This window comes from Catenuloplanes atrovinosus, assembly GCF_031458235.1.
Lineage (GTDB): Bacteria > Actinomycetota > Actinomycetes > Mycobacteriales > Micromonosporaceae > Catenuloplanes > Catenuloplanes atrovinosus.
Map to the genome: position 1 here is coordinate 1,830,841 of NZ_JAVDYB010000001.1, position 224,708 is coordinate 2,055,548.

The 224,708-nt window shown below is 73.7% G+C and carries 212 protein-coding genes, 1 pseudogene and 1 riboswitch (2 of these 214 only partly in view); of the genes and pseudogenes, 116 read left to right on the forward strand and 97 right to left on the reverse strand.

The features are described from left to right. Window positions 1-586 carry the 3' portion of a threonine ammonia-lyase gene (locus J2S41_RS08000; RefSeq protein ID WP_310364976.1) on the forward strand. It extends 422 nt beyond the left edge of the window, so only the last 586 of its 1,008 coding nucleotides appear in the window; its start codon lies beyond the left edge, outside the window; its stop codon occupies window positions 584-586. On the opposite strand, the gene J2S41_RS08005 is transcribed toward J2S41_RS08000, so the two are convergent. Then, window positions 576-1,922, reverse strand: a complete 1,347-nt coding sequence (locus J2S41_RS08005) for a glycoside hydrolase family 16 protein (RefSeq protein ID WP_310364978.1) — start codon at window positions 1,920-1,922, stop codon at window positions 576-578. The genes J2S41_RS08000 and J2S41_RS08005 overlap by 11 nt on opposite strands. A 134-nt stretch (window positions 1,923-2,056) precedes the next feature. On the opposite strand from J2S41_RS08005, the gene J2S41_RS08010 reads away from it, so the two are divergent. The 7 genes from J2S41_RS08010 to J2S41_RS08040 all read left to right on the forward strand — a co-directional run bounded on the left by J2S41_RS08010 (window position 2,057) and on the right by J2S41_RS08040 (window position 11,129). Continuing rightward, a complete protein-coding gene (locus J2S41_RS08010; protein WP_310364981.1) occupies window positions 2,057-2,179 on the forward strand; it encodes a hypothetical protein in 123 nt (40 codons plus the stop codon). Between the two features lie 60 nt (window positions 2,180-2,239). Beyond that, window positions 2,240-2,923 carry a hypothetical protein gene (locus J2S41_RS08015; protein ID WP_310364984.1) on the forward strand — a complete coding sequence of 228 codons (684 nt, stop codon included), beginning with the start codon at window positions 2,240-2,242 and terminating at the stop codon, window positions 2,921-2,923. A gap of 69 nt (window positions 2,924-2,992) precedes the next feature. After that, on the forward strand, window positions 2,993-3,559 hold the full coding sequence (locus tag J2S41_RS08020) for a thymidine kinase (protein ID WP_310364987.1): 567 nt from the start codon (window positions 2,993-2,995) through the stop codon (window positions 3,557-3,559). Between the two features lie 109 nt (window positions 3,560-3,668). Further along, complete coding sequence (locus J2S41_RS08025; protein ID WP_310364989.1) at window positions 3,669-6,797, forward strand: FtsX-like permease family protein; 3,129 nt, start codon at window positions 3,669-3,671, stop codon at window positions 6,795-6,797. Next, window positions 6,794-9,514, forward strand: a complete 2,721-nt coding sequence (locus J2S41_RS08030) for an FtsX-like permease family protein (RefSeq protein ID WP_310364991.1) — start codon at window positions 6,794-6,796, stop codon at window positions 9,512-9,514. The genes J2S41_RS08025 and J2S41_RS08030 overlap by 4 nt, the downstream gene beginning before the upstream one ends. Beyond that, window positions 9,514-10,458 carry an ABC transporter ATP-binding protein gene (locus tag J2S41_RS08035; protein WP_310364995.1) on the forward strand — a complete coding sequence of 315 codons (945 nt, stop codon included), beginning with the start codon at window positions 9,514-9,516 and terminating at the stop codon, window positions 10,456-10,458. Before J2S41_RS08030 ends, J2S41_RS08035 begins: the two co-directional genes overlap by 1 nt. Beyond that, the gene (locus J2S41_RS08040; protein ID WP_310364997.1) at window positions 10,455-11,129 is read left to right on the forward strand and encodes an ABC transporter ATP-binding protein; all 675 of its coding nucleotides are present in this window, start codon (window positions 10,455-10,457) and stop codon (window positions 11,127-11,129) included. Before J2S41_RS08035 ends, J2S41_RS08040 begins: the two co-directional genes overlap by 4 nt. 8 nt (window positions 11,130-11,137) lie before the next feature. Here J2S41_RS08040 and J2S41_RS08045 read toward each other — a convergent pair whose 3' ends face one another. Both J2S41_RS08045 and J2S41_RS08050 read right to left on the reverse strand, forming a co-directional pair. After that, window positions 11,138-11,563 (reverse strand): PPOX class F420-dependent oxidoreductase, encoded by a 426-nt coding sequence (locus J2S41_RS08045; RefSeq protein ID WP_310364999.1) that lies wholly within the window; start codon window positions 11,561-11,563, stop codon window positions 11,138-11,140. Window positions 11,564-11,651: 88 nt separating this feature from the next. After that, window positions 11,652-13,259 carry a Na+/H+ antiporter gene (locus J2S41_RS08050; protein ID WP_310365001.1) on the reverse strand — a complete coding sequence of 536 codons (1,608 nt, stop codon included), beginning with the start codon at window positions 13,257-13,259 and terminating at the stop codon, window positions 11,652-11,654. 85 nt (window positions 13,260-13,344) lie between these two features. Between J2S41_RS08050 and J2S41_RS08055 the strand changes: the two genes are divergently transcribed. Further along, window positions 13,345-13,812, forward strand: a complete 468-nt coding sequence (locus tag J2S41_RS08055) for a molybdenum cofactor biosysynthesis protein (protein WP_310365002.1) — start codon at window positions 13,345-13,347, stop codon at window positions 13,810-13,812. Between the two features lie 421 nt (window positions 13,813-14,233). On the opposite strand, the gene J2S41_RS08060 is transcribed toward J2S41_RS08055, so the two are convergent. The 3 genes from J2S41_RS08060 to J2S41_RS08070 form a co-directional block, all read right to left on the reverse strand. Next, window positions 14,234-15,427: a beta-ketoacyl-[acyl-carrier-protein] synthase family protein gene (locus tag J2S41_RS08060; RefSeq protein WP_310365004.1), complete on the reverse strand. Its 1,194-nt coding sequence runs from the start codon at window positions 15,425-15,427 to the stop codon at window positions 14,234-14,236. A gap of 82 nt (window positions 15,428-15,509) precedes the next feature. After that, window positions 15,510-17,315, reverse strand: a complete 1,806-nt coding sequence (locus tag J2S41_RS08065; protein ID WP_310365006.1) for an alpha-amylase family glycosyl hydrolase — start codon at window positions 17,313-17,315, stop codon at window positions 15,510-15,512. Between the two features lie 120 nt (window positions 17,316-17,435). After that, on the reverse strand, window positions 17,436-18,410 hold the full coding sequence (locus J2S41_RS08070) for a hypothetical protein (protein ID WP_310365008.1): 975 nt from the start codon (window positions 18,408-18,410) through the stop codon (window positions 17,436-17,438). Between the two features lie 172 nt (window positions 18,411-18,582). On the opposite strand from J2S41_RS08070, the gene J2S41_RS08075 reads away from it, so the two are divergent. Both J2S41_RS08075 and J2S41_RS08080 read left to right on the forward strand, forming a co-directional pair. Beyond that, entirely contained in the window at window positions 18,583-19,509 is a 927-nt protein-coding gene (locus tag J2S41_RS08075; RefSeq protein ID WP_310365011.1) for a MerR family transcriptional regulator, read from the forward strand. A 102-nt stretch (window positions 19,510-19,611) separates the two neighbouring features. Continuing rightward, a complete protein-coding gene (locus J2S41_RS08080) occupies window positions 19,612-20,394 on the forward strand; it encodes an SDR family NAD(P)-dependent oxidoreductase (RefSeq protein ID WP_310365014.1) in 783 nt (260 codons plus the stop codon). 6 nt (window positions 20,395-20,400) lie between these two features. Here the strand turns inward: J2S41_RS08080 and J2S41_RS08085 are convergent, their stop codons facing one another. From J2S41_RS08085 to J2S41_RS08105, 5 genes are all read right to left on the reverse strand, one after another. Then, complete coding sequence (locus J2S41_RS08085; protein WP_310365015.1) at window positions 20,401-21,063, reverse strand: response regulator transcription factor; 663 nt, start codon at window positions 21,061-21,063, stop codon at window positions 20,401-20,403. Further along, entirely contained in the window at window positions 21,060-22,250 is a 1,191-nt protein-coding gene (locus J2S41_RS08090) for a sensor histidine kinase (protein WP_310365018.1), read from the reverse strand. The genes J2S41_RS08085 and J2S41_RS08090 overlap by 4 nt, the downstream gene beginning before the upstream one ends. Before the next feature lie 13 nt (window positions 22,251-22,263). Beyond that, the gene (locus J2S41_RS08095) at window positions 22,264-23,433 is read right to left on the reverse strand and encodes an alpha/beta hydrolase (protein WP_310365019.1); all 1,170 of its coding nucleotides are present in this window, start codon (window positions 23,431-23,433) and stop codon (window positions 22,264-22,266) included. Window positions 23,434-23,590: 157 nt separating this feature from the next. Beyond that, window positions 23,591-25,105: an alpha/beta hydrolase gene (locus J2S41_RS08100; RefSeq protein ID WP_310365021.1), complete on the reverse strand. Its 1,515-nt coding sequence runs from the start codon at window positions 25,103-25,105 to the stop codon at window positions 23,591-23,593. A gap of 127 nt (window positions 25,106-25,232) precedes the next feature. Continuing rightward, window positions 25,233-28,214 (reverse strand): AfsR/SARP family transcriptional regulator, encoded by a 2,982-nt coding sequence (locus tag J2S41_RS08105; RefSeq protein ID WP_310365023.1) that lies wholly within the window; start codon window positions 28,212-28,214, stop codon window positions 25,233-25,235. A 114-nt stretch (window positions 28,215-28,328) separates the two neighbouring features. Here J2S41_RS08105 and J2S41_RS08110 point away from each other — a divergent pair, with 114 nt between their 5' ends. Both J2S41_RS08110 and J2S41_RS08115 read left to right on the forward strand, forming a co-directional pair. Then, window positions 28,329-28,739: a cellulose binding domain-containing protein gene (locus tag J2S41_RS08110; RefSeq protein WP_310365024.1), complete on the forward strand. Its 411-nt coding sequence runs from the start codon at window positions 28,329-28,331 to the stop codon at window positions 28,737-28,739. Window positions 28,740-29,096: 357 nt separating this feature from the next. After that, on the forward strand, window positions 29,097-29,975 hold the full coding sequence (locus J2S41_RS08115; RefSeq protein WP_310365026.1) for an NADP-dependent oxidoreductase: 879 nt from the start codon (window positions 29,097-29,099) through the stop codon (window positions 29,973-29,975). On the opposite strand, the gene gap is transcribed toward J2S41_RS08115, so the two are convergent. After that, complete coding sequence (gene gap / locus J2S41_RS08120; RefSeq protein ID WP_310365028.1) at window positions 29,976-30,971, reverse strand: type I glyceraldehyde-3-phosphate dehydrogenase; 996 nt, start codon at window positions 30,969-30,971, stop codon at window positions 29,976-29,978. Window positions 30,972-31,144: 173 nt separating this feature from the next. On the opposite strand from gap, the gene J2S41_RS08125 reads away from it, so the two are divergent. Then, complete coding sequence (locus tag J2S41_RS08125; protein ID WP_310365030.1) at window positions 31,145-33,808, forward strand: IPT/TIG domain-containing protein; 2,664 nt, start codon at window positions 31,145-31,147, stop codon at window positions 33,806-33,808. A gap of 302 nt (window positions 33,809-34,110) precedes the next feature. On the opposite strand, the gene J2S41_RS08130 is transcribed toward J2S41_RS08125, so the two are convergent. The 3 genes from J2S41_RS08130 to J2S41_RS08140 all read right to left on the reverse strand — a co-directional run bounded on the left by J2S41_RS08130 (window position 34,111) and on the right by J2S41_RS08140 (window position 36,485). Continuing rightward, window positions 34,111-35,046 (reverse strand): GlxA family transcriptional regulator, encoded by a 936-nt coding sequence (locus J2S41_RS08130; protein WP_310365032.1) that lies wholly within the window; start codon window positions 35,044-35,046, stop codon window positions 34,111-34,113. A 57-nt stretch (window positions 35,047-35,103) separates the two neighbouring features. Further along, window positions 35,104-35,928, reverse strand: coding sequence for an aldo/keto reductase (locus tag J2S41_RS08135; RefSeq protein ID WP_310365036.1), 825 nt, complete (start codon window positions 35,926-35,928; stop codon window positions 35,104-35,106). Window positions 35,929-36,002: 74 nt separating this feature from the next. Next, window positions 36,003-36,485, reverse strand: coding sequence for a DUF2231 domain-containing protein (locus tag J2S41_RS08140; protein WP_310365038.1), 483 nt, complete (start codon window positions 36,483-36,485; stop codon window positions 36,003-36,005). Between the two features lie 245 nt (window positions 36,486-36,730). Here J2S41_RS08140 and J2S41_RS08145 point away from each other — a divergent pair, with 245 nt between their 5' ends. Both J2S41_RS08145 and J2S41_RS08150 read left to right on the forward strand, forming a co-directional pair. Further along, on the forward strand, window positions 36,731-37,300 hold the full coding sequence (locus tag J2S41_RS08145) for an excalibur calcium-binding domain-containing protein (RefSeq protein ID WP_310365040.1): 570 nt from the start codon (window positions 36,731-36,733) through the stop codon (window positions 37,298-37,300). A 30-nt stretch (window positions 37,301-37,330) separates the two neighbouring features. Then, window positions 37,331-37,993, forward strand: a complete 663-nt coding sequence (locus J2S41_RS08150) for a 4a-hydroxytetrahydrobiopterin dehydratase family protein (RefSeq protein WP_310365043.1) — start codon at window positions 37,331-37,333, stop codon at window positions 37,991-37,993. Window positions 37,994-37,996: 3 nt separating this feature from the next. Here J2S41_RS08150 and J2S41_RS08155 read toward each other — a convergent pair whose 3' ends face one another. From J2S41_RS08155 to J2S41_RS08165, 3 genes are read right to left on the reverse strand one after another with little or no spacing between them, the layout of a single operon-like run. Next, the gene (locus J2S41_RS08155; protein ID WP_310365046.1) at window positions 37,997-38,521 is read right to left on the reverse strand and encodes a hypothetical protein; all 525 of its coding nucleotides are present in this window, start codon (window positions 38,519-38,521) and stop codon (window positions 37,997-37,999) included. A 37-nt stretch (window positions 38,522-38,558) separates the two neighbouring features. Beyond that, entirely contained in the window at window positions 38,559-39,749 is a 1,191-nt protein-coding gene (locus J2S41_RS08160; RefSeq protein WP_310365049.1) for a dienelactone hydrolase family protein, read from the reverse strand. 32 nt (window positions 39,750-39,781) lie between these two features. Further along, window positions 39,782-40,516, reverse strand: coding sequence for a TetR/AcrR family transcriptional regulator (locus J2S41_RS08165; RefSeq protein ID WP_310365052.1), 735 nt, complete (start codon window positions 40,514-40,516; stop codon window positions 39,782-39,784). A gap of 80 nt (window positions 40,517-40,596) precedes the next feature. Between J2S41_RS08165 and J2S41_RS08170 the strand changes: the two genes are divergently transcribed. The 5 genes from J2S41_RS08170 to J2S41_RS08190 all read left to right on the forward strand — a co-directional run bounded on the left by J2S41_RS08170 (window position 40,597) and on the right by J2S41_RS08190 (window position 44,227). Beyond that, complete coding sequence (locus J2S41_RS08170; protein ID WP_310365054.1) at window positions 40,597-41,298, forward strand: DUF2306 domain-containing protein; 702 nt, start codon at window positions 40,597-40,599, stop codon at window positions 41,296-41,298. 9 nt (window positions 41,299-41,307) lie between these two features. Beyond that, a complete protein-coding gene (locus tag J2S41_RS08175; RefSeq protein WP_310365056.1) occupies window positions 41,308-41,754 on the forward strand; it encodes a phosphatase domain-containing protein in 447 nt (148 codons plus the stop codon). Window positions 41,755-41,816: 62 nt separating this feature from the next. Continuing rightward, entirely contained in the window at window positions 41,817-43,013 is a 1,197-nt protein-coding gene (locus J2S41_RS08180; RefSeq protein WP_310365058.1) for a sensor histidine kinase, read from the forward strand. Window positions 43,014-43,125: 112 nt separating this feature from the next. Then, window positions 43,126-43,683: a DUF1697 domain-containing protein gene (locus J2S41_RS08185; RefSeq protein WP_310365061.1), complete on the forward strand. Its 558-nt coding sequence runs from the start codon at window positions 43,126-43,128 to the stop codon at window positions 43,681-43,683. Between the two features lie 25 nt (window positions 43,684-43,708). After that, a complete protein-coding gene (locus J2S41_RS08190; protein ID WP_310365065.1) occupies window positions 43,709-44,227 on the forward strand; it encodes a hypothetical protein in 519 nt (172 codons plus the stop codon). Here J2S41_RS08190 and J2S41_RS08195 read toward each other — a convergent pair. Further along, the gene (locus J2S41_RS08195) at window positions 44,224-45,075 is read right to left on the reverse strand and encodes an alpha/beta fold hydrolase (protein ID WP_310365068.1); all 852 of its coding nucleotides are present in this window, start codon (window positions 45,073-45,075) and stop codon (window positions 44,224-44,226) included. The genes J2S41_RS08190 and J2S41_RS08195 overlap by 4 nt on opposite strands. A gap of 22 nt (window positions 45,076-45,097) precedes the next feature. Between J2S41_RS08195 and J2S41_RS08200 the strand changes: the two genes are divergently transcribed. Beyond that, on the forward strand, window positions 45,098-45,682 hold the full coding sequence (locus J2S41_RS08200) for a TetR/AcrR family transcriptional regulator (protein WP_310365071.1): 585 nt from the start codon (window positions 45,098-45,100) through the stop codon (window positions 45,680-45,682). Here the strand turns inward: J2S41_RS08200 and dhaM are convergent. Further along, window positions 45,679-46,065: a dihydroxyacetone kinase phosphoryl donor subunit DhaM gene (dhaM, locus tag J2S41_RS08205; RefSeq protein WP_310365074.1), complete on the reverse strand. Its 387-nt coding sequence runs from the start codon at window positions 46,063-46,065 to the stop codon at window positions 45,679-45,681. The genes J2S41_RS08200 and dhaM overlap by 4 nt on opposite strands. Before the next feature lie 69 nt (window positions 46,066-46,134). Here dhaM and dhaK point away from each other — a divergent pair, with 69 nt between their 5' ends. From dhaK to J2S41_RS08225, 4 genes are all read left to right on the forward strand, one after another. Further along, the gene (dhaK, locus tag J2S41_RS08210) at window positions 46,135-47,127 is read left to right on the forward strand and encodes a dihydroxyacetone kinase subunit DhaK (RefSeq protein WP_310365077.1); all 993 of its coding nucleotides are present in this window, start codon (window positions 46,135-46,137) and stop codon (window positions 47,125-47,127) included. Window positions 47,128-47,129: 2 nt separating this feature from the next. Beyond that, window positions 47,130-47,711, forward strand: a complete 582-nt coding sequence (dhaL, locus tag J2S41_RS08215; RefSeq protein WP_310365079.1) for a dihydroxyacetone kinase subunit DhaL — start codon at window positions 47,130-47,132, stop codon at window positions 47,709-47,711. Window positions 47,712-47,795: 84 nt separating this feature from the next. After that, entirely contained in the window at window positions 47,796-49,370 is a 1,575-nt protein-coding gene (locus tag J2S41_RS08220; RefSeq protein WP_310365082.1) for an FAD-dependent oxidoreductase, read from the forward strand. Window positions 49,371-49,501: 131 nt separating this feature from the next. Continuing rightward, window positions 49,502-49,807, forward strand: coding sequence for an antibiotic biosynthesis monooxygenase (locus tag J2S41_RS08225; RefSeq protein ID WP_310365085.1), 306 nt, complete (start codon window positions 49,502-49,504; stop codon window positions 49,805-49,807). Between the two features lie 94 nt (window positions 49,808-49,901). Here the strand turns inward: J2S41_RS08225 and J2S41_RS08230 are convergent, their stop codons facing one another. After that, window positions 49,902-50,243 carry a YnfA family protein gene (locus J2S41_RS08230; protein ID WP_310365089.1) on the reverse strand — a complete coding sequence of 114 codons (342 nt, stop codon included), beginning with the start codon at window positions 50,241-50,243 and terminating at the stop codon, window positions 49,902-49,904. 37 nt (window positions 50,244-50,280) lie between these two features. On the opposite strand from J2S41_RS08230, the gene J2S41_RS08235 reads away from it, so the two are divergent. After that, window positions 50,281-51,285 (forward strand): NAD-dependent epimerase/dehydratase family protein, encoded by a 1,005-nt coding sequence (locus J2S41_RS08235; RefSeq protein WP_310365092.1) that lies wholly within the window; start codon window positions 50,281-50,283, stop codon window positions 51,283-51,285. Here J2S41_RS08235 and J2S41_RS08240 read toward each other — a convergent pair whose 3' ends face one another. Both J2S41_RS08240 and J2S41_RS08245 read right to left on the reverse strand, forming a co-directional pair. After that, window positions 51,286-51,546, reverse strand: a complete 261-nt coding sequence (locus J2S41_RS08240; protein ID WP_310365094.1) for a YciI family protein — start codon at window positions 51,544-51,546, stop codon at window positions 51,286-51,288. It lies immediately after the preceding gene. Between the two features lie 267 nt (window positions 51,547-51,813). Continuing rightward, window positions 51,814-52,356 carry a TetR/AcrR family transcriptional regulator gene (locus tag J2S41_RS08245; RefSeq protein WP_310365096.1) on the reverse strand — a complete coding sequence of 181 codons (543 nt, stop codon included), beginning with the start codon at window positions 52,354-52,356 and terminating at the stop codon, window positions 51,814-51,816. 152 nt (window positions 52,357-52,508) lie between these two features. Between J2S41_RS08245 and J2S41_RS08250 the strand changes: the two genes are divergently transcribed. From J2S41_RS08250 to J2S41_RS08270, 5 genes are all read left to right on the forward strand, one after another. Beyond that, entirely contained in the window at window positions 52,509-53,402 is an 894-nt protein-coding gene (locus J2S41_RS08250) for an SDR family NAD(P)-dependent oxidoreductase (RefSeq protein WP_310365098.1), read from the forward strand. A 46-nt stretch (window positions 53,403-53,448) separates the two neighbouring features. Continuing rightward, window positions 53,449-53,955, forward strand: coding sequence for a GNAT family N-acetyltransferase (locus tag J2S41_RS08255; RefSeq protein ID WP_310365101.1), 507 nt, complete (start codon window positions 53,449-53,451; stop codon window positions 53,953-53,955). Window positions 53,956-54,007: 52 nt separating this feature from the next. Beyond that, window positions 54,008-55,192: a DUF5925 domain-containing protein gene (locus J2S41_RS08260; protein ID WP_310365104.1), complete on the forward strand. Its 1,185-nt coding sequence runs from the start codon at window positions 54,008-54,010 to the stop codon at window positions 55,190-55,192. Window positions 55,193-55,702: 510 nt separating this feature from the next. After that, window positions 55,703-57,028: a serine hydrolase domain-containing protein gene (locus tag J2S41_RS08265; protein ID WP_310365105.1), complete on the forward strand. Its 1,326-nt coding sequence runs from the start codon at window positions 55,703-55,705 to the stop codon at window positions 57,026-57,028. A gap of 13 nt (window positions 57,029-57,041) precedes the next feature. Further along, window positions 57,042-57,773: a MerR family transcriptional regulator gene (locus J2S41_RS08270; protein ID WP_310365107.1), complete on the forward strand. Its 732-nt coding sequence runs from the start codon at window positions 57,042-57,044 to the stop codon at window positions 57,771-57,773. A 131-nt stretch (window positions 57,774-57,904) separates the two neighbouring features. Here J2S41_RS08270 and J2S41_RS08275 read toward each other — a convergent pair whose 3' ends face one another. The 6 genes and pseudogenes from J2S41_RS08275 to J2S41_RS08300 form a co-directional block, all read right to left on the reverse strand. Beyond that, entirely contained in the window at window positions 57,905-58,654 is a 750-nt protein-coding gene (locus tag J2S41_RS08275; RefSeq protein ID WP_310365109.1) for a hypothetical protein, read from the reverse strand. Beyond that, window positions 58,651-61,479 (reverse strand): CHAT domain-containing protein, encoded by a 2,829-nt coding sequence (locus tag J2S41_RS08280; RefSeq protein ID WP_310365111.1) that lies wholly within the window; start codon window positions 61,477-61,479, stop codon window positions 58,651-58,653. The genes J2S41_RS08275 and J2S41_RS08280 overlap by 4 nt, the downstream gene beginning before the upstream one ends. Window positions 61,480-61,725: 246 nt before the next feature. Continuing rightward, a pseudogene (locus J2S41_RS08285) lies at window positions 61,726-61,901 on the reverse strand (IS701 family transposase); the annotation flags it as partial. 488 nt (window positions 61,902-62,389) lie between these two features. Further along, a complete protein-coding gene (locus J2S41_RS08290) occupies window positions 62,390-63,151 on the reverse strand; it encodes a polyphosphate kinase 2 family protein (RefSeq protein WP_310365113.1) in 762 nt (253 codons plus the stop codon). After that, window positions 63,148-63,282 carry a hypothetical protein gene (locus J2S41_RS08295; RefSeq protein WP_310365114.1) on the reverse strand — a complete coding sequence of 45 codons (135 nt, stop codon included), beginning with the start codon at window positions 63,280-63,282 and terminating at the stop codon, window positions 63,148-63,150. Before J2S41_RS08295 ends, J2S41_RS08290 begins: the two co-directional genes overlap by 4 nt. A 62-nt stretch (window positions 63,283-63,344) precedes the next feature. Continuing rightward, the gene (locus tag J2S41_RS08300) at window positions 63,345-65,945 is read right to left on the reverse strand and encodes a helix-turn-helix transcriptional regulator (RefSeq protein WP_310365117.1); all 2,601 of its coding nucleotides are present in this window, start codon (window positions 65,943-65,945) and stop codon (window positions 63,345-63,347) included. 224 nt (window positions 65,946-66,169) lie between these two features. Between J2S41_RS08300 and J2S41_RS08305 the strand changes: the two genes are divergently transcribed. From J2S41_RS08305 to J2S41_RS08330, 6 genes are all read left to right on the forward strand, one after another. Continuing rightward, window positions 66,170-68,014, forward strand: a complete 1,845-nt coding sequence (locus J2S41_RS08305) for an AfsR/SARP family transcriptional regulator (protein WP_310365120.1) — start codon at window positions 66,170-66,172, stop codon at window positions 68,012-68,014. A gap of 183 nt (window positions 68,015-68,197) precedes the next feature. Then, window positions 68,198-69,175, forward strand: a complete 978-nt coding sequence (locus J2S41_RS08310) for a GDP-mannose 4,6-dehydratase (protein WP_310365122.1) — start codon at window positions 68,198-68,200, stop codon at window positions 69,173-69,175. Then, window positions 69,176-70,504, forward strand: coding sequence for a UDP-glucose dehydrogenase family protein (locus tag J2S41_RS08315; RefSeq protein WP_310365124.1), 1,329 nt, complete (start codon window positions 69,176-69,178; stop codon window positions 70,502-70,504). 305 nt (window positions 70,505-70,809) lie between these two features. Next, a complete protein-coding gene (locus tag J2S41_RS08320; RefSeq protein ID WP_310365126.1) occupies window positions 70,810-71,811 on the forward strand; it encodes an aldo/keto reductase in 1,002 nt (333 codons plus the stop codon). A 180-nt stretch (window positions 71,812-71,991) separates the two neighbouring features. Continuing rightward, complete coding sequence (locus J2S41_RS08325; protein WP_310365127.1) at window positions 71,992-73,260, forward strand: ABC transporter substrate-binding protein; 1,269 nt, start codon at window positions 71,992-71,994, stop codon at window positions 73,258-73,260. Between the two features lie 45 nt (window positions 73,261-73,305). Continuing rightward, the gene (locus J2S41_RS08330; RefSeq protein WP_310365129.1) at window positions 73,306-74,139 is read left to right on the forward strand and encodes an AfsR/SARP family transcriptional regulator; all 834 of its coding nucleotides are present in this window, start codon (window positions 73,306-73,308) and stop codon (window positions 74,137-74,139) included. Here the strand turns inward: J2S41_RS08330 and J2S41_RS08335 are convergent. Then, a complete protein-coding gene (locus tag J2S41_RS08335) occupies window positions 74,097-75,116 on the reverse strand; it encodes a glycosyltransferase family 2 protein (protein ID WP_310365131.1) in 1,020 nt (339 codons plus the stop codon). The two genes, J2S41_RS08330 and J2S41_RS08335, sit on opposite strands and share 43 nt — an antisense overlap. 129 nt (window positions 75,117-75,245) lie before the next feature. Here J2S41_RS08335 and J2S41_RS08340 point away from each other — a divergent pair, with 129 nt between their 5' ends. The 14 genes from J2S41_RS08340 (at window position 75,246) to J2S41_RS08405 (ending at window position 88,832) form a co-directional block, all read left to right on the forward strand. Next, window positions 75,246-76,226 (forward strand): glycosyltransferase family 2 protein, encoded by a 981-nt coding sequence (locus J2S41_RS08340; protein WP_310365134.1) that lies wholly within the window; start codon window positions 75,246-75,248, stop codon window positions 76,224-76,226. Further along, window positions 76,223-77,164: a lysylphosphatidylglycerol synthase domain-containing protein gene (locus tag J2S41_RS08345; protein WP_310365137.1), complete on the forward strand. Its 942-nt coding sequence runs from the start codon at window positions 76,223-76,225 to the stop codon at window positions 77,162-77,164. The genes J2S41_RS08340 and J2S41_RS08345 overlap by 4 nt, the downstream gene beginning before the upstream one ends. Before the next feature lie 2 nt (window positions 77,165-77,166). Next, entirely contained in the window at window positions 77,167-78,588 is a 1,422-nt protein-coding gene (locus tag J2S41_RS08350) for an aspartate aminotransferase family protein (RefSeq protein WP_310365140.1), read from the forward strand. Beyond that, the gene (locus J2S41_RS08355; RefSeq protein ID WP_310365144.1) at window positions 78,582-79,625 is read left to right on the forward strand and encodes an NAD-dependent epimerase/dehydratase family protein; all 1,044 of its coding nucleotides are present in this window, start codon (window positions 78,582-78,584) and stop codon (window positions 79,623-79,625) included. Before J2S41_RS08350 ends, J2S41_RS08355 begins: the two co-directional genes overlap by 7 nt. A gap of 19 nt (window positions 79,626-79,644) precedes the next feature. Next, complete coding sequence (locus tag J2S41_RS08360; RefSeq protein ID WP_310365147.1) at window positions 79,645-80,595, forward strand: UbiA prenyltransferase family protein; 951 nt, start codon at window positions 79,645-79,647, stop codon at window positions 80,593-80,595. Continuing rightward, window positions 80,592-81,731, forward strand: coding sequence for an endonuclease/exonuclease/phosphatase family protein (locus J2S41_RS08365; RefSeq protein ID WP_310365149.1), 1,140 nt, complete (start codon window positions 80,592-80,594; stop codon window positions 81,729-81,731). Before J2S41_RS08360 ends, J2S41_RS08365 begins: the two co-directional genes overlap by 4 nt. Further along, window positions 81,728-82,846, forward strand: coding sequence for a glycosyltransferase family 4 protein (locus tag J2S41_RS08370; RefSeq protein WP_310365151.1), 1,119 nt, complete (start codon window positions 81,728-81,730; stop codon window positions 82,844-82,846). The genes J2S41_RS08365 and J2S41_RS08370 overlap by 4 nt, the downstream gene beginning before the upstream one ends. 38 nt (window positions 82,847-82,884) lie before the next feature. Then, window positions 82,885-83,250, forward strand: coding sequence for a peptidase inhibitor family I36 protein (locus tag J2S41_RS08375; protein ID WP_310365154.1), 366 nt, complete (start codon window positions 82,885-82,887; stop codon window positions 83,248-83,250). Between the two features lie 95 nt (window positions 83,251-83,345). Further along, window positions 83,346-84,227 (forward strand): alpha/beta fold hydrolase, encoded by an 882-nt coding sequence (locus tag J2S41_RS08380; RefSeq protein ID WP_310365156.1) that lies wholly within the window; start codon window positions 83,346-83,348, stop codon window positions 84,225-84,227. Then, complete coding sequence (locus tag J2S41_RS08385) at window positions 84,206-84,655, forward strand: TetR/AcrR family transcriptional regulator (protein WP_374728251.1); 450 nt, start codon at window positions 84,206-84,208, stop codon at window positions 84,653-84,655. Before J2S41_RS08380 ends, J2S41_RS08385 begins: the two co-directional genes overlap by 22 nt. A 33-nt stretch (window positions 84,656-84,688) precedes the next feature. Continuing rightward, window positions 84,689-85,216: a DinB family protein gene (locus tag J2S41_RS08390; protein ID WP_310365162.1), complete on the forward strand. Its 528-nt coding sequence runs from the start codon at window positions 84,689-84,691 to the stop codon at window positions 85,214-85,216. A 33-nt stretch (window positions 85,217-85,249) separates the two neighbouring features. Next, window positions 85,250-85,615: a DUF427 domain-containing protein gene (locus J2S41_RS08395; protein WP_310365163.1), complete on the forward strand. Its 366-nt coding sequence runs from the start codon at window positions 85,250-85,252 to the stop codon at window positions 85,613-85,615. Window positions 85,616-85,619: 4 nt separating this feature from the next. Further along, the gene (locus tag J2S41_RS08400; protein ID WP_310365166.1) at window positions 85,620-86,780 is read left to right on the forward strand and encodes an acyl-CoA dehydrogenase family protein; all 1,161 of its coding nucleotides are present in this window, start codon (window positions 85,620-85,622) and stop codon (window positions 86,778-86,780) included. Between the two features lie 75 nt (window positions 86,781-86,855). After that, complete coding sequence (locus J2S41_RS08405) at window positions 86,856-88,832, forward strand: SpoIIE family protein phosphatase (protein ID WP_310365170.1); 1,977 nt, start codon at window positions 86,856-86,858, stop codon at window positions 88,830-88,832. An 8-nt stretch (window positions 88,833-88,840) separates the two neighbouring features. Here the strand turns inward: J2S41_RS08405 and J2S41_RS08410 are convergent, their stop codons facing one another. After that, the gene (locus tag J2S41_RS08410) at window positions 88,841-89,074 is read right to left on the reverse strand and encodes a dihydrofolate reductase family protein (RefSeq protein WP_310365173.1); all 234 of its coding nucleotides are present in this window, start codon (window positions 89,072-89,074) and stop codon (window positions 88,841-88,843) included. 96 nt (window positions 89,075-89,170) lie between these two features. On the opposite strand from J2S41_RS08410, the gene J2S41_RS08415 reads away from it, so the two are divergent. Beyond that, the gene (locus J2S41_RS08415; protein ID WP_310365175.1) at window positions 89,171-89,656 is read left to right on the forward strand and encodes an Hsp20/alpha crystallin family protein; all 486 of its coding nucleotides are present in this window, start codon (window positions 89,171-89,173) and stop codon (window positions 89,654-89,656) included. A gap of 186 nt (window positions 89,657-89,842) precedes the next feature. Here the strand turns inward: J2S41_RS08415 and J2S41_RS08420 are convergent, their stop codons facing one another. From J2S41_RS08420 to J2S41_RS08430, 3 genes are all read right to left on the reverse strand, one after another. After that, entirely contained in the window at window positions 89,843-90,001 is a 159-nt protein-coding gene (locus J2S41_RS08420) for a Flp family type IVb pilin (RefSeq protein WP_310365178.1), read from the reverse strand. Between the two features lie 93 nt (window positions 90,002-90,094). Further along, on the reverse strand, window positions 90,095-90,874 hold the full coding sequence (locus J2S41_RS08425) for an ABC transporter permease (RefSeq protein WP_310365182.1): 780 nt from the start codon (window positions 90,872-90,874) through the stop codon (window positions 90,095-90,097). Further along, window positions 90,871-91,809 carry an ATP-binding cassette domain-containing protein gene (locus tag J2S41_RS08430; RefSeq protein ID WP_310365184.1) on the reverse strand — a complete coding sequence of 313 codons (939 nt, stop codon included), beginning with the start codon at window positions 91,807-91,809 and terminating at the stop codon, window positions 90,871-90,873. Before J2S41_RS08430 ends, J2S41_RS08425 begins: the two co-directional genes overlap by 4 nt. An 82-nt stretch (window positions 91,810-91,891) precedes the next feature. Here J2S41_RS08430 and J2S41_RS08435 point away from each other — a divergent pair, with 82 nt between their 5' ends. Beyond that, on the forward strand, window positions 91,892-92,821 hold the full coding sequence (locus tag J2S41_RS08435; protein WP_310365186.1) for a helix-turn-helix transcriptional regulator: 930 nt from the start codon (window positions 91,892-91,894) through the stop codon (window positions 92,819-92,821). Here J2S41_RS08435 and J2S41_RS08440 read toward each other — a convergent pair. Next, window positions 92,818-95,121: an ATP-binding cassette domain-containing protein gene (locus tag J2S41_RS08440; RefSeq protein WP_374728120.1), complete on the reverse strand. Its 2,304-nt coding sequence runs from the start codon at window positions 95,119-95,121 to the stop codon at window positions 92,818-92,820. The genes J2S41_RS08435 and J2S41_RS08440 overlap by 4 nt on opposite strands. Window positions 95,122-95,155: 34 nt before the next feature. Here J2S41_RS08440 and J2S41_RS08445 point away from each other — a divergent pair, with 34 nt between their 5' ends. Further along, window positions 95,156-95,908 (forward strand): TetR/AcrR family transcriptional regulator, encoded by a 753-nt coding sequence (locus J2S41_RS08445; protein WP_310365189.1) that lies wholly within the window; start codon window positions 95,156-95,158, stop codon window positions 95,906-95,908. On the opposite strand, the gene J2S41_RS08450 is transcribed toward J2S41_RS08445, so the two are convergent. The 3 genes from J2S41_RS08450 to J2S41_RS08460 all read right to left on the reverse strand — a co-directional run bounded on the left by J2S41_RS08450 (window position 95,895) and on the right by J2S41_RS08460 (window position 100,387). After that, window positions 95,895-97,184 carry a (Fe-S)-binding protein gene (locus tag J2S41_RS08450; protein WP_310365191.1) on the reverse strand — a complete coding sequence of 430 codons (1,290 nt, stop codon included), beginning with the start codon at window positions 97,182-97,184 and terminating at the stop codon, window positions 95,895-95,897. The genes J2S41_RS08445 and J2S41_RS08450 overlap by 14 nt on opposite strands. 154 nt (window positions 97,185-97,338) lie before the next feature. After that, window positions 97,339-98,625 carry an FAD-binding oxidoreductase gene (locus tag J2S41_RS08455; protein WP_310365192.1) on the reverse strand — a complete coding sequence of 429 codons (1,287 nt, stop codon included), beginning with the start codon at window positions 98,623-98,625 and terminating at the stop codon, window positions 97,339-97,341. A 301-nt stretch (window positions 98,626-98,926) separates the two neighbouring features. Continuing rightward, the gene (locus tag J2S41_RS08460) at window positions 98,927-100,387 is read right to left on the reverse strand and encodes an FAD-linked oxidase C-terminal domain-containing protein (RefSeq protein WP_310365195.1); all 1,461 of its coding nucleotides are present in this window, start codon (window positions 100,385-100,387) and stop codon (window positions 98,927-98,929) included. Between the two features lie 199 nt (window positions 100,388-100,586). On the opposite strand from J2S41_RS08460, the gene J2S41_RS08465 reads away from it, so the two are divergent. Next, window positions 100,587-102,047: an Nramp family divalent metal transporter gene (locus J2S41_RS08465; protein WP_310365198.1), complete on the forward strand. Its 1,461-nt coding sequence runs from the start codon at window positions 100,587-100,589 to the stop codon at window positions 102,045-102,047. A 41-nt stretch (window positions 102,048-102,088) separates the two neighbouring features. Here the strand turns inward: J2S41_RS08465 and J2S41_RS08470 are convergent, their stop codons facing one another. The 3 genes from J2S41_RS08470 to J2S41_RS08480 are packed head-to-tail and all read right to left on the reverse strand — an operon-like array spanning window position 102,089 to window position 103,328. After that, a complete protein-coding gene (locus J2S41_RS08470; RefSeq protein ID WP_310365200.1) occupies window positions 102,089-102,514 on the reverse strand; it encodes a VOC family protein in 426 nt (141 codons plus the stop codon). Continuing rightward, window positions 102,511-102,963 carry a helix-turn-helix domain-containing protein gene (locus tag J2S41_RS08475; RefSeq protein WP_310365203.1) on the reverse strand — a complete coding sequence of 151 codons (453 nt, stop codon included), beginning with the start codon at window positions 102,961-102,963 and terminating at the stop codon, window positions 102,511-102,513. The genes J2S41_RS08470 and J2S41_RS08475 overlap by 4 nt, the downstream gene beginning before the upstream one ends. A gap of 2 nt (window positions 102,964-102,965) precedes the next feature. Then, window positions 102,966-103,328: a DUF1304 domain-containing protein gene (locus J2S41_RS08480; RefSeq protein ID WP_310365205.1), complete on the reverse strand. Its 363-nt coding sequence runs from the start codon at window positions 103,326-103,328 to the stop codon at window positions 102,966-102,968. A gap of 217 nt (window positions 103,329-103,545) precedes the next feature. On the opposite strand from J2S41_RS08480, the gene J2S41_RS08485 reads away from it, so the two are divergent. Next, the gene (locus J2S41_RS08485; protein WP_310365208.1) at window positions 103,546-103,698 is read left to right on the forward strand and encodes a hypothetical protein; all 153 of its coding nucleotides are present in this window, start codon (window positions 103,546-103,548) and stop codon (window positions 103,696-103,698) included. 7 nt (window positions 103,699-103,705) lie between these two features. Here J2S41_RS08485 and J2S41_RS08490 read toward each other — a convergent pair whose 3' ends face one another. Together J2S41_RS08490 and J2S41_RS08495 are read right to left on the reverse strand one after the other, a co-directional pair. Then, window positions 103,706-104,137 carry a VOC family protein gene (locus J2S41_RS08490; RefSeq protein ID WP_310365211.1) on the reverse strand — a complete coding sequence of 144 codons (432 nt, stop codon included), beginning with the start codon at window positions 104,135-104,137 and terminating at the stop codon, window positions 103,706-103,708. Window positions 104,138-104,449: 312 nt separating this feature from the next. Then, a complete protein-coding gene (locus J2S41_RS08495) occupies window positions 104,450-105,241 on the reverse strand; it encodes a DUF4142 domain-containing protein (RefSeq protein ID WP_310365213.1) in 792 nt (263 codons plus the stop codon). 195 nt (window positions 105,242-105,436) lie between these two features. Here J2S41_RS08495 and J2S41_RS08500 point away from each other — a divergent pair, with 195 nt between their 5' ends. Beyond that, a complete protein-coding gene (locus tag J2S41_RS08500; protein ID WP_310365215.1) occupies window positions 105,437-105,952 on the forward strand; it encodes a pyridoxamine 5'-phosphate oxidase family protein in 516 nt (171 codons plus the stop codon). 26 nt (window positions 105,953-105,978) lie between these two features. Here J2S41_RS08500 and J2S41_RS08505 read toward each other — a convergent pair whose 3' ends face one another. Further along, a complete protein-coding gene (locus J2S41_RS08505; RefSeq protein ID WP_310365218.1) occupies window positions 105,979-107,835 on the reverse strand; it encodes a diguanylate cyclase domain-containing protein in 1,857 nt (618 codons plus the stop codon). A gap of 155 nt (window positions 107,836-107,990) precedes the next feature. Here J2S41_RS08505 and J2S41_RS08510 point away from each other — a divergent pair, with 155 nt between their 5' ends. Continuing rightward, window positions 107,991-108,824 (forward strand): (2Fe-2S)-binding protein, encoded by an 834-nt coding sequence (locus tag J2S41_RS08510; protein WP_310365220.1) that lies wholly within the window; start codon window positions 107,991-107,993, stop codon window positions 108,822-108,824. 33 nt (window positions 108,825-108,857) lie between these two features. Here the strand turns inward: J2S41_RS08510 and J2S41_RS08515 are convergent, their stop codons facing one another. From J2S41_RS08515 to J2S41_RS08525, 3 genes are all read right to left on the reverse strand, one after another. Then, the gene (locus J2S41_RS08515) at window positions 108,858-109,556 is read right to left on the reverse strand and encodes a zf-HC2 domain-containing protein (RefSeq protein ID WP_310365223.1); all 699 of its coding nucleotides are present in this window, start codon (window positions 109,554-109,556) and stop codon (window positions 108,858-108,860) included. Beyond that, entirely contained in the window at window positions 109,553-110,128 is a 576-nt protein-coding gene (locus J2S41_RS08520; protein WP_310365225.1) for a sigma-70 family RNA polymerase sigma factor, read from the reverse strand. The genes J2S41_RS08515 and J2S41_RS08520 overlap by 4 nt, the downstream gene beginning before the upstream one ends. Before the next feature lie 106 nt (window positions 110,129-110,234). Further along, a complete protein-coding gene (locus tag J2S41_RS08525) occupies window positions 110,235-111,134 on the reverse strand; it encodes a DUF1996 domain-containing protein (RefSeq protein ID WP_310365227.1) in 900 nt (299 codons plus the stop codon). 126 nt (window positions 111,135-111,260) lie between these two features. On the opposite strand from J2S41_RS08525, the gene J2S41_RS08530 reads away from it, so the two are divergent. Further along, complete coding sequence (locus J2S41_RS08530) at window positions 111,261-111,557, forward strand: hypothetical protein (protein ID WP_310365230.1); 297 nt, start codon at window positions 111,261-111,263, stop codon at window positions 111,555-111,557. Window positions 111,558-111,610: 53 nt separating this feature from the next. Here J2S41_RS08530 and pgi read toward each other — a convergent pair whose 3' ends face one another. Then, on the reverse strand, window positions 111,611-113,245 hold the full coding sequence (pgi, locus tag J2S41_RS08535; RefSeq protein WP_310365232.1) for a glucose-6-phosphate isomerase: 1,635 nt from the start codon (window positions 113,243-113,245) through the stop codon (window positions 111,611-111,613). A gap of 215 nt (window positions 113,246-113,460) precedes the next feature. Between pgi and J2S41_RS08540 the strand changes: the two genes are divergently transcribed. From J2S41_RS08540 to J2S41_RS08570, 7 genes are all read left to right on the forward strand, one after another. Next, the gene (locus tag J2S41_RS08540; protein ID WP_310365233.1) at window positions 113,461-114,303 is read left to right on the forward strand and encodes an ATP-binding protein; all 843 of its coding nucleotides are present in this window, start codon (window positions 113,461-113,463) and stop codon (window positions 114,301-114,303) included. Window positions 114,304-114,349: 46 nt separating this feature from the next. After that, on the forward strand, window positions 114,350-115,288 hold the full coding sequence (locus J2S41_RS08545) for an STM4015 family protein (protein ID WP_310365235.1): 939 nt from the start codon (window positions 114,350-114,352) through the stop codon (window positions 115,286-115,288). After that, entirely contained in the window at window positions 115,285-116,331 is a 1,047-nt protein-coding gene (locus J2S41_RS08550) for an STM4014 family protein (protein ID WP_310365238.1), read from the forward strand. The genes J2S41_RS08545 and J2S41_RS08550 overlap by 4 nt, the downstream gene beginning before the upstream one ends. Then, window positions 116,319-117,104, forward strand: coding sequence for an STM4013/SEN3800 family hydrolase (locus J2S41_RS08555; RefSeq protein WP_310365240.1), 786 nt, complete (start codon window positions 116,319-116,321; stop codon window positions 117,102-117,104). Before J2S41_RS08550 ends, J2S41_RS08555 begins: the two co-directional genes overlap by 13 nt. Further along, window positions 117,101-118,390, forward strand: a complete 1,290-nt coding sequence (locus J2S41_RS08560; RefSeq protein ID WP_310365242.1) for an STM4012 family radical SAM protein — start codon at window positions 117,101-117,103, stop codon at window positions 118,388-118,390. The genes J2S41_RS08555 and J2S41_RS08560 overlap by 4 nt, the downstream gene beginning before the upstream one ends. Next, window positions 118,387-119,247: an STM4011 family radical SAM protein gene (locus J2S41_RS08565; RefSeq protein ID WP_310365245.1), complete on the forward strand. Its 861-nt coding sequence runs from the start codon at window positions 118,387-118,389 to the stop codon at window positions 119,245-119,247. The genes J2S41_RS08560 and J2S41_RS08565 overlap by 4 nt, the downstream gene beginning before the upstream one ends. A 66-nt stretch (window positions 119,248-119,313) precedes the next feature. Continuing rightward, window positions 119,314-121,206: a Xaa-Pro dipeptidyl-peptidase gene (locus tag J2S41_RS08570; RefSeq protein WP_310365248.1), complete on the forward strand. Its 1,893-nt coding sequence runs from the start codon at window positions 119,314-119,316 to the stop codon at window positions 121,204-121,206. A 378-nt stretch (window positions 121,207-121,584) separates the two neighbouring features. On the opposite strand, the gene J2S41_RS08575 is transcribed toward J2S41_RS08570, so the two are convergent. Both J2S41_RS08575 and J2S41_RS08580 read right to left on the reverse strand, forming a co-directional pair. Then, the gene (locus J2S41_RS08575) at window positions 121,585-122,712 is read right to left on the reverse strand and encodes an AAA family ATPase (RefSeq protein ID WP_310365251.1); all 1,128 of its coding nucleotides are present in this window, start codon (window positions 122,710-122,712) and stop codon (window positions 121,585-121,587) included. Next, window positions 122,702-123,469 (reverse strand): RNA ligase family protein, encoded by a 768-nt coding sequence (locus tag J2S41_RS08580; protein ID WP_310376325.1) that lies wholly within the window; start codon window positions 123,467-123,469, stop codon window positions 122,702-122,704. Before J2S41_RS08580 ends, J2S41_RS08575 begins: the two co-directional genes overlap by 11 nt. A 148-nt stretch (window positions 123,470-123,617) precedes the next feature. Between J2S41_RS08580 and J2S41_RS08585 the strand changes: the two genes are divergently transcribed. Together J2S41_RS08585 and J2S41_RS08590 are read left to right on the forward strand one after the other, a co-directional pair. Continuing rightward, entirely contained in the window at window positions 123,618-124,448 is an 831-nt protein-coding gene (locus tag J2S41_RS08585) for a hypothetical protein (protein ID WP_310365254.1), read from the forward strand. A gap of 150 nt (window positions 124,449-124,598) precedes the next feature. After that, window positions 124,599-125,279 carry a TetR/AcrR family transcriptional regulator gene (locus tag J2S41_RS08590; protein ID WP_310365257.1) on the forward strand — a complete coding sequence of 227 codons (681 nt, stop codon included), beginning with the start codon at window positions 124,599-124,601 and terminating at the stop codon, window positions 125,277-125,279. A gap of 114 nt (window positions 125,280-125,393) precedes the next feature. Here J2S41_RS08590 and J2S41_RS08595 read toward each other — a convergent pair whose 3' ends face one another. From J2S41_RS08595 to J2S41_RS08620, 6 genes are all read right to left on the reverse strand, one after another. Continuing rightward, window positions 125,394-125,765, reverse strand: coding sequence for an FKBP-type peptidyl-prolyl cis-trans isomerase (locus J2S41_RS08595; RefSeq protein WP_310365260.1), 372 nt, complete (start codon window positions 125,763-125,765; stop codon window positions 125,394-125,396). 41 nt (window positions 125,766-125,806) lie between these two features. Then, the gene (locus J2S41_RS08600) at window positions 125,807-126,670 is read right to left on the reverse strand and encodes a methyltransferase domain-containing protein (RefSeq protein WP_310365262.1); all 864 of its coding nucleotides are present in this window, start codon (window positions 126,668-126,670) and stop codon (window positions 125,807-125,809) included. A 9-nt stretch (window positions 126,671-126,679) separates the two neighbouring features. Beyond that, a complete protein-coding gene (locus J2S41_RS08605) occupies window positions 126,680-127,774 on the reverse strand; it encodes an App1 family protein phosphatidate phosphatase (protein ID WP_374728121.1) in 1,095 nt (364 codons plus the stop codon). A gap of 127 nt (window positions 127,775-127,901) precedes the next feature. Next, a complete protein-coding gene (locus J2S41_RS08610; RefSeq protein ID WP_310365266.1) occupies window positions 127,902-128,783 on the reverse strand; it encodes a hypothetical protein in 882 nt (293 codons plus the stop codon). A gap of 5 nt (window positions 128,784-128,788) precedes the next feature. Beyond that, on the reverse strand, window positions 128,789-130,222 hold the full coding sequence (locus J2S41_RS08615) for a GGDEF domain-containing protein (protein WP_310365268.1): 1,434 nt from the start codon (window positions 130,220-130,222) through the stop codon (window positions 128,789-128,791). A 63-nt stretch (window positions 130,223-130,285) separates the two neighbouring features. Next, on the reverse strand, window positions 130,286-132,508 hold the full coding sequence (locus J2S41_RS08620) for an MMPL family transporter (protein WP_310365270.1): 2,223 nt from the start codon (window positions 132,506-132,508) through the stop codon (window positions 130,286-130,288). A 233-nt stretch (window positions 132,509-132,741) separates the two neighbouring features. Between J2S41_RS08620 and J2S41_RS08625 the strand changes: the two genes are divergently transcribed. Genes J2S41_RS08625 through J2S41_RS08635 form a run of 3 tightly spaced genes read left to right on the forward strand, consistent with a single transcriptional unit; the run spans window position 132,742 to window position 136,717 of the window. Beyond that, window positions 132,742-134,793 carry a sensor histidine kinase gene (locus tag J2S41_RS08625; protein WP_310365273.1) on the forward strand — a complete coding sequence of 684 codons (2,052 nt, stop codon included), beginning with the start codon at window positions 132,742-132,744 and terminating at the stop codon, window positions 134,791-134,793. Window positions 134,794-134,850: 57 nt separating this feature from the next. After that, window positions 134,851-135,369, forward strand: coding sequence for a GNAT family N-acetyltransferase (locus tag J2S41_RS08630; protein WP_310365275.1), 519 nt, complete (start codon window positions 134,851-134,853; stop codon window positions 135,367-135,369). Between the two features lie 31 nt (window positions 135,370-135,400). Beyond that, window positions 135,401-136,717 (forward strand): alpha/beta hydrolase, encoded by a 1,317-nt coding sequence (locus J2S41_RS08635; RefSeq protein ID WP_310365277.1) that lies wholly within the window; start codon window positions 135,401-135,403, stop codon window positions 136,715-136,717. Window positions 136,718-136,759: 42 nt separating this feature from the next. Here the strand turns inward: J2S41_RS08635 and aroA are convergent, their stop codons facing one another. Together aroA and J2S41_RS08645 are read right to left on the reverse strand one after the other, a co-directional pair. Continuing rightward, entirely contained in the window at window positions 136,760-138,001 is a 1,242-nt protein-coding gene (gene aroA / locus J2S41_RS08640; protein ID WP_374728252.1) for a 3-phosphoshikimate 1-carboxyvinyltransferase, read from the reverse strand. Window positions 138,002-138,137: 136 nt separating this feature from the next. Continuing rightward, window positions 138,138-140,681: a Tex family protein gene (locus J2S41_RS08645; protein WP_310376327.1), complete on the reverse strand. Its 2,544-nt coding sequence runs from the start codon at window positions 140,679-140,681 to the stop codon at window positions 138,138-138,140. 362 nt (window positions 140,682-141,043) lie between these two features. On the opposite strand from J2S41_RS08645, the gene J2S41_RS08650 reads away from it, so the two are divergent. Next, on the forward strand, window positions 141,044-142,564 hold the full coding sequence (locus tag J2S41_RS08650; RefSeq protein ID WP_310365282.1) for a deoxyguanosinetriphosphate triphosphohydrolase family protein: 1,521 nt from the start codon (window positions 141,044-141,046) through the stop codon (window positions 142,562-142,564). 701 nt (window positions 142,565-143,265) lie between these two features. Then, window positions 143,266-144,147, forward strand: a complete 882-nt coding sequence (locus J2S41_RS08655; protein ID WP_310365285.1) for a hypothetical protein — start codon at window positions 143,266-143,268, stop codon at window positions 144,145-144,147. A gap of 47 nt (window positions 144,148-144,194) precedes the next feature. Here the strand turns inward: J2S41_RS08655 and J2S41_RS08660 are convergent, their stop codons facing one another. Together J2S41_RS08660 and J2S41_RS08665 are read right to left on the reverse strand one after the other, a co-directional pair. After that, on the reverse strand, window positions 144,195-144,668 hold the full coding sequence (locus J2S41_RS08660) for an SRPBCC family protein (protein WP_310365287.1): 474 nt from the start codon (window positions 144,666-144,668) through the stop codon (window positions 144,195-144,197). Then, the gene (locus J2S41_RS08665) at window positions 144,665-145,012 is read right to left on the reverse strand and encodes an ArsR/SmtB family transcription factor (protein ID WP_310365289.1); all 348 of its coding nucleotides are present in this window, start codon (window positions 145,010-145,012) and stop codon (window positions 144,665-144,667) included. The genes J2S41_RS08660 and J2S41_RS08665 overlap by 4 nt, the downstream gene beginning before the upstream one ends. Window positions 145,013-145,137: 125 nt before the next feature. On the opposite strand from J2S41_RS08665, the gene J2S41_RS08670 reads away from it, so the two are divergent. Genes J2S41_RS08670 through J2S41_RS08680 form a run of 3 tightly spaced genes read left to right on the forward strand, consistent with a single transcriptional unit; the run spans window position 145,138 to window position 148,211 of the window. Further along, window positions 145,138-145,947, forward strand: coding sequence for a DUF3626 domain-containing protein (locus J2S41_RS08670; protein WP_310365292.1), 810 nt, complete (start codon window positions 145,138-145,140; stop codon window positions 145,945-145,947). Window positions 145,948-145,998: 51 nt separating this feature from the next. Continuing rightward, window positions 145,999-147,165, forward strand: coding sequence for an FAD/NAD(P)-binding protein (locus tag J2S41_RS08675; RefSeq protein WP_310365294.1), 1,167 nt, complete (start codon window positions 145,999-146,001; stop codon window positions 147,163-147,165). A gap of 32 nt (window positions 147,166-147,197) precedes the next feature. Continuing rightward, window positions 147,198-148,211 carry an acyl-CoA dehydrogenase family protein gene (locus J2S41_RS08680; protein WP_310365295.1) on the forward strand — a complete coding sequence of 338 codons (1,014 nt, stop codon included), beginning with the start codon at window positions 147,198-147,200 and terminating at the stop codon, window positions 148,209-148,211. Here J2S41_RS08680 and J2S41_RS08685 read toward each other — a convergent pair. From J2S41_RS08685 to J2S41_RS08700, 4 genes are all read right to left on the reverse strand, one after another. Beyond that, window positions 148,201-149,025, reverse strand: coding sequence for a spermidine synthase (locus tag J2S41_RS08685; protein WP_310365296.1), 825 nt, complete (start codon window positions 149,023-149,025; stop codon window positions 148,201-148,203). The genes J2S41_RS08680 and J2S41_RS08685 overlap by 11 nt on opposite strands. 61 nt (window positions 149,026-149,086) lie before the next feature. Further along, entirely contained in the window at window positions 149,087-149,284 is a 198-nt protein-coding gene (locus J2S41_RS08690; RefSeq protein WP_310365297.1) for a hypothetical protein, read from the reverse strand. 275 nt (window positions 149,285-149,559) lie between these two features. Beyond that, window positions 149,560-149,949 (reverse strand): Hpt domain-containing protein, encoded by a 390-nt coding sequence (locus tag J2S41_RS08695; RefSeq protein ID WP_310365300.1) that lies wholly within the window; start codon window positions 149,947-149,949, stop codon window positions 149,560-149,562. Window positions 149,950-150,038: 89 nt separating this feature from the next. Next, on the reverse strand, window positions 150,039-150,548 hold the full coding sequence (locus J2S41_RS08700; RefSeq protein ID WP_310365302.1) for a GNAT family N-acetyltransferase: 510 nt from the start codon (window positions 150,546-150,548) through the stop codon (window positions 150,039-150,041). A gap of 95 nt (window positions 150,549-150,643) precedes the next feature. Between J2S41_RS08700 and J2S41_RS08705 the strand changes: the two genes are divergently transcribed. Next, on the forward strand, window positions 150,644-152,590 hold the full coding sequence (locus tag J2S41_RS08705; protein WP_310365304.1) for a PPC domain-containing protein: 1,947 nt from the start codon (window positions 150,644-150,646) through the stop codon (window positions 152,588-152,590). A gap of 42 nt (window positions 152,591-152,632) precedes the next feature. Here the strand turns inward: J2S41_RS08705 and J2S41_RS08710 are convergent, their stop codons facing one another. The 3 genes from J2S41_RS08710 to J2S41_RS08720 are packed head-to-tail and all read right to left on the reverse strand — an operon-like array spanning window position 152,633 to window position 154,695. Next, window positions 152,633-152,956, reverse strand: coding sequence for a phospholipase (locus J2S41_RS08710; protein WP_310365307.1), 324 nt, complete (start codon window positions 152,954-152,956; stop codon window positions 152,633-152,635). A 35-nt stretch (window positions 152,957-152,991) separates the two neighbouring features. Then, window positions 152,992-154,380 (reverse strand): DUF4331 domain-containing protein, encoded by a 1,389-nt coding sequence (locus tag J2S41_RS08715; RefSeq protein ID WP_310365312.1) that lies wholly within the window; start codon window positions 154,378-154,380, stop codon window positions 152,992-152,994. A gap of 42 nt (window positions 154,381-154,422) precedes the next feature. Then, window positions 154,423-154,695, reverse strand: coding sequence for a hypothetical protein (locus J2S41_RS08720; RefSeq protein ID WP_310365314.1), 273 nt, complete (start codon window positions 154,693-154,695; stop codon window positions 154,423-154,425). A gap of 141 nt (window positions 154,696-154,836) precedes the next feature. Between J2S41_RS08720 and J2S41_RS08725 the strand changes: the two genes are divergently transcribed. Both J2S41_RS08725 and J2S41_RS08730 read left to right on the forward strand, forming a co-directional pair. Beyond that, window positions 154,837-155,232, forward strand: coding sequence for a CPCC family cysteine-rich protein (locus J2S41_RS08725; protein WP_310365316.1), 396 nt, complete (start codon window positions 154,837-154,839; stop codon window positions 155,230-155,232). A gap of 114 nt (window positions 155,233-155,346) precedes the next feature. After that, entirely contained in the window at window positions 155,347-156,180 is an 834-nt protein-coding gene (locus J2S41_RS08730; RefSeq protein ID WP_310365320.1) for an MSMEG_0568 family radical SAM protein, read from the forward strand. Window positions 156,181-156,188: 8 nt separating this feature from the next. Here the strand turns inward: J2S41_RS08730 and J2S41_RS08735 are convergent, their stop codons facing one another. Next, entirely contained in the window at window positions 156,189-157,016 is an 828-nt protein-coding gene (locus J2S41_RS08735; RefSeq protein ID WP_310365322.1) for a DUF1028 domain-containing protein, read from the reverse strand. Window positions 157,017-157,102: 86 nt separating this feature from the next. Here J2S41_RS08735 and J2S41_RS08740 point away from each other — a divergent pair, with 86 nt between their 5' ends. Together J2S41_RS08740 and J2S41_RS08745 are read left to right on the forward strand one after the other, a co-directional pair. Further along, on the forward strand, window positions 157,103-157,711 hold the full coding sequence (locus tag J2S41_RS08740; RefSeq protein WP_310365325.1) for a flavodoxin family protein: 609 nt from the start codon (window positions 157,103-157,105) through the stop codon (window positions 157,709-157,711). Between the two features lie 24 nt (window positions 157,712-157,735). Next, window positions 157,736-158,974: an MFS transporter gene (locus J2S41_RS08745; protein WP_310365328.1), complete on the forward strand. Its 1,239-nt coding sequence runs from the start codon at window positions 157,736-157,738 to the stop codon at window positions 158,972-158,974. Between the two features lie 457 nt (window positions 158,975-159,431). Here the strand turns inward: J2S41_RS08745 and J2S41_RS08750 are convergent, their stop codons facing one another. Beyond that, entirely contained in the window at window positions 159,432-159,746 is a 315-nt protein-coding gene (locus J2S41_RS08750; RefSeq protein ID WP_310365331.1) for an STAS domain-containing protein, read from the reverse strand. A 3-nt stretch (window positions 159,747-159,749) separates the two neighbouring features. Then, window positions 159,750-160,895 carry a PP2C family protein-serine/threonine phosphatase gene (locus J2S41_RS08755; RefSeq protein WP_310365335.1) on the reverse strand — a complete coding sequence of 382 codons (1,146 nt, stop codon included), beginning with the start codon at window positions 160,893-160,895 and terminating at the stop codon, window positions 159,750-159,752. 41 nt (window positions 160,896-160,936) lie between these two features. On the opposite strand from J2S41_RS08755, the gene J2S41_RS08760 reads away from it, so the two are divergent. The 5 genes from J2S41_RS08760 (at window position 160,937) to J2S41_RS08780 (ending at window position 167,193) form a co-directional block, all read left to right on the forward strand. Continuing rightward, entirely contained in the window at window positions 160,937-161,359 is a 423-nt protein-coding gene (locus tag J2S41_RS08760; RefSeq protein WP_310365337.1) for a MarR family winged helix-turn-helix transcriptional regulator, read from the forward strand. A 164-nt stretch (window positions 161,360-161,523) separates the two neighbouring features. Next, a complete protein-coding gene (locus tag J2S41_RS08765; RefSeq protein WP_310365339.1) occupies window positions 161,524-162,834 on the forward strand; it encodes a hypothetical protein in 1,311 nt (436 codons plus the stop codon). Between the two features lie 51 nt (window positions 162,835-162,885). Then, window positions 162,886-165,927 carry a M14 family metallopeptidase gene (locus J2S41_RS08770; protein WP_310365340.1) on the forward strand — a complete coding sequence of 1,014 codons (3,042 nt, stop codon included), beginning with the start codon at window positions 162,886-162,888 and terminating at the stop codon, window positions 165,925-165,927. Between the two features lie 75 nt (window positions 165,928-166,002). Further along, the gene (locus tag J2S41_RS08775; protein ID WP_310365343.1) at window positions 166,003-166,389 is read left to right on the forward strand and encodes a DUF6401 family natural product biosynthesis protein; all 387 of its coding nucleotides are present in this window, start codon (window positions 166,003-166,005) and stop codon (window positions 166,387-166,389) included. A gap of 66 nt (window positions 166,390-166,455) precedes the next feature. Beyond that, window positions 166,456-167,193 carry a LamG-like jellyroll fold domain-containing protein gene (locus tag J2S41_RS08780; protein ID WP_310365345.1) on the forward strand — a complete coding sequence of 246 codons (738 nt, stop codon included), beginning with the start codon at window positions 166,456-166,458 and terminating at the stop codon, window positions 167,191-167,193. A gap of 54 nt (window positions 167,194-167,247) precedes the next feature. On the opposite strand, the gene J2S41_RS08785 is transcribed toward J2S41_RS08780, so the two are convergent. Together J2S41_RS08785 and J2S41_RS08790 are read right to left on the reverse strand one after the other, a co-directional pair. After that, the gene (locus J2S41_RS08785; RefSeq protein WP_310365347.1) at window positions 167,248-167,889 is read right to left on the reverse strand and encodes a response regulator; all 642 of its coding nucleotides are present in this window, start codon (window positions 167,887-167,889) and stop codon (window positions 167,248-167,250) included. Window positions 167,890-168,099: 210 nt separating this feature from the next. After that, window positions 168,100-169,677, reverse strand: coding sequence for a methyl-accepting chemotaxis protein (locus tag J2S41_RS08790; RefSeq protein WP_310365349.1), 1,578 nt, complete (start codon window positions 169,675-169,677; stop codon window positions 168,100-168,102). A gap of 199 nt (window positions 169,678-169,876) precedes the next feature. On the opposite strand from J2S41_RS08790, the gene J2S41_RS08795 reads away from it, so the two are divergent. Then, window positions 169,877-171,013, forward strand: a complete 1,137-nt coding sequence (locus J2S41_RS08795) for a calcium-binding protein (RefSeq protein ID WP_310365350.1) — start codon at window positions 169,877-169,879, stop codon at window positions 171,011-171,013. 47 nt (window positions 171,014-171,060) lie between these two features. Here the strand turns inward: J2S41_RS08795 and J2S41_RS08800 are convergent, their stop codons facing one another. Then, window positions 171,061-172,065, reverse strand: a complete 1,005-nt coding sequence (locus tag J2S41_RS08800) for an NAD(P)-dependent alcohol dehydrogenase (RefSeq protein ID WP_310365351.1) — start codon at window positions 172,063-172,065, stop codon at window positions 171,061-171,063. A 131-nt stretch (window positions 172,066-172,196) separates the two neighbouring features. Between J2S41_RS08800 and J2S41_RS08805 the strand changes: the two genes are divergently transcribed. Genes J2S41_RS08805 through J2S41_RS08820 form a run of 4 tightly spaced genes read left to right on the forward strand, consistent with a single transcriptional unit; the run spans window position 172,197 to window position 175,828 of the window. Beyond that, window positions 172,197-173,093 (forward strand): ABC transporter ATP-binding protein, encoded by an 897-nt coding sequence (locus tag J2S41_RS08805; RefSeq protein ID WP_310365354.1) that lies wholly within the window; start codon window positions 172,197-172,199, stop codon window positions 173,091-173,093. Continuing rightward, on the forward strand, window positions 173,090-173,842 hold the full coding sequence (locus J2S41_RS08810; protein WP_310365356.1) for an ABC transporter permease: 753 nt from the start codon (window positions 173,090-173,092) through the stop codon (window positions 173,840-173,842). The genes J2S41_RS08805 and J2S41_RS08810 overlap by 4 nt, the downstream gene beginning before the upstream one ends. A gap of 4 nt (window positions 173,843-173,846) precedes the next feature. Then, window positions 173,847-174,524 (forward strand): response regulator transcription factor, encoded by a 678-nt coding sequence (locus J2S41_RS08815; protein ID WP_310365358.1) that lies wholly within the window; start codon window positions 173,847-173,849, stop codon window positions 174,522-174,524. Next, window positions 174,521-175,828: a sensor histidine kinase gene (locus tag J2S41_RS08820; RefSeq protein WP_310365360.1), complete on the forward strand. Its 1,308-nt coding sequence runs from the start codon at window positions 174,521-174,523 to the stop codon at window positions 175,826-175,828. Before J2S41_RS08815 ends, J2S41_RS08820 begins: the two co-directional genes overlap by 4 nt. A 449-nt stretch (window positions 175,829-176,277) precedes the next feature. On the opposite strand, the gene J2S41_RS08825 is transcribed toward J2S41_RS08820, so the two are convergent. The 5 genes from J2S41_RS08825 to J2S41_RS08845 form a co-directional block, all read right to left on the reverse strand. Further along, window positions 176,278-177,240: a helix-turn-helix domain-containing protein gene (locus J2S41_RS08825; protein WP_310365362.1), complete on the reverse strand. Its 963-nt coding sequence runs from the start codon at window positions 177,238-177,240 to the stop codon at window positions 176,278-176,280. Between the two features lie 233 nt (window positions 177,241-177,473). Then, window positions 177,474-177,824, reverse strand: coding sequence for a VOC family protein (locus tag J2S41_RS08830; RefSeq protein ID WP_310365363.1), 351 nt, complete (start codon window positions 177,822-177,824; stop codon window positions 177,474-177,476). After that, a complete protein-coding gene (locus J2S41_RS08835) occupies window positions 177,787-178,197 on the reverse strand; it encodes a hypothetical protein (protein ID WP_310365366.1) in 411 nt (136 codons plus the stop codon). The genes J2S41_RS08830 and J2S41_RS08835 overlap by 38 nt, the downstream gene beginning before the upstream one ends. Continuing rightward, window positions 178,194-179,417 carry an MFS transporter gene (locus tag J2S41_RS08840; RefSeq protein ID WP_310365368.1) on the reverse strand — a complete coding sequence of 408 codons (1,224 nt, stop codon included), beginning with the start codon at window positions 179,415-179,417 and terminating at the stop codon, window positions 178,194-178,196. The genes J2S41_RS08835 and J2S41_RS08840 overlap by 4 nt, the downstream gene beginning before the upstream one ends. A gap of 1 nt (window position 179,418) precedes the next feature. After that, a complete protein-coding gene (locus tag J2S41_RS08845) occupies window positions 179,419-180,021 on the reverse strand; it encodes a helix-turn-helix domain-containing protein (protein ID WP_310365370.1) in 603 nt (200 codons plus the stop codon). A 146-nt stretch (window positions 180,022-180,167) separates the two neighbouring features. Between J2S41_RS08845 and J2S41_RS08850 the strand changes: the two genes are divergently transcribed. Further along, window positions 180,168-180,734, forward strand: coding sequence for a hypothetical protein (locus tag J2S41_RS08850; protein WP_310365371.1), 567 nt, complete (start codon window positions 180,168-180,170; stop codon window positions 180,732-180,734). A gap of 94 nt (window positions 180,735-180,828) precedes the next feature. After that, window positions 180,829-181,395 carry a dihydrofolate reductase family protein gene (locus J2S41_RS08855; RefSeq protein ID WP_310365374.1) on the forward strand — a complete coding sequence of 189 codons (567 nt, stop codon included), beginning with the start codon at window positions 180,829-180,831 and terminating at the stop codon, window positions 181,393-181,395. Between the two features lie 2 nt (window positions 181,396-181,397). On the opposite strand, the gene J2S41_RS08860 is transcribed toward J2S41_RS08855, so the two are convergent. After that, on the reverse strand, window positions 181,398-182,309 hold the full coding sequence (locus tag J2S41_RS08860) for an NAD-dependent epimerase/dehydratase family protein (protein ID WP_310365376.1): 912 nt from the start codon (window positions 182,307-182,309) through the stop codon (window positions 181,398-181,400). 255 nt (window positions 182,310-182,564) lie between these two features. On the opposite strand from J2S41_RS08860, the gene J2S41_RS08865 reads away from it, so the two are divergent. From J2S41_RS08865 to J2S41_RS08890, 6 genes are all read left to right on the forward strand, one after another. After that, window positions 182,565-183,557, forward strand: coding sequence for an Acg family FMN-binding oxidoreductase (locus tag J2S41_RS08865; RefSeq protein WP_310365378.1), 993 nt, complete (start codon window positions 182,565-182,567; stop codon window positions 183,555-183,557). A 15-nt stretch (window positions 183,558-183,572) separates the two neighbouring features. Continuing rightward, window positions 183,573-184,352 carry an exodeoxyribonuclease III gene (locus tag J2S41_RS08870; protein WP_310365381.1) on the forward strand — a complete coding sequence of 260 codons (780 nt, stop codon included), beginning with the start codon at window positions 183,573-183,575 and terminating at the stop codon, window positions 184,350-184,352. A gap of 122 nt (window positions 184,353-184,474) precedes the next feature. After that, a complete protein-coding gene (locus J2S41_RS08875) occupies window positions 184,475-186,094 on the forward strand; it encodes a PP2C family protein-serine/threonine phosphatase (protein ID WP_310365383.1) in 1,620 nt (539 codons plus the stop codon). Further along, window positions 186,091-187,158: a cobalamin B12-binding domain-containing protein gene (locus J2S41_RS08880; protein WP_310365385.1), complete on the forward strand. Its 1,068-nt coding sequence runs from the start codon at window positions 186,091-186,093 to the stop codon at window positions 187,156-187,158. The genes J2S41_RS08875 and J2S41_RS08880 overlap by 4 nt, the downstream gene beginning before the upstream one ends. Continuing rightward, window positions 187,155-187,496, forward strand: a complete 342-nt coding sequence (locus J2S41_RS08885; RefSeq protein WP_310365388.1) for an STAS domain-containing protein — start codon at window positions 187,155-187,157, stop codon at window positions 187,494-187,496. Before J2S41_RS08880 ends, J2S41_RS08885 begins: the two co-directional genes overlap by 4 nt. A gap of 117 nt (window positions 187,497-187,613) precedes the next feature. Then, complete coding sequence (locus tag J2S41_RS08890) at window positions 187,614-188,333, forward strand: class I SAM-dependent methyltransferase (protein WP_310365391.1); 720 nt, start codon at window positions 187,614-187,616, stop codon at window positions 188,331-188,333. Here the strand turns inward: J2S41_RS08890 and J2S41_RS08895 are convergent. Next, a complete protein-coding gene (locus J2S41_RS08895; protein ID WP_310365393.1) occupies window positions 188,314-189,567 on the reverse strand; it encodes an Hsp70 family protein in 1,254 nt (417 codons plus the stop codon). The two genes, J2S41_RS08890 and J2S41_RS08895, sit on opposite strands and share 20 nt — an antisense overlap. A gap of 192 nt (window positions 189,568-189,759) precedes the next feature. Continuing rightward, window positions 189,760-190,212 carry a MarR family winged helix-turn-helix transcriptional regulator gene (locus J2S41_RS08900; protein ID WP_310365395.1) on the reverse strand — a complete coding sequence of 151 codons (453 nt, stop codon included), beginning with the start codon at window positions 190,210-190,212 and terminating at the stop codon, window positions 189,760-189,762. A gap of 122 nt (window positions 190,213-190,334) precedes the next feature. On the opposite strand from J2S41_RS08900, the gene J2S41_RS08905 reads away from it, so the two are divergent. From J2S41_RS08905 to J2S41_RS08920, 4 genes are all read left to right on the forward strand, one after another. Beyond that, window positions 190,335-191,495 (forward strand): FAD-dependent oxidoreductase, encoded by a 1,161-nt coding sequence (locus tag J2S41_RS08905; protein ID WP_310365397.1) that lies wholly within the window; start codon window positions 190,335-190,337, stop codon window positions 191,493-191,495. A 237-nt stretch (window positions 191,496-191,732) separates the two neighbouring features. Next, window positions 191,733-192,551, forward strand: a complete 819-nt coding sequence (locus J2S41_RS08910; RefSeq protein WP_310365400.1) for an ABC transporter ATP-binding protein — start codon at window positions 191,733-191,735, stop codon at window positions 192,549-192,551. Next, complete coding sequence (locus tag J2S41_RS08915; RefSeq protein ID WP_310365403.1) at window positions 192,520-193,374, forward strand: ABC transporter permease; 855 nt, start codon at window positions 192,520-192,522, stop codon at window positions 193,372-193,374. Before J2S41_RS08910 ends, J2S41_RS08915 begins: the two co-directional genes overlap by 32 nt. A 73-nt stretch (window positions 193,375-193,447) precedes the next feature. After that, a complete protein-coding gene (locus J2S41_RS08920) occupies window positions 193,448-194,479 on the forward strand; it encodes an ABC transporter substrate-binding protein (protein ID WP_310365405.1) in 1,032 nt (343 codons plus the stop codon). A 53-nt stretch (window positions 194,480-194,532) separates the two neighbouring features. Here J2S41_RS08920 and J2S41_RS08925 read toward each other — a convergent pair whose 3' ends face one another. The 3 genes from J2S41_RS08925 to J2S41_RS08935 form a co-directional block, all read right to left on the reverse strand. Continuing rightward, window positions 194,533-196,155 (reverse strand): GAF domain-containing sensor histidine kinase, encoded by a 1,623-nt coding sequence (locus J2S41_RS08925; RefSeq protein WP_310376329.1) that lies wholly within the window; start codon window positions 196,153-196,155, stop codon window positions 194,533-194,535. A gap of 80 nt (window positions 196,156-196,235) precedes the next feature. Beyond that, a complete protein-coding gene (locus J2S41_RS08930; protein WP_310365408.1) occupies window positions 196,236-197,201 on the reverse strand; it encodes an Acg family FMN-binding oxidoreductase in 966 nt (321 codons plus the stop codon). Between the two features lie 99 nt (window positions 197,202-197,300). Then, the gene (locus J2S41_RS08935; RefSeq protein WP_310365410.1) at window positions 197,301-198,005 is read right to left on the reverse strand and encodes a VOC family protein; all 705 of its coding nucleotides are present in this window, start codon (window positions 198,003-198,005) and stop codon (window positions 197,301-197,303) included. A 58-nt stretch (window positions 198,006-198,063) separates the two neighbouring features. Here J2S41_RS08935 and J2S41_RS08940 point away from each other — a divergent pair, with 58 nt between their 5' ends. Next, a complete protein-coding gene (locus J2S41_RS08940; protein ID WP_310365412.1) occupies window positions 198,064-199,500 on the forward strand; it encodes an ATP-binding protein in 1,437 nt (478 codons plus the stop codon). Here J2S41_RS08940 and J2S41_RS08945 read toward each other — a convergent pair. Beyond that, window positions 199,478-200,086: a M15 family metallopeptidase gene (locus J2S41_RS08945; RefSeq protein WP_310365414.1), complete on the reverse strand. Its 609-nt coding sequence runs from the start codon at window positions 200,084-200,086 to the stop codon at window positions 199,478-199,480. The genes J2S41_RS08940 and J2S41_RS08945 overlap by 23 nt on opposite strands. A gap of 94 nt (window positions 200,087-200,180) precedes the next feature. Here J2S41_RS08945 and J2S41_RS08950 point away from each other — a divergent pair, with 94 nt between their 5' ends. After that, entirely contained in the window at window positions 200,181-201,080 is a 900-nt protein-coding gene (locus tag J2S41_RS08950; protein WP_310365416.1) for a phosphotransferase, read from the forward strand. Window positions 201,081-201,088: 8 nt separating this feature from the next. Next, window positions 201,089-201,739, forward strand: a complete 651-nt coding sequence (locus J2S41_RS08955) for an SDR family oxidoreductase (RefSeq protein WP_310365419.1) — start codon at window positions 201,089-201,091, stop codon at window positions 201,737-201,739. Here J2S41_RS08955 and J2S41_RS08960 read toward each other — a convergent pair. Next, complete coding sequence (locus J2S41_RS08960; protein WP_310365422.1) at window positions 201,722-202,537, reverse strand: class I SAM-dependent methyltransferase; 816 nt, start codon at window positions 202,535-202,537, stop codon at window positions 201,722-201,724. The two genes, J2S41_RS08955 and J2S41_RS08960, sit on opposite strands and share 18 nt — an antisense overlap. A 293-nt stretch (window positions 202,538-202,830) precedes the next feature. Between J2S41_RS08960 and J2S41_RS08965 the strand changes: the two genes are divergently transcribed. From J2S41_RS08965 to ppk2, 4 genes are all read left to right on the forward strand, one after another. Continuing rightward, window positions 202,831-204,114: a citrate synthase gene (locus J2S41_RS08965; RefSeq protein ID WP_310365425.1), complete on the forward strand. Its 1,284-nt coding sequence runs from the start codon at window positions 202,831-202,833 to the stop codon at window positions 204,112-204,114. Window positions 204,115-204,226: 112 nt separating this feature from the next. Next, window positions 204,227-206,254, forward strand: coding sequence for a glycerophosphodiester phosphodiesterase family protein (locus tag J2S41_RS08970; RefSeq protein WP_310365429.1), 2,028 nt, complete (start codon window positions 204,227-204,229; stop codon window positions 206,252-206,254). A 123-nt stretch (window positions 206,255-206,377) separates the two neighbouring features. Then, complete coding sequence (locus J2S41_RS08975) at window positions 206,378-207,562, forward strand: hypothetical protein (protein WP_310365430.1); 1,185 nt, start codon at window positions 206,378-206,380, stop codon at window positions 207,560-207,562. A 312-nt stretch (window positions 207,563-207,874) separates the two neighbouring features. Beyond that, entirely contained in the window at window positions 207,875-208,807 is a 933-nt protein-coding gene (gene ppk2 / locus J2S41_RS08980; protein ID WP_310365433.1) for a polyphosphate kinase 2, read from the forward strand. Here the strand turns inward: ppk2 and J2S41_RS08985 are convergent. Continuing rightward, the gene (locus J2S41_RS08985; RefSeq protein ID WP_310365436.1) at window positions 208,804-209,862 is read right to left on the reverse strand and encodes an aminoglycoside phosphotransferase family protein; all 1,059 of its coding nucleotides are present in this window, start codon (window positions 209,860-209,862) and stop codon (window positions 208,804-208,806) included. The two genes, ppk2 and J2S41_RS08985, sit on opposite strands and share 4 nt — an antisense overlap. A gap of 159 nt (window positions 209,863-210,021) precedes the next feature. Then, complete coding sequence (gene cspE / locus J2S41_RS08990) at window positions 210,022-210,225, reverse strand: transcription antiterminator/RNA stability regulator CspE (RefSeq protein ID WP_033337577.1); 204 nt, start codon at window positions 210,223-210,225, stop codon at window positions 210,022-210,024. Between the two features lie 320 nt (window positions 210,226-210,545). Then, a riboswitch (cobalamin riboswitch) is annotated at window positions 210,546-210,617 on the forward strand. 83 nt (window positions 210,618-210,700) lie between these two features. Here cspE and J2S41_RS08995 point away from each other — a divergent pair. The 4 genes from J2S41_RS08995 to J2S41_RS09010 are packed head-to-tail and all read left to right on the forward strand — an operon-like array spanning window position 210,701 to window position 215,361. Further along, window positions 210,701-212,704 (forward strand): VWA domain-containing protein, encoded by a 2,004-nt coding sequence (locus J2S41_RS08995; protein ID WP_310365438.1) that lies wholly within the window; start codon window positions 210,701-210,703, stop codon window positions 212,702-212,704. Window position 212,705: 1 nt separating this feature from the next. Next, on the forward strand, window positions 212,706-213,308 hold the full coding sequence (gene cobO, locus J2S41_RS09000) for a cob(I)yrinic acid a,c-diamide adenosyltransferase (RefSeq protein ID WP_310365441.1): 603 nt from the start codon (window positions 212,706-212,708) through the stop codon (window positions 213,306-213,308). Continuing rightward, window positions 213,302-214,669 carry a cobyrinic acid a,c-diamide synthase CobB gene (locus J2S41_RS09005; RefSeq protein WP_310365443.1) on the forward strand — a complete coding sequence of 456 codons (1,368 nt, stop codon included), beginning with the start codon at window positions 213,302-213,304 and terminating at the stop codon, window positions 214,667-214,669. Before cobO ends, J2S41_RS09005 begins: the two co-directional genes overlap by 7 nt. After that, window positions 214,666-215,361, forward strand: a complete 696-nt coding sequence (locus J2S41_RS09010) for a cobalamin biosynthesis protein (protein ID WP_310365445.1) — start codon at window positions 214,666-214,668, stop codon at window positions 215,359-215,361. Before J2S41_RS09005 ends, J2S41_RS09010 begins: the two co-directional genes overlap by 4 nt. Window positions 215,362-215,648: 287 nt before the next feature. Here the strand turns inward: J2S41_RS09010 and J2S41_RS09015 are convergent, their stop codons facing one another. Next, entirely contained in the window at window positions 215,649-216,485 is an 837-nt protein-coding gene (locus tag J2S41_RS09015) for a hypothetical protein (RefSeq protein WP_310365446.1), read from the reverse strand. Window positions 216,486-216,550: 65 nt separating this feature from the next. Continuing rightward, window positions 216,551-217,315, reverse strand: coding sequence for a hypothetical protein (locus tag J2S41_RS09020; protein WP_310365448.1), 765 nt, complete (start codon window positions 217,313-217,315; stop codon window positions 216,551-216,553). 123 nt (window positions 217,316-217,438) lie between these two features. On the opposite strand from J2S41_RS09020, the gene mptB reads away from it, so the two are divergent. Continuing rightward, window positions 217,439-218,857, forward strand: coding sequence for a polyprenol phosphomannose-dependent alpha 1,6 mannosyltransferase MptB (gene mptB, locus J2S41_RS09025; protein WP_310365450.1), 1,419 nt, complete (start codon window positions 217,439-217,441; stop codon window positions 218,855-218,857). Here the strand turns inward: mptB and J2S41_RS09030 are convergent. The 7 genes from J2S41_RS09030 to J2S41_RS09060 form a co-directional block, all read right to left on the reverse strand. Then, the gene (locus J2S41_RS09030; RefSeq protein WP_310365452.1) at window positions 218,846-219,562 is read right to left on the reverse strand and encodes a hypothetical protein; all 717 of its coding nucleotides are present in this window, start codon (window positions 219,560-219,562) and stop codon (window positions 218,846-218,848) included. The genes mptB and J2S41_RS09030 overlap by 12 nt on opposite strands. Before the next feature lie 35 nt (window positions 219,563-219,597). Beyond that, window positions 219,598-219,957, reverse strand: coding sequence for a VOC family protein (locus J2S41_RS09035; RefSeq protein WP_310365454.1), 360 nt, complete (start codon window positions 219,955-219,957; stop codon window positions 219,598-219,600). Between the two features lie 54 nt (window positions 219,958-220,011). After that, window positions 220,012-221,055, reverse strand: coding sequence for an NAD-dependent epimerase/dehydratase family protein (locus tag J2S41_RS09040; RefSeq protein ID WP_310365456.1), 1,044 nt, complete (start codon window positions 221,053-221,055; stop codon window positions 220,012-220,014). 145 nt (window positions 221,056-221,200) lie between these two features. Beyond that, window positions 221,201-221,824 carry a hypothetical protein gene (locus tag J2S41_RS09045; RefSeq protein ID WP_310365460.1) on the reverse strand — a complete coding sequence of 208 codons (624 nt, stop codon included), beginning with the start codon at window positions 221,822-221,824 and terminating at the stop codon, window positions 221,201-221,203. Then, complete coding sequence (locus J2S41_RS09050) at window positions 221,821-222,699, reverse strand: carbohydrate ABC transporter permease (protein ID WP_310365462.1); 879 nt, start codon at window positions 222,697-222,699, stop codon at window positions 221,821-221,823. Before J2S41_RS09050 ends, J2S41_RS09045 begins: the two co-directional genes overlap by 4 nt. After that, a complete protein-coding gene (locus tag J2S41_RS09055) occupies window positions 222,696-223,574 on the reverse strand; it encodes a carbohydrate ABC transporter permease (RefSeq protein ID WP_310365465.1) in 879 nt (292 codons plus the stop codon). The genes J2S41_RS09050 and J2S41_RS09055 overlap by 4 nt, the downstream gene beginning before the upstream one ends. A 72-nt stretch (window positions 223,575-223,646) precedes the next feature. Further along, window positions 223,647-224,708 carry the 3' portion of an ABC transporter substrate-binding protein gene (locus J2S41_RS09060; protein ID WP_310365468.1) on the reverse strand. Its footprint extends 189 nt past the window's final position, so 1,062 of the gene's 1,251 nt are visible here — the last part of the coding sequence; its start codon lies beyond the right edge, outside the window; its stop codon occupies window positions 223,647-223,649.

The following is a 224,708-nucleotide window of genomic DNA, read 5'->3' on the forward strand; positions in this document are numbered from 1 at the left end:
CACCCTGGCGCGCTCGGGGCCGCCGTTCATCTCCGCCTACAACGACCCGCACGTGATCGCCGGGCAGGCCACCTGCCTGGAGGAGGTCCGCGAGCAACTGCACGGCGGGTTCACCGTGGTGGTGCCGGTCGGCGGCGGCGGCCTGCTCGCCGGCACGGTGCTGGCCGCGCACGGCCCGACCCGCGCCGCCGCCTCGCCCTGGTCGTCCGCGGCCGCGCGGATCCGGGTGATCGGCGTCGAGTCGGCCGCGTCCCGCGCGGTCTCCACCGCCGCCGCGGCCGCCGCGATCACCACGGTCGAGGTCGGCCCCACGCTGGCGGACGGCCTGGCCGGCAACCTGGAGGCCGGGTCTGTCACGCCGGGGCTGGCCGCGGCGCACGGCGTCGAGTTCGCCGCGGTGGGCGAGGAGCACATCGCCGAGGCGGTACGCCTCCTCGCCACCCGCTGCGGCCTGATCGTCGAGGGTGCGGGCGCGGTCGGCCTGGCCGCGCTGCTGGCCGGCGAGGTGGAGCCGGCCGGCCCGGTGGTCCTGCTGCTGACCGGGCGCAACATCGCGGCCGCCGCGCTCTCCGGGCTCATCGTCTGAAGACGAACCAGTCCACGTTGACGAAGTCGGCGGGCTGGCCGCTGCTGAACGTGAGATAGACCGGGTGCCGGCCGGTGACCGCGCTGACGTTGCCCGGCACCTCGCGGAAGCTGCTCCAGCCGCCGGTGTCACCGATCGCGAAGCTGCCGATCGGCGCCGCGGTCGGGCTGTCCACCCGTACCTCCACCAGGCCGCTCACGCCGCCGCCCGCGCCGGAGGACACCCGCGCCAGGAAGTCGCGGGCCGGCGTGCCGCCGAAGTCCACGTCGTCGTAGCGGGCCCAGTCGCCGTTCGCGAGGTGGCCGATCTGGTCCGCGCCGGCCACCACGCCGTTCTGCGCGTCGAACGACTCGGCCTGGATCGTGCTGTACGCACCGCGGGTGCCGCCGACCGGCGGCGGCGTCGTGCCACCGCCGCCCCGGGTGTAGACCGCCACGTAGTCGACCAGCATGGACGCGCCGGAGACGGTGCTCGCGGTGGGCGTGGAGTAGCCGGCCACGCCGTTGGGGAACGCGCCGCCCATCGCCACGTTGAGCAGGATGAAGTAGCCCTGGTGGTCGGTCATCTGCGACCAGTAGGAGCCGATCTGGCTCTGCGAGACCTGGAAGAACTGGACGCCGTCGACGTACCAGCGCAGCAGGTTCGGGCTGACGCTGGTGTCCCACTCGATCGCGTACGTGTGGAAGTTGCCCTGGCAGGCGCTGTTCGGGCAGGCGCGCGTGGCGCCCAGCCCGGTCGTCTCGTTGCACGGCCCGCCCGGGTTGACGCCGCAGTGCAGCGTGCCCCACACCTGGTTGAGGCCGTTGACGTTCTCCATGACGTCCAGCTCGCCGATGCCCGGCCAGTTCCAGTAGTTGCCCCGGTACGGCGCGCCGAGCGCCCAGAACGCGGGCCAGTAGCCGGCCGCGGCCGCGCCGGTCACGTTCGGCATCTGCAGCCGGCCCTCGATCCGGAGCACCCCGCCGGCCGGCGGCTTGAAGTCCGTCCGCTGCGTCTCGATGCGCGAGCTGGTCCACCGTCCCGCGCTGTCGCGCACCGGCGTGATCCGCAGGTTCCCGTTCCCGTCCAGGCCGATGTTCGCGCTGTTCGTGGTGTACGTCTGGATCTCCCCGGTGCCGAACTGGGCCGGCCCGCCCGGATATTGCGTCCCGGTCGTGAAGATCCAGTTGCTGGACGAGGGGAGCGCGTTGGCCGCCCCGGCGAAGTCGTCACTCCACTGCAACGTCCACCCGCTCGGCGTCGGCGGCAGCGACGCCCGCGCCTCCGCCGTCACCGCCACCGTCCCGGCCAGCACCACCGCCGCCAGCCCCGCGGCGACCCTGCGTACCTGCGTCATGGGGCACCTCCGAAAGACGCTGCGAGAGCGCTCTCCCGTTTCTAGCCCGTCAAACGACGTCTGTCAATCCGTCGTGGCCTTCTCCAGCAGCTCGGCCGCGTTTCGGCGAGAGGGTTCGATGTACCCGCGTCGTCATGGTGTCCGCGGCGGTCGCGCCGAACGACATCGCGGCCGGGGCCGGCGACTACCTGATCAAGCCGTTCTCGCCGCGCTTCCCGCGCGCCCGGCTGACCGGATCGCCGTTGTCCCGGGCGTGAGGGTGACGTGCTCTCGCCGCGCCGGGCGGGCGCGACCTAAGATCTAGCCAGGGGGTGGAGATGGACGGGCGGCACACGCTCCGGCCGGGCCGCATCGCGGCGCCGGTGCGGCGTCGCGCCGTGCGCCCGTCCGGGCCGGCCGCCGACCTGCGGCGGGTGCACGCCACGCTGATCGCCGGCGCGGACCGGCGCGTGCACTCGCGCGGCTGCGGGCGCTGGCGCGGGCCCCGGCTGACCCACCTCGGCGCGCGGCACGAGCTGTCCTGGGAGCCGTGCGTCGGTGACTGCCCGTGGCCGGAGCCGGAGCCGGAGGAGATGCCGCTGGCCACCCGCGGCTCGCGGCTGTCCCGGTGGCTCACACTGGCGCTCCTGATCATGATCCCGATCGTCTCCTCGCTGTGGAACGTGCTGCGCCCCACCGACGCGGCGGCCACCGCCTGCCCGCCGGGCCAGGTGACCATGGCGGCGGCGGGCGGCGACGTCAGCGCCTCGCTGGAGCCGAACGGCGCGGCCGGGTCCGTGCTGCTGCGCCTCTGCACCACCGGCGGCGTGATCTCGTCGTGGACCGCCTCGGCCACGCCGCGGGCCGGCGGGACGGCCGTCCCGTTCCAGGTGGCGCGCGTCGGTGAGGGGACCGCCGTGGGCACGGCCGCGCTGCCGGCCGGGCAGGAGTGGCTGCTCGCGGTCGAGCTGGTGACGGAGGGCGGCGAGCGGCGCGCGGCCAGTTCGTATATCTCGAGCTGAGCGTGACGAACGCGACCCGGCGGCGGGTCGTCGTTCCGGATCGGGGCCGGTCGCGGCAGGATCGGCGCCGTGGATCTGACGGTGATCGTGGGCCCGGTCAAGGGCGGTAAGAGCCTCGAGATGATCAGTTTGCTCTCGCCGCTGGAGCACGCCGGTGTCCCGCACCGGATATTCCAGTCGAGGCGGCACGGACGCGACACGGAGATCGTCTCCCGGGCCGGCGGCAGCCTGCGTACCGAGAAGGTGGCGGACCTGCGCGCCGCGCTGGACCGCCCGGTGCAGGTGATCGGCGTGGACGAGGTGCACATGTTCTCCGTCGCCGACGTCGCGGTGCTCGGCGAGGCGCTGGGCAAGGGCGTCAAGGTGGTGGCGGCCGGCATCGACCTGGACCACCGGGGCGAGCTGTTCGCGCCGATCAGGGCGCTGCTCGAACTCGCGCCGGAGAAGGTGATCCACCGCCGCGCGGTGTGCGACGTGTGCCGGAGCCTGGACGCGGCGTACACGCAGGTGCTGGAGCACGGCGTACCGATGATCAGGAAGCTGGCGCCGTCGACCGCGCTGCCGGACGACGGTACGTACACCTACGAGGCCCGCTGCCGCCGCTGCTTCGTGTTTCCGGATCATGACGACCAATAGTTTGATCACGAAAAGGACAAGGCCGCGAACCTTTTGGTGGGCCTCGGCTCTCCTTGAGGACTGAGGGAGGCGAACCCGCGCCGCCCGAGGTGAGGAGTTGACGGCGGCGATGAGGCTGGTGGTACGGCGCGCCCGCGCGGCGAGGAGCCTGCTGGTCGCGGCCGTCGCGGCGACGCTGATCGCCACCGCGCTGCTGACGGGTCTGGCCGGCTACAGCCGGGAGGTCGTCGACGCAGGCGCGCGTGGCGCGGTGTCCGCGGCGGACGGTGACCAGCGCTCGGTGCTGATCCGGGGCGCGGCGGGCGGCACCGCGGCCGGGCTGGACCAGCGCGACCGGGCGGTACGGGATCGGCTGGCCGGCGGGCTCGGCGGCCGGGAGACCACGGTGTCCGGCGCCGGCTACGCGGCCGGCCGGGAGCTCACCGGCGAGACCGGCACGGCGCAGCCCGACGACGACGGCACGGTCTACGCCTCCGTGGTGTTCCTGGACGGCCTGGCGGAGCACGCCGACCTGGTCGCCGGCGCCTGGCCGGGCCCGGACGGCGTGCAGGCCGCGCTGGCCGAGGACGCCGCGGCCACGCTCGGCGTCACCGTGGGCGACACCGTGCCGATCCTGGACCGGGTCACCACGCGCGTCACCGACGTGACCGTCACCGGCGTGTGGGAGCGGCGCGACCCGGACGACGCGTACTGGCGGCTGGCGCCGGAACAGTCGTCCACGTACGGCCCGTTCGTGGTCCCGCGCGAGGTCTTCACCCGCGAGTTCCTGGCGAACGCGTCCGCGGCCTGGCTGGTCGAGCCGGACCTGGACGGTGTCGCGCTGGACGCGCTGCACCGGGTCGCGCGGGACGCGGCCGCGGTCTCCGAGGGGCTGCCGGAGGCGACCGGGCTGAGCAGTTCCGGGCTGGTCACCTCGGACATCGGCGCGCTCGCGGACCGGCTCGCCACCGCGGACCTGGTCGGCCGGTCCGCGCTGGTCACGCCGATGCTGCTGGTCGTGGTGCTCAGCGGGTACGCGCTGCTGCTGGTCGCGGGCCTGCTGACCGAGCAGCGCCGGGACGAGACCGCGCTGCTGCGCGCCCGCGGCGCCGCCCGTAACCAGCTCGCCGGGCTGGCCGCGCGCGAGGCGCTGCTGGTGGTGCTACCCGCCGCGATCGTGGCGCCGCCGCTGGCCACCTGGCTGGTCGGCGCGGCCGGGGACCTGCCGCTGCTGCGCGAGGCCGCGATCGACCTGCACCCGGCGATGGACGCGCCGGCCTGGATCGTGGCCGGGCTGGCCGCGCTCGGCTGCGCGCTGGCCATGCTGGCGCCCGCGCTGCGCCGCGGCGGTACCTACGCCGGCGAGCTGGCCGCCCGCGCCCGGCCCGCGCGCCGGACCGTGTTCCAGCGGGCGGGCCTGGACCTGCTGCTGGTGGCGCTGGCCGTGCTCGGCTGGGTGCAACTGCGGCAGTATTCGTCGCCGCTGGCCGGGACCGGGGCCGGGCTCGGCATCGATCCGCTGCTGGCGGCCACGCCCACGATCGGCGTGCTCGGCGGCGCGGTGGTCGCGCTGCGGCTGTTGCCGCCGGTGACCCGGCTGGCCGAGCGGCTGGTCGACCGCCGGCAGTGGATCTCCGCGACGTTCGGCGCCTGGCAGGCCGGCCGCCGCCCGCACGCCGGCCCGGTGCTGCTGCTCACGCTCGCGGTGGCGGTGAGCACGGTCGCGTGGTGCCTGGCCGGCACGTCCACCCGGTCCGGCACCGACCGGGCCGATCACCAGACCGGCGCGGACCTGCGGCTGGTCGAGCAGGACGGCGTCGCACCGGCGGGCCGCCTGCCCGCGATGACCGTGCTGCCCGGTGCCGCGACCGTGCTGCCGGCCTGGCGGGACAGCCTGCGGCTCGGCCCGGAGAACGCGCCCGGCGACATGATCGCGCTGGACGCCGCCGCCGCGCCGGGCGTGGTGCGGATCCGCGACGACCTGGCCGGCGGCGACCCGGAGCGGCTGTTCGCCGGGCTGGCCGACGCGCGCCGCACCGCGCCGGTGGTGCCGCTGCCGGCCGACGCGACGCGGCTGACCGGCACGTTCACGGCCGACGGCACGCAGTCGCCGATCCGGACCACGGCGATCTACGCGGACGCGCACGGGGCGCTGCTCCGGGCGCCGCTCGGCGAGGTGCCGCCCGGCGGCACCGCGCGGTTCGACGTGGAGATCCCGGCCGGCGTGGACCGGCTGGCCGGGTTCACGGTCGACTCGGTCGCCGGCGCGGGCTCGTCCCTGGCCTGGTCGCTGGGCGGCCTGGCGGCGGACGGCGCGCCGCTCGCGCTGCCCGGCGAGTGGCAGGGCACGGACCGGGCCGGCCGGCGCACCGACGTCCGGGCGGGGCCGGACGGGCTGCGCGCGGCGTACGCGATCGGCGGCGAGAGCTGGCGGATCAGCTCGGTCTCGTTCGCCGTGGTGCCGCGGGTCGCGCAGTCGCCGGCCGTGCCGGTGGTCGGCACGCCGCAGGCGCTCTCCGCGCTGCGGCTCGACGTGGGCGGGACGACCCGGCTCGCGCTCGGCGGCGCCACCGTCGACGTGGTGGTCACCGGCCGCGCCGACGCGCTGCCCGGCGCCACCCAGCCGGCCGCGCTGCTGGTCGACCTGCCGTCGCTGAGCTCGGCCGTGTTCACCACCTGGGGCGTGACGCGCACCCCGCAGGAGTGGTGGGTGGCGGCCCGGCCGGGCGCGCGGGCCGAGGTCGCGGACGCGGCCGCGACGCTGCGCGGACTGACCGTGCTGGACCGGGTCGCGCTCGGCGGGGAGACCGAGTCCGACCCGTACGGCGTGGGCGCCCGGGCCGCACTGTTCGCCGCCGCGATCGGCGCGGTGCTGCTGGCCGCGGTCGGCGTGGCGGTGGACGTGCGCGCCACCGGGCGGCGGCGGCTGACCGAGATGGCGGTGCTGCACACGCTCGGCGTCGGCGCGCGCCAACTGGCCCGGTCGCTGCTGATCGAGCAGGCGTTCCTGGCCGGGCTGGGCGTGCTGGTCGGGCTGGGCGTCGGCATCGCGGTCGCGGCCACCATGGCGCCGCTGGTGGTGCTGACCCCGTCCGCGGAGCGACCGGTGCCGGAGCCGCTGCTGCGGGTCGACTGGCCGGCCGTCGGCGTGACCGGCGCGCTACTGCTCGGCCTGGCGCTCGCCCTGTCCGCGCTGTCCGGCGTCAACCTGCGTCGCCGGCTGGCCGTCGCGCAGCTCCGCATCGGGGAGGACCGATGAGACTCCTGCGACGGGTCCGCGCGACCGCGGGCTACCTCGCGCTGCTGGGCGCGCTCGGCCTGGTGGCGTCGCTGCTGGTCAGCGGCGTACCCCGGCTGTCCAACGGGTTCACCGACGACGGGCTGCGCACGGACGTGACCGGGCTGCGCCACCAGGCCCGCGACCTGACGTTCCGCCACACGCCGGTCATCGAGGGCCCGGTCCGGGTGTCCGGCCCGGAGGCGCGCCTGGACGACTACCAGGCGGCGCTGCCCGCGCCGCTGCCCGGCACGATCGGCGCGCGGTGGTTCGCGGCCCAGGTCGGCGGCGGCAGCGGCGCGCCGGGCGACCCGGGGCTGTCCGTGGTCGAGGGCCGGTTCGACACGGCCTGCCCGCCGCTGCTGGCGCTGCGCTACCAGGCCGGGATCGAGGACCGGCTGCGGATCACCGGCGGCCGGGCACCGGCCTCCACCGCCGGCGGCCCGGTCGAGGTGATGCTCTCCGAGGAGGCGTCGCTGCGCCTGGGCGTGGCCGTGGGCAGCGAGTTCACGGTGAGCGGCACGACCGGCGTCCCGCTGCGGGCGGCCGTGGTCGGCGTCTACGCGCCGCTGTCCGCGACCGCGCCGGAGTGGGACGACGTGGTGCTGGCGACCGTGTCGTGCGGGCCCGGCTCGACGGACACGACCTGGCGGGCCGCGCTGCTCACCGACGCGAACGGCGCCGGGTACGCCGCGGCCGGCACCGGCCTGCTCCGCTACGAGTGGCGGTACCGCGTCGACGAGAGCCGGCTCACCGCGGACGGGCTCGGCCCGCTGGTCACCGCGATCGCCGAGGCCGGGCGCACGCCGCCGGACGAGGACCTGCGGCTGACCACCGCGCTGGACCGGGCGTTCCTGGACTTCCAGGACCGGCAGCGGGCGGTGGCGGCACTGCTCGCGGTGGTGCTCTCCGGCATGGTCGCCACGCTGCTCGGCCTGATCGTGCTGGCCGCGCGGCTGGCCGTGGACCGGCGGCGGGACGAACTGTCGCTGCTGCGCGCCCGCGGCGGCACCGGCGGCGCGATCGGGCGGCGCACGCTGGCCGAGACCGCGCTGGTCGTGCCGCCCGCGGTGCTGGCCGGGTGGGCGGCCGGCACGCTGCTGCCCGGGCGCGCGCAGCCGGGGGAGTGGTGGGCGGTGCTCGGCATCGGGCTGGTCGCCACGCTGTCCGTACCGGTGCTGGCCATGACGCTCCGCGCCGGGTTCCTGGGCCGGCGCGACGACCTGACCAGCCGGCGGCCGTCGCCGCGGCGCCTCGCGATCGAGGGGTTCCTGCTGCTGCTCGCGGTGCTCGGCGTGGTCGTGCTGCGCCGCCGCGGGCTCAGCCAGGCCGTCGGCGTGGACCCGTTCCTCGCGTCCGTGCCGGTGCTGCTCGCCCTGGCGGCCGCGCTGGTCGCGGTGCGCGCGGTCCCGTGGCCGCTGCGCCGGGTGGGCCGGTTCGCGTCCCGGTCGCGCGGCGTGGTGCCGTTCCTCGGCCTGGCGCGCGCCGGGCGGGCCGCGCCGGTCAGCCTCGGCCCGCTCGCGGTGCTGGTCGTGGCGATCGCCACCGGCGTCTTCACCAGCGTGGTCACCAGTACCATCGGGTACGCCCGGGACCGCGCCGCGGACAGCGCGGTCGCCGGTGACGCGCAGCTGATCGGGTACGCGTTCGCGCCCACCACCACGGCCGCGCTGGACGCGCTGCACGGCGTGGACGCGGTCGCGCCGCTGCTGGTCGAGTCCGGCGTGACGCTGCAGGACCGGCTCGGCACCGGCAGCCACCCGATCGTGCAGGCGCAGCAGATCGTGGTGGACGGCCCGGCGATGGCCCGGGTGCTGCGCGACAGCGGCCGCGGCGTGACGCTGCCGGACGCGCTGACCGGCGCGGCCCGGGTGCCCGCGGACGACGCGCCGGTCCCGGCCGTGGTGTCGCCCGAGGTGGCGGCCGAGGTCGGCGAGACCGGCGCCACCGAGGTGCAGGGCCGCCGGTACGCGTTCCGGGTCGCCGCCGTGGCCGAGTCGCTGCCCGGCCTGGAGATGGACACGCGCACGTTCATCGCGCTCCCGGCCGCCGCGCTGCCGCTGCCGCGGGGCGCGGCGATCGCGCCGAACCGGTTCCTGATCGCCGGCGACGGCTTCTCCACCGGCGAGCTGACCGCGACCGGCGACCGGGGCCAGCTCGACTACCTGGCGAACGCGCTCGGCCGCGAGGTGCCGGAGACCCGCCTGGAGCAGCGCGCGGCCGTGACCACCTGGACCGCCTACCGGGACGCCCTGGAGTCCGGCGGCGTCAACGGCGTGCTCAGCTTCACCTTCGCGGCCGGTGCGGCCGGGGCGACGCTGTTGGCGCTGCTCGCGGTCGGGTTCACGGTGCTGGCCGACGCGGGCGGGCGCGGGCGCACGCTGTCCCGGCTGCGGACCATGGGGCTGTCCCCGGGGCAGGGCCGCGGGCTGCTCGTCTACGAGCTGCTGCCGCTGGTCGCGGTGGCGGTGCTGGCCGGTGGCGCGGTCGGGGTGGCGCTGCCGCAACTGCTCGGGCCCGCGCTCGGGCTCGGCGGGTTCACGGCCGGCGCCCCGGTCCGTACCCATGTGGATCTCGTTTTGGTGTTGGGTGTCCCGCTGCTCATGGTGCTGGCGCTGGTGCTGGCGCTGCTGGTGGAGAGCGGGCTGAACCGCCGGATGCGCCTCGGCGAGGTGCTCCGCCTCGGAGAGGAGAACTGATGGCGGCCCCCGATCTGGCCACGCTGCAGCGACGGGCGGCCGAACGCGCCGCCGCGCGGGCGGGCGGCACCGACCGGCTGCGCGGGCACATCGTCTGCGACGGCCTGGTGCGCATCTTCAAGACCGAGGGCGTGGAGGTCTTCGCGCTCCAGGGCCTGGACCTGGTCGTCGACCGCGGCGAGCTGGTCGCGATCGTCGGAGCGTCCGGCTCCGGCAAGTCCACCATGCTCAACGTGCTCTCCGGGCTCGACGTGCCGACCGCCGGCATCGCCCGGGTCGCCGGGTACGACCTGCTCACCATGTCGCCGCGCAAGCGGCTCACCTACCGGCGGCACACGGTCGGGTTCATCTGGCAGCAGACCGCGCGGAACCTGCTGCCGTACCTGACCGCGCGGGAGAACGTGGAGCTGCCGCGGCAGCTCGCCCGCCGGAGCCGGGGCGCCGGCAAGCGTGCGCTGGAGCTGCTGGACATGCTCGGCGTCGGCGACCTGGCCGACCGGCGGCCCGGCGAGATGTCCGGCGGCCAGCAGCAGCGCGTCGCGGTCGCGGTCGCGGTCGCGAACGACCCGGAGGTGCTGTTCGCGGACGAGCCCACCGGCGAGCTGGACGAGGCCACGGCCGCGGAGGTGTTCGGCGCGCTGCGCACCATCAACGCGGAGCTGGGCGTCACCGTCGTGATCGTCACGCACGACCACTCGGTGTCGTCGCAGGTGCGCCGCACCGTGCAGATTCGTGACGGCCGGACCTCCGCGGAGGTGCGCCGGTCCGCGCGGATCGGCGCCGACGGCGCCGAGGAACTGGTCACCGAGGAGTACGCGGTGATCGACCGCAGCGGCCGGCTCCAGCTCCCCGCCACGTTCGTCGACGAGCTGGCGCTGCGCGAGCGCGTCAAGCTCACGCTCGAACCCGACCACGTCGCCGTCTTCCCGGGACAGGAATCATGATCATCTCAGTGTCCGGCGTGCGCCGGAGTTACGGCGACGTCGAGGCCGTCCGCGACGTGTCGTTCACCGCGAACCGCGGCGAGCTGGTCGCCGTGCGCGGCCGGTCCGGCGCCGGCAAGACCACGCTGCTCAACATGGTCGGCGGCCTGGACCGGCCCACCGCCGGCCGGATCGAGATCGACGGCCACGACGTGACCGCCGCGTCCGAGAAGGAACTGCTGGAGCTGCGCCGCACCACCATCGGCTTCGTGTTCCAGTCGTTCGGCCTGATCCCGATCCTCTCCGCCGCGGAGAACATCAGCGTCCCGATGCGCCTCAACAAGCAACCTCCCGCGGTACGCGAGGAACGCATCGCGCTGCTGCTGGAGCTCGTCGGACTCGGCGGCCACGCCAACCAGCGCCCGTACGAGCTCTCCGGCGGCCAGCAGCAGCGCGTCGCGGTGGCGCGGGCACTGGCCAACGACCCGCCGCTGCTGATCGCGGACGAGCCGACCGGCCAGCTCGACTCGGAGACCGGCCGGTCCATCATGGACCTGCTGCGCGCGCTGGTCGCCTCGCGCGGCATGTGCGTCCTCGTGGCCACGCACGACCCGACACTCATCGACCTCGCCGACCGCGTCCTGACGCTCCGCGACGGCCGCCTCGTCCCGGCCCCGGTGCCCGCGATGTGAGTGGCCCCTCAGCGGATGCGTTCGCCGTAGAGGTGGTCGACGTGGATGGTGAGCAGGACGCGGCGGTCGGCGACCATGGCGCGCTTGTAGTCGTCCCAGTCGGGGTGCTCGCCGGCCGCCCTGCGGTAGTAGTCGATCAGCGCGGCCACCTCGGGGCCGTCCGGGTCGGTGCCGGGGCCGGTGAGCGTGGCGGTGCCCTCGGCGGTCACCCAGGCCCAGCCGTCCTGGCGGGTGGCCTCCAGCGTGGCGCGCGGGTCGCGGCGCAGGTTCGCGGTCTTCGCGCGGCCGTCGGTGACCGAGACCAGGATGACGCCGTTGTCCCGGTCGTAGAAGTGGGTGACCGGGGAGAGTTGGGGACGGCCGTCCTTCTTGATGGTGGCGAGGATGCCCAGCTTGGTGCTCGCCAGCAGGTCGTGCAGCTCGTCGAGGGTCATACCCGGGGCCAACTCCGTCCGGCGCCGTCGCATTCCGGCGAGCCGCACGATCGGTGGGCCGGACCGCGAACGGCCCGGCCCACCGTGATCAGTGCTTGCCGGGGGAGGGCAGGATGCTCTCCTCGTGGTCCAGCTCGCGCTGGAGGATGCGCAGGTCCGCGTCCTCCAGCAGGCCGGAGTCGCGGCGGGCCAACAGTTCCTCGCGCTGTGCCTCGATCATTTCGCGGCGGGCCTGCTGCGCGGCGCGGTACTCCTCGTTGACCGGCAGCGCCTCGTCCTCGGTCGCGTTCAGCACGGCCAGCCGGGCCCGATAGCGCTGCAACCGCGCCTCGGCCAGCCGCCGCGCGCCCGGCAGCGACGCGTGTATCGCCGGATCGTCCGACTCCTCCAGCTCGTCCAGCCGGGCGATCGCCGCCTCCATCGCGGCGGCCCGCGCCTCGTTGCGGGTGCGGGCGCGGCTCACGTCCGTGCCCGGGATGCGCAGCACGCGCAGCAGCGGCGCGAACGTCAGGCCCTGCCCGATCAGCGTCACCAGCACCACGATGTACGCGCAGAACAGCAGCAGGTCCCGGTGCGGCGTGTCGGCCGGCAGCGTGAAGACCGCCGCCAGCGTGATCACGCCGCGGGTGCCGGCCCAGGTCAGCGCGGTCAGCTCGGGCAGCGACAGGGCCGGGTTGTTCCGGTTCGGGTCGCCGCCGAGCCGCGCGTGCATGTGGCCGGGCAGGTGCGCCATCACGTACAGCCAGACGGGCCGCAGCAGCAGCACCGCGGCGAGCGTGACGCCGGCCGCGGACGCGATCGTGGTCCACGCGTACTCGGTGAGCGCGCGCAGCACGGACGGTAGCTGCTGGCCGATCAGCACGAACACGTACCCCTCGAGCAGGTACTCCACGAAGTGCCACACCGGCCGGGACTGCAGCCGCGAGCGGCTCGTCGTCATCGACGGCGCCCGGTGGCCCAGCCACAGCCCGCACACCACCACGGCCAGCACGCCGGAGACGTGCGCCTGCTCCGCGACCAGGAACACCGCGAACGGCGTACCCAGCGACATCGCGGTGTCGATCAGCGGATCGGTGATCCGGCGCCGCACCTGCCCGAGCAGCCACGCCGCCGCCAGCCCGATCGCCAGGCCGCCGGCCGCCATCAGCAGGAACTCGCCCACCGCGTGCCCGAGCGAGAAGTGCCCGCTGACCGTGGCCAGCACCGCCACCTTCAGGATCGTCAGCGCGGTCGCGTCGTTCAGCAGCCCCTCGCCCTCGACCAGCGTGATCAGCCGCGGCGGCAGACCGGCCCGCCGCCCGACCGACAGCGCCGCCACCGGATCCGGCGGCGCCACCGCCGCGCCCACCGCGATGCCGGCCGCCAGCGTCACGCCGGTCACGACCAGCTCCAGGCCGAAGCCGACCAGCAGCGCGGTCGCCAGCACCAGACCCACGGAGAGTCCCAGCACGGTACGGGAGTGCCGCCGCAGCGCGGTCAGGCTGGACTCCAGCGCGGCCGCGTACAGCAACGGGGGGAGCACCGCGTAGAGCACGACCTCGGGGTCGAGCGTGAGGTTCGGCCCCGGCAGATAGCCGTACCCGATGCCCGCGACGACCAGCAGGACCGAGGCCGGCAGGCCGCTGCGGTGCGCGACGGCGTTCGCCACCATCACGACCACCAGCCCGCCGAGCACCAGTGCCATTGTCTCGACCATTCATTCCCCTCTGCCTCGATCCTCCCCACGAAGACCCTTTCATGCGGGTGGGCGATCCCGCCCGGCGGTGCGACACTGTGCGGAGATGAGCACCGAGATCCTTCAGCTGCTGGCCTCGCCCGTGCACCGGTTCTCCGGCCGGCCGCAGGACGGGCCGGCTCCCGCCGCGCCGGGCGAGTCGCGCGTGGAGCTGGTGCTCCGGGCCGGCCTCGGTGTCGTCGGCGACCGCTACTTCGGCCACCCGGCCCACCGCGACGCGAGCGTCACGCTGATCGCCGCGGAGTCGCTGCCGCCCGGCGCCGGCCTGGCCGAGACCCGCCGGAACGTGCTGCTCTCCGGCATCCCGGTGGACTCCCTGGTGGGTACGGTGGTGACGCTCGACTCCGGCGACGGCCCGATCCGCCTGCGGGTGAACCGGGCGGCCCACCCGTGCGCGTGGATGGACGTCACCATCGGCCCGGGCGCCTGGCGCGCGTTGCGCCGCCACGGCGGCGTGCGCTGCACCCCGCTGGACGACGGCGTGCTCCGGGTGGGACCGGTCACGGTCTCGTAGCGGGCCTCGCGGACCGGCCGGCTGAGCGGCCCGCTACCGGCCGCCGACGGCGCCGCGTCGACGCCGTCGGCGGACACCCCGCGCGAGCTCGCCGCCGCCTCCACCCTCCGGCGAGGACCCGGACGCAGCCGACTGTCCCAGCCGTCAACAGCACCGATCCGCTGCGTCGACCGCCCGGCGAGCGGCGTGTTCGCCGTGCCTTCGAGCTGGCGCGGCGTCGTCACGTTCGAGGCGAGCGACACCAGAGCCAGCACACCGGCGGCGGCGACCACCAGCCACCATCCCCGTCGATCCCTAGCAGGAGGTGGCACTCCGGTCGCAACCACTCCGAACAGGACGGTCGCGGGCTCGGCCGACCCGAGTCCGGCCATGGTCCCCGCCGGGACGGCCGGGCTCGAAGGCCCGGCCGGCGATCGGCGGGTCAGGGGGCGGGGACGAACAGGAGGGTGGCGTTGTGGCCGCCGAAGCCGAAGCTGTTGGTCAGCGCCGGTGCCGGCTCCCAGTCGCGGGAGGAGAGGACCACGTCGATGTCGAGGGCCGGGTCGATCGTGGTGGTGCCGACCGTGGGCGGCAGCGAGCGGTGCGCGAACGTGAGGGCCAGCGCGGCCGCCTCGATCGCGCCGGCGCCGCCGAGGGAGTGGCCGGTGACGCCCTTGATCGAGGTGACGGCGGGCCGGTGCGGGCCGAAGACGGCGGCGATGGCCTCTGCCTCGCCGGCGTCGTTGAGCGGGGTGGAGGTGCCGTGCGCGTTGATGTGGGTCACCTCGGAGGGTGCCACGCCGCCGTCGGCCAGTGCCTCGCGCATGCAGGCGGCGGCGCCGCGACCGCCGGGGGACGGCGCGGTGATGTGGTAGGCGTCCGCGCCGGAGCCCGCGCCGGCGATCTCCGCGTAGATGCGGGCGCCGCGGGCGACGGCGCGCGAGTACTCCTCCAGCACCAGGATGCCGGCGCCCTCGGCGGCGCAGAAGCCGTCCCGGTCGACGTCGAACGGGCGGGACACACCGGTGGGCGAGAGCGCCCGCATGTTGCCGAAGCCGGCCAGGTTGACGCCGGTCAGGCAGGACTCGGTGCCGCCGGCGACCACGGTGTCGGCGCGGCCGGCGGCGATCCACCTCGCGGCGTTGCCGATCGACTGGGTGCCGGTGGCGCAGGCGGTGGAGACGGTCTCGCACGGGCCGGCCAGGCCCCAGCGCATCGAGACGGCGCCGGCCGCGGCGTTCGGCATGACCATGGGTACGGTCAGCGGCGAGACCCGGGACGGGCCCTTCTCGTCGAGCACGCGGACCTGCGACTCCCACGACCAGGCGCCGCCGATGCCGCAGCCGATCAGCACGCCGGTGCGGTCGCCGTCCCGGTCGGCGGCGTCGGACAGGCCGGCGTCGCCGAGCGCCTCGTCCGCCGCGACCAGCGCGAGCTGGGCGAACCGGTCGAGCCGGCGGATCTCCACCTTGGACAGGCCGATGAGCGTGGGGTCGAATCCGGTCACCTCGCGGGTGACCGACGGGGGGACGGGCTTGGCCAGCCCCTCCCAGAAGTCGGCGGCCCCGATGCCGCAGGGCGCCACCACTCCGACGCCGGTGACCACGACGCGCCGGCCGTCCCGTGACTCAAGCATCGACCATCCCTTGCTATGTGGTGGATATGAGCTGCCAGTATCGGCTCACCGGCTGTCAAGATCCCAGCCCGGTCCATGTTCATCAAGAGCCGAACACCACAAAACCCCCGGCCGGTACGGTGATCAGGATCGCGCTGCCGTTCCGGGCCGAGGCGCTCACGGTCGTACCCTCGTGGTGTTGATCGGTGTTGAACAGGCAGGTCAGCACGGAGCCGGGCGGGTGCAGGGCGGCGTCCACGGTCACCCACGCGGTGCGCGGCAGGAACGGGTCCGTGTTGATCGCGCAGACCACCTCCCGGCCGGCGAAGATCCGTGACCAGGGCACCACCGAGCGCATCGGGCCGTCGCCGACGGGCTCGGGCAGGCCGAAGTGCTCGCCGTCGCCGGAGATCGGCCGCAGGTACTGCCGGCCGCGGCGCAGCGCCGGCACCGCGCGCCGCACCGCCAGGATGCGCGCGAGCTGCCGGTAGACCGGGTGGTCCTCGTCGAACGCGTGCCGTCCGCGGCTGCGGAACGGGCCGAACGCGCCGCCGAACATCGCCTCCCGCAGGTACCGGTCGTCGCCGCCCTCGCCGTCGAACAGCTGCTCGCTGCCGTAGTAGACGCACGGGATGCCGAGCGTGGCCGCGTTCAGCGCGAGCGCGGCCACGGCCAGCCGGTCGCCGTGCTCGGTCGCGGCGAACCGGGCCTTGCGCGCGCCCTTGCGCACCTGGTCGTGGTCGTCGTAGCCGGTCACCACCCGGTTGCGGTACCAGGTGTGCGAGTCCTTGCCGTCCTGCAGCGCGTCCCGGAACAGCCCGAAGTACTCCGCCGGGCGCTGCCTGCCCTTGACCAGCCACTCCAGGTGGTCCTGCACGTCCGCGATGCCGAGCGCCGCGTCCATCCCGACCGCCTCGAGCGTCCGGTACGCGAACGACCGCGGCCCGGTGATCTCCGCGATCAGGTAGAAGTTCTCCTTCCCGATGGACACGGCGAACTCGTGGATCGAGGAGGCGAAGTAGCGGGCCGCGGCCGGGTCCATGTGCTTGACCGTGTCGACCCGGAACCCGTCCAGGTCCGCGAACGCCAGCCAGAACTGGTACGCCCGGGTCAGTGCCACCAGCGCGGTGGAGGGCCCGCCGTCCGGCCGCAGCAGCGCCACGTCCTTGAGCGCCTGGAAGTCTCCGCGCAGGTACTCCGGCCAGTGGTCCCAGTCGCGGATCCGCCCGGCCCGGGTGAACGTGCCGAGATCCTGCAGCTCCGCGGGCCAGACGCCGGTGTCCCGGTCGGTCAGCGGCCCGAACGGCAGCGTCGGCTTGCCCTCCGCGTCCCGGAACCCGGCGACCGGGAACACCGTGCCACCGTCCCAGACCGGCGACGGCACCGCGTAGTCGAAGACGTCCCCGGTGTGGTTGAGCACCACGTCCAGGATCACCCGGATGCCCATGCCGTGCGCGGCCGCCACCAGGTCGCGCAGGTCCGCCGCGGTGCCGAAGTGCGGGTCCACGTCGAGGAAGTCCTGGGTGCCGTACCCGTGGTAGCTCTCGGCGCCGGGCACCTGCTTCAGGATCGGGCTCACCCACACCGCGGTGATCCCCAGCCGCCGCAGGTAGCCGAGCTTGCCGCGCAGCCCGCGCAGCGTGCCGCCGGCCCACCGCTCGCCCGCGTCCCGCCAGGCCGCGCGCTCCGCCTCGGTACCCATGGCGTTGCCGTGGTTCTCCGGCCGCAGCGGCGGCGTCTCGCCGAACGCGACCGTCACGCCGTCGTTGTCGCGCCAGTCCCGCTCCCGCCCGTCCGAGAACCGGTCCACCATCAGGAAGTAGAGGACCTCGTCCTCCCAGGCCACCGGCGACGGGTGGAACGCCCGGTCGGTCAGTCGCGCGAAATCGATGTCGTCGACGCTCCGCATCCATCGTTTCTACTGCGTGCCCGCCCCCGCCGACAGCCCGCTGCCGCTTTTCAGACCATTCAGGGGTACGCACGGGCCCGGGACCGGCACGCGCCGGTCCCGGGCCCTCCCCCCACCGGGTTACCGGCAGTTCTTCCACATCGCGGGCAGGCCGGCGGCCGTGCCGTAGGCGATGCCGGTGTCGCTGAGCGCGGTGACCCAGGCGATCCCGCCGGACGGCAGCTCGAGCCGGATCGTGGAGCCGTTGCGCCGCTCGATGACCGTGCCCTGGCCGGCGACGTCGCCGTGGCGGTTGATCGCGACCGCGATGTCGAGGTGGCGCAGGTCGCGGAGCGTGCCGTTCGGGGCCCGCACCACGTGCACCGTGCCGTCCGCGGAGTCCCTGGAGCGCAGGACGTGGCCGTTGCTGATGGCGGAGGCGAAGGTGCGGTCGCCGAGCTGCTCGACGCGGTCGCGGGCCCGGTCCCAGACCGCGGAGCCGCCGGTGTTCCAGATGTAGCTGCCCAGGTGCGCCACGACGGTGCCGTCCTCGTCGAGGTCGGCCGCCCAGTGCGGGCCGTCGGCCGGCATGACCTCGACCGTGCCGGGCGCGTCCGCCGGCCACACCACGGCGACCTGGGTGTTGTCGTAGTCCGCCGGGTCGTAGACCGTGCCGGCGACGTCGCCCCGCGAGTTGATCGCGGCGGCCTGGCCCGACCAGCCCTCCTCCGGCACGGTCAGCTCGCGCAGGCCGGTCGTCCGCGACCAGGCGACCGGGATCGCGGTGCCGTTCATCGTGAATCCGTAGCCGACCGCGACGCCGGACGAGTTCACGTCCACCAGCTTGCCCTCGCCGAACGGCAGCGACGGCACGCCGGCCACGCCGTTCGTCCAGAGCACCTGCTCGGTCCGGCCGTCGATCTCGACGCTGCCGACCGCGTACCGCCCGGTGACGTCCCCGCCCTCGATGCCGGTGCGGTAGGCGTCGCCGCCGTCCGGCACCGGCAGGTAGCTGATCCGGCAGGTGGTGGCGGCGCTGCCGGCGGGCGCCGCGACCGCGGGCGCGGCGGCCAGCGCGACCGCGCCGGCGATTCCGGCGGCGGCGATGACGGGCATGACAGTCCTAAGTGGACGGTACACGGTTGTTCCTCCTGCTCGAGCCGCGGCTGACCCCCCGTGTGCCAGCCGTTCGACGGGAGGGACACGCGGCACCGGCCGGTGCGGTTGCGGCGTCCGCCGAGAAAAAATCGTTGACTCTCAAGCGGCCTGAGACGCGAGAGTCGACGGCATGGACGAGCTCTACCCGATCGGGGACGTGGCCCGGCGCACCGGCCTCAGCGTCAGCGCCATCCGGTTCTACGCGGACGCCGGCGTCATCGCGCCCACCGGGCACACCGGCGCCGGCTACCGGCTCTACGACGTGCACGCGATCGCGGCGCTGGAACTCGTCCGCACGCTCCGCGAACTGGGCGCGGGCCTGGACGACATCCGGCGGCTGCTGGCCGGCGAGACCTCGCTGCACGACCTCGCGTCGGCGCACCTGGACCTCGTCGAGCGGCAGCTGCGCACGCTCCAGGCCCGGCGCGCGGTGCTGCGGACCGTCGTCCGGCAACACACCGCTACGGAACAGGTGAATCTCATGCACAAGCTGGCATCCATGTCCGACGACGACCGCGCCCGGCTGATCGAGGAGTTCTGGACCGAGGTCACCGACGGCCTCGACCTGTCCGACCTCGTCGACGAGCTGATCCGGATGCGGCCGGTCCTGCCGGAGGAGCCCACCACCGCGCAGCTCGAGGCCTGGATCACGCTCGCCGACACGGTACGGGACCCGGCCTTCCGGGCGGCGGTCCGCGACTACCTGCACGACACCTTCGCCTCCGGCACGGGCGAGCGGTGGTCCGACGCGGACGCCGCGCGCCTGGCCGGGCTGCTCGGCGAGGCCCGGGTGGCGGCCGAGGCCGGGCTGCCGGCCGACTCGCCCCAGGCCCGCGACCTGGCGACCCGGTTCCTGGCGATGCTGGCCGAGGGGAACCCGGACGGCGGGGACGTCCGGCGCCAGGTGATCGACGCGGACCCGGCCGCGCGGGCGGAGCGGGGGGCCGAGCCGCTCGGCCGCTACCACGCGCTGGTCGCCGCCATCAACGGCACGCCCGCGCCGCCGTACGGCGCGCCGGCCTCGCGCTGGCTGCACGCGGCGGTGCGGGCCCTGTAGCTCCCTGGCCCCGCCAGACCCAGGACAGGCGAGGCACTGGGTACGGCCGGTGCCGCGGCACAGGATGGTGGCGTACCGACGGCAGGAATCCGAGGAGCCACCATGTCCGCACTCGCACTCGTCACCGGCGCGTCCTCCGGGATCGGCGCCGCGTTCGCCCGGCGGCTCGCCGCGGACGGCCACGACCTGATCGTGACCGGCCGACGGCGGGACCGGCTGGACGCACTCGCCGCGTCGCTGACCGGTGTCGACGTTCAGGTCGCGGTCGCCGACCTGGGCACCGACGCCGGCGTCGACGCGATCGCGGAGCTGTGCGCCACCCGGCCGCTGACCATGCTGGTCAACAACGCGGGCGTGGCGCACTACATGCCGATGGCGGAGCTGCCGGCCGCGAAGGCGCGCGAGCTGGTGCACGTCAAGGTGGTCGCGCCGACCATGCTGACCCGCGCCGCGCTGCCCGGCATGATCGACCGGGGCGCCGGCACGATCATCGGCGTGGCCGGCATGATCGCGTTCTCCGGCCCGGCGCCGTCGTCGCTGATGCCGCGCCGCGCCGTCTACGCCGGGACGCTGGCCCACGCGGTCGCCATGTCCCAGACGCTGCACGCGGAGCTGGACGGCACCGGCGTCCGCGCGCACGTGGTCTGCCCGGGCGTGGTGGCGACCGAGTTCCACTCCGTGCAGGGCATGGACCTCTCCGCCGTCCCCCGCATGTCCGCGGACGACGTGGTCACCGCCGCGCTGGCCGGCCTCGACCGCGGCGAGGTGGTCAGCGCGCCCGGCGTCGAGGACTACGGCCTGCTGGAGGCGGTCTTCGCGGCCGATCTCGCCGCGTTCGGCGGCCAGAGCCCGCGGCTCGCCACCCGCTACCGCGCCGGGCACTGACCGGCGTCAGGGCTCCACGGGAAGGAGCCCGGAGCGGTACGCCCAGATCACCGTCTGCACCCGGTCCCGCGCGCCGATCTTGGCCATGGCCCGGCTGAGGTGGCTCTTCACCGTGCTGACCTCGACGAACAACTCGGCCGCGATCTCGGCGTTGGAGAGCCCGGCCGCTAGCAGCCGGACGATGTCGGTCTCCCGCGCGGTCAGCGTGTCCGCCGCCCGGGCGTCGGCCGGTGGCGCGGCCTGACGGCGGCGGGCGAACTCCACGATCACCCGGCGGGTGACGGCGTGGTCCACCATGCCCTGGCCGGCCGCGAGCCGGCGGACCGCGTCGGTCAGCGTGTCCATGTCGCAGTCCTTGAGCAGGAAGCCGCTGGCGCCGGCCTCCAGCGCGCCGAAGATGTACTCGTCCAGCTCGAACGTGGTCAGCACGAGCACGGCGGGGGCCGGGTCGAGGCCGGTGACGATCTCGCGGGTGGCGTCCAGGCCGCTGCCACCGGGCATGCGGACGTCCATGCAGACCACGTCGGGGCGCAGCAGGCGGGCCATGCGTACCGCCTCGGGCCCGTCCGCGGCCTCGCCGACGACGCGGATGTCGCCGGCCAGCTCGATCAGCGACCGGAAGCCGGCGCGCAGCATCGGCTGGTCGTCGGCGAGCAGCACGGTGATCATGTCGGCTCCTTCTCGGCGGCGGTGCGGGGGACGGTGAGGGTGACGCGCCAGCCGCCGTCCGGGGCCGGGCCGGCGGTGAGCGTGGCACCGATCAGCGTGGCGCGCTCGCGCATGCCGACCAGGCCGAACCCGGGGTGCCGGCGGTCGGCGGCCGGCGTACCCCCGGGCGCCGGGGTGTTGTGGATGTCCATCGTGGTCTCCGCCGGCCGGTAGGCGAGCGTGACCGCGACGGCGGCGCCGGGGGCGTGCTGGCGGGCGTTGGCCAGCGCCTCCTGCGCCACCCGGTAGAACGTCAGGTCCACCGCCGGGGCGGGCGCGGTCGGCGTGCCGGTGACGGTCAGCGAGGCCGTGCCGTCCGCCGTCAGACGTTCGATCATGGCGAGGCCGCCGTCCGGCAGGTGCGGATCGGTGCCGCCGTCGGCCCGCAGCGCGCCGACGATCAGCCGCAGCTGGTGCAGCGTGCTCCGGCCCTCCTCGCGGACCGCGACCGTGGCGCGCCGGGCCGCCTCCACGTCCCGGTCCAGCAGCCGTTCCGCCAGCGTGGCCTGCACGATCAGCGAGGTGAGGTGGTGGGCGGCGACGTCGTGCAGCTCCCGGGCCATCCGGGCGCGTTCCGCGGAGAGCGCCGCCTCGGTACGGGCCCGGTGCGCCTCCGCGTCCGCGGCGGCACGCTGCTCGACCACCTCGGCGTACCGGCGGCGCATCGCCGTGTTCTGCCCCAGCAGCGCCCCGCCCGCGTAGAGCAGCAGTGCCAGCAGCGCCTGGCCGGCGAGCTGGGAGAGTTCCAGCGGTGTGCCGCGCAGCGGCATGCCGCCCAGCGTCGCGTACGCGGTGACCTCCACCAGCGCGGTGAGCCCGGCGAGGGCCAGCGCGCGCCGGGCGGTCATCAGCGTGCCGCAGGTGTAGACCGCGATCGTCAGCGCCGGCCCGCGCAGGCCGACGCCGTCCATCGCCACGGCGCAGAGCGCGACCTGCAACGCCAGCATCACCAGCAGGCCGGGGACCGGGCTGACCCGGCGCAGGCAGAGCGCCAGCGCCTGCGCCGCCATCACGGCCGTCGTCGCCACGCCCGGGTCCCGGTCCGGATAGGACAGCCACAGGAGCACGACGGAGAACAGCGCCATGAGGACGGCCAGCGCGCAGTCCCACAGGAACAGGGTGCGCCGCCGCGGCCGGGTCAGATCCACGGTGCCGGCCCGGTCAGCGGTGCGCGGCGAGCCAGGCGACGATGTCGCGCAGCACCGCCGGCTCCGGGTTGCCGGGCTCGGGCAGGTACTTCGTCGTGATGTTCATCAGGTGGCTCACTCCGGGATAGGTGATCAGCCGGTGGTCGGGGTGACCGGCCGCGGCGAGCGCGGCGTCCGTGACGATCGCGCCGCGCACCGTCGTCTGGATGTCGGCCTCCCCGTTGAGCAGCAGCACCGGGCCGTCGTATCGTGCCAGGTCGGTCGCGGGCGGCGCGAACCTGGCGAAGTCGACCAGGTAGTCGGCGAGCCCCTGCGGCGCACCGGTCAGATGCGGGTAGTTGTCGAAGCCGATGGCGGCGCGCACGACCGGTTCGAGTTCGGCGTCGATGGCCAGCCGGCCGTCCCGGTCCGCGTCGGCCGCGTCGTTGACCCCGTCCGCGTCGAGCAGCAGCGCCCGCAACTGCGCCGCGGCCTCCGCCGGCCGGCCGAGCAGCCCGTTGGACGCCTCGGTCGCGGTGAGCCGGCCGTCGCCGTCGCCGTCGACCTCCTCGTGCAGCTGTCCCAGGGTCCGGCCGACCGCCTGGTAGTAGAGGAGGTCACGCGGCGCGCCGCCGACCACGCCCATCGCGACGACCCCGGCGGGCTCGCGGATGCCGTAGGCGCCGGGTGCGGCGGCCAGGTTGCCGGCGACCTGGGTGCCCTCGCTGTGACCGAGCATGAAGACCCTGGCCGGGTCGACGCGCGTGGACGCCTGGGCGAACCGCACGGCGGCGGCCGCGTCGCGTACCACCTGCTCGTAGGGCTTGTCGGGGTAGAGCAGGGCGGGATCGTCGCTGAGCACCGGGCCGAGGCCGACCACGCCGCGCTTGTGGAAGCGCAGCACGGCGACGCCGCCCCGGTTCACCGACTGCGCGACGGCCTTGAACGTGGCCGCGTCCCCGATCGTCTGGTCCATGTCGAGCTTGCCGCTGCCGTGCAGCAGCACCACCACGGGCAGCCGGCCCTTCGCGCCCCGCGGGTAGCTGAGCTCCCCGTCCGCGGTCCACCCGCCGTCCATCGGAATCCGTACGGACTCGCGCACGATCCCGCCCCAGCCGTCGCGCGGCGGAGCCGCTGCCGCCGCCGCGCCGAACAGCGGAAGCACGCCGACGGCCAGCGCGGCGGTGATCTTCTTCAGCTTCATGGTGGTCCCCTCGTCGGTGTCGACTGCACCCCGAACTCTGCCGTTCCGGCCCGGACCGGCACATCCGGCGCGGGCCGGAACCACCACTTGCGACCTCCGACGGAGGCCACCCCCGCGCGACGGAGCGCATCTGTGGCGGCGGCCGAGCCGCCCGCGCTCACCGGGGGTCGGCCGGGACGTCCGGGCGGGGCTGGCCGGGGCAGGTCAGGTGCGGAGCCGGGAGGGTGCCGTCGAGCAGGTACGCGGTGACGGCGGTGTCCACACAGGTGTTGCCGCGCCGGGCGTACTGGCCGTGGTTGCCGTCGTCGGCCACGGTGATCAGGCGGTTGCCGAGTCGTTCGGCCATCGTGACGCCGCCGGGGTAAGGGGTCTGGATGTCGCCCTCGGCCTGCACGACCAGCCCGGCCGGGTAGCCGTCGCGCCGCAGCCGGGTCGGTTGCTCCGCCGGGGTGTACGACCGGAACGTGCACGGGTCCGGCAGTGCGGTCGCCGGCCCGGCCCCGTACGGGTACCGCTCGGCGAAGACCGCGGCGTCCCGGCGGTAGACCTCCAGGTCGGCGGGCCAGGCGGTCTCGCAGTGGATCGTCTGGTTGACCGGCAGGTAGCCGGTCACCACCGAGGTATCGCCTTCCGGCCCGGGTGGCGGCGGCGGGTCGAACACGCCGGTGTCGCGGGTGTCCCGGACCAGTTCGGCCAGGCGCGCCCACTTCCCGCGCAGGTCCGACTCGAACCCGATCGCCTGGTCGAACCGCGCCCGCGACGTCCCGCCGTCCGCCGTCGCCAGCCGCGCCGAGGTCGCCTCCACGGTGGCCAGCACGGCGGCCGGCGAGGTGCCGAGGTCGTAGTGGCCGTGCCGCCGCGCCGCCCAGGCCGCCCACTGATCGACGTTGCGCCGGGCCGCGATCGCGCCGGCCATCGAGGTCTTCCGCCAGTCCAGGTCGGCGCCGACCGCGGAGTCGAGCACGCTGCGGTGCAGCCGCCGGGGGAACATGGTGCCGTACACCGCGCCCAGGTAGGTGCCGTACGAGTATCCGACGTAGGAGATCCGGTCCTCGCCGAGCACGCCCCGGATCACGTCCATGTCCCGTGCGGTGTCGCGGGTGGTGATGTGCGGGCGCAGGTCCCCGCCCACCCGCGCGCAACCCTCCTCGGCGGCGCGCGCCCACGCCACCCGCTGATCGAACGCGTCCGCGGTGACCGGCCGCGACACCGGCGGCCTCGGTAGGTCGGGTTCCTCGCAGGACAGCGGCGTGGAGCGGCCCACGCCGCGCGGGTCGAACCCGATCAGGTCGTAGTACCTGTTCAGCGGCGTGCCGGCGAACCGTTGCGCCGGCCACGACACCAGCTCCCCGTCCGGGCCCAGGTCCAGCAGGCCCGATCCGCCGGGCCCGCCCGGATTGGCCAGCAGCACGCCCCGCCGCAGCGCCGGATCCGAGGCGCGCTGGCGGCTGACCGCGATCGAGATCCGCCGCTCGCCGGGCCGCGCGTAGTCGAGCGGCACGGCGATGGACGCGCACTCGACCGCGGCGTCGAAGTCGCAGGCGGCCCAGTCCGGCCGCTGATCGTAGAAGTCGCCGAGGCCCGCGGTCGCCGCCACCGCGATGCCCCCGGCCGCGGTCAACAGCACCGTCGTCATGCCCGCGAGCGCGGCCTTTTTCCATACCCGGCCCATGCCGTGTGCCTCCGTCGTCGCTCGGGTGGCCTCGGGCCACGCGATCAGCCAGCGACGACCAGCCTGGCCGCGGCAGGTCCCGCGACCGTCCCGGCGATGTCCCGGCCGGGTCGCAGCCGCGGCGTACTCAGCCGAAGATCGAGGCCGGCTGGGGCGCGCCGATCTCGGCGTAGATGGCCAGCGCGGCGCGGCGATGGATCTCCGCGGTGGCCTGGTCGGACAGCGCCTCCGCGGCGGCGACCAGGCCGCTGTGCGCGCGGGCCTGCTCGTAGCGGTCGCCGATCTCCCGGGCCACCGCGAGCGCGGCGGCATGCGCCTCGCGCGCGGCGCCGTGCCGGCCGGCCGCGGCGTGCGCCTCGCCGATGCTGTTGCCGGCCTGGGCCTCGCCGGCGCGCTCGCCGAGCCGGCGGAAGATCGCCAGCGACTGGAGCAGCCGGTCGAAGCCCTCGGCCCCGCCGAGCGCCAGCTCCGCGCTGCCCAGGCCGTCGAGCGCGAGCGCCTCGCCGCCGCGTTCGGTGCTGCGCCGGAACAGCGCGAGCGCGGCCCGGTGGTGGTCGGCGGCGTCGGCCAGCAGGCCTCGGCCGGCCTCCACGTGACCCAGGCTGACCAGGGCGTACGCCTCGCCGATGTGGTCGGAGACGTCCCGGCACAGGGCGACCGAGCGGCGCAGGTGCGCCTCCGCGTCCGCGTGCCGGCCCTGCCGCCGGTAGATCTGTCCCAGGTTGCCGAGCACGCGTGCCTCGGCGGCCCGGTCGCCGGTGCGGCGGCACAGCTCCAGCGCCTCCCGCAGCCGCGCGGCCGCGTCGTCGTACCGGCCGAGCCACGCGTCGACGTGCCCCAGATTGCCGAGCGCGCGGGTCTCCGCGGCCAGGTCGCCGCAGCGCCGGGCCGCGTCGATCGCGGCCCGCAGGTACTCGGCGGCCTGCGGGAACCGGCCCTGCTGGCTGTAGATCAGCGCGACGTTGTTGAGCAGTTGCGCCTCGGCCGCGACGTCGCCGGTCAGCCGCGCGGCGTCGCGGGCGTGCGCGTGCATGGCGACCGCCTCGGCCACGTGCCCGCCGCCCTCCAGGTAGCGCAGCAGCGTCACGGTCAGCGCCACCGCGTGGCCGGGGAGGTCGTGCGCGGCCGCGAACGCCACCGCCGCGGCCAGGTTCCCGCGCTCCGCGTCCAGCCAGGCCTGCGCGGCGGCCGGGTCGCCGACCGGCGCGATCGGCACCGGGCGCGGCCCGGCCGGCTCGCCGCCGTGCCGGCCGCGCTCGGCCGGGTGCAGCGTGGTCATCGCGGCGCGCGCAGTGTGCAGCCAGGCGTCCAGCAGCCGGGTGGTGCCGGTCTCGTCGCCGTCCAGCAGCGCCAGCTCGGACGCGTACGCGCGAAGCAGGTCGTGCAGCCCGTACCGGCCCGGGGTGCCGCGCTGGAGCAGGTGCGCGCCGGCCAGCGCCTCCAGCAGGTCGTGCGCCTCGGTGACCGGCGTGCCGAACAGCGCGGCCGCGGCGTACGGCTCCACGTCCGGGCCGGGGTGCAGGCCGAGCAGCCGGAACGCGCGCGCGGCCGGCGCGGGCAGCTGCCGGTAGGAGAACGAGAACACCGCGCGGACGCCGGTCTCCGGGTCGCCGCCCGCGTCCAGCAGCGTCAGCCGCCGCCGCTCGTCCGCCAGCTCGCCGACCAGCTGCCGCAGCGGCACGGACGGCCGGGCCAGGGCCAGCTCCGCGGCCACCCGCAGCGCCAGCGGCAGCCGGGCGCAGCGCTCGGCGAGCTCGTCCGCCGCGTCCGGGTCCTCGTCGCAGCGCCGGCCGATCAGCCGGCGCAGCAGCGCGATCGCGTCCGCGTGCGGCAGCAGGTCCAGGTCGAGGCGGCGGGCGCCGTGCCGGGCGACCAGGCCGGGCAGCGCGTCCCGGCTGGTGACCACGGTCAGGCAGCCGGGCGTGCCGGGCAGCAGCGGGCGCACCTGCGCGACCGAGGCCGCGTTGTCCAATACGATCAGCATCCGGCGGCCGTCCAGCAGGCTGCGGTACCGGTCGGCGCGCTCCTCCGCGTCCAGCGGCACCTCCTGCCCGGGCACGCCGAGCGCGCGCAGGAACCGGGCGAGCGCCTCACCGGCCGGGACCGGGCGCTCCGCGTCGTACCCCCGGAGGTTGATGTAGAGCTGCCCGTCCGGGAAACCGGTGCGGACCCGGTGCGCCCAGCGCACCGCCAGCGCGGTCTTGCCGACGCCGGCCGTGCCGGAGAGCGCGGAGATGACCACGGTCGGCGAGCCGAGCAGCGCGTCCAGCCGGGCCAGTTCGCCGTCGCGGCCGATGAAGTCCGGCACGTCCGCCGGGAGCTGCGCCGGGACGGCGGTGCGGGTCGCGGTCGCGGGCGGCGCCTCGTCGCGGAGCGCGATGTCGTGCGCCGCGCGCAGCTCCGGGCCGGGATCCACGCCGAGCTCGTCCGCGAGCCGCCGCCGGGCCGCGTGATAGGCCTCGAACGCGTCCGCGCGCCGGCCCGCCGCCGCGTAGGCGCGGATCAGCCGGGCCTGGCCGGCCTCGTCCAGCGGCTGTGCGGCGACCGCCTCCGCCAGCGCGGGCAGCGCCTCCGCCACCTCGCCGAGCGCGATCTTCAGCTCGCCGTACCGGGCCAGCGCGGCGCCGCGCTCGGCCGCCACCGCGACCACCTTCGGATGCCCGGCGAGCTGCGGTACGTCGGCCAGCGGTGCGCCCTGCCACTGGCGCAGCGCCCGGTCCAGCAGCGTGGCCGCGCGCCGGTCGTCGCCCTCCTGCCGCGCGGCCGTGGCCTGCGCGCTGAGCTGCCGGAAACAGAGCAGGTCCAGCGTGTCGGCGGTGGCGCGCAGCGCGTAGCCGTCGCCGACGTGCGGCAGCAGCGCGCTGCGCGAACGGGCCGGCCGGTCCGGCTCCAGGCGGCGGCGCAGGTGCTTCACGTACGTCTGGAGCACGTTGACCGCGCTGGCCGGCGGGTCGTCGCCCCACAGCGCGTCGATCAGCTCGGACCGGGTGACCGGCTGACCTCCGGCGAGCGCGAGCAGGCCGAGCACCGCGCGCTGGCCGGCGGAGGTCAGCTCGACCGGCTCATCGCCGAGCCAGGCGCGGACCGTGCCGAGCACCTGGATGCGCACGCGGGCACCTCCTCTCCAGTCCCCGTCCAGTAGGCGTCCAGTGTGGGGGTCGAGGCTGCCGTTGAAACGATAGATGGCAGTGTGGAAATAGGACAGAACTCGGGGGTACGTAACGTGCGAGGGGGATTCGCCGCTCTGCTGGCGGCGTGCCTGATCGCGGTCGCTCCGGCGGTGCCGGCGTCGGCCGCGCCGGCGGGGGAGGCCTGCGACGTCAGCTATCAGCCGACGCCCGGCGGCAACGGGATCTTCGACGTCCGGATCATCATCACCAACACCAGCGGGTACGACATCACGGGCTGGACGCTGGCGTTCGTGCTGCCGCCCGGCCAGTCGTACGAGGGCAACCCGTGGGAGGTGATCATCGTGTCCGACGGCTCGGCGGTGACCGGTTCCAACCAGCCGTGGAACGGCCCGGTGAAGAAGGACGGCAAGGTCCAGGTCGGCTTCAAGGTCAGGGGCCCGGACTACCGGGTGGAGCCGACGCGGTTCACCGTCAACACCGAGCCGTGCTCGGTGTCGCCCTGACATCGACCATCACCTCTCAACATGGAGAGTATGAGCACTACTCACGTTGATCGAGATGGCCGGCGTCGCGCTCGTCGCGGCGCCGGCCGCCGCGTCCCCGTCCTCTCCGTCCTCCGCGACGATTCCCGGCCGTGAGCTGCTCGTGCGCGGGTGCACCGTGTCCGACGGCGCGAAACCGGCCCGCTCCCGGTTCCACGGCGCCGGGGGCGCGGTAACCTCCGCCACCGCGACGCGGGAGATCACCGGCCGCCGCACGGTGGTAGACCAGCGGTGTTACCGTGGCGAAACAGCGCTGCGGCCAGTCTGTAACGGGCCGCCGGGCGGCCGGCGCCCCCCGCCGGTTGATCGAGGTGCGTCATGAAGGCTCTGCGTTTCGCCGAGTTCGGTCCACCCGAGGTGCTCAGCGTCGTCGAGACGCCGGCGCCGCATGCCGGGCCCGGCCGGGTCCGCATCGCGGTCCGCGCCGCCGGGGTCACCGCCGCCGACTCCCGCATCCGCGCCGGCGCCGCGCCCGTGCCGCTGCCGCGCATCCCGGGCCTGGACGCGGCCGGTGTGATCGACCAGGTCGGCGAGGACGTGCGCGGCTACCGGGCCGGCGACGAGGTCTTCGGCATCGCGCCCGGCGGCGCCTGCGCGGAGCACGCGGTGCTGACCCACTTCGCGCGCAAGCCGCCCACCATGCCGTGGGCCGAGGCCGCCGGCCTGCCCACCGCCGCCGAGGCCGCGCTCCGCGCGATCGAGACGCTGCGCCCGGCGCCCGGCGACGTTCTGCTGATCAACGGCGCGGCCGGTGCGGCCGGCCTGGCCGCCGCGCAGCTCGCCCGCGCCCGCGGCCTGCTGGTCGTCGGCCTCGCCGCCCCGGGCGCGCACGACCTGCTGCGCCGCGCCGGGGCCGCGCCGGTCGCACCCGGCCCCGGGCTGCCCGACCGGCTGCGCGCGCTGGTCCCGGACGGCATCGACTGCGTGTTCGACGCCGCCGGGACCGTCACGCCGGACCTGGTCGCGCTGGCCGGCGCCGCCGACCGGGTGGTCACCTCCGGCCCGGCCGGCGGCACCGGCGTGCTCAGCCTCGCCTCCGACGCGCCCCGCCGCGCCTGGCACGCCCTGGCCGAGGCCGCCGGCCTCTTCGAGCGCGGCGAGTTCCGCCTGCCGGTCGACCGGACGCTCCCGCTCTCCGAGGCCCCGGAGGCCCACCGCCTCAGCGAGTCCGGCCACCGGCTGGCGCTGATCCTCTGATCAGGCGGCGAGCAACTCCAGCGTGTCGATGACGCGGTTGGAGAAGCCCCACTCGTTGTCGTACCAGGCGACGACCTTGACGTGCCGGCCGTCGACGCGGGTCAGCGCGGCGTCGAAGATGGACGAGGCCGGGTTGCCGGTGATGTCGCCGGAGACCAGCGGCTCGTCCGCGTATTCCAGGATGCCCCGGAACCGCCCGCCGGCCGCCTCGCGGTAGGCGGCGAGCACCTCCTCGCGCGTCACCTCGCGGGACACCGTGGTGTTCAGCTCGACGATCGAGCCGACCGGCACCGGCACCCGGATCGAGTCACCGGACAGCTTGCCGTCCAGCCGCGGCAGCACCAGGCCGATCGCCTTCGCCGCGCCGGTGGTGGTCGGCACGATGTTGACGCCGGCCGCGCGCGCCCGGCGCAGGTCGCGGTGCGGGCCGTCCTGGAGGTTCTGCTCCTGCGTGTACGCGTGCACGGTGGTCATGAAGCCGTGCTCGATCCCGGCCAGGTCGTCCAGCACGGCGGCGAGCGGGGCCAGCGCGTTCGTGGTGCAGGAGGCGTTGGAGACGATCACGTGCTTCGCCGGGTCGTACGCGTCCGTGTTCACGCCGTACGCCAGCGTCACGTCGGCACCCGAGGCGGGCGCGCTGACCAGCACCTTCGACGCGCCGGCCGAGAGGTGCGCGCTCGCCGCCGCCGCCGAGGTGAACCGCCCGGTCGACTCCAGCACCAGGTCCACGCCGAGGTCGCGCCACGGCAGGTTCGCCGGGTCCCGCTCGGACAGCACCGTGATCCGGTGCCCGTCCACGATCAGCGTGGACCCGTCCACCTCCACCGGGCGGCCGAGCCGGCCCAGCGTACTGTCGTACTTCAGCAGGTGCGCCAGCGCGGCCGGCGCGGTGAGATCGTTGATTGCGACCACCTCGAGCTTGCTGTCCCGCTCGAGCAGCGCGCGGAGGAAACTACGTCCGATACGGCCGAATCCGTTGACGGCGATGCGTGTCATGCCTCCATGCTGCGGATTCCCCGTTCCGGGTGACAGCGGCCGGAACGCCACGGCCCGCAAGGATCACGCCAAACCCTCTTTCCGGCGGTATGGGTCAGGAACGCGCGCCGCCGACCGACTGTGGGCGGGCGCGGCCGTCACCGTACGGCCGCTCTCTGATCACGGAGGGTGTCATGACGCGAGTGCGAGCGGGCCGGATGCTGGCCGCGGGCGTGACCGGGATGCTGCTGGCGGTCGCGACCGCCGCGGTCCCGACCGCCGCCGCGGCGGCCGTGCCCGCGGCGTCCGAGGCGAGCATCGGGGTCAACCTCACCGGGATCACCGACTGGACGACCGAGTGGCCGTTCGTCGACGTCATGCGCACCGCGCGGGTCTGGATCAGCCAGAGCGGCACCCCGGGTGCGCCGTGGGGCTCCGGGCCGCCGGTCGCGGTCGACGACAAGGGCTGGGTCACCCGGCTCGCGCCCGGCCAGCACGTCGACACCGCGATCTTCACGAACGCGCCGGCCTGGCCGAAGGGCACCTACGTCGTCACCTGGAAGGGCTCCGGCGACGTCCGGATCTGGGGCGGCGGCACCGAGTCGAACCGCACCGCGAACCGCTTCGAGTACGTTCCCGGCACCACGAACGGCCAGTTCCTCCGGATCACCCGCACCGACCCCGCCGACCACGTCCGGGACATCCACATCTGGATGCCCGGCTTCGAGCACACCGGCGCGGCCCAGGTCTTCCACCCGGACTACCTGGCGAGCCTGCGCGGCATGCGCACGCTGCGGTTCATGGACTGGATGCGGACCAACGCCTCGGACGTGACCGAGTACCACGAGTACCCGGCCGTCGACCAGGCCACCCAGACCACCACCGGGGTGGCGCCGGAGCTGATGATCGACCTGGCCAACCGGCTGGACGCGGACCCGTGGTTCACCATGCCCGCGAAGGCCAGCGACGACCTGGTCCGCAGGTTCGCCCAGACCGTCAAGGCCCGGCTCGACCCGGACCGGACCGTCTACCTCGAGTACTCCAACGAGCTGTGGAACAACTCGCCCGCCTTCTCCCAGACCTGGTACGCCCAGGAGCGGGGCCTCGCGCTCGGGCTGTCCGCCACCGCCTGGCAGGCCGGGCTGCGCTACCAGGCGTACCGCTCGGTGCGGATCTTCGACATCTGGCGCGAGGTGCTCGGCGACCGGGTGGTCCGGGTGCTCGGCCTCCAGGCGGCGAACCCGGACATCGCGGACGAGGTGCTCGACTGGCCGGTCGACGGCGTGCCCGCGGCCGCGCGGGCGGACGCGATCGCCATCGCGCCGTACTTCGACTGCTCCGACACCTGGCTGCCCGGCGACCGGCGCAGCTACTTCCCGGGCTCCCCGGCCGTCGCGGCCCGGGTCAAGGCCGGTGGCGTCGGCAAGCTGCTCGACGCCTGCCAGAAGTCCATCGACACCGCGGTCCGGACCTGGATCGGCCGGTACGCCGCGATCGCCGACTCGTACGGCCTGTCGCTGACCGCGTACGAGGCCGGCCAGCACCTCGCCGGCATCGGCGGCGCCGAGAACGACGCGGCCCTGACCGCGCTGTTCCACAAGGCCAACCGCGACCCGCGCATGCGCGACCTCTACGCCCGGTACATCGAGCAGTGGCGTCAGCTCGGCGGCGGCAGCCTCCAGATGTTCACCAGCGCGGGCGCGATGTCCAAGTACGGCGCGTGGGGCCTGCGCGAGTTCCAGAGCCAGCCGCTGAGCGCCGCGCCCAAGGCCCAGGCCGTCCGGGAGCAGCTCCAGGCCGTCGGCCAGCTGCCGCTGACGGTCGGGACGCCGGCGGTGACCACGCTGAGCGCGCGGACCGGCCTGGTCGCCGGCGGAGCGAAGATCACCGTCGCGGGTACCCACCTGGGCTCCACCAGCCAGGTCCGCTTCGGCGACGTCAACGCGGTCTTCAGCAGCACCACGTCCGGCGGCGTCACCCGGCTCACCGTGGTCACGCCCGCGATGCCGGGCGGCGGCTACGCACCGCTGACGATCACCAACCCGGCCGGTACGAGCGCGCCCGCGCCGTTCACGTTCCTGCCGCCGCCGTCCGCGACCGCGCTCAGCGGCGCCACCGCGCTGACCACCGGCGTCACCACGCTGACGCTCACCGGCACCGGCCTGACCGGCGCGCGCGTCTCGGTCGGCGGCGTGGCCGCGCGGAACGTCCGGGTGCTCTCCGGCACCCAGCTCACGTTCACCGCACCGGCCCGCGCCACGACCGGCGCCACCACGGTCACCGTCACCACCGCGACCGGCACCAGCGGCGGGCTGCCGCTGACCTACGTCAACCCGCCGCGGCCCGAGGTCACCGGCCTCTCCGCGGACGCCGGGCCGGCGCAGGCCGCCAGCACGGTGGTGGTGACCGGCAGCCACTTCACCGGCACGTCCCGGGTGACGATCGGGTCGCGGCCGGCCGCGTTCACCGTGCTGTCCGACTCCCAGCTGCGCGTGACGCTCCCGCCGCAGCCCGGCGGCACCTGGGTCAACCTGCACGTCACCACGCCGGGCGGCACCAGCCTCGCCGGCGAGGCGACCGACTTCCGGTACGTGGCGCTGCCCCGGCCCACGATCACCGCGCTGTCGGCCGGGTCCGCCGCCGTCGGCCAGGCCGTCACCGTCACGCTGACCGGCACCGACCTGCGCTGGGCCACCCGCGTCACGGTCGGCGGCGCACCCGCCGTGCTCACCCGCGTCGGCGACACCGAGATCACGGCCCGGTTCCCGGTCGGCCGCCGGGCCGGCACCGCGCAGGTCGTGGTGACCACCCCGTCCGGCGCCAGCCCGGCGATCCCGTTCACCTACCGCGCGAGCTGACCCCGCCGCCGCGGACCCGGCGGCGGCCGGCGGGAGCCGATCCGCGGCGGGAGCCGATCCGGGGCGGGAGCCGATCCGCGGCGGGAGCGCGAGGGCCGGCGGGAGCCGCTCCGCTCTTCCGGGATCAGCGGCGGCACCGGCTCCGACCGGCGGACCGGAGCGGAGCGCCAGCGGAGTCGGAGGGAAGCCGGAGGTTGGCCCGCGGGAGCATGCGGGCCGCACCACGCCGGAAGCGGGAAAGCCGTGTTGGTCATCGCTCTTACCGTTTCCGGCGTGGTCGCCGTCCGGTGTTCCGGCTCCGGTCAGGCGGAGAACGTGTGCCGGTATTCGGACGGGGAGACGCCGAGGATGCGGTGGAAGTGCAGGCGGAGGTTGGCGCCGGTGCCGAGGCCGACCCGGCGGGCGATCGCCTCGATGCTCAGGTCGCTGCGTTCCAGCAGCTCCCGGGCGAGGTCGACGCGGGCGCGCAGCACCCACTGCATGGGGGTGTAGCCGGTGTCCTCGACGAACCGGCGGGAGAACGTGCGCGCCGACACGCGCGCGTTGCGGGCCAGCACGTCGAGCGTGAGGCGCCGGTCGAGGTGGGCCAGGGCCCATTCGCGGGTGCTCGCGAAGAGGTCGCCGAGCGGTTCCGGCACGCTGCGCGGCACGTACTGCGCCTGGCCGCCGCTGCGGTAGGGGGCGGCGACGAGCCGGCGGGCGACGTGGTTGGAGAGGCCGACGCCGTGGTCGCGGCGCACCAGGTGCAGGCAGAGGTCGATGCCGGAGGCGGCGCCGGCCGAGGTGAGCACCGCGCCCTCGTCGACGAAGAGCACGTTCTCGTCGACCCGGACCAGCGGGTGCCGTTCGGCCAGCGCGCGCGTGTAGTGCCAGTGCGTGGTGGCCCGGCGGCCGTCCAGCAGGCCGGTCGCGGCCAGCGCGAACGCGCCGGTGGAGATCGCGGCGAGGCGGGTGCCGCGGTCGTGCGCGTCGCGCAGCGCGGCCACGACCTCGGCCGGCGGCGCGGTGGTGGCGGGCGAGCGGTAGCCCGGGATGAAGATCGTGTCGGCGCGGTCGAACGCCTCCAGGCCCTCGGCCACGTGGTACGACAGGCCGTCACCGCCGGTGACCAGGCCGGGCGCCGGCCCGCAGACGCGCACCTCGTACGGCATGCTCGGGCGGTTCGAGAAGACCTGCGCCGGGATGCCGACGTCCAGCGGCTTGGCGCCCTCCAGCACGAGCACGGCGATCTGATGCACCCGGCGATCATGCCGGATCACTCCGGTCCGCGGGGCGGCGCGCCGTGGCGGGGCCGGTCAGGCGAACGTGTCCGGGTCCGGGCCGGTGCGGTAGCCGCGGTCCAGCGTCGCGATCTCCGCGACCTCCGCGTCGGTGAGCGCGAAGTCGAAGATCGCGAAGTTCTCCGCGACCCGGGACGGCGTCACCGACTTCGGGAAGATCACGTCGCCGCGCTGGATGTGCCAGCGCAGCGTCACCTGGGCCGGTGTCCGGCCGTGCGCCTCCGCGATCCGGACCAGCAGGGGATCGTCCAGGCACTCGCCCTTCGCGATCGGCGACCACGCCTCGGTGACGATGCCGTGCCGCGCGCCGAACGCCCGGACCTCCTCGTTCGTCAGGTACGGGTGCACCTCGATCTGGTTGACCGCCGGCACGGTCCCGGTCTCGGCCAGGATTCGCTCCAGGTGCGGCACCTGGAAGTTGGAGACGCCGATCGCGCGGACCCGGCCGGTCGCCGCGATCTCCTCCATCACCCGCCACGTCGCCACGTAGTCGCCGCGGGTCGGGCGCGGCCAGTGGATCAGGAAGAGGTCCAGGTACTCGAAGCCGAGCGCGTCCATGGTGGCGTCGAAGGCGCGCAGCGCGTCGTCGCGGGCGTGCGCCCGGTTGTGCAGCTTGCTGGTGACGAACACGTCCGCGCGGTCCAGCCCGGACGCGCGGACCGCCTCGCCGACCTCGCGCTCGTTGCCGTAGCCCTCCGCGGTGTCGATGTGCCGGTAGCCGGTCTCCAGCGCGGTCAGCGTCGCCTTCGCGGTCTCGGCCGGTGGAACCTGGAAGACGCCGAAGCCCAACTGCGGAATCCGCACGCCGTTGTTGAGCGTGATGACGGGTACTGAGGACATGCGGAAAATCCCTTCGCAGGTACGTTGCGGTCGGTATCCCGTACCCGGTCGGCGGGGTTTTATCGCCCTCCGGATTATTGGCCTTCCCACACGGCCTTGGCGCCGGTGTCGCCGGTGCGGATCACGTAGTAGAGCGTGGCGCCGGACGCGGCCAGCGCGAGCACGCCCAGCAGGATGCCGAGCGCGCGGTTCGACGCCTGGAAACCGTCCCGCGGGCGGACGAACCACACCAGCGCCAGCGTGATCACGCCGAGCGCGATGGACACGTACAGCGTGTAGGTGCCGAGCGCGCTGTGCTCGTCGAGCCGCGCGTAGTAGCTCTCGCTGATCCGGCCCTGCGAGTCCAGCCGGGCGTAGAACGCGTCACCGGTCAGCTTCGCCAGCAGCGCGGAGACCGGCGCGCCGATCGCCAGCAGGCCGAGCACCCACCGCGTGTGCGCGCGGGTGAACGGGACGAACGCGTACACGATCGCCAGCACGGCCAGCAGCGGCACGAACACCACCGCGGCGTGCACCATCAGCGGGTGGGCCGGGATGCCCATCACGGTCTCGAACACGGCGCCTCCTGGGTCGGGTGCTCACACAATAGAGGTCCGCCGACGTCCCGCCACCGGCGATCGGCCGTTCGGGCGACGCGGAACGCGCGGCCCGTTCGGCATCCCGGGTCCACAATCGATCGAGGGTACGGTGGCTGAGGTGCGGATACCGGGTCGGCCTGGCGCGGAGGAGGCGATCCGGTCGGCCGGTGCCGCGCCCGCGGCGGCGGCCGGAGGATCGCTGTGTGGGTACTCAGGGGAATACGGTGCGTAAGCCGACGCCGCGGCAGGCGATCTGGCTGTCGATCGGCACGGGCGTGCTGGGACTGTGCTGTTGCGGCGGGGTGATCGGGGCGCTCTCGGGCGAGGACGGGGGCGCGGGCGCGTCGGTGGTGCCGTCCTCCTCGCGCGCGCCGTCCCCGTCCTTCTCGCCGTCGCCGTCTTCGACTCCGTCCTCGTCGCCGGTGGTGGTCGTGACGCCGGCGGCTCCGGCGGCCGACCAGCGGTACGCGACGTGCGAGGAGGTACTGGCGGCGGGGCTGGGGCCGTACCGGGAGGGCGTTGATCCCGAGTACGTCTGGTACTTCGACCGCGACGGTGACGGCGTGGTGTGCGAGGCGCCGCCGTCCAACGGCTCGTCCACGGGCGGCGGGCCGGGCGATGCCGCGGGCGGGCCGGGTGATGCCGCGGGCGGGCCGGGCGATTCCGGCGGTTCGGCCGTGTACTTCGAGAACTGTGCCGCGGCCCGTGCCGCCGGTGCCGCACCGGTCCACCATGGCCAGCCCGGCTACGGCACGCACCTGGACCGCGACCGCGACGGCGTCGGCTGCGAGTAGCCGCCCGCCACTGATGGAATGCTGGCGGGCATGGCCGAGATCGCCGCGGGCCTGACCCGCCAGCACGCCTCCGACGCCGTCGACCACCTCGGCTGGCGGTACGTCCTGGGCTCCGTCCGGACCGCCGTGCGCACCCGCGACCTCGCCGAGGCCGCCGCGCTCGTCACCCGCCTCGCCGCCGTCGACGGCGCCACCGGTCACCTGCACGCCGATCTCCGCGCCGACCGTGTCCTGCTGATGCTGAGCACCTGGCCCGCCGCCGGGCTCACCCCCGGCGACCTGACCCTCGCCGCCGCGCTGACCGCGGAGATCGACGCCGCCGGCCTCGTCCCGGACGCCTCGGCCGCGCCCGTCACCCAGGCCCTGGAGATCGCGATCGACACGCTCGACGCCGACTCGATCCGCCCGTTCTGGCGCGCCGTCCTCGACTACGAGGGCGACGACGACCTGCGCGACCCGCGCGGCCAGGGCCCCGCCGTCTGGTTCCAGCGGATGGACGCGCCCCGCCCGCAGCGCAACCGCATCCACCTGGACGTCACCGTCCCGCACGAGGCCGCCGCCGCCCGCATCGCCGCCACCCTCGCCGCCGGCGGCACGCTGCTCTCCGACGCCGAGGCACCCGCGTTCTGGGTGCTGGCCGACCCCGAGGGCAACGAGGCCTGCGTCTGCACCTGGCAGGGCCGCGACGCCTGATCCTCACCCGTCCTTGCGCCGCAGCGGCTCCCGGCGGGCGCGCGGCCACCGGTTGGTGCGCCGCCGCCCCTCGATGTCGTTGAAGGTCACCTCGGCGTACACCTCGATGAGCCGCTCCTTGTAGCCGTAGTCGAACCGCACCCGCCGCTGCCACGTGCGCGTGCCGCCGCCCACCACCACGGGCGCGCTCAGCACCAGCGTGCCGGTCGGGGCGTCCCGCACCCCGCCGCGGCGCACCCGCACCACCGGGCACGGGAACGTCCAGTGGACGTGCACGTCGTCGATGGGCAGGTTGCCGGGATTGACCAGCACCACCTCGTAGAGCCACGCCGAGGTGCCATCGGGCTCCTCGGCGCGGCTCGGCGCCTCGACCGGGCGCCACGACACGGCCACGCCGTCGATGACGACCCTGCGGTCGTGCCGCGCCTGCTGATTGAGCAGCCACACCTGGAATCCGGTGAACAGCAGGCCCACCGCCGCGATCACACTCGACGCCAGCGCGATCCAGTTCGCCAACGGTGCCCCCATCGCCATCGACCCTGGACGATCACGGTAGCCGGTCCTGTCACCGGGTACGGTCGAGGGCCCGGTCCAGCCAGGCGAAGCTGTCCTCCTGCATGTCGGCGTCGAAGACGTGGCCCTTGCCGGGGTAGATCCTGGTGACCAGGCGGTCGCCGGCGTGCTGGGCGGACCAGACGGCGCGGAGGCGGGCGTGGGCCGCGGCGACGCCGGCGGGGGTGAAGAGCGTGTCCAACTCGCCGCCGAAGGCCATCAGGGGTTTCGGGGCGGCGATCGTGGCCACGTCCGGGATGTCCAGGTGACGGGTGAGGCCGGGGTGCAGCATCCAGAACGCGGACTGGCCGCGCAGCGTGTTGTTGCCGACCACCATCATGTCGGCGACGGTGGTGAGCCAGCAGGCGGAGACGGCGGCGGCCACGTGGTCGGAGAGCGCCGCGACCTGCCAGGCGCGGAACCCGCCCATGGAGAAGCCGATCACGCCCACCCGGCGGCGGTCGACCTGGGGGAGCGAGGCGAGGAACGCGGCGGCGCGGACGTCCTCGCGGGCGGCCAGGCCGGCCGGGGAGCCGCCGAGCTCGTAGAGGTTGCTCGCGAGCGCCTGCTGCTGGTCGTAGACCAGGCCGCCGCGATCGCCCCAGCCGAGCGTGTCCACGGCCAGCACCGCGTAGCCGCGGGCGGCCAGCTCGTCGCCGGCGAACCGGCCGCTCATCAGGCGCGCCGTCCACTCCCGGGCGGAGGCGAGGCGGGCCTCGTCGTACCACGGCTCGACGAGCTTCTCCTTGCCGATGTCGAACCGGGCGCCGTGGTCGTGCAGCAGCAGCACCGCGGGGTGCGGCCCGGGCCGATCCGGTGTGAGCAGCGCGGCGCGCACCCGGCTGTACCGGGTGAGGTCGAACGCGACCAGTCGCCGTACGTACCCCCGGCCGGTCTTCCGCTCGTCGAGGACCCGGGGCCGGAACGGGAGCCGGTCGTCGGCCGGGTGGACGAGATGGCGCTCGACGAGCGCGCGGGCATGGCGGCGCCACGCCCCGAAGTCGCGGATCGGCGAGTGTCCCCAGGCGTCGGGGTACGTGAGGTCGGCGCGCAGCCGCTCGTAGAACGCGGGCAGGTTGCCGTGGACGACGCCCGGCGACTCGACGGCGTCGGCCGGTGGTGGCGTGCCGGCCCCGGTGCCCGGCGGTGTGGCGGCCGGCAGCAGCGCGGCGGCGGGGAGCGTGGTGAAGGCCCGGCGCTTCATCCCGCCGACGATAGGCGGGTAAGCGCTTTCCATCAAGCCGTGTCGATGAGGTGCGCGATGCCGTCCAGCACCCGGGCCAGGCCGAACTCGAAGTCCGCGCCCTCCACCGCCACCTCCGACTCCGCGGTGGCGGCGAACGCGCCGTCCTCGATCGCGCCGGCCAGGTGCGGGAAGCGGTCCGGCGTGACCAGCGCGCGCATCAGGTCGGTGTAGCCGCGCCGCATCTCCTCGTCGGCCCAGTCCGAGTCGGCCAGCGCCGCGCTGATCTGCGCCTCGCCGCGCACGTAGTTGAGCACCGCGAGGATCGAGGAGAGTCGCTGCGGCCCGCGCAGCGGAGTGCGGCCGAGTGCGGCCAGGCCCGCGTCCGCCCAGAGTAGCTGCCCGGGGTCGATCGGCGGGCGGCCGGGATTGACGATCAGAATCCACGGATGGCGCAGGTAGACCTGGCGCAGCGCGCGCGCCCAGGTCAGCAGGCCCTCGCGCCAGTCGCCCTCCGGGTCGATCGCCGGCGGCGTGCCCGGCGCGGCCGCGGCCATGAAGATCAGCAGCTCGTCCTTGTTGGCCACGTGCCGGTAGAGCGACATGGTGGCGCTGCCCAGGCGCTCGGCCAGGCGGGCCATCGACAGCGTGGCGATGCCGTCCGCGTCCGCGATCTCGATCGCCGTCGCGACGATCCGCTCCAGCGTCAGCGCCTGCGCGGGGCGCTTGGACGGCGGCTCCAGGTCCCAGAGGACGCGCAGGCTGCGCGGCATTCCGATGTCGGCCATCGCCGCGAATCATAGCGCGGCGCGTATGCCGTACCGGAGGCGTATGCCGCACGCCGTGCGTATCCGATACGCTTCTGCGTATGTCGTACCCACGAAGTCAATGGATCTATCCACTGCTGTTCGTGATCGTCGTGTTCCTGGCCTTCTCGCTGCCGCCCTACCTGAGCCTCGATCCCGCGCGGTCCCGCGTCCCGGCGAACGACGCGCTCCCCGGCCAGTTCTGGTGGGTCGCCGGGCACGTGCTGTTCGGGTCCGTGGCGCTGTTCGCCGGCGCGCTCCAGGTCTGGCCCTGGCTGCGGCGGAGCCGGCCCGCGCTGCACCGGCGCGCCGGCCGGGTCTACGTCTTCGGCGGCGCGCTGCCCGCGGCCGTCACCGGCCTGGTCCTCGCGATCTTCACGCCGTTCGGCCCGATCGCCATGTCCAGCAGCGTGATCCTGGCGCTGCTCTGGTTCGGCACCACGCTGGCCGGCTGGCGTGCCGGGCGGCAGCGCCGCCTCCGCGAGCACCGCCGCTGGATGATCCGCAGCTACGTGCTCTCCGCCTCGATCATCTCCAACCGGATCTGGGGCGTGCTGGTCGCCGTGTTCGTGCTGCCCGGCATGCCGCCGGCGATCACCGAGGACCCGGTGCTGATCGGGTGGTTCCTCGCCGGCATGACCACCTGGCTGGGCTGGACCGTCCCGCTGCTGATCGCCGAGTGGTGGCTGGAGCGCGCGCCGCGCCGTCCCGCCCGGGCGCCCGCCGCCTCCGCGCCGGCGCTCACGCCCGCCACGGGCGGCTAGCGTGTGTCCATGTCCGCGCCGCTGACCTGGGACCCGGCCGCGCCCGGCGTGCTCCGGCTCCCCTCCGGCCGCCTCGTCCGAGGCCGCGGCCTTCGGCACCCGCTGCCCGCCGGCCCCGTTCCCGGCTTCGCGCTCCACCTGCTCGGGCGCCGCCCGCCCGGGACGCCGTGGCCGAGCGCGTGGGTCCGCTGGCCGGACTTCTGGCTCCCGCTCGACCCGGCGGCCGCGGCCGGCGCGTTCGAGGACGCCTGGCGGCGCGCCGCGCACGAGCGGGTCGAGATCGCCTGCGGCGGCGGCCGGGGCCGCACCGGCACCGCGCTCGCCTGCCTGGCCGTGCTCGACGGACTGCCGCCGGCGGACGCGGTCGGGCACGTCCGCCGGCACTACAGCCGCCACGCGGTCGAGACGCCCTGGCAGCACCGGTTCGTGGCGCGTTTCGCGCGACTCGCCCGCTGACCCGCGTGCGACGAGTCCGGATTCTCCGGTATTCGCGGGCGAGTGCGGATATTTTCTGGCGTATGGCCAGCTCACGGGGGTGGTGGGCCGGGCTGCGCGGGCGGGCCGGGCTCGGCGGGGAGGGCCCGACGGCGATCGCGCGTCAAGCGGCGGCGCTGCTGGCGATCTCCGGCCTGGTCGCGGTCCTGGCGCTGGCGATCGGATCGCCCCGCCCGGGCACGCTGGTCGCGATCGCGGTCACCGATCTCGCCGCGGCCGTCGTGATGTGGCTGCTGCCCTGGTCGCGCTGGCCGCCACTGGCCCCGGTGGCGCTGGCGCCGCTGGCGCTGGCCGTGCTCGGCTTCTCCACCTGGGCGTTCGGCGGCGTGGCGGCCGGGACCGGCCCGTTCTTCGTGCTGTTCTTCGCGTGGCTCGGGCTGCACTTCCCGAAGTGGGTGACCTGGGCGCTCAGCCCGGTCGCGGCGGTCAGCTACGTGGTGCCGCTCGTGCTCACCGGCCAGCCGCCGGACGTGGTGGGCAGCGTCGCCGGCCTGATCCCGGTCGCGGTCGGCGTCGCCATGGTGATCAACGTACGGGTGGAGGCGCAGCGCCGGGCGCTCGTCGAGCTGGCCGGCGTCGAGCGCTGGCGGCGGGCGCTCACCTCCGCGGTCGCCCACGACGTGCGCTCGCCGCTGAGCACCATCCAGCTCTTCCTGGAGATGCTCCGGGACGACGACCTGCCCCCGGACAAGCGCGATCAGTTCCTCGAGTCGGCGCTGCGCCAGTCCGCCCGGCTCGGCCGGCTCGCGTCCGGGCTGCTCGACCTGGACCGCGTCGAGTCCCGCGGCACGCTCCGCCTGGAACTCACCCCGGTCGGGCTGCGCAAGGCCTGCCAGGAGGCGATCGGCTTCCTCAACGTCCCCGGTGTGGTGGTCGAGGTCCCGCCGGAGCTGACCGTCACCGCCGACCCGCAGCGCCTCGAACAGATCGTGGTCAACCTGGTCGGCAACGCCGCCAAGTACGGCGCCGCCCCCATCGAGATCACCGCCGGCCCCGCCCCCGGCGATCTGATCTGGCTGGGCGTCCGCGACCACGGCGCCGGCATCCCGGACCCCGACCGCCTCTTCGCCCGCTTCGGCAGCTACGGCGAGTCACCCGGCGCGGTCGGCCTCGGCCTGTGGCTGGTCCGCGAACTGACCCGCGCCCACGGTGGGGAGATCCGCTACGAGGACGCCCACCCCGGCGCCCGCTTCGTCGTCACGCTGCCGGCCGCCACCTGACCGCGCCTCGGACGGGCGCGGCCGGTAACGCTGGACGCGGGCTGCGACGACCTGATGACCCGCGGGCGCGTGGTCGCTTGACCCCGCGGCGAGGGAGTGGGGAGGATCGAGAATGACCACGTACGCGCTGTTGCTCCGGGGCATCAACGTCGGCCGTAACCGGCGGATCGGCATGGCCGACCTGCGGTCCCTGCTGACCGGGGAGGGCTACCAGGGCGTCGCCACGCTGCTGCAGTCCGGCAACGTCGTGCTCGCCACCGACCGCCCCCGCCGCGAGCTGCGGGACGCGGTCGAGACCGCTATCGAGAAGCGCTTCGGCATGCGGGTCGACGTCATCCTCCGGGACCGCGACGAGCTGGCCGCCGTGGTCGCGCACAACCCGCTCCGCGACGTCGCCCACGACGGCTCGCGATACGCCGTGTGCTTCCTCGACGAGCCGCTCACCACCCCGCTCGACACGCTCCTGTCCGGCATCGATCCGGCCGGCGACCGCTTCGCGGCGAAGGGCTCGGAACTCTACGTCTGGTGTCCGCACGGCCTGAGCAAGAGCCCGGTGATGACCGCGCTGTCCAAGCGGACGAACGGCCCGAGCGCCACGGTCCGCAACTGGAACACGGCCGAGAAACTGCTGTCCATGATGGATGGTGTACCCGCGGGAACAACGTCGTGAGCGGCCCGACGCGGGAGGCGACCGGATGTCCGACGACGTGGTGCCGCCCGGGCAGGCCGGCCATCCGGCGCTGGCGGACCCCGAGATGCGCGCGCTGATCGACCGCCCGGGCCCGGACGCGCTGGCCCGGGTCGCCGTGCTCGCCGCGGAACTCGTGGCCCGCAACACCGGGGCCGGCGACGAACCGCTGGTGGCCGAGGCGCTGGCCGCGCTCCGCCAAGGCCTCGCGGACGGCACGCCACCGCGGCCCGGCCTGCCCGCCGAGCTGGAGGCGCTCGCTGCGGCGTCGCAGGCGCGGCTCGCCGAGGTGCCGGGGCCGGTGGAGATCGGCCCGGAGCCGTCGCCCGCGGAGCGGCTGCTGGCGCGGGCGAACGCGGCGCGTGCGGTGGCGGGCGCGCTCGACCCCGATCCGGCCCGCGCGGCGTGGAACGTGTGCTGGCGGGCCGGTCAGGCCGTCGGCCGGAGCTTCGGCGACCAGTTGCGGCTCGCGGTGCTCGACCGGTGCCGTGACCGGGCGGTGCGCGCCGCGCGGGACGGTGGCTAGCGCGCCGCCAGGAACGCGGCGATCCGGGAGGCGATCAGGTCGGGTGCGAACGTGGGCACGTCGTGCGCCGCGCCCTCGACGATCTCCACCCGGGCCGCCGGCATCACCGACTCCAGCCGGGCCGCGACCGTCCTGGCCGAATGGAGCACGCTGTGCTCGCCCAGCAGGACCATCGCCGGTGCGCCCACCGCGCGCAGCGCCTCGTCGCTGAACGTGTCGGGTGCCGGCAGCCGGCGCCGGAACGTGAACTGGAACGGCAGCATCGCCATCAGCTCGTCGTCGCGCAGCGTCGCGTTCCGCACCGGGCCGGCGAGCCGGTGGCGCAGCGGGCGCGGCGCGAGCCCGGCCAGCCCGCCCGCGATCAGCCACACCATGAACGCCGGCGTCACCCGCCCGAACCCGGCCGGGTCGAGCAGCGTCAGGCTGGCCACCCGGTCCGGCGACGCGATCGCGTACCGCAGGGCGGCCCATCCGCCGTAGGACATGCCGGCCAGGTGCATGCGCGGCGCGCCCAGCCCGTCGAGCGTGGCCGACAGGCAGTCGATCACCTCGGGCGCGGTGCTGAGCGGCCGGGTCTGCTCCGCCATCCCGGGCTCGCCGATCAGGTCCAGCGCGACCACCGGATGGTCCTCGCCGAGGCGCGGCACGAAGCGGTGCCAGGACATCGCGTTCCCACCGGCGCCGGGCACAAGCACGACCGGCGTCCCGTCGACGGCGCCGCCGCGGTGCGCGACGGCCGTCCCGTACGGCGTGGGGATCGGCACCGGCGCCAGCGAGGCGGGCAGCGCGGCGCGGTAGGCGGCGAGGAACCGGTCCCGGGCGGCGGGGGTGGTGAACGACGATTTCATGGTACGATCGTATCATCAAAAAATGCCGAAGAGGGTCGACCATGACGCGCGCAAGCGGCACATCGCCGGCGCGCTGCTGCGCATCGCCGAGGAACGCGGGCTCCAGCACGCCAGCATGCGCGAGGTCGCGGCCGCGGCCGGCGTCTCCGTCCGCCTGGTGCAGTACTACTTCCACACCAAGGACGAGTTGCTGCTGGGCTCGCTCGGCTACCTGGCCGAGCAGCTGGACGCGCGGATGAGGTCGCGGCTGCGGGCCACGATGGCGCCGCGCGAGTTCGTCACCGAGATCCTGCTGGCCGTGCTGCCCACCGACGCCGAGGGCGTGCGCATCACCCGCACCTGGGCCGCGTTCTACAGCCTGATCCTGGCCGAGCCGCACCTGAGCGGCCACCAGGACGGCATGCGGTACCCCGACGGGCTGGAGCGCGTGATCGCCGGGCAACTGCGCGCCGCGGACCGCCCCGAGCCCGAGCTGGCCGCCGCCGGGCTGCTGGCCCTCACCAACGGCCTCGGCTCCAGCATCCTCGGCGGCCAGCGCGACGCGGCCGCCGCCACCGCGATCCTCCGGCACCACCTGGCGCTGGTCTTCGGCGACGGCGAGGGTTAGGGCAGCTTCCCGACGGTGCGGGCCTCCTCGGCCGCGGCGGTCACCGTGTCCAGGGTGGCGCCCGTCGACGCGGTCACCACCGCGGCGACGCCGCCCTCGACCAGCGGCGCGTCCGCCAGCCGCAGGTCCGCGCGGTCCAGATCGTCCAGGATGGTCAGTGCGGTGAGCACCGAACTGCCGATGTCCGCCAGCAGCAGCACGCCGTCGCCGTCGTCGGCCCGGGAGATGGCCGCCAGGATCAGCTCCTCGCTGGTGCCGAGCCCGCCGTCGACGGTGCCGCCGGCCACCTCCACCGCGACGTCGCCCTTGCTCAGCTCGGTGAGGAGGTCCCGAAGCCCGTCCACGAGCCGGCCGCTGTGCGAAATGAGCACTATCCCCACCATGCCGGGATCGTAACGCCTGGCGGAAAAGCGGGCAGGGAGGAAAGCTGATCGGTGGAAGGGAGCGCACCGATGAAGAAGTTCATCAACGATCCGGGTGACGTGGTGGCGCAGGCGCTGCGCGGTCTGGCCGCCGCCCACCCCGAGCTGCGTGTAGACCCCGAGAACCAACTGGTGGTACGAGCGGACGCGCCGGTCCGCGGGAAGGTCGGCATCGTCTCCGGCGGCGGTTCCGGGCACGAACCGCTGCACGGCGGCTTCGTCGGCCCGGGCATGCTGGACGCGGCCTGTGCCGGCGAGGTGTTCACCTCCCCGGTGCCGGACGCGATCCTGGCCGCGACGCGCGCGGTGGACGGCGGCGCGGGCGTGCTGCACATCGTCAAGAACTACACCGGCGATGTCCTCAACTTCGAAATGGCGGCCGAGTTGGCCGGCGACGACGACATAACCGTGGAGACCGTGCTGGTCGACGACGACGTGGCGGTGCAGGACTCGACCTGGACCGCGGGGCGGCGCGGCACCGGCGCCACCGTGATCGTGGAGAAGGTGACCGGCGCGCTGGCGGAGGAGCGGGCCTCACTGAAGGACGTGGCCGCGATCGGGCGCACGGTCAACGAGCGGTCCGGCTCGTTCGCGGTGGCGCTGACCGCGGCGACCACGCCCGCGGCCGGCCGGCCCGGCTTCGACCTGCCGGACGACGAGATGGAGGTCGGCGTCGGCATCCACGGCGAGCCCGGCCGCCGCCGCGCCCCGCTCGCCCCGGCCGCGGACGTCGCGGCGCTGATGGTGGACGCGATCCTGGAGGCGAAACCCGCCACCGGCACCGCCATCGTGCTGCTCAACGGACTCGGCGGCACCCCGCTGCTGGAGCTGTACCTGCTCTACGGCGAGGTGGCGGCGCTGCTGGAGAGCCGGGACGTGCGGATCGGCCGGTCGCTGGTCGGCAACTACGTGACCAGCCTGGACATGGCCGGGGCGTCGCTGACGATCTGCCACGCGGACGACGAGATCCTGCGGCTCTGGGACGCTTGGGTCCGTACCCCCGGATTGCGCCGGGGGGTGTGATCGTGAACGTCGAACAGGCGCGCGCCTGGATCACCGCGATCGCCACCACGGTGGAGGCGGAGGCGGAGACGCTCACCCGGCTGGACTCCGCGATCGGCGACGGCGACCACGGCGCCAACCTGAAGCGCGGCTTCGCGGCCGTGCGCGCGGCGCTGGAGGGCTTCGAGGCGCACACGGTCGGTGACGTGCTGACCAAGACCGGCGCCACCCTGATCTCCAAGGTGGGCGGTGCGTCCGGGCCGCTCTACGGCTCCGCGTTCCGCGCCATGGGCAAGGCGCTGGCCAGCCCGGACGTGACCACGGAGCAGCTCGGCGACGCGCTCGACGCCGGGCTCGCCGCGATTCGGAAGCTGGGCGGCGCGCAGCCGGGCGACAAGACCATGGTCGACGCCTGGTTACCGGCGGTGGCGGCCTACCGGAAGAAGGGGCCGCGGGCGGCCGCGGCCGCGGCGGAGGAGGGCGCCAAGGCCACCACCGAGTTGCGGGCGCGCAAGGGCCGGGCGTCGTACCTCGGTGAACGCAGCATCGGCCACCAGGACCCGGGCGCCACCTCCACCGCGCTGATCTTCCGCGCGCTGGCCTGAGGTTTTGCCGTTCCGGCAAGGTTCCTTGCCGGAACCGGCGCGGCGGCCGACGCTCGTTCTGCGTACCGGAACGAGGAGGCAACCGTGAGAGAGCAGTACGACGTGGTGGTCATCGGCGGCGGCGCGGCCGGGCTGAGCGGAGCGCTCGCGCTCACCCGGGCGCGCCGCTCGGTCCTGGTCGTGGACGCCGGCGAGCAGCGCAACCGCCCGGCCGGCCACGTGCACAACTACCTCGGGCGCGAGGGCACGCCGCCGGCCGAGCTGGCCGGGATCGGCCGCGAGGAGGTCGCCTCCTACGGCGGCGAGTTCCTGGACGCGCGCGTCACCGGGATCACCGGCGACGCCGACCACGGCTTCACCGTGACGACCGGCGACGTCTCCGTGCGGGCGCGGCGAATCCTGGTCACCACCGGGCTGGTGGACGCGCTGCCGGACATCCCCGGGCTGGCCGAGCGGTGGGGCCGCGACGTGCTGCACTGCCCGTACTGCCACGGCTGGGAGGTCCGCGACCGCGCGATCGGCGTGATCGCCACCGGGCCGATGGCCGTGCACGGCGCGCTGCTGTGGCGGCAGTGGACCGGCGACGTGACGCTGTTCCTGCACGGCGGCTTCACGATCACCGACGAGGAGCGCGAGCAACTGGAGGCGCGCGGCGTCCGGCTGGTCGACGGCACCGTCACCGGCGTGGAGGTCACCGGCGACCGGCTGACCGGCGCCCGCCTGGACACCGGCGAGACGATCGCCCGGGACGCGCTGGTGGTGCAGACCGGCCTGCGGGCCCGCGACGAGCTGCTGACCGGGCTCGGCCTCGTCGCGGAGGACCGGATCGTGGGCGCGTTCGTGCCGGTCGCGCCGACCGGGGCCACCGCGGTCCCGGGCGTCTTCGCGGCCGGCAACGTGGTCGACCCGATGGCCCAGGTCATCGTGGCCGCCGCGGGCGGGCTGATGGCCGGCGCCGCGCTGAACGCGGACCTGGTCCAGCTCGAGACCCGGCGCGCGGTCGCGTTCCGGCGGCTCGGCGTCAGCGGCGACGACCCCGCCGAGTTGTTCTCCCGGGACTACTGGGAGCACCGCTACGCCGGTCGCGGCCACCACCTGTTCAGCGGCAACCCGAACCCGCACCTGGTCAGCGACGTGGCCGGCCTGACGCCGGGCCGCGCGCTGGACGCCGGCTGCGGCGAGGGCGCGGACGCGATCTGGCTGGCCTCCCGGGGCTGGGAGACCACCGCGGTGGACATCTCCGCCACCGCGCTTGAACGCGCCGCCGCGCGTGCGGCCGAGGCCGGGGTCACGGTCACCTGGCAGCAGGCCGACCTCGGCGACTGGGCGCCGGAGCCGGGCGCGTACGACCTGATCAGCACGCAGTTCGTGCACATGTTCGGCAGCGCGGGCGAGGACCTCTACCGGCGGCTCGCGGCCGGCGTCGCGCCGGGCGGCACGCTGCTCGTGGTCAACCACAGCTACAGCGACGTGACCGTGTCCAAGCTGCCGCGCCCGGACCTGCCCGAGATGTTTCTGACGGCCGCGCAGATCGCCGCCACCCTCAAGCCGGACGAATGGGATGTCCAGGTGGCGGAGGAGCGCACCCGGCCCGCGAAGACCCAGGACGGCCGGGAGACGACCGTGCACGACGTGGTGGTGCGCGCGACGCGGCGCTGACCGGCGGCGGGTTCACCCGGTGCTGTTACGGCCGTGTGAACCCGCTGTTGGTGCCGCGTGTTCGCCCCCTGCGTCCGCCGGTGAGCGGGCACAATCGACCCGACATCCAACGCTGAAGGCGAGGTCGGTTCGTGATCGCACGAGTCTGGCGCGGCTGGCTCCGCGCCCAGGACGCCGACGGCTACGACCGGCACTACCGGGCCGAGGTGCTCTCCACGCTGCGCGCCGTCAACGGTTTCGCGGGCGCCCGGCTGATGCGCCGCGCGGTCGGCGACGAGGTCGAGTTCCTCTCCATCACCTACTTCGCGGACATGGACGCGGTCCGCCGGTTCGCCGGCGACGACCCGGAGATCCCGGTGATCGCGGAGGCGGTGCGCGACCTGTTCATCCGCTACGACACGCTGGTGCGCCACTACGAGGTGGATTTCGAGACATAGAACCATCAGGGGGTACGCGGGCTCCACCGTCATCCGCACGGCACATCTCCGGCCCGCGGGTCCCCGCCTCCCGATCCCCCGGGTGTCCTCGCGGTCAGCCCGCGCCGCCGCGCGGGGCGTACATGATCACCGCGACGCCGACCAGGCAGATCGCGGCGCCGATCAGGTCCCAGCGGTCCGGCCGGAACCGGTCCACCAGCACGCCCCACACCAGCGAGCCGGCCACGAACACGCCGCCGTACGCGGCCAGGATGCGCCCGAAGTTCGGGTCCGGCTGGAACGTCGCCACGAACCCGTAGATCCCCAGCGCGATCACGCCGCCGGCGATCCACCACAGCCCGCGGTGCTCCCGCCACCCCTGCCAGATCAGCCACGCCCCGCCGATCTCGGCCAGCGCCGCGAGCCCGAACAACACCAGCGACCGTACGATGTCCACGTTCCGGACCGTACCGGTTCGTCCGTACCATGGTCCGGTGACCGACCATTCGCCGACCGGCCCGCTGGTGCTGGTGACCGGCGGCTCCGGGTTCCTCGGGGCGCACTGCGTGGACCTGCTGCTGCGGCGCGGCCACCGGGTGCGGACCACCGTGCGGTCGCCGGCCCGCCGCGCCGCGGTGCCGGACCGGGTGGACGCGGTGGTCGCGGACCTGACCTCGGACGACGGCTGGGCGCAGGCCGCCGCCGGCTGCGCCGCGGTGCTGCACGTGGCCTCGCCGTTCCCGCCGCGCGAGCCGCGCCACCCGGACGAGGTGATCGTGCCCGCGCGCGAGGGGACGCTGCGGGTGCTGCGCGCCGCCCTGGACGCGGGCGTCCGCCGAACCGTGGTGACCTCGTCCTTCGGCGCGATCGGCTACGGACCCGACCCCGGGCGGCCGTTCACCGAGGCGGACTGGAGCGAGGACCCGTCCGGCGCGTACATCCGGTCCAAAGTGGTCGCCGAGCGCGCGGCCTGGGACTTCGCGGACCGGCACGGCCTCCCGCTGACCGTGGTCAACCCGACCGGCATCCTCGGCCCGCCGCTGACGCCCGACTACTCGCAGTACGTCGTGCTGATCGAGGAGCTGCTCAACGGCAAGCTGCCCGCGCTGCCCCGGCTCACCTACGGCCTGGTCGACGTGCGCGACGTCGCCGACCTGCACCTGCGCGCCATGACCCACCCGGACGCGGTGGGGGAGCGGTTCATCGCCACGGCCGGGCTCATGTCCTTTCAGGACATCGCGGCGCTGCTGCGGGCGCGCCTCGGCCCGGCCGCGCGTCGCGTGCCGGCCCGTACCGTGCCGGACCTCGCCGTCCGCCTGGCCGCCCGGGTCAGCCCGCGCCTCGCCATGATCGCGCCGGACGTCGGCGTGGTGCGGCCGGCCACCGCCGACAAGGCCCGCGCGGTGCTCGGCTGGGCGGCCCGCCCGCTCGAGGAGACCGTCCTGGACACCGCCGCGAGCCTGTCCCGGCTGGGCCGGCTCCGTAGCCCGATCGCCTGATCAGCCGAGGAACGGCGTCCACTCGCGAATCCGCTCCACCGCCACGCCGGGCGTGCCCAGGTACGGGTCCGCCGCGAGCACGGCCTCGGCCGCCGCCCGATCCGGCACGTCCAGCACGATCACCGCGCCGCTGTCGTCCGCGAGCGGCCCGGCCATCCGTACCACCCCGCTCTCGTGCAGTTCCGTCAGCCGTTCCCGGTGCGCGGGCCGCGCGGCCATCCGCTCCGGCGTGGGCGAGAGACGCAGTTCGACGATCCACATGCCCGCCAGGCTATGCCGGGCGAGTCAACCGGATGTCGTGTGGCGGAGATACCGTCCGTCCGATCCGGACCACGACGTCGGGGGTATGGGCGCCGTGGCCGACCCGCCGCCCTGAGCACGATCACGCCGGGTGTCGCGACGCGGGTTCGCCCGCCGGTTGCGGAGGGCTGCGAAGGCGGGACCGGCAGGGAGGCCGGCCAGGGCCGAGCGGTGCCCGCTGCGAGCATGCGGACCGCCACCACGCCGGAAGCGGGTAGAGCAAAGGGGTTATCGGCGTAAGCCGTCGAGGAGGAGGTCGAGGAGGCGGCCGGCCTGGGTGCGCTGGTCGGGTTTGCCGGCGGCGAGGGTGACGCCGGAGAGGGCGACGAGGACGTCGTCGGTGGCCACGTCGGCGCGGATCAGGCCGGCGGCCTGGGCTGCGGTGAGGAGGCGGTCGAGGGCGGCGAGCATGCGGTCGCGGCTGTGGGCGTAGGGGTTGCCGCCGGAGGCGATGACGGCGCGCAGCGCGTCGGCCATGCCGTGTTTGGTGGTCATGTAGTCGAGGAAGCGGTCCATCCAGGCGCGCAGTGCCTTGTCGGGTGGGAGGGTGGCGGCGAGTTCGGGGGCGGCGTCGCAGAGGCGGGAGAGTTCGTTGCGGTAGGCGGCCTCGACCAGTGCCTCGCGGGTGGGGAAGTGGCGGTAGAGCGTGCCGATGCCGACGCCGGCGGCCTTGGCGACGGATTCGAGCGTCACGTCGGGGCCCTCCCGGGTGAAGGCGTTGACCGCGGCGTCGAGCAGCCGTTCGCGGTTGCGCTGCGCGTCGGCACGCATCGGTTGAGCACCGTCCCTGGGGTTGTCAAGTGGGGTCTCGAAGGATATCGCGGCAGCGTATTCCCGCCTGTGGCGGATCAGACGGCGCGCTGGCAGCGGAGGCACTCCTCCGGTTAATCTTACCGGAGGTTCCTCCGTTTGAAGGGGAGAAGATGTTCGATCGTGACACCACCGCGGCCGAGATCGTCCGCGACGTCGACCTGACCGGGCAGCGGGCGATCGTGACCGGCGGCGCCTCCGGGATCGGGATCGAGACCGCGCGGGCGCTGGCCGGCGCGGGTGCCGAGGTCACGCTGGCGGTCCGGGACACCGCGGCCGGCGCGCGGGTGGCCGACCGGATCACCCGGGAGACGCGCAACGCCGGCGTGCACGTGGCGTTCCTGGACCTGGCCGATCCGGTCGGCGTCGGCGCGTTCGCGCAACACTGGGACGGGCCGCTGCACATGCTGATCAACAACGCGGGCGTGATGGCACCGCCGCTGACCCGCACGGGGCCCGGCTGGGAGCTGCAGTTCGCCACCAACCACCTCGGTCACCTGCGGCTGGCCACCGGGCTGCACCGCGCGCTCGCGTCCGCGGGGGGCGCGCGCGTGGTCTCGGTCAGCTCCGGCGCGCACCGCCGCTCGCCGGTCGTGTTCGAGGACATCCACTACCGGTGGCGCCGCTACGAGCGGTGGGCCGCCTACGGGCAGTCGAAGACCGCGAACGTGCTGTTCGCGGTGGAGGCGGCGAAGCGCTGGGCGCGGGACGGCATCGACGTCAACGCGCTCAACCCCGGTGCGATCAGGACCAACCTCCAGCGGTACGTGACGGAGGCGGACCTCGGCGGCACGGCTTTCCGGTGGAAGACGCCGGAGCAGGGCGCGGCCACGTCCGTGCTGCTGGCGGCGTCCCCGACCGTGAAGGGCGTCACCGGCCGCTACTTCGAGGACTGCGCGGAGGCCGGCCCGGCCGAGCCCGGCACCCGGGGCGGCGTGGCGGCGTGGGCGCTGGACGAGGAGGCCGCGGCCGAGCTGTGGACCGTGTCGGAGCGGACGCTCCGATGAAAAACGTCACCACGCGGTACGCCCCCGGATCGTTGATCATGAGGGAATGGAGATCTCACCGCTGACCGCCGAGGACCACGCCGCCGCCGAGATCGACCTGGCGGAGGTGCTGCTGGAGTGCGTGCTGGGCGGCGCCAGCGTCGGGTTCACGCTCCCGTTCACGGTGGACGACGCCCGCGCGTACTGGCGGGACGCGCTGGCCGAGGCGGACGCGCGCACCTGGGTCGCCCGCGACCACGACGGCCGCATCCTGGGCGTGGTGCGGCTGCTGCCGGCCGCGCAGGCGAACGCGCCGCACCGGGCCGAGATCGCCAAACTGCTGGTCCACCCGGACGGCCGCGGGCGCGGGCTCGGCGGCGCGCTGCTGGTCGCGGCGGAGGAGGGCGCCCGGGCGCTCGGCCGTACGCTGCTGGTGCTGGACACCCAGACCGGCGGCGTGGCCGAGGGGCTGTACGCGCGGCGCGGCTGGACCCGGGTCGGCGAGATTCCGGAGTTCGCGCTCACCCCGACGGGTGACCGCGCCGCGACCACCATCTTTCGCAAGCACGTGTAAGAAAGCAGAAATAGGTTGGTCGGCGCGCGCCCGGCCCCGGATCATGGGACAGATGAACACGCCCCGGCAGCCCGTCGACTCGCGGGACTCCAAGGCCGCCCGCAGCGGCGGCAAGGCCGAGCGCACCGGCGCCGGCAAGGCCACCGAGCCGGCGAACGCGCTGGTCGGCGCGCTGCCGATGTCCGGCTCGGTGGACGACGGCGACCGCCTGGTCGACGTGGTGGACCTGCTGGCGATCAGCGCGTTCACCACCGGCCGCGAGCCGTACGGGCGCACCACCCACCTGGAGAACGTGCGCTCCGACGCGCGGCTCACCGTCGACGGCGCGCGCGTGCTGCGCGAGGCGGTCGAGGACACCGGGCGCGGCCGGCTGCTGGTCGGCGACGGGTTCACGCTGCACGTCAACCACTGGACGCAGTCGCGACGCGCCACCGTGATGGTCACCGCGGTCAGCGCGGAACTGGCCGAGTCCGTGGTCACCAAGGTGATCGACGGCGCGGTGGAGGAGCCGGAGCCGACGCCGGACACGGTCGGCATCGGGTTCTGGCACTTCGGCCCGCACGGGCCGCGCCGGGTGGAGCGGCAGATCGACGCGGCGCCGTGGGACGGCATCCGCGCCAACTACGCGTCCGGCGTGGCCACCGCGCTCGACCGGGTGATGCACCAGGACGGGGAGTCGCTGGACGGCCGGCTCCTGCTGCTGCACGGCCCGCCCGGCACCGGCAAGACCACGCTGATCCGCGCGCTGGCCCAGCAGTGGAAGTCGTGGTGCCAGGTCGACTGCGTGCTCGACCCGGAGCGGCTGTTCGCGGACCCGGCGTACCTGATGAACGTGGCCCTCGGCGGCGACGACGAGGACGGCCCCCGCTGGCGGCTGCTGGTGCTGGAGGACTGCGACGAACTGATCGGCGGCGAGGCCAAGATGAGCTCCGGCCAGTCGCTGTCCCGGCTGCTCAACCTGACCGACGGGCTGCTCGGCCAGGGCCGCAACGCGCTGATAGCGATCACCACGAACGAGGACCTGACCGCGCTGCACCCCGCGGTGATCCGGCCCGGCCGCTGCCTGGCGCAGATCGAGGTCGGCCGGCTGCCGCGGGACGAGGCCACGGCCTGGCTGGGCCGGCCGGACGGCATCGGCCCGGACGGCGCCACGCTGGCGGAGCTGTTCGCGCTGCGCTCCGGCACCGCGCCGGTGGCGGTGCCGGAGCCGCCCGCGAACACGGGCATGTACCTGTGACCACCGCGGGTTCCCGCCGTCCGTGCCGGCCAGGTACCGCTGCGGCGTGTGGTTCGCCGCCTGGGCGTCGCTGAGCTGCGGCCGGTCGCCGTTCACGGTGGCGTGGGACTTCCCGCTGCCGTGTCCTGGTTGCCGGGAAACCGCACGTTGCGGTGGACGCCCGGTCGCCGCTGATGCCGGCCGCGACCGCCTGGCCGTCCCCGCCGTAGTCGTTGAGATGCCGGGTTCGCCACCCGGAAGTCCGGGCCGTTGACGAACATCGTGGCGCCGCCGGACGTGCCGTAGCCCGCCGGGGCCGAGGAAGAAGCCGCCGTTGCGGATCGCGCCGTTCCGGCCGACCCCGATGATCGTCTTGTGTGATTCGACCGGGACCTCGTACCCGAACGTCGGCACGGTGACCGTGACGTCGGCCCGGATCACGTACGCCGCGCCGGACGTGGCGCAGGTCAGCCCCGTGAGCAAAGGGCGCGCTTGACCTTGACCCAGGGGCAACGTCGGACGATCGACGGCATGGATGACCTCGCATACCTCACGCACCGGGCCGCCGAGTTCTGCACGGACAACGGCATCCCCGGGTACGTCGCCGGCCTGCACCGCGGCGGCGAGCGGCACGTCGTCGCGCACGGCGTCGCGAACACCGCCACCGGCGCGCCGATGCGGCCGGACACCGGGTTCCTGTTCGGGTCCGTCACCAAGATCATGACCACCACGCTGGTCATGCGGCAGGCCGAGCGCGGCCTGATCGACCCGGACGCGCCGGTCGGCCGCTACCTTCCGGCGCTGACCGTGCCGGGCCTGCGCGTCCGGCACCTGATCAACCACACCAGCGGGATCGACGCGGACCTGTTCTTCCCGGACGAGGCCGGCCGCGACGCGCTGAAGATCTATCTGGAGCGCCTGGTGCGCGAGTGCGGCACGCTGTTCCCGCCGGGGGAGCACGTCAGCTACTCCAACGGCGGCATGATCGTCGCGGGCCGGCTGCTGGAGGTGGTGACCGGGCTGTCCTACCACGACCTGCTCGCCCGCGACCTCTTCACGCCGGCCGGGATGACGACGGCGTGCACGTCCGCGGAGCAGGCGATCCTGCGCTCCACCGCGGTCGGCCACATCCCCGGTTCCGGGCCCACCCGCATGTTCATGCTGCCGCCCACCTGGGCGCCGGCCGGCGCCACCCCGATCGGCACGGTCGAGGACCTGCTCGCGTTCGGCCGCGTCCACCTCGGCGACGGCGCGGGCGTGCTGTCCGCCGAGTCGGTGGCCCGCATGCGCACGATCACCCACGACGCGGGCCGGCCGGACACCGACCCGGTCGGGCTGGGCTGGCTGGTGCGGTCGCGCGCCGGGACCACGGTGCTGACCATGACCGGTGCGTCCCCGGGCGGCGTCGCCGTGCTGATCGTGGTGCCGGAGCGGGACCTGGTGTTCGCCGCGTACGGCAACGACCCGCGTGCGCTCACCCTGCACGACGAGATGCTGGACCGGCTGGTGCCCGCGCCGGCGCCGTCCTACGCCGTGGCGCCGGTGGCCGGCCTGACGCGGTACGCCGGGATCTACCGCTCGAATCAGCTCCGGGTGGACGTGCGCGCGATCGGCGGCGAGTTGGAGGAGACGGTCACCTACGAGCCGGCCGACGCCGCGCAGGAGCGGATCCTGACCGGCTTCGTGGGCGGCCCGTTCGCCGCGCCGCCGCAGCGGTACGTACCGGTGGGAGACGACCTGTTCGCCCCGGCCGGCCTGCCGCTCGACGGGCTCCCGCCCTATCATCTGGTGTCCTACCACGCCGGCGCGGCCTACCGGGCCGCCGGCGGCCGGATGACCCGGCGAGCGCCCGCCTGACACCATGCGGCACATGACCGACGCGCGGCATCCGCTGACGATCGGCCGGCTGGCCGCCTACGCCGGCGTCACGATCAAGGCGGTCCGCGTCTATCACGCGCGCGGGCTGCTGCCGGAGCCGCCGCGGGACGCCTCCGGATACCGGCGGTACGGCGCGGAGCACGCGATCCAGCTCGTCAAGATCCGGACGCTGGCCGAGGCCGGCGTGCCGCTGGCCCGCATCCGCGACCTGCTCGACGCCGCACCGGACGCGTTCGCCGCCGCGATCGAGGAGATCGACCGGGCCCTGGTGCGCCGCGCCGAGGAGATCCGCCGCACCCGCCGCCGGATCGCCGAGCTGCGCACCGGCGACCGCCTCTTCGTCACCGCCGACGTCGCCACCTACCTGGAGCGGCTGCGCGAGATCGGCGTCAGCGACCGCACCGTCACGCTGGAACGCGACCTCTGGATCATGCTTCAGCCGGTGGCCCCGGACGCGGCCGCCGCCTGGATCGCCGACAAACTCACGGCGATCCAGGACCCGGAGTTCCGCGCGCTCTGCCTCGCCTACGACGCCGCCTTCGACTGGCCCCCGGACGACCCGCGCATCCCCGCTCTCGCCGACCGCACCCGCCGCTGGTACGCGCGACAGCCCACGGAGACCGAGCCCGCCTCCACCCCGGACGGCCCGGCCGCCGCGCTGGCCACGATCACCACCGCCACGGCTTCCCCGGCCTGGGCCCGGATCGCCGACCTGAGCCGCTGACCGGCTCACCCACGCGCGGCGCCGATCGCGCACACGTCCACCTGCATCGTCACCCAACGACACGTGGTATGACTTTGTTAGAAACTCTTATTTCACAGGCACTGAGACACGCTCGCACCGCTCGTGGCCCTCTACGCCTGCTGCCACGCTACAACGCGATGAGCGGCTTCGTATCTCGGATCTGCCCCACCCAGCCAGCTTGGCCAACGCAGCCCGCGGTAGCGAAGGTCCGCCTGTATCCCGCACGCGACCTCCAGGCGTCGCATCTCCGCCGGGGCGACCACGACTGCCATCAGCAACTTGGCGCCGCGGACCGCATGGCCGGGCGACTCGGAGAAGTCCCAGGACAAGACGTCGGTGTCGTTTCCCGCCGCGCTGATGATGGGTTCGACGGCCGGGTACTCCACGGTGGCGCCTATCTCGCCGAGCCCCACCTCCACCTCCATCAGGGTCAAGCTCGGTGACAGAGCCACCCGCCGAGTCACCTTGCGTTCGACTTCGACGCTGTCCGGGTAAAGGTTGACGGCAATGGGGGCGCGCAACCGCTCGTTGTCGCCGATGAGACGGGCGGTAAATCGGGCCCAGACGATTTTGACGCGGTCAGACCGAGGCCGAAACGAACAAGCCATCCGGAGCAACAACACGCGCTCATCCTCGTGGATGGCGGGGCTCGTAGCGGCCCAGCCGTCGCCCGGCGATGGCGGAATGTTGTCGGTGAGCCACGCGCGCGGCCTTCCGATACTGACTATCGGAATCTCGGCGGGTTCCGGCGGGGGACCCTGCTCTGCTCCGCGCTCGACGACTTCGGTCTTATCGAGCTTAAGCGGCTCCTCGATCAGCGGTGGGGCGAGGGCATCGGCCAGCGTTCCCAAAGAGATCATTCAAGTGCTCCTGTCACCACAATGAAGCCGGACCAGTAGTAGGGCTGCTGCCAGCCGGCCGCTCGTATGCGCGTCGTTGCCTCGTGCAAAGCGGAGTCTACTGAGCAACCACGCGCCAAGGCAGAATGGAACGCTTTCATGAGGTGAGCCGTTGCCTCGTCCGGCACTCGCCACAAGCCCGCGACGACCGCTCCAACGCCGGTGCGAAGCAGTACCTGCGCCAAACCCAGCACCTCGCCGCCGGCAATGGGCTCGCCGCGTGCACCTTCGCACGCGGACAATACGATGATCCGGGACCTGACGTACCCGCCTAGGAGGTCATTGACCGTCAAGTCGCCGTCGGCGAGCTTGACGCGGGAGGCGAGCGGGTCGTCCGTGTCGGTGACAGCGTGCGCAGCCAAGTGAACTATGGAAGCCTCGGTCAGCGCATTCCGCACAGCCTCACGGGTCCCGGCACCGCCAAGCAAGGGCTCGACCCCGACCGTCTGAGCCACGGCGATTGCCTCGTCTTCGGCGGCGGGCAGGTCACCGGTCGGGTTACCCACTACGACGGGTGGACCCTGAGCGGGGCTAGCGTCGATCAGGCGCGGTGCGCTGATGCCCTCACCGATACCATCGGGATCGTCGATACCAGAGGCCTCGGCGGCATTGACCGGAACATGCCATCGAAGGCCGCTGGTCGTCGCAGAGTCGACGAGCATGGTAAGTGAGGGCAGGGTGATGACAGACGGCGAGCCAGCGTTGGTTGAGTGCCACCCGGCCCGCTCGAGCGCCAGGTGCCACGGTAAACCTCTTCCGTATGTCGGAGGTGACAATACGACTCGATCGATGGGTCCGACCGCCTCGCCAAGACGACGCAGCACGGGCGCCAGCAGCCGCGACCATGTTTCGTCCCTTGCGCCCGCCCCTCGGTCGGCGGGAACCTCTGCCACGAACCGTCGATACGCGTCGGGCGTTGGATCGTTCCTGAACTCGTCGAGCAACACCGTGCCATTCCGTCCGCGCGTCCGGACCAGAGTGATCAGCCTGGTCGGTGAAGCCCTCACCTCCACACGGGCGGCTCTAAGAAGCGATACGACCACAATGTCTGAGCGTGCCGCTGCAATCGCTGCCCAGCGCGAGTTCGTGCCGCGTCGCAGCGCTACGTAGTCCGCTGCCGCCTCCGAACTCTGGCCCAGTCGCGCCCAAACGTCGTCAAGCTCGCGCGTGAGTTCCGCGCGCCGCTGCATGCGGTACACCCGTAGGGGGTCGGGGGCCAGCGAGTCGAGATGACGGATCTCCTGGCCTTCCAGGCGTGCAAGCTGTGCCAACAGCAGCTGTTCGCGCTCGGCGAGGTCCGGGTCAATCTCCCCTGGAGGGTCAACCGCGAGGCGTTGAACCTGCACCGACAGCAGCCGGGACTTGGCCGACTCTCCGACCTCGAATGCCTGTCTGAGCCACGGTTGGGGGTCGGGAGCAAGTTGCGCCCGCCAAAGCAGAGCGCCAACGTAAACTTCCGGAAGCCGACGTTGGGAGATGCCGCCCAAAGCGTACCGGGCGGAGGTGATGTACGGCTGTTCCCAATGAGCACGAACCTGGCTCAGCACCCGCAACGCTCGCTCCAGAGCGGGCAGCGGTTCGGCAGAGCGGACCGCTAGGTGGAGAAGCGCAGTGGCTTGGACCGCGAGTAGGCGCACCGCCTCTGTCTCATTCAGCCGACTGGCGCTTCTCGCCGGATCAAATGGCGTTTCCGGCACCGACGCCTCTCGCAGCAAGTCATCTGTTCGGGTCAGGACCTCCTGGATGAGTTCTCCAACTCCTACGTCGTCCTCGCTAACGCCATCAATCTCACACAAAGTCAGCACACCAGCGGCGAGATTGCGTGTTGCGACGGCCCGCAGGCCCACCTCATCGTCCGGAAGGAGCCGAAGGGCGGTCTGCGAACACTTGATTGCTTTAAGGATGTCGGTCATGTCGCCGCGTGCGTCAAATCTGGCTGCCAGGCCATTTCCCAAGTTGTCCAGCGCCTGCGCGCGTGCTAAAATCTCCGCTTCGTCGGTGGCGTCATACGTGGACTGGTAGTTGTCGATAGCTGTGTCGAGATGAGTTGGATCTCTGGTGACCTCGTACAGCGCCCGGTAGGCGATACCACCGAGATGTGCCACGCTGTCGAACAAGTCCGGACGCTGCATGTCTTGGGCGATTTCGCGAGCATATTGGACCATCGCTACTGCTGATGTTGCGTCCTCCGGATCGCCAAGCCGCTCGAAGCGCCATGTCGACGCGAGCCCGAATGTCATCGCGCCCCGGTAGCGGTCGATTGACAGCGCATTTCGGACCCAGCCAATCTGAAGAGCGGCACTGCGACTCGCCTCCAGATCAGTCGGATCCCCGGTCGCCTCGTACCGGTGCAACGAAAGTTCGGCCGCCGCCGCAGCAGCCGTTCCCTTGATGCCCGAATTGGGCCCGACCGATTTGAATGCTTGATCGATAAGGGGCAACGCTTGATCGATGTCAGCCACATCGTATGTCTGGACAGCGCGACCATAATAGAGTCTCGCTCTCGCGAGAAGATAGAGCGGATACCGCCAATCCGACTCGGGCACAAGCGTCAGGAACCGTTCCACCGCCTTGACGCCTCGATCCCATGCCCACTCCTCGCCCTTGCCCGCTAGTCTCCCCAGCAGTTCCGCGAGCCTGGACGCATTCACGCCATGGTAGTGGGCGTCCCGCGGCGACGCCTCGACAACCTGCTCCATGAGACGGACCAGTTCGCGCTGACCCTCGGCGGTCGAGGCCTCCGGCGTCCGCGCGAACTCGTCGAAAGCCTCACTGCTGCGACGCATGGCCGCAAGTCGATCAGCGCTTGCATCCAACTGGGCCTCTGGCGCGCCAGCTCCATCGCGATTGTTGCGAGAAAATACGAACCTCATTTGATCACCCGATCAAGATTCGGTGTGTCTACGGCAAGGTTCCCTATGCAGTATTGAGCCTCAACCCCTGGGCCGAGGGACGCAAGGGCTCTGCTTCAAACGAGTCACACGTCGTGGTGGACGAGCCAAGGCGCCCTCCGGCAACCCCAGGCCGATTCAGATGTCGCCGGCCTGCTCGGCAAGGGTCCAGCCGTTCTTACGGTCCAAGCCCGCAACTAGCCCAGACAGGTACTGCCGAGCCCGCCGCCGAGGCTCGGACCGCGTAAACGATGAGCGGACCGGCCATGCAACCGGTCCAGCTCCGCCGACGACTCCGCCACATCGACGTCCACCATGACCGACCCAACGAATCGATCATCGACCCGTCGCGCCCGCCGACGCCGTTGCAGTACTAGGCGTGTTCGGGGGATGGTGTGGGACTATGCCCCGGGCTTCCGCCCCGCGATTGGAAGTATTTGTTATCCTATATCGAGCAGTGCATCCTGCTGGAAGAGGAGCTAGAGTTCCCTGATCTAGACCTTTTCCTTATCGAACAGCTAGAAAATGAAGAGGTGGACGGCGGCGATGTTGCGAGCGTAATCGGAGCGGGTCGACCTTATCACGCGACAATTCCCTGAGATGTGGGCGGCTAACGAGCGGCAGCAATAGAATCTGCCAGGCAGTAAAGGCCCGGTGGGCTGGTGAAAGGCGGTCCAGCGAACCTCCGTCAAACGGCTTATTTGACTGGTGGTGCTCGAGGCGAGTCCAAGCCCGTCGCTCACAAGCGGTAGGTTGAGCCGCAGGCTTCCGTCGCAGTTGCCGAAGATGTCTGCCCGATCGAGAGTCAGTCGGCCTCGCGGAGGTCATATCCGCGGTCGACGAGGGTGGTTTCGATGGTGCGGCAGGTCTGTTCGAGGACGGCGACGCGGGCGTAGGCCTTGTTGTCGCCGGCGATGACGTGCCAGCGGGCGCGCTTCTTGTCGGTCTTGTCGAGCATCTCCTCGACCGCGGCCTCGTAGTCGGCGCGGCGGTCGCGGTTGCGCCAGTCCTCGTCCGTGAGCTTCCAGGCGCGCAAGGGGTCGTTCGCACGGTCGGAGAAACGGCGCAACTGCTCCTCGGGGGACACGTGCATCCAGAACTTGATCAGAATCATGCCCTCGGCGGCCAGGGTGCGCTCGAACTCGACGATCTCCTGGTACGCGCGGCTCCACTGCTCCTCGGTCGCGAAGCCCTCCACCCGTTCGACCAGGACGCGGCCGTACCAGGAGCGGTCCAGCACTGTCATGCCGCCCCAGCCGGGCAGGACGGCCCAGAACCTTCTCAGGAAATGGTGCCTCTTCTCGTCGAACGTCGGGGCGGCGAACTGGGAGACGCGCACGTGCCGGGGATCGAGCGGCGCGACGAGGCGTTTGATCGCGCCGCCCTTCCCGGAGGCGTCCCAGCCCTCGAAGACGATGCAGAGCGGCGGCCCGAGTTCGCCCTCGCCGAGCTGCCCGCCGAGCAGTAACCGCAGCCGCAGGAGCCGCTGCTGGGCGGCCTCGAGCCGCTCCAGCCCCTCCTTCTTCGAGAGGCGGGCGGACAGGTCGACCTTCGACAGCCGGGTCATGCCGTCACCGCCGTCACCCGCGCGGCCCGGCCGGAGATCGGCCGCGGTGCGGGCTCGCCCGCGGCACGGTGGCCGTCGGTGGGGCCGGCGAACCGGGACACCACGACATGCGTCGCCAGGCGTGTCGTCATAGCGCCATCCTCGCACTCGATCACGCCGCCGGGGTGGTCGGCGCGTGATCAGCGGCGGTGCGTCACCCGGTGTGTGCCTCGGTGAGCAGCACGCCGAGGCGGCGCAGTTCCGCGCGGGTGTTGATGCCGAACTTGCGGTACACGCGGTGCAGGTGGTTCTCCACGGTACGCACCGAGACGACCAGGCGGACGCCGATCTCCTTGCTGGACAGCCCGTGGCAGGCGAGGCTGGCCACCTCGGCCTCGCGGCGGGTGATCTGCGGGGTCTCCAGGCGCCCGAGCGCGGTGCCCGGCGGGGTGGCGCCGCAGCGGCGGGCGAGGACGAGCGCGCGGGCGGTGGCGGCGGAGGCGAGCGCGAGGCGGCCGGCGGCGCGGTGCCGGACGGACTCCTCGGCCGCGGCCTCGGCGGCCGGCAGCGGGGTGCCCAGTTCCTCGAACGCGGCCGACACCGTGGCGAGTGCGCCGGCGTCGCCGTCCGCGGACGCGCGGGCGTGCGCGGCGTAGAGCGTGACGAGCGGGCTGCCCGCGGTCCCGGCCAGCGCGGCCAGCCGGTCGGTGGCGTGGCCGGGCGCGCCCAGGCGTACCAGCGCGTGCAGGATCATCGCCTCGGGGCCGGGGGTGCCGCGGTCGGCGGCGCGCTGCCAGGCGGCGTGGGCGACGGGGATCGGGTCCCGGCGGGTGGCCGTGGTGACCCACAGCCGGGCCAGGTCGGTCCAGGGTCGCAGCATGCCCGTCGACGGGCCGGCCAGGCGGTCGGCCTCGGCCAGCGTGCGCGGTGCCTCGTGGGCGTCGCCGGCCAGCGCCTGGCCGTGCGCGAGCAGGCCGAGCAGCGCGCCGAGCAGGCCGTCGGGGCCGTGCCGGCGGGCGATCGCGATGCCCTCCCGGCAGCGGTGCAGCTGCTCGCCGGTGAGGCCGCGGGTGTGCGCCACGACCGCGCGCAGCAGGCAGGAGACGGCGCGCGCGTACGCCCACCGCTGCTCCAGCGCGTGCTCGTAGGCGGTGCGGGCCGCCGCGTCCGCCTCGGCGATCCGGCCGCTCCACAGCAGACCGTGGACGATCCCGACGCCGGCCAGGACGGGCAGCCACGGCGCGTCGTCCGGCCAGTCGCGGCGCAGCGCCTCGATGCCCTCGGCGGGCCGGCCGGTGAAGACCTGGGCCAGGCCGTGTGCCAGCCGGGCCTCGGGCTCGTCCGGCACGCCGGCGGCCAGCCGCAGCGCGCCGTGGTGGTCGCCGGCGCAGGCGCGCAGCAGGGCGCGGCGGGCCGGCAGCCGGGTCCGCCACCGGCCTTCGGGTGCCTCGGCCTCGGCGGTGCGCAGCAGCGCGTCCGCCGCGCCGTCGCGGCCGAGGCCGAAGAAGAGCGTGAACGCGCGGACCGCGGCGAGCCGGGCGCGGTCCGCGGGGTCGTCCGGGCGGCCGAGCGCGGCCAGCGAGCGCTCCGCCTCGGCCGCGCGGCCGGTGTAGAGCAGCCCGTAGCCGAGCGGTTCCGCGGCGGCGGTCCCGGTGCCGGCGGCGGCGGCCCGCCCGGCCAGGTCGGCGGCGAGCCGGAGGTCGCGGAGGACCAGCGCGCCGCGGGCCGCGGCGGCCGTGGTGGCCGGGTCCGGCGCGCGGTGGTCGGCGAGCCGCCAGGCGGCGGCCCGGGCGAGTTCGGCGGGGGCGGCGCCGTGCCGTTCCAGCAGCGCCGCGGTCTCCGCGCGCCAGCGGCGGGCGCGCAGCCGCGGGGTGGTGGCGCGCAGCACGTCGCCGTGCACCGGATAGGTGAGCCGGACCGTCTCCCGCTCGACCCGGATCAGCGCGTGCGCCTCGGCCGCCTCCAGCGCCGCGGCGGGCACCAGCTCGCCGAGCACCTCCGGGCGCATCGGCTCGACGTGGGCGAGCAGTTCCAGCGCGGTACGGGCGTCGGCCGGCAGCGCCGCCATCCGCTCCTCGACCAGCGCGGCCAACCACGGCGGGACGGCGAAGTCGCCGGTCATCCGCCACATGCCGTCCCGGGTGCGCAGCCGCCCGGCCGCCAGCTGGGCGGTGATCAGCTCGCGGAGCAGCAGCGCGTTGCCGGCGGTCGCCTCCCAGAACCGCTGGACCAGCAGGCCGTCCAGCGCGCCGGGCAGGGTGTCGGCGAGAACCCGCTCGACCGCCTCCCGGTCCAGCGGGCCGACCTCCATCCACTCGGCGTGCCCGAGCGTCCACGGCTCGGCCAGCGGGTGCGGCAGCCGGCGCCCCCGGTCCACGGTGGTGAGCAGGAAGGCCTCGCCGCGCCGGGCCATCCGCAGGGCCAGCGCCGCGGAGGCCTCGTCGAGCCGGCCGGCGTCGTCGACGGCCAGCACCAGGCGGCGCCGGCCGGCCGCGGCGAGCAGCGCGTCCGCGGCCAGCCGCAGCGTGTCGCCGTCGAACGGCGCGGTGAGCAGGCTGGGCGGCAGGTGCTCGGCGAACGCGCCGAGCCGTACCCCCGGGGTGGCCGTGGCCCGCACGACCAGGTGCGTGGCGGGGTCGGCGGCGTCGGCGGCCTCCGCGAGCAGCCGGCTCTTGCCGGTACCCCGGTCGCCGGTGAGCGCCAGGCCGGCGCACCAGCTCTGCGACATGGCGGTGGCGATGCGTCGTAACTCGTCCTCCCGGCCGGCGAAGGACTGCCGCAGCCGGTGCTTGGAACTTCTCTCGGTGGGAGTCACGGGCCCACCGTCGGGCCGGCCGCTATCGATTCGCTTTTGCCCCGCCAAACGCGACCGGCGCGTGTCTCGATTTCGACGTCCGTCGAATGTCGTGGCGATGAGCCGTATGGCAGACCATGTCGAACTTCGATACGCTGCAGCGGTTGCCTATACGGGGATCAGGTCTGCACGAACGGCCAGTCAGCCGAGGATGACCGGCCGATTCCGTGTGACGGGGAGGCAATGTGTACGTGTTTCGTGTCTTCGGATCGCTCGGTGTGCGGGGCGCGCGGATCACCGCGGCGCGGCAGCGGATCGTGCTGGCGATGCTCCTCCTGGAGGCCGGCCGCCCGGTGCACCCGAGCAGGCTGATCGACGCGGTGTGGGAGGACGCGCCGCCGTCCACCGCCAAGGCACAGATCCAGATCTGCATCTCCACGCTGCGCCGCGCGCTGGCCGACGCGGGCCTGCCCGGCCGGATCGTCACCGGCCCGGCCGGCTACCAGATCGCCACCGCACCGGGCGAGCTGGACCTCCAGGTCTTCAACGACCTGCTGGCCGACGGCCGCGCCGCGGTCCGGGACCAGCGTCCGGCGGACGCGGTGCTGGCGTACCGGCGGGCCGTCGCGCTCAGTCAGAACCCGCCGCTGTCCGGGGTGGAGAGCCGGGTGATCGAGGCGGCCGCGGCCCGGCTGGCCGAGCGGCGGATCAGCGCGGTCGAGGAGTTCTTCGAGGTGCAGTTGAGCCTCGGCCGGCACGACGACATCGTGGACGAGCTGACCGTGCTGGCCGCGGAGCATCCGCTGCGGGAGCGGCTGTGGCGGCAGCTCATCACCGCGCTCTACCGGGCCGGGCGGCGCGCGGAGGCGCTGGCGGCGTACCGGTCGGCGCGGCAGGCGTCTGTCGACGGTCTCGGCCTGGAACCGAGCCGGTCGCTGCGCCTGCTGGAGCGGATCGTGCTCAACGGCGACAGCATGCCCGGCCCGCCGGTGCACCCGGCGCCCGCCGCCGTGGCGGACCCGGACGTGTCGGTGCCGCGGATGACCCCGGCCGACATCCCGGACTTCACCGGCCACGCCGCGCTGATCCACCGGCTGCGCGACGCGCTGTGCGGCCGGGACGCCGCGCCGGAGGGCGGGTCCGCGCCGGTCGTGATCGTGACCGGCCGCGGCGGGATCGGCAAGACCACGCTCGCCGTGCACCTGGCCCACCAGCTCGCGGAGCACTTTCCGGACGGGCAGCTCTTCGCGCGGCTCGGCGACGGCGGCTCCACCGGTGCCGTGGTCGTCCAGGTGCTGGAGCGCTTCCTGCGCGCGCTCGGCGTGCCCGGACCGGCGATCCCGGACGATCTGGAGGCGCGCGCGGCCATGTTCCGCAGCGTCGTCGCGCGCCGCCGGGTGCTGGTGATCCTGGACGACGCGGCCGGTGAGCACCAGGTGCAGGCGCTGCTGCCGGCCAGCCCGGAGAGCGGGGTGATCGTGACCAGCCGCCGCCGGCTGGCCGGCATACCCGGGTCGCGGCTGGTGGACATCGGCGCGTTCAGCCCGGCGGACGGGCTGGAGCTGCTGGCCAAGACGATGGGCCGGCAGCGGGTCGACGCCGAGCCGGCCGAGGCCCGGCGCCTGGTGGAGCAGTGCGGGCGGCTGCCGCTGGCGCTGCGCATCGCCGCCTACCGGCTGAACGCGCGCCCGCACTGGCGCATCGCGCAGCTGGTCGAGCGGCTCACCGACGACAGCCGCATGCTGGACGAGCTGGTGCACGGCGGGATGGGCGTGCGGGCCAGCATCGCGCCCAGCTACCGCGGGGTGGGCCGGTCCGCGCAGCGGCTGCTGAGCCGGCTGTCCATCCTGGAGAGCGCGGACTTCCCGGGCCGGGTCGCCGCGCCGCTGCTGGAGGAGGACCCGGCGACCGCCGCCGAGGCGCTGGACGCGCTGGTCGACGCGCGCCTGGTCGACGTGGTGGCGCTGCCCGGCGCGGAGCCGCGCTACCGGCTGCACGAGCTGGTCAAGGCGTACGCGCGGGAATTGCTGGTCTCCGATGAGGAGTCGGCCGCGCGCATCGGCGCGCTGAAACGCCGGCTCTCCGCGTAACCGCTTACATCACTCGATCACGACAATGTCGTAGGTCGATGCGAATAGGCATGTGATCACGCGTTTTTGAGTAGTGCGGAGAAACCAGCAGAGTACCGCTCCCGGAGTACGTTCATGCGCGGCGGCCGGGCCGGAGGGGCTCCTGCGCGGCCGCGGCCCGTCCGAGACCGAGGGAGCATCGCCGTGTCAGATAACAGCCAGCGCCGGTTCCGCCGGGCCGTCGTCACCGGGGGAGGGGGCTTCCTCGGTTCGTACACCTGCGAGATGCTGCTCGACCGCGGCACCGAGGTGATCTGCGTCGACAACTTCTCCAGCGGTCATCCGTCCTACATCGCCCACCTGCGCGACCGGCCCGGCTTCACGTTCCTGCGCGCGGACGTGACCGAGGGGCTGGACGTGCCGTCCGGCGTGGACCTGGTGATGCACCTGGCCTCGCCGGCCTCGATCCCCGAGTTCTACCGGCTGTCCATCGAGACGATGCTGGTCGGCAGCGCCGGCACGCACAACGCGCTGCGGCTGGCGCACCGGGAGAACGCGCGGTTCGTGCTGGCGTCCACATCGGAGGTCTACGGCGACCCGCTGCGGCACCCGCAGGACGAGGAGTACTGGGGCAACGTCAACCCGATCGGGCCGCGCGCCGTCTACGACGAGGCCAAACGGTACGCGGAGGCGCTGACCACCGCGTACGCGAAGCGGCACGGCGTGAGCGTGGGCATCGCCCGGATCTTCAACAGCTACGGCCCGCGCATGCGCCCGGACGGCCGGGTGATCGCCGGGTTCGTGGCGCAGGCGCTGGCCGGCGCCCCGCTGACCGTGCACGGCGACGGCGCCCAGACCCGGTCGCCCTGCTACGCCGGGGACACCGTGCGCGGCCTGCTCGCGATCGCCGACAGCGACTATCCGCTGCCGGTCAACCTCGGCAACGTCCACGAGGTCACGGTCCTGGAGCTGGCGCTGCTGATCCGCGAGCTGGCCGGCAGCTCCTCGCCGATCGAGCACCGGCCGGCGGACGCGGACGACCCCCGGCAGCGGCGACCCGACATCGGCCGGGCGAAACGGGAGCTGGGCTGGGAGCCGCTGGTCGGGCTGGAGGAGGGGCTGCGGCGCACGGTCGAGGCGGCGCGGCGGGAACGGTCGGACAACCTGAGCGAGGTGGGGTAGATGTACGAGGTCTCCGTGGTCGGATGTGGCTACCTGGGCGTCACGCACGCGGCCGGCATCGCCGAGATGGGGCACCGCGTGATCGCGGTCGACATCGACGAGGCGAAGATCGCGGCGCTGGCGGACGGGCGGGTGCCGTTCTTCGAGCCGGGCCTGGAGGAGCTGGTGCGACGGCACCTGGCCACCGGGCGCCTGGCGTTCACCACGTCGTACGAGGCGGCCGCGACCGCGGACGTGCACTTCGTCTGCGTGGGCACGCCGCAGCGCCCGGACGGCGCCGCCGACCTCAGTCACCTGGACTCGGTGGCGGACCGGCTCGGGCCGTACCTGGTGAAGGAATGCCTGGTGGTGGGGAAGTCGACGGTCCCGTCCGGCACCGCGGCGCGGCTGGCCGAGATGCTGGCCGGCGTGGCGCCGGCCGGGAACCGCGTCACGGTGGCGTGGAACCCCGAGTTCCTGGCCGAGGGTACGGCCGTGGCCGACACGCTGCGGCCGGACCGGCTGGTGCTGGGCGTGCCGGACGAGCGCGCCGAGCGGGTGCTGCGCGAGATCTACGCGCCGCTGATCGAGGCGGGCGTGCCGGTGGTGGTCTCGGACATCCCCACGGCCGAGGTGATCAAGTACGCGGCGAACTCGTTCATGGCCACCAAGCTGTCGTTCATCAACGCGGTCGCGGAGTTCTGCGAGGCGACCGGCGCGGACGTCCGGGTGGTCAGCGAGGCGCTCTCCTACGACCCGCGGATCGGCGGCCGGTTCCTCACCTCCGGGCTGGGGTTCGGCGGCGGCTGCGTGTCCAAGGACATCCGGGCGCTGCAGGCGCGCGCCCACGAGCTCGGCGTCGGGCACGCGTTCGCGTTGCTGGCCGAGGTCGACGCGATCAACCGGCGGTGCCGGGACCGGGTCCTCGAACTGCTGCGTAAGCAGTGCGGCGGCTCGTTCGCCGGTCGGCGGGTGGCGGTCCTCGGCGCCGCCTTCAAGCCGGGCACCGACGACATCCGCGACTCGCCGGCGCTGCACGTGGCGGACGCGGTGCGCCGCGCGGACGGCGACGTGGTGGTCTACGACCCGCGGGCGATGGAGAACGCGCGCCGGGTGTACCCGGAGCTGAGCTACGCGCCGACCCTGCTGGACGCGGTGCGCGGCGCGGACACGGTCGCGGTGCTCACCGACTGGCCGGAGTTCGCCGCCGCCGACCCGGCGGTGCTCGGCGCCGAGGTGCGGCAGCGGAACATGGTGGACGGGCGGCAACTGCTCAACGCGGACCGGTGGCTCGCGGCGGGCTGGTCGTTCGCGGCACCGGGCCGGCCGGCGCTGCAGCCGGCGGCGTGAGCGCCCGGAACCGGCCGGCGACGGGGTGGCCGGTTCCGTCAGGGACTTTCCGGAAAGTGGACCGGAGCCGGCGCCCCTCCGGCCCGGTCCACCCCGGCACACCACCGACGCACGACCCCGTTCCCCCAGCCGTTCCCGCCAACCGGAATTTTCGCGGTTGCACCGGTAATGCCGCGCTTACCTCCTGAAACTTCCGGCAAAGTGGAATAACGTGTCGCATCCGGGACAATCCCGCGGCCGTCCGACCCCGGCGCGGCAGGGGATTGTCTATGGTCGATCCGCATCCGTGCTGACGAGGGGACACGATGGACTACACGACGCTGGGCCGGACCGGATTGCAGGTCAGCCGCCTCTGCCTGGGGACCATGACGTTCGGGCGGGAGATCGGCGAGGAGGCCAGTCACCGCCTGATCGAGCGCTTCGTGGACGCGGGCGGCACGTTCATCGACACGGCCGACGGCTACAGCGACGGCCGCTCCGAGGAGATCGTGGGAAGCTGGCTGCGCGGCGCGTCGCGGCACGACGTCGTGCTGGCCACCAAGGTCCGCTTCGGCAGCGGCCTCAACCGCCGGGGCCTGGGCCGCAAGCACATCCTGCACGCCATCGACGAGAGCCTGCGCCGGCTCGGCACCGACTACGTGGACCTCTACCAGGTGCACATGTGGGACTACGGCACGCCGCTGGAGGAGACCATCGCGGCGCTGCGCACGGTCGTGGACGCGGGCAAGGTGCGCTACCTGGGGATCAGCAACGTCTGTGGCTGGCAGTTGCAGCGCGTGGTGGACGCCTGCCGCGCCACCGGCACCGCCCCGCTGGTGTCGTTGCAGCCGCTCTACAACCTGCTCGACCGGGACGCGGAGTGGGAACTGCTGCCGGTCTGCGTCAACGAGGGGCTGGGCGTGCTGCCGTACAGCCCGTTGCGCGGCGGCTGGCTGACCGGCAAGTTCCGGCGCGGCCCGCGCCCGGACGGGGAGGACACCCGGATCGCCGCCACACCCCCCGGGCCCAACTGGACCGAGACCTGGGAGAACTACGACAACGAGCGCACCTGGAACGTGGTCGACGCGCTGCTCGCGGTGGCGGACAAGGCCGGCCGCACGCCGGCGCAGACCGCGCTGAACTGGTTGCTGAGCCGTCCGGAGGTCACCGCGCCGATCCTGGGCGCGCGCACGCCCGAGCAGTTGGACGACAACCTCGGCGCGCTCGGCTGGAGCCTGGGGCCGGAGGAACTGGCCCGGCTGGACGACGCGAGCACGCGGCCGGCGCCGTACCCGTACGCGCTTCTGGACGATCTCCGGGACGCCTAATTACTCATTGACAGCTATTGGTTCCCCGAACACCATTGACGCTGATCTTAAGGGCACGGGGGATCAACGCGCTGAAGGTCTGAACCGTTATCCGTAATTCCATTACGGATACGTCGTCGTGCGGCTCCCGGCCCGTCTTCCATCCGTTTCTGGACGTCGCCCGCAGAGGAGAGCAGAACGATGACGCGTACCCGGAAAGGCGGTCTTCTCGCCGGTGTGCTGGCCGTGAGCCTGGCTCTCGGCGGATGTGGATCGGCGGGAGCGACCGCCCCGGAGTCGATCACGCTGACGGTGGCGCTGTTCACCGACTTCGGCTACGGCCCGCTCTACGAGAAGTACGAGGCCGAGCACCCGGGCATCGAGATCGAGGAGCGCGTGGTGGAGTACACCACGCACCACCACAACCTCCGCGATCGGCTGGCCGCCGGGTCCGGCGCCGCCGACATCGAGGCGGTCGAGACCGGCTTCATCAACCAGTTCAAGAACGAGCCGGACAAGTTCACCGACCTCAACCAGCACGGTGCCGGTGCGCTCAAGGACCGCTGGCTGGAGTGGAAGTGGCAGGCGTCGATGGCGCGCACCGGCGAGCAGATCGGCTACGGCACGGACGTCGGCGGCCTGGCCGTCTGCTACCGGCGCGACCTGTTCGAGAAGGCCGGCCTGCCCACCGGCCGGGACGAGGTCACCGCGAGCTGGACCACCTGGCAGGAGTACATCGAGGTCGGCCGCGAGTACATGCGGAACGCGCCGGAGGGCACCGCGTTCTACGACGGCGGCATCCACCTGTTCAACGCGATCCTGGGCCAGGCGGAGACCGGCTACTACGACACCTCGGACACCGTGATCGTGGCGTCCAACCCGGCCGTGAAGCAGGCGTGGGACCTGGTGGCCGAGTCCATCGAGGCGGGTCAGTCGGCCAACCTGATGGCCAACGACGAGGTCTGGAACGAGGGGTTCACCAAGGGCACGTTCGCCACGATCACCTGCCCGGCCTGGATGATGGGCAAGATCCAGAACGAGGCGCCCGACTCGGCCGGCAAGTGGGACGTGGCGCTGGTGCCCGGCCGCGGCGGCAACTGGGGCGGCTCCTTCCTGACCGTGCCGAAGCAGGGCGCGCACGCACGGGCCGCGGCCGACCTGGCCGCCTGGCTCACCGCGCCGGAGCAGCAGGCCGCCGTCTTCACCAGCCACGGCAGCCTGCCGTCGATCCCGGCGCTCTACGACGACCCGCAGATCGTCGGCTACTCCAGCGAGTTCTTCAACGACGCGCCGGTCGGGCAGATCTTCACCAGCGGCGCGAAGTCGCTCACGCCGCAGTACCAGGGACCGCGCTCCGGCGAGATCCAGATCATGATGCGGGACGCGCTGATGCTGGTGGAGAACGGCACCCACACGTCGGAGCAGGCCTGGCAGAAGGTGCTGGCGGACGTCGCGGCACTCGGCGGCTGACCGCCACCGTGCCCGCGCGCCGTACCGACGACAGGGAGAGATGGCATGTCGGAACTCGAGATGGAGGTCGGCCTGCTCGGGCCGATCAAGGTCTGGAGCGCCGGTTCGGAGCGGTACGCCGGCCCGCCCCGGCAGCGGGAGGTGCTGGCCGTGCTGGCGCTGCACCGCGGCCGGGAGATGTCGGTCGGGCAGATCACCGCGGCGGTCTGGGGCGCCCGCGCACCGAGTAGCGCGGAGAACCTGGTGCACACGTACGTCGGGCGCCTCCGCCGCGCGCTGGCCGGAGTCCGGGGTGACCCGGGCTCCGGCACCCCGCTGCGCTCGCACCGGCCGGGCTACGAACTGGTCCTGGACCCGGCCGGGCTGGACGTGGCCCGGTTCGAGGAGCGGGCGCGGCGCGCGCAGGCCGCGTTCGCCCGGGCGGACCTGCCCGCCGCCCGGGCCGCGCTCCAGGAGGGGCTGGCCGAGTGGCGCGGCCCGGCGCTGTACGAGGCGTGCGGGCCGCTGGCCGAGGCGGAGCGCGCCCGGCTGGAGGAGATGCACCGGGAGATGGCCGAGGAGTTGGTGTACGCGCGGCTGGTGATGGGCGACCACCACGGCCTGGTGCCGGATCTGAGGCGGATGACCGTGGAGGACCCGCTGCGCGAGCGGCTGTGGGCGCTGCTGCTGGTGGCGCTGGACCGCGCGTCCCGGCGCGCCGAGGCGCTGCACGCGTACGACGAGGCCCGGAAGGCGCTGGTCAGCCGGCTCGGCGTGGAGCCGGGACCGGAGCTGCAGGCGCTGCACCGCGACCTGCTGCGCGCGGTCCCGGCCGTGGTCTCCCCGGCCGCCCGCCCCTACCCGGGCTGGACGCCGATCGGCGCGCCCACCTCGTCGTAGGCGCGGCGGAACCGGCGGGACAGCAGCCACTTCGCCAGCCCGTACGCCGCGCCCAGCGCCACCGCGAGGTTCACCACGAGCTGGACGCCCGTGAAGTACAGCCAGAACGCGACGCCGCGCCGGCGGCGCACCCACCGGTAGAGCGCCCGGTCGCACGCGTACGACGCGGCCAGCAGCGCCGCCGGCAGCGCCAGCCACCAGGGCCCGGCCGCCACCGGCGCGGCGATCGCGAGCACGCCGCCGAGTGCCAGCACCGCGCCGGCCGCGCGCGGGCCGGTGGCGAACCCGCCGGGCAGGCCCCGCCGGCGGATGAACAGCGGCACGCCGTCCCGGGTGCGGCGGAACACCTTGCGCAGGATCAGCCGGAGCGAGTCGTCGTGGTCGTGGTCGCCGCTGACCCGCGACGTGCTCCACACCCGCCACCGCCGGGTGATCCGCAGCCCGTAGTCGTGGTCCTCGATGTCGCGCAGCGCCGCGTTGAACGGGCCGACCTCGGCGAACACCCGTGCCCGGAGCACGCAGATCGCGGTGTTCATCGCGTGGATCGGGCCCTCGCTCTCCGCGAACCAGAAGTGCTGGTGCAGGCAGCGGTACTCCTCGACGCGGCTGTCCCGGATCAGCGGGGTGTCGGTGTAGGTGCCGCAGACCGCGCCCAGCGCGGGGTCCGCGCGCAGCAGCTCCACCGCGTTCGCGATCGCGTCCGGGCGCAGCGCCACGTCCGAGTCGAGGAAGCAGATGAGCTCGCCGGCCGCGGCCGCCGCGCCGACGTTGCGGGCCACGGCCGCGCCGCCGTTCGACGGCGTGCTCAGCACCCGGGCGCCGTGCGCCTCGGCCACGGCGACGGAGTCGTCGGTGCTGTGGTCGTCGACGACCAGGACCTCGATCGGCCGGTACGTCTGGGCCCGCAGCGCGCCCAGGCACAGCGGCAGGGTCCGTGCGTAGTTGTAATTCGGAATGACGACGGATACCAGAGTCACGCGCTCAGCCTAATTGTCCGCCCTGAATGGGGCCTGGACTACCCAGCGTTGCTTTCCGGAGAATGTCGCGCTCCGTAATAGAGGTCCAATCCAGGTCGACTCCAGTGCGGGCCAATAACCTTTCCGGTCATGAGCGGAACGCGCGAGACGGTGTCCGTCGTCATTCCCAACTTCAACCAGTCGCGGACGCTCGCCGCCTGTGTCGAGGCGGCGCTGGCGCAGACGTACCAGCCGATCGAGGTGATCGTCGCGGACGACCGCAGCACGGACGACTCCCGGCGGATCGCCCGGGCGCTGCCGTGCACGCTCGTCGAGCTGCCGGTCAACCGCGGCGCGGCGGCCGCCCGCAACGCCGGGGTGGCGGCGAGCCGCGGCGACGTGGTGTTCTTCGTGGACTCCGACATCGTGCTGCGCCCGGACGCGGTGGCCCAGGCGATGCGGGTGCTGCGCGAGGACCCGGCGTGCGGGCTGGTGCAGGGCATCTACGACAAGCAGCCGCTGTACGGCGACGGCGTGGTCGAGACGTACAAGACGCTGCACGAGTACTTCTGGCGGCGCCGCTCGGCGGGCGTCGTCCGGATGACGCTGTTCGCGCTGGGCGCGATGCCGCGCGAGGTCTTCGACGAGACCGGCGGCTTCGACGAGCGGGTCCGGGAGATCGAGGACGTGGTCTTCGGCACCCGGATGTCGGACCGGTGGACGATCCGGCTCACCGACACCGTGGTCGGCCGGCACGACGACGTCGACCGGCTGCTGCCGATGCTGCGCACCCAGTTCCGGCGCGCCCGCATGCTCACCAGCGCGGTGGCCGGCGGCGGCCGCAACCGGGTCCGCGCGTTCTCCCCGACCGGCCTGCTGGCCTCGGTCGCGGCGCTGGCCACGCTGCCGCTGGCGCTGCTGTCGCCGTGGCTGCTGCTGGTCCCGGCCGGGCTGCTGGCGATCTTCCTGGCCAGCGAGCGCGGGCTGCTGGCGTTCGTCGGGCGGGAACGCGGGCCGGTCTACACGATCTCGTTCGCGGCGCTGCACTACGCGGTGTACGTGATGACCGTGGCCGGGGCCGCGGCCGGCGTGCCCGGGCTGGCCCTGCGCGCGGTCGGCGGGTCGCGGTGAGCGACCGGTGGCGGGCCGTGCTGCGCGCCGCGGCCGTGCTGGTGTTCGCGGTCGCGGTCACGGCCGGCCTGGTCACCGCGCTGCGCGGCCAGGACTGGTCGGTCGCGGCCCGGATTCTCACGCCCGGCAGCGTGGGCCTGGTCGCCGCCGCGTTCGCGGTGAACTCGGTGGCGATGGTCTTCTCCTGGCTGTCCTGGCGGGTGCTGCTGGTCGACCTGGGCGGCCCGGTGGACACCGTCACGTCCGCGCGGATCTTCTTCGTCGGCTTCCTGGCCAAGTTCGCGCCCGGCCGGGTGTGGACGCTGCTGGCCAACATCAGGATGGGCGCCTCGGCCGGGGTCGGCGCGGCCCGGATGGCGGCCGTCTACGCCCTCACCGTCGTGATCAGCACGCTCACCGGGCTCGCGCTCGGCACCGTCGCCGGGCTGGCCGTCCTGGGCCGGACCGCGCTGGTGCTGGCGCTGGCCGCCGTGCCGGTGGTGGTCTGCCTGGCCCGGCCGGACCTGGTCAACCGCGGCGCCGGCCGGCTGGCCCGGCTGCTGCGCCGCCCGCCGCCGGTGATGTCCGCGTCCGGCCGCGGCGTGCGGTGGTCGATCGTCGCGCAGACCGTCTGCTGGGTGGTGGCCGGCGTCCAGTTGTGGCTGCTCGCCGTCGCCCAGGGCGCGCCGCCGCTGCGCACGCTGCCGATCAGCATCGGCGCGTTCGCGCTCGGCACGGTCGCGGGCGTGGCCGTGGTGCTGCTGCCGGACGGGCTCGGCGTGCGCGAGGGCGTGCTGCTGGTCGCGCTCGCCACGGTTCTGCCGCTGCCGGCCGCCGGGGTCGTCACGGTGGCCAGCCGGCTGCTCTGCACGCTCAGTGAGATCGCCGTCGCCGGCGTGGCGGTGCTCGTCTCCGAGGTGGTCAAACGCCGGCAACCCCACTACGCGAACGCGAGGTGACCATGTCCGAACTCATCAGCATCGAGGAGTGCGAGCAGCTGACCGCGAAGCAGGTGCACGACCTGTATCGCACGTACGTCAGCCGCAGCCAGGTCTCCCTGATGACGTCCTTCGGCTTCGGCCGCGAGCTCGTCGACCGGGCCGAGGGCTGCTGGGTGCACATGCGCGACGGCCGCCGGATTCTGGACTTCTCCGGCGGGGTCGGCGTGCTCAACCACGGGCACAACCACCCGCGGATCCTCGCCGCCCGGCAGCGCTTCGGCCAGGAGCGGCGGATGGAGGTGCACAAGGCGTTCTTCTCGCCCTACCTGGCCGCGCTGAGCCACAACGTGGCCGCGGTGCTGCCCGGTGACCTGAACATCTCGTACTTCCCGAACTCCGGTGCGGAGGCGAACGAGGGCGCCATCAAGATGGCGTACAAGTACCACGGCGGCAAGCGGAACACGATCATGCGGGCCGACATCAGCTTCCACGGCAAGACGCTGGGGGCGGGCAGCCTGACCGGCTCGGCGGAGAACCACTTCCGGTTCCCCGGCCTGCCCGGCATCGTGATCTACCCGTACGGTGACCTGGACGGGCTGCGCGCGGCGGTGGCCCGGGCGCGGACCGCGGACGGCGGGTGCGACGTCTACGCGATCCTGGTGGAGCCGTTCAGCGCGTCCAGCCTGCGGCACTGGTCCGAGGCGGCGCTGCGCGAGCTGCGGGCGTTCTGCACGGCCGAGGACATCGTGCTGATCTTCGACGAGATCTACACCGGGTGGGGCAAGACCGGCAGCCTCTTCTACTTCATGCGGCACGAGGGGCTGGTGCCGGACATCCTCACCTACTCGAAGTCGCTCGGCGGCGGCAAGGCGTCGATCTCCGGCTACACCGCGCGCGAACCGGTGTTCCGCAAGGCCTACGACCGGCTCAACGACGTAATCCTGCACAGCACCACGTACTACGGCTTCGGCGAGGAGACCGCGACCGCGATCGAGGCGGTCAACGTGGTGGTGGAGGAGGACTTCCCGGGCCGGGCGCGGGAGATCGAGCGGGTGCTGGCGCCCGGGCTGGAGCGGCTGCGCCGGGCCCACCCGGACGCGATCGACCGGGTGGCGGGCACCGGCGCGCTGCACGGCGTCTTCCTGGCCGGCGGGCCGCGCCTGTTCAACCTGGCCGGCAAGCTGGTGCCCGGCTTCGCGCACGACCCGCAGTTCAACACCAAGCTGGTCACCCTGTCGGTGATCGCGCACCTGTACCGCGAGCACAACATCATGACCTACTACAGCCCGAACGTGGAGAACCCGCTGATGGTGGCGCCGACGCTCGCGGCCGGGCCGGCCGAGGTCAAACTCTTCCTGGACGCGCTGGACGCCACGCTGTCCAAGGGGCTGACCCGGCTGCTGACCGGCTTCGTCCGGGAGAAGGTGTCCTCGGCATGGTGACCTCGGTGCTGGTCACCGGCGGCAGCGGCGTGCTCGGCGGCGCGCTGGTCGCCCGGTTCGCCGCGGCCGGGCTCGAGGTGTCCAGCGTGGACCTGCGGCCACCGGCGAACCCGGTCCCGGGCGTGCGGTACGAGACCGCGGACATCCGGGACCGGGCGGCGGTGCGGCGCGCCATGGCGGGCGTCCGGACGGCCGTCCACTGTGCCGCCGCGCTGCCCAGCTACCCGGCCGCGGACATCCGGTCGATCATCGTCGACGGCACCGGGACGGTGCTGGGCGCGGCGCGCGAGGCGGGGCTGTCCCGGGTCGTGCACATCTCCTCCACGGCCGTCTACGGGCTGCCGGACACGGTGCCGACCACGGAGGAGTACCCGCACCGGCCGGTCGACGCGTACACCGCGGCGAAGGCGGAGGCCGAGCGCGTGGTGGACCGGTTCCGCGCGGACGGCCTGCCGGTGCCGGTGCTGCGCCCGAAGACGTTCGTCGGGCCGGGCCGGATGGGCCTGTTCGCGATGCTGTTCGAGTGGGCCGACGAGGGCCGCCACTTCCCGGTGCTCGGCCGCGGCGACGTGCGCATCCAGATGTGCGCGATGGACGACCTGGTCGACGCGGTGAGCACGGTGCTGACCGCGGACGAGGCGGTCGCGAACGACACGTACAACATCGCCGCGGAGCGGTTCGGCACCATCCGGGAGGACTTCCAGGCCGTGCTGGACGCGGCCGGGCACGGACGGCGCGTGGTCTCGGTGCCGGCCCGGCCCGCGGTGGCGCTGCTCGGGCTGCTGCGCCGCACGGGCGCGTCGCCGGTGTACGACCGCCTGCTCCACAAGCTGCTGGCCGACTCGTACGTGAGCATCGAGAAGGCGAAGCGGCGGCTGGGCTTCGCGCCCCGCTACTCCAACCGCGACGCGCTGCTGCGCACGTACGCCTGGTGGCGTGAGAACCGGGACGCGGCCGTCGCCCCCGCGTCCGCCGGGCGCACCAGCAACCGGCCGTGGCGGCAGGGCGCGCTGAGCGCCGCCAAGGTCTTCTTCTGACTCGCCGGAGGTGCACGACGTGTACGCCGACACCACTACCCCGACCGTGACCGGGCCGGACCCCGCACCGACGCGGGAACGCACCCGGCTCCGCGACCTCCTCCGACTGCTGCGCCCCGGGCAGTGGGCCAAGAACCTGCTCGTCGTCTCGGTGCCGCTGCTGGACACCCGGGCCTGGAGCGCCGGTGGCGCGGCCCGGCTCGCGCTGGCCGTGGTGGCGTTCACCGTCGCCTCCGGCCTGGTCTACATCGTCAACGACATCGCCGACCGGCACCGCGACCGGGTCCATCCGGTGAAGCGGTCCCGGCCGATCGCCTCCGGCCGCGTCTCGGTACGGGCGGCGCTGCTGCTCGCCGCCGCGCAGGCCGCGCTGCTGGCCGGCATCCTGGCCGGTCAGGGCTGGGGGTCGTCCTGGCCGGTGCTGGCCTACCTGGTGCTCAGCGCGGCCTACAGCGGCAAGCTCAAACACCTGCCGATCCTGGACGTGTTCTCGGTCGCGGCCGGGTTCGTGCTGCGGCTGCTGCAGGGCTACCTGGCGCTCGGCGAGGAGGTCTCCGGCTGGCTGGTCACCGTCGTGTTCACGCTCTGCCTGCTGCTGACCACCGGTAAGCGGCGGCACGAGCTGCAGGTGTCGAGCGCGGCGCACCGGCCGGCGCTGGGCGGCTACAGCGTCCAGCTCACCGAGCACCTGATGCTGCTCAGCGCGGTCATCACGATCGGCTCGTACCTGCTCTACGTGCGCACCGAGGCGCCGCTGGGCCCGTACGCGCTGGCGGCGTCCGTGGCCTCGCTGCCGTTCGCGCTGTTCGGCGTGTTCCGGTACCTGCAACTGGTGATGATCCAACAGGTCGGCGGCAGCCCGGTCCGGCTGCTGCTCCGCGACCCGGCAATCATGATCAACGCCGGGTTGTGGTGCGGCCTGTCCGCCGCGTTCCTGCTGGCGGCCGCGCGGACGGCGGGACCGGCATGACCACCGGCCCGCTGACGTCCGAGCGCACCGAGGCGCCCGCGGCCCGCGCCGGCCGCTGGTGCTGGGGCACCCGGCTGGTCGTGGCGGCCGGCGTGCTGTGGCTGGCGTTCACGCTCGCGCACCGGCTGCTGTCCGGCCGCACCTGGCTGTGGACCGCGGCCGACCTGGTGCCGCCGATCGCGTTCCTGCTGGTGCCGGCCGGGCTGCTGGCGGTCGCCCGGCTCGCCCGCCCGGCCTGGAAGCTGGTGGTGCTGCTGGCCGTGACCGCGCTGCTGCTCGGCGCCGGGCTCAGCGGCGTGTCACCCACCGCGCCCTGGCGGGACGCGCCGGACGCGCCGGCCGGCGCGATCCGCGTGGTCTCCTGGAACACCGAGTTCTGGCACCAGGAGGACGACCCCGGCGAGTTCTACCGGTACCTGCGGGCCCAGGACGCGGACGTCTACCTGCTCCAGGAGTACGTGTTCCTGGCGGACCGCCAGCCGCGCCGGATCGACGACCTGGCCCGGCTGCGCACCGAGTTCCCCGGCTACCAGATCTTCGCGGAGAGCGAGCTGGTCACGCTCTCCCGGCTGCCGGTCGTCTCGTCCCGGACCATCGACGCGCTGCCGTGGATGTCCGCGGCCACGCACAGCCTGCCGCCCGGGGACACCGACTTCCCGCCGTACTGGTCGGTCAAGACGCTCCGCACCGACGTGCGGGCAGGCGACCGCACCGTCTCGCTCTACAACACCCACCTGCCGGTGCCGCTGGCGATCGACCGCAACCCGTTCGGCGGCGAGTTCCACCGCATCATCCGCGAGCAGCACGGGCGGCGGCAGGCGAACATGCGGGCGCTCGAGGCGGACCTGGACCGCAACGCCGGGCCGGTGGTGGTGGCCGGGGACCTGAACGCGACCCGCGCGATGGCGCTGCTGCGGCCGCTGACCGACCGGCTCACCGACGCCGGCGCGGAGACGCTCCGCTCGCCGTACCCGGTCACCTGGGGTTTCGGCGGGGTGCCGCTGTGGCGGCTGGACTGGGCGTTCGCCTCGGACGGCGTGCGCGTCCACGAGTACCGCTTCGACGACGCGGCCGGGCTCTCCGACCACCCGGCGCAGAACATGCTGATCTCCCTGTCCGGAAAGGACCCCGCATGATCCCGCAGTACGACCTCACCGTGGCGCTGACCTACTACCTGCCGTACGTGAGCGGCCTCACCGAGACGGCGCGCAACGTGGCCGAGGGGATGGCCGCGCGCGGCTGGCGGGTCGCCGTGCTGGCCGCGCAGCACGACGCGAAGCTGCCGCGCCAGGAGCGGATCGCCGGCGTGGACGTCTACCGCGCGCCGGTGCTGGCGAACCTGCACCGGGCGTTCCTCAGCCCCGCGTACCCGCTGCTGGCCCGCCGGCTGGCCCGGCGCTCCCGGCTGCTGCACCTCAACGTGCCGATGGCCGAGGCCGCGCTGGTCTCCCGGGTGGCCGGTGACACGCCGATCGTGACCATGGTGCACATCGACCTCTACCTGCCGCCCGGGCTGCTCGGCCGGGCCGCGGTGTTCGCCTCCGACCAGACCACCCGGGCCGCGATCAAGCGCTCCGCCGCGGTGGTGGCCTACAGCGACGATCAGGCGTCCGCGTCGAAGTTCTGGCCGCTGATGCGCCGCCACAACTTCACGCCGATCGCGGCGCCGTGCACCGACCGGCGCGGCGGCCGGCCGGTCTACCGCCAGGGCGAGGGCCTGCACGTCGGATTCCTCGGCCGGATCGTCGAGGACAAGGGCATCGAATACCTGGTGCAGGCGTTCCAGCGGATCACCGACCCGTCGGCGCGGCTGCTGATCGCCGGCAACTACAAGACCGTGGCCGGCGGCAGCAACGTCGCCCAGGTGCGGGCCGCGATGCGCGGCGACTCCCGCATCCGGCTGCTCGGCGAGCTGCGCGGCCAGGAGATCGACGACTTCTACGCGTCGATCGACGTGTTCGCGTTGCCGTCGGTCGCCGAGTCGTTCGGCATCGTGCAGGCGGAGGCGATGATGGCCGGCGTGCCCTCGGTCACCACCGATCTGCCCGGCGGGCGCTACCCGGTGACGTCCACCGAGTTCGGCCGCGTGGTGCCGCCGCGGGACGTGCCCGCGCTGGAGAAGGCGATCCTGGAGCTGGCCGACGCGCCGGCGCAGTGGCGGGAGGAGAAGGCGGCCGAGGCCCGGCGCCGCTTCTCCGTCGAGACCTGCCTGGACGCCCACGAGAAGCTGTTCAACTCCCTGCTGGACTGAGCGGGCACCCGCCCGCCCGCACGAACGGAGGAACCGTCATGAAGATCCGCTCCATCCTGCTCGCGCTGCCGATCGCGGCCGCGCTCACGCTGGCGCCCGGCCTGGCCGCCCCGGCCTCGGCCGCCAGCACCTGCGAGTTCACCCGCACGCTCTGCCTCTGGGAGAATCCGAGTTACGGCGGCGCGCGCTTCACCGTGCAGGCGCTCAACCCGTCCGTCGGCACTTGCGTCGACCTGGCCTGGCACGGATGGGGGTCCGGCCGCGCGGAGTCGGCCCGCAACACCGCGAGCACCGCCGCGACGCTCTACACCGGCACCGCGTGCACCGGCACGGCGTACCAGATCCCGCCGGGCGCATCGATCCCGTCGATCGCCTTCAACTCCAACAGCGTCTACGTGTACTGACCCGCCCCCCGGACGGCCCCGCCGTCGCCCCGCGCGGGCGGCGGCGGGGCCGTCGTCATCGGTTAGCGCGCGGTCCGGAAGGGGCATCACCGATCATGACCTTCATCAGCCGGTACGTGCGGGTGGCCGGACGGCGGCTGCACGTGCGGTCGCGCGCGCTGCCCGGCACGCCGTGGGTGCTGCTGCACGGGCTCGCCGTCTCGCACCGCTACCTGATGCCGACAGCCACCGCGCTGCCCGGCCCGGTCTACGCGCCCGACCTGCCCGGCTTCGGCCGGTCCGGCGCCCCGCGGCGAGCGCTGGACCCGCGTGAGCACGCCGCCGTGATCGCGGCCTGGATGGACGCGGACGGGCTGCGCGGCGCACGGGTGCTGGGCGGCTCGTACGGCTGCCAGGTCGCGGTGGAGCTGGCGATCTCCCGGCCCGACCTGGCCGGCCTGCTGGTGCTGGCCGGGCCGACCGCGGACCCGGCGGCCGGCATGGTCGCGCACGCGCTCCGGCTGGCGCGCGACCTGCCGCGCGAGGATCTGCGCCACATGCCGGCCGTGGTCGCCGGCACGCTGGCGGCCGGGCCCCGCCGGATCGTCGCCACCCTGCGCACCGCGGTCCGGCACCGGATCGAACGCCGGTTGCCGCTGGTCACCGCGCCCGTGCTGGTGCTGCGCGGCGAGCACGACCCGATCGCGCCGGACGCCTGGACGTCGTTCCTGGCCGGCGTCGCGTCGTGCCGGACGCTGACCGTGCCGGGCGCCGGGCACAACGTCGTCACCACCGCAGGTCCGCGCGTCGCGGCCGCGGCGACCGCGTTCGCGTACGATATGGAAGCCCGCCCCGTTTCGGAGGCCCCATGCCGAGCGCCCGCCCCCGCGCCGACAAGCAGCGCAACCGAGACCTTCTCCTCGCCGCGGCCGCCCGCGTCTTCGACCGCGACGGCGCCGGAGCCTCGCTCGAGGAGATCGCCCGCGAGGCCGGAGTAGGGTCCGCCACGCTCCACCGCCACTTCGCCGGCCGCCAGGAGTTGCTCGCCGCCGTGTTCCGCGACCGGCTGGAGGCGCTCGCCCGCCGCGGCCCCGTGCTCGCCGCCGCGCATCCGCCGCGCGAGGCGCTGGTCGCCTGGCTCGGCGAGATCGCCGCCTACGTGGCCGCCCAGCGCGGCATCGCGGTCGCGCTGTTCGCCTACGACGACTGCGCCGACGCCACCGACCCGTGCGTGATGCTCGTGCTCGACACCGCCCGCACGCTGGTGGCCGCCGCGGTCGAGGCCGGCACCGTCGACCCCACGGTCAGCGCCGTCGACCTCTTCACGCTGGCCAACGGCGTCGCCGCGGTCACCGAGGGGGACCCGGACGCCGCGGTCCGCCTGATCACGCTCGCCACCACCGGCATCGGCCCGGGAGGTCGTTGAGGTGTCATGCGCGTGATGGAAGGGTCTGTGTCCATGACGGTCGCGTGGAGCCGGGTGCTGTCCGATCAGCTCACCTGGCACTGGGAGCAACAGCTGCGCCCGCGCCTGGCGGGGCTCAGTGACGAGGAGTACTTCTGGGAGCCGGTCGACGGCTGCTGGAACGTGCGGCGCCGGGGGAGGGGCGGGCGGTTCACCATCGACTTCGCGTTCCCGGCGCCGGAGCCGCCGCCGGTGACCACGATCGCGTGGCGGCTGGCGCACGTCATCGTGGGCGTGTTCGGCATGCGGGTGGCGACGCACTTCGGCGGGCCGGCCGTGGACTACGACACCTTCGACTACGCGGGTACGGCGGAGCGGGCGCTCGCGCAGCTCGACGCGGCGTACGCGGCGTGGGTCGCGGGCGTGGCCGCGCTGGACGACGACGCGCTGGCGCGGCCGTGCGGGCCACCGGAGGCGTACCCGGACCTGCCGATGGCGGCGCTGGTGCTGCACATCCACCGTGAGGTGATCCACCACGGCGCGGAGATCGCGTTGCTCCGCGACCTCTTCCGGGACCGATAGGCTGGGGAGCACAACCGCAAGGGAGGCCCAGAGGTGAAGATCCCCGGGCCGGACCACCCGATCACGGTGGAGCCGGCGAAGGCGCGCGTGGTGGTACGCGCGGGCGAGAAGATCATCGCGGACACGACCTCGGCGCTGGCGCTGAAAGAGGCGTCGTACCCGGTCGTCTACTACGTGCCGCAGGCCGACGCGGACGAGTCCGTGCTGGTCCCGACGGATACGCACACCACCTGTCCGTACAAGGGGCAGGCGTCCTACTACACCATCCGCACCGAGGACGGCGAGCTGCCGGACGCGGTGTGGTACTACCCGGAGCCGTACGACGCGGTCGCCCCGATCGCGGGCCACCTCGCGTTCTACCCGGACAAGGTCGAGATCGTCGCGATCGAAGAGGGCTGATCGGATGCGGGACCCGCTGGAGCTGCTGGACGTCGCCGGCCTGCTGACCGACGAGGAGCGCCAGATCCAGGAGACGGTGGCGCGTTTCCTGGCCGGCCGGGTCCGCCCGCACCTGGCCGAGTGGTTCGAGGCCGGCACGTTCCCGCGCGAGCTCGCGCCGGAGCTGGGCCGCCTCGGACTGCTCGGCATGCACCTCGACGGGTACGGGTGCGCCGGCACGTCCGCCACCGCGTACGGCCTGGCCTGCCTGGAGCTGGAGGCGGCCGACTCCGGCCTGCGCTCCTTCGTCTCCGTGCAGGGTTCGCTCGCCATGTACTCCATCCACCGGTACGGGTCGCAGGAGCAGCGACAGCACTGGCTGCCCCGGATGGCCGCGGGCGAGGCGATCGGCTGCTTCGGCCTGACCGAGCCCGACTTCGGCAGCGACCCGGCGCACATGCGCACCCGCGCGGTCCGTGACGGCGGCGACTGGATCCTCGACGGCACCAAGATGTGGATCACCAACGGCAGCATCGCGGACGTGGCCACGGTCTGGGCCGCGACCGAGGACGGCATCCGTGGCTTCCTGGTCCCGGCCGGCACGCCCGGCTTCACCGCCCGCACGATCAAGGGCAAGCTGTCGCTGCGCGCCTCGATCACCGCGGAGCTCACGTTCGAGGGCGTGCGGCTGCCGGACAGCGCTCGGCTGCCCGAGGCCAAGGGGTTGCGCGCGCCGCTGAGCTGCCTGAACGAGGCCCGCTTCGGCATCTGCTTCGGCGCGGTCGGCGCGGCCCGCGACTGCCTGGCCGTGGCGCTGGACTACGCGCGGGAGCGGGTGCAGTTCGGCAGGCCGATCGCCGCCTTCCAGCTCACCCAGCGGAAACTGGCGGACATGGGCGTCACCCTCGGCACCGCCGCGCTGCTCGCGATCCACCTGGGCCGGCTCAAGGACGGCGGCCGGCTCCAGCCGCACCAGGTCAGCGCCGGCAAGCTCAACAACGTGCGGGAGGCGCTGGCCATCGCGCGCGAGTGCCGGACCATCCTCGGCGGCAGCGGCATCACGCTGGAGTACTCGCCGCTGCGCCACGCCAACAACCTGGAGTCCGTGCTCACCTACGAGGGCACCTCGGAGATCCACACGCTGGTCATCGGCGAGGCGCTGACCGGGCACGCCGCCTACCGCTGACCCCGGCACCTCCGGTGGAATGGCTCCCGCCGGACCGGGTACCACGTTCGTCCGACCCCGGAGGTGGCCGAGCCCATGCACGGTGAACAAGCCGATGACCTCGACGGTACGACCGGTGACGCGGAGACCGTCCGGCGCGCCTTCGAGGCGATGCCGGTGATCATGATCGAGTACGCGGGCCGTGACCACACGGTCGCCGCGATCAACGCGGCGTTCCGCCGGATCTCCGGCCATGAACACGACGCGCTGGTCGGTAAGCCGGTGCGCGAAGCGCTCCCGGAACTGGCGGGCCAGCAGGTCTACGAGATGTTTGACGAGGTCTACGCGACCGGGCGCGAACAGGTGGCCCGGGAATGGCGGCTGCAGATCCCGCCCGGCCCGGACGGTGAGCAGCGGGAGATCTTCCTCGATTTCCACCTGTTCCCGGTCCGGGACGCCAACGGTGCCGTGGTCGGACAGCGGGCGTTCGCCACCGATGTGACGAGCCGGGTGATTGAGCGGCAGGCCGCACGGGAGCGTGCGGCGGCGGCCGAGCGCCGCTACGAGCAGGCACGTGATGTGATCAACGCGCTGCAACGGCAGCTGCTGCCACCGGGGCTTCCGGTGCTGCCCGCGGTGCGGATCGCCGGCACCTACCTGCTGGCCGACACGGAGACCGCCGCGGGCGGCGACTGGTTCGACGCGGTGCCGCTACCGGATGGCCGGGTCGCGCTCGTCGTCGGTGACGTGGTCGGTCACGGCGTCGCCGCGTCCGCCACGATGGGGCAGTTGCGCGCGGTGCTGCAGGACCGGCTCGACGAGACGGGCGACATCCTCGCCGCGATCGGTGCGGCCGACCGGATGACCGGCCGCACGCCGGCCGCGCACGCCGCGACCGTCTGCGTCGCCGTGCTCGACCCGGTCGACGGCACACTGACCTGGTGCTCCGCCGGGCATCCGCCGCCGCTGGTGGTCGACGCCGACACCGCCCGGTTCCTCACGGCCCCGCCGACCGGGCCGCTGGGCACCGGTGCCCGCTACGCCCTCGCGACCGACCGGCTGAAGCCCGCGGAGATGGTGCTGCTCTACAGCGACGGCATCATCGAACGCCCCGGCCGGGAACCGGCCGCCGCCACGGTCGAGCTGTCGCGGGTCGCCATGGACGCCGTCGCCGGACGGGGACCGGACGCCGGCGAACTGTCCGCGGTCGAGCGCGCCTGCACCCACGTTCTCGAACTGCTGGTCCGCCGGACCGGCCACACCGACGACATCACCCTGCTCGCCGCGCAGCGCCGCACCCCGCCGGCCCCGCTGCACGTCACCGGCCCGGCGGCACCGGACACCGCCCGCGCGGCCCGCGCCGCGACCCGGCGATGGCTGGCCGCGCACGAGACCGGCGAGCGGGACCGGGTCGCGCTGGCCCACGCGGTGACGGAGTTGGTGACCAACGCGTTCGAGCACGCCCGGCCCGATACCGGCGACGCGACGGTGACCGTCACGGCCGAGCTCCGCGACGACGGCGAGGCGACCGTGTGCGTCGCCGACGACGGCCGCTGGCGGACGCGCGCCCGCCCCGGCGACGAGCGGTTCCGCGCCGACCACGGCCTCGGCCTGGCCATGACCGCCCGCTTCGCCGACCACCTCGACGTCGACCGCGGCGAGCGCGGCACCACCGTCACGCTGCGCCGGCGACTGTCCCGGCCGGCCCGGCTGCTCACCACCGACGAGATCAACCACGGCCGTCCCGGCGATGCCGAGCCGCCCGCGGAGGTGATGGTCATCGTCGACCAGCCGCACGCCGCGCGCAGCCGCGTCGCCGTCCACGGCCCGCTGGACACCGACACCGTCTCGGCCCTGGGTGCGGAGCTGGACCGGCTCACCCTGGGCGGCACGCACGAGCTGACCGTCGACCTGACCGGCGTCACGCACCTCGCCAGCGCCGCCATCGCGCGGCTGTACCGGGGCGGGCGGCAGGCCCACCCGCTGCGGCTGTACGCCCCGGCGGGCAGCGTCGCCCACCACGTACTGAGCCTGGTCGACCTGCCGCACGCGACCACCGACCCCGACGCGTAGGCACCCGGCTACGGTCGTCGGTACGTGCCGACCACCGCGCCGGACTCGAAGGTGCGGCTGGTCACCAGCGTGAACGGCGTCGGCGTGAAGCCGGTGCCGAACATCGGCGGGCCGCCGCCCGCGACCACCGGGTACCGCTCGACGATCAGCTCGTCGATCTCCGGCAGGAGCTGCCCGGCCGGATTCGCGAGCCGAACTCGCCGGTGGCGATGAAGTAGGTCAGTCGTGTCATGCGTCCACATCCTGGCAGTGCTGTGGCCCGGCACACGTCCACCATCGGAATTGAGCGTGGGTCGCTCAAGTTATCTCCATCGGAAGCAACAACAAGGGAGATGACGATGAGCAACACTCTCTGGACCCGCCGGGACCCGTTCGCGGAGTTCGACGCGCTGGTGCGCAACGCTTTCAGCCCCGTCGCCACGAGCCGCCCGGCCGGATTCACGCCGGCCGCCGAGGTGCTCCGCGACGGTGACGACGCGGTCGTCCGGCTCGAGCTGCCGGGCGTCGACGCGGAGAACGACGTCGCGGTCGAGGTCGACGGTGGACGCCTGACGGTCCGCGGCGAGCGGCGCGACGAGCGCGCCGAGCAGCGCGACGGCCGCAGCCTCCGCGAGGTCCGGTACGGCGCGTTCCGCCGCAGCTTCGGCCTTCCCGCCCACGTCACGTCCGAGGCGGTCTCCGCCACCTACGACGCGGGCGTGCTGAGCGTCCGGGTCGCGGGCGCCTACGCCGGCCGCGAGGCCCGGCGCATCCCGGTCACGGCGGGCGCGGCGGCCACCCCGGTCGCGGCCGTCGAGGCCGCCCCGGAGGACCGGGCGGCCTGACCCCGCCGCCCGGAATGATCGCCCGGCCCGGCAGCCCGGCGCCAACCGCTGCCGGGCCGGTGCCGGAGAAACCATGATCGCCCCGGCTCGGCAGACCGGCCCGATCCACTGCCGAGCCGGCCGGCACCACGCGAACGGCCGCGGAGCAGTGGGCTCCGCGGCCGTGTCCCGTTCACCGGGGCCGGGTCACGGCGTCGGCGACAGCGGCGTCGTCACCTGGTGGAACGTGCCGGCCAGGTTGCCGCCGACCAGCGTCACCGCGCCGATGATCACTACGGCGATCAGCGCCGCCAGCAGGCCGTACTCGACGGCGCTGGCGCCACGGTCGGAACGGATCGGGATCATCGGGGGCCTGCTTCCGCGTCGGGGGGAGATGCGCTGCACCTCCCCATCGGCGGCCGGGCCGCGCCGCGCACCGCCGGGGCGGTTGCGATTCGGTTAGTCCGCGGACCGCAGCATCGCGCGGATGCCGACGAACAGGCCGATCGCGGCCGTCGCACCCGCGGCCACGGCGCCCCACAGCGCGGCCGTGCTCCCGACGTCGCCGGCGAACAGCGCGCGTTCCGCGTCCACCACGTAGGCGAGCGGGTTCGCCGCGGCGGCGGCGCGCATCCAGGCCGGGCCGGACTCCAGCGGCAGCAGCATGCCGGAGAGGATCATCAGGGGGAACAGCAGCGTCTGCTGGACCAGCCAGAACATCCACTCGTTCTTGCGTACCGCGATGGCCAGCGCATAGCTCAGCGAGCCCAGCCCGACGCCGAAGACGGCCAGCAGCAGCATGCCGAGCAGCGCGCCGGCCGGGTGCAGCGCGAAGCCGAACGGGACCATCACGGCCACGATCAGGACCGCCTGCCCGGCGAGCGGCACCATCTCCTTCAACGACCGCCCGATCAGCAGCGACGACCGGGACAGCGGCGTGACCATCATCCGCTCGTGCGCGCCGGTCTGAAACTCGTAGAGCAGGTTCGACCCGACCGCTGACGTGCCGAACAGCGCGGTCATGACCAGGATCGACGGTACGAACCACTGCCACACCGAGCCGCCCGAGGTGACCGGCCCGGCCGCGCCGACCGAGCCGGCCAGCAGCGGCCCGAACAGCGCCAGGAACACCAGCGGCTGGACCAGCCCGAACACCACGGAGAACGGGTCCCGGATCATCGGCTTCAGCTCACGCACGAACACGATCCCGGTGTCACGAACCAGGGGCACGGCGGTCATTTGGCGTTCTCCTCACGCAGGCTGCGGCCGGTCAGGGACAGGAACACGTCGTCGAGCGTCGGGCGGAACGTCTGCGCGCCCGCGACCGTGAGGCCCTTCTCGAAGGCGGCGCGCAGCACCTCGGCCACGGCGGCCGGCCCGTCCGCGACCCGGGCCGACACGTCGGTGCCGGTGACCGTCACGTCGGCCGCGCCCGGCGCCTGCGACACCAGCGCGGCGAGGTCGGACGGTGCCGCGCAGCCGAACGAGACGCGGTCACCGGCCAGCCGGGTCTTCAGCGCGGCGGCGGTGTCGTCCGCGATCACCTCGCCGTGGTCCACGATCACCACCCGTTCCGCCATCGAGTCCGCCTCGTCCAGGTAGTGCGTGGTCAGCACGATCGTCATGTCGTGCTCGGCCCGCATGCGCAGGATGTGCTCCCACAGGTTGGCCCGGTTCTGCGGGTCCAGCCCGGTGGACGGCTCGTCCAGGAACAGCAGCTTCGGCGCGTGCACCAGGCCCATCGCCACGTCCAGCCGCCGCCGCTGCCCGCCGGACAGCTCGGACACCTTGCGCCGCAGCAGGTCGCCCAGGTCGAGCGCGTCGGCCAGCGCGGCCACCCGGGCGCGGGCCGCGGCGCGCCTCAGCCCGTAGATCGCGGCCTGGCTGTGCAGTTCGTCCGTCACCCGGTGCTGGTGTCCGGCGCCGTTGCCCTGCCCGACGTACCCGATGCGCCGCCGCACCTCGCCGGGTGCGCGCCGCACGTCGTGGCCGGCCACCTCCGCGCTGCCGGACGTCGGCGCGATCAGCGTGGTCAGCATGCGCATGGTGGTGGTCTTCCCGGCGCCGTTCGGCCCGAGCACGGCCACCAGCTCACCCGGCTCGATATCCAGCGTGATGCCCCGGACCGCGTGCACCGGCCCGAAGTCCTTGGTCAGGTCCCTCGTTCTGATCATGAACGCTCGCTCCCTTCGTCGTGGACAGGTTGTCAGCCACAGCGGACAGCATCTGTCCTCTGAGCCGTGCGATCGTGGGTGAATGCTGGAGACCTCGGGACGGTTGCTGAAACTGCTGTCGCTGCTGCAGGCCCGCCGGGACTGGCCGGGCGGCACGCTCGCGGACCGGCTCGGCGTCAGCCCGCGGACCGTCCGCCGCGACGTGGACCGGCTGCGCGAGCTGGGCTACCCGGTGCGGGCGACGAAGGGCCGGGAGGGCGGCTACCGGCTGGGCGCGGGGGCGGACCTGCCGCCGCTGCTGTTCGACGCGGACCAGGCCGTGGCCGTGGCGGTCGCGCTCCAGACCGCCACCACCAGCGTCGACGGCATCGAGGAGGCGGCGCTGCGCGCGCTCGCCACGGTCCGCCAGGTGATGCCGGCCCGGCTGCGGCACCGGGTGGACGCGCTGGAGGTCACGTCCGTGCGCCGCGGTGCCGACCGGCCGCGGGTGGACGCGGGCGTGCTGCTCACGGTCGGTGCCGCGGTCCGCGCGCGGGAGGTGCTGCGCTTCGACTACCGGGACGAGCCGCGCCGCTGCGAGCCGCACCACCTGGTCATGTGGGGCGGCCGGTGGTACCTGGTCGGCTGGGACCCGGACCGGGACGACTGGCGCACCTACCGGGTGGACCGGATCTCGCCGCGCACGCCGAACGGCCCGCGCTTCACGCCGCGCGAGCTGCCCGCGCCGGACGTCTCCGCCTACATCGCGGAGCGGTTCGCCGCGCCGGAGATGCCGTGCACCGGCACCGCGGTCCTGCACGCGCCCGCACCGCAGATCGCTCCCTGGGTACGGTCGACCGACCTGGTCGAGCCGCTCGGCGACGACCGCTGCCGGGTCACGATGAGCTCCTGGTCCTGGGTGGGCCTGGCCGCGACCATGGGCATGTTCGACGTACCGCTGGAGATCACCGGCCCGCCGGAGCTGCGCGAGGCGGCGACCCGCCTCGCGCGGCGGTACACCGGCGGCGACTAGCATCCGAGGTGCCGGCGGAGGAACTCGCCGGTGACCGAGCGCGGCTCGTCCAGCAGCGCGGCGGGCGGCCCGGCGAAGACCAGCTCGCCGCCCTCGTGGCCGGCGCCCGGGCCGAGGTCGACGATCCAGTCCGCGCGGCAGATCACGTCCAGGTGGTGCTCGATCACGATCACCGTGTTGCCCGCGTCGGCCAGCCGGTCGAGCAGCCCGTTGAGCTGCGCCACGTCCCGCAGGTGCAGGCCGGTGGTGGGCTCGTCCAGCACGTACAGCTGCGAGGTCCTGGCTCCCGAGGCCAGTTTGATGGCGAGCCGAAGCCGCTGGCGCTCGCCGCCGGAGAGCGTGTCCAGCGACTGGCCGAGCGTCAGGTAGCCGAGCCCGGTGTCGACCATCGCGGCCAGGACCGGTCTCGCGGCCTTCTCCGTGACGAACTCGACCGCCTCCGCGACCGGCATCGCCAGCACCTCGGCGATGTTCTTCCCGCGCAGCGTGTACTCCAGCACGGACGGGATGAACCGCTTGCCCGCGCACTCCTCGCACACCGTGGCGACCTGGTCCATGAACGCCAGGTCCGTGTAGATCAGGCCGACGCCGCCGCAGCGCGGGCAGGCACCGGCCGAGTTCGCGCTGAACAGGGCCGCGTTGACGCCGTTGGCCCTGGCGAACGCCTTGCGCAGCGGGTCCAGCACGCCGGTGTAGGTCGCGGGCGTCGACCGGCGCGAGCCCTTGATCGCGCTCTGGTCCAGGAACACCGCGTCCGGGTACAGCCGGGGGAGTGAGCCGCGGATCAGCGAGCTCTTGCCGGACCCGGCCACGCCGGTGACCACGGTCAGCGCGCCGGTGGGCAGCTCCACCGTGACGTTCTTGAGGTTGTGCGTGGTCGCGTTCTCGATGCGCAGCCGGCCCGTACCGGCGCGGGGGGCGTCCTTCAGCGTGGCGCGGCGGCGCAGCGCCTCCCCGGTGTGCGTGCCGGAGGAGCGCAGGCCGTCGAGCGAGCCCTGGTAGACCACGGTGCCGCCGCCGCTGCCCGCGTCCGGCCCCATGTCGATCACGTGGTCGGCGATCTCGATCACCGCGGCCTTGTGCTCCACCACCAGCACCGTGTTGCCCTTGTCGCGCAGCCGGATCAGCAGTTCGTTCAGCCGGTGGATGTCGTGCGGGTGCAGGCCCACCGACGGCTCGTCGAACACGTAGGTGATGTCGGTCAGGCTGGACCCGAGGTGGCGCACCATCTTGACCCGCTGCGACTCGCCGCCGGAGAGCGTGGCCGAGCGCCGGTCCAGGCTCAGGTAGCCGAGGCCGATGTGGGCGAGGTTGCCCAGCCGGTCCGCCAGCGCGGTGACCAGCGGCGTGACCGTGCCGTCGTCGGCCTTGCGGACGAACTCGGCCAGGTCGGTGACCTCCATGGCGGCGCAGTCCGCGATGTTCCGCTCCGCGATCCGGCAGGCGCGGGCCGCCTCGTTGAGCCGGGTGCCGCCGCAGTCCGGGCACGCGGACCGGGTCGCGACGCGCTCCACGATCGCGCGCGCGGCCGGCTGCATCGAGTCCAGGTCCTTGGTCAGGAACAGCCGGCGGAACTTGGGCAGCAGTCCCTCGTACGTCGAGTTCATCGTGCTGCCGCCCGGCATCCGGAGCTTGACCTTGGCCTCCGGCAGGTGCAGCAGCTTCTCCCACTCCTGCTCGGTGTAGTCGCGCAGCCGCTTGTCCGGGTCGAAGAAGCCGGACTGGGCGAAGATGCTCCAGTACCACTGCCCGACCGCGAACTGCGGCAGCAGCAGCGCGCCCTCGTTGAGCGACCGGTCCCGGTCCACCAGCTGATCGACGTCGAGCGCGGAGACGTCGCCGAGCCCTTCGCAGGACGGGCACATGCCGGCCGGGTCGTTGAACGACAGCGCGATCGGGTGCGGCACCGGCGGCGTGCCCAGGCGCGCGAAGAGCAGGCGCAACATCGTGTACGCATCGGTGGCGGTGCCGACGGTGGAGCGCGAGTTGCCGCCCATCCGCTTCTGGTCCACCACGATCGCGGCGGAGAGGTTGTCCAGCGAGTCGGCGTCGGGCTGCCCGTACCCCGTCATCAGGCTCTGCACGAACGCCGGGTAGGTCTCGTTGATCAGCCGCTGTGACTCGGCCGCGATGGTGTCGAACACCAGCGACGACTTGCCCGATCCGGAGACGCCGGTGAAGACCGTGATCCGCCGTTTGGGGATGTCGACGGAGACGTTCCTCAGATTGTTCTCCCGGGCGCCGCGTACCTCGATGTTCCCGTAGTCAGTCACGGCACCACCGTAGCATGTACCGTACATAGTACGTTTGGCTGTCCGTCCACGATCTTGGAGAATGGCTGTCGTGACCCGCCGCGCCCCGGACCCCGCCCGCACGCTCGCGCTGCTCTGGGGCACGCACCGCCACGAGGGGCGCAGCGGCCTCAGCGTGCGCACGATCGTGGCCGCCGCCATCGAGATCGCGGACGCGGAGGGCCTGGAGGCGGCCGTGATGCGCCGCGTCGCCGAGCACCTCGGCGCCGGCACCATGTCGCTCTACACGCACGTGCCCGGCAAGGCGGAGCTGACCGCGCTGATGGCCGACACCGTGCTCGGCTCGCTGTACCAGACCGAGCCGCCCGGCGCGGCCGGCGACTGGCGGGACGGGGTGCGGCTGATCGCGCGGGAGAACTGGGCGCTGTACGAGCGGCACCCGTGGCTGCCCGCCGCGATGGACGGCCGCGAGCTCGGCCCGAACATCATGCGCAAGTACGAACTGGAGCTGGCGCCGCTGGACGGCATCGGCCTCACCGACGTGGAGATGGACTCCGCGCTCACCATGATCCTGGTCTACGTCGAGGGCGTGTGGCGCAAACGCCGCTCACTGCGCGGCACCCAGGAGCGGACCGGCCAGTCCGACGCGGAGTGGTGGCAGACCACCGGCCCGGTCCTCGACCAGGTGATGGGCGGCGGCGGTCAGTTCCCGCTCGGCGGCCGGGTCGGCACCGCGGCCGGAACGCAGCACAACGCCACGCTCGACCCGGTGCACGCGCTCGAGTTCGGCCTCGACCGCATCATCGACGGGATCGCGGCACTCATCTCCCGTTGATCGACTCGTCCAGGATCTCGACCGTGTGCGCCAGGCGCGGCGCCGCGGTGCCGCCGCCGCGCCGCCGGAACGCGTCCGCGATCTGGAGCAGGCAGCCCGGGTTCGCGGTGACCAGCACGTCCGCGCCGGTCCGCGCGATCGCGTCGGCCTTGCGGTCGCCCAGCTCCATCGCGGGCGCCGGGTTCAGCACGTTGTAGACGCCGGCGCTGCCGCAGCACATGGCACCGTCGTTGATCTCCCGCAGCGTCAGCCCGGGGATCTGCCGCAGCAGCGTGCGCGGCGCGTGGCGGATGCCCTGCGCGTTCGCCAGGTGGCAGGCGTCGTGATAGGCCACGGTGATCGGCAGCGGGCGGCGCTCGGCCACCGGGCCCAGCTCGTGCAGCAACTCCGCCACGTCCACCACCCGGAACGGCGGCTCCTCGCCGAGGATCTCCCGGTACTCCTTCAGCGCCGACCCGCACCCGGCCGCGTTCGCCACCACGACGTCCACGCCCTTGAACGCCCGCAGGACTCTCTTCGCGTACTCCCTGGCCTCCGCGTCGCGGCCGGTGTGCAGGGAGAGCGCGCCGCAGCAGCCCTGACCCTTCGGCGCGATCACCTCGACGCCCTCGGCCGCGAGCACGCGCGCGGTGGCCGCGTTGACGCCGGGGAAGAACTCGCGCTGCACGCAGCCGGTCAGCATGCCGACCCGCGCGCGCGTCCGGCCGATCGCGGGCGTCCGCTCCGGGACCCGCGCGCGGCCGGGCCGCTCCGGCGCCAGCCGCGCCAGCATCGCCAGCCGCGGGGCCATCCGTCCCAGCGGCGCGTCCGGTCTCATCAGCCTTTCCAGACCCATCCATCGGTACGCGGCGAGGGGCGCCCGCAGCAGCCGGAGCCGCCCGGGACGGGGGAACAGCGCGAAGATCATGGCGCGCAGCAGCCGCTCGCCGGCCGTCCGCCGGTGCTCGTCCTCCACCTGCGCCCGGGCCGCCCCGAGCAGCAGGTCGTACCGCACCCCCGACGGGCAGGCCGGCACGCACGCCAGGCACCCCAGGCACGCGTCCAGATGCCCGGCGATCGTCCCGTCGACCGGCGCACCGTTGATCAGCTGATCGATCAGGTGGATCCGCCCGCGCGGCGAGTCCATCTCCTCGCCCCACAGCTCATAGGTCGGGCACGCCGGCAGACAGAACCCGCAGTGCACACAGTCCGCCACCAGCCCCGGATCCGGCCTCCGCACCCCCGGCCCGTGCGGCGGGTGTGCCCGGGCCGCCGATTCCTCCACACGCTCGCTCATACCCGGCTCCTCTCCGTACCGCGGTGTCGCCGTGGTGGGCCCTGGGTGGTCGTCTCGTCCCCGCGCCCGCTCATGCCGGCTCGCCGTGGCGCGCGCCGGGTGGTGCGGTCAGGCGCGGCTTCGCGGTCGCGCGGCGGTGTCGCGGGGCGCATGGTCAGAGACCGCCGACGAAGCGGCCGGGGGAGAGTCGGTGGCCGGGGTCGAACTGGGTCTTGACCCGCCGCATCAGGTCGAGCGCGGGGACCGGGCCCCAGACGTCGACAGCGCTCAGCACCGGCGGGGGCGCCTCTAGCACGATCGCGGTGCCGCCGTGGCGGGTGCAGACGGTGCGCAGCGCGGTCAGCGCGGAGGCGACGCGGTCGGGGGAGTCGGAGGGGAGCGCGGCGGTGAGCACGCCGGCGGCGGCCGAGCCGGAGACGGCGGCGCCCGCGTCGCGGGCCGCGGAGAGCACGGCGGGCAGCCCGGAGCGGACGAACGTCACGCGCAGCAGCGTCTGGCCGCCGGTCATCGGCGGCGTGCCCCACCAGGACGGCGGCTCGGCGCGCACGTGCACGTCCGCGGCGCCGGTCTGCCGCAGCAGCTCGCGCACGGCGGCGGCGCGCGCGGCCACGCCGGCCGGCGAGCCCTCCACCAGCACCACGACCGCGCCGGCGGGCGGGCGGCCGTCCGGGCTCCGCCCGCGTCCGCCGGCCGACGCGCCGTTCGGGGAGGGCGGCGGGGCGGGGAGGTCGAGCTCGATGGCGGACGGGGCGAGCTGCGCGGTGGCGACGGCCTCGACCACCGGGGCGGCCAGGGACGGGCCGAGCACGGGCGCGGCGACGAACGCGCGGGCGGCCGGGAGCGGGCGCAGCCGGAAGATCAGCCGGGTGAAGACCGCGAGCGTGCCGTACGAGCCGCACATCAGGCGGCCCAGGTCGTAGCCGGCCACGTTCTTGACGACCCGGCCGCCGGCGGTCGCGGGCGTGCCGTCCGGGCGGACCACGGAGATGCCGATCAGCTGGTCCTTGATCGGGCCGGCGAGCAGCCTGGACGGCCCGGAGTGGCCGGTGGCGACCGTGCCGCCGAGCGTCGCGCCGGGCGCGGGGGCGTCCACGGCCAGGCGCTGGCCGGCGGCGGCGAGGTGGCGCTGCACCTCGGCCAGGCGAGCGCCGGCCTCGGCGACCAGCACCAGGTCACCGGCGGCGTGGTCGATGATCCGGTCCATCGCCGAGAGGTCCAGGACCAGGTCCGCGCGGGTGGGCGGGAGCCCCCAGTTCAGCCGGGTGCCGCCGCCGCGCGGGATCACCGCGAGATCGTGCGCGGCCGCGGCCCGCAGCACCTCAGCGGCCTGCGCGGCGTCGCCGGGACGGGCCACGTAGGCGGGCCGCACGCCGGAGACGGCGTCGGCCGGGCCGGCGCGCTCGCAGACGTCGCCCAGCGCGTCCAGCACGTCGCGGGTCATCGCCGGCCACCACGGACGACGACCGCGGACCGCCGCGCGGATCCACCCGGCGGCGTCGCGCGACCGGGCGCCGGTGCCGGATGCGGCGCGCCGGCGGATCGTCCCGGCGTCGCGCGACCCGGCGCCGCGGCAGCGCCCAACGCGGATCCACCCGGCGGCGTCGCGCGACCGGGCGCCGGTGCCGGGTGCGGCGCGGTAGCGCCCCGGGGCCGGGACGGCGCCGGGGGGACGGGGACGGCGACGGATTCCGGCGGAGTGTCGCGCGGGTCGACCGTACCGTTGGATGGGCGTGGGTAACTCATCAGAAGATCTCCGCGCCGGCCGGGAAGGCCGGCCCGTCGGCGGCGCGGTGCTTGCGCGGGATCTCGCCGCACAGGCGCGGCGTCGGGAAGATCTTGCCGGGGTTGGCGATGCCGTCCGGGTCGAAGGCGCAGCGGACCAGTTGCATCGTGTCCAGGTCGGCGTCGGTGAACATGCGCGGCAGATATCGCGCCTTGTCGGAGCCGACGCCGTGCTCGCCGGTGATCGAGCCGCCGTGGGCGACGCACAGGTCGAGGATGGCGCCGCTGACCTCCTCCGCGCGGTCCTCCTGCCCGGGCACGGCGGAGTCGAACAGGACCAGCGGGTGCAGGTTGCCGTCGCCGGCGTGGAACACGTTCGCCACCCGGACGCCGGTGTCGGCGGAGAGCTCGGCGATCGCGCGCAGCACCTCGGGGAGCGCGGTCCGCGGGATCACACCGTCCTGCACGATGTAGTCCGGGCTGATCCGGCCGACGGCGGCGAACCCGGACCGGCGGCCCTTCCAGATCAGCTCGCGCTCGGTGTCGTCCGCGGCCACCCGCAGCACGAACGCGCCGGAGCGCTCGCAGAGCCGGGTAACCACGGCCAGCTCCGCGTGCACGTCCGCGGCCGGGCCGTCCAGCTCGACGATCAGCACCGCGCCCGCACCGGCCGGGTAACCGCAGGCCGTGGCCGCCTCCGCGGCCTCGATGGCGAGCGCGTCCATCATCTCGATCGCGGCCGGCACGATCCCGGCCGCGAGGATCGCGGAGGTGGCGGCGCCCGCGTCGTCGGTGCCGGTGAACGCGGCCAGCAGCGTGGTCACCGCCTCCGGATCGCGGGTCAGCCGGACCGTCACGGCGGTGACGACGCCGAGCGTGCCCTCCGCGCCGATCACGGTGCCGAGCAGGTCGTAGCCGGGCGCGTCCGGCGCCTCGGTGCCGAGCGTGACCTGCCCGCCGTCCGGCGTGACCAGGTCGACGGCCATCACGTGCCCGGCCGTGAACCCGTACTTCAGGCAGTGCGCACCGCCGGAGTTCTCCGCCACGTTTCCGCCGATCGAGCAGATCTGGCGGCTCGACGGGTCCGGCGCGTAGTGGTAGCCGTACGGCGCGGCGGCCCTGGTCACGTCGAGGTTGATCACGCCGGGCTCGACCACCACGCGCTCGTCCTCCGGGCGGACGGCCAGGATGCGGCGCAGCCGCGAGGTGACGATCAGGACGCCCTCCGCGTGCGGGAGCGCGCCGCCGGACAGGCCGGTGCCGGAGCCGCGGGCCACGAACGGCACGCGATGCCGGGCGCACTCGGCCACGATCGCGGCGATCTGCTCCACGGTGTCGGGCAGGACGACCAGCCCGGGCACGACCCGGTGGTGGGCGAGGCCGTCGCACTCGTACGTCCGCAGCCGGGCCCGGTCCGTGATCACGGACCGCTCCGGCAACAGGGCGCGGACCCGATCGGTGACGGCCGCGAGCGCATCCATACCCGTCACGGTACCCGCTCATTGCGATCATGGTCACGAATCGAGCACAGTGGATTCCCATCCCGGGGAGGTTCCATGAACGCACGGTGGGAAGCGGGCTCGGCATGAGGGAGCTTGCGAGCGAATCATCGACTCGGCGCCGGCCACGGCGAGACCGCGGCGGGAGAGTGAATCCGGCATGAGCGAATATCAGTTGGGTGTGAGCAGGCCTCCGCTGGGCGTGCGGGACCTGCCCGAGCCGGAGCAGGTGTTCGGGGTGCCGCGGCTGGGTCCGTGGCAGATCGTGCAGTTCGCGGTCGGGCCGAGCCTGATCGCGCTCGGCATCTCGATCGGCAGCGGCGAGTGGCTGCTCGGGCCGCAGGCGGTCGGCCAGTTCGGGTTCGTCGGCGTCGGCTGGGTCATCCTGGTCTCCGCCATCCTCCAGACGTTCTACAACGTCGAGTGCGCCCGCACGATCATGGCCACCGGCGAGGCGCCCGTGGTGGCGTGGGGCCGCGTACCCCCGGGGGTCTGGCTCTGGGTCCCGCTCTCCGTCGCCGTGGTGATCTTCGCGTTCATCGCCGGCGGGTGGGCCGCCTCCGCCGGTCAGGGGGTCTACGCGCTGGTGCACGGCGCGCCGCCGCCGGCCGGCGCCGAGGAGCCGCGCCTCTGGGCGATCGCGCTGCTGGTGCTGGTCTTCCTGCTCACCGCGTTCGCCAAGCGGATCAGCCGCACGCTGGAACTGGCCAACTGGATCATGGTCGGCACCATCCTGGTGGCGCTGCTGATCGTCGACCTGATCGTGGTGCCCTGGGACATCTGGTGGGAGGGCATCCGCGGCCTGGTCACGCCCGCGGCGCCGCCGGCCGGCATCACCGCCACGCAACTCGGCGGGCTGGCCGGGTTCACCGCCATGGTCAGCGGCCTCAACTGGTACGTGATGGGCCACTACCGCGACAAAGGGTACGGAATGGGGTACCACACCGGCTTCATCGCGGGCCTGCGCGGCGGCGGCACCGCGCTGCGCGACGTCGGCATGACGTTCCCGGACGACCCCGCCAACCGTGCCCGCTGGAAGCGCTGGTACCGCCTGCTCCTGCTGGACATGTGGGGCGTCTTCTTCGTCGGCGCGGTGCTCGGCATGCTGCTGCCCACGATCCTGATGGCGCACGCCGTCCAGGTCACCGGCGAGCGCCCGACCGCGGCCAACGTGCCCACGTTCGTCGCCGCCGCGCTCGACGTGCAGTACGGCCGGGCCGCGTTCTACGTGGCGCTGGCGGTCGGCGTGCTGGTCATGTTCAGCACGCAGCTCGGCATCTTCGAGGGCATGGTCCGCGTCGCCACCGACGCCGCGCACGGCACCAGCCCGCGCCTGCGCCGGCTGGTCGAGGGCGACCCGCGGCGCTTCTACTACCCGTTCATGCTGACGCTGCTGGTCATCATCGCGATCGTGCTGCACCTGGCGATCCCGGTCAGCCTGGTCCAGTGGTCGGCGAACATGTCGAACCTGGGCGCGCTGGTCTACCCGTTCCTGCTGATCTACCTCAACAGCAGGCTGCCGCGCCCGGCCCGCCCCCGTCCCTGGCACTACGTGCTGCTGATCGCCAACGTGCTCTTCTTCGGCTTCTTCTTCGTCAACTTCGTCGCCGACCTGGTCGGCGACCCGCTGGTGACGTTCTGACCGCCCGGGCCGGCCGGGCCACTCCGGCCGGCCGGGACGGCTCAGCCCTCGGCCGGGTTCGCGGCGAACGGCTGCGCGAGGACCAGCCAGTTGCCGGTGTTGTCCCGCATCACCGCCTCGATGCCGTACGGGCGCTCGGACGGCTCCTGGATGAACGTCACGCCCGCGGCGCTCAGCTCCTCGTAGGTGGCGCGGCAGTCGTCCACCCGCAGCCCGAGGCCGCCCATCTTGCCGGCCTCCAGTTGCCGCCGGACGAACCCGGCCGCGTCCGCGTCCAGCGGCGGGCCGGGCGTCATCAGCGTGACCTGGAGCTCCGGCTGCTTCGGGTGCACGATGGTCACCCAGCGGAAGCCGGGACCCATCGGCACGTCCACGCACGGCGTGAAACCGAGGTGCTTGACGTAGAAGTCACGGGTCGCGTCCTGGTCCAGGCAGTACACCGTGACCAGCGAGATGTTCGAGATCATGCCCTGACGGTACGGCCGGCGTCCGGACCCGGGCTTCTCTCAGATTGCTTTTCATCCGTGGCCAGCACGCCGGCCATGAACAGATAGCAGCCCGGCACGTGCGGCGCGCCGCGGCGGGCCCAGCGGCGCTGGTAGGCGACCGGGCTCTCGCCCACCAGGTCGTGGAACCGGGACGAGAACGAGCCGAGGCTGGCGAAGCCGACCAGCATGCAGACCTCGGTGACGGTCAGGTTCGCGGCGCGCAGCAGGTCCTGCGCCCGCTCGATCCGGCGCCGGGTGACGTACCGGATCGGAGTCTGTCCGTAGATCTCCTGGAAGCAGCGGGCGAAGTGGTACTTGGAGACGCCGGCCACCCGCGCCACGCCGTCCAGGTCCAGCGGCTCCGCGAAGTGCCGGTCGATGTGGTCCCGCGCGCGGCGCAGGTGCGCCAGCAGGCCGGTGGTAACCATGATCAGCCGGCCACCAGCACCAGGGCCAGCCCGATCGCGGCCGGCAGCGCCTGCACGAGCAGGATGCGCCGGCTGACCGTGGCCGCGCCGAACAGTCCGGCGACGAGCACACACCCCAGGAAGAACAGCTTCGCCTGGTACGCCGTGCCGCCGTCGGCCAGCAGCGCCCAGACCAGCCCGGCCGCGAGGAATCCGTTGTAGAGCCCCTGGTTCGCCGCGAGCGTCCTGGACGCCTCCGCGAACTCCGGCGTGGTCCCGAAGGCCGCCATCCCGCGCGGCGTGGTCCACAGCACCATCTCCAGCACCACGATGTACACGTGAATGACGACGACCAGCCCGACGACGACGTTCGCTGCGATCCCCACGCCCCCGAACTGTACTGTTCCCCGCCCCGGACCCCACGCCCCCTCGGTCCCGACCCTCCCGCCGAAGGACCGACCGTCCTTCCTCCACCGGGCTCAGCGATCGCGCCGCGCGGCCTCGCGCATCGCCTCCGGGCATCCTCCTCGTGCCGGTCGACCCGCGAGACGAACGAGCTGTTCGGCGGCTGGCGGGGGCACCGAGCAGGAGTTCGGGTCGACGATGTCCGCGCTGGTCGGCGCGCGGGCGGGGCGCTTCCCGGCGCTCGCCGCCGCGCCGGCCGACGTGGCCGCGTCCGGCGGGCAGGATCAGGCGCTCGACTTCGGGCCGGCCCGTGTCCTGGACGGTGTGGCGGCGTTGATCGAGGGCCGGTGACGCGCGCTCAGTCCAGGCAGAACTCGTTGCCCTCGACGTCCCGCATGTTCTGGCAGGACTCGTTCTCCTCGTCGGCGAGCAGCAACTGGCCGCGCGTCGCGCCGAGCGCCTCCAGTCTCGTGCACTCCGCCTCCAGCGCGGCCAGGCGCTCGGCGCCCACCAGGCCGGTGCCGACCCGCACGTCCAGGTGCACCCGGTTCTTGACGACCTTTCCCTCCGGTACGCGCTGGAAGAACAGCCGCGGGCCCACGCCGGTCGGGTCGGCGCACGCGAACCACTCGCCCCGGCGCTCCGGCGGCAGCGCCTCGTCCGCCTCCTCCCAGGTGGCGAACCCCCGCGGCGGCGGCGCGACGTATCCGAGCGCCTCGCACCAGAACCGGCCGACCCGCACCGGTTCCTCGCAGTCGAACGTGACCTGGAACTGTTTGACCGACGTCATGGGCACACCCTAGACGCGCGATTCCCGCGCCCGCACCGGACTTTCACCGCACCGCGCCCGCGCGTGCCCGCAGCGGCGCGTCGGCCGTCAGCCCGGCGGTGACCGGCAGCGCCTCCGGGGCCGGCACGCCGGAGCGGGCTCGCACGACCGAGGGCACGGCGAGCACCCTCGGCATTCCGCCGCATCGAGGCCGCCGCGTCCGGGTCCGTGCCGTCGTGCGAGCCCTCCAACGGATCCGGGACGTCGGTCATGACGTGCCGGGCGAGCACCTCGTCCCGGCCGGCGTCGCGTCCATCGTCCATCCGGAGGTGGTCAGAAGCGGGAGCGGCGGCGGGAGCGGCCGCGGGCCGGGGAGGCCATGGATCGGTAGGCGAGGAAGGCGCCGCCGGCCAGCAGGAGGACGACCACGCCGACGATCAGGTTCTGGTTGGTCTGGAGCGACTGGGTGTCGGCGACCTGGTCGAGCGCCTGGCCGCCGCCGCTGGTCTTGGACGGGGCGGCGGACGGGTTCGGGGCGGTGGGCAGGGCCTCGAAGTCGACGAGGTCGCTGGACTCGAGCAGCGTCAGGTGGGTGGCCACGAACTGGTTCGCCTGCTGGGCCAGCCGCCGTACGGTGTCGTTGCGGGTGCTGGCCCGGATCGTGGCGATCGCCGGGAAGATCTTGCCGTGGGCCGCGCGGAGCCGGTCGATGTAGATCTTGTCGAACTCCTCGCCCTCGGCCGCCTCCATCTCGTCCAGCCAGCCCTGCTGATCCTCGTTCGGCTTGTTCGGCAGCTTGATGTCGAGCTTCTTGGCGGCCGCGCGGGCCAGCTTGTCCAACTCCTCGTGCTGCGCCGCGATATCCTGGCCGATCTCCTTAATGCGCGGATTGTCCGACTTCTCCTGCGCCATCTCGCCGGCCGGGATCTCCCACAGCCCGGCCAGGCGCACCTTGACCACCAGGTCGATGTCGGCGTCGGTGACCTCACCGGTGGCCGTGTCCGGGATCAGCTCTCCGGGCGGGACCGGAACGCCGGGCTCGGCTGCCTGGGCCACGGCCGGCTGTACGAGCACCAGGCCGGCCGACACGATCAACGGGCCCCACACACGCCGCCACGACAACACGGGTTCCTCCTCGGCATACCGACACACACTGGTGGCCATGAGTACGCACAGGAACCTCAAAGGGATCACTCCACGGCGGAAAAACAAGAGTCTTTGGTCCCGAACGTGTGACCGGCGGCTTTCCCGCGCGACGTCGAGAAGTCCGCGGCGGCTCCGTCCCAGGGGCGACACGACACCGACGAAGGGACGATCGCCATGGAACGGCACGAGATCACCGAGGTCCTGCACCGGCCGATCAGCCAGGAGCTGCTGGCACGCGACCTGCTGCGGATGGCCTACGTCGCCAAGGACGGCACGCCGCGCACCGTCCCGGTCGGCTTCACCTGGAACGGCGCGGAGATCGTGGTCTGCACCGCCACCAACGCGCCGAAGCTTCCGGCGCTGCGGCACCGCCCGGACGTCGCGCTGACCATCGACACCGAGGTGCACCCGCCGAAGATCCTGCTGATCCGTGGCCGGGCCGAGCTGGACGTGGTCGACGGCATCCCGGACGAGTATCTCAGCATGAACGGCACCTACTCCATGACCCCGGAGCAGCGCGCCGAGTGGGAGGCCGGCGTGCGCGCGCTCTACGACGGCATGGTCCGCATCGTGATCACCCCGACCTGGGCCAAGCTCATCGACTTCGAGACCACGCTGCCCACCGCCGTCGAGGAACTGGTCCGGCGCAAGGCCGCCCGCGAGCGGGCGTCGGCGGGCCAGGGGAGTTAGCGCCTGTATCGACGTGGGATGCCGGTTCAGCTCGCCGCGAGCGCGTCCTTGCCGCGCCGCTTCGCCCGGTACATGGCCGCGTCCGCGGTGCGCAGCAGCCCGTCCGTGGAGGTGCGGGTGCCGATGGCGACGCCCACGCTGGCGCCGATCTGCAGGTGGTGGCCGTCGACCGCGGCGGGCTGGGTGAGCGCGGCCCGGATCCGGTCCGCGGTCGCGTCGGCGTACTCCTCCGTGGTGGGGGAGAGGATCACCGCGAACTCGTCGCCGCCGAGGCGGGCCACGGTGTCGTACGGGCGCACGCACCGGCGCAGCCGCTCCGCGACCAGGGTGAGCACCTCGTCGCCGACGTGGTGGCCGAGCGAGTCGTTGATCGCCTTGAAGCCGTCGAGGTCGATGGCGAGCACGCCGACCAGTCCGTCCGGGTCGCCCGGCCGCGCGGGGCCGCCGAGCCGGCGGTGGAACAGCAGCCGGTTGGCCAGGCCGGTGAGCGCGTCGTGGGTGGCGTCGAAGCGCAGCTGGTCCTGGAACGCGCGCGCGTCCGTGACGTCCCGGGCGTTGCAGATGTAGCCGCGCACGTTCTCGTCGTGCAGCCGGTTCGTGCGGGTCACCTCCAGCCAGCGCCAGCCGCCGTCCGCGTGCCGTACCCGCAGCTGGGTGGTCTCCACGTCGTCCGGCCCGGCGGGCAGCGTGAGCGAGGCGAGGTCGTCCGGGTGGACCAGCGCGTTCAGGGCCTGGCCGGTCAGCTCCTCGGGCGCGATGCCGAGCACGCGCCGGGTGGCCGGGCTGGCGTAGGTGATGACCGCGTCCTCGCCGGCGACCACGGTGATGTCGGAGGCGTGCTGGACCAGCGCGCGGAACCGGGCCTCCTGCTGCGCGATCCGGTGCAGCAGCGCGTGGTTCTCGGCCAGCGCGGCGAGCTGCCGGACCACGACCAGCGTGCTGATCAGGATGGCGCCGGCCACGATGCCCCAGGCGCGCGGCGACAGCCCCGCGCTCCAGAGCACGGAGACCAGCAACGCGTACGTGGCGGCGACCGCGACGTACGGCAGGACGCTCACCCGGCCCGCGCGGCGCGCGATCCCGGACGCGGCGCCGTGCCGCATGCCCAGCTCCTGCACCTTGGGCGTGAGCGCCATCAGCACGCACGGCACGAAGCTGGCCGCCATCGAGAGGTGGTAGTGGCCGGTCTCGGTGAGTGCGCCGCCGACCGCGATGCCGGCGCCGGTCATGGTGACGCCGACGATGCCGACCGCGGCCGCGGTGCGGGTGAACGGCGGGTTCCGGCCGAGCGCGAGCTTGAGCACGCCGAGCGCGCAGATGAGCATGCCGGCCGCGCCCGCGACGGTCAGCACCAGCCGGGGCAGGCCGTCGCCGCCGGCGTAGCTGACCGAGTAGACCCAGATGAACGCGGCGACCGCGGCCAGGATGATGATCGCGTCGAGCCAGAAGCGGATGCGTTCGCCGCGGGTGACCGCGCCGATCGGGTGGGTGATCATGGTATAGAGCGGGATGCAGACCCCCGTGGCCAGGAACGCGAGCTGCACCGCGCCGCCGGTGATCGCGGCCTCGGGCGTGGCCGCGGTGGCGGCGACGAACGCCTGGTGGCAGTCGCCGATCGCGAACAGCGCGGTGGCCTGCGCCATCGACCGCCAGAACCGGCGTGTGCTGGGCTCGGCGCCGGGCATCGCCCAGATCTGCCACGAGGTGAGGCAGATGATCAGGTCGAGCACCACCTGGGTGGGCCAGAACAGCCGGATCGCGCCGTCCAGGCGGGCCAGCGGCACCACGTACCAGACCAGGCCGAGGAGGGCGAAGACGACCAGGCCGGCGAAGAGCGGATCGCCCAGGGCGGCGCGGCGTGCCGACCGCTGCCCTGTAGCCATGACCGTCACCCTCCGGGAAGCGTTGCAACTGTAGTGGCATCATCGCGCGCCGTGAGCCTGACCTGAGGGCTGTCGCACTCCCGATTCTCGAGGACCGCCGGGGGTACGGCCGATCGGTCCCGGCATGACGGGGAGGACGCACCCCGCCGCGTCCCGTGCGCGCGGCATCCACGCTGCCCGGTGCGCTGCTGGCCGTCCAGTTCGTCACGATCGTCCCATCGGTGCGTGCCGGACCGGGCGACGCGGCCCGGACCACGGCCTGGCTGCGCACACACCCGCGTGGACACGCCCGCCACCTGACGCCTAGTCTCCGTGCTGACATGGAGACGGTCGGGGCGGAGCAGATCGCGGCGGCGGTCGCCCGCGTCGCCGGCGACAACCCGTTCTTCGGCATCGGGCTCGGCCCGCTGCCCGCCGCACTGCCGATCGAGGACGCGGTCGCGGCGGTCGGTGCGTGGGCGCGCACGGACGAGCCGCGGGTGGCCGCGTCGCTGACCGTGCTCGGCTACTCGGCGCGCCTGGCCGGTCCGGTGCTGGCGCTGTTGGTCCGCGCCCACGTGCTGCTCGACCTGTCCGCGGTGAGCTGCGCCTACGCGCCCGGGGCCGGCTTCCGCCTGTCGCTGCCGGCCGCGTCGGGGCTGCGCGGCGCCGGTCTCGCGGACGCCTGCGGCCCCGCGCTGGTCACCCACCTCTCGGAGATCATCGCCAGGGTACGCGTGGTGGCCCCCGCCGCTCCCGCTCTGCTCTGGGGCAACGTGGCGTCCGGGATCGTCGGCACCGTGCGCCAACTGGCCCGCGTGGCGCCGCCGGCCGAGTGCCGCCGGGTCCGGGACGCGGTGCTGGCCACGCCGCCGCTGGACACGGCCGGCGCGTTCGGGGCGCACGACGCGTACACCCGGCGCAGTTGCTGCCTCTACTACCGTCTCGGCGGCGGCACCTGCGGCGACTGCCCGCTGCCCGCCGGCCTCACCCGGCACCGCCGCGGCTGAGCCCGGGGCCCGGCCGCGACGATGCCGCGCGGATCAGATCGGCATGCTGATGAACGTGCGCCCCGCGGTGTTGACCACCTCGATCGCGGCCACGTCCGCGGGCGCGATGGACGCGCTGCCGTCCAGCGTGGTGCCGGCCGTCTCGGCCGCCGCGGAGACCACCCAGCCGCCGGCGATCTGCCGGTCGCCGTCCGCGGACACGACGATCAGGCGGCAGTCCTCGCCCGGCGGGATGCCGGCCACGGCCGCGTTGATCCGCACCCAGCCGGCCGCGGGGATGACCGAGGCGGTCATCCGCACGTCGGTGGACGGGTCCACCGCGGACGCCACCCGCGTCCCGGCCGGTGCGCTCTGCGCGACCCGCGGGTCCTGCGTCCCGGCCGGCTCGCCGGTGCCGCGGCCGACCAGCACGCCGCCGCCGATCGCCGCGACCAGCACCACGGCCGCCGCCGCGATCGTGAATCCGCGCTGCCAGCGGGCGCCGCTGGACTTCTCCTCACGGATCTGGCGCAGCGTGCGCTGGAGCACCAGGTCCGCGTCCGGCGGGCCGTGCAGCAGCGCCTCCGGCGGGACCTCGCCGAGCGCCTCCTTCAGCGCCTCGAGCTCGGCGAGCTCGTTCCGGCACGTTTCGCACTCCGCCACGTGGGCGTCCACTTCGCTGCGCTCAGCGGGTTCGAGCGTGTTCAAGACGTACGCTCCGATCAGCTGGCTGTGCTCGACCTCGGCACTCATCGGGTCACCTCCGCCACTCGCGCGACGGACGAGCCCGGCGCCTTTGCGTTCCTGCCGATGACGTGCTCCCTGAGCGACTTCATGGCGTTGTGTGATCGGGACTTCACCGTACCGGGTGGGATTCCCAGATGTTCCGCCGTCTCGGTGACGGTGCGCCCCCGGAAGTAGATCTCCACGAGCACGCTGCGGTGCTCCTCGGAGAGGCGTTCCAGCGCGTCCAGCGCGACGATCGAGTCCACCACCTGGTCCGAGTGGTCGCGGGAGACCGGCACGGTCACCGGCGACTCGGCCACCTCGGCCGGGCGCACCGCCTTCGCCCGCGCGCGGTCCGTGATGATGTTGCGCGCCACGGTGAACAGCCAGCCGCGGATCGAGCCGGTCGACTCGGACAGCTCGTGCGCGTGCCGCCACGCTCGCAACAGCGTCTCCTGGAGCACGTCCTCGGCGGCGCTGCGGTCCCCGGTCAGCCGGGTCGCGTAGGCGATCAGAGCGCCGCCGTGCTCCTCGTACAACGACCTGATCAACGCCTCGTCGCTCGACGTCTGGCGTTTGCGCGGCCGTAGAATCGCCATCGCGTCGCCCCTTCGATGTCGGTGGTGGCGAGGACCCACCGGCCCGCACCACCGCGAGCTACGACGGTCCTCTCGGAATGGTTCACAGGTTTCTCGGTGCGGCACGTCAGGCGGTGCAGGCGCGGCCCTGGTTCAGGCACGCGACGATGTCCGCCATCAGCCGGCCGGGCGCCAAATTGATCATGATGCCGTGGTCGGTGCGCGGACTGCGGCGCTGCTCCGCGAACGCGTCCACGGTGAAGGCGCCGGACACACGGTAGCCGACCGTGACACGCAGCCGCGGTACCGCGAACGTGCCCCGCGCGCACGCCCCGTCCGGCCCCGGGAAGGTCAGGTGCCGGCGGTGCCCGGCGCTGTCCGCGTGCAGGCCGTCCCAGCAGCTGGGGAACTCGAAGACGCGGCGCAGCTCGCGGCCGGCCGGGCAGCGGGGATAGCGGTCGGTGCGCCGGTCCTCGGCGCCCTCGCAGGTCCAGGCGCGGATGCCGGCGGTGCCACCGGTCGCGGCGCGCGCGTCGCCGGTCATCGCGCGCAGCCCGGACGGCGGCGCCACCACCGGGCCGGCCGCGCTGGAGAGGTACTCCATCCGTACCGACGAGGGGGTGAGGATCTCCGAGTGCTCGTCGCCGGCGCGCAGCACCGGCCAGTAGAACGTGGACCGGTCGCCGTTGCCGCAGCTGGTCGCCGCGCCGCGGAGCGATTCGTCGGTGGAGTGCGGGCCGGTGGAGAGGTTGCCGACGTAGTCGTGCACGTGGTGCGCCGGGCCGAGCACGCCGGGCGTGACCACCACGTTCGCCGTGTTGCGGTGGCCCGCCGCGTTGGTGCCGCAGTCGAAGTCGTACCGCCCGGGGCCGGCCGGGACGACGACGGCGCGCTCCGCGTCGGCGATGTCCACCCGGTCGCCGCCCCGCGCGTGCGCCCAGCCGCCCGCGGTCAGCGCCCCGGCCAGCAGTGTCACCGCCGCCGCCAGCGCGGCGGTGAGCGGCGGCGTACGCGAGCGCCGGGCCATAGTCGTCACTTTATGAGGCGCCGTCCGGTACGGCACGTGAGCGTCGCGGGCCCGATCGAAAAGATGTGAACCGGTCCGGTGTGACCGTCGTTATAGCGGCAAGCGTCGAAACACCGGAGGCCGATGATGACCGTTCCGCAGCAGGCAGTCCGAGACCCGCGCACCGCACCCGGGCTCGTCGTGCCCGTCGCCGGGCCGATCCGTCACGCACGGCGCCGGGCCGTCAAGCTCGCCGGGTTCGCGCTGCTCGGGGCGGGGGCGCTGGCGCTGCTGGTGGCGCTGCCCTGGCTGGGCATGGGGCCGGGCGTGGCGGCCGAGCAGCCGGGCCTGGTGGAGGTGCGGCACCCGCTGCTGTTCGCGATCGGCGGAGTCGTGGCCGTGGCGTGCGCGGCCGTGGTCATCTGGCGCACGCGCCGCTCCTGAGACGGCACCGGCGGGGATACGACGTACCCCCGCCGGTCCGGTGTTTCCGGGGGTTATGCCCGGCCGCGCTGGGCGCGGTAGCGGGCGATCAGCGCGTTCGTCGACGAGTCCTGGTCCCCGGCCGGCGCCTCCTCCTGCGTGAGCAGCGGCGCGAACTGGTTGGCCATGACCTTGCCGAGCTCGACGCCCCACTGGTCGAACGGGTTGATGTCCCAGATCGCGCCCTCGGTGAAGACGATGTGCTCGTAGAGCGCGACCAACTGGCCCAGCGTGGACGGCGTCAGCTTCTCGCCGAGGATCGTGGTGGTCGGGTGGTTGCCCGGCATGATCTTGTGCGGCACCACGGCCGCGTCCACGCCCTCGGCCTCGACCTGCTCGCGGGTCCGGCCGAACGCCAGCGCCGCGGTCTGGGCCAGGAAGTTCGACATGAACAGGTCGTGCATCTCGGCGGTGTCGTGGTTCGGCACGCTGAAGCCGATGAAGTCCGCCGGGATCATCTTCGTGCCCTGGTGGATCAGCTGGTAGAACGCGTGCTGGCCGTTCGTGCCCGGCTCGCCCCAGAAGATCTCGCCGGTCTGGAAGCCGGTCTCGGTGCCGTCCCGGGTGACGGACTTGCCGAGGGACTCCATGGTGAGCTGCTGGAGGTAGGCGGCGAAGCGGTGCAGGTACTGCGAGTACGGCAGCACCGCGTGCGTCTGGACGCCGAAGAAGTTGTTGTACCAGACGTTGAGCAGGCCCAGGATCGCCGGGATGTTCCGCTCCAGCGGCGCGGTCCGGAAGTGCTCGTCCACCGCGTGGTAGCCGGCCAGCATCTCGCGGAACCGGTCCGGCCCGATCGCGATCATGACGGAGAGGCCGACCGCGGACGGCAGCGAGTACCGGCCGCCCACCCAGTCCCAGAAGCCGAACATGTTCGCCGGGTCGATGCCGAAGTCGACGACCCGCTTCTCGTTCGTGCTGACCGCCACGAAGTGCTTCGCCACCGCGCTGTCGTCCACGCCCAGCTTGCCGAGCAGCCAGGTGCGGGCCTCGCGCGCGTTGGTCAGCGTCTCCTGCGTGCCGAACGTCTTCGACACCACCACGAACAGCGTGGTCGCCGGGTCCAGGTCCTGCGTCTTCACCGCGAGGTCGGTCGGGTCGATGTTGGACACGAACCGGGCCGTGATGTTCTTGTCGCGGTAGTCGCCGAGCGCCTCGTAGGCCATCACCGGGCCGAGGTCGGAGCCGCCGATGCCGATGTTGACGATCGTGGTGATCTTCTCACCGGTGGCGCCGCGCCACTCGCCGCCGCGCACCCGGTCCGCGAACGTGGCCATCTTGTCCAGCGTGGCGTGCACGTCCGCGACCACGTCCTGGCCGTCCACGGTCAGCGTCGCGTCGCGCGGCAGGCGCAGCGCGGTGTGCAGGACCGCGCGGTCCTCCGAGGTGTTGATGTGGTCGCCGCGGAACATCGCCGCGATCTTGCCCTCCAGGTCCTGCTGCCGCGCCAGCGCGCGGAGCAGCTCCAGCGTCTCGTCCGTGACGAGGTGCTTGCTGTAGTCGACGTAGAGGTCCGCCGCCTGGCCGGTCAGCCGCTGCCCGCGACCGGGGTCGCCGGCGAAGAGGTCGCGCAGATGCGTCCGGCGGAGCTTCTCCGCGTGCGCCTGCAGCGCCTGCCACTGCGACGTGCCCGTGACCGTTTCACTCATGAGCTCGACCTACCCGTGTAGCCGTTGTCCTGTCGATTCATCCTTACGTACTCCGGCCCCGGACGGTTGACAACGTGCCGAGCCTTACCCGGCACCGAGCGCATTTCGAGATGCGCTTGCGAATCTGAAAGTTTCATAACCGTGGACGGGAGTAAGTGCACCGTCGCGCGGGCACATGGAGGGCGCCGAGCCGGGTGGTATGGAGGTGAGCCGCGATGGTGGGCAGCGTTCGAGCGCATGTGGAGAGTGGCGCACTCGTCGTGTCGCTGGGTGAGCGGACCGGGCTGCTCTCCGCGGAACGGCTGAGGCGGACGCTGGTGCGCTGCACCGCGCACCACCCGCCGTACCTGGTGGTCGACTGCGCGCGGGCCGGGCGGTCCAAGCGGCTGGCGTCGCTGCTGTCCGCGATCGTGATGTTCTGCAACGCGCGGCGGCCCGGGATAACGATGGTGGTGACCGCGCCGAACGCGGCGGTGCGGCGGGTGCTGCGCGGGCGCGTCCGGACGTTCCGGACGCTGGCCACCGCGCTGGCCTCGCTCCCGTCCCGTCCCGCGCACCCGGCCCGCGAGCACGTGCGGCTGGAGCCGGTGCCGGCGAGCGCGGCGGTGGCCCGCGCGCTGGTCCGGTCGTTCGGCGAGCGCCGGTCGCTCGGCGGCGAGGTCGTCGAGGCCGGCGAGTTGATCGTGTCCGAGCTGGTGTCCAACGCGGTGCAGCACGCCGGGACCGCGCTCGACGTGCGGGTCAGCCACTACCGCGGCCACCTGCGGATCGCGGTGGCGGACCGGTCGGCGGACCTGCCCCGGTTCGGCGGCGCCGGTGACGACGGCTCCGGGCTGTCGGTACGCGGGCGCGGGCTGGACCTGGTGGCGCGCTCGGCGGCCCGCTGCGGCGTGCTGCTCGCCCCGGACGGCAAGGTCGTGTGGGCGTACGTGCCGGTGCCGCGGCGGCGCTGGGCACGTGCCTCGGTCGCGGCGCTCGGCCGGGTGGCCTCGTGGCGGCCGGTGGTACGCCGCCGCCCCACGCCCCGGCGCCCGGTGATCCGGCTGCGCCCCGCCTGAGCCGACCGCCGGAAAGTGTCGGCCGGCGCTGCTACGGTCCTGCGCTATGACCATCAACTCGCACGTGACCGTGTTCGCCGGGCTGCCGGTGGTCCCGTCGGACAGTGACGTGAGGCCGGACGATCCGGCGGCGGTGGCCTGGCGCGTCGAGATCGATGACTACGATCTCTCGCCCAAGGACTTCGAGGCCGCGATGGAGACCATGCTGGAGCGGGCCGGCGAGGGTGGACCGGTCGCGCTGGTGATCGGCCAGTGGGGCGGTGCGTACGAGGCGCCGCCGCCGATCGACCTGTTCGTGCGGCTGGCACCGCGCATGCCGCGGCTGCGGTCGTTCTTCCTCGGCGACCTCACGTTCGAGGAGTGTGAGATCTCCTGGATCCAGCACCGGGACATCGCGCCGCTGCTCGCGGCCTATCCGGCGCTGGAGCGGCTGGTCGTGCGCGGCACCGAGGGCCTGGAGATCGGGCGGGCGGCGGCGCACCCGTCGCTGCGCGACCTGGAGATCCAGTCCGGTGGCCTCCCGGCCGCGCTGCTGCGCTCCGTGTTCGCGCTGGAGCTGCCCGCGCTGGAGCGGCTGAACCTGTGGCTCGGCGTCGACTCGTACGGCGGGGACGTCGTGCTGGAGGATCTGGCGCCGCTGCTCGGCGCCGCCGACGAGGCCGCGACCCGCTGGCCCCGGCTCACCGCGCTCGGACTGCGCAACAGCGAGATCCAGGACGAGATCGCGGCCGCGGTCGCGCAGGCGCCGATCCTGCCCCGGCTGCGCGTGCTCGACCTGTCGCTCGGCACGTTCGGCGACGAGGGCGCGGAGTCGCTGCTCGCCGGTCCGCTCGACCACCTGCGGGAACTGGACCTGCACCACCACTTCATGAGCCCGCAGGTCGCGCAGCGGCTGGTCGACGCGCTGCCGTCGGTGCGCGTCGACGTCACCGACCGGCAGGAGGCGCGCGGCGACTGGGGGCGCTTCGTCGAGGTGTCGGAGTGACGGCGACGGCCGTGGTCGGCAACCCGGCCAACCGGCGGGTGACGATGTTCGCCGCGGCGGTGCGCGGCGCGGGCCTGCCGCCGCCGCGCGTCTATCCGTGGCGCGACGTGCTCACCGGCGGGCCGGTCCCGGGCGTGGGCGAGGCGGTGCGCGTCGACTCGCCCGGCGAGGACGCGGAGGTCGGCCGGCTGCTGCGCGGCGCGACCGCCCCGGCGGAGCACGGCGAGATCACCGGCACGGCCGCGGCGCACGCGGGGCTGGGCGCGGCCCTGCGGCGGGTCGAGTCCGGCGGCGGCACGATGCTGGCCGCGCCGGAGGACGTGCTCACCATGGGTGACAAGCCGCGCTGTCACGCCGTGCTGTCCGCGCACGGCGTGCCGGTGCCGCCCGCGCTCCCGCCGGTGACCGGCTACGAGGCGCTCCGGGCGGCGATGCGCGCGGCCGGCTGGGCGCGCGTGTTCGTGAAGCCGTCCCACGGCTCGTCCGCCTCCGGCGTGCTCGCGCTCACCGCCGCGGGTGGTCGCGTCTCGGCGTTGACCAGCGTCGAGCGCGGCCCGGACGGGCGGCTGTTCAACAACCTGACCATCCGGCGGTACGAGCGGGAGGCCGACGTCGCGGCGATCGTGGACCGGCTGGCCGGCGACGGGCTGCACGTGGAGCGCTGGTTCCCGAAGGCGGGGGTGGACGGGCGCACGATCGACCTGCGCGTGGTGGTGATCGCGGGCGAGCCGCGGCACGTGGTGGTCCGGTCGAGCCGGTCGCCGCTGACGAACCTGCACCTCGGCAACGCGCGCGGCGACGTGGCGGCGGCCCGTGAGCGGGCCGGGGCGGCGGGGTGGGGCGCGGCCATGGAGACGTGTGCCCGGGTGGGTGCGGTGTTCCCCCGTACCCTGATGGCCGGGGTCGATCTGATGTTCGACGCGCGCTGGCGGCGGCACGCGGTGGCCGAGGTCAACGCGTTCGGCGACCTGCTGCCCGGGGTGCTGCACCGGGGCGAGGACACCTACACCGCGCAGGTCCGGGCGGCGCTGTGCGCGGTCTGATCCCGAGTCACGACCTGCTGTTCGTCACGCTGGACACGCTGCGCTACGACGTGGCCGCGCGGCAGTTTGCCGAGGGGCGCACGCCGACGCTGGCCGCGCTGCTGCCCGGCGGCTGGGAGCGGCGGCACACGCCGGCCAGTTTCACGTACGCGGCGCACCATGCGTTCTTCGCCGGGTTCCTGCCGACGCCGGTCGCGCCCGGGCGGCATCCGCGGCCGTTCGCGGCCCGGTTCGCCGGCAGCGAGACGACCGGGCCGGACACCTGGGTGTTCGACGCCGCGGACCTGCCGGGCGCGCTCGCCGGCGCCGGCTACCACACGGTCTGCCTGGGCGGCGTCGGCTTCTTCAACCCGGGGGCGCCGCTCGGCCGGGTGCTGCCCGGGCTGTTCGCGGAGGCGCACTGGGAGCCCGCGTTCGGCGTGACCGCGCCGGACTGCGTGGACGCGCAGGCGGACCGGCTCGCGCAGATCATCGCCCGGCTGCCGGTGGAGCGGCCGCTCTTCACGTTTCTCAACGTTGCGGCGCTGCACCAGCCGAACCGGCACTACCTGCCCGGCGCGGCGGACGACACGGTGGACAGCCACGCGGCCGCGCTGGAGTACGCCGATCGCGCGCTGAAACGCGTGTTCACACTGGCCGGCGGGCGCGGGCGGCCCTGCCGGGTGATCATCTGCTCCGACCACGGCACGCTCTACGGCGAGGACGGGCACGTCGGGCACCGGGTCGCGCACGAGGCCGTGTGGACCGTGCCGTACGGGGAGTTCACGCTGTGACCGAGTCGCCGTACCAGGGATATCTCTACGCGTACCCGCACAAGACCGCCTATCGCCGGCTCGACCCGCGGCCCGCGCTCGCGGACGTGTGGGCGGGCGAGCGGCGGGACGCGCTGTTCGGCTACGTGCACGTGCCGTTCTGCGAGATGCGCTGCGGCTTCTGCAACCTGTTCACCCGGTCGAACCCGGCGGCCGGCCAGGTCACCGCGTACCTCGGCCGGCTGCGCGCGCAGACCCGCGCGGTCCGCGACGCGCTCGGGCCCGGCGTGCGGTTCGCCCGGACCGCGATCGGCGGCGGCACGCCCACCTACCTGACCGCGCCGGAGCTGACCGAGCTGTTCGAGATCGTCGGCTTCGGCGGCGGCGTGCCGCTGTCGGTGGAGACCTCGCCCGCGACCGCCACGCCGGACCGGCTGGCCGTGCTGGCCGCGCACGGCACCACCCGGGTCAGCATCGGCGTGCAGAGCTTCCTGGACGCGGAGGCGCGCGCGGCCGGGCGTCCGCAGCGGCGGGCCGAGGTGGAGGCCGCGCTGGCGGCGATCCGGGCGGCCGGCATCCCGGTGCTCAACATCGACCTGATCTACGGCATCGACGGGCAGACGCCGGAGAGCTGGCGGCACAGCCTGGACGCGGCACTGGCCTGGCGGCCGGAGGAACTGTACCTCTATCCGCTGTACGTGCGGCCGCTGACCGGGCTCGGGCGGCGCGCCCGCACCCGGGCGGACTGGGACGCGCAGCGGCTGGCGCTCTACCGGCAGGCGGTGGCGGTGCTGACCGGCGCGGGCTACGCCCAGCTGTCCATGCGGCAGTTCCGGCGCGCGGACGTGCCGGCCGACGACGGGCCGGACTACTGCTGCCAGGACGACGGCATGGTCGGGCTCGGCTGCGGCGCCCGGTCGTACACCACGTCGCTGCACTACTCGTTCGACTACGCGGTCACGGTCGGCGAGGTCCGCGCGGTGCTGGACGACTACCTGTCCCGGCCGGACGACGACTTCCGGTACGCGGAGTTCGGCTACCGGCTGGACGCGGCCGAGCAGCGGCGGCGCTGGCTGCTGAAGTCGCTGCTGCGCGCGGAGGGAGTGGCCGCGGCCGACTACCGGGCCCGGTTCGGCACCTCGCACCCGGACGACTTCCCGGAGCTCGCCGCGCTGGCCGGCCGCGGGTGGCTGGAGCCGGGACTCAACCGGCTCACCGCGGACGGGCTCGCCTGGTCGGACGCGATCGGGCCGCGGCTGGTGTCGGCGCCGGTGCGGGCCGCGATGGACGGGTACGCGCTGCGATGACCCCGCTGTACGTGCTCTACCGGGGGCCGCTGGCCAGCTGCAACTACGACTGCCCGTACTGCCCGTTCGCGAAGCGGGTGGACCCGCCGGCGACCCTGCGCGCGGACCGGGCGGCGCTGCTGCGCTTCGCGGACTGGGCCGAGGCGACCACGGACCGGCGGCTGTCCATCCTGTTCACGCCGTGGGGCGAGGGGCTGACCCGGCGCTGGTACCGGGAGACGATCACGCGGCTGTCGCACCTGCCGCACGTGGACCGGGTGGCGATCCAGACCAACCTCGCGGCGCGGACCGGCTGGCTGGCCGCGGCGGACCGGTCCACCGCGGCGCTGTGGACCACGTACCACCCGGGGCAGGTGACCCGGGCGCGCTTCCTCGGGCGCTGCCGCGAACTGGACGCGCTGGGCGTGCGCTACTCGGTCGGGATCGTCGGGCTGCCCGAGCACCTGGCCGAGGCGCGGGAACTGCGCGCGCTGCTGCCGCCGCGCGTCTACCTGTGGGTGAACGCGGCGGACGGGCACGGCTACACCGCGGACGAGGAGGCGGCGTGGACCGCGCTCGACCCCCGGTTCGGCGACAGCGTGCGGCCGCACGTCTCGCGCGGGCTGCCCTGCCACGCGGGGGAGACCGCGATCTCCGTGCTCGGCGACGGTACGGTGCGGCGCTGCCACTTCGTGCCGTCGGTGATCGGGAATCTCTACGACGGTTCGTGGCGGGCCGCGCTCAAGCCCCGGGCCTGCCCGAACGCGGCCTGCGACTGCCACATCGGGTACGTGCACCTCAAGCCGCTCGGCCTGCGCGAGGTCTACCGCGACGGGCTGATGGAACGCGTTGTCCACAGGCTCGAAGAATTTACGTAGGGGAGTATTCACATGCGATAACGTGCCCCTGACTCGGTGCTCGGACGGGATCGCATGGGGGATCGCATGGTGCGCAGGCTCGTGGTGATGTCGGTGACGGCGCTCGCCGTGGTGCTCGGAGCGGTCTCGCCCGGCCTCGCCGCCGGCCCCCGGCACATCCGCGGCACCGAGACCGTCCCGGTCTACGACTACGCGAGCGCCGTCCGGGAGACCGTGTGGGTGGAGTCGCCGCTCGACGGCGACGGCGCGCGCGACCGCATCGCGGCCGACATCGTCCGCCCGCGCGAGGCGACCACCCGGGTCCCCGTGATCATGGAGGCCTCGCCCTACTACACCTGCTGCGGCCGGGGCAACGAGTCCGAGCTGAAGAAGTACGCGGCCGACGGCACGGTCGTGAGCATGCCGCTCTACTACGACAACTACTTCGTCCCGCGGGGTTACGCGTTCGTCGGCGTCGACCTGTCCGGCACCGCGCGCTCCACCGGCTGCGAGGACGTCGGCGGCCCGGCCGAGGTCGCGTCCGCCAAGGCCGTGATCGACTGGCTGAACGGGCGCGGCACCGCGTTCACCGCGGACGGCCGCCGGGCCACCGCCTCCTGGACCACCGGCCGGGTCGGCATGATCGGCAAGTCCTGGGACGGTTCCGTCGCCAACGGCGTGGCCGCGACCGGCGTGCGCGGCCTGGAGACCATCGTCCCGATCGGCGCGATCTCCAGTTGGTACGACTACCAGCGCTACAACGGCATCCTGCGCACCCAGGAGTACGTGCGGTTCCTGCACTCCTACGTGAACGGCCGGCCCGCCGATGCCTGCGCGGACGAGTTGGCCGGGTGGCGCGCGGGCAGCGGCGAGACCACCGGCGACTTCACCGGCTACTGGGCCGCCCGGGACTACCGCCCCGACGCCCGCAACGTCCGGGCCAGCGTGTTCATCGCGCACGGCATCAACGACAAGAACGTCTCGACCCGCCAGTTCGGCCTGTGGTGGGACGCGCTCGCCCGGCACGGCGTGGAGCGCAAGCTGTGGCTGTTCCAGTCCGGCCACGAGGACCCGTTCGACGCGCGCCGCGCCGAGTGGGTGGACACGCTGCACCGCTGGTTCGACCACTACCTGCACGGCCTGCGCAACGGCATCGACCGCGAGCCACGCGCCACGCTCGAGACCGCGCCCGGCGTGTGGCAGGACGAGCGCGACTGGCCGGCCCGCGGCGTCCGCGACCGCACGCTGCCGCTCGGCGACGGCACGCTCGGCCTCGGCGCGGCCGGCCGCGGCGTCACCAAGACCTACACCGACGAGTCGCTGCGCGAGGACGCGCTGGTGGCCAACCCGTCCGCGGCCGTCCCCGGCCGGCTGGCGTTCCTCTCCGCGCCGCTGACCGCACCGCTGCGGATCTCCGGCGAGCCGTCCGTCACGCTGCGGATCAAGGTGGACCGGCCGACCGCGGCGCTGTCCGCACGCCTGGTCGACTACGGCACCGCGACCCGCGTCGACCACTTCCGCTCCGAGGGCCTGGTCAACCTGACCACCTCGTCCTGCTGGGGCGCCGCGTCCGCGACCGACGACGCCTGCTACCTGGACACCGCCGAGGTCACGGTCACCGGCGACCACGCGGTCCTGACCCGCGGCTGGGCCGACGCCGCCCACCACCGCTCGCTGCGCTTCAGCACCCCGCTGCTGCCCGACCGGTGGTACGACCTGACCATCCCGCTCAACACCTACGACGTGACGCTGCCCGCCGGGCACGTGCTCGGCCTGATCCTCGGCCAGTCCGACCCGCAGTTCACCGTCACGAACGACCAGAACGCCACGGTCTCGGTCGACGCGGGCCGCAGCAGCCTGACCCTCCCGGCCACCGGCGCCACCGTCATCGCCCCGGCCACCCCGCCCACCATCACCACCGGCCCCGGCGCGGCGGAGCGCCGCTCCGCGACCGACATCCCGATCGTTCCGCTGCGCTGATCGGTAACGTCTCCACATTCGACACCGAACGACGAGGGCGGCGAGTTGATCGCCGCCCAGCACCCGCTCGTCCGGGTGACGCCGAGGAGCGTTCATGCGATGTTCCGGGCGATCCGGCACCACCGGGCTTTGGGCTGGCTGGTATGTCTGCCGGTTCCTGCCGACGAGGTGTCCTCGGGCCGGGTCCGCGCCGGGTTCGGTGTTCGGCCGAATCTAGCTTCACGCTGGGTTCGACTCCGCGTACGGCCGCGTCGGCTGCGTGCCGCCCGCTCGCGATGCTGCTCGCCCAGAAGCGCCCCACCGCGAACGCCGCCGTGCCCGCGCCGGCCGGCCGCGCGACCAGCTTTCGCGTCCGCCGGGGGCGGGAGCCGGTGAGGGTCAGGGGAAGGTGACGGAGTGGGCCTCGGTGGGGTCGGGGGATTCCCATTTGGTGATCAGGCGGTCGATGACCGTGGCGGGGACCGGGGACGGGCGGGCCGCGTTCTGGCGGTGGATCACCGAGCGAGGCGCTTCCAGGGCGACGATCGAGATGCGGGCGTGGTAGGCGGCGCCCAGGGAGATGCAGAGATCGCGGTGCTGGCGGGTGATGTTGGTGGCGTTCCAGACGAAGTCGCGGCGGGCGCGCAGGTGGACGCGTGCCTCGGCGTGGGCGGCCGCGGCCACGGGGCGCTGGTTGTCGGTGGGGGAGATGCCGAGTCGGGTGCGGATCGCGTCGAGGCTGACGATGGGGCGGTCGCCGGCGTGGCGGGACAGCCAGGTGTCCTTGCCGACGCCGGGCAGGCCGGACAGCACGGTCATCGTCAGGCGGGTGTCGTCGAAGGCGGCGTAGCGCGGGTCGCGGCCGGGGGTGCGGAAGTAGGTGAAGCGGGCGTGGTCCGAGGCGAACGGCCACGGCGAGTCGAGCACACCCAGGTCGGCGCAGTATTCGCGGAACAGCGCGATGTTCTCCAGCACCCGGTCCAGGTCGGCGCAGACGCGGCCGGTGATGTCGGCGGTGGCGAGCATGGCCAGGTCGCGGTTGCGCGTCACCAGGCTCGCGCGCAGCACGATCTGCTCCAGGTCGGGTCGTTCCAGCGCCCAGAACGGCACCTGGTGGTGCCGGACCAGCGCGGCCACGTGTTCCCGCCAGGCGCGCGGTGCGCCGAGGTCCCACAGGATGCGGCGGGCGGCCAGGTCGCCGCGCCGGGAGTGGCCGTGGGCGGTGATCCGGCCGTCGGGGTCGGTGCGGGTGCAGTCCGGCTTGGCCACGTCGTGCAGCAGGACGGCGGCGAACAGCCGCACCCGCTCGTCCTCGGGGAGCGCACGCCACTGTGGTTGCGCGGCGAGCGCGGACGCGGCCATGAACGTGTGCGTGGCCACGTCGCCCTCGCCGTGGTGCAGCGGGTCCTGGGGTACGCCGTCCAGCCGCCGGATCCAGTCGAACTCCGCCACGATCCGCGGCCACGGCACCGTCCATGATGGAGCGGCCGGGCACAGCGCGGCGAACACCGTCCAGTCAGACCGCATACATCACCGCCGGGTCCGCGAGCCGGTTCGCCATGAGCGGCCGGTCGGCCCAGTGCGTCCCGGAGTCGAGCACGGCCTGGGTGAACCCGGCGCGCACCCATTTGTAGCGGGCGACCACCCGGCCGCCCTCCTCATCTTTGATGTAGAGCCCCTCCATGTCGTCGCCGGCGTCCGCGAGACCGGCGTCGACACCGGCGTCCGCGGCGGCGGCGCGGAGGGCGTCGCGCCATCCGGGCGTACGGACCGTGGACGGCCCGGCCAGTGAGGTGAGCGCGGACAGCGACGGGAACGTGCCGGACCGCAGCACCGGCACGCTCACCACCGGCGTGCCGGCCAGCATCGCGCGCCGGGACGGCGTGTCCAGGAAGGCGCCGGTCTCCCGGTCCAGGATGTCGAACTCGCAGAAGTAGTGCGGCAGCGCGTCGTAGAAGACCGTGTGCGTGGCGTACATCCACTCGCCGTACATCACGAACCGGTCGCGCAGCACCGGCCGCAGGATCGGTGCCACCGTCGACGCCCAGGACTTCAGCGGCGCGAACTGCCGCTCCCGCGGCCCACCGGTGAGATAGTGGCCGCGGGACTGGAGCCGCAGCGCGCCGTCCGCGGTGAAGCTGATCGCCGCGTTCGCGCCGTCGAGCTTCTCCTCGACGACCAGCCACCGGCCGCGCAGCGCGGCGAACGGCGTCTGCGACAGGTCCTCGTCGCCCGGCTGGAGGCGGGAGCCGGCCAGGTGCGGGGTCCGCGGATACTTGACCATCACGACCGTGTTTGTACAGGCCGGACGGTCGGCCCGCGACGGATTTAGCGGCCGAAGTGGGATTCCCAATGCACAGATCCTGCGTAAAAGTGGTACGAAAGTCCGATACCTGACTGTCGGATCATCCAGGTCCCAGTAGAACTCAGGGGTGCCGATGTACGTCTGGGTGGCCGGAGTGCTGGCCGTCGCCGCGGGTGCCTTCATGGTCGTGTCGCTGCTGACGCTGCACGCGGTGCGGCGGGAGCGCGCGCTGCTCGCCGCCGCGCGGGCGGTGGCGGCGACCTCCGAGGCGCCGGAGGGCTCCGCCTACGCGGGCGCCGGCCTGCTGGCGGACGAGAACGTGGCGGCCGGTGCCATGCTCGGGACGATCCTCGAGGCCGACGTGGCCGCGCTCAACGCCCGCCTCAGTGCGGCGCGCACCGGCGTGGCCGATCTCGGCGCCAAGGCCGAGCTGGACCGCGTCGCGGACAAGCTGCGCGAGGCGACCACGGAGGCACACCTGTGGCGTACCGTGCCGGACGGCCGCGAGCACCTGCGGGCCGCGACCGGCGCGCTGGCGTCCGCGGGCCGGCACCTGGCGCGCGCCACCGCGCGGGCCGTCGGCCGGCCGGAGCCCGCGGACGCGCCGCCGTGCCTGGCCGATCCGGCGCACGGGCCCGCCGCCGCGGAGGTGACCTGGGCGCCGGACGGCGGCGTGCCGCGGCGCATCCCGGTGTGCGAGGCAGACTACGCCCGGATCTCCGCGGGACGCTCCGCCGCCGTCCGCTCGATCATCGGGCCCGGTGGCCAGCAGCCCTACTACGACACCCCCGCGTACGGTGACTGGCTGCTCGGCTACTTCACCGGCTACGACCCCTACCTGGTCGCCCGGCTGCTGGACGGCACGGTCCTCGGCCGCCAGCTCCCCGGCCGCATCACCGGGCGCGCGCGGTCCGCCGGCGGCTCCAGCGGCGAGTTCGGCACCGTCCACTTCGCCTGACCGGTCGAGTGCCTCCGAACGGCTCCGGTAAAGGCGGCGTGACCTGCGGGTTCGTACCATAGTGAATCCCGGTTCGGCGAATTGCGGTTCGCTGTAGGGCGTCTCATCCTGGGGTGAGAAGTCCGGCGGTGAGGCGAAGGAGCGGGGCCCGTGGGAGTGCGGCAGATCAAGGCGGCGGAGACCGAGGCGGCGTTGAAGTCGGCCGCGCGGCAGCTCTTCGCGGAGCAGGGATACCTCAACACGAAGATCACCGACATCACGACCACGGCCGGGCGGGCCACCGGGTCGTTCTACGACCACTTCGCCAGCAAGGAGGAGCTGCTCCAGGCGCTGGTCGCGGACATGAACGCGCACGCGGACGCCACCATCGCGGAGGAGGCGCACCCGGAGGAGCACGACCTGACCGACCGCGCCCAGCTGCGCGCGCACATCGGCACCGCGTGGATCGTGCTGCGCGACCACCTGCCCGTGGCGGTGGCGCTGATGCAGTCCGCGATGACCGACAATCTCGCGGCCGGGCGCGGCTGGCGCTCGCTGCTGGAGGACACCGACCTGCTGCGCGCGCACCTCGAGGCGCTGGCCGAGAAGGGCCACCCGCTGCCGGGCTCGCCGGAGCTGGTCGCGGCCGCGATGGGCGCGATGCTGTCGATGTTCGGGTACGCGCTGCTGACGGCCGGCGAGTTCGCCCCCCGGGTGAGCGAGGAGGAGATCGTCGACATGCTCACCGGCCTGCTGCTCTACGGCCTCACCGGCCCGCGGCCGGAGACCGGCGACGAGGGCGACGACGCACCGGCGGAGGCGGAGCTGAAGGAGCCGGTCGCCATCGGCTGAGTTCCGGACGTTCCCGCCCGATCGGCGGTCGGCGCGCTGAGGCCGGGCCGCCCGATGGACGGGGCCGCGACGGGCCGGCTGAGTGATCAGCCGGCCCACCCGGCGTGGAACGTCCTACTTCACGTCGACGAGGTCCACGACGAAGATCAGCGTCTCGTTCGGGGCGATCAGGCCGCCGCCCGCGCCCTGCGCGCCGTAGCCCAGGTGCGGCGGGATGACCAGCCGGCGCCGGCCGCCGACCCGCATGCCCACGACGCCCTGGTCCCAGCCGCCGATGACGCGCCCGGCGCCGACCGGGAACGAGAACGTGTCGCCACGGTTCCACGACGCGTCGAACTCGGCGCCGGTGGAGTGCGCGATGCCGACGTAGTGCACGACGGCGTGCCGGCCGGGCGTGACCTCTTCGCCGTCGCCGACGGTGATGTCCTCGACGATCAGCTCCGCCGGGGGCGGTCCGTCGTGCGGGGCGACCTGCGGCTTGCTCATGGAACGGCTCCGTTCGCGGTGCGAATGCTTACCGGCCCAACCTAGCCGGACCTCGCGGGCGACAGCACCTCGGCGTACAGCGATGCCATCAACTCGGGAATCTCATCACCCGGACGGTAGGCGAATCGGATACGGACGGTGTCGCCCGCGGTCACGCGCATCGGCGCGGGCAGCGGCACGACCAGGTAGTTCATCAGCCACTCCACCGGCGCCGGCTCCTCGGTGAGCAGATTTTTCGTGATCATCCGCACCGCGTTGAGCTCGCCGTCCCGCTGCACCACGAAGCGGGCGTCCGCGGCGCACTCGGCGGGCAGCGCGCCGGCGCCGTAGAAGAAGCTCTGGAAGATCGAGGGTGGGGCCAGCGGCGTGGTGCGCGGCTGCGCGGCGGACGGATCCTGGAACAGCGGCGCCGCCACCGTGTACCCGTAGAACGTGAAGTCCTGCGCCACCGGCTGGACGGCCTGGATGGTGGCGCACGGCAGGAAGGCCGGCGGCGGGCCCGCGTAGGAGGACAGGAACGCGCCGATCACCTCCACCTGGCGCTCCCGGAGCAGCCCCACGTGCAGCATCTCGCAGATGACCACGTCGACCACCGGCGGCGGCGTGAACGACCGCGCGTCCGCGTGCACCACCACGACGTCGTCCCCGTGCGCCGCCAGCGACCGGGAGGCCGCCTGGTAGACGCTCGGCTCGCGCTCCACCGCGATCACCGAGGCGGCGCCGGCCACGGCCGCGAAGTGGGCCAGCACGCCGGTCCCGGCGCCCAGCTCCAGCACGCGCGAGCCCGGCCGCACCACGCGCCCGATCGCGGCCTGGAACGCGCCCATCCGCCGGTCGTCCAGCAGCATCTGCGCGTGGTACTGCAGCGGGATGACGTCCGCCGGGCTTCCCTTGTGGTGCACCATGCAAGGAAGTTACAGCAGCTCAGCCTCGGTGAGCAGCTGCGACAGCCCGGCACCGTCCGGCGCGCCGAGCCACTTGCGGCCGAACCGGGCCGACACCACCGAGGTGTCCGACTCCGGCAGCGACGGCAGCGTGCCGGCCAGCACCGCCTGCGCGGGGGAGAGGCGCCGGATCGCGACCGCGGCCACGTTGTCCGGGTGCTTCGACGCGAACTCCGCGTAGATCTCCTGGTCGTGCTGCCCGTCGTCGCCGATCAGCAGCCAGCGGACGCGCGGGAACTCCTGGGACAGCCGCTCCAGCGTCAGCCGCTTGTGCTCCGGCCCGCTGCGGAACCAGCGGTCCTTCGTCGGCCCCCAGTCCGTGAGCAGCAGCGGCCCGACCGGGTAGAGGTGGCGCCGGAGGAACCGGTTCAGCGCGGGCGCCACGTTCCACGCGCCGGTGGACAGGTAGAAGACCGGCGCGCCCGGGTGCGCGGTGCGCAGCCGCTCGTAGAGCACGGCCATCCCGGGCACGGCGGAGCGCGCGTGCTCGTCCAGGACGAACGTGTTCCACGCGGCCAGCAGCGGACGCGGCAGTGCGGTGACCATGACGGTGTCGTCGATGTCGGACACGATGCCGAAGGTGACCGCCGGGTCGATGATCTGCACCGGCGCCTCGACCGGCTCGCCGTCGCCGCTCTGCACCGTCACGGTCTGCCAGCCGGGCTCCAGCTTGGCCGGGACGACCGCGTCCACGAACCCGCCGCGGTCGCCGATCGCCTCGTGCCGTTCGCCGCCGGCCGTGATGATCACCGGCGCGTTCATCTGGCTCACCGTGGCGAAGCTGCGCCAGCCGCGCAGCTTCTTCGGCCGGTCCGCCGAGCCGCGCCGCGCCAGCCAGCCGGTCTTGGGCACGGGGCGGCTGAGCAGCACGCGTGCCATCACGCGCACCCACTCCGTCGTACCGTAACCCGCGTACGTGATGATGCTCGGTTCCCACCCGCGCTTCACCAGCCGCCGCTCGACGACCTCGTGCACCGCGTCCTCGAGCCGGGCGGCGCGATGCAGGCGGGGTCCGGTCTCTCCCACGGGGATAAGCGCCACCGTCACACCTTGCCACATGTGCATCAGTCCGGCCACGGATGGTCGGATCTTGCACCTGCCGTTCATTGAGGATAAAACCCCAAGATCAAAATCCTTCCCGGGTACGTAAGCGCGGGCGGGACGGTACGCAGAGGAGTCCGCGCCCCGGCTCTCAGGTCCGGGTGATCACCACGTCGCCGCCGAGCCGGCCGTGCGCGGGATCGCGCGTCACCGCGCCGGCGTCCAGCAGCCCGTGCAGCGCCCGCACCGTGTCCGCCGGACGGTAGACGGTCTCCGTCATGGTGACGTGCTTCAGCGCGGTCACCGTGGACGGCCCGGCCCGGTCCAGGTACGCCAGCAGCTCGCGGCGCAGCGGCGCGGGGTTCGGCGTGAGCGAGATGTCCAGCAGCCGCCCGTCCGGGTCGTGCGGGTCGCGCAGCCGCACGCCCGCGTACTCGTCCACCGCCCACAGCTCGGTCTTGAACGCCTCCAGGCTCTTCGCCGAGCCGGTGCCCAGGCAGGCCAGCAGCGCCCGCCCGTCCGCGTCCACCAGCTCCACGGCCGCGCCCAGCGCGAAGCCGGCCGCGCGCACGCGGTCGCGTACCCCCGCGGGGTCCTCGGTGATCAGCAGGACCTCGGCGGGCCGGCCGGCCCGGACCGCGCGCAGCGCCGCCTCGTCCGCGATGCCGTCCAGCGCGACCAGCAGCGGCGCGCCCGCGGCCCGGGCGGCCCGGAGCGCGACCGGCAGCAGCGCGGGACCGTCCCCGGCGAGCGGGTGGACGGTCAGCGCGGCCGGCGTGCCCAGCTCCCGCTGCAGCTCCGCGAGCCGGTCCCGGTCCGCGTCCGGCCCCGCGACGATCATGGTGAGTTCCCGCCCGCGCAGCCGGTCCGCGAACTCGGCGAACACGCGCAGCGCCGCCTCGGCCGCGGCCACCCCGGCCGGCGCGCGCGAGACCAGCGCGAACGTGGCGCGCCGCCCGCCGTGCAGCGCGCCCGGCGCCCAGGTGCCGAGATAGCGGACGAGCAGTTCGCGGGTCACGTCGGTGAGGGACACGCCCCCTATTGAAGCGGATGGGCCCCGGGACGGTCCGGGACCGCGCGGACCACCCGGCCGCGTCCGCCGTTCTTCGCCGCGTAGAGCGCGACGTCCGCGCGGTGCAGCAGGTGGTCGGGCAGTTCCTCGCCGTCCCACAGCGCCAGGCCGGCGGAGAACGTCTGGAGCTCCGGCGTGGCGATCCGCAGCCGGTCCAGCAGCCGGGCCGCCTCGTCCTCGGTGCGCCCCGGCATCAGCAGCACGAACTCCTCGCCGCCGTACCGGGCCAGGGTGTCGCCGTCGCGCAGCAGCAGGCTCCAGGCCATCGCGGCGCCGGCCAACAGGTCGTCGCCGGCCTGGTGCCCGCGCGTGTCGTTGTAGTGCTTGAAGTGGTCCATGTCCAGGATCGCCACCGGGAACGGCGCGTGCACCGCACGGGTCGTGGCCATGTCCCGGACCAGCTGGGCGGCGAGCGTGCGCCGGTTGGGCAGCCCGGTGAGCGTGTCCGTGCGGGCCAGTTCGTCGAGCCGGCGCGCCTGCGTGGCGAGCTGCCGGGCCTGCTCCTCCAGCCGCCGGACCATGCCCGCCATCCGCGTCACCACCAGGATGAACAGCACGGCGGAGGTGATCGCGACCGCCCAGGTGCTCGGCTCGACGCCGGCCAGCAGCTGCACGATCAGCACGCCGGGGGCGAGCAGTGCCGCGCCGGAGAGCGTGAACAGCCGGCGGCGGGTGAGCGTCTGCGCGCGCGGCGACGGGTCGCCGATCGCCCCGGCGGACGGCACCAGCGCGCCCACGCCCCAGATCAGGTACGAGCCGAGGAACGCCATCGTGCCGAGCGTGGAGTCCTCCGCGAAGGTGAACGTCACGTCCGCCACCAGCAGCGTCACCACGGACACGGTGACCAGCCGGAAGGAGGTGTTGCGGGAGCCGGTGACCAGCAGCAGCCGCACCACGCCGGCCAGCAGCAGGATGTCGCCGAGCGGATAGCCGAGCGCGATCAGCGTGCCGAGCGTGGAGTCACCCTCGGCCAGCGCCGGCGCGATCAGCAGCACCCAGTAGGGCAGCGCCAGCCCGGCCACCAGCATCGTGCTGTCCAGTTGGGCGAGGTGGTCGTCCGCGGAGCGGTGCCGCCGGGCCAGCAGCAGCAACGCGACCGTGAGCAGCGGGTACTGGGCCAGGTAGAACGCGTCCGCGGCGGACGGGAACGGGTCGATGTGCGCGATGTCCGCGTAGTACGTCCAGAGCAGGTCACCGGCGACCGCGCAGCCCTGCCCGGCGGCGAACAGCGCCCACGGCCAGGAGCGCCAGTGGCGCGCCGCGACCGCGCAGGCGGCCACGCTGAGCGCGCCGATGCCGGCGTAGAGCGCACTGCGCTCCAGCCCGGCGGGCAACAGCAGCCACACGCCGAGCAGGACGGGACCGCCGATCAGCAGGAACCGGCGGAACAGGGTGATCACGCTCCACCATCGGCCCCGATCCCGCGACCGTGAGTGCCTGTGAGCGTTCCCTCACGCAGAGTCTTAGGTGCCGGACCTGACCAGCCCGGCGCCCTCCTCCTCGACCTCGTCGGACTCGGCCAGCCCGGCCCGCTCCTGCAACCGGCGCAGCGGGCCCGGCGCCCACCAGGCCGCGTCGCCCATCAGGCGGATCACGGCCGGGACCAGCAGCATGCGGACCACGGTCGCGTCCAGCACCAGCGCCAGGATCATGCCGACGCCGATGAACCGCATCATCGCCAGCGACGACAGCGCGAACGCGCCGGTGACCACGACCAGCAGGATCGCGGCCGCGCTGATCACCCGGCCGGTGCGCACGATGCCGGTGACCACCGCGTCGGCCGTGGACGCGCCCCGGGTGCGCGCCTCCACCATCCGGGAGAGCAGGAAGACCTCGTAGTCGGTGGAGAGCCCGAAGACGACCGCGGCCATCAGCACCACGATGCCGACCTCCAGCGGCGCCGGCGTGACGCCGAGCAGGCCCGCGCCGTGGCCCTCCTGGAACACGAAGACCAGCACGCCGAACGTGGCGGTGAGGCTGAGCGCGCTCATCACCACGGCCTTGACCGGCAGCAGCACCGAGCCGAACGCCAGGAACATCAGCACCAGGGTGGCGCCGGCCAGCAGCAGCACCATCCACGGCAGCTGCGCGTAGGTGGCGTCCAGGCTGTCCACGTTCCGCGCGGTGAAGCCGCCGACCAGCAGCTCCGTGCCGGACGGCGGGGTGAGCGCGCGGATCGACTCCACCGCGCCGGTGGAGGTCTGGTCCAGCGCGTCCGTGGACTCCAGCGCCGCGGTGATCTCGGTGACGCCGTTGCGCGAGCCGCTGATCGTGGCCTCGCCGATGCCGGGCACGTTCGCCACCTCGGCGGCGAACGGCTGGGCGGCGGCCGCGTCCGCGCCGCGCAGCACGACCTGCACGCCGGTGCCGCTCATCGCGGGGAACTCCGCCTTCAGCTCCGCCAGCGCCTCGCGGGCCGGGTCGCCGGCGGGCAGCACGCGCTCGTCGATCTCGCCGAACTCCACGCCCCGGATCGGCGCGGCCAGCAGGATCAGCACCGCCAGGATCGGCAGCGCGACCAGCACCGGGCGCTTCATCACGAACCGGGCCAGGCGCTCCCAGCCCGTACTGATCACGGGCTCGTCGCCCTTGATCTGCTTCTTGCGGCGCGGCAGCGCGAGCTTGTCCACGCGCGGGCCGAGCAGGCCGAGCATCGCCGGCAGCAGCGTGAGCGAGGTGAACGCGGCCAGCGCCACCGCGGACATGCCGCCGTACGCCAGGGACTTGAGGAAGCTCTGCGGGAACAGCATCAGGCCGGCCAGCGCGATGATCAGCAGCGTGGCGGAGAACGCGACGGTACGGCCGGCCGTGGCCACCGTGTTGCGCACCGCGGCCGCGGTGGCCCGTCCCGCGGCCAGCTCCTCGCGGAATCGGCCCACCATGAACAGCCCGTAGTCGATCGCCATGCCCAGGCCGAGCAGGCTGGCCACGTTGACCGCGAACGAGTTGACCTCGGTGGTCAGCGCGATCACGTGCAGCACGCCGAGCGCGCCGAGCACGGCCAGGCCGCCGACCAGCACCGGCAGCGCGGCGGCGACCAGCGAACCGAAGATCAGCACGAGCAGCACCAGCACGACCGGCAGCGACACGCCCTCGGCCAGCGTCAGGTCCTGCTTCGAGCGCTCGGACGTGGAGTCCTGCAGCGCCGCGGCGCCGCCCACCTTCGTCGCGACGCCGTCGACCGTGAAATCGTCCTTGATCTCGCGGAAGTTCTCCAGCTTCTCCGTCTCGTTCGCGCCGGCCAGCGTGATCAGCGCGATCGCGCGCCGCTTGTCCGGCGTGGCGAACTGGGCGGCCTGCGCGGCGGCCTGGGCGGCCTGTGCCGCCGCCTGCGGGTCGGCCGGCTGTGCCCGCGGCTGCTGCGCGGCCTGTGCCGCCGCGGCGAGCTGCCAGTACGAGCTGGCGGACTCGACCCGGTCCGAGGGGAGCGCCTCCAGGTCCGCGGTGACGGCCCGGGCCACGGCCGGGTCGTCGACCGTGCCGGCGTCCGGGGTGTAGATGACGATGACGTCGCCGCCCTGCGCGCCGAGCGCCTCCTCGGCGACCTCGGCGGCCCGGGCCGACTCGCTGCCCGGATCGATGTAGCCGCCCTCGGAGAGCTGCCCGAAGACGCCGAGACCCCACACGCCGGAGGCGATCGAGGCGGCCACGACCACGATCACCGTGGTCCAGCGCAGGCGGTGCATGAGTGAACCCCATGACGCGAACACGAGTGCGTACCCTCCGGTGTCTCGACGTGTGAGCCGCTACAAAAAGTAAACATGTTTCACGCTTGGCCGTGTGGGCCGGGGTGTCGCTTACCCGCTTTTCGGGGAATCGACCCGCACCGCGCCCACCCGCGCGTTAGCGTAGCTTCGTCCTCTTTTTCACATTATTTCGTGACGTCGGTGGATGTTTGGTGAGAGGTGGTGGGCCCGTGGTGTCCCGGCCTCGACCGGCGCCGATTCCCGATCCGGAGGTGGCGGCGCTGGCCGACCTGCCCATGCTGTCCGACCTCACCGTGCGGGCCGACGGGATCGCGGAGGCCATCGGGCTTCGCCGGGTGCTGGAGACCACCACCGAGGCGTTCGTCTCGATGGACGCGAACGGCCGGATCCGTGCCTGGAACCCGGCCGCGGAACGCCTGCTCGGCTGGCACGCGGCCGAGGTCATCGGCCGGAACCTGGCCGAGACGATCATCCCGGAGCCGCTGCGCGACGCGCACGCCGGCGGCATGCGGCGGTACATGGCCACCGGCGAGGCGCGGGTGGCCGGCGAACGGCTGGCGCTGCCCGCGCTGCACCGCGACGGGCACGTGGTCACGGTCGAGGTGGTGATCTGGCCGAACCAGGTCGAGGGCGACTGGTGGTTCCACGCGTTCCTGCACGACATCAGCGACCGGGTCGCGGCCGAGGAACGGCTGCGCCGCGAGCGGATGTTCCTCGCCACCGTGCTGGACAGTCTCTCCGACGGCGTGGTCGCCTGCGACGCGGACGCGGTGATCACCACGGTCAACCCGGCGGCGCGGCAGATGCGCGGCAACCCGGCGCCGAGCGTGTCCATGCGCGAGGTCTTCGCCCGGCTGGACGCGCGGCACCCGGACGGCCGGCCGATGGCGTACGAGGAACTGCCGCTGATCCGCGCGCTGCGCGGCGAGGTGGTGGTCGACGCGGAGGTGGTGCTGGCCGACCGCCGGGTGGTCTGCACCGGCCGCCAGCTGCGCGACGCGACCGGCGAGGTCTCCGGCGCGGTGGTGGCGGCCCGCGACGTCACGGTCGAGCGCGCCGCCGAGGCGCACAACGCGCTGCTGGCCGCGCGGCTGCGGCAGACGATCGCGGTGCAGCGCGAGGTGATCGAGGCGGCCGCGGACCGCGACGAGACGCTGCGGCTGGTCGCGGACCGGGCGCTGGAGATGTTCCCGGGCGCGGAGGGCGCCGCGGTCGCGCTGCTCGACGGCGGCGAACTGGTCTACACCGCGGTCTCCGGGTCCATGTCCAGGCTGGCCGGCCTGCGGCTGCCGGTGGACTCCTCGCTGAGCGGGCACGCGGTCCGCGAGGCGGCCACCATGCGCTGCGACGACCCGGAGGCGGACCCGCGCGTGGACCGCGAGGCCTGCCGCCGCGGCGGCGTCGGGTCCATCCTGATCGCGCCGCTGCTCTCCGAGGACCACGTGACCGGCGTGCTGCTGGTGACCGGCGGCCGGACCGGCGCGTTCGACGACAGCGACGCCCAGCACCTGGAACTGCTCGGGCACAGCCTCAGCGGCGGGCTCCGGCACGCGGACGACTACGCGGAGATCAACCGGCTGCTCGGCGAGCGCACCGCGGCGCTGGCCGAGGTGGAGGCCGCGAACCAGCTCAAGCTCGACCTGATCGGCATGCTCGGCCACGAGATCGCGACGCCGCTGATGTCGATCCTGGCCACCGTGGAGATGACCACCGACGAGCCGGACATGCCGGACGCGCTGTCGCTGATCGGCCGGCAGGCGACCCGGCTGGACACGCTGGTCCGCGAGGTGCTCACCCAGGTGGCGCTGGACGCCGGCCGGCTGCACGCGGACCGCGAGCCGGTGCCGCTCGCCGCCGCGATCACGGCCGCCGTCGACCTGGCCGCGGCCGGCCCGGTGCCGGTCCACGGCGACGTGTCGGTGGACGTGCTGGTCAACCGCGGTCACCTCCAGCAGATGCTGGTCAACTACCTGACGAACGCGGCCAAGTACGGCGGTGGCGCGGTCGCGGTGGAGGTCACCCGTACGGCTGAAAACGCGGTGCGGATCGGCGTGCGCGACGCGGGCGACGGCGTGCCGGAGGGCTTCCGCGACCAGCTCTTCTCGCAGTTCAGCCGCGCGCGCCGGACCGCGGCCAGCAAGCCCGGCACCGGCCTCGGCCTGTACATCGTCCGAGGTCTCGCGCGTGCGAACGGCGGTGATGCCGGTTATCTCCCGGCCGTACCGCATGGGTCGATCTTCTATCTCGACCTGGAAACGGCGTGATGTCCCGATCGTCCCGGTCGTGGCGGGTTGGGCGTCGCGCTTTGCCACACTGACGCCGTGCGCATCCGTCCAGCGACCATCGCCGATGCCGCCGTGCTCGCCGACGTCCACGTGCGCACGTGGCAGGCCACCTACCGCGGCTTCGTCCCGGACGGCTACCTGCGATCGCTGGACCCGGTGCGGTGGCGCCCGTTCTGGCAGGACCGCCTGCGGCGCCCGGAGGAGGGGACGGCCACGCTGGCGCTGGTCCCGGACGCCGGTGACCGCCCGGTCGGCTTCGTCAGCTTCGGCCCGTCCCGCGACGACGCGGCGGACGTCGCGGCCGGGGAGATCTTCGCGATCTACGTGCTGCCGGAGCACTGGGGGACCGGCGGCGGCCGCATGCTGATGGCCGCGGCCCTCACCGCGCTGGCGGACGCCGGGTTCGGCCGCGCCACGCTCTGGGTGCTGGACGGCAACGCCCGCGCGCGCCGCTTCTACGAGGCCGGCGGCTGGCGCCCGGACGGCCTCACCAAACGCGACGAGTCCCGCGGCTTCCCGCTGGACGAGGTGCGATACGTCCTCGATCTCCGGTAACCGGAACGGGCGCGGGAACCGTCTTCCCGGCATGGCGTCAATTCCCCGCGCGGCCCCGGCCGTGCTTCTCGTGGCGGGCATGCTCGCGGTCGCGCCGGCCGCTCAGGCGCACGGTGGCGACCCCGGCGCGCCCGGTCCGCACCGCGTCTCCACACTGGACTACACGCTCGGTGACCGGGCGTTCCAGGTCGACGGCTTCCACGCGGACGGGCCGGACGGCCGGCTCGCGGACATCGAGCTGACCGGCACCGTGCACTACCCGGCCGGCGGGCGGGGGCCGTACCCGATGGTGGTGCTGTCCCACGGCTACTGGGCCACCTGCGCGGACCGGGAGGCGGCCGACACCCAGGCGCGGCTGGAGGCCGAGCGGCCGGACGACTTCTACGACGACCCGCGCTGGCTGGACGCGGTCACCCGGCTGTGGCAGTGGCCGTGCGCGCCCGGCGTGGCGCCGCTGCCCAGCTACCGCGGCTACGACTACCTGGCGTACAAGCTGGCGAGTCACGGCATGGTGGTCGTCTCGATCAGCGCCAACGGGATCAACGCGGGCCAGATCGGCACGGAGGCCGACAACGCCCGGTCGATGCTGATCAACAAGCATCTGTCGCTCTGGACCGAGCTGGTCGGTACCGGAGGCGGCCCGCTCGCCGGGCGGTTCACCGACCCGCGCACCCACCGGGTGATGAAGCCCGACTTCACCGGCCGCGTCGATTTCACCCGGGTCGGCACGCTCGGTCACTCCCGCGGCGGACGCGGCGTCGCCTGGCACGCGGCCGACGTGCACCGCGACGCGCTCCCGGCCGGCGTGCGCATCGCCGGCGTGCTCTCGCTCGCCGCCGCCGGCGCGGGCGCCGCCACCAACCCGGACTCGCCGGAGGCCCCGCTCTACCGGGTCACCTCCGCGCCGCTCGCGGTCTGGATCGGCGGCTGCGACTCCGACCAGGGCCTCGACTACGTCGAGCTGGCCCGCGGGCACACCCGCCACCCGATCTACCGGTGGGACGTGGACGGGGCCAACCACAACTTCCTCAACACCCAGTGGTCACCGGCCAGCGGCCAGGTCGGCGCGGTCGACGACGGCCAGGGACCCGGCCCGGGCCTGTGCGGCACGCCGACGCTGGGCGACTGGGACCCGGACAGCGGCACCCCGCCGCCGCCGGTCGAGTGGATCGACATCGTGCACAAGCTGACCGAGGAGGAGGAACGGCGCGTGCACACCGGCTACGCCACCGCGTTCTTCCGCTCGGCGCTGCTCGGTGACCACCGGTTCGTGAACGTCATCAGCGGGGAAAGCCACCCGTACGCCGAGATCACCACTGTGGACGCGGTGCGGTTCGACCCGAACTGAGCCGCGTGGCCGGTGCCCGTACCCCCCGGCGGGCACCGGCTCCTACATGTCCCAGGCCGCGCGGAGCGCGCCGAAGACGTCGTGGAACTCCGGGAACGTCTTCTTCACGCAGCCCGGGTCGTCCAGCGTGATGTGCGGGACGCGCAGCGACGTGACGGAGAAGCTCATCGCGATCCGGTGGTCCCGGCGGGTGCCGATCTCCGCCGGCGCCGGCACACCGGGCTGGATCTCGATCCAGTCCTCGCCGGTCTCCACCCGGACGCCCAGGCGGCGCAGGTTGTCCGCGCACGCGTCGAGCCGGTCGCACTCCTTGACCCGGGTGTTGTACACGTCCTCGATCCGCACCGGCCCGTCCGCGAACGGCGCGATCGCGGCCAGCGTCGGCATGGTGTCGGAGATGTCGCGCATGTTCGTGGTGATGCCGGTCAGCCGCCCGGTGCCGCGGACCGTGGTGGCGTCCGCCCCAATCGTCACCTCCGCGCCCATCCGGCCCAGCACCTCGACGAAGCCCAGGTCGCCCTGGAGCGCGCCGGCGCCCAGCCCGGGCACGGTCACCTCGTTGCCGGTGATCGCGGCGGCGGCGAAGAAGTAGCTGGCGGTCGACGCGTCCGGCTCGATCGGGTACGTCGCCGCCCGGTAACCGCCCGGCGGCACCCGCAGCGTGTTGCCGTCCCGGGCCACGGTCACGCCGAACCGGCGCATCATCGCCAGCGTGATCTCCACGTACGGCGCGCTGACCAGCCCGGTGACCGTGATGTTCAGCCCCTCGCGGGTGAGCGGCCCGGTGAGCAGCATCGCGGTGAGGAACTGCGACGACAGGCTCGCGTCCAGCTCCAGATCGCCGCCCTTGATGCCGTCCGCGACCACGGTCAGCGGCAGGTGGCCCTCCCGCTCGGTGTGCCGCACGTCGACGCCGAGCGCGCGCAGCGCCGCGGTCAGCGGGGCGACCGGGCGGCGGCGCATCTGCTCGGACGCGTCGAACCGGAACGTACCGTGCCCGGCCGCGACCAGGCCGGGCAGGAACCGGGCGGCGGTGGCGGCGTCGCGGCAGAAGACGTCGGCCTCGCCGGCGGCCGGTCCGGCGGGCCGGCCGGTGATGGTCCAGTCCTCGCCGCCGCGCCGTACCTCGTACCCGAGCGCGACCAGCCCGTCCGCGAACGCCTCCGTGTCGTCGGAGAGCAGCGGACGGCCGAGCACCGTGGTGCCCTCGGCCGCGGCCGCCAGGAACAGCGCCCGCGCGGTGATCGACTTCGACCCCGGAATCGCCACCACAGACACCCGAATAACCCCCTGCGCTCGCCCGGATCCGCTGTCACAGATCGTATCGGGCGCCCGGGTCCACGCCGACGGACTCGCTGCCCGTCCCGCACGTCGGGAGCCGTGCGGGGTACGGCCCGGCCGGGCCGCACCCCGCCGCCGATCAGCGCCGCTTGGAGTCGCGCGAGTCGCCGCCGGAGGACAGGCCCTTGTCCAGCCCGGCCCGGCGCAGCGCGTCCGCCATCGCGGAGTTGCCGAAGTCCGGACGGCCGCCGCCCTGGCCGCCGCCGGACCGGTTGTCCCGTCCGCCGCCGCCCCGGCGCTCCTGACCACCGCGACCACCCTGCGCACGATCGCCGCCACGCTGGCCGCGATCGCCACCCCTGGGCCCGCCGCGCTCGCCGCCGCCACTGCGCTCGCCGCCGCCACTGCGCTCGCCGCCGCCGCTACGGGGGCCGCCGCCCTGGCCGCGCGCACCGCCGCGTTCGCCCCGGGGCCGGTCGCCGCGCGGCGCGCCGCCGCCCTCGGCGTCGTCCTCCAGGCGCAGCGTCAGCGAGATGCGCTTGCGCGGGATGTCCACGTCGAGCACCTTGACCGTGACGATGTCGCCCGGCTTGACCACCTCGCGCGGGTCCTTGACGAACGTCTTGGACAGCGCGGACACGTGCACCAGGCCGTCCTGGTGCACGCCGATGTCGACGAACGCGCCGAACGCGGCCACGTTCGTGACCACGCCCTCCAGCTTCATGCCGGGCCGCAGGTCGGCGAGCGTCTCCACGCCGTCCGCGAACGCCGCGGTCTTGAACGCCGGTCGCGGGTCCCGGCCCGGCTTCTCCAGCTCCGCGATGATGTCGGTGACCGTGGGCAGACCGAACTGCTCGTCCACGAACTGCGCGGGGGAGAGGCGGCGCAGCGCGCTGCCGTTGCCGATCAGCGACTTCAGGTCGCCGCCGGTCGCGTCCACGATCCGGCGAACCACCGGGTACGCCTCCGGGTGCACGCCGGACGCGTCGAGCGGGTCGTCACCGGCCGGGATGCGCAGGAAGCCCGCGCACTGCTCGAACGCCTTCGGCCCGAGGCGCGGCACCTGCTTGAGCGCGGCCCGGGACCGGAACGGACCGTTCGCGTCGCGGTGCAGCACGATGTTCTCCGCGAGGCCGGCGCCGATGCCGGAGACCCGGGTGAGCAGCGGGGCGGACGCGGTGTTCACGTCCACGCCGACGCCGTTCACACAGTCCTCCACCACCGCGTCGAGCGAGCGGGACAGCTTCACCTCGGACAGGTCGTGCTGGTACTGCCCGACGCCGATGGAGCGCGGGTCGATCTTCACCAGCTCGGCGAGCGGGTCCTGGAGGCGGCGGGCGATGGAGACCGCGCCGCGCAGCGACACGTCCAGCCCGGGCAGTTCCTCGGACGCGTACGCCGAGGCGGAGTAGACGGACGCGCCCGCCTCGGACACCACGATCTTCGTGAGCCCGAGCTGCGGGAACGCCTTGATCAGGTCACCGGCGAGCTTGTCCGTCTCCCGGGACGCGGTGCCGTTGCCGATCGCGATCAGGTCGACGTGGTGCTTCGTGGCCAGCGCGGCCAGCGTGGCGATCGACTCGTCCCACTTGCGGCGCGGCTCGTGCGGGTAGATCGTGGCGGTGTCGACGACCTTGCCGGTGCCGTCCACCACCGCGACCTTCACGCCGGTGCGCAGACCCGGGTCGAGGCCCATGGTCACCCGGTTGCCGGCCGGCGCCGCGAGCAGCAGGTCGCGCAGGTTGGCCGCGAAGACGCGGACCGCCTCCTCCTCGGCCGCCTGCCACAGCCGCGACCGCAGGTTGATCTCCAGGTGCACCATGATCCGGGTGCGCCAGGCCCACCGGACCGTGTCCCGCAGCCAGCGGTCGGCCGGCCGCCCCTGGTCGGCGATGCCGAACCGCGCGGCGATCGCCGCCTCGTACGTGGTGGGGCCCTCGGCCTCCTCCGCGTCCGGGCGCAGCGACAGCTCCAGCACCTCCTCCTTCTCGCCGCGGAACATGGCGAGGATGCGGTGCGACGGGAGCTTGGTCAGCGGCTCGGAGAAGTCGAAGTAGTCCTTGAACTTGGCGCCGGCCTCCTCCTTGCCCTCCCGCACCTTGGCGCTCAGCACACCGCGGCTCCAGACCTGCTCGCGCAGCGTGCCGATCAGGTCCGCGTCCTCGGAGAAGCGCTCGACCAGGATCGCGCGCGCCCCGTCCAGCGCCGCCTGCGCCGTGGCCACGCCCTTCGCCTCGTCCACGTAACCGGCGGCCTCGGTGGCCGGGTCGGTCAGCGGGTCGCCGATCAGCCGGTCGGCGAGCGGCTCCAGGCCGGCCTCGCGGGCGATCTGCGCCTTGGTCCGGCGCTTCGGCTTGAACGGCAGGTAGATGTCCTCCAGCCGCGCCTTGGAGTCGGCGGCCAGGATCTGCGCCTGCAACTCCTCGGTGAGCTTGCCCTGCCCGTGGATCGACTCCAGGATCGCGGCGCGCCGCTCCTCCAGGTCGCGCAGGTAACGCAGCCGCTCCTCCAGCGTGCGCAGCTGCGCGTCGTCGAGCGTGCCGGTCACCTCCTTGCGGTACCGCGCGATGAACGGCACGGTCGCGCCGCCGTCCAGCAGCTCGACCGCGGCCGCCACCTGCCGCTCGCGCACGCCGAGCTCCTCGGCGATGCGCTGGTTGATGGCGCCGGCGCTCGCCGCCACGAACGCCGCGGTGGTCGCGGTCGGCGTCACCGCCACCGGCTCGGCCGCCGCGATCACCTCGGGCTGCGCCTCGGCCGGGGGCAGTGCTGGGTCCACAGACGTAGTCACGCTTGATCCACCTTCTGATGTCATCTCGGCCGCCATTCTGCCCGCACCCACCGACACTTGTCGCGGCACCCCGGTGCGCCCGGCGGGTCGCAAGAAGGTCATAAAGCGCATTTTCCCGCTTCCGGCGTGGGCGCTTTCCGCATGCTCCCGCGGGCCACGGTCGTCGCTGGCGCTCCTCCCTGCCGGTGGCGTCGCCGGTCGCGCGCGAACCCCCGTTCGCCAGCGGATGATCATCAGGCTGTTAGCGTGGCGGGATGGCTGAGTCGGAGGATCCGCGAGCGCAGCGGCTGTCCGGTACCGGGCGGGCGGGCGGTGATCTCGCCGGTTCGCCGTTCCGGGCGGACCGGGACCGGATCGTGTCGTCGACGTTCTTCGCCCGGCTCGGCGGCGTCACCCAGGTGATCAGTCCCGGCGGGTCGGGGCTGCTGGTGCACAACCGGCTGACGCACAGCCTCAAGGTGGCGCAGGTCGGGCGCGCGATCGCGGAGCGGCTGCTGGCCCGCGCCGAGCACCGCGACCTGCTGGAGAAGCTCGGCGGCTGCGACCCGGACGTGGTGGAGGCGGCGTCGCTGGCGCACGACCTCGGGCACCCGCCGTTCGGGCACCTCGGCGAGCGCGTGCTGGACCGGCTGGCGCGGGAGAAGCTCGGGCTCGCGGACGGGTTCGAGGGCAACGCGCAGTCGTACCGGATCGTGACCAGCACCGAGATCCGCGGCGAGGCGCGCGGCGAGACGATCATCGGGCTGGACCTGACCGCGGCCGTGCGCGCCGCGATGCTCAAGTACCCGTGGACGCGCCGCGGCTACCCGGCACCGCACCCGTCCACGCTGAGCCCGGCGCCGCGCGGCGCCACCGTGCCGGCCGGTGACCCGGACGGCGGGTCGCTGAAGTTCGGCGCGTACGGCACGGAGGTCCGCGACCTGCGGCACGCCCGCGCGCCGTTTGAGGGCCGGATCCCGGACTGGCAGCAGACCGCGGAGGCGTCCATCATGGACACCGCGGACGACATCGCCTACGCGATCCACGACGTCGAGGACTTCTACCGCGTCGGCGTGCTGCGCCAGGGCGAGGTCGCGGCGGAACTCTCCGCCTGGCAGCGGCACGCGGGCGAACTGGCCATCGAGTCGGACGCGGCGCTGGAGCTCACCGCGCGCCGCCCCGGCCGGTCGATCGAACGGCTGCGGCGCACGCTGCACCGCAAGGACTCCTGGGTCAGCGACGACGAGGCGTTCGCCACCGCGGTCGCGCACGTGCGGCGCGAACTGGTCGACGGACTGCTCTCCGCGCCGTTCGACGGCTCGGTCGAGGCCGAGCACGCGGTGTCCCGGTTCTCCGACACCTGGACGCGCGGCCTGGTCGACGCGATCACCGTGACCGCGACGCCGTCCATGCGCTCCGGGCACGTGCTGCTCTCCCCGGTGCAGTGGCACGAGGTGCAGGTGCTCAAGTTCGTCCACCACCGCTTCGTGCTGGAGCGCCCCGACCTGGCACTGCACCAGCGCGGCCAGGCCCGGCTGCTCGGCACGCTGGTGGAGGCGCTGCTCGCCTGGCTGGACGACCCGGACGAGACCACCCGCCTGCCGCGCCGCCTGCACGACCTGGTCGAGCTGGCCGAGGCCGAGCTGGACCCGGCCACGCCGCACCGCGCGGCCCGGGCCCGCGGGCGGGCGATCGTCGACTTCGTGGCCTCGCTGACCGACAACCAGGCGGTGGCGATGCTCGACGCGCTCTCCGGACGCTCCGGCCAGCTCTGGACCGACGCGTTCGTGCTCTGACCGGCGCGGCCGCTTCACGCCCGGATATCGGGGTGTCGCGGTGGTGATCATTTCGGTAGCGTGCGCGCGTGCAGTCACCCACCCCCGATCCCGCCTCGCGTCCCTCCCCGGCCGCGGGCGACCCCGCCGAGCCACCGGCCGCCGCGCCCACCCCGGCCCCCGAGCACCGGCCCTCCTACCCACCCGCGGTCCTCCCGGTCCCGGCCACCACCCCGGCGCCCCCGGCCTGGCCCGACGCCGACACGGCGCCCACGCCGCGCACCGCCGAGCCAGCCATCCCGGCGCAGCCGACTGCCGCGGCGCAGCCGGTGAGTGGCGAGCAGCGTCTCAGCGCGGCTGAACCGGCCGGTGCCCCACACCCGGCCGCTCCCGTGCCGCCGAGCGCTTCCGTGTCGCCCAGCGCTTCCGTGCCGCCCAGCGCTTCCGCGCCGCTTGCCGGGGCCGCGCCGCCGGCCACGGCCCAGCCCGGTGCTGCCGCGCAGTTCGGTGCTGCCGCGCAACCCGGTACCCCGGCGCAACCCGATGTTCCCGCCCAGCCCGGTGCTCCGGCTCAGCCCGGCGGCGCGGCTCAGCCCGGCGTCTCCGCTGCGCCGGGTGCTCCGGCTCAGCCCGGTGCCCCTGTCCAGCCCGGCGTCGCGGGTGGGCCGGGGGATCCGGGGTGTGGGCCGCTGGTCGAGGCGCAGTTGCAGCAGCAGCGTCCGGTGTTTCCGCCGTCGCCGGCGGAGGTGCGCGGACCCCGGCCGGCCACCGTGACGGTCGCGGTGATCATGCAGTATGTGGTCGTCGCGCTGCTGGTGGCGATGGCGGGCCTCGTCATCTGGGAGGGTGTCTCCTACGGACTGCTGATCGACGAGGCCGCCAGCACGCCCGGTGCCTCGCAGATCGACGCGGACATGGAGCGCGTGGCGAACTGGACCGCGAACGGCGTCGCCACCTCGCTGCTGGTCCTGCTGGCCGGCTGGCTGCTGACGAACACGCTGCTCACCGCGCGGGGCAGCAACGTGGCCCGGATCCTCGCCGTGGCCGGCCTCGGCGTGCCGCTCGGCCTGCTCGCGCTCGCGTTCTGCGGGGGCGGCGCGCTCGGCGCGTTCACCGTGCTCGGCGCCGCCACGTCGGACCCGTTCGCCGGCACCCCGTACGAGGAGGACCCCTTCCCGGTGGAGCCGCCGTCGTCGGGCGGTTACTACCACGAGGACGCGTTCTACGCCCGGCTGACCGACCTGCTCGCCCAGCGGAACCTGATCGTGTTCGACGCGGGTATGCCGCTGTTCGGCGCCATCGCGATCTTCCTGGCGATCACCGTGATGGTGCTGCTCCTGGTGCCGTCCACGAACCGCTGGTTCAACCCCGGCGGCGCGCCCCGGTCCGGCCCGCGCCCGCTCCCGCAGCCGTGGCCGCCGGTCCCGGTCCACCCGTACGCGCCGCAGCCGTTCGTGAACCAGAACCAGCCGTTCCCGGCACCGCCGTACGCCACGCAGCAGTTCCCGGTCCCGCACTTCCCGGTGCAGCCGCCGGTGCCGCCGTACCCGGTGCAGCCGCCGCCGTACTACGCGCCACCGCCTGGCGGCAACCCGCCCCGGTGACACCCGCGGGGGTACGGACGATCCCGTCCGTACCCCCGAACGGCTTCTCAGGCCGACAGCTCGCGCAGCAGCGCGTCCAGCGCCACGTAGGACCGCTGCGCCCCGTCCGCCATGCCGGACGAGACCATGCCGTCCAGGTCGTCCTTCGTGGTGAAGCGGGACGTGGTGGTGAGCGTGGTCCGGCCGTTCTCCTCCGTCAGGACCAGCGAGTCCGTGGCCACGTGCCCGGGCATCCCCTCGAACTCGAAGGTCTGCACCAGCCGCGACGGCGCCTCGATCTCCAGGAACTCGCCGCGGAACGCGTACGCGTTGCCGTCCGCCGCGTGCTCCACGTACCGGTACTTCCCGCCGACCCGGAAGTCGATCTCGACGTCCAGCGGGTTGCCGCGTCCCCACCACCGGCGCAGGTGCTCGGCCCGGGTGTGGCAGGCCCAGACCAGCTCGCGCGGCGCGTCGACGACGCGGGTCATCACGAGCTCGGTGTCGGACATCCGGTCCACGGTCAGTTGCTCGGTCATCATTCCGTCTCCCTCTCCGGTGCTGACTGGTCTCGCAGGTCTCGCAGGTAGGTGTCGAGGGTCGCGTAGCGCTCGTCCCAGAACCGCCGGTACTGCTCGACGAACGTCGCGACCTCGCGCAGCGGCTCCGGGTCGAGTCGGCAGGGCCGCCACTGGGCGTCGCGGCCGCGCACTATCAACCCCGCGCGCTCCAGCACCTTGAGGTGCTTGGAGATCGCCTGGAGGCTGACCGGGAACGGCTTGGCAAGCTCGTTCACGGTCGCCTCGCCCTCGCTGAGCCGGGCCAGGATCGCCCGCCGGGTCGGATCGGCCAGCGCCGCGAACACCTCGCTCAGTCTGTCTGCCATCGTCTTCAACCACCTGGTTAATTAACTTATAAGTTGAAGACTAGCCTACGCGGCGCCGTTGTCAACCGCCCGGTTGAGTAAGAATTCGGTGGCGCCCGGTGCACGGGGAACCCGATCATGCGCGGATGGAGCTGCATCAACGCGCTGTCGCGCACGTCGCCGCGCGCGCCACCGGTTCGCCCCTGCCCGACGGCGTCGCCGTCACGCTGCACTTCCACCCCGACCGGCTCACCGTGACCGGCGAGCCGATCCTCGACGCGATGCGGCGGGACAACCGGTACCGGTCGCAGTTCGAGACGCGGACCAGCAACGGGGGCCTGACCGCGCACCCGGGCGGCGACCGGTGGCGGTGGGAGAGCGGCCTGTTCGGCGCGGTCTACGACGACGCCGGGCCGTGGCACCGCCCGGTCTACGGCTCGCTCAACCTCCGGGGCCTGCCGACCGGCGGCTCGCCCCGGTTCGGGTCGGCGCACTTCCGGCTGGCGCCGCACGCGCTCGACCGCACCACGTTCTGCTTCCCGGACAGCGCGGCCGGGCCGCACACGTTCGGCGTGCGCGGCAGCATGCCGGAGGTGTCCACGGCCGGGCTCGACCCGCTCGACGACTACGTGGAGGCGCACGTGCACGGCCCGGTGCTGCTGGACCGCGACGTGGAGGCGCTGGTGCTCGATCCGAGCTACGCGGGGACCGCGGTGGAGGCGGCGGCGCGCGCGCTGCCCTGCCCGGTGGAGTGGCACCCGGGCTTCCGGGTGAGCGCGGGCGAGCTGCGCCGGCATCCCGGCTACCGCCCGGACCCGGGCCGCGAGTTCGCGGAGCGCCTGGCCGGCGACGGTCTGCTGGTGCCCCGGTCGCTCGGCGACGCGGCGCGCGAGCCCGGCCATGATCCGCAGGTGCTGAAGTGGGCCTGGCACTACCTCGCGCGATTCGGCCGGTAACGCCCAGCTCTCCTATCGTTTCCGTGGGGATTCGCGCTCGTTGAACGCGGCATGACAGTCGCGATCATCGGGGCCGGCGCGAGCGGCATCCTCACCGCCGCCGCGCTCCACCGCCGATGTCCGGGCCGGCCCCTGATCATGATCGACGAGCACGTGCCCGGCGGCCCGGCGTACCGCGCGCCCGAGCCGTGGCACCTGCTCAACTCGCGCGCGGCCGCGATGGGACCGGACTTCGCCGCGCCCGACCCGGAGGAGTTCCGGCCCCGGCGGGCGTACGGCGACCACCTGCGCGCGATCCTGGCCGGCACGCCGGTGGAGCTGCGCACCGACCGCGCCGTCCGGATCGGCCCCGGCCCGGTCGTGCACCTGGCGCGCGGCCGGCCGGTGCGCGCCACCGACGTGGTGCTGGCCCTCGGGCCGCCCCGGCCGGCCGTGCCCGCGTTCGTGGCCGGGCACCCGGAGCTGGTGCCGGACCCGTGGGCGCCCGGCGCGCTGGACGCGATCGACCCGGACCGGCCGGTCGTCATCGCCGGCACCGGGCTGACCGCGGTCGACGTGGCGCTCACGCTGCTGCGCCGGAACCGCGCCGCGCCGGTCGTCATGGTCTCCCGCCGCGGCCTGCTGCCCCGGGTCCACGAGGCGGTACGGCCGGAGCCCGCGCCGGTCGGCGAGCTGGTCGCGCGCGCCCGGTCGCCGCGGTCACTCGTCCGGGGGATTCGGGAGCTGGCGGCCCGGCACCCGGGCGGCTGGCAGGCGGTGGTGGACGCGGTGCGGCCGCACGCGAACGCGCTGTGGGCCGCGGCGAGCGACGCGGACCGGGAACGCTTCCTGCGGCACTGCGCCCGGCACTGGGACGTGCACCGGCACCGGATGCCCCCGGCGGTCGCGGCGGACCTCGCCCGGTTCCGGGACAGCGGTGCGCTGCTCGTCCGTACCGTGGCGGGTTTTGATCGTGGGAACGCGCAGGTGGTGAGCGCGGCCGGGCCCGGGCGGCTGCCGGAGGCCGCGGACCCGCTGATCGGCGCGCTGATCGCGGACGGGCTGGCGCGCGCCGGGCCGTACGGGCTGGGACTGGACGTGGCGGCGCCGCTGTGGGTGGTGGGGCCGCTGCGGCGCGGGCGGCTCTGGGAGACCACCGCGATCCCGGAGATCCGCGACCAGGCCGAGGAGGTCGCGCTGCGGCTCGATCAGGCGTACGTATCGGGCGTCGCCGCCTGATCCTGGCATAACGGAACCGCTACGTTAGCGGTATGACTGATGCGGCGACCATGCGCTCCCGGGCGGAACAGCTTGCCGAGGAGATGTTCCTGCCGGCGGCGGCCGAGGTGGACCGGGCCGGGCGGGTGCCGCAGTCGCACCTGGACCTGCTGCGGCGGTTCGGTTTCTACGGCGTGGCGGCCCCGGCCGAGCTCGGCGGCCTCGGCATGGAGGACATGGCCACGGCCGCCTACCTGCTGGAGACGCTGGCGAGCGGCTGCCTGACCACCACACTGGTCTGGATGCAGCACCACGGCGTGGTGCTCGGCGCCGCCGCGAGCCGCACGCCCGGCCTGCGCGACACGTGGCTGCGGCGGCTGGCCGACGGCGACGTGCGCGGCGGCGTCGCACTCGCCGGCCTGCGCCCCGGCGGCGAGGGCATGCGGGTGCGGCGGGCCGACGACGGCGGGTACGTGCTGGACGGCGAGGTGCCGTGGGTCAGCGGCTGGGACATGATCGACGTGGTGCAGGCCGGCGCGCGCGACGACGCCGGCAACGCCTGCTTCCTGCTGGTCGACGCGGTGCCGTCGGCCACGCTGAGCGGCACCGTGCAGGACCTGTCCGCGCTGCGCGCCAGCCGGACCGCGGTGCTGCGCTTCACCGGCCACGCCGTGCCCGCGGACCGGCTGATGCACACGCTGCCGTACGACTCGTGGGCGCGCACCGAGGCCAGCGGCTCCGCGCTCAACGGCTTCCTCGCGCTGGGCGTGGTGCGCCGCTGCTGTGCGCTGCTCGGCCCGTCGTCACTCGACGCGGAACTGGAGGCGGCCCGCGCCGCGCTGCTCGCCGCCGACCCGGAGAAGACGCCGGCCGCCCGCGCCACCGCGTCCGAGCTGGCCGTGCGCGCCGCCACCACGCTGATCGTGCACCGCGGGTCCCGGGGTGGGCTGCGCGGCGACCACCCGGAGCGGTTGCTGCGCGAGGCCGGGATGCTGCTGGTCTACGGCACGCGCCCGCTGATCCGCGACGAACTGCTGTCCCGCCTGGCTCGCGGTCTCACCCCGTGACGATCGGGTCGTCCAGCGGTGCGGCGCCGCCGGTGAACCCGGCCAGGGCGTCGCCGCCGATCACCCGGCCCGGCTCCGGGTCGCGCTCCGCCAGCGCGGCCAGCCGGTCCACCGGGATTCGCCGCTCGGACATCCCGGCGACCAGCACCGTGTTCCCGTACTTCCGGCCGCGCAGCATGCCCGCCTCGCCGATCACGCACACGTCCGGCAGCACCGCGGCCAGCGTCGCCGCCAGCACCCGCGTCCGGGCCAGCGGCGGCACGTCCACCACGTTCACCGCGAGCAGCCCGTCCGGCCGCAGCACCCGGCTCGCCTCGCGCACGAACCCGGTGCCGGCGATGCTGCGCGGCATGCGGGCCGCCTGGTACACATCCGCGACGACCAGGTCGAACTCGTCGTCCGGCAGGCTCTCCAGCGTTTCCCGCGCGTCGCCGAGCAGCACCGTCACGCCGGCGTCCTCGGGCAGCGGCAGCCGCTCCCAGATCAGCGCCATCAGCAGCTCGTCCCGGTCGACCACGGTCTGCACCGACCCGGGCCGGGTGGCCGCGACGAACCGCGGCAGGCTCAGCGCGCCGCCGCCCAGGTGCAGCACGCGCAGCGGTGCGCCCGGCTCCGCCGCCGTGTCCACCACGGTCACCAGCCGCCGCATGTAGTCGAACTTCATCCGCGTCGGATCGCCGACGTCGACGTACGACTGAGGGACGCCGTCCACCGTCAGCGTCCACGCGCCCGGCGCCGTCGCGTCCGGAACCAGCTCCGCGAGGCCGAACCCGGTCGGCATCGCCACCCCCGCGGCGGGATCAGGCAGATTCACGCCCCAAACCTACGCCCACGCGAAGGGGCCGGCGAACCCGCCGGCCCCTTGCTCCATGCCGTCACTCGGAGGGCTGCGGCGCCTCGCAGTTCACCTTCGGGTTGAGGCCCACGTAGTTGAGCGGCCCCGCCACGATCGTCACCGCGGTCGTCGAGACCTCCGCACAGTTGTCCGCGTCATTGGCGAAGTACCCCCGCTGCCCCGCCGCGAGGACACCGATGATCAGCCAGATGATGATGACGACCGCTCCGATACGCACGCCAGCCTCCTATGTAGAAAACGGGGCGTTCTCGCCCCCGCCATGTCCGTGGTGTGATATGGAGGTCTCTACCCAACCGTGCTCCGCGCTACACGAACCTTCCTCGGGCTCGGACGGGCGATCTTCCGGCCCGGGCCCGGTGCGGCCGGCGCGCCCCGCCGGTGGACCGGACACCTCGCGCACCGCGCCGCGCGTCCGCAGAATTGAACCAGCCTCCTAGGATGACCTAGGGGTGGTGCCGGACCGGCACGGGGCGCCCCGGCGCCGCGCTCGGCTCACGCCGGTGGTGCGGTGGAGAGGCGGTGGGCGGCGGCGGTGAGCAGGGGGCGCACGGCATCGGATTCGGTGCGGAGGGCGGTGATGGAGCCGGCGGCGGGGCGGTGGCCGGCGCGGAGTTCGTCCTCGAGCGCGCCCGCCAGAACCGCCAGGCCGTCCGCGCCGATGTTGGAGGCCGAGCCGCGCAGGGCGTGTGCGGCGACGCGGGCCGGGGCGAGGTCGTCCGCGGCCAGCGTGGTCTCGAGGTGGTCGAGCATGGCGGGTACCTTGCGGAGGAAGTTGCCGAGCAGGCGGATCATCAGCTCACGCTCGGCGGGGGAGGGGTCCGGGCCGGCGATGTCCAGCAGCCGCTCCCGCACCGCGGTCTCGCGGGCCTCGACGTCGCTCATCACGGTACGCGGCGGGCCGTCACGGTGTGGGCCATGGCAAGCGTCGCACCTCCTCGTCCGAGGCCCATCGGACGGCGAGGGGACCCGGATTAGGAATCCCGGCTCATCGTCACGCGCGGCCAGCGGTCCAGCCCGCGTGCGGCCTCGGCGGCCCGGATCGCGGCCAGGCCGGGCGTCAGCGCCCCCGGCGGTACGACGGTGAAGCCCAGCCGCGCGTAGTACGGCGCGTTCCACGGCACCTCCGCGAACGTGGTCAGCGTGGTGTGCCGGGCGCCCCAGGAGCGGCCCCACGCCGTACACGTGGAGATCAGCGCGGCACCGAGACGCCGGCCGGCCCAGGCCGGGTGCACGCTCACCTGCCCGACGTGCGCGGTGCCGTCGACGCGGTCGGCCAGCAGGTACGCGACCGGCGTGCGGCCGTCGACCGCCACCCAGGCGCGCCCGTCCTGCTGGTGAGCGGCGTATTCGGCCGGCGACGGCGGCGCATCGGCCGCGATGTCGTGCATGTCGATGCGAGCGAAAGCGGCGCCCGCGGCGACCTCGATCGATGGCAGAAGCGGCAGGTCGGCTGCGGTGGCGAGGCGGATCACGGGCTCCACGGCGGGAACGGTAGCGCCGGAACGGGACAGCGGGAATCGAATAACCATGCCTACGCTGACTCCCGGTCCAGTGTCCCGCGTCTATGGGAGGCGTAGTGAACGCACGCACAACCCTGCGCAAGACCGCACCGCCACTGCTCGTCCTCGCCCTGGCCGTCACCGTGGCGGCTCCCGCACCGGCCCAGGCCGAACCACCGGCGCCGGGCAAGAACCTGACCGCGACCGGTGCGAACCCGTACCTGTCGATCGGCGGGAAGACCCCGCTGGGTGCGCGCGGCGCGTCCGGCCTGACGTTCGGCCTGGACGGCAGGGTGACCAGCACCGAGGTCGCCGCCTGGCAGCGCGTGATGGCCACCGGCACGACCGCGGCCGGCGCCCGGCCGGGTGGCGGCGGGGCGTACTCGGAGCGCGAGCCGGCCACGGTTCGCGGCCGCAACGACACGCGGCCGGAGTTCATCCGGGGCGTCGGCTCCGGGCGGCACGAGTCCGGCTCGTTCACGATCGGTGGCACGCTCGCGTCCGAGGTCCCGCCGCGGGTGCCGCTGGCGCCGCCGGCCGAGGACGACGGCGCGATCCCGCTGGCCACGGACACCGGCATCGCGGCGCAGCAGCGCGCGGTCACCACCAGCGGCACGATCGGCGACGGCCCGCACGGCGCGGCCGGCACCGGCACCGGCGACTTCGACTTCTACCGGCTGACCGGCCGGGCGGGCGAGGTCGTGACCGCGGACGTGGACACGCCGGGCGGGGTGCTGGACAGCGTGGCGATCCTCTACGCGGCGGACGGCACGCTGCTCGGCGGCAACGACGACCAGGCACCGCCGGAGGACCTCAGCAGCCTGTTCTCGATCGAGCTGCCCGCGGACGGCACGTACTACGTGGCGATCGGCGGCTGGAGCCCGCAGCTGCTCCCGGCCGATCCGAACGATCCGGCGAGCGGTCCGGGCGCGGAGTCCGAGGGGCCGTACGAGCTGCTGCTGCAGGTGGCCGTCGAGGACCGGGACTCGTACGCGGTGGACCTGGACAAGGGCGACGTGCTCGGGCTGAACGTGACCGGCGGCGCGAACACGCTGTCCATCTACGACCCGAGCGGCACGCTGGTGTTCGGCTCGCCGGGCGACCTGTCCTACATCATGCCGGCCGAGTCGGCGCTGCCGAAGGGCGGCAACGCGACCGCGGACCACATCGCCGCGGTCTCCGGCCGGCACCGGATCGTGGTCGGGCGGGGTGCCGGCGCCTACACGGCCAACGCGCTGATCACCCGGCCGCCGGCGGAGACGCGGCCGCGGGGCACGACGCAGACGCTGCTGCTGGACACGGACGGCGCCACGATCGACCCGGACATCTTCAACGTCGGCGTGACGCCGGGCGAGCGGCCGGTGACCGGGCTCTCCGCGTTCCTGCCGAACTGGGGGCTGACCGAGGCGGATCTGCCGCGGCTGCTGGACGTGATGACGCGGACCGTGGAGACCCAGCTCAACCTGGCCCGCCGGGACGCGCGCGTGGACCAGCTGGCCGTGCGCGTGGTGACCAGCGAGGACGGTCCGGAGACCTGGGGCGCCCCGGACACCAGCCGGGTGATCATGGGCGGCACCATCGAGGAGCTGGGCATCCCCACGGTGGGCATCGCGCAGTCGATCGACCCGGGCAACTTCGACCGGGAGGAGACCGCGATCGTGCTGCTGGACCTGCTCAGCGGCCCGGCCGGTGACCCGGTCTCGCTGAACACGTACCTCACGCCGGCCAGCGACCGGGTCGCGTTCGTCGGCCGGGTGCTGGGCAACCTGGTCAGCCACGAGGCCGGTCACTACCTGGGCAACTGGCACCTCGCCAGCACCGACGACCAGCTGAACATCATGGACGAGGGCGGCGCCGACCCGTCGTTCTTCTTCGGTGTCGGCCCGGACCGGGTGGGCGGCACGGCGGACGACGTGTTCGCCCGCTTCGGCCCCGGCCCGTTCAGCGAGTTCGAGGGCATCCTCGGCACCGAGGACACCGCGGTCCGGACGGCCTGGGCACTGGTCAAACCCAAGGGCCGATGAGCATCCCCGGGGTACGGACCCGCGTCCGTACCCCCGGGCACCTCAGGCGGCCGGCCAGGAGAACTCGGCGACGCGGGAGGCCGCGACCGTGACCGTGCCGGCCTGCTCGGCCTCGCCGCGCCACACCGCGTAGCGGCCGGCCGGCAGGCTCGGGTAGACCGCGCAGTAGAGCCGCCCGTGGTTGATCAGGCGCTCGCGCACGGCCACGTGCGTGCGGGTCGCCGGGATCATGTCCAGCGGGCTGATCTCGATCTCCAGGCCCTGCTGCTCGGGGCCGGTGTAGATGACGAGCGCGCCGGTGTCCCGGCCGATGTCCAGCATGACGCTGCCGGTCTCGGACGTGCCGTAGTGATGGTGCGTGTGCATCGCGGTGCTCCTCGACGGTACGGACGGGGGAACGGTCAGGACGGGTTGTTGAACCCGTCGTAGGGCAGGCCCAGGTAGGGGAAGTGGCCGAGGAAACCGGCGGTGACGTCGGCCGCGGTGATGCCCTGCTCCAGCAGCCCGGTGGCCTCGTCCGGCGTGAAGTTCTCGTCGATCAGCGGGAAGGTGGCGCCCGCGACCGCGCGCAGCGCGATGCCGACCACGTCGTCCTCCGGCCGGCGCCCGTTCGGCCAGCCCGCCGCGTCGCCCGCGACCAGCCCGAACGCGTTCGGCTCGGACGCCGGCGGGATGGCGGTGTTGAGCCGGAGCATGTCGGCCTGGGTCTCGCCGGTGAAGTTCTGGAAGCCGTCGATGATTCCCTCGGGGATGCCGGTGAGCAGGATCGCCAGCAGGTCGGCGCGCTCGGTCTTGTCCGCGACCAGCTTCTCCAGGTTGGGGAACACGTCCGGGTAGAGGACCGGCAGCAGCGTGGCCAGCTCGGGCCGGGCCACGAACTCGGCGAACCGCTTGTCCTCCTTCGGCGGGAGAGCGTTGAACTGGTCCTTCTGCGCCATCGGCACGATGACCTCGTTGAACAACGGGTTGCCGAGCCGGGAGACCTGCACGGTCGGGCCGAGGTCGAGGTCGTCGCCGTTCTTGCCGTGCAGCACCCGGACCTGGCGGCGGCTGGCGGTGGTCCACACGCCGATGGTGGCCTCCGCGTCGGTGTGCTTGTACGTCTTGCCGCCCTTGGTGACCGAGGTGATCGGCAGCTGGAGCGCGATGCTGTGCACGTTGGTCTTGTCGAGCGCGTTCACGCCGTCGCCGGCCGCGTCGAAGATGTTCTTGCCGGCCACGTGCAGGTTCTGGAACGGCCGCAGCGTGCCCAGGTCGAAGATGGCGCCCAGGTCGACGAAGAAGCCGTCCGCGCGCTGCCCGGCGAAGACCCGCGCGCCGCCGGCGAGCTTGTAGACCGCGTCCTTGGCCAGCTTCGCGTAGTCCGGCGTGGACGACGGGCCGATGTTGCACGGCGGGCACGGGATGTTCTCGCCCAGCACGGTGGCCTTGCCGTGCATGTCGACGCAGGTGACCGTGTAGAACTGCTGCCGGTTCCAGTCGGGGTCGTCCAGCGATTCGATCGGTCCCGTGTTGTAGAGGAACGTCTTGTCGTTGTTGATGACCGTCTTGAACCTGAATTGGTAGACGAGGTCGGCCTGCGCGTCGCCGTTGTTGTCGATGTGGATCTCGTAGAGCACGTCGTCGCCGAACTCGAAGAAGTTCGGGCCGCCGGACGGCACCTGAAGCGGCAGATAGTTCGCGATGATCGTCACGGTGTCCGGTTTGTCCGGGCTGACGAACGCGTAAAGGTCGGTGCTGTCGGCGACCGGGTCTTTCGAGATCTCGGGGGCCTCGCGGTGCGAAGACATGCTGTTACCTCTTCAGGTCGGGAGAGGGGCGGGAAAGGGAGGTCACTTCTTTTTCTTGGCGGCCTTGACCAGGTCGGATGCGAGACCCTTGTCCTTGACCTCGATCACTTCCTCGCCGACGAAGACGGCAAGCCGGCCTTCCTTCGCATCGAGCACCTGGACGACGATCGCGTCCTCGGACTCGGCGCCGTTGCCCTGTGCCGCGGCCAGTCCGACCACGCCGGCGGTACCGATTCCGACCGTCGCGGTGCCGGCGCCGATGAGCATCTTGCGGCGCGACAGTGGGAGCCGCGGGCTGTTCCGAAACATCGTCATTTCCTTCTCTCTGCCGCCGCCGCCCATCCAAGCGGCGGGAGAATCAGCGAGGCGCCCATGAGTACGCGGTCGGGACGCGCAATGGTTCGACCGTTTTCGGCGTGATCCACATCCGTACAGCTCACGCACAGTGTGTGACCTATGTCACCTGCGACTGCGGGTGAACGGACCCATCCGCGCCGCGCGCGGCTCCGGATCCCGCTGCGTGGAGGTCTCTGCCGGCGCCCGGAAACGGGCCGCCGGGCGAGAGGAACTCCGGTCTACCCGCCTCGGAGGCGGCATGGCAAGGTAACCGGGGTGGAGCAGTTTGTAGTCAGCCGGTGTGCGTGTTGCGGATACCGAACCGGGGGCGGGACGTGCCCGGTGTGTTTCTGGACAGAGGACGGATCGAGCGACCGGGACGCCAAGGTCGCCAAGGGCGGTCCGAACGGTGAGCTCAGCCTCGACGAGGCACGACTCAACTTCGCGATCTACGGTGCCAGCCACCGGCGGTACCTGGACGTCGTGCGCAAGCCGCGTGAGGACGAGATGCCCTGACCACGCCCGACTGTGGCCCTCTCACAAGGGGGCCACAGTGGACGTGAGGCCGGGTTCACCGGCGCTTCTCACACCCGAAACCCGGCACGCACGGGTGCTGCCGACCATGAGGGGATGGCCGAGCCTCCGGTTCCGCGCCCCCGCTTCCACGACCTCGTCACCGCCGACGGCACGCCGTACCACCGGATCGCCCGCATGCCGGAGGCCGGCCTCGTCACGTCCACGGTCGTGCAGACGTGCGTGCGGTACGCCGAGCCGGACCGGTGCCGGTTCTGCGCGATCGAGGAGCCGCTGCGCGAGCCGGACGGCACGCTGCCGGTGAAGCGCCCCGCACAGCTCGCCGAGGCGGTGCGCGCGGCCGTGCGGCTGGACGGCGCCGACCGGGTCTCGCTGACCACCGGCACCGGCGCCGGCCCCGACCGGGGCGCCCGCTACCTGGCCCGCTGCGTGCGGGCGATCCGCGCCGCGATCGGCCCGGCCGTGCCGATCCAGGTCACCTGCGAACCACCGGCCGACCTGGCCGCGCTCGGGCTGCTGCGCGAGGCCGGCACCACCGCGATCGGCATGAACGTCGAGACGCTCGACGACCGGCTGCGCCGTCGCTGGCTGCCCGGCAAGGCCCGCGTTCCGCTCGCCCAGTACGAGGCGGCCTGGGAGCACGGCGTGCGCGTGTTCGGCCGCGACCACGTCTCCACCTGCCTGCTGGTCGGGCTCGGCGAGCGGCCCGCGGACCTGATCGAGGGCGCGCGGCGGCTGGTCGCGCGCGGGGTGCACCCGTTCGTCGTACCGCTGCGGCCCATTCCCGGCACGCTCGCGCACCGGGACGGCCTGACGGAACCGCCACCCGCGCGAGTCGCGATGATCACCGAGGCCGTGGACGCGCTGCTGGCCGCGCACGGGCTGGCCGGCGGCGCCGGCATGCCGCGCCGCGCCGCCGCGGTCGGCTGACCCGGGCCTCAGGCGCCGCGCAGGTGCGCCAGAACCAGCGGGTCGATGCGGCCCGGCACCAGGCGCTCCTCCAGGTTCTCGATGCCGGCCCAGCTCGCCAGCGCGTCGTCGAGCGTGGTGGTGACCCGGTGGCCGCGCTCGTGCAGCAGCGCGGTGACCTCCGCGGCCAGCGCGCCGGTCAGGTCCAGCAGCGTGGCCGGGTCCGGCTTCTCGAACAGCATGGTGTGGATGGCCAGCAGCCGGGACAGCTCCGCCACCGGGTCCGGGTGGTCGTCGGCGCGCAGGTCCACCAGCACGTCGCCGGTCCCGCCGTAGCCGCCGCCCCTCTCCACCACGTACAGCCCCGCGCTCTGCCGCCCGCGCCGGTCCCCGCCGGCCAGGTCACCCGCGTGCAGCGCGCGCAGCAGCCGCTCGGCGAACCGGCCCGGCGCCGGATCGAGCCACGCGTCCCGGACCGCCTCCAGCACGTGCGGCCCGGCCAGGATGTTGCCCTGGATCGCGTAGCCGTCCCCGGTCAGGTGCCCGGCCCAGTCGTGACACGCCGCGCCGGTGAAGGCCGCACCGGCACCGGACGGCCCCACCACGCCCACCTGCCGGTGGTCGCGCTCGCCGTCGCCGGACACCAGCGCGGACACCGTCTCCGCCGCGGACCGGCCGTCCCGCAGCAGCTCCAGGCCCCGCGGCCGGTACGACAGGTTCAGGTGCGCCTGGGTGGCCACCGCGCCCAGCGAGGCCTCCGCGGCCGGCACCAGCGCGCCCGCCGCCAGGAACTTGCTCGCCACCGCCACACCGTGCAGTCGCCCGTCGGCCGACCGCCCCACGATCGAGAACGTCACCGCGCGAACCTACCTCCGGTTTGTGCCCGACCGCGACGGGTACCTGATCTTCAGGCCACGCCGACCCCCGGAAGGGACCGTTCTCCATGACGCTGCGCGCGATCGTCCTCGGCTGCTCGCTCAAGTCCTCCGACGACCCGTCCAGCTCCGAGCTGCTGGGCCGGGAGGTGCTCACCGCGCTCGCGGACCACGACGTCGAGGGCGAGGTGATCCGGGTCGCCGACCACCGCGTGAAGTTCGGCGTCACCACGGACGAGGGCGACGGCGACGAGTGGCCCGCCATCCGCGCGAAGATCATGGACGCGCAGATCCTGGTCATCGCCACCCCGATCTGGCTGGGCCAGCCGTCCAGCGTGTGCAAGATGGTGCTGGAACGGCTCGACGCCGAGCTGTCCGAGACCGACGACCAGGGCCGGATGCTCACGTTCGGCAAGGTCGCGGCGGTCGCGGTGGTCGGCAACGAGGACGGCGCGCACCACGTGGTCGCGGAGGTGCTGCAGGCGCTCAACGACGTCGGGTTCACGGCCGCGGCGGCCTCCTCCACGTACTGGGTGGGCGAGGCGATGGGCGGCGTCGACTACAAGGACGCCGGGCCGAAGCCGGACTCCACCGGCTCCGCCACGAAGACGCTGGCCGCGAACACCGCGCACCTGGCCCAGCTGCTGGCCGAGCGGCCGTACCCGCCGGTGGGCTGAGCGCGCGGGGCGTAGCCTGGCCCGGTGTCGAGTGATCTTGAGGGGCCGCGGGGTCTGCGGCGGCTGCTTCTGCCGCTCGCCGTCATCTGCGTCTCGGCGGGCCTGTCCGGCGCCGTCTTCTCCCCGCTGCTGTCGCTGTTCCTGAGCACCGAGGTCCGGGCCGGTCCCGCGCAGATCACCCTCTTCCTGGTCGCGTCGCCGCTGGCGTCCGTGGCCGTGTCCACGGTCGTCGGCCGGTTCTCCGACCGGTACCGGATCCGGCGCGCGCTGCTGGTCGCCACCGGCGTGGCCGGCGTCGCGGGCATGGTCGCCGCCGCGTACGTCCGCGACTTCTGGATGCTGCTCCTGCTCGCCGTCACGGTCTTCGCGTTCGCGCAGACCACGTTTCCGCAGTCGTTCGCGTACGCGCGGCAGGCGCTCGCCCGCGCCGACGCCGGCCGGTCCGCGCTCGCGATCAGCACGCTGCGCATGCTCTACTCCGCGGCCTGGGTCGCCGGCCCGCCGGTCGCCGCCGTCGTCCAGTCCGCCTACGGCTTCGAGTACGTCTACCTGCTCGCCGCCGCCGCGTTCGCCGCCGCGCTGCTGGTCGCGCTCGCCTGGCTGGCCGAGCCGCCCCCGGTGCCGGACGACGGCCCGCACACGCCGCCCACCGCCGCCCCCGCGCCCGAGGCGCTGCCACCCGACCCGGCCCGCCGGCCGGCCGCGCACGGCAACGCCCCCGGCTGGGTGCTGGCCGTGACGATCGCCGGTTTCACGCTGCTGCAAACGCCGCTCACGCTCGGCATCCAGGCGCTCCCGCTGTTCGTCACGCAGGATCTGCACGGTTCCGGCAGCGCCTCCGGCCTGATCCTCGGCCTGTGCGCGGCGCTGGAGATCCCGCTGATGCTCGGCTCCGGCGCGCTCGCCACCCGCCTCCCGCTGCGCGCCCTCATCCTCGGCGGTGCCGTGCTCGGCGCCGCCTACTACGCCCTGGCCGGGCTGGCCACGGACGTGTGGATGCTGCTGGCCGGCCAGATCCTCAACGCCGGCTACATCGCGGCCGTCACCGGCCTGGGCATCTCCTACGTGCAGAACATGCTGCCGCGCGAGCCGGGCCGGGCGACGACGCTGTACAGCAACACGTACACGATCGGCGCCATGCTGGCGGGCCCGCTGTTCGGCATCGCCCAGACGTTCGGCATCCGCTGGGCATACCCGATCTCCGCCACCCTCTGCGCCGCCGGCCTCGTCCTGCTCCTCATCACCCGCCGTGCCTGGCGGTAACCCGTCCCACCGCTCCCGGCGTGGCTCCGATCCCGCACCTTCCCGCGGGCACGCGCCATGCCGGTTCCGATCTTCCCGCTTCCGGCGGGGCCGTTCCGCATGCTCCCGCGGGCAAACCTCGCCGCGGGCTCCGACTCCGCCGGCGCTCCGCTCCGCCCGCGGCGACGGAGCCGGTCCCGGCGTGGCCCGGGAAACCCACGCGGCAGCCGTCGCCGCTCGCGTCGCGTTGCGCGGGTCTGCTGGCCGCCACGTCGTGAGGCTCAGGCACCGTATTCGGCGCGAATAACGTGCCCGAGCCTCACATCGCCACAATGGACGATCAGCGGCCGGTGCCCTGCGCACGGCGGCGTTCCTTCCGGTCGCCGGCGGGACCGGGGGGCAGGAGCGCCGGCGACGACCGGTGCCCGCGGGAGCAAGCGGGCCGCGACCACGCCGGAAGCGGGAGAACAGGCTGCTGTCATGGGACCAGGTCGAAGAGGGAGTCGATGCCGGACAGGGCCATCACGCGGCGGAGGCGGGGGCTGGGGCGGATGGACATCGTCACGCCGGTCTGGCCGGCGGTGCGCCAGGCGGTGATGAGGGTGGCCAGGCCGCGGGAGTCGCAGAAGGTGATGTCGGTGCCGTCGATGAGGAGGTGGCGGGGGGCGGTGGCCAGGGCGTCCAGGAGGGCGCGCTCCAGGGAGGGGGCGGTGGCGCCGTCGATCTCGCCGGCGACGTGGAGGGTGAGGTCGCCGGTGGGGTGGCCGCTGCGTCGCAGCATCAGGTCGGTCATCGGTTAACCTCGGCCGTCTCCCGGGGTGGGCGGGGTCCAGTCCAGGCAGACCGCGACCGCGTCGTCGATCATTTCGCCGCCGATGAAGGCGCGGAGGTCGCCGATGACCGAGCGGACGGCGGCCAGCGGGGAGAGCGCGCCGCTGCGGGCCAGGAAGCGGTCCAGCAGGGTGTCGCCGTAGCGGGCGCCGCGCGCGGTGGCCTCCGCTATCCCGTCGCTGACCACGAACAGGCGGTCGCCGGGCTCCAGCGTGAACGTCTGGGTGGCGTACATGGTGCCGTCGAACATGCCGAGCGGGTCCTGCGCGTCCAGCGTGACCGGGGTGACCTCGCCGTCGCGCAGCCGCATCAGGCGCGGGGAGCCGGCGTCGACCGTGGTGACCACGCCGGTCGTCAGGTCCAGGTCCAGCATCAGCGCGTCGATGTGCTGGGTGCCCCGGTGGTACGAGTAGATGGCCTGGTCGGCGAGCATGGCCTGGTCCGCGATGTCCAGGCCGGCGCGGCGCGCGTTGCGCAGCGCGTTCATCGCCAGGCAGGTCAGCGTGGCCGCGGCCACGCCCTCGCCGTGCCCGTTGACCACCACGACCTGCAGCCGGTCCAGGTCGTCGGACCAGTCGAACGTGTCGCCGCGCACCGCGTACGCCGGCTCCAACTGCCCGGCCAGCGCGAACGCCGGGCCGGTGCGGCCGCGCCCGGGCAGCAGGCCCCACTGCATCTCGGCGGCGAGCGTCAGCCGTTTGGTGCGCGCGGCCACCGCGTACCGGTCGGTGCCCTCGCGGGCCGCGGCGAGCGCGTGCCCGAGCAGGTCGGCGATCTCGGCCAGCTCGGCCCGGACCGCGGCGTCCGCGGGCGCCGGGAAGATCCGGGCCACGCCGAGCCGGTCGCCGCGGACCGCGACCGGCAGCCACAGCGACGGGCCGTCCTCGACCTCGGTCAGGTGGTCGAAGGCGCGCCAGGCCGGGGCGCCCGGATGAGTGATCGCCGGGCCGCCGTCCAGCGGCACCAGTTCGCTGAGCCGGTAGTCGACCTGGAACAGCTCCAGCGCGGCGCCCGCGTACTCCTTGGCCAGATATTCCGACAGGTGTTCCACGATCCGGTGGGCCGGCGCGCACATCAGCGTCCGCTGGGCGCCGATCAGGCGGTCGTGCATCGTGCCTCCCGAGCGCGAACGAGGATAGTCTTGCCTGCACCATGGGAGCCGACCGTGTCCCGGACGCCGCCGACATCGACGAGGCGGCGGACGGGCTGCTGGCCGCGTACGACGACGACACGCCCACGCCGCTGTCCGCGTCGCAGCTGCGCGCGCTGCTGACGCTGGAGGCGCTGCCCGGCGGCGTCAACCTGCGCGGCCTGGCCGGTCACCTCGGCGTGGTGCTCTCCTCCGCCAGCCGGCTCGCCGACCGGCTGGTCACCGCCGGCCTGCTGGAGCGCCGGCAGTCCGACGCGGACCGCCGCGAGGTGCTGGTGCGCCTCTCGCCGCCGGGCCGCCGGTTCCTCGCCGAGCTGCGCGCACGGCGACGGGAGCGGCTGGCCACCGTCCTGGCCCGGATGACGCCCGCGGATCGCGCGGCACTGCGCCGCGGCCTCGAGGCCTTCCGTGAGGCCGCCGGCTAGAGCGGCCGGGTGTTCGCGCACGAATCATCCCCTCCCGCGCAGAAAGATACTTGCTGGACGGCAACTATTCAACGCCCGGGTCCCCCGTCGCGGCGTGGCGTATCGCGGGGGTGACGGCCTTCGGGTAAAAGGTGCATATCAGACGGGGTGACGGGGGTTCTCCAATGGTGACAGTCAGCGGGCGGCGTCTGCTGCTCAAGGCGGCGGCGGGCGGGCTGGTGGGCGCCGCGCTGCCGGCCGGGACGGCGAGCGCGGCCGTGCCCTGGGTCCGGGCGGCACGGTTCCTGGACGCGATGACCGACGCGTACGACATCGACGGGCCACGCCTCCCGCAGTCCTACTCCGACCAGGTGGGGCTGATGAGCACGGCGTTCACCTACGACGCGGCGCTCGCCGTCCACGCGTACCTCGTCCTGGGCGACGTCAAACGGGCCGTCGCGATCGGCGACGCGCTGCTCCACGCGCGCACGCACGACCCGGAGTGGGGGACCGGGCCGCTGCGCCAGGCGTACGCGGTCGCGCCGTACCGCCGTGGCGACCGCGCCTGGCCGCACCGCCTCACCGGCCCGGGCGGCACGGTCGACGCGGGCGGGCCGTTCCGGTTCACCGCCGCGTTCACCGGCGACCAGGCGTGGGCCGGGCTCGCGCTGCTGGCGCTGCACCGGCACACCCGCGACCAGCGCTACCTGGACGCCGCGACCGCGCTGGCCGCCTGGGTACGCGACGAGGCCACCTCCACCGGCCGGCTCGGCGGGTACACGCTCGGCTGGAACCGGCAGGGCACGCGGATCGCCGCGCAGTCCACGGTGCACAACGCGTGCCTCTACACGCTCTTCTCCCGGCTCGGCTGGAAGGCGGAGCAGGACCGCGCCCGCCGGTTCGTCGAGCGGGCCTGGATCGCCGGCGACGAGGAGTGCTGCTTCGCCGCCGGCTCGACGGACGGCGACACCCGGGACGACGGCGCGCGCACGCTCGACGCGCAGACCCACCCGTGGCTGGCGCTGCGCGACGAGCGGTACCGGGGCGCGCTCGCCTTCGTCGGCCACCGGCTGCGCGTCACGGACACGCCCGCGGCGCCGAACAGCGAGCTCACCGGCGGGCAGCGCTACCGCGGCCTCACGGTCAGCACGCTCAGCCCCGCGGTGGACCCGGACCGCCCGATCGAGGAAGGGCTGCCCAAGCCCGATCCGCAGGCGGTCTGGTTCGAGGGCACCGCGCAGTACGCGGTGGCGCTGCGCGCGGCCGGCGAGCCCCGCGACGCGCTGCGCGAACGGGACCCGATCACGGACGCGCAGGCCGAACTCGGCGCCGGGCAGACCGTCGGCGGCCGTCCGCTGCCGGAGCGGTGCGGCGTGGTGGCCGCGTCCAGCCCGCTGCACGTGGGCTTCGCCGACTCCGGCTACTACCCGAGCCGGCAGATCGCGGCGACCGCCTGGTACCTGCTGTCGATCAAGGGAGTGAACCCGCTTTCCTGAGGCGGGTCCCGATCGTTGTCCCGATCGGCGACGACGACGGGGGACACCACGATGAGGACAGCGGCAGCGGCGCTGGTGCTCGCGCTGATCGGCACGGCGGGGGCGGCGGTGCCGGCCCGTGCGGCCGGGCCGGCCGACGGCGGGCTGGAGGTCTACACCGGCGCGGCCACGCCCGCGCAGCGCGACCGGCTGCGCGCGGCGGGCGTGGAGCTCACCGGCGGCGCGGGCCCGGTCGAGGTGGTGCTCTCCGCCCGCCAGGCCGCGCGGCTCGCGGGCCAGGGCCTGCGGCTGACGCCGAGGACGGTACGCGGCGAGCGCGCGGCCGACGCGCTGCGCGCGCAGGCCCGGTTCGGGTGGCGGGCGTACCGCCCGTACGGCGAGCCGGGCGGCATCCGGGACGAGCTGACCGCCATCGCGGCCCGGCACCCCGCGCTGACCTCGGTGGCGACGATCGGCCGTACCGTGCGGGGCGAACCGATCCTGGCTGTCAAGGTGACCCGGGACGCGCGAAGCGTGCCGGACGGCGCCCGCCCGGCCGTGCTCTACGTGGGCGCCCAGCACGCCCGGGAGTGGATCACGCCGGAGATGGTGCGGCGGCTGCTGCACCACGTGCTGGCCGGCTACGGCACCGATCCGGAGATCACCCGGCTGCTGGACACCACGGAGCTGTGGTTCCTGCCGGTGGCCAACCCGGACGGCTACGACCACACGTTCACCGAGGGTAACCGGCTGTGGCGCAAGAACCTGCGGGACAACGACGGCGACGGCCGGATCGGGCCGGGCGACGGCGTGGACCTGAATCGCAACTTCGGCCACCGGTGGGGCTACGACGACGAGGGCTCCACCGGCGACCCGGCCGGGGAGACCTACCGGGGGACCGAGGCGGGCTCGGAGCCGGAGACGCGCGCGCTGGACGGGCTGTTCCGGCGGGTCGGCTTCGAGTTCTTCGTCAACTACCACTCGGCCGCGCGGCTGCTGCTCTACGGCATCGGCTGGCAGGTCGCCACGCCCTCGCCGGACGACGTGATCCACCGGGCGATGGCCGGCGACGACGCGGCACCGGCGATCCCGGGCTACGACCCGGACCTGACCGCGGAGCTGTACACCACCAACGGCGACACCAACCTGCACGCGGCCGTCCGGTACGGCACGCTCGGCTTCACGCCGGAGATGTCCACCTGCCGGCACGCGGCCGACTCGGTGCCCGGCGACCGGTGGCGGGCCGAGGACTGCGCCGGCGACTTCACCTTCCCGGACGACGAGAACCTGATCAGGGCCGAGTTCGAGAGGAACGTGCCGTTCGCGCTCTCGGTCGCCCGGTCCGCGGCCGACCCGGACGACCCGGTCACCGTGACCGGCCGTACCACGCCCGACTTCGCCGCCGACCCGTTCGCCGTCTCGTACGGCACGTCCCAGCCGGTCGCGGTGGTCGCCCGGCGCGCGCTGAAGCACGTGCGGCTGCGATACCGGATCAACGGGGGTACGCCGGGCGGCGCGCCGGTCCGCCAGTGGCGCGGCGGCGAGCGCTACGGCACCGACGGCACCGCCTACTACGCGGAACTGCGCGGCACCGTGCCGGGCCAGCGGCCGGGCGACCGCGTCGAGGTGTGGTTCACCGGTGAGAAGGACGGGGTCACCGTCACCGGCGGCCGGTTCGCCTACACCGTCGCCGGCGACCTGGGCGGCGACGTGCTGGTGCTCGCGGCCGAGGACGTCACCGGCACCACCCCGGACCAGCCCGGCGTGACCGCCGCGAAGTACGCCGCGATGCACGAGGCCGCGTTGCGCACCGCCGGGTACGACACCGACGTCTACGACCTGGACACCCGCGGCCGGGTCGCGCCGCATCACCTCGGCGTGCTCTCGCACTACCGGGCCGTGGTCTGGGAGACCGGCGACGACGTGATCCCACGGGACCGGGGCCAGCCGAAGGGCACCACCACGCGCGCCGCGGCCGCCACCGAGGTCGCGGTCCGCGACTACCTCAACGAGGGCGGGAAACTGCTGCTCGGCGGCCAGCACGCGCTCTACGCCCAGTCGCTGAACGGCGGCGCGGTCTACCGGCCGGACGGGCCGGGGGAGTGCGCGGACGCGACCTCGACCGCCTGCCTGCGCCTGTCCGACGACTTCGCGCAGTACTGGCTGGGCGCGTACCGGTACGTCGGCGGCGTCCAGCGGCATCCGATCACCGGCACGTCCGGCGCGTTCGCCGGCTGGACCGGCACGCTCGACGACACGCAGCGGCACACCGCCACGTTCCTGAGCACGTCGAGCTTCCTGCCGGCGGCGCGGCGGTTCGACGCGCGCGTCCCGGCCCGCTGGGAGCGGCCCGGCGCCGCGCCGTTCGACCCGGTCACCGGCGAACGGTACGCGTGGGCGGGGCGGAACAACGCCGCGTACAAGCGCCTCACCCGGCAGGTCACCGTGCCCGCCGGCGCCACCGCGTCGCTGCGCTTCGCCACCTCGTACGACATCGAGAAGAACTGGGACTTCCTGTTCGTGGAGGCGCGGCGGGCCGGCACCGACGAGTGGACCACGCTGCCCGAGGCCGGCGGCCGGACCGGCACCGCGCCCGGTGAGAGCTGCGCGACCGACCTGCACCCGGCGCTCGGCCGCTACCTGACCAGGAAGGGCCGGTCCTGCACCGCCAACGACCGCTGGCACGCCGCGACCGGCTCGTCCGGCGGCTGGCAGCGGTGGTCGTTCGACCTGTCCCGGTACGCCGGGTCCGCGGCCGAGGTGTCGATCACGTACGTCACCGACGAGGGCACGCTCGGGCTCGGCGTGTTCGTCGACGACGCGGAGATCACGGCCGGCGGCGCGGTGACCGCCACGTCGTTCGAGGACGGGCTCGGCGGCTGGTCCGCGGCCGGGCCGCCCGCGGGCTCGCCGGCCATGGCGTCCGGCTGGACCGGCTCGGCGCGGATCTTCGAGGAGGGCGCGATCGTCACCACGCCGGACACGGTGTACCTCGGGTTCGGCCTGGAGGGGCTGGCGCCGGCCGCGCGCGAGGACCTGGTCCGGCGCGCGCTGCGACACCTGACCGGGGGCGGCCGCTGTCCGATTTCCGGCTGTTTACCGGGCGATCGGTAGCCGGGTCGGGTGCAGTTGGTTGTCATTCAGTTACCCGTCTACCACTCAGCGTGTTTACTGCCTAACGTTCACGGCATGAACAACGAGATCCCCGCCGTGACCGCCCAGGGCCTCGACGCCGAGCTCCTGCTCAACGCCGATCTGCTGTTCCTGGACGAGGTCATGGCCCGCGTGGGCGTCGACGGCATCACGGCCGCCTACGCCAACGCCGGCCTGCTGGCGGCGGTGGATCAGCACGCCGCCGCGGTGCGCGAGTCGCTCCGCGGCGCCGGGCGCCCGATCGACGCCGGCTCGCTGGCCGCGTACGGCCGGTCGATCACGGCCGCCGCGCGCCGGGCCGGCCGGTTCCTGCCGGAGCCGGGCGGCGCGCACGTGGCGCCGCTGGACTGGCTGACCGCCGAGTGGCACCTGCTCCGCCTGGTCGCGGTCTGCATGCTCGCGGAGGACGCCGCGTTGCTCTAGAGATTCGCCCTTTTGTGAACGGCAAGGCTGCTTTGCCCACAAAAGGGACGAAACTACTCTGCCCCCATGAAGGTTCCCACCATGCTGCTGGCGGCGGCCGCGATCGCGCTGCTGCCCGCCACCGCGGCCGTCGCCGCCCCGGCCGCGCCCGCGGCCGGCACCGCCACGGTCGTCGCGAAGTACACGTTCGACAGCGCCGCCGACACCGTCAGTGACGCCTCCGGCCGCGGGCTGCCGCTGCGCCTGCGCGCCGCGGACGGCGGCACCGTCAAATACGTCACCAAGGGCAGCGGACGCGCGCTCGCGTTCCCGGCCCGCTGCGCGGAGAACGCGGCCAAGTGCCCGCGCGTGCTGCTCGAGGGCGGCGACGACCAGGACCTCGACCCCGGCACCAAGCCGTTCTCGTACGGCCTGACGCTGGCCGCCACCGCACAGGCCGTCGGCAGCGAGTCGAACCTGCTGCAGAAGGGCGTCGCGGACGCGCAGGGCCAGTGGAAGCTCCAGATCGGCGGCAAGAAGAAGCTGCCGTCCTGCGTGATCGCCGGGGCCGGCAAGGGCGCCAAGCGGTACATGGCGAAGTCCTCGACCGGCGTGCTGGACAACAAGTGGCACACCGTGACCTGCCAGCGCACCGCCACCCAGCTCATCATCTGGGTGGACGGCCAGAACCGGGGCGCGGTCGCCGTCCCGTCCTCGGTCAGCATCAGCAACAACCTGCCGCTGCGGGTCGGCGCGCAGAACCTGAACGCCAAGCGCACCGCGTTCGGCGGCGCGATCGACGACGTCACCGTCTCGGTCGGCTGAGTTCCCCCGGACGGCGGGCCCGGCTCTCACATCGAGCCGGGCCCGCCGGAACGCTCAGGCCCGGTGCTCGCCGAGCAGGCGGGTGGCCAGGACCGCGGCCTGGGTGCGCCGCTCCAGGCCCAGTTTGGCCAGCACGCTGGAGACGTAGTTCTTCACGGTCTTCTCCGCGAGGAACATCTTGCCGGCGATCTCCCGGTTGGTGAGGCCCTCCGCCACGTACTCCAGGATCCGGCGCTCCTGCTCGGTGAGCGAGCGCAACTCGTGCGGCTCCTCCACGCCGGTGCGGATGCGCTCCAGCACGCGCTGCGTGACGGCCGGGTCGAGCAGCGACTGGCCCTGCGCCACCCGCCGGACCGCGTCGACCAGGTCGTTGCCGCGGATCTGCTTCAGCACGTAGCCGGACGCGCCCGCCATGATCGCGGCGAACAGCGCCTCGTCGTCCTCGTACGACGTGAGGATCAGGCCCTTGATCGACGAGTCCACGGCGCGGACGTCCCGGCAGACGTCGATGCCGCTGCCGTCCGGCAGCCGGCCGTCCAGGATCATCACGTCCGGGCGCAGCGCCGGAATCCGCCGGGCCGCCTCCTGCGCGAGGCCGGACTCGCCGACGATCTCGATGTCGCCGGCGGCGCCGAGGAGGTCGGCGATGCCGCGGCGCACGACCTCGTGGTCGTCAAGCAGAAACACACGAATCACCCCTCCTTTCTACCGCCTCCGGGCCGCTGCCCACAGGGTCGAAGGTCCCTTCGGATCGAGGACCTCCACATACCCCGTCCCGGCGGGTCGGCTTCCGCACGCTCCCGCGGGCACCGGTCGTCGCTGGCGCTCCTCCCTGCGGCGTCCGAGGCCGCCGGGACAGAACGTGGGCGGCCGGTGACACCGGCCGCCCACGGAACGCGCGGAGGATCAGTAGCGGAACCCGGCCACCGCGGTACGGAGCTCGCCGGAGATGCGGGCCAGGTCGCCGGCCGCGGTCTCGGTGGCCTGGGCGGCGTCCCGGGTCGCGGCCGTGACCTGCACGACGTCGCCGATCTGGCTGCTGATCTGCGAGGTGCCGCCGGCCGCGCGGTTCAGGTCGGACGTCATGCCGTTGGTGGTGGCGCTCTGCTCCTCCACCGCGGACGCGATCGTGTTCTGGTAGTCGTTGATCCGGCCGATGATGTGCCCGATCCCGGAGATCGACTCGACCGCGATCCGGGTGTCCGCCTGGATCGCCTCGATCCGGCGGCTGATCTCCTCGGTCGCCTTCGCGGTCTCCTGCGCCAGGTCCTTGACCTCACCGGCGACCACGGCGAAGCCCTTGCCCGCCTCGCCGGCGCGCGCGGCCTCGATGGTGGCGTTCAGCGCCAGCAGGTTCGTCTGGCCGGCGATCGCGGTGATCGCCTTGACCACGCTGTCGATCTCCGCGGAGGAGCTGTCCAGCTTCGTCATCAGCTCCTCGGCCTGCGCCGCGACCCGGACCGCGTCCGCCGCGACCTGCGCGGCCTCGGTGGCGCTGACCGCGATCTCCCGGATCGCCGCGCCCATCTCCTCGGCACCGCTGGCCACCGCGCTCACGCCCGCGGTCACCTCGCCCGCGGCCTCGTCGATCGAGCCCACCCGGCCGGAGACCTCGTTCGTGTTGCTGGACAGCGTGCCACTGGCCCGCTGCAGGTCGGCGGAGCGCTCGGCCAGCCCGGTGCTGGCCTCCGCGAGCGTCCGCACGGCCGCGCGCATCTGCGCGTTCGCCTGGTGGACGGCCCGGGACATGCGGCCGATCTCGTCGCCGCTGGCGTCGGCCGGGCGCTCGGTCAGGTCACCGGCGGCCATCGCGGCCAGCGTCGACTCCAGCCCGGACAGGCGCCGGACCAGGCCGCGCGCCACCAGCAGCGAGAAGGCGGCGGCCAGCACCACGCCGGCGGCCAGCACGATCATGATCAGGGTACGGGCCTGGTCGGCCGCGTCGCGCGCGTCCTGCGCGGTCCGGGTGGCGTGCTGCTGGGACAGCTCCTTCAGCGCGGCCAGGTCCTCCATCGCGGTGACGATGGACGGGTTGAGCGTGCTGCTGCGGAACGCCTGCCACTCCTCGATCTTGCCGGCCTGCTTCAGCGCCGAGGACTGCTTGCGCAGGTCGAGGTAGACGGCCCAGTTGTCGGCGAACGTGGCCATCGCGGCGCGCTCGGCGTCCGTGACGGTCAGTCCCTCGTACTCCTCGAGCCGCACCGACACCTGGTCCAGCGTCGCGGCGGTCTCCTCCGCGTAGGCCGCGACCTTCGCCGGGTCGGTGCCGGTCAGGTTCGACAGACTGGCCCAGCGGGAGTGCCAGATCAGCTGCTCGATGTCCTGGACCACGCTCAGCGGCCGCAGCGCCTCGTCGTAGACGGCCTCGGCGCGGTCCGCGATCGCGGACATCCGCACCACGCTCAGCCCGCCGACCAACAGCGCCACGACCAGTGCGACCGCGGCCGTGGCCAGCAGACTGGTGCGCATACTCAGGGACCGCATCCGCGTCACCTTTACCTCATGCCGGTACTTTCCCCACCTTTCGGCGCTCAGCCCGCGAGGTTGAGGAAAAGGTGACCCGGACTCCCGGATTCGTGCCACCGGCCCGGTACACACTCGACCGTCCATGATCGACCTGCCTAGGCTTCCCCCGCCACGCCGCGCCGCTGATGGCGCGGCATCGACGAGCAACGGGGGTTTCATGTACGCGATCAGTCGTGCCGCCGGCCTGACCGGCGGCATCGCGGCGCTCGCCGCGGCCGGGTTCATCGTCACCGCGGTACCCGCCCACGCGGCGGCGGCCGGTTCCGTCGTCGCGGTCACCGACGGTGTGTTCACCGAGTTCGTCGCCGGTGCCGGGCAGGTCAACGACCTGCTGATCACCGGCGCCGGCTCCTCGCTCACGTTCACCGACGTACACCCGATCACGGCCGGCCCGGGCTGCACCGCGGTCGCCGGCACCACGGTCACCTGTGACGTCGGCACGCCGGAGAACGTGTACGCGCTCCAGGTCCGGGTGCTGGACGGCCGGGACATCGTCCGCAACGAATCCTCGACCGCCGTGATGATCTACGGCGGCGCCGGCGACGACACGCTGATCGGGTCCGACTCCGCCGGCGACGAACTGCACGCCGAGGAGGGTGACGACACCGTCGACGGCCGGTCCGGCAACGACACGGTGAGCGGCGGCGAGGGCCGCGACACGGTCCGCGGCGGGGCGGGCGACGACGACGTCAACGGCACCTCGCCGTTCGGCCCGGCCGACGACGGCGACGACGTGCTCCACGGCGGCGACGGTGACGACACGGTCGGCGGCGGCGCCGGGAGCGACCTGGTCGACGGCGGCGCGGGCGACGACGTGCTCTACGGCGACCAGGACGGCACCGGGGCCGGCGAGGACACGCTGCTCGGCGGCGACGGCGACGACGACCTGATCGGCGGCCTGCGCGCCGACGTGCTGGACGGCGGCGCCGGCCGGGACGCGGGCTACTACACCGAGCGGGAGACCGGCGTGGTCGCGTCGCTCAACGGCGTGCGCGGCGACGACGGCGAGCCCGGCGAGGGTGACTCGCTCCTGGCCGTGGAGAGCCTCTACGGCTCCACCGGCGACGACGTCCTCACCGGCGACGACGGCGACAACGTGCTCGAGGGCGGCGCCGGCACCGACGTGATCGACGGGCTGGGCGGCGACGACCGGCTGATCGGCGGCTGGGGCCTCCCGGCCGACACGGACCGGCTGGACGGCGGCGACCACCGCACCGACGCGGGTGACGTCTGCCAGCTGGACGCCGCCGCGGCCGGTACCGCGGTCGCCTGCGAGACGGTCGAGCACGTCTGACCGGCCGAGGTGCGAGGGCGGGGCCGCGGCCCCGCCCTCCGTCGTGCTCAGCGCACGGTCAGCACCAGCTTGGCCCGCGCGTGCTCCTGCTCCAGATGGTTGACCGCCTCCGCCGCGGCGTCCAGCGGATACGTCCTCTCGATCACCGGCCGGACCGCGCCCGACTCGATCAGGTCGCGCAGCGCGTCCAGGTACGCCGCGCGCGGCCGGATCTGCAACGGCAGCAGCCGCTGCGGGCGGGCGGACCGGGCCAGCAGCCGCCCCTGCACCTGGATGGCCATCGGCCCGAGGAGACTGCCGCCCTCGAAGATCCCGCCGCCGGCCAGCAGCAGCGTGCCGGTCGGCGTGAGTGCGCGCCGGCAGTCCGCGAGCCGTCGCCGGCCGGTCAGGTCGAAGATCACGTCCCAGTGCCGGCCGAGCGCGGCGAAGTCGGTGGTGGTGTAGTCGATGACCTCGTGCGCGCCGAGCGAGGAGACCAGGTCCACGTTCCGGGTGCGGCACACGCCGGTGACCTCCGCGCCGATCGCGGCCGCGATCTGCACCGCGAACGTGCCGACGCCGCCGGACGCGCCGTTGATCAGCACGCGCTGGCCCGGCCGGACGCCGGCCAGGTCGCGCAGCCCGTACAGCGCGGTGCTGCCGGCCAGCGGCACGGCCGCGGCCTCGGCGAACGACAGGTTGACCGGCTTGGCCGCGAGGCTGGTGGACGGCGCCACCGCGAACTCCGCGAACCCGCCACCGACGTCGCCGAGATCGCCGAAGACCTCGTCACCGGGCGTGAACCGCTCGACGCCGGACCCGACCGCCTCCACCACGCCCGCGATGTCCCGGCCGCGGATCGGCCGCTTCGGCCCGCGCCGCCCGAAGACCTCCGGCGCGGCGAGCCTGGCGATCCACGGGTCGCCGCGCATGATGTGCCAGTCGGCGGCGTTGACGGCGGCGGCGTGGACGCGGACGAGGACGTCGCCGGGCCCGGCCGCGGGCGTCGCGACCTCCCCGACCTGGAGCACGGTGGGCGCGGCTCCGTACCGCTGCTGCACGATGGCCTTCATGGATACCGACGGTAAGGATCACGCGGGTCCGAGACCATCGGGGACAGCCCTGACCGCTCCCGGAGCCGCCCCACAGGGTTCTCACAGAGCCTCGGACGAAAACGCCAGTCCCCGATGTCAGCGTGTCCGCCATGAGCATGCGGATCGAGGCGAAGGGCCTCACCAAGCGTTACGGCGCGATTCACGCCGTCGACGGCCTGAGCTTCACTGTGGAGCCGGGCCGGGTCACCGGCTTCCTCGGGCCGAACGGGGCGGGCAAGACCACCACGATGCGGATGATGCTGGGGCTGGACGCGCCGTCGTCCGGCTCGGTGACGATCGGTGGAAAACCCTTCCGGGACCACCGGAGCCCGATGCGTACGGTGGGTGCGCTCCTGGACGCCCGCGCCGTGCATCCGGGGCGCACGGTGTACCGTCACCTGCTCTGCCTCGCGGAGAGCAACCACCTGCCGGCCCGGCGCGTGCACGAGGTGCTGGAGATGGTGGGCCTGGCCGGCGTGAGCCGGCGGCGGGCCGGCGGCCTGTCGCTCGGCATGGGCCAGCGGCTCGGCGTGGCGGCGGCGCTGCTCGGTGACCCGCCGGTGCTGATGTTCGACGAGCCGGTGAACGGGCTCGACCCGGAGGGCATCCGCTGGATCCGGGTCCTGATGCGCGGGTACGCCGCCCAGGGCCGCACCGTGCTGGTCTCCAGCCACCTGATGAGCGAGATGGCGCTGACCGCCGACCACCTGATCGTGCTCGGCCGGGGCCGGCTGCTCGCGGACCGCCCGCTGGACGACGTGGTGTCCCCGGCCGCCGGCGTCCTGATCCGCACGGAGGCGTCCCGGCGGCTGATCCCGCTGCTCGGCGCGGAACGGGTCACGGTGGCGGCGGACGGCGCGCTGATCGTCACCGGGATGGACGGCACCGAGGCCGGCGCGATCGCGGCGGCGCACGGCATCGCGCTGTCCGAGCTGAGCCCGCACCGCGTCTCGCTGGAGGACGCGTTCATGGACCTGACCGCCGGAAGTCTGGAGTTCACCGCATGATCGGGCTGCTGCGCTCGGAATGGACCAAGCTCAGTAGCCTGCGCTCGACGCCCGGGACCGTGGTGCTCGCGCTGGCGCTGGCGATCGGGCTGGGGATGCTGGTCGCCAACCGGTTCGGCGCCAGGCACGTGGAGGCTCCGGCCGGGGAGTTCGACCCGGTCTTCACGAGCCTGTTCGGCCTGTTCAGCCTGGCGCCGCTGGCGATCGGCGCGCTGGGTGTGCTGACCGTGACGTCCGAGTACGCCAGCGGCATGATCCGTACCACCCTGTGCGCGGTGCCGTGGCGCGGCCGTCTGCTGGCCGCCAAGGCGACCGTGGCGGGCGGGTTCGCGCTGCTGGTGGGCCTGGTGATGGCGATCGGCACGTTCGCGGCCAGCCAGCCGCAGCTGACGATCGTCGGCGCGCCGCGGGCGGAGTTCGGCGACCCCGGCGTGTTCCGCGCGGTCATCGGCGCGGGGCTGTGGCTGGCCGGCGTGGCGCTGCTCGGCGTGGCGCTCGGCCTGTTGCTGCGCGCGACCGCGGGCGCGTTCGCGGTGCTGGTGGCCGTGTTGCTGGTGGCGCCGCTGCTGGCCGACGCGTTGCCGCCCTGGTTCGGTAAGTGGTGGCCGACGATCGCCGGGCAGCAGATCGTGTCCACCGTGCCACAGCCGGACACGCTCGGCCCGTGGGCCGGGCTCGCGCTGATGTACGCGACGATCGCCGCGCTGCTCGCGCTCTCCTACGCGGTGTTCCGCAGGCGGGATGCTTGACGGCATGGAGAGCCTGCTGGTGGTCGACGACGAGCCGACCGTACGCGAGTTGCTGGCCGCCACGCTGCGGTTCGCCGGGTTCACGGTGTCGTCGGCGGCCACCGCGGCGGAGGCGCTGGACGCGGCCCGCCGCGAGCCGCCCGACCTGGTGCTGCTGGACGTGATGCTGCCGGACCTGGACGGATTCGAGGTGCTGCGGCGGCTGCGGGTCGGCGGCGCGCGCGTGCCGGTGCTGTTCCTCACCGCGCGGGACACGCCGGCCGACAAGGTGCGCGGGCTGACGCTGGGCGGCGACGACTACGTGACCAAGCCGTTCGACCTGCAGGAACTGCTGGCCCGCATCCGCGCGGTGCTGCGGCGCAGCGGCGGGTCCGAGGCGGACACGCTCACCGCGGGCGACCTGACGCTGGACCCGTCCGGGATGGCCGTGTCGCTGCGCGGCGAACCGGTACGCCTGTCCCCGACCGAGTTCCGGCTGCTGCACCACCTGATGCGGCACGCCGGGCGGGTGCTGACCAAGGCGGAGATCCTGGCGGACGTGTGGCGGTACGACTTCGGCGGCGAGACCAGCATCGTCGACACGTACATCAGCTACCTGCGCCGGAAGGTCGACACCGGCGAGCCGAAGCTGATCCATACCGTGCACGGCGTCGGCTTCGTGCTGCGCAGGCCGCGGTCATGAGCCTGCGCGCACGGCTGCTGGCGATCTGCCTGGTGCTGCTCACCGCCGGGCTGCTGATCTCGGACACGGTCGCGATCGGCTACCTGCGGCGGCACCTGGTCGAGCGGATCGACACGCAGCTGCGGCTGCTGGCCGACGTCTCCCGCGTGGCGCCGGTGCCGGACGCCGGGCGCCAGGTGCTCACCGAGCGGCTCGACCTGGTCCCGGAGCTGTACCTGGGCCCGCCGGCCGGCGCGCCGTTCGAGGTCCGGGCGGCGGACGGGCCGTACGAGTCCGCGGGCTGGCGGGTGCTGCCGCCGGAGGACGGCGGCGCGGTGGTGGCGATCCGGCTGTCCGAGGTGGACGCGATCGTGCGCCGGATGTGGGCGGTCACCGGCGGCACGGCCGCGACGCTGGTGGCGGTGCTGGCCGTGGCCGGCTGGTTCGCGGTGCGGGCCGGGCTGCGGCCGCTGCGCCGGATCGAGGTCACGGCCGCGGCGATCGCGGGCGGCGACCTCACCCACCGGGTGCCGGTCCCGGCCCGGCCGCGCACCGAGGCGGGCCGGCTGGCCGCGTCGCTGAACGTGATGCTGGAGCAGCTCGCCGCCGCGTTCACGGCCCGGGAACGGTCGGCCGAGCGGATGCGCGCGTTCCTCGGCGACGTCAGCCACGAGCTGCGCACGCCGCTGTTCGCCATCCGCGGGTTCACCGAGCTGTACCGGATGGGTGGCCTGCCCTCGCGCGCGGACGTGGACCGGACCATGGCGCACATCGCCCGCGAGTCCGGGCGGCTGGCCGCGCTCGCCGAGGACCTGCTGCTGCTGGCCCGGCTGGAGGAGCCGGGCGTGCTGCACCTGTCCCCGATGGACCTGCGCACGGTGGCGGCGGACGCGTACCTGGACGTGCGCGCGCTGGACGTCACCCGCCCGGTCACGCTGACCGGCCCGGGCGGCGAGGGCCCGCCCGGCAGCGCACCGGTCGCCGGCGACGAGGCGCGGCTGCGGCAGGTGGTGACGAACCTGGTCGGCAACGCGATCGCGCACACGCCCGCGGGCACGCCGGTGCGGATCGGCGTGGGCACCTGCGGCGACGAGGCGGTGGTGGAGGTCGCGGACGCGGGCCCGGGCCTGACACCCGAGCGCGCCGCCCGCGTCTTCGACCGCTTCTACCGGGTCACGCCCGGCGGCGCCGGCCTCGGCCTGTCCATCGTCCGCGAGCTGGTGACCGCGCACCGTGGCCGCGTCGACCTGATCACCGCCCCCGCCCACGGCGCCACCTTCCGCGTGCTCCTGCCCCGCCTCCCCACCCCCACCGCGCCGTCCTAGGTGTGCTGTCCCGCGGTTCGATCCGATCACGTGAATCCGCCCGGGCTCGGCGCGGAGAGGGGTGCGGTGTCGTCGGAGCGGTGGCGAGGAATTCCAGGGGGCGGCGGATCAGCCGGCCTCCAGCGCCGACGTGCGGGCCGTAGCCGACCTCGTCCCCGAGCGCCTCGACCAGATTCGGAGCCAGCTCCGGCACCGGCGAGTATGCGCGGCCCGCGACCGTTTCCACCCCTCGGATCAAGATCCCTCGCCGGGGGGTACGGCGTCGCGTGCGCCTCCGTGGGTCGTGGTGACCAGCGGCGGCACCGGCTCCGATGCGGCGGCGGAGCGGCGGCGGAGCCGCCGCGAGGTTGGCCCGCGGGAGCATGCGGGCCGCGGCACGCCGGAAGTGGGCATATCGGTGGTGGCCTTCGGGGGCGGCTCGGTGCCCGCCGGAGCTTGCCGACCGGATCTCAGGCGGCGATCAGCAGGGCGCCGCGGCGGGCCGGGGTGGCGGCGGTGACGGTCCAGGCGAAGCGGACCGAGACGCCGGGCTTGAGCGGGGTGTCGCTGCGCCACTCGAAACGGTCCAGGTCGCCGGCCGGGACGACGGTGGCGGGCGGGTCGAGCGGGCGGTCGCCGCTCATCGAGGAGAGTTCGCCGGCGACGTGCATGGCGAGGTGGCGCGGGAACTCGAGGCGGACCACGAGCTGTTTGGTGAGCCAGCGGATCTCGCGCTCGAACCAGTCGCCCCAGTGGGTCTCGGGGAGGCGGTAGCCGTACTCGACCACGCCGCGCTCGCCCGGGTAGATCGGCTCGTGCAGGCCGAAGCGGCGGAACCGGATCGCGATGTCCCGGCGCCACTCGCTGCGGCGCTCGACGTTCCAGCTCACCGGGCGGCCGTTGTAGCGCGCGGAGAAGCCGAGGTCGCGGTCGCTGATCGGCTGTGTCGCGTAGAGCAGCTTGGCGGCCTGGTAGTCGTCGGGCGAGGGGTCCGGGGCCACGTGCGCGGGGAACCAGGTGACCGGCTCGGCCGTGCGGTTGAGCAGGTGCCGGCGGACCACGATCTGGTAGCGGCGGGCGGCCTCGTCGTAGCGGACCGCGGCCTCCTCGCGCTCGACGATCAGCTCGGCCGCGCCGGGCGCGGGGAACTCGGCCTCGCGGACCATGCCGGCGCGCAGCACCGGGTCGCCGTGGCGCGCCTTGACGCAGAGTTTCAGCAGGTCGCCGTCGGCCTCCAGCACCGCGTCCGCGCGCATCGCGAAGTTCGGCGTGGGTGCGCAGCGGCCGCTGATGATGTGGCTGACGTATGACGGGTGGAACTGCATGGCGGCGGCGAGTTCCTTGTTACTGAGCCCGCGCTTTTCCTGTAGCGTTTTGAGTGCGACGCGGAATTCCCTTTCGTCCGCCGCCTCTCGCCACCCAAGATCGGTCATGACTACGCCCACCTCCTACTCAGACAACGAGTATTGCCACGATTACGGGCGTGGCGCAACCCTCTATCCGAGTCGGGGTACACCCGGTCGGCTATCACGGCTCTGAGCAGGTAATATAGGTGCGGTGCGGTGCCGCGATCAGCCAGGTGGCAGATTGCGGGGGAGCACAAAGGATATTCGCTTTAAGGCGTCTGGCGATCGACGACCAGGCAAATCCGGCCGCAATTAATTCTTTATTCGGAATCGATTGGCGCGCCGCCGTATCCGATTTCGTTGCCATCCGGGTCGACATAGGTGATCTTTCGGACACCATTGTCGTACGTCTCGCTCTTCGCCGGTTCCAGTCCACGTGACGAGATTCCCGCGACGATCCCGTCGAGATCGTCGACGAAAATGGTGTGCAGCGCGTGCCCGGCCCGTTCCGGAAGCTGCTCCACGTAGACGAACCGGTGCTCGGCCAGCTCCCACACCGCCTCCGTCTCGTGCGCGAAGAACCCGGGCGGCGCGCCGAACAGCCGCTCGTACCAGGCGAGCGCGGCGGGAAAGTCACGAACGAAGACACCGGCGAACAGATCGAGAGCCATCGGCACAGGCTAGCGGCGAAAACCGGTGGGCGGGGACGGGCCGCCGCGCGACGGTACGGCCGTGCGCGCCCGACCTGCGGGCCGCCTCCGGGACATCCGGGCCGACCTGGCGCGGGATTCCCGGTAAGCGCACACCAGCCACCTCCGCGTGCGACCCCGCGATCGATCTGGTGTCGCTCAGCCCGTCCAGGGTGACGGCGGCGAGCGTCCGGGCGTCGGCGCGCGGGCACGCCGCGACCGCGGTCCGCACGAACGGGTACGGGCCGGCCACCAGCTCGCGCGGCACGTCCTGATCGGCGCGCGGGTCGCTGACCAGCTCGCGGTAGTGCGGCGGCGTGCGCGCCCGCGGCAGCAGATCGTCGATCGTGGTCACGGGGCGAGCGCAGCCGCGGGGGTCCGGTGCACCGTCGCGCGGCGGGACGCGGCGGCGAGGAGGAGGCCGGCGAGGCAGTAGGCGGCGCCCTGGGCGGCGATGACCGGGATGATGCCGAGGTGGTCGCCGAGCGCGCCGGCGGTGAGCGTGCCGGCCAGCATGGCGAGCGCCTCCAGCGTCAGGAACGTGCCGAAGACGCGGCCGCGGTGTGCGGGACCGGCGGCGGTCTGCACGATGGTCATGCCGGCCGCGGCGAGCAGCGCGCCGGGCAGGCCGGCCAGGACGATCAGCGCGTACGCGGGCCAGAGCGCGGAGGTGGCCAGCGGGTAGAGGAACAGCGCGAGGTCGGCCGCGCCGAACGCGACCGCGCCCCAGGCGGCCGCGGGCCAGGGGGAGATCCGGTGGCCGGCCAGCGCCACGGCGGCGCCGCCGGCCAGGCCGCCGATCGCCTGGGCCGCGAGGACGGTGCCGTAGGCGGTGGCGGACGCGTGCAGCACGTCGCGCACGAACGGCGCCATCAGCGTGGCCATGATCGCCTCGCCGACCCCGGTGATCACGAAGAACGCGCCGAACACGCGCAACGCGGGCGACCGGGAGATCAGCCGGAGTCCGCCGGTCAGGTCACGCCACCCGCGCCCCGCATCAGGATCATGACCTGTCGCCGGTACGCGGCCCGCGCGCGCCGGCACCGCGACCAGCAGTGCGGCCGCGGCCAGGAACGAGGCCGCGTCGACGGCCGCGAGCAGCGGCAGCCCGCCCGCGGCGGCCACCGCACCGCCGATCCCGGCGCCGGTCAGCCGGGCCACGTCCCGGACCTGGGCGTTGAGCGCGTTCGCCCGGACCAGGCCATGCGCGCCGGCCAGCGACGGCAGCAGCGCGGACTCGGCGGCGACGAAGAACGGGACCAGGCAGCTCTGCGCGGCCACCACCGGCCAGATGATCCACACCCGGTCCGCGGAGGTGACCGCGAGCAGCGGGATCAGGCAGAGCGCCAGCAGCAGGTTCACCGCGATCATCGTGTGCCGGCGGTTCCCGCGATCCGCGCGGACGCCGGCCGGCGGGCCGAGCAGCGTCTGCGGGATCAGCGAGGCGAGCACGGTACCCGCGGCGGCGAGCGTGGAGCCGGTCAGCGCGTAGACCTGCCAGGCCAGGCCGGTACGCAGGATCCAGTCCCCGGTCAGCGAGATGAACCCGGCACCGAGCAGCGCGAACAGCGGCATGTCAGTTGCCCGCCGCGGTCGGCGGGACCGGGACGACGAGCAGCGTCACGTCGACCGGGATCGCATCGGCCGGCCGGGCGGCGGCGTCGCCGAGCGGGCGCTTTCGCACCAGCGGGGCGATGAGCCGCTCCCAGGCCCGGTTGAACGCGGCGAGCTCGTCCGGCGTGAGGTAGACCAGGTTCTGCGACACGCCGCTCTGCTCGGCCAGCCGCGGATCGGCCTGGTCGCGGCGGCGCTGCCAGTCGGTGAGCTGGCGCAGCGCGGCCTCGGCCAGGAACGTCTCCACCAGGTCGGAGGCCTCGCGGCCGTCGGCCGAGTCGCCCGGCTCCCAGCGGTGATTGACCGCGGTGGTGCGCCACGGCCGCGCTCGGTTGTCGCCGGCCTCGGCGGGCTCGACGAAGCCGTACTTGGCGAGCTGCCGCAGGTGGTGCGAGGCGAGCGCCTGACTGATGCCGAGCTGGCGGGCCGCCTCCGCGGCCGTGATCGTGCCCTCCCGCGCGACCAGCGCGCCGAGCTTGAGGCGCAGCGGATGGGCGAGCGCGCGCAGCGCGAGCGGGTCGCGGACGACACGGCGCGGTCCGGCCGGACTCGATTCCAAGGACATGCTTGGAGTCTTGCATGGATGTCAAGCGATTGCTTGGGGTATGGCTGGGCCTACCCGCGCACGGTGTCCGCACCCCGTGCCGGAAGCGGCGCGACCGTCCAGGATCGAGTTCCGCGATCGGCGCGGAGATCGGGAGGACGTGGGACATGCGGCGACGTGCGGTGCTGACCGGGGGAGTAGCGGCGGGAACGGTGCTGGCCGGGGCGGGGACGGCGCGGGCGGCGAGCCCGGAGGACGGCTTCCGGGTCGTGGACCGGCGGGGGCGGCAGCGGATGCTCGCGGCCACCACGAAGCCGCCGATCATCCACGGCGGCCGGATCTACCCGGCGGAGCTGCGGCAGGGGCCGGCGGACGGCACCTATCTGATCTTCAACGACGAGGACGGTACGGAGAAGGGCGGCATCACCGCGTCGGCCGCCGGGGCCAGCGTGTCGCTCGACTACCCGAACGCCCAGGCGATCACGCTGGCCACCACGTGGGAGGGCGCGCTCGGCGCGTCCGTGCTGGTGATGAACCAGATGCCGGACCCCGCGCTGCCGCTTACGCGGACGCCGCCGGCCGTACCGCGCGTGCAACTCGGCTGGAGCGCCATGGACGGGGCGTTCCTGGCGCTGACCGACTCCGCGGGCCGGCCGCGCATCCTGCTGGAGGTGGGCCCGGACGACACGCCGCGGATCCGGGTGCTGAACGCGGACGGCAGCGAGGCGGCGTGAGGTGTGAGGTGTTAGGAAGGGCGCGGCTCATGTCGAAAACCCGGTATCGCCGTTCGACGTGATGACAGCGACCCGTTCTGCTGAGGAGATTCTGATGCGCACTCTGATCGTCACCGCGTTCGTGTCCGTCGACGGCGTCATGGAGGCGCCCGGCGGCGAGCCCGGCTACCGCAACTCCGGCTGGACGTTCAAGGGCGTCGAGTTCGACGAGGCGGCGTACGAGATCAAGGCGCGCGAGCAGGACGAGGCCGGCGCGCTGCTGCTCGGCCGCCGGTCGTACGAGGCCTTCGCCCCGGTCTGGCCGACCATGGTCGAGGAGTTCGCCGGATACAACGCCATGCCGCGGTACGTGGTGAGCAGCACGCTGGCCGCGCAGGACGACCGGTGGCCCGCGACCATCCTGCGCTCGGTCGACGACGTGGCGAAGCTGAAGGAGACCGAGGGCGGCCCGATCTCCGTGCACGGCAGCGCCACGCTCGGTGCCGCGCTCGCGGACGCGGGCCTGGTCGACCGCTACCACCTGCTGGTCTTCCCGGTGCTGCTGGGCGCCGGCAAGCGGCTGTTCAGCACCGCGGACAAGGACCTGACGAAGCTGGCGCTGGTGGAGCACGAGGTCTACAAGAACGGCGTGCAGAAGCAGGTCTTCGACGTCGTGCGCTGACCTCAGCCGGCGCGCACGGTCTGCCGGATCGCGGCGTCCAGCGACCGGCCGCTGACCGGCTCGACGTAGAGGTCGGTCAGCGCCAGCCGGCCGAAGTGCGCCGGATCGATGCCGGACTGCCGGCCGGCCAGCGACATCAGCGCGCCGCCGAGCGTGGCCGGGACGCGGACCGCGGTGCCGGGGAGCCGGTGCACGGTCCGCGCCCGGCCGGTCGCGGCCGCGATCCGGGCGAACAGCTCGCGCCAGGTCAGGTTCTGGTCCGCGACCGGGAGGTCCTCGCCGCTCGCCCGCTCCAGCGCGCCGGCCGTGGTCTCGGCGACGCTGCGCGCGGAGACCGCGGCGGTCCCGCCGTCCGGGGCGAACAGCGGCGCGCCGGACCGGGCCCAGCGCTCCCACGGGCCGGACCAGTTCGGCAGCCGGCCGCCGCCCTCGCCGAGCACGAACGGCAGCTCGACGACCGCGACCGGCAGGCCGGCACCGGCGGCGGCGCGCGCCTCGGCGGCCTGCTCGACCCGGCACCGGATGTACGTGTGGTGCTCCGGCAGCCGCCACTGCGGGTGCAGCCGGTGGAAGTACGTGTAGTACGACCCCATCAGCGCGCCGCGGGTCAGCCCCTCATCGCGCGCCGCGGTGAACAGCCGGGCCAGCGGCTCGACCAGGTTCGCCCGGAATCCGGGGTAGATCGGCTTGGGCAGCGGCTTCGCCTCGTCCGTGCGGGCCGCGTAGACCACGCCGTCGTGCCCGGCGACCAGCGCGCGCAACTCCGCCACGGTGGCGCGCTCCGCGTCGAGCGCGCGGTCGATGCCGGGCCGGGCCGTGCGCGCCACCGCCGTGACCTCGTGCCCGCGCTCCCTGAGCACGTCGACCACGTGCGCGCCGATCAGCCCGCTTCCGCCCACCACGACAACTCTCACGCCGCCTCCCCTTCGCGCGCTCATTCTCCCCGCGGCCGCCACCGCCCGCCACCCGCGGGACCGGCAGGCAGCCCTGCCGCCGCCCCGGCCACCCACCCCTGACCGGCGTGCACACTCCGCCTCCGCGGCCGACCGGTGCCCGCGGGAGCATGCGGACCGTCCCGGGCCGGAAGCGGGCAGATCAAAAGGTCTTTCGGCCCTGAACGACCGCGCACCCGGACCGGAGAGTGGAGGGAACGCTTCAGGAGGTGTCTCATGGTCCGGATCCCGCTGGTGAGGGAGGCCGAGCCCGCCGTGGCCGCACCGCGGGGTTATCAGGCGGAGGATCTGGCCGCCGCCGTCACCGCGGCCGTGCGCGCGCCGTCGCAGCACAACACGCAGCCGTGGCGGTTCCGGCTGTCCGGCGGCGCGATCGAGGTCCGATCGGACCCGGCGCGGCAGCTGCCGATCGCGGATCCGACCGGCTGGGCGGTCCGGATCGCGTGCGGTGCCGCGCTCGGCAACGCACGGCTGGCGCTGGCCGGCCGGGGCCGCCCGGCCGACGGCGTGATCCGCCCGGACCCGGACGACGCGGAGCTGGTGGCGCGGCTGGTGCCGGGTGCGCCGCGGCCGGCCACGCCGGCCGAGCTGGCGCTGCTGGCGGCCGTGCCGCGGCGGCACAGCACGCGCGGGCGCTTCTCCGCGCGGCCGGTGCCCGCGGCGGTCCGCGCGCGGATGCTGGACGCGGTGCGCTCGGAGGGCTGCTGGCTGGACCTGATCGTGGGCACGCCGGCCGTGACCGCGGTCGCGGAGATCGCGCACAGCGCGGACCGGGTGCTGCGCCGCGACCACGACTATCGCGCGGAGATCGAGGCCTGGACGCGCCCGGCGCCCGCCTGCGACGGCGTGCCGCCCGAGGCCGCGGGAACGGCGGCGGACATCCTGCCCCGGCGAGACTTCGGCGGCCCGGAGCTGCCCCTGGAGCCGGAACCGGAGCCGCTGGTCGCGGTGCTCGGGTCGCCGGCGGACACCGCGGCCGAGCAGATCGCGGCCGGCCAGGCGCTGCAGAAGCTGCTGCTCACGGTCACGGACGCGGGGCTGGCCGCGTCGATGGTGTCGCAGCCGATCGAGGTGCCGGCCGCGCGCGAGCAGTTGCGGCTGGCGCTCGGCCGGTTCGGGCCGCCGCAGATGGTGGTCCGGATCGGCTGGGCCGCGCCGGGCGCCACCACGCCACGCCGGCCCGCGGAGAGCGTGATCATCACGGAATAGGGCACGCTGGGGGGTATGCGGCTCGCTACCTGGAACGTCAACAGCGTCAAGGCCCGGCTCCCGCGGCTGCTCGACTGGCTGGAGACGCGCCGGCCGGACGTGCTCTGCCTCCAGGAGCTGAAGGTCTCCGCGGACCAGTTCCCGTCGGACGAGGTCAAGGCGCTGGGGTACGACGCGGCCGTGCACGGCGACGGCCGGTGGAACGGCGTGGCCGTGCTGTCCCGGGTCGGCCTGGACGACGTGCGGACCGGCTTCGACGGCGACCCGGGTTTCCCGGACGAGACCACGCGGGAGACGCGCGCGGTCTCCGCGACCTGCGGCGGGCTGCGGGTGTGGTCGGTGTATGTGCCGAACGGCCGCACGCCGGAGGACCCGCACTACGCGTACAAGCTGCGCTGGCTGGCCCGGCTGCGGGAGGCGCTGGCGCACGAGCCGGCGCCGCTCGCGGTGTGCGGGGACTTCAACGTGGCGCCGGCCGACGAGGACGTCTGGGACCCCGCGGTGTTCGCCGGCTCCACGCACGTCACGCCGCCGGAGCGGGACGCGCTGGCCGCGCTGCGCGCCGAGCGCGGACTGCACGACATCGTGCCGCGTCCGCTGAAGGGGGACCGGCCGTTCACCTATTGGGACTACCGCGCGGGCATGTTTCATCAGAACAAGGGCATGCGGATCGACCTGGTGTACGCCACCGACCCGGTGCCGGCCCGGGTCACCGACGCCTACGTGGACCGTGAGGCGCGCAAGGGCAAGGGGCCGTCCGATCACGCGCCCATCGTGGTCGACATCGATCTGTGACCGTTAACGGTGAGACACGTCACCGTTAACCGCGTCAGTTGCCGCTCGACAAGTAAGGCGTACGCTGGCCGTTGACCGCGCCTGACGACGAAAACCGACACCCGGAACCGGAGGAGACCGCCGTGACGGGGATACGGAACGTCAGTACGCCGCCGCCGACACACCTTCTGCACGCCGTGCTGGACGCTGCCGCCGACGCCGTGCTGCTCTGCGACGACCAGGGCGCGATCCTGCTCGCCAACGCCGCCGCCCGCCGGCTGATGCCCGGCCTGACCAGCATCGGCGAGCTCACCGACGACCCCGACTCGTTCGAGCGCGAGTGGCACGGCCGGCCGCTGCGGGGCCGCCGCCAGCCCGTCGACGAGGGCCACCACGTCTGGACCGTCCACGACTGCACGGACGAGCACGCGCGCGCCGCCTCGCTGGCGGCGGAGCGGGAGCGGACCGCGTTCCTGGCCGAGGCCAGCCGCCGGCTCTCCGCGTCGCTGCACCGCGGGCGCTGCGTGCGCACCACCGTGGAGCTGGCCGCCGCGCACCTGGCGGACGCGGCCGTGGTGGTGCTGCCGCCGTCCCGGCACCGCGTCGAGTGGGTGCGCGCGCTGACCGGCAGCCGCTTCGAGACCGGCGTGATGCGCGAGCGGGACGCGGACGGCGTGCCCGGCCTGTCCGAGGCGCTCGCCGGGTTCCCGCCGGTGCCCAGCCGCTGGCTGGACCCCGCGCAGGTGCCCGGCTCGCTGCTCCCGGCCGACTTCGGCGAGATCGGCGCGCTGCTGGTCACGCCGCTGCCCGGCAACGGCGTGCCGGCCGGCGCGCTGATCCTGGCTCGCCGGGCGCCGGGGCTGTTCTCCGAGATGGAGGAGCTGCAGGCACGCATCTTCGCGGCCCGGGCCGGCGCCGCGATATCGGCCGCCGTGCTCTATCAGGAGCAGGTGGAGACGACCGGCATCCTCCAGGCCGACCTGCTGCCGCCGGAGCTGCCGCGCATCGAGGGACTGGAGCTGGCCGGGGCGTACCGTCCGGCCAAGGACGCGGCCCGGATCGGCGGCGACTTCTACGACGCGTTCCCCCGCACGCCGTCGCTGGCGCCGGGCGCGGACCCGGCCGAGACCATGGTGGTGCTCGGTGACGTGTGCGGCAAGGGCCCGAAGGCGGCCGTGCTGGCCGGCAAGGTGCGCCAGACGCTGCGCGCGCTGCGCCTGCTCGAGGGGCGCCCGGACCCGCTGCTGCGCGTGCTCAACCAGGCGCTGATCGACCCGCGCGACCGCAGCCGGTTCGTCACGCTGGCGCTGGCCTCGATGGTCCGCGACGGCGACGGCTGGCGCGTGACGGTCGCGTCCGGCGGCCACCCGCCACCGCTGATCCTGCGCGCGTCCGGCGGGGTCGAGCCGGTGCTGGCCAGGGGCACGCTGATCGGCGTGTCCAGCACGATCACGGTGGAGACCGCGGACGTGACGCTCGGGCCCGGCGACCTGATGCTGCTCTACAGCGACGGGCTGTTCGAGGCGCGCGGCGGCGCCGGCGGCCGGGAGGCGTACGGCGAGGACCGGCTCGCCGACTCGCTCGGCACCTGCCGGAACATGCCCGCCACCGCGGTGGTGGAGCGGCTGGAGCAGCTGGTGTCGGACTGGATCAACGGCGCCGGCCACGACGACATAGCGATGCTCGCGGTCCGGGTGCCGCCGCGGGTGCCCGACTACGGCAACGGGCACCACCACGCGGTCAATCTGCGGCGGGCCCGATGACCGCGACCACCTCCCTGCTTCCCGGCGTCGACGAGCAGTACCTGGAGCTGATCGGCGCCGGTGACGAGTGGGGCGCCACCGACCTGGTGCTCGCGCTCTGGGAGAACGGCGCGCACCCCGAGCGGCTGCTGCTCGACCTGATCGCGCCCGCGCAGGTGCGCGTCGGTGACCTCTGGGCGGCCAACGAGTGGTCCGTCGCGCGCGAGCACGCGGCCACCGCGACCAGCGAGCGCGCCATCGCCGCGCTGATCGCGCGCGCCGCGCCGCGGCCCACGCTCGGCCGGATCACGGTCGCCTGCACGGACGGCGAGTGGCACGCGCTGCCGCCCCGGATCGTCGGCGAGGTGCTGCGGCTGCGCGGCTGGCGGGTCGACTTCCTCGGTGCCAACGTGCCCGGCCCGCACCTCGTCACCCACCTGCACCAGACCGGCCCGGACGTGGTGGCGCTCAGCTGCGCGCTGCCGACCCGGCTGCCCCGCGCGCACGCCACGCTCACCGCGTGCCAGGCGGTCGGCGTACCGGTGCTGGCCGGCGGCCGTGGCTTCGGCACCGACGGCCGGCACGCCCGCCTGCTCGGCGCGGACGGCTGGGCCGCCACCGCCACCGAGGCCGCGGACATCCTCGACTCCGGCTGGAACCCGCCGGCCCGCGCGCCGCACGACGACCTCGCCCACCTGGCCGACGAGGAGTACACGCAGCTCGTCCGCCAGCGCCACAGGATCATCGTGGGGCTGCTGGACCGGCTGCGCGAGGCCTACCCGCCGATGCGCGGCTACGACCAGCGGCAGGCCGACGCGACCGCCGAGGACGTCACGCACATCGTCGACTTCCTGGCCGCCGCGCTGTACGTGGACGACGCCGCGGTCTTCACCGACTTCCTGGGCTGGACCGCCGGCGTGCTGGCCGCCCACGGCGTACCGGTCCAGGCGCTGACGATCTGCCTCGACCTGCTCGGTGCCGATCTCCGTGACTTTCCCCGGGCGGGGAATCTGTTGAAACTGGGTTTAGCGCAACTGGCGCCGGGTAGTGTGCCGGGCCAGGACTTCACGAGGCCGGAGCGATGATCGACGATTCCCCCTTACGCATCGACGTCAGCCACCCCGACCCGGCCACGGCACTGCTCTCACTCGCCGGCGACCTCGACTTCGACACCGCCGAGGAGCTGGTGGACGAGGCCGAGCGGGCACTGATCACCGAGATCCGTACGCTCCGGCTCGACCTCTCCGGCCTCTACATCTGCGACTCGTCCGGACTCAGCGCGCTGCTCCACATCCACCACGACGCGCGCGAGGTCGGCACGGACTTCGAGATAACCGGCGTCACCGCCCAGCTCCGCCGCATCCTCGAGGTGACCGGCCTGGACGCGGTGCTCGGCACCACCCCGGCCGAGGCCCATTCCTAGAGCCTCCACCCGATCGAGTGCCGCTGCGCTCCGGCGGCGAGGGCGGTCGGTCTCCCGGCGGGGCGCCGGGCGATAAAGGTCTCGCGTGCGCGGCCGATCGAGCGGGATCATGGGCCGGTGATCGGGGACGCGTTCGGGGAACTGCTCGGTGAGGTGTGGGCCGCGGGTGCGGTGGCCGGGCGGGTCGAGGAGGTCGTCGAGCGGGACGACGGGCTGATCAGCCGCGGGGACGCCGCGCGCTACCTCTCCGGGCCCGAGTCGTGGCCGGCCTGCGAGACGGCGGTGCTGGCACGGGCGCACGGCCGAATCCTGGACATCGGGTGCGGCGCCGGCCGCCACCTGGCCGCGCTGCGCGAGCGGGGAGCGGACGCGAGCGGCATCGACCCGTCCCCGGGCGCGGTGGCGGTGTGCCGGGCGCGCGGACTCGCCGCGGAGGTCGGCGACCTGGACCGGCTGCCCCCGGGCCCGTACGACACGCTGCTTCTGCTGGGCGGCAACCTGGCGCTGCTCGGATCGCCCGCGGACGCCGCACGGCGGCTCGCCGCGCTGGCCGCGGTGGCGGCGCCGGGCGCGCTGCTGCTGGGCTCGAACATCGACCCGCACCACACCGGCGACCCGCGCCACACCGGCTACCACGACCGGAACGTGCGGCACGGCCGGCCCGCCGGCCAACTGCGGCTGCGGGTCCGGCACGGCGAGACGGTGACGGAGTGGACCGATTACTGGCTGGCCGGCGTGTCCGAGCTGGAGAAGGTGGCGGCGGCGTCACCGTGGCGGCTGGAGAGCGTGGACGGGCACCCGTTCTACGCCGCGGTACTCACTCGCGCGTCGGCCTGAACGCGTTGCGCACCGCGCCGAACCAGCGGCGCTGCAGGTGGCGGAGCCGGGGCTGGGCGACCGGGACGCGGAAGCTGTCCGGCGCCTGGCCGGCGCGCGTGACGTGGCCGGACTCCGGCGTGATGGCGACGACCTGGGAGAGGTCGCCGGTCTCCTCGTTGCGGCTGAGCCGGTGGTAGGCCAGCGCGCCCACCGCGACCGGCAGCTCCGGCTGCTCCGGGACGGACGGCGTGGTGCCGAGCCGGGCGTAGAGGCGGGTGGAGACGAGCGGCACCCGGCTGGAGCCGCCGACCAGCATGAGCGAGTTGAGCAGGAACGACGACACCCCGGCGGCCTCGACGACGCGGCGGGTCTCCTCGACCGCGCGGGCGATGAGCGGCTCGGCGACGTACTCCAACTCCTCGCGCGTCAGGTGCAGCGGCCGGTCCCAGCCGGGCACCCGGACCGTCACGGCGGAGTTGCGGGACAGCGCCTCCTTGGCGCCGCGCACCTCGGTGCGGAAGTCCTGGCGGGCGCGCAGCTCCACGGCGGTGCGCGGCCGGAACAGGCGCTTCCACGTCTCCGGGTCGCGGCGGGCCAGGTGGCGTCGGAAGTGGTCGAGCAGCGCCAGGTCGATGTCGACGCCGCCGAGGTCGGCGAGCCCGCCGGTGCTGGCGACCTGCCAGCCGTTGATCTCGCGGCGGACCACGGTGACGTCGAGCGTGCCGCCGCCGAAGTCGAAGACCGCGATCGAGCCACCGAACGGTACGTGGTGGCCCTCCACCTGCGTGCAGTAGACCGCGGCCGCGACCGGCTCCTCCAGCAGCCGCACCTCGCCCATGCCGGCCCGGCGCGCCGCGTCGGTGAGCATCTCGCGGTGCTGGCGGCCCCAGCCGACCGGGCAGGTGAGCAGCGCGCCGTCCGGGTTGACGCCGGCCATCCGGGCCTCGTGCGCGACGCGGGACAGCACCGCGCTGAGCAGCAGCACGACCGGGACCTCGACGCCGCCGAGCGGGATCGAGCCCTCGCCGACGCGCCGCTTCGGGTGCGGTTCGTAGCGGACCGGGTCGCCGGCACCGAGCCGGGTCGCCTCCAGGCCGGTGACGATGCTGCCGTTCGCGTCCAGGTACACGCCGGAGTCCATCAGCGAGTACCCGTCGAACAGCAGCGTCCGCGGGGGCTCTCCGGGACGCCCGACGACCGCCACCGTGTGGGTGGTGCCCAGATCCACCGCCAGCTGCGACGGACTCTCCACTGCGTTTGTCTCCCCACGCGCTCCCGGTCAGCGCGCCGCCGCGCCGCCGGGATGGTACCCACCGACCCAGCCTCGCAGCCAGAGACCACCCTGACGGGTGATCAACTTGAGCGACGAGTTTCCCACTCAACGTGAATCCCATCGCACGCTATCGGAGAACCGCAAGATCTGCTCGTTACCGGCCCGCCGCGCCTATGAACCGGGCCGGCCGAGGGTGCCGAGTTCCCGGGATCGCGTCTCCCCGGTGAGCAAGGGCTCCAGCAGGGCCGTGAGCTCCTCGTGCCGCTGTTCGTCCAACCGCGCGGTCATCGGCGCGAGAGCGCGCTGGATCTCCGCCTGCAGCCGCTCCGCCAGTTCCCGGCCGGCCGGGGTGATCACCACGTAGACCACCCGGCCGTCGCCCGGGTCACGGTCCCGCGTCAGCAGGCCGCGCCGGTCGGCGCGGTCGATCAGGCCCGACATCGTGGACTTGTCCAGGCCGAGGAAGGCGGCGAGCTCGGTCATCCGGGGCCGGCGGTCGCGCAGCAGGCCGAGCACGCGGAGCTGGGTGAGCGACAGATCGTGCTCGGCGCCGATGCGGGTGAGCACACCCATCACCTGGAAAGCGGCGCGGACCAGGACATCCGTGAGGGCGGCGGAACTCATCACCGCAGCATAGTTGACATGGTTTGGATTACCAACCATCATGAAATTAGTTGGTATTACAAACTCTTTCCTGCGGGCCGGCCGGAGTCGAGAGGAACCAGGCGAGTGACGAGGAGAACCGCATGCGAACGATCGTGATCGGTGGCGGGATCGCCGGAACGACTGCCGCGCTGGCGTTGCGGCAGGACGGCCACGAGGTGACCCTCTACGAGGCGTACGAGGACTCGACGGGGGATGTCGGCGCCTACCTCAGTCTCGCCGTCAACGGGATGCGCGGGCTGGAGAAGCTGGGCTGCCTGCGCGCCGTGCGGGAGGCGGGGTACGACATCCCCCGGATGCGGTTCTCCACGGCGGCCGGCCGCCTGCTGGGCGACGTACCGCGGGCACGGCGCGGCACGGACCCGTTGTACAGCGTCACGCTGATGCGGGGGCGGCTCATGGCGATCCTGCGGCGCGCGGCACTCGACGCGGGCGTGCGGATCTTCACCGGCGAACGCCTGACGAACCTGACGGAGGGGCCGGACGGCGTGCATGCCGAGTTCGGCTCCGGCAGGCGGGACACGGCGGCGCTGCTCGTCGGCGCCGATGGCATCCATTCCACCGTGCGCGGGCTGATCGATCCGTCCGCCCCCCGCGCCGAGTACTCGGGGTTCTACGCGGTCGCCGGCGCCTCCGCGACGAGGCCGGCCGAGACCGGGATCTGGAACCTCACGTACGGGCGCAACGGCGCGTTCATCAACATCAGCATCGACGAGCGGACGCAGTGGTGGACGGCCCAGGTCGCCGACCCCGTCCAGCCGGAGCTGAGCCGCATCGACGACGCGGAGTGGCACCGGCGCCTCACCGCGCTCTATCCGGAGGAGGTGCCGTCGGCCGTCCTCGCCGGCTCGACCGCGGTGTTCGGGTGCACCATCATGCACGTCTGCGCCCCGGTCCGGACGTGGCACAGCGGGCGCGTCGTCCTGACCGGCGATGCCGCCCACCCGGTCGGCGTCTCGCAGGGGGCCGCCATGGGCATCGAGGACGCCTTGGTGCTCGTCGCGGCGCTGCGGACCGCGCCGACGATCCACGAGGCACTCGCCATCTACGACGCGGAACGCCGTCCGCGCATCGAGAGGCTGCTCAAGCACGCCGACGACGCCCGTGACGGAAAGCGGCCCGGCACCGTCAAGCGCCACGTCGACGCGTTCAAGATGCGCCTGCTCCTGCCCTTCTACGAGCGGGCCACGGGATACCTGTACGACTACGATCCGACCCTGCCGGACGCCCGAACCTCGGCGTGATCCCGCGGCGACGCCGGCGCACCGGGCCCCGCCCCGCACGGGTGCCGATCCGGCTGGCGGGACCCGGCGTGCACACCACGACGCCGCTCGATCTGACCGCCGCCCCGCACCGAGCAACCGGCTCAACCCCTCGGAACGCCCGCTCGGCTGTCACCTATTTGTGGCAGCAGACTCAAACCCATAAATATGGGTTAGGTTCGGTGGGGTGTCGTGTCCGCGTGTCGAGGGGAGCCGGCAGTGTCCACAGCGACCGCGACGGTCGAGCTCGCCGACATCGCGGTGTCGTTCCCCGCAAACGACGGCACGGACTACACCGCGGTCGCGGATATCCGGCTGTGCGTCGAGGCCGGCACGTTCGTGTCGGTGGTCGGCCCGACCGGCTGCGGAAAGACCACGCTGCTCAACGCAATCGCCGGCCTGCTGACACCGAGTTCGGGCAAGGTGCTGATCGACGGCGAGCCGTTGCGCGGGCTCAACGAGCGGGTGGGCTACCTGTTCCAGCAGGAGGCGCTGCTGCCCTGGAAGAACGTGCTGGACAACGTCGCCTTCGGGCTCCAGTTGCGGGGCATCGGCAGGGCGGCTCGGGAGGCGGCGGCCCGCGAGTGGATCCGCCGGGTGGGGCTCACCGGCTTCGAGCGGGCGTACCCGCACCAGCTGTCCGGCGGGATGCGCAAGCGGGTGGCCGTGGCGCAGACCTTCCTCGTCGATCCCGACATCCTGCTGATGGACGAGCCGTTCGGCGCGCTCGACGTGCAGACCCGCCAGATCATGGAGAACGAGCTGCTCGAGCTGTGGACCGGCTCGGGCAAGACCGTGATCTTCGTGACGCACGACCTGGACGAGGCGGTGTCGCTGTCCGACGAGGTCGTGCTGCTGTCGGCCGGGCCGGCGAGCCACATCGTCGGCCGCTACCCCATCGACCTGCCCCGGCCGCGCGATCTCATGGACCTGCGCGCCCGTCCCGAGATCACCGAGATCTACGCGCGCATCTGGGCCGACCTTCGTGAGGAGGTGATGAAGGGCTATGAGCGCTCCTCCGGGTACGCGGCCGACTGACGAGGACGGCAAGGCCGGGTCGGTGACCGCGGCGGCGCGGCGCAAGTCGGCAGCGCGCAGGCGACGGGTGGTCGTCCGGTCGATGCAGGTGGCCATCGCCGTGGCCGGGATCGGCTCGTGGGAGATCCTGGTGAACGCCGACGTCCTCGACGAGTTCTTCTTCCCTCGTCCGACGGACGTCGCCGAGCGCATCGGCGACTGGCTCGCCGACGGTGAAATCTTCGACCATCTGCTGGTCACGCTGACCGAGGCGGTGCTCGCGCTGCTGATCGGCTCCGCGCTCGGGCTGGTCACGGGTTTTCTGCTGGCCCGCTGGCGGCTGCTCGCCGAGATCCTCGACCCGTACATCAAGATGCTGAACTCACTGCCCCGGGTCGTCCTCGCGCCGATCTTCCTGCTGTGGTTCGGCCTGGGCATCTGGTCCAAGGTGGTCTTCGGGGTCACCCTGGTGTTCTTCATCGTCTTCTTCAACACGTACCAGGGCGTTCGCGAGGTGTCCCCGGTGCTGGTCGACAACGCGCGCATACTCGGCGCGAGGGAACGGCAGATGCTCCGGCACGTGTTCCTGCCGAGCGCGTTGACCTGGATCTTCTCCAGCCTGCACGTCAGCGTCGGATTCGCCATCGTCGGCGCGGTCGTCGGCGAGTACCTCGGCGCCTCGGAAGGGATGGGCTACCTCATCTCCGAGGCGGAGGGACTGCTCGACACCACTGGCGTGTTCGCCGGCATGGTGGTTCTCGCGGCCGTCGTGCTGGTCATCGATCTGATAGTGCACCGAGTGGAACGCTTCCTACTGCGGTGGAAGCCGGTCGCTCCGACCTGATCCGTGCCGCCGGCCGGCACCGCTCCCGTCCACTGATGCTCCCGGTGTCCTCAACGGAGGAACGAGGTATGCGATGGTTCGCGCGAGACGACTCCTCACACTTGCCGCAGCTGCCATGCTTGCGCTGTCGCCCACCGCGTGCGGCGACGACTCGGCCGGCGACGGTGGGTCGCGGACGGTCAAGATCGGTGTCGGCGGCAAGTCGCTGATGGTCTACCTGCCGACGACGTTGGCCGACGAGCTCGGCTACTTCACGGACGAGGGTCTCGATGTGACCTTCGACGACCTGGAGGGTGGATCCAAGGCGCTGCAGGCGCTCCAGGGCGGCAGCGTCGATGTGGTCAACGGTTTCTACGAGCACACCATCCAGATGCAGGCCAAGGGACGCGACCTGACGGCGTTCGTTGCGATGCTGCGCTATCCGTCGATGGTGCTGGCCGTCTCGCCGAAGGCGAGCAAGGAGATCAAGGCAGTCGAGGACCTGCAGGGCGCGAAGGTGGGCGTCACCGCGCCGGGCTCGTCGACCGACTTCTTCCTCAAGTACCTGCTCAGCACCAACGGCCTCGAGCTCGACGCGGCCTCGGTCCACGGCATCGGCGGCGACACGAAGGCCTTGGCCGCGGTGGAGAGCGGCCAGGTCGACGCCGCGGTGCTGCTCGAGCCGGCGTTCTCCCTGCTGCAGAAGCGGGCCGGCGAGGGCGGGGTCCGGGTGCTCGAGGACACCAGGACCGAGGCCGGAGTGCGGGAGGTGTTCGATGTGAGCACGTACCCGTCGGCCGTGCTGTATTCCAACGCCGACTGGGTCGACGAGAATCGCGAGACCGCCAGAAAGATGGCGAAGGCGATCGTGCGCGCGCTGAACTGGATCGAGCAGCACTCCGCTCAGGAGATCGCCGACAAGATGCCGGAGGAGTACTCCGCAGGCGAGCCGGAGGTCTACGTGGCCGCGCTCGATGCGGCCAAGGACGCGTACTCGCAGGACGGTCGCGTCTCCACCGACGGCGCGGAGGCCGTCGCCAGGGTGCTCGGGCTGTCCATCCCGGAGGTCGCCGAGACCGACATCGACGTGTCGAAGACCTTCACCAACGAGTTCGTCGAAGAGTAGCTGACCAGGTGGGTGCTCCGAGGCGCCCGGGAACGGGCCCGCAACCCGCCCTCTCAGATCGGGATCGACCAGGTCAGGAGCGTGCCGGAGGGGTGGGGGGCCGGGGCGGGGGAGAGGTCGAACGTGCCGCCGTGGCTGGTGGCGCGGTCGGCCAGGTTGACCAGGCCGCTGCGGGCGGCGTCCGGTGGGCAGCCGACGCCGTCGTCGAGGACGGTCAGGGTGAGCCGGCCGGCCGCCACCCGCACGCCGACCTCGACCCGCGTCGCGGACGCGTGTTTGACCACGTTGGACAGCGCCTCACGGAGCACGGCCAGCAGGTCCGGCCGGACCCGGTCGGGCACCGCGCTGTCCACCGGGCCGAAGACGTCCAGCCGGGGGCGGAAGCCGAGCGGCGCGGTGGCGGCGTCGACCATCTCGCCCAGGTCGGCGCGGAGCGCGGGCGCGGCCGGCGCGCGCAGCTCGAAGATGGCGCGGCGGATGTCCCGGATCGTGCTGTCCAGGTCGTCCACGGCCGCGTTGATCCGCGCGCCCGCCTCGGGGCGGCCGGCCAGCGGGATCGCGGTCTGCAACTGCAGGCCGGTGGCGAACAGCCGCTGGATGACCACGTCGTGCAGGTCCCGCGCGATGCGCTCACGGTCCTCCAGCACCACCAGCAACTCGCGCTCCTCCTGCGCGCGGGCGCGTTCCAGCGCCAGCGCGGCCTGGCCGGCGAACGTGGCGAGCATGGTCGAGTCGTCGCCGGCGTGGCGGGTGACGGCCGGGTCGTGCGCGACCACCAGCACGCCGTGCAGCGCCTCGGCGCTGCCGAGCGGCGCCACCATGGCCGGCCCGGACGGTACGTCGCCCGGCCAGACCGCGGACTTGGCCAGGCTCTCCACGGTGACCGTGCCGGAGCCGGTGATCGCGGGCAGGAACGCGGTCTCGCTGGCGACCAGCTCGGCGCCGGCCGACAGCGACGTGTCGCCGTCCACCACCTCGACGGTGAGCCGGTCCGTGTCCGCGTCGTAGAGCAGCACCAGCACCAGGTACGCACCGGAGACCTCGCGCGCGCGGCGGGCGATCAGCGACAGCGCGCCGGTGCGGCCCACCTCGGACAGCAGCACCGCGGTGATCTCCGAGGCCGCGGCCAGCCACTGCTCGCGCCGGTGCGAGACGGCGTAGAGGCGCGCGTTCTCGATCGCGACGCCGGCGGCCGCGGCCAGCGCGACCACCACCTCCTCGTCGTCCTCGGTGAACTCGGCCGCGCCCCGCTTCTCGGCCAGGTAGAGGTTGCCGAAGACGTGCTCGCGGATGCGCAGCGGCACGCCCAGGAAGGAATGCATCGGCGGGTGGTGCGGCGGGAACCCGTACGACTGCGGGTGCCGGGTGATGTCCGGCATGCGCACCGGCCGCGGGTCCTGTATGAGCAGACCCAGCACGCCACGCCCGTGCGGCAGGTCGCCGATGTGCGCGGCCTGCTCCGGCGTCATGCCGTGCGTGATGAAGTCGGTGAGCCGCCGGTCCGGCCCGACCACGCCGAGCGCGCCGTACCGGGCGCCGGCCAGCTCGCACGCGGCCTCCACGATGCGCTGCAGCGTGCTGCGCAGGTCGAGGTCGGTGCTGATGCCGACCACCGCGTCGAGCAGCGCCCGCAGCCGTTCCCGGCTCGCCACGACGTCGCCGACGCGGTCGAGCATCTCCTGGAGCAGTTCGTCGAGGCGGACCCGGGACAGCGGCCCGAGCCCGAGCGACGGCGGTTGGTCTGCGGCCACGACCGCTAGGATACGGCCGAGGTGTCGATGAGTTGCGCCGCCGGCATCCGCGGCGTGGCCGGCGGTCCCGCGTGGTCGGAGTCGGGCAGGCCGAGGCGCACCACGAGGTACGGGTAACCCAGCTCGGAGAGCGTCATCCGCAGCGCCGTGCGCGTCACGTCGACCTCGATCACGCCGGACAGCGGCAGCACGCCGACGCCGCGTTCGGCCGCGGCCAGCCACGCCGCGGACAGCGCCTCACCGGCGCGCAGCCACGTCGCGGGCTCGTCGTCGCGACCGAAGATCACGCCGTACGAGGCGGAGCCGTCGTGGCCCTCGCCGATCGGCAGCCGGCCGTGCTCGCCGAAGTCCCGGTTCGGCACCGTGGACCGCACCGGCGTCTCCGGCAGCGACTCGGCCGGCAGCGTCTTCGCCTTCCAGAACTCCAGCTCGTGCTGGACGAACGGGTCGCGCGCCTCCACCTCGGCCGCGCGCCCGGCCGCGGCGGCCAACTCGTAGACCTGGTCGCCGACGAGCAGGTGCAGGTGCACGCCGTGCTCCTCGACGATCCGCTGAAGCGCGGTGAGGTCGTCCGGGTGGACGGGCTCGTCGCGGGTCGGGCGCCGGTCGGTGCGCCGGGTGCGCAGCTGCTGCACGCGGCGCATCGCGGCCGGGGTCACCTCGCACGGCGCGCCCGGCGTGATCCGGGCCAGCAGTTCCGGGCCGTCGAACCGGGTCACCTCGGCGGTGTGGCCGAGCGCGGCGAGCGCGACGACCGCGTGGTGCAGAGCGGCGCCGACGCTGACCGTGAGCAGCCGGCCGGCCGGGTCGACGGAGAGCAGCTTGCGCTCGGGTACGGCGTACAGCTCCAGGGCGTCCGGCAGGACCCGCCACCGCCACGGCTGCGTGTTGTGCACCGACGGGGCGAACCCGGCCGTCGCCGCGGCCTCGGCGAGCACGGACGCCACCGTGCGGTTGGTCTGGCTCGTCATGGTGTGCCTCCCGTGTTCGTACGCTGCGACGAGTCTGCCCGGCGCGGTCCCGGAGCCGTCAGGGCCGGCGGCACCGGCGCGCCGGGACCAAGGTCCCGCTCAGGACGCCGCGGGCGGGAACGCGCAGAACTCGTTGCCCTCCGGGTCCGCCATGATCCACCAGCTGATGTCCTGGTCCGGCGCGCGCAGCACGGTCGCGCCGGCCGCGACCAGCGCGTCCGGCGCCGGATCGGTCATCGTCACGTCCCAGTGCAGGCGGTTCTTCACGGTCTTCGGCTCGGGCACGTTCTGGAACACGAAGAACTCGAACGGCTGGCCGGCGCCGCCGGTCAGCGCCCAGTAGTCGTCGCCGGGCCGCACGGAGCCGCCGAGGACCGTCTGCCACCACCGGGCCTGCGCGGCGCCGTCCCGGGCGTCCACCACCAGCTCGTAGAGGCGGGCCGGGCGACCGTCCGGCACGAACACGCAGAACTCGTTGCCCTCCGGGTCCGTCATCAGCCACCACCTCTCGTCCGGCCGCGGCTCCAGCAGCACCGTGGCACCGGCCTCGACCAGCGGCGCGATCGTCTCGTCCGGCCCGAGCCGCAGGTCGAGGTGCACGCGCGTCTTCACCGGCGGCGGCGCGTCCGGCACCTCGTTGATCCACACGATGGTCGAGTCCCCGATGCCCGGCGTCAGCCACCAGAACTCCGGGTGGGTCCGGTGCGGCGTCCGCTCCGCGCGCAGCGCGAGCTGCCAGAACGCGGCCGTCCGAGCCCGGTCGGAGGCGTCGACGCAGATGTCCTTCAGGCTGGCGAGCGTCATGGTCACATCCTGCCCGATCGTCCCCGGCGTGGCAGACTCGATGGCAGAGGGGGTTTCCATGGAGCTCAGACCGCCCGCCGAGACCGTCGAGTGCCGGGGCGCGTCCGTGCGGATCGTCGACCCGGACGCGATCCTGCTGGCCGCGGCCGGTCCGGAGCCCGTGGAGCTGCTGCACGGCGCCGGGTTCCCGGGGCCGCTGCGCGCGGTGGCGCTGACCGCCGGCAGCCGCCTGTCGACCAGCGGGCCGGTCTACCGGTTCGTGGGCACGGCGCGGCGCGGCGGCGGGTTCGACGCGCTCCGGATCGGGCTGACCGGCCCGGTCGGCGTGCTGATCGCGCGGCAGATGGCGACCCGGGACCCGCTGGGCTTCGCGGCCCGGACCGCGTCGCTGGCCGGGGAGACCATCCGGCGGCTGGGTGAGCGGCCGGAGGACCTGCCGCGGGACCGGACGCTGGTGGACGCGGTGTCCGGCCTGTCCGCGCGGGTGACCTACGACGTGGAGCCGGCCGCGCTGCCGCAGCAGGTGTCCGTGACGGTGACGGCCGAGGCGCCGCGGCGCGCGGACACGCCGCTCGTGCCGTACCTGCGCGGCTTCGTGGAACTGTTCTTCGAGGTGCTGGCGGAGCTGGCCGGCGGCGACCTGAGCGGCCGCTACACGCTCACGCTGCATCCGGAGGAGGTCGCGGAGCGGTCCGGTGCCGTGAGTCTCGACCAGGTCGGCGGGCTCGACCACATCGTGAGCCAGCTGCGCGAGGTGGCGGTCTCGTTCAACCACCCGGAGGCGATGGCGCGCTGGGGTGCACGGCGGCCGCAGGGCATCCTGCTCTACGGGCCGCCCGGCACCGGCAAGACCATGCTGGCCACCGCGCTGGCCAACGAGATCGGCGGCGAACTGCGCGAGATCCGCACGCCGGAGATCCTGGACCGCTGGCTCGGCGCGTCCGAGCGGAACATCAAGAAGATCTTCACCGAGGCGCGCCGCTACACCACGCCGACCGTGCTGCTGTTCGACGAGTTCGACTCGATCATCAGCTACACCGGCGGCGGCCAGGACGCGGCCGGGCAGGCGATCAACTCGGTGGCCGGCATCTTCAAGCAGGAGATGAACACGCTGATCGAGGCGAATCCGCGGGTCATCGTGGTCGCCACGACGAACTTCCCGGACCGGGTGGACGCGTCGCTGATCCGGTCCGGCCGGTTCGACATCAAACTGTCCGTGCCGAAGCCGGACGCCGACGGCCGCGCGGAGATCATCTCGAAGATGCTGCGCGGGCTGATCGCGGCGCACGAGACGCCCGGATTCCGCATGTTCGGCGACGACGTCGACGCGCGCGAACTCGCCGTCGCGTGCCCGGGCGCCACCGGGGCGGACATCCGCGAGGCGCTGCGCCGGGTGCAGTTGCAGAAGGCCATGGAAGAGGCCCGGGGGTACGTTCCGGAGCCGATCAGCCAGTCCGAGCTGCTTCAGGCGCTCACATCAGTTTCTCCGGCTTGAACCCCCAGTGCCAGGACTCGCGCGGGGTGTCCTCCTCGAAGCCGTACCGTCCGGCGTTCTGCCGCATCCAGGTGAGCGCCTTCGCGTTCAGGTCCAGGTCCGCGGCCATGCCCCAGCCGTGGTCGGAGGTGCCCGGCTTCGCGGCCAGCCCGCCCTGCGAGTAGAGGCCCTTGCGCCGGGCCAGGTCGACCTGTTCCTCGTACGGCCGGTACGAGTCGGTGATCCCGATCGTCACGCCCTGCGCCTTGGCGTCCGCGATCAGCTGCGTCAGCTTCTCCGCGGCCGGCCCCCACAGCCGGTGCCCGGTGCCACCGACCTGGCCGAGCGCGGACGCCGGGACCTTCCCGTTGCCGTACGCGGCCAGATCCTCCGGAACGCCGCTGGCGTTGACCTTCATGTTGGTCGCGGTCGTCGCCGGCGTGCCGGCCGTGCTCCCGCTCACGGCGCTGGCCAGCGCGGACGCGAACGCCTGGCCCGTCTGCGACACCGCGGTCGCGGTTCTCGCCGCGGTCTGCTGCGTCATCGACGCGATCCGGTGCTCGATGTCGTTGATCCGGGCGGTGACGCCCGTGATGCCGTTCAGCACGATCCACCTCCGCTGCTTCAACCACCCATCGGCAGCCCACCCGGCGACCTGAGGTTCCCGGCCGGCCTGGCGCGCCGGGCATAGAGTCGCGGTCGTGTTCGCCGAGCCACCCGGATTCGATCGTGCCGCGCTCACCCGGGCGCTGCGCGACGGATGGGGCATCGCGGTCGCCGCGCTGGAGTACGCGCCGGTCGGCTTCGGCGCCCACCACTACCGCGCCCGGGACACCGGCGGCGCGGACTGGTTCGTCACCGTCGACCTGGACGCGGACCCGGTCGCGCTGGAGCGGGCGTTCGGCACTGCGGCGGCGCTGCGCGAGGCGGGGCTGGAGTTCGTGGCGGCGCCGCGCCGGCGGCCGGACGGGCGCTGCCTGACCGTGCTGGCCGGGGGCAGCGCGGTGTCCGTGGCCGAGGCGATCGACGGCGCGTCCCACGACTTCGGCGACGAACTGCCCGCACCGGCGCGGCGGCGGCTGCGCGACGCGCTCGACCGCATGCACGCGGCGCCGGTGCCGCCGGGCGCGCCGGTGGACCCGCTGACCGTCCCGCGCCGCGACGAGCTCACCCGCGCGGGTCCGCCGTGGGGCCCGGGGCCGTACGCGGACCGGGCCCGCGACCTGCTCCTCGCCCACCGGGACCGGATCGACGCGCTGTTCGCCCGGTACGACGCGCTGGTCCCGGCCGTGCGGGCGCGGCGGGACACCTGGGTGGTCACGCACGGCGAGCCGCACCCGGGCAACGTGATGCTGCCGGCGGGCGGCGGCATCCGGCTGATCGACTGGGACACGGTCGCCGTCGCGCCCCGCGAGCGCGACCTGTGGATGGCGGACCCGGACCGCACGGCCGACCCGGGGGCGGCGGAGCTGTACCGGCTGCGCTGGGCGCTCACCGACATCTGCGCGTTCGCGCACGACCTGCGCGTGCCGCACCGGGACGACGAGAACACCGCGCTCGCCTGGCGGGCACTCGGCGGATACCTGATCTCCGGCCTATGATCGGCCACATGGCGCGAATCGTGATCGTCGGCGGCCACGGCAAGGTGGCGCTGCTGCTGGCGCCGCTGCTGGTCCGGGCCGGCGACGAGGTGACCTCGGTGTTCCGCAACCCGGAGCACACGCCGGACGTGGCCGCCACCGGGGCCCGCCCGGTCGTCGCGGACCTGGAGAAGCTGGACACCGAGGCGATCGCGGCGCTGCTCGCGGGCCACGACGCGGTGGTCTGGTCGGCGGGCGCGGGCGGCGGCGATCCGGCGCGGACGTACGCGGTGGACCGGGACGCCGCGATCCGGACGATGGACGCGGCCGTGAGCGCGGGCGTGCGGCGGTTCGTGATGGTGTCCTACTTCGGCGCCGGCCCGGACCACGGCACGCCGCAGGAGAGCGGCTTCTTCCCGTACGCGGAGGCGAAGTCCGCGGCCGACGCCCACCTGGCCGGCACCGGGCTGGACTGGACGATCCTGCGGCCGAGCCGGCTCACGTCCGACGCGCCGACCGGGCTGATCGAGACCGCGGAGCAGGGCGCGACCGCCACCAGCGTGACCCGCGCGGACGTGGCCGCGGCCGTGGCGGCGGCGCTGGCCGACCCGGCCACCCGCGGCCGGACCGTCGAGTTCAACAACGGCGGCACGCCGATCGCGTCAGCGCTCGTACCGTAGATAGCGGGACATGTGCCGCACGGCCGGGATCGGCCGGAGCGCGGAGCCGAGCAGCCGGGTGACGCGCGGCAGTTCCTCGGTGCCGGGCGCGGTGATCGCGTCCACCGCGTCGCGCAGCCGCAGCCCGGGCACGGCCCGGACCGGGTCGTGCGGGTCGTCCACGCTCCAGTGCAGCGTGGCGCCGGAGAGGCGGACCGCCGGGTTCAGCTTCTGGGCGCGGATCGCCAGCCGGTTGAACGCGTCGAACGCGATCGTGGTGCCCTCGCCGAACCGGCCGGTGATCCGGCGCAGCAGTGAGATGCCCTGCTCCTCGGTGAGGTACATGCTCAGGCCCTCCGCGATCGCGAGCGTGGGGTGCCCGGCCGGGATGCGGTCGAGCCAGCCGTCGTCGGTGACGGACGCGCCGATCGTGTGGTAGCCGGGCCGGTCCGGGAACAGCGTGTGGCGCAGCTCGACGACGTCCGGGAAGTCCACGTCGTACCACTCGGCGCCGGGCCGGGGATCGACGCGCCAGACGCGGGTGTCCAGCCCGGCGCCGAGGTGGACCACGGTGACCTCGCCGTCGTGCTCGCGCAGGAACTCGCGCACCCACCCGTCCAGGAACCTGGCCCGCACCGCCACGGTGGGCGCCATCTGCGGGCTGATGCCGGTGGCGGAGAAGTCGTAGTCGATGGCGTCGACCGCGGCCGCGGCCATGGTGTCGCCCAGCACCGGGTGTGCCGCGCGGGCGTCGAGCGCCCGGGCGTACAGCGTTACCAACAGCGTCTCGCGCGCCTCCGTGAGGCGAACCCGCACCATGAATTCGACGGTACGCGGGCCGCGCTCGCCCGTGGGGGCACCGGTGACGCCGGGGCTGGTGCGGCATCCGGCAGAACGGGCGCACTGCACATTTCGCGCCCGCCGGCCGTCGTGGCGGCGATATGGTTCCCGGAGAAGCTCAGCCGAACAGCATCCGTTAAGGACGCGTTAAGGCGCGATGACCGCGCTCGGTGATCCATGCCTCACTGGGGCCGTTGCGCCAGTCTCGGGCGGAGGGTTTACGGTGAACGGAAGGTCTACCCAGAGATCTGCCGGTAAAGCGAGGGAAATACATGACGGATGTCAAGCTTGAGCATCCTGGCGGACAGCTGTCGATGCCGGTTCGGAACGCGGTTGAGGGACCGGCGGGCGTTGACGTCGGTCAGTTGTTGAAGGAAACCGGATACGTCACCCTCGACACCGGATTCGTCAACACCGCCTCATGCACCTCCGCGATCACCTACATCGACGGCGACGCCGGAATTCTGCGCTACCGTGGCTACCCGATCGACCAGCTGGCGGGCAAGGCGTCGTTCCTCGAGACGTCCTACCTCCTCATCTACGGTGAGCTGCCCACGGCGGACCAGCTCGCCGAGTTCGACTCCCGCGTCCGCAAGCACACGCTGCTGCATGAGGAGATGCGCCAGTTCTTCGGCGGTTTCCCGCGTGACGCGCACCCGATGGCCGTGCTCTCCTCCGCGGTGAGCGCGCTGTCGACCTTCTACCAGGACGCGCTCGACCCGTTCAATCCCGAGGACGTGGAGATCTCCACGGTCCGGCTGCTGGCCAAGGTGCCGACCATAGCGTCGTACGCCTACAAGAAGTCCATCGGTCAGCCGATGCTCTACCCGGACAACAATCTGGGTTACGTGGAGAACTTCCTCCGCATGACCTTCGGCGTCCCGACCGAGGACTACGAGATCGACCCGGTCGTGGCGCAGGTGCTGGACATGCTGCTCGTCCTGCACGCGGACCACGAGCAGAACTGCTCCACCTCCACGGTCCGCCTGGTCGGCTCCAGCCACGCGAACCTCTTCGCCTCCGTCTCGGCCGGCGTGAACGCGCTGTTCGGCCCGCTGCACGGCGGCGCGAACGAGGCCGTGCTGACCATGCTCAACGGCATCCACGCGAACGGCGGCGACGTCAACGCGTTCGTCGAGCGCGTGAAGAAGAAGGAGCCCGGCGTCAAGCTGATGGGCTTCGGGCACCGGGTCTACAAGAACTACGACCCGCGCGCCGCCATCGTCAAGCAGGCCGCGCGGGACGTGCTCGAGCGCACCGGCGGCAACGACCCGCTGCTCGAGCTCGCGATGAAGCTGGAGGAGATCGCGCTCGCCGACGACTTCTTCATCTCTCGCAAGCTCTACCCCAACGTGGACTTCTACACGGGCCTCATCTACAAGGCGATGGGCTTCCCGACCAAGATGTTCACGGTGCTGTTCGCGCTCGGCCGGCTCCCCGGCTGGATCGCGCAGTGGCGCGAAATGATCAACGACCCGGCGACGAAGATCGGCCGCCCGCGGCAGCTCTACACCGGCTCGCCGGAGCGCGCGTTCGTCCCGATCACCGAGCGCTGACCCGATTCCGGTTCCGCGATAAGGCCCGCGCCCCGGCGCGGGCCTTCTTGCATGATTGCCGTTAACGTCGATGTTCCCTGATGGCCGCCCGCGCCCGACACCATGCGGTTCCATGTGGAATCGACGACTGCTGACCGCCACCCTGGCGTCGGCGCTGATCGCGGGCGCGCTGGTGGCGCCGGCATCGGCCTCGGCCCGGAGATCATTCGACCTGCAGGCCCACCGCGGCGGGCTCGGCCTGCGCGTGGAGAACACGCTGGCGTCCTTCGGCAACGCGCTCCAACTCGGCGTGCGCACGCTGGAGCTGGACGTGCAGATCACCGAGGACCGGCAGGCCGTGGTCACCCACGACCGGCGCGTCTCCGGCACCAAGTGCGCCGACACCGCGCCCGTCACGCCCGGCGACCCGGAGTTCCCGTACGTCGGAAAGTATGTCAACACGCTGACGCTGGCCCAGGTCCGTACGCTCGACTGCGGATCGAGGTCGCTGGCCGATAAGCCGGGGCAGCTGGCCGTGCCGGGTGCCCGCATGCCGCTGCTGAGCGAGGTCTTCGCGCTGGTCAAGCGCTACCGCGCGGACGACGTGACGCTCAATGTGGAGACCAAGGTGGAGGCGGGCGCGCCCTCCGAGACCGCGCCGCGCGAGCAGTTCGTCCAGGTCACGCTGGCCGAGATCCGCAAGGCCGGGATGCTGCGCCAGGTCACGATCCAGAGCTTCGACTGGGGTGCGCTGAAGCGGTTCCGCGAGGTCGAGCCGCGGCTGCCCCGGGTGGCGCTGACCAACTACGACTTCCTCCAGGTGGGGCAGCCGGGCGCGTCGCCGTGGCTGGGCGGCCTGGACATCGACGACTTCGGCGGCGACCCGATCAAGGCGATCAAGACCTTCGGGGCGTACGCGTTCTCGCCCGTGCACGGCTTCCCGCAGAACGGCACCGTGTCCGACCCGGCGTACCGGCCCTACGTCACCGAGGCGATGGTGACGCACGCGCACCGCAACGGCATCAAGGTCGTCCCGTGGACCGTCAACGACGTGCCCACCATGGCGAAGCTGCTCGACGACGGCGTGGACGGCCTGATCACCGACTACCCGGACCGGCTGCGCACGCTGCTCTCCTCGCGCGGATACCAGCTGCCGCGCGGGTACCGGTCGCCGTTCGACGTGCAGGCCCACCGCGGCGGCCGCGCCACGCTCCCGGAGAACACGCTGCCCGCGTTCTCCGCGTCGCTGGCCGAACCGGCGATCTCCACGCTGGAGCTGGACACCGGCGTCACCCGCGACGGCCACCTGGTGGTGCTGCACGACCGCACGATCAACGGCTCGCACTGCGTCGACACCGCGCCCGCGACCCCGGGTGACCCGGCGTACCCCTACGTGGGCGACCTGGTGCACTCGCTGACGCTCGCGCAGATCAAGACCCTCGACTGCGGTACGCGGACGAACCTGCCCGGCCAGACGCCGGTGCCCGGGGCGCGCGTCCCCACGCTCACCGAGGTCTTCGAGCTGGTGGCGGCGTCCGGTCGTACCGACGTCCGGCTCAACATCGAGACGAAGATCAGTCCGACGGTGAACGACACCGAGCGCTACGACGTCTTCACCCGCAAGCTGGTCACCGCGATCCAGCGGGCGCGGATGACCTCGCGCGTCACCATCCAGTCGTTCGACTGGCGCACCATCCAGCTGTCCCGGCGCCTCGACCCGCGCATCGAGACCGTGGCGCTGGTCTGGCAGTACGGCCCGGCCGAGTGCGCGTCGCCGGCCGACGAGTGCTCGCTGCGGGCCGTCTACGGCGACCCGTCGGTGCGCAGCCCGTGGACCGGCAGCCTGGACTGGTGGCGCTTCCGCGACCTGGGCAAGCTGGTCCGCGCCGCCGGCGCCGGCACGGTCTCCGCCAACTGGCAGGTCCACGACCCGTCCCAGCCGGCCGCCCCGCACCCGGACTGGTACATCCGGACGGACCCGTCGTACTTCCACGGCCCCACGGTGCCGGTCCTCCAGCGCCGCGACGGCCTGAAGGTCGTCCCGTACACGCTGGACGACCCGGCGGTCATCCAGCGCGCCATCGACCTCGGCGTCGACGGCATCATCTCCGACACCCCCGCGCTGCTCATCCAGATCGCCATCCGCAACGGCCTCCGCTGACCGCTCGCCGCTCCCGGGCCGCCGCCGATCCCTCGGCGGCGGCCCGTCGCGGCGCGGTACTGATCATGTGTGCCGGTCGATATGTTGGTCGGCATCATCGCCGCGCGGCAAGGACGGACGGACATGGCGGACAGGACGCCCCGGCGGGCGCTGCCGGTCGTGCTCGTGGTGGCCGCCGCGGCGCTGTGCCTGTGCGCCGGACTCACCGTCCTGGCGGCCGTGCTGGCCGGGCAGAGCCGCGACGGGCCGCAGGTCGGCGCCACCGGGGCGCCGGGTACCCCCGACGACGAACTGCCGGCCGCCGAGCCGCCGCAGGCCGACATCCAGCAGATCTACAGCGACGCGCGGACCAGCCTGCGCGACGGCACGGCCTACGTGGGCTCGCCCAAAGAGGTCACGGTGGGCGAGACCGTGCACATCAGCGCCCGGGTCTGCGGCGAGCTCAGCACCGCGTGCGCGGCCGGGCCGCCCGGCGTCGCGCCGTCGTCGGCCGGGCCGGTGCGCAGCGCGCCGGTCTTCGTCGGCGCGCGCGTGGAAGCGGTGGCCGCGGCCGGCGCGGACCTGACCGTGATGCCCACCGCCGGCGGCGTGCAGCCGCTCATCTCCGAGGAGGACTGGGCCGAGTGGGAGTGGGCGGTCACGCCGGCCCGGGCCGGCTCGCTGACGCTGACCGTCCGGTTCCGGGTGCTGCTCGCCGACTCCGACGAGTCCCTGGTGCCGGACACGCTGATCAGGGTCCCGGTGGAGGCGCTGCCCGAACCGGTGCAGCCGGTCAACCCGGTCCGTCGTGCGTTCGACGCCGTGACCGGTGCCGTCACCGCGCTCCTGGGACTCCTCGCCACGATCTTCTCGCTGCTCGGGCTGACCGCGGCCGGCATCTGGAAGGCCGCGCGCAATCGCCGGCGGCGCCGCCGGTCCGCGAGCCTCGAGCCCGGTGCCGAAGGCCCCACCCGGCCCCCTGAACCCGCGCGACGGGACGTCACGCCGGGACCCGCCCTGCGAGACGCGGCGCCGGGACCCGCCCGGCACGACGTCACGCCGGGACCCGCCCTGCGAGACGCGGCGCCGGGACCCGCCCGGCACGACGTCACGCCGGGACCCGCCCTGCGAGACGCGGCGCCGGGAGCCGTCTGGCACGACGCGGCGCCGGGGGCTGACCGGCACGACGCGGCGCCCCGACATGACGCCACGGCGGAAGCCGCCCGGCACGACGCCGCGCCGGGAAGCGGCCGGCATGACGTCGTGCCCGGGGATGACCGGCCTGACGGGGCGGCCGATCGGACCGACACGCGCCCGCCGGCGGGTTGAACGGCGCCGGGCCGGGACGAGAGGGGCCGGCGCCGGTGCGGCCCCCGCCGGGGTGTGCCGCCCTTGCGGCCACGGCACTGGCAGGGAGGAGCGCCAGCGACGACCGGTCTCGCCGGGAGGCCTGGACGGTGATGTGAGACCAACCCGGGCAGATCACATGGGTTTCCTACAGCGGTCTGGTGTCGTGGAAGCCGTTGATGACGTCGAACGCCAGGGCGGTGACGACGACCCCACCGGCAAGCGCCGCAGTTCATGAAGATTTCGCCGGCTGTAGGCATCTTCGGCGGCGCCGCGACGGGGTATGACCCTGTCATGGTGGACATGACGCACGCCGATGATCTTCAGCCCGTACTGGACCAGCTCGGGGAGTACGACGTGCGGGACGACGACGATGACGACCCGATCCTGATCAAACCGGACGGCTCGCCGGTCGACACCTGGCGCGAGGACTACCCGTACGACGAGCGCATGCACCGCCCCGAGTACGACCGGCAGAAGCGGCTGCTCCAGATCGAGCTGCTCAAGCTGCAGAACCACTGCAAGGCGTCCGGCGAGCGGCTGGTGATCCTGTTCGAGGGCCGGGACGCGGCCGGCAAGGGCGGCACCATCAAGCGGTTCATGGAGCACCTGAACCCGCGCGGCGCCCGGGTGGTGGCGCTGGAGAAGCCGAGCGAGCGCGAGTCCACCCAGTGGTACTTCCAGCGCTACATCCAGCACCTGCCCGCGGCCGGCGAAATCGTCCTGTTCGACCGGTCCTGGTACAACCGGGCCGGCGTGGAGCGCGTGATGGGCTTCTGCACGCGCACCGAGTACCTCGAGTTCATGCGGCAGGCGCCGGAGCTGGAGCGCATGCTGGTCCGGTCCGGCATCCGGCTGGTCAAGTTCTGGTTCTCGGTGACCAGCGGCGAGCAGCGCACCCGCTTCGCGATCCGGCAGGTCGACCCGGTCCGGCAGTGGAAGCTCTCCCCGATGGACCTCCAGTCGTTGGACAAGTGGGACGACTACACCGAGGCGAAGGAGGCCATGTTCTTCTACACGGACACGGCCGACGCTCCGTGGACGGTCGTCAAGAGCAACGACAAGAAACGGGCCAGGATCGAGGCCATGCGGTACGTGCTGAGCCGCTTCGACTACGAGGACAAGGACGAGGACCTGGTCGGCCGGCCCGACCCGCTCATCGTCGGCCCGGCCTCGCTCGCGGTCGAGGGCGTCCAGGCCTCGCCGCGCGTCTTCCCGCGCCTTTAGAGCGCGGCCCAGCGGACGATCATGGTGACCAGGCCGCGGAGGCGTTCCAGCTCCGCGGCGTCGTCGGCCAGGGAGCGGCCGTAGGCGTTGCCGATCCGGTGGCCGCGGATCATGCGGCCGAGCACCGCGGGCGCGAACCAGCCGTACTTCGCGGCCCCGCACGCCGCGATCGCGCGCCGGACCCCGTCGGGGTCGCCCTGCCAGCCGCCGTCACGCAAGCCCTCCAGGTAGCCCTCGGTGGCCGCGTCCTCGATGTCGGGCAGCAGCGCGGCGTCGATCAGGTTGTCCGTGACGCTGTCGATGATCAGGTTGGCGATGTCCTCGCCGAGCGCGCCGTCGCCGGTGAACGCCCAGTCGATCAGCACGGTACGGTCGCCGTCCGCGATCAGGTTGGTCGGCCAGACGTCCAGGTGCGCGAGCGTGCGCGGCTGCTCCTCGGCCCGGCGGAGCACGGTCTCGCGGTGCTCCCACACCCGGCGCAGCTCCGCCGCGGGCCAGGCCGCGGTCAGCGGGTGGGACCAGTCCTCGTCGGTGCGCATCGTGACCGTGGTGGCCGGGCCGTGCGCCAGGTACTGCCGCAGCCAGCGCCGGGACAGCCACGGCAGCGCGGGAACCCGGCCGGCCCAGCGCGCCTGCCCGGCGCCGAGCTGACGCGCGAAGTGCCGGAACCGCGCGGGCGGCCAGGCCGTGCCGTGCGCGCCGGTCGCCTCGGCCAGCCACAGCTCGATCGCGCCGTCCGGCCGGGGGACGGTGGCCAGCGGCTCCGGCACCTCGATGCCGGTGCCGGCGTAGGCCTCGGCCGCGAAGCCGGAGGTGTACGCGGTGACCTCGCGGCGCCAGTAGTTCCAGTGCTCCGGCGCGTCGCTGGTCTGCCAGGACGGGCTGCCGGCGGGCGCCGCCGAGGGCGGCCGGGCCACCTTGAGGATCGCGGTGCCGGCCGGCCCGTGCACGCGCCAGATGCCGCCGGTGGCCGCGTTGCCTGAGTTGTGAGTCAGCGTCTCGGCATGCGTGACGGCGCCGCCGATGCGGGTCCGGACGGGCTGTGGAGCCTGCACGGCGTACCCCCGGGATGACGTCGGTGGAAACAGTGACGATCATCATGCCGTGGTACGGCGGAGAAGCACAAAAAAGCACCGGCAGTGGTGCTGCCGGTGCTTTTTTATGAGGTCTTGGGCACCGCCCGGCCCGGATGGCGCGGGCGGTGTGAGTGGTCCTTAGAGCGGGCGGATGTTCGCCGCCTGCGGGCCACGCTGGCCCTGGGTGATCTCGAACTCAACCCGCTGGTTCTCGTCGAGAGAACGGTAGCCGCTGGACTGAATCGCCGAGAAGTGGGCGAAGACGTCGTTTCCGCCGTCGTCAGGGGTGATGAAGCCGTAGCCCTTGTCCGCGTTGAACCACTTGACGGTGCCGACAGCCATGGTACTTCTCCTTGCCAAATCGAACCCCGCGTCGTGCGGAGTCGTAGGTAATGAGCTCGCAACTCACGAGCCCGTGTGTCGCATTTCCGGCCCCAACGCAAGAAGCGCCCGCGGTCGTAATCCCGCAGGCGCTGCCGAACTCTCCGGGGAGAGCCAAAACACTGGGAACCAAAACTGCAACGTTGCGATGCTAACACGGTTACCGGCCCGCACCAGATGAATCCGCGTGAAAACCCGGCGTTCACGCGGCGGCACCGGCGACCCCCGCGTTGACGTGCACCGCGAGGGTAGGCGAGCATGGCCGTCGAGCGGATGCGGAGGAAACCCGGTGCGAGTCCGGGACGGTCCCGCCACTGTGACCGCGCGGCATCGCCGCCCGGGAGTCAGGTCACTCCGGCCGCTCGCACCGACCACCGAGCGCGGGCGTGGACACCCGCGGAAGGGACACGAGCATGCGGCCGCCTCTGAGCGCGGAATGACCACGCCCTACCCGTTCTCGGCCGTCGTCGGCCTGGATGAGCTCCGCCGCGCGCTGCTGCTCACGGCCGTCTCCCCGGCGATCGGCGGCGTGCTGGTCCGCGGCGAGAAGGGCACCGCCAAGTCGACCGTGGTGCGCGCGCTGGCCGCGCTGCTGCCGGAGATCGCCGTGGTGCCGGGCTGCCGGTTCGCCTGCGACCCGGCCGCGCCGGACCCCGGCTGCCCGGACGGCCCGCACGCGGACGCCGCGGGGGTGGACCTGCGCCGGGCGCCGCTGGTGGAGCTGCCGGTCGGCGCCACCGAGGACCGCGTGGTCGGCACGCTGGACATCCAGCGCGCGCTGGCCGACGGTACCAAGGCGTACGAGCCCGGGCTGCTCGCGGCGGCACACCGCGGCGCGCTCTACGTCGACGAGGTCAACCTGCTCCCGGACCACCTGGTCGACCTGCTGCTGGACGCCGCGGCCATGGGACGCGCACACGTGGAGCGCGACGGCGTCTCCGTGAAGCACGCGGCGCGGTTCCTGCTGGTCGGCACCATGAACCCGGAGGAGGGTGAGCCGCGCCCGCAACTCGTCGACCGGTTCGGGCTGGTCGTCACCGTGTCCGCGCCGCGCGACGCCGGGCCGCGCGCCGAGGTGGTGCGCCGCCGGCTCGCGTACGAGGCGGACCCGGACGGGTTCGCGGCGCGCTGGGCCGCCGACGAGCGCGACCTGGCCGGGCGGATCGTGGCGGCGCGGGCGCTGCTGCCGTCCGTCACGCTCCCGGACGCGGAACTGGACCGGATCGCGCGCATCTGCATCGCGTACGCGGTGGACGGCATGCGGGCGGACATCGTGGTGGCGCGCGCCGCGATCGCGCTGGCCGCCTGGCACGGCCGGACCGTGGTGACCGGCGACGACGTGCGCGACGCGGCCCGGCTGGCGCTGCCGCACCGGCGCCGCCGCGACCCGCTGGACCCGCCGGGCGCGGACGAGGAGAAGCTGGAGGAGGCGCTGAACGAGGCCGGCGCCGACCCCGAGCCCGAGCCACCCGCCGACGACGATCCGTCCGGCGGGCCGTCCGACGACGGGCCCCCGGACGGTGGGCCTCCCGACGGTGGACCCGCTGACCGGCCGGACGGCGGCGGCACCGGTGAGCCGCCGCCGCCCACGCCACCCCCGGCCGTGGGCAACGGTGACGCCGCGGAGGACGGGACGCCGCCGCCCGCCGGGCCGGGCAGGGAGCAGAAGGTGCCGCCCGCGCCGGTCGGGGCCGCGTTCCGGCCCCGGACGCTCACGGTCGCCGGGCGCGGCGAGGGCGCGCACGCCGGGCGGCGGTCGCCCGCGTTCGCCCGCCGTGGCCGCGTGGTCGGCGCCCGCGCCCCGATCGGTCGCCGTGGCTTCGCCCCGCACCTGCCGGCCACGCTGCGGGCCGCGGCCGGGCGGGGCAGCCGTACCGTCGAGGCCGTTGATCTTCGCGAGGCCGTGCACGTGGGGCGCGAGGCGAACCTGGTGCTGTTCGTGGTGGACGCGTCCGGGTCGATGGCGGCGCGGCAGCGCATGCGCACGGTGAAGACGGCGGTGCTGTCGCTGCTGCGCGACGCGTACCAGCGACGGGACCGGATCGGCATGATCACCTTTCGCGGCGGCGAGGCCAGCACGGTGCTGCCGCCCACGTCCAGCCACGAGGTCGGCGTCGCGCGGCTGGCCGAGCTGCGCACCGGCGGGCGTACGCCGCTCGCCGCCGGGCTGCGCTCCGCCGCCGGCGTGATCGCGTCCGAGCGCCGCCGCGACCCGCGCCGCCGCCCGCTGCTGGTGGTGGTCACGGACGGGCGCGCCACCAGCGGGCCCGACCCGCTCACCGTCACGCCCGCGCTGGCCGGCACGTCCGCGGTGGTCGTCGACTGCGAGTCCGGGCCGGTCCGGCTCGGCCTGGCGCGGCGGCTCGCGGCCGCGCTCGCGGCGGACTGGATGCCGCTCGACCGGCTTTCCGCGTCGGCGATCTCGCTCAGGACGGTCTGACATGCCACAGGGGAAGGTCGAGAACGTACCGGACGACGGCCTGACCACGCGGCAGCGCCGCCGGCAGCCGGTGCTCGCCGTGCACACCGGGCCGGGCAAGGGCAAATCCACGGCCGCGTTCGGCATGGCGCTGCGCGCCTGGTCGGCCGGGTGGCCGATCGTGGTGTTCCAGTTCGTGAAGAGCCCGAAGTGGAAGGTCGGCGAGGAGACCGCGCTCCGCGCGCTCGGCCAGGTGCCCGGCGGCGCGCCGGTGACCTGGCACAAGATGGGGGAGGGCTGGTCCTGGATCCAGCGCCCCGGCACCGAGCGGGACCACGCGGCCGAGGCGGCGCAGGGCTGGGAGCAGATCAAGCGGGACCTGGCCGCGGAGGCGTACCGCTTCTACGTGCTGGACGAGTTCACGTACCCGATGAAATGGGGCTGGGTGGACGTGGACGACGTGGTGGCCACGCTGCGCGACCGGCCCGGCAGCCAGCACGTGGTGATCACCGGCCGGGACGCGCACCCCGCGCTGCTCGGCGCCGCCGATCTGGTCACCGAGATGACCAAGGTCAAGCACCCGATGGACGCGGGCCGCAAGGGCCAGCAGGGCATCGAATGGTGAGCATCCCGCGCGTGGTGATCGCCGCGCCCGCGTCCGGGCACGGCAAGACCACGGTCGCCACCGGCCTGCTCGCCGCGTTCGCCGCGCGCGGCACCCGCGTCGCCCCGTTCAAGATCGGTCCGGACTACATCGACCCCGGCTACCACGCGCTCGCCGCCGGCCGCCCCGGCCGCAACCTGGACGCGGTCCTGGTCGGCGAGGAGCGCGTCGCGCCGCTGTTCGCGCACGGCGCCACCGGCGCGGAACTGGCGATCGTCGAGGGCGTGATGGGCCTCTACGACGGCCGCGTCGGCGAGGGCGACTTCGGCTCCACCGCGCACGTGGCCGGCCTGATCGGCGCGCCGGTCATCCTGGTCGTGGACGCGACCGCGCAGGGCCGCTCGGTCGCCGCCGTGGTGCACGGCTTCCGGTCGTTCTCCACCGGCGTGCACATCGGCGGCGTCATCCTCAACCGGGTCGGCTCCGACCGGCACGAGTCGCTGCTCCGCGAGGCCTGCGAGGAGGTCGGCGCGCCGGTCCTCGGCGTCCTCCGCCGCCACGACGCGGTCGCCGCCCCGTCCCGGCACCTCGGCCTGATCCCCGCGGTCGAACGCCGCGCGGAGGCGTCCGCCGCGGTCGACGCGCTGGCCTCGCTCATCGCGAACTCCGTGGACCTGGACGAGGTGCACGCGCTGGCGTCGTCCGCCGGCCCGCTGCCGGTCACGCCGTGGGCACCGCCGGCCACGCCGCTCCCGGCCGGGGCGGCGCGGCCGGTCGTCGCGGTCGCCGGCGGGGCCGCGTTCAGCTTCGGCTACGCCGAGACCACCGAGTTGCTCACCGCCGCCGGCGCCGACGTCGTCACGGTCGACCCGCTGCGCGACGAACGACTTCCCGACGGTACGCGCGGCCTGGTCGTCGGCGGCGGATTCCCCGAGGTGTACGCCGCGCAGCTCTCCGCCAACGCCGCGCTCCGCACCGACGTCTCCCGCCTCGCCACCACCGGCGCCCCGATCGTCGCCGAGTGCGCCGGCCTGCTCTGGCTGGCCCGCACGCTCGACGACGCACCCATGTGCGGCGTGCTCGACATCGAGGCCGCGATGACCCCGTCGCTCACGCTCGGCTACCGCGACGCCGTCGCCCTGGCCGACAGCGTCCTCACCCCCGCCGGCACCCGCGTCTCCGGCCACGAGTTCCACCGCACCATGGTGAGCCCGCGCTCCGGCCTGCTGCTGGCCCCGCGCGCGGACGCGGCCTGGGCCTGGCGCGGCGCCGAACCCGAGGGCTTCGTCACCGACACCGTCCACGCCTCCTACCTGCACCTGCACTGGGCCGGCCAGCCGGAGATCGCCTCCCGCCTGGTGGCCGCCGCCGCGGCGGCATGACGACGCCCACGGCGGCCGGCCCGCTGGTCTCGGCGCCCCCGAAAGGGATCACCGCGACCGGCCCGGCCGCCGGTGCCGTCCGCTGCCGGGCCGTCGCGGACAGCGTGGCCGCCGGTGCCGTTCGCGGTCGGGCCGTCGCGGACAGCGTGGCCGCCGGTGCCGTTCGCGGTCGGGCCGTCGCGGACAGCGTGGCCGCCGGTGCCGGGCGCGGGTCCGCCGCCAGCGGTGCCGAGGGCGGGCAGGCCGTCGCGCCCGCCGGCGCGGTTCGCGAGCGGTGGTATGCGGTGGGCGTCGGCGCTCGTCCGCAGGTCACCGCCGGTGAGCTTGCGGGCCTGATCGATCGCGCGCTCGCCGAGCGCGCGATCGCGCCGGAGGCCGTGCGGCTCCTGGCCACGCTGGACCGCCGCATCGCCCATCCCGCCCTGCGCGCGATCGCGGCCGTCCACGGATGGGCGCTGATCGGCTTCTCCGCCGACGAACTCGCCACCGCCGGTGCGCCCACGGCCTCGGCCCGCGTGCTCGGCGCGGTCGGCACGCCCAGCGTGGCCGAGGCCGCGGCGCTGCTGGCCGCCGCCGCACACGGCGACGGCACCGCCCGCCTGATCCTTCCCAAACGCACCGCCGCCACCGCCGCGGTCGCCATCGCCACCTCGGGCCAAGCCGGTCCTGCCGTCGCGGACCCGCCGGCCTAAGGCCTGCGGTCCCGCGTTCCGGGCCGGCCCGTCTCGCCGGTTCCGCCCCGCCGATCGAGGGCGTGTCCGGCGGATCTTCGCCGGCCTGCGGCGTGGCCCAGCCGCACGGCACGAACACCCGGATACAACACCGGTATCCGGGCGCCCGCGCCGCACCCCCGGACGACACCTGGACCTCGCCTCGGCTCGACGAGATCCACCAGACACGCCTAGGCCAGATTCACGTGGTGGGAGATCAAGGCGTGGGAATCTCCTAGATCGACGCGTGCGGGGCGGGTGGCCGGGCGTTACGCGGGGCGGTCCTGGAGGGCGCGCAAGCCCTCGACCGCGGCCTTCAGGTCGTCGCCGGTTCCCAGGTCGTCGCCCGTGGGTGCCGCCGGCGCGCGTGCCGTGCCGTACTGGTCGAAGGTGAACGTCATGCCGCCGGACCCGTAGTCGCCCGCCGCCGGCAGCTCGATCCCGAACTGCCGCAGCCGCCCCCTGTTGTCCGTCGTCGCCCGGAACGTCAGTGACCTCGCCCGCTCACCGAGCGCCTTGACATGCTCCGCCTCCAGGCCGAACCCCAGCGTCCCCGGCTCCGCACCGGTCACGTCGAGCGTCCCCTCGAAGGTGGCCACGCCCTTGCGCGTCACCGTGACCACGCCGGTGACCAGGCGCTCCACGCCGGTGAGGCCCTGCTCCGGCCGGGCGAACACCAGCGGCCCGAACTCGTCGCGCGTCGAGACCGCGCGGGCCGGCAGCCACACCTTCCCGGTGAGCGCGGCCGGCGGCTCGCCGGTCAGGCCCGCGTACTGCGAGAGGTCGATCCGCAGCCAGTGCGCCTCACCGACCCGGCGGTACCGCACGTCGTAGATGTCGGTGTCGCTGTATTTCACCCGGTGCTGCAGCTCCAGCACCCCGGTCGGCGCGTGCACGACGCCGGAGAGGTCGCCGTGGTACGGCGAGCCGTGCGTGAACTCGTAGTTCAGCTCGTCGAGCGCCGCGACGGAGGCGAGCAGCGCCGCCTTCGGATCGGGCGGCGCCGCGGCGCTGGACGCGGCCGGCTCCGGTGCGGCGGACGGGCCACCGCAACCGGCCAGCGCGAGAAGAAGTGCCGCCATCGCGGCCAGGTGTCCCCGTGACAAGAATGTGCTCCACCGTCGGTTCCGAGAGAAACGCGAGGAGCCTACTGCCCGGGTACGACAGCGCGTCAGCGGCGCTGGATGGCCTTCATCGCCTCGTCGTAGTTCGCCACCGCGGCCGGGTCGGGCCTTGCGGGGGGCTGCGCGGCGCCGTATCCGGTCAGTGACAGCTCGACGTGGTTGGCCGGGACGGAGCCGGCCGCGGGTACGTCGTACACGAACGTGGTCAGCCGCCCCTCACCGTCGAGCGTGGCGGTGAACGGCACCGCGGAGGCGGCCGTGCCGAGCTGGGCGAGCAGTTCCGCGGTCGGGCCGACGCGCAGCACGCCGGGACCGACCTGGGTCAGGTCGAGCGTGCCCGCGTACGTGTTCTCGCCGGTCTCGCGCACGTCCGTGACGGCGCGGACGGCCGCGGTCGCGCCGGTCACGTCGTCGCCGGGCGCGGGGAACGGAATGCCGCCGAGTTCGGTGACGGCCGGGTCGGTGAGCGGCACCCACTTCTGGCCGGTCATCACGTCCGGCAGCGCGGAGGTCATGTTCTCCACCTTGCTGAAGTCGAGCAGCACGAACCGATCGCCGGCCACGGTCACGAAGTCGGAGGTGAACTGCTGCCCCTGCACGCGCGAGTCCAACCGCACCCGCATCGAGCGCGCGTCCGCGAGCATCGAGCCGTCGACCACCTGGTACGTCGTGGTGTGCGTGAACGTGTAGTTGCCGTCCAGCAGCGCCACCACGGAGTCGTCGAGGGCGTCGAACGGGTCCTCGGGCGTCTCGCCGCCGCAGCCGCCCAGCGCCAGAGCCACCAGCACCGCCGCCACTGCCCGTAGCTGCATCTTCACCGCTCGTCCGCTCCCGTTCCTCGCCTGGCCGCGAAGCCTACCGTCTCCCTGTCTTACGGACCGGTGCCCGCGTTCGGATCGATCGGCCGCCGATGAGCGGCGACTAGACTCGGCGCCGTGGTTGACGATCAGGCGGCCGTGCCTGATCGCGGCCGGCGCACGATGCTGCTGGGCTTCGTGTCCGCGTTGGCGCTGGCCGGGGGCGCCTGGTTCGCCGGGGCGCTGCCGGCCGGGCACCGCGCGGGTGCCGCCGGGCCGTACGCGGCCGGTCTCGTGGTGTGCCTGCTCGGGCTGGGCGGGCTGATCGCGGCGTGGCTGCTGACCGCGCGGTCGCTGCCGTCCCGGGGGCTGCTGCTGACCGGCGTGCTGTGGCAGGTGCCGTTGCTGTTCGCGCCGCCGCTCGGTTCCCGCGACGTGTACTCGTACGCCTGCCAGGGGTGGGTCTACGCGCGCTCGCTGGACCCCTACGCGGTGTCGCCGCGGGCGGGCGGCTGCCCGTGGCTGCCCGGCGTGGCCACGCTCTGGCAGGACGCCACCACGCCGTACGGCCCGTTCGCGCTGCTGCTGTCCGGCGGTGCGGCGGCGGCCGGCTCGTGGCCCGTGGCGCTGACCCTGCTGCGGCTGTGTGCGCTGGCGGGCGTGGCGCTGGCGGCCGCCGGCGGGTACCGGCTGGCCGCGTCGTTCGGGCTGGACCCGCGCCGGGCGGTGTGGCTGGGCCTGCCCGCGCCGCTGGTCGCCGTGCACGCGGTGAGCGGCGCCCACCACGACGCGCTGGTCGGGGGCCTGGTGGTGATCGGGCTCGCGCTGTGCGCCGGCCGATCGCGCCGGGCTCTGGTGCTCGCGGGCGCCGCGCTGGGCCTGGCCGCCGCCATCAAGATCACAGCGCTGGCCGCGCTCCCGTTCGCGCTGATCCTCGCCGCGCGTACGGCGCTTCGCCGTACCGTGCCGGTCATCGCCGCCCTCGGTGGCTCGTTCGCCCTGGTCAGCCTCGTGTCCGGCCTGGGCCTCGGCTGGCTGGCCGCGCTCACCGCGTCGACCGGCCCGAAGCAGTGGACCTCCGTCCCGACCGGCGTCGGCATGGCCGCCGGTTACCTGCTGCGCGCGCTCGGCCTGGCCGCCCACGAGGACACCGCGCTCGCCGCCGCCCGCCTCGCCGGTGTCCTGGCGCTCGGCGTCATCGCGCTGGCCTGCGCGTGGACCGCCTGGCGGCACCGCACCGGCTCCCCGCGCGCCGTCGTCCTCCGCGCCGGCCTGGTGCTGCTCGCGCTGGTGCTGCTCGGCCCGGTCGCGTACCCGTGGTACTTCCTGATCCCGATCCCGGTCCTCGCCGCCGCCCTGGACACCGCCCGCCACCGGCGATGGCTCGCGCTCGGCGCGGCCGCCGCCGCGCTGCTGGTCCTCCCGGACGGCCTCGGCATCCCCGCCGTCACCAAGGCGCCCGGCGCCGTCGCCGACCTGCTGCTGGTGATCGCGGCCGCGTTCCTGGCGCTGCGCCGGTGGCCGGGCCGGGTCCGGCCCGGCGACTCAGCCGCGTAGCAGCCGGGTGGCGAAGACGTCACCCGGGTCGCCGCCGGGGATCGCGAGGGCCTCGCGGGCCGCCGCCTCGCCGCCGTTGACGCGGTGGGTGGCCTCGACGTGGGTGAACTGGGCCGGCCACCGGCAGTCGATCAGGGTGCCGCCGGTGAACGCGGGAGACATCGCGGTGTGCGTGTCCTGGTTGAGCAGGAACGTGCCGGAGCAGTGCACGGACTCCGTGGCCAGGATCTCGCCCGCGCTCACGCCGTCCCGGCACACGATGCGGCGCGCGCCGACCAGGGAGTAGCCGTACGCGGGGGCGATCAGCGCGCCGGTGACGGTGAGCGTGCCGAGCACGACCACGCGTGCCTTGCGGCGCAGCACCAGGTTGCCGTGCACGGTCACGTCGCCGGGCCAGACGCGCATCTCGCCCTTGTCCAGCGTGACCGGGCCGGGCAGTTCCAGGGGCTCCTGATCGCCGGCGGCGGCGGTGAGCACGCGCAGCATGGCCCAGCGCAGCGGCAGGTGGGCGCCGCTCCACTCCTTGAACGCGGGCACCTCGGAGAGGTCGTCCGGAATCCGCTCGAACGACGCGTCCAGCGTGTCCGCGCCGGTCCGGGCGAACGGCGTCTCGCGCGCGAGTGTGGTCCGCAGGTCGCCCCAGACGTCCCGCACCCGCCCCCTGTCCAGCGGAGACGCCGTCTCCGGCCACGAATTCACGCCCACCGGCGCATCGTAGCGACAATCCGGACTAATCAGGATCAGTTCACGCAGAGGCAGAACGGGTGGCCGGCCGGGTCGAGGAAGACCCGGAACGTGGTGCCCGGCTGGTGCTCGTGCTTGACCGCGCCGAGCCCGAGCACGGCCGTCTCGGCCTCGTCCAGATCGTCGACGATCACGTCGAGGTGCAACTGCTGCGGCTTCTCCTGGCCGGGCCAGACCGGCGGCGCGTAGCCGTCGACCCGCTGGAAGCTGATGCAGTTGCCGTTCTCCGCGCGGATGTCCGTCCAGCCGGGGTCGGAGTCGTCGACCTTCCAGTCGAGCAGCGCGCCGTAGAACCGCGCCAGCGCCACCGGGTCCGGGCAGTCGAGCACGAAGCTGGGGAAACGAGCGATAGCCATGCCCGTGACGCTAGGCCGGATTCCCGACACCCTGTGACGGGTTCACCGAAAGATTCACTGCGGATTCCCGTGGCCGGGCAGCAGGTCGAGCAGCGACGTCGAGCGGAGCGCGGCGCTGGCCGTGCCCGCGTGGTGCGACATGCCGCGCAGCAGTTCGTCGAGCGCGGCCCACGCGTCATACCGCGGCGACCAGCCCAGTTCCGCCGCGGCCCGGCCGGCGTCCAGCAGCGGCACGCCCACGGCCAGGTCCACCCAGCCCGGGTCGGTCGGCTGCAGCCGCGCCCGCCAGGTGGCGCCGGCCAGCCCGCGCAGCACGCCGAGCGGCACCGGCACGGTCCGCCCGCGCAGGTGATGCGCCAGCCCGGCCGGCTCCAGCACCGGGTCGGCCACGAGGTTGAACGCGCCGGACACGTCGGCCCGGATCGCGCGCAGGTAGGCGTCCGCCACGTCGTCCGCATGCACCGCCTGCACGCGCAGCCGCGGGTGGTCCGGGATCACCGGCACGCGCCGGAAGCGCAGCAGCGACACGGGCGGCAGCGGGCCGAGGAACAGCCGCGCGATGCCGGCGCCCGCGTCGTGCTGGAAGATCAGCCCCGGGCGCAGCATCACGATCCGCGGGCCGGTGGCCGCGCGCAGCAGCGCCTCCGCCGCCACCTTGTCCTGGCTGTACGTGGACGTGGGGATGCCGGTCGCCGGGTGCGACTCGGTGACCGCGCGGTCCTTCGGCCCCTCGCCGTAGACGCCGACCGAGGACGCGTGCACCAGCACCGGCACGCCCGCGCGCCGGACCGCCTCCAGCACGTGCCGGGTGCCGTCGACGTTGGTGCGCCGCAGCCGCTCCCGGTCGTGGCTCGGCTGGATCTGCCAGGCCAGGTGCACGACCGCGTCCACGCCGGCCAGCCACCCGGTCAACGGCGCCACCACCGCGGGGTCGCCGACGTCGGCCGCGTGCCACCGGACGCCGTCGTAGGGCTCGCCCGCGCCGAGCGCCGGCACCCGCCGCGCGACGCCGATGATCTCGGTGTCCGGCTCCGCCCGCAGCCGCCGCAGCAGCGCCGTACCCGCGTTCCCGGTCGCGCCGGTGATCAGAATCCGCATGACCAGCCGTTTACCCCGCCGCGGCCGAACCATCCCGGGGGTACGCGTCAGGAGCCGGTGAGCGGCGCGCCGGTCCGCCGCACCGGGACGGCGGTGGTGGGCACGAGCGCCCGCGCGTGCCCACCACCGCCTCCGCGCGCCGTGCTCAGGTGTGCCGCAGTGACGCCGCGGAGTTGACCCAGGCCAGGATCAGCGCGCAGCCCGGCAGCGTGGCCAGGCCGAGGACCGGCGCCCGGGTGACCGCCAGCGCGACCGCGGCCAGCACCAGCAGCGTCAGCGCGCTCAGCCACCACCGCCGCACCGCCGCGTAGGCCGCGGTCAGCAGGCCGGCCCACAGCCGCGTGCCGGGCCGCAGCGGCAGCAGCGCCAGCGCCACCACGCCCGCGGCCGCGACCAGCACCGACAGCACCACGAACAGCGGCACCAGGTAGGCGCCGGCCGGCCGGTCGTGCAGCGCCACCACGTCCACGGCGAGCACGGCGAGCAGTGCCACCGTGAGCCCGCCGCGCAGCAGCGCGGCCCGGAAGAACCGGCGGTAGGCGGCGAGGTAGGACAGCTCGCCGTGCAGGTAGCCGAACGCGGCCGCCACCGACGGCCCGGCGGTCAGCGCCAGCAGGCCGAAGAACAGCGGGTACGCCGTGGGCTCGGCGACCACGGCCAGCGCGATCAGCAGCGGCAGGTTGGTCAGCGCGAGCGCCAGGTTGAGCGTCAGCGCCTTCCGCGCGAACGACCAGACCGTCTCCCAGGTGCCGTACGACAGGTTGATCATTTCAGCCCCGAGGTGGCGATGCCCTGCACGAAGTAGCGCTGGCCCAGCAGGAACACCACCAGGATCGGCACCACCGAGATCACCGAGCCCGTCATGATCATGGCGTACTCCGCGTCGTAGAGGCCCACGAACGCGCGCAGGCCGATCTGCACCGTCCACAGGTCGTTGCTGGTCAGGTAGATGAACGGGCCCATGTAGTCGTTCCAGGTGTTCACGAACGTGAGCAGCGCCAGGCTGGCCAGCGCGGGCTTGGACAGCGGCAGGATCACCCGCGCCCAGATGCCGTACTCGGAGAGCCCGTCCAGCCGCGCGGCCTCGCTCAACTCGTCCGGGATGGTCAGGTAGTACTGCCGCATCAGGAACACGCCGAACGCGCCGAACGCCTGGAGCAGGATCAGCGACAGGTGCGTGTCCACCAGCCCGAGCTTCTGCATGATGATGTACTGCGGCACCATGTAGGCCTGCCACGGCACCGCGATCGTGGCGATGTACGCGAGGAACAGCGCGTCCCGCCCGGGGAACCGGATCTTCGCGAAGCCGTACGCGGCGAAGCTGCCCGTCAGCACCTGCAGCGCGGTGACCGAGACGCTGAGCAGCATCGAGTTGCCGAGGTAGGTCCAGAGCGGGATCCGATCCCAGATCACGCTGAAGTTGTCCCAGCGGAACTCGGCCGGAATCCACTGGATCGGGACCGTGAACACCTCGTTGTTCTGCTTCAGCGACGACGAGACCATCCAGGCGAACGGGATCATCACCAGCAGGGACAGGACGATCAGCAGGGCGTACCCGAGGATTCTCCCGGCCGTACCGCCGCGGTGTCCCGGGGGTTTGGCGGTCGTCCGCACCGCGGGCGGCGTCTCGAGCAGCGCGGTCATCGCTCGCTCCGCTGCTGGAGCCGGAACTGGATCAGCGTGACCAGCAGGACGATCACGAACAGCACCATCGAGATCGCGGAGCTGTAGCCGAAGCGCCCCTGCGTGATGCCCTCCCGGAAGATGAGCTGGGACAGCACCAGCGTGGACCGGCCCGGCCCGCCCTCCGTCATCACCTGCACCAGGTCGAAGACCTTGAAGCTGGAGATGGTCAGCATGATCACCACGAAGAACGTGGTGGGCCGCAGCGACGGCAGCGTGATGTGCCGGAATCGCGCCCAGCGGCCGGCGCCGTCCACCTTCGCCGCCTCGTACAGCTCGGCCGGGATGGTCTGCAGTCCGGCCAGGTACAGCACCATGTAGTAGCCCATGTCCCGCCAGACGCTGGTCAGGATCACCGCGGGCATGGACCAGTCCGAGGACGTGGTCCAGCCGGGCGGGTGGTCCACGCCGACCGCGCGCAGGAACTGGTTGACCGGGCCGAGGTCCGGGCTGAACAGCATGTTCCACACCACGGCGACCGCGACCAGCGACGTCACGTACGGGAAGAACAGCGCGGTCCGGAACAGCCCCACGCCGCGCAGCGGGCGGTTGAGCAGCATCGCGAGGCCGAGCGCCGCGACCAGCGTGAGCGGGATGTGGCCGAGCGCGTAGTAGCAGGTGTTCGTCAGCGCCACCCAGAACGTGGCGTTGTTCCACATCCGCTCGAAGTTGGCCAGGCCGACCCACTCCGGCGAGCTGTACGAGTCCCACTCCATGAACGACAGGGCCAGCGCCGCGACGACCGGGACGAGCGTCAGCGCCGCGAACCCGATGAAGTTCGGCAGGATGAAGCTCCAGCCGACGAGCGTGGTGCGGCGCCGGGTCAGACTTGCCACTTCGGTCCTCCTCGCAGGGGGTACGCGGGGGAGCCGGCCGTGGCCCGGCCGGCTCCCGCCGGTGGCGTACGGTCAGCCGACCTCGTTCTTGACCCGGTCGCCCATCTCCGTGATCCCGTCCGGGACCGGCTTCTCACCCGCCATGATCAGCTCGTGCTCCTCCTTGAGGATCGCGTCCACATCGGAGGACGTCTCGCTGACCGGCATCTCCAGCATGATCTCGTCGGGTGCGAACGCCTTCTTCGCGGTCTCGTCGTTCGGCATGCCCGCCACGCCGGCGTACGCGGCCAGCACCGCGTCGTTGGTGAACGACGGGTAGATGCCGATCTTCGCGACCGCGGTGGCGCCCTTCTCGCCGGAGGCGAACTCGACGAACGCGCGCGCGGCCTCGGCGTTGCGCGCGTTCTTGTTGACCGCGAACGCGGTCGGCGAGCCGAACGTCTTGACGCCGGCGCCCTTCGCCGGCTGCGGCATCGGCGCGACGCCCCAGTCGGTGTCGTGCTTGCCGGCCGCCTTGTCCGCGATCAGCCGCGCGGAGTACCAGGCGCCCATCGGCAGCATCGCGGCCTTGCCGGTGGAGAACTGGCTGTCGTAGCTGACCTTCTGGCTGTTCGCGGTGGACCACGGCATGATCGCGCCGGCCTTCTCCAGGTCCAGCGTCGTCGCGTATTGGTCGGCCATCCAGGAGTAGTCGCCGCCGAGCTGGTCGCCGCCGTTCTGCGAGGCCGCGATCGCCTGCACCACCGAGCGCCACACGTGGTGGTAGGCGCCGTAGACCTTCTCCGCGCCCTCGCCCTTGGTGAGGGACTTGGCCAGCGCCGCGTACTCGTCCCAGGTCAGGTTGGACAGGTCCGCGTCGCCGACCAGCTTCTTGTTGTAGTAGAGGACCCAGAAGTCCTGCCGGTACGGCAGCGCGTAGTACGTGCCGTCCAGGTCGAACGCGTCCAGCCCGCGGTAGCTCTCCCTGGGCAGGCCGTCCACCACGTCGGTCAGGTCCGCGAGCTGGCCGCGCGTGCCGTACCGGGCGTAGTCGGTCACGTTCTTCATGGTCAGCACGTCGGTCTTGTCGCCGCCGGCCAGCATCGTGGTGACCTTCTCGGCGTAGTCGTCGCCGGCCAGCAGGTCGACCGGCTG

Excerpts from the sequence above, each read along its gene's own strand:
- J2S41_RS08715 (WP_310365312.1), bottom strand. The coding sequence starts at position 154,380 with ATGTCTTCGCACCGCGAGGCCCCCGAGATCTCGAAAGACCCGGTCGCC.
- J2S41_RS08605 (WP_374728121.1), bottom strand. The coding sequence starts at position 127,774 with ATGCACATGTGGCAAGGTGTGACGGTGGCGCTTATCCCCGTGGGAGAG.
- J2S41_RS08940 (WP_310365412.1), top strand. The coding sequence starts at position 198,064 with ATGGAGCTCAGACCGCCCGCCGAGACCGTCGAGTGCCGGGGCGCGTCC.
- J2S41_RS08930 (WP_310365408.1), bottom strand. The coding sequence starts at position 197,201 with ATGACGAGCCAGACCAACCGCACGGTGGCGTCCGTGCTCGCCGAGGCC.
- J2S41_RS08265 (WP_310365105.1), top strand. The coding sequence starts at position 55,703 with ATGGATGACCTCGCATACCTCACGCACCGGGCCGCCGAGTTCTGCACG.
- J2S41_RS08055 (WP_310365002.1), top strand. The coding sequence starts at position 13,345 with ATGAGCACCGAGATCCTTCAGCTGCTGGCCTCGCCCGTGCACCGGTTC.
- J2S41_RS08540 (WP_310365233.1), top strand. The coding sequence starts at position 113,461 with ATGGTGGGCAGCGTTCGAGCGCATGTGGAGAGTGGCGCACTCGTCGTG.
- J2S41_RS08765 (WP_310365339.1), top strand. The coding sequence starts at position 161,524 with ATGGTGACAGTCAGCGGGCGGCGTCTGCTGCTCAAGGCGGCGGCGGGC.
- J2S41_RS08025 (WP_310364989.1), top strand. The coding sequence starts at position 3,669 with ATGAGGCTGGTGGTACGGCGCGCCCGCGCGGCGAGGAGCCTGCTGGTC.
- J2S41_RS08530 (WP_310365230.1), top strand. The coding sequence starts at position 111,261 with ATGACCGTTCCGCAGCAGGCAGTCCGAGACCCGCGCACCGCACCCGGG.
- J2S41_RS09020 (WP_310365448.1), bottom strand. The coding sequence starts at position 217,315 with ATGCAGCTACGGGCAGTGGCGGCGGTGCTGGTGGCTCTGGCGCTGGGC.
- gap (WP_310365028.1), bottom strand. The coding sequence starts at position 30,971 with ATGACACGCATCGCCGTCAACGGATTCGGCCGTATCGGACGTAGTTTC.
- J2S41_RS08155 (WP_310365046.1), bottom strand. The coding sequence starts at position 38,521 with ATGGGGGCACCGTTGGCGAACTGGATCGCGCTGGCGTCGAGTGTGATC.
- J2S41_RS08840 (WP_310365368.1), bottom strand. The coding sequence starts at position 179,417 with ATGCCGCTGTTCGCGCTGCTCGGTGCCGGGTTCATCTCGCTGACCGGG.
- J2S41_RS08100 (WP_310365021.1), bottom strand. The coding sequence starts at position 25,105 with ATGGGCCGGGTATGGAAAAAGGCCGCGCTCGCGGGCATGACGACGGTG.
- J2S41_RS09035 (WP_310365454.1), bottom strand. The coding sequence starts at position 219,957 with ATGGCTATCGCTCGTTTCCCCAGCTTCGTGCTCGACTGCCCGGACCCG.
- J2S41_RS08250 (WP_310365098.1), top strand. The coding sequence starts at position 52,509 with ATGTTCGATCGTGACACCACCGCGGCCGAGATCGTCCGCGACGTCGAC.
- J2S41_RS08075 (WP_310365011.1), top strand. The coding sequence starts at position 18,583 with ATGGACGAGCTCTACCCGATCGGGGACGTGGCCCGGCGCACCGGCCTC.
- J2S41_RS08315 (WP_310365124.1), top strand. The coding sequence starts at position 69,176 with ATGTACGAGGTCTCCGTGGTCGGATGTGGCTACCTGGGCGTCACGCAC.
- J2S41_RS08920 (WP_310365405.1), top strand. The coding sequence starts at position 193,448 with ATGGTTCGCGCGAGACGACTCCTCACACTTGCCGCAGCTGCCATGCTT.
- J2S41_RS08885 (WP_310365388.1), top strand. The coding sequence starts at position 187,155 with ATGATCGACGATTCCCCCTTACGCATCGACGTCAGCCACCCCGACCCG.
- J2S41_RS08280 (WP_310365111.1), bottom strand. The coding sequence starts at position 61,479 with ATGCGTCGCAGCAGTGAGGCTTTCGACGAGTTCGCGCGGACGCCGGAG.
- J2S41_RS08905 (WP_310365397.1), top strand. The coding sequence starts at position 190,335 with ATGCGAACGATCGTGATCGGTGGCGGGATCGCCGGAACGACTGCCGCG.
- J2S41_RS08180 (WP_310365058.1), top strand. The coding sequence starts at position 41,817 with ATGGCCAGCTCACGGGGGTGGTGGGCCGGGCTGCGCGGGCGGGCCGGG.
- J2S41_RS08455 (WP_310365192.1), bottom strand. The coding sequence starts at position 98,625 with ATGACCCGCGACGTGCTGGACGCGCTGGGCGACGTCTGCGAGCGCGCC.
- J2S41_RS08095 (WP_310365019.1), bottom strand. The coding sequence starts at position 23,433 with ATGAAGCTGAAGAAGATCACCGCCGCGCTGGCCGTCGGCGTGCTTCCG.
- J2S41_RS08175 (WP_310365056.1), top strand. The coding sequence starts at position 41,308 with ATGTCCGCGCCGCTGACCTGGGACCCGGCCGCGCCCGGCGTGCTCCGG.
- J2S41_RS08030 (WP_310364991.1), top strand. The coding sequence starts at position 6,794 with ATGAGACTCCTGCGACGGGTCCGCGCGACCGCGGGCTACCTCGCGCTG.
- J2S41_RS08760 (WP_310365337.1), top strand. The coding sequence starts at position 160,937 with ATGGGAGCCGACCGTGTCCCGGACGCCGCCGACATCGACGAGGCGGCG.
- J2S41_RS08005 (WP_310364978.1), bottom strand. The coding sequence starts at position 1,922 with ATGACGCAGGTACGCAGGGTCGCCGCGGGGCTGGCGGCGGTGGTGCTG.
- J2S41_RS08955 (WP_310365419.1), top strand. The coding sequence starts at position 201,089 with ATGGCGCGAATCGTGATCGTCGGCGGCCACGGCAAGGTGGCGCTGCTG.
- J2S41_RS08420 (WP_310365178.1), bottom strand. The coding sequence starts at position 90,001 with ATGATCCCGATCCGTTCCGACCGTGGCGCCAGCGCCGTCGAGTACGGC.
- J2S41_RS08730 (WP_310365320.1), top strand. The coding sequence starts at position 155,347 with ATGGCCGAGCCTCCGGTTCCGCGCCCCCGCTTCCACGACCTCGTCACC.
- J2S41_RS08865 (WP_310365378.1), top strand. The coding sequence starts at position 182,565 with ATGGTCCGGATCCCGCTGGTGAGGGAGGCCGAGCCCGCCGTGGCCGCA.
- J2S41_RS08845 (WP_310365370.1), bottom strand. The coding sequence starts at position 180,021 with ATGTCCTTGGAATCGAGTCCGGCCGGACCGCGCCGTGTCGTCCGCGAC.
- J2S41_RS08475 (WP_310365203.1), bottom strand. The coding sequence starts at position 102,963 with ATGGTTACCACCGGCCTGCTGGCGCACCTGCGCCGCGCGCGGGACCAC.
- J2S41_RS08460 (WP_310365195.1), bottom strand. The coding sequence starts at position 100,387 with ATGGATGCGCTCGCGGCCGTCACCGATCGGGTCCGCGCCCTGTTGCCG.
- J2S41_RS08635 (WP_310365277.1), top strand. The coding sequence starts at position 135,401 with ATGGCGTCAATTCCCCGCGCGGCCCCGGCCGTGCTTCTCGTGGCGGGC.
- J2S41_RS08565 (WP_310365245.1), top strand. The coding sequence starts at position 118,387 with ATGACCCCGCTGTACGTGCTCTACCGGGGGCCGCTGGCCAGCTGCAAC.
- J2S41_RS08620 (WP_310365270.1), bottom strand. The coding sequence starts at position 132,508 with ATGCACCGCCTGCGCTGGACCACGGTGATCGTGGTCGTGGCCGCCTCG.
- J2S41_RS08935 (WP_310365410.1), bottom strand. The coding sequence starts at position 198,005 with ATGACGCTCGCCAGCCTGAAGGACATCTGCGTCGACGCCTCCGACCGG.
- J2S41_RS08125 (WP_310365030.1), top strand. The coding sequence starts at position 31,145 with ATGACGCGAGTGCGAGCGGGCCGGATGCTGGCCGCGGGCGTGACCGGG.
- J2S41_RS08740 (WP_310365325.1), top strand. The coding sequence starts at position 157,103 with ATGACGCTGCGCGCGATCGTCCTCGGCTGCTCGCTCAAGTCCTCCGAC.
- cspE (WP_033337577.1), bottom strand. The coding sequence starts at position 210,225 with ATGGCTGTCGGCACCGTCAAGTGGTTCAACGCGGACAAGGGCTACGGC.
- J2S41_RS08165 (WP_310365052.1), bottom strand. The coding sequence starts at position 40,516 with ATGGCCGACATCGGAATGCCGCGCAGCCTGCGCGTCCTCTGGGACCTG.
- J2S41_RS08870 (WP_310365381.1), top strand. The coding sequence starts at position 183,573 with ATGCGGCTCGCTACCTGGAACGTCAACAGCGTCAAGGCCCGGCTCCCG.
- J2S41_RS08780 (WP_310365345.1), top strand. The coding sequence starts at position 166,456 with ATGAAGGTTCCCACCATGCTGCTGGCGGCGGCCGCGATCGCGCTGCTG.
- J2S41_RS08400 (WP_310365166.1), top strand. The coding sequence starts at position 85,620 with ATGCGGGACCCGCTGGAGCTGCTGGACGTCGCCGGCCTGCTGACCGAC.
- J2S41_RS08425 (WP_310365182.1), bottom strand. The coding sequence starts at position 90,874 with ATGACCGCCGTGCCCCTGGTTCGTGACACCGGGATCGTGTTCGTGCGT.
- J2S41_RS08160 (WP_310365049.1), bottom strand. The coding sequence starts at position 39,749 with ATGAAGCGCCGGGCCTTCACCACGCTCCCCGCCGCCGCGCTGCTGCCG.
- J2S41_RS08755 (WP_310365335.1), bottom strand. The coding sequence starts at position 160,895 with ATGCACGACCGCCTGATCGGCGCCCAGCGGACGCTGATGTGCGCGCCG.
- J2S41_RS08515 (WP_310365223.1), bottom strand. The coding sequence starts at position 109,556 with ATGAGTGCCGAGGTCGAGCACAGCCAGCTGATCGGAGCGTACGTCTTG.
- J2S41_RS08340 (WP_310365134.1), top strand. The coding sequence starts at position 75,246 with ATGAGCGGAACGCGCGAGACGGTGTCCGTCGTCATTCCCAACTTCAAC.
- J2S41_RS08490 (WP_310365211.1), bottom strand. The coding sequence starts at position 104,137 with ATGACGTCGGTCAAACAGTTCCAGGTCACGTTCGACTGCGAGGAACCG.
- J2S41_RS08430 (WP_310365184.1), bottom strand. The coding sequence starts at position 91,809 with ATGATCAGAACGAGGGACCTGACCAAGGACTTCGGGCCGGTGCACGCG.
- J2S41_RS08805 (WP_310365354.1), top strand. The coding sequence starts at position 172,197 with ATGAGCATGCGGATCGAGGCGAAGGGCCTCACCAAGCGTTACGGCGCG.
- J2S41_RS08015 (WP_310364984.1), top strand. The coding sequence starts at position 2,240 with ATGGACGGGCGGCACACGCTCCGGCCGGGCCGCATCGCGGCGCCGGTG.
- J2S41_RS08070 (WP_310365008.1), bottom strand. The coding sequence starts at position 18,410 with ATGCCCGTCATCGCCGCCGCCGGAATCGCCGGCGCGGTCGCGCTGGCC.
- J2S41_RS08190 (WP_310365065.1), top strand. The coding sequence starts at position 43,709 with ATGTCCGACGACGTGGTGCCGCCCGGGCAGGCCGGCCATCCGGCGCTG.
- J2S41_RS08185 (WP_310365061.1), top strand. The coding sequence starts at position 43,126 with ATGACCACGTACGCGCTGTTGCTCCGGGGCATCAACGTCGGCCGTAAC.
- J2S41_RS08435 (WP_310365186.1), top strand. The coding sequence starts at position 91,892 with ATGCTGGAGACCTCGGGACGGTTGCTGAAACTGCTGTCGCTGCTGCAG.
- J2S41_RS08880 (WP_310365385.1), top strand. The coding sequence starts at position 186,091 with ATGACCGCGACCACCTCCCTGCTTCCCGGCGTCGACGAGCAGTACCTG.
- J2S41_RS08445 (WP_310365189.1), top strand. The coding sequence starts at position 95,156 with ATGGCTGTCGTGACCCGCCGCGCCCCGGACCCCGCCCGCACGCTCGCG.
- J2S41_RS08660 (WP_310365287.1), bottom strand. The coding sequence starts at position 144,668 with ATGATGACCGAGCAACTGACCGTGGACCGGATGTCCGACACCGAGCTC.
- J2S41_RS08375 (WP_310365154.1), top strand. The coding sequence starts at position 82,885 with ATGAAGATCCGCTCCATCCTGCTCGCGCTGCCGATCGCGGCCGCGCTC.
- dhaK (WP_310365077.1), top strand. The coding sequence starts at position 46,135 with ATGAAGAAGTTCATCAACGATCCGGGTGACGTGGTGGCGCAGGCGCTG.
- J2S41_RS08850 (WP_310365371.1), top strand. The coding sequence starts at position 180,168 with ATGCGGCGACGTGCGGTGCTGACCGGGGGAGTAGCGGCGGGAACGGTG.
- J2S41_RS09040 (WP_310365456.1), bottom strand. The coding sequence starts at position 221,055 with ATGCGGATTCTGATCACCGGCGCGACCGGGAACGCGGGTACGGCGCTG.
- J2S41_RS09050 (WP_310365462.1), bottom strand. The coding sequence starts at position 222,699 with ATGACCGCGCTGCTCGAGACGCCGCCCGCGGTGCGGACGACCGCCAAA.
- J2S41_RS08010 (WP_310364981.1), top strand. The coding sequence starts at position 2,057 with ATGGTGTCCGCGGCGGTCGCGCCGAACGACATCGCGGCCGGGGCCGGC.
- J2S41_RS08505 (WP_310365218.1), bottom strand. The coding sequence starts at position 107,835 with ATGGCTACAGGGCAGCGGTCGGCACGCCGCGCCGCCCTGGGCGATCCG.
- J2S41_RS08405 (WP_310365170.1), top strand. The coding sequence starts at position 86,856 with ATGCACGGTGAACAAGCCGATGACCTCGACGGTACGACCGGTGACGCG.
- J2S41_RS08410 (WP_310365173.1), bottom strand. The coding sequence starts at position 89,074 with ATGTGGACGCATGACACGACTGACCTACTTCATCGCCACCGGCGAGTT.
- J2S41_RS08115 (WP_310365026.1), top strand. The coding sequence starts at position 29,097 with ATGAAGGCTCTGCGTTTCGCCGAGTTCGGTCCACCCGAGGTGCTCAGC.
- J2S41_RS08525 (WP_310365227.1), bottom strand. The coding sequence starts at position 111,134 with ATGGCCCGGCGCTCGCGTACGCCGCCGCTCACCGCCGCGCTGGCGGCG.
- J2S41_RS08600 (WP_310365262.1), bottom strand. The coding sequence starts at position 126,670 with ATGGTGCACCACAAGGGAAGCCCGGCGGACGTCATCCCGCTGCAGTAC.
- J2S41_RS08295 (WP_310365114.1), bottom strand. The coding sequence starts at position 63,282 with ATGACGACACGCCTGGCGACGCATGTCGTGGTGTCCCGGTTCGCCGGC.
- J2S41_RS08820 (WP_310365360.1), top strand. The coding sequence starts at position 174,521 with ATGAGCCTGCGCGCACGGCTGCTGGCGATCTGCCTGGTGCTGCTCACC.
- J2S41_RS08060 (WP_310365004.1), bottom strand. The coding sequence starts at position 15,427 with ATGCTTGAGTCACGGGACGGCCGGCGCGTCGTGGTCACCGGCGTCGGA.
- J2S41_RS08675 (WP_310365294.1), top strand. The coding sequence starts at position 145,999 with ATGACAGTCGCGATCATCGGGGCCGGCGCGAGCGGCATCCTCACCGCC.
- J2S41_RS08855 (WP_310365374.1), top strand. The coding sequence starts at position 180,829 with ATGCGCACTCTGATCGTCACCGCGTTCGTGTCCGTCGACGGCGTCATG.
- J2S41_RS08975 (WP_310365430.1), top strand. The coding sequence starts at position 206,378 with ATGGCGGACAGGACGCCCCGGCGGGCGCTGCCGGTCGTGCTCGTGGTG.
- J2S41_RS09045 (WP_310365460.1), bottom strand. The coding sequence starts at position 221,824 with ATGATCAACCTGTCGTACGGCACCTGGGAGACGGTCTGGTCGTTCGCG.
- J2S41_RS08485 (WP_310365208.1), top strand. The coding sequence starts at position 103,546 with ATGTCCGCGCTGGTCGGCGCGCGGGCGGGGCGCTTCCCGGCGCTCGCC.
- J2S41_RS08770 (WP_310365340.1), top strand. The coding sequence starts at position 162,886 with ATGAGGACAGCGGCAGCGGCGCTGGTGCTCGCGCTGATCGGCACGGCG.
- J2S41_RS08365 (WP_310365149.1), top strand. The coding sequence starts at position 80,592 with ATGACCACCGGCCCGCTGACGTCCGAGCGCACCGAGGCGCCCGCGGCC.
- J2S41_RS08200 (WP_310365071.1), top strand. The coding sequence starts at position 45,098 with ATGCCGAAGAGGGTCGACCATGACGCGCGCAAGCGGCACATCGCCGGC.
- J2S41_RS08350 (WP_310365140.1), top strand. The coding sequence starts at position 77,167 with ATGTCCGAACTCATCAGCATCGAGGAGTGCGAGCAGCTGACCGCGAAG.
- J2S41_RS08925 (WP_310376329.1), bottom strand. The coding sequence starts at position 196,155 with ATGCTCGACCGCGTCGGCGACGTCGTGGCGAGCCGGGAACGGCTGCGG.
- J2S41_RS08815 (WP_310365358.1), top strand. The coding sequence starts at position 173,847 with ATGGAGAGCCTGCTGGTGGTCGACGACGAGCCGACCGTACGCGAGTTG.
- J2S41_RS08275 (WP_310365109.1), bottom strand. The coding sequence starts at position 58,654 with ATGATCTCTTTGGGAACGCTGGCCGATGCCCTCGCCCCACCGCTGATC.
- J2S41_RS08575 (WP_310365251.1), bottom strand. The coding sequence starts at position 122,712 with ATGCGGTCTGACTGGACGGTGTTCGCCGCGCTGTGCCCGGCCGCTCCA.
- J2S41_RS08330 (WP_310365129.1), top strand. The coding sequence starts at position 73,306 with ATGTCGGAACTCGAGATGGAGGTCGGCCTGCTCGGGCCGATCAAGGTC.
- J2S41_RS08270 (WP_310365107.1), top strand. The coding sequence starts at position 57,042 with ATGACCGACGCGCGGCATCCGCTGACGATCGGCCGGCTGGCCGCCTAC.
- J2S41_RS08255 (WP_310365101.1), top strand. The coding sequence starts at position 53,449 with ATGGAGATCTCACCGCTGACCGCCGAGGACCACGCCGCCGCCGAGATC.
- J2S41_RS08320 (WP_310365126.1), top strand. The coding sequence starts at position 70,810 with ATGGACTACACGACGCTGGGCCGGACCGGATTGCAGGTCAGCCGCCTC.
- J2S41_RS08470 (WP_310365200.1), bottom strand. The coding sequence starts at position 102,514 with ATGATCTCGAACATCTCGCTGGTCACGGTGTACTGCCTGGACCAGGAC.
- J2S41_RS08720 (WP_310365314.1), bottom strand. The coding sequence starts at position 154,695 with ATGACGATGTTTCGGAACAGCCCGCGGCTCCCACTGTCGCGCCGCAAG.
- J2S41_RS08915 (WP_310365403.1), top strand. The coding sequence starts at position 192,520 with ATGAGCGCTCCTCCGGGTACGCGGCCGACTGACGAGGACGGCAAGGCC.
- J2S41_RS08440 (WP_374728120.1), bottom strand. The coding sequence starts at position 95,121 with ATGTACGGTACATGCTACGGTGGTGCCGTGACTGACTACGGGAACATC.
- J2S41_RS08500 (WP_310365215.1), top strand. The coding sequence starts at position 105,437 with ATGGAACGGCACGAGATCACCGAGGTCCTGCACCGGCCGATCAGCCAG.
- J2S41_RS08790 (WP_310365349.1), bottom strand. The coding sequence starts at position 169,677 with ATGCGGTCCCTGAGTATGCGCACCAGTCTGCTGGCCACGGCCGCGGTC.
- J2S41_RS08725 (WP_310365316.1), top strand. The coding sequence starts at position 154,837 with ATGTCACCTGCGACTGCGGGTGAACGGACCCATCCGCGCCGCGCGCGG.
- J2S41_RS08195 (WP_310365068.1), bottom strand. The coding sequence starts at position 45,075 with ATGAAATCGTCGTTCACCACCCCCGCCGCCCGGGACCGGTTCCTCGCC.
- pgi (WP_310365232.1), bottom strand. The coding sequence starts at position 113,245 with ATGAGTGAAACGGTCACGGGCACGTCGCAGTGGCAGGCGCTGCAGGCG.
- J2S41_RS08960 (WP_310365422.1), bottom strand. The coding sequence starts at position 202,537 with ATGGTGCGGGTTCGCCTCACGGAGGCGCGCGAGACGCTGTTGGTAACG.
- J2S41_RS08800 (WP_310365351.1), bottom strand. The coding sequence starts at position 172,065 with ATGAAGGCCATCGTGCAGCAGCGGTACGGAGCCGCGCCCACCGTGCTC.
- J2S41_RS08965 (WP_310365425.1), top strand. The coding sequence starts at position 202,831 with ATGACGGATGTCAAGCTTGAGCATCCTGGCGGACAGCTGTCGATGCCG.
- J2S41_RS08415 (WP_310365175.1), top strand. The coding sequence starts at position 89,171 with ATGAGCAACACTCTCTGGACCCGCCGGGACCCGTTCGCGGAGTTCGAC.
- J2S41_RS08995 (WP_310365438.1), top strand. The coding sequence starts at position 210,701 with ATGACCACGCCCTACCCGTTCTCGGCCGTCGTCGGCCTGGATGAGCTC.
- ppk2 (WP_310365433.1), top strand. The coding sequence starts at position 207,875 with ATGGTGGACATGACGCACGCCGATGATCTTCAGCCCGTACTGGACCAG.
- J2S41_RS08680 (WP_310365295.1), top strand. The coding sequence starts at position 147,198 with ATGACTGATGCGGCGACCATGCGCTCCCGGGCGGAACAGCTTGCCGAG.
- J2S41_RS08245 (WP_310365096.1), bottom strand. The coding sequence starts at position 52,356 with ATGCGTGCCGACGCGCAGCGCAACCGCGAACGGCTGCTCGACGCCGCG.
- J2S41_RS08580 (WP_310376325.1), bottom strand. The coding sequence starts at position 123,469 with ATGGTCAAGTATCCGCGGACCCCGCACCTGGCCGGCTCCCGCCTCCAG.
- J2S41_RS08290 (WP_310365113.1), bottom strand. The coding sequence starts at position 63,151 with ATGACCCGGCTGTCGAAGGTCGACCTGTCCGCCCGCCTCTCGAAGAAG.
- J2S41_RS08370 (WP_310365151.1), top strand. The coding sequence starts at position 81,728 with ATGATCCCGCAGTACGACCTCACCGTGGCGCTGACCTACTACCTGCCG.
- J2S41_RS08260 (WP_310365104.1), top strand. The coding sequence starts at position 54,008 with ATGAACACGCCCCGGCAGCCCGTCGACTCGCGGGACTCCAAGGCCGCC.
- J2S41_RS08150 (WP_310365043.1), top strand. The coding sequence starts at position 37,331 with ATGGCCGAGATCGCCGCGGGCCTGACCCGCCAGCACGCCTCCGACGCC.
- J2S41_RS08775 (WP_310365343.1), top strand. The coding sequence starts at position 166,003 with ATGAACAACGAGATCCCCGCCGTGACCGCCCAGGGCCTCGACGCCGAG.
- J2S41_RS08830 (WP_310365363.1), bottom strand. The coding sequence starts at position 177,824 with ATGGCTCTCGATCTGTTCGCCGGTGTCTTCGTTCGTGACTTTCCCGCC.
- J2S41_RS08080 (WP_310365014.1), top strand. The coding sequence starts at position 19,612 with ATGTCCGCACTCGCACTCGTCACCGGCGCGTCCTCCGGGATCGGCGCC.
- J2S41_RS08325 (WP_310365127.1), top strand. The coding sequence starts at position 71,992 with ATGACGCGTACCCGGAAAGGCGGTCTTCTCGCCGGTGTGCTGGCCGTG.
- J2S41_RS08650 (WP_310365282.1), top strand. The coding sequence starts at position 141,044 with ATGGCTGAGTCGGAGGATCCGCGAGCGCAGCGGCTGTCCGGTACCGGG.
- J2S41_RS08710 (WP_310365307.1), bottom strand. The coding sequence starts at position 152,956 with ATGCACACGCACCATCACTACGGCACGTCCGAGACCGGCAGCGTCATG.
- J2S41_RS08545 (WP_310365235.1), top strand. The coding sequence starts at position 114,350 with ATGACCATCAACTCGCACGTGACCGTGTTCGCCGGGCTGCCGGTGGTC.
- J2S41_RS08520 (WP_310365225.1), bottom strand. The coding sequence starts at position 110,128 with ATGGCGATTCTACGGCCGCGCAAACGCCAGACGTCGAGCGACGAGGCG.
- J2S41_RS08595 (WP_310365260.1), bottom strand. The coding sequence starts at position 125,765 with ATGAGCAAGCCGCAGGTCGCCCCGCACGACGGACCGCCCCCGGCGGAG.
- J2S41_RS08670 (WP_310365292.1), top strand. The coding sequence starts at position 145,138 with ATGGAGCTGCATCAACGCGCTGTCGCGCACGTCGCCGCGCGCGCCACC.
- J2S41_RS08380 (WP_310365156.1), top strand. The coding sequence starts at position 83,346 with ATGACCTTCATCAGCCGGTACGTGCGGGTGGCCGGACGGCGGCTGCAC.
- J2S41_RS08050 (WP_310365001.1), bottom strand. The coding sequence starts at position 13,259 with ATGGTCGAGACAATGGCACTGGTGCTCGGCGGGCTGGTGGTCGTGATG.
- J2S41_RS08355 (WP_310365144.1), top strand. The coding sequence starts at position 78,582 with ATGGTGACCTCGGTGCTGGTCACCGGCGGCAGCGGCGTGCTCGGCGGC.
- J2S41_RS08825 (WP_310365362.1), bottom strand. The coding sequence starts at position 177,240 with ATGACCGATCTTGGGTGGCGAGAGGCGGCGGACGAAAGGGAATTCCGC.
- J2S41_RS08750 (WP_310365331.1), bottom strand. The coding sequence starts at position 159,746 with ATGACCGACCTGATGCTGCGACGCAGCGGCCACCCCACCGGCGACCTC.
- J2S41_RS09005 (WP_310365443.1), top strand. The coding sequence starts at position 213,302 with ATGGTGAGCATCCCGCGCGTGGTGATCGCCGCGCCCGCGTCCGGGCAC.
- cobO (WP_310365441.1), top strand. The coding sequence starts at position 212,706 with ATGCCACAGGGGAAGGTCGAGAACGTACCGGACGACGGCCTGACCACG.
- J2S41_RS08065 (WP_310365006.1), bottom strand. The coding sequence starts at position 17,315 with ATGCGGAGCGTCGACGACATCGATTTCGCGCGACTGACCGACCGGGCG.
- J2S41_RS08040 (WP_310364997.1), top strand. The coding sequence starts at position 10,455 with ATGATCATCTCAGTGTCCGGCGTGCGCCGGAGTTACGGCGACGTCGAG.
- J2S41_RS08135 (WP_310365036.1), bottom strand. The coding sequence starts at position 35,928 with ATGTCCTCAGTACCCGTCATCACGCTCAACAACGGCGTGCGGATTCCG.
- J2S41_RS08085 (WP_310365015.1), bottom strand. The coding sequence starts at position 21,063 with ATGATCACCGTGCTGCTCGCCGACGACCAGCCGATGCTGCGCGCCGGC.
- J2S41_RS08695 (WP_310365300.1), bottom strand. The coding sequence starts at position 149,949 with ATGAGCGACGTCGAGGCCCGCGAGACCGCGGTGCGGGAGCGGCTGCTG.
- J2S41_RS08810 (WP_310365356.1), top strand. The coding sequence starts at position 173,090 with ATGATCGGGCTGCTGCGCTCGGAATGGACCAAGCTCAGTAGCCTGCGC.
- J2S41_RS08045 (WP_310364999.1), bottom strand. The coding sequence starts at position 11,563 with ATGACCCTCGACGAGCTGCACGACCTGCTGGCGAGCACCAAGCTGGGC.
- J2S41_RS08035 (WP_310364995.1), top strand. The coding sequence starts at position 9,514 with ATGGCGGCCCCCGATCTGGCCACGCTGCAGCGACGGGCGGCCGAACGC.
- J2S41_RS08570 (WP_310365248.1), top strand. The coding sequence starts at position 119,314 with ATGGTGCGCAGGCTCGTGGTGATGTCGGTGACGGCGCTCGCCGTGGTG.
- J2S41_RS08665 (WP_310365289.1), bottom strand. The coding sequence starts at position 145,012 with ATGGCAGACAGACTGAGCGAGGTGTTCGCGGCGCTGGCCGATCCGACC.
- J2S41_RS08390 (WP_310365162.1), top strand. The coding sequence starts at position 84,689 with ATGACGGTCGCGTGGAGCCGGGTGCTGTCCGATCAGCTCACCTGGCAC.
- J2S41_RS09010 (WP_310365445.1), top strand. The coding sequence starts at position 214,666 with ATGACGACGCCCACGGCGGCCGGCCCGCTGGTCTCGGCGCCCCCGAAA.
- J2S41_RS08795 (WP_310365350.1), top strand. The coding sequence starts at position 169,877 with ATGTACGCGATCAGTCGTGCCGCCGGCCTGACCGGCGGCATCGCGGCG.
- J2S41_RS08450 (WP_310365191.1), bottom strand. The coding sequence starts at position 97,184 with ATGAGCGAGCGTGTGGAGGAATCGGCGGCCCGGGCACACCCGCCGCAC.
- J2S41_RS08170 (WP_310365054.1), top strand. The coding sequence starts at position 40,597 with ATGTCGTACCCACGAAGTCAATGGATCTATCCACTGCTGTTCGTGATC.
- J2S41_RS08240 (WP_310365094.1), bottom strand. The coding sequence starts at position 51,546 with ATGTGGATCGTCGAACTGCGTCTCTCGCCCACGCCGGAGCGGATGGCC.
- dhaM (WP_310365074.1), bottom strand. The coding sequence starts at position 46,065 with ATGGTGGGGATAGTGCTCATTTCGCACAGCGGCCGGCTCGTGGACGGG.
- J2S41_RS08970 (WP_310365429.1), top strand. The coding sequence starts at position 204,227 with ATGTGGAATCGACGACTGCTGACCGCCACCCTGGCGTCGGCGCTGATC.
- J2S41_RS08900 (WP_310365395.1), bottom strand. The coding sequence starts at position 190,212 with ATGAGTTCCGCCGCCCTCACGGATGTCCTGGTCCGCGCCGCTTTCCAG.